General features: G+C 51.1%; 190 protein-coding genes, 4 tRNA genes, 2 pseudogenes and 1 riboswitch (2 of these 197 cut by a window edge). Of the genes and pseudogenes, 92 read left to right on the plus strand and 104 right to left on the minus strand.

Annotation, left to right across the window (positions count from 1 at the left end):
* Positions 1–285: the 3' portion of an ATP/GTP-binding protein gene (locus ACFMKP_RS03275; protein ID WP_054533430.1), read on the plus strand. It extends 246 nt beyond the left edge of the window; the window shows 285 of its 531 coding nt (coding positions 247–531); its start codon lies off the left edge, out of view; its stop codon occupies positions 283–285.
* Positions 286–371: 86 nt separating this feature from the next.
* Entirely contained in the window at positions 372–1,379 is a 1,008-nt protein-coding gene (locus tag ACFMKP_RS03280) for a DUF1152 domain-containing protein (RefSeq protein ID WP_382289021.1), read from the plus strand.
* 306 nt (positions 1,380–1,685) lie between these two features.
* Here the strand turns inward: ACFMKP_RS03280 and mazG are convergent, their stop codons facing one another.
* From mazG to ACFMKP_RS03320, 8 genes are all read right to left on the minus strand, one after another.
* Positions 1,686–2,828, minus strand: a complete 1,143-nt coding sequence (mazG, locus tag ACFMKP_RS03285; protein WP_382289023.1) for a nucleoside triphosphate pyrophosphohydrolase — start codon at positions 2,826–2,828, stop codon at positions 1,686–1,688.
* A gap of 71 nt (positions 2,829–2,899) precedes the next feature.
* A complete protein-coding gene (locus ACFMKP_RS03290) occupies positions 2,900–3,841 on the minus strand; it encodes a peptidylprolyl isomerase (RefSeq protein WP_204754608.1) in 942 nt (313 codons plus the stop codon).
* 132 nt (positions 3,842–3,973) lie between these two features.
* Positions 3,974–5,224: a serine hydroxymethyltransferase gene (gene glyA, locus ACFMKP_RS03295; RefSeq protein ID WP_382289433.1), complete on the minus strand. Its 1,251-nt coding sequence runs from the start codon at positions 5,222–5,224 to the stop codon at positions 3,974–3,976.
* A gap of 88 nt (positions 5,225–5,312) precedes the next feature.
* Positions 5,313–8,474 (minus strand): GAF domain-containing protein, encoded by a 3,162-nt coding sequence (locus tag ACFMKP_RS03300; RefSeq protein WP_382289025.1) that lies wholly within the window; start codon positions 8,472–8,474, stop codon positions 5,313–5,315.
* Between the two features lie 25 nt (positions 8,475–8,499).
* Positions 8,500–9,282 carry an enoyl-CoA hydratase-related protein gene (locus tag ACFMKP_RS03305; RefSeq protein ID WP_382289027.1) on the minus strand — a complete coding sequence of 261 codons (783 nt, stop codon included), beginning with the start codon at positions 9,280–9,282 and terminating at the stop codon, positions 8,500–8,502.
* Between the two features lie 45 nt (positions 9,283–9,327).
* Positions 9,328–10,575, minus strand: a complete 1,248-nt coding sequence (locus ACFMKP_RS03310) for a family 16 glycoside hydrolase (protein WP_382289029.1) — start codon at positions 10,573–10,575, stop codon at positions 9,328–9,330.
* Positions 10,576–10,592: 17 nt separating this feature from the next.
* Positions 10,593–11,699: a phosphate acyltransferase PlsX gene (plsX, locus tag ACFMKP_RS03315; protein ID WP_382289031.1), complete on the minus strand. Its 1,107-nt coding sequence runs from the start codon at positions 11,697–11,699 to the stop codon at positions 10,593–10,595.
* 129 nt (positions 11,700–11,828) lie between these two features.
* Positions 11,829–13,043 (minus strand): DUF2330 domain-containing protein, encoded by a 1,215-nt coding sequence (locus tag ACFMKP_RS03320; RefSeq protein ID WP_382289033.1) that lies wholly within the window; start codon positions 13,041–13,043, stop codon positions 11,829–11,831.
* A 174-nt stretch (positions 13,044–13,217) separates the two neighbouring features.
* Between ACFMKP_RS03320 and ACFMKP_RS03325 the strand changes: the two genes are divergently transcribed.
* Both ACFMKP_RS03325 and eis read left to right on the plus strand, forming a co-directional pair.
* Positions 13,218–13,799 (plus strand): GNAT family N-acetyltransferase, encoded by a 582-nt coding sequence (locus ACFMKP_RS03325; RefSeq protein ID WP_382289035.1) that lies wholly within the window; start codon positions 13,218–13,220, stop codon positions 13,797–13,799.
* Positions 13,796–14,968 (plus strand): enhanced intracellular survival protein Eis, encoded by a 1,173-nt coding sequence (gene eis / locus ACFMKP_RS03330; RefSeq protein ID WP_382289036.1) that lies wholly within the window; start codon positions 13,796–13,798, stop codon positions 14,966–14,968. Before ACFMKP_RS03325 ends, eis begins: the two co-directional genes overlap by 4 nt.
* A gap of 96 nt (positions 14,969–15,064) precedes the next feature.
* On the opposite strand, the gene ACFMKP_RS03335 is transcribed toward eis, so the two are convergent.
* From ACFMKP_RS03335 to ACFMKP_RS03370, 8 genes are all read right to left on the minus strand, one after another.
* Positions 15,065–16,516 (minus strand): RICIN domain-containing protein, encoded by a 1,452-nt coding sequence (locus tag ACFMKP_RS03335; protein WP_382289038.1) that lies wholly within the window; start codon positions 16,514–16,516, stop codon positions 15,065–15,067.
* Positions 16,517–17,221: 705 nt separating this feature from the next.
* Positions 17,222–19,630, minus strand: a complete 2,409-nt coding sequence (locus ACFMKP_RS03340) for a peptidoglycan DD-metalloendopeptidase family protein (protein WP_382289040.1) — start codon at positions 19,628–19,630, stop codon at positions 17,222–17,224.
* Positions 19,631–19,885: 255 nt separating this feature from the next.
* Entirely contained in the window at positions 19,886–21,514 is a 1,629-nt protein-coding gene (gene gpmI, locus ACFMKP_RS03345; protein WP_382289042.1) for a 2,3-bisphosphoglycerate-independent phosphoglycerate mutase, read from the minus strand.
* A 321-nt stretch (positions 21,515–21,835) separates the two neighbouring features.
* On the minus strand, positions 21,836–22,387 hold the full coding sequence (locus ACFMKP_RS03350; protein ID WP_382289043.1) for a hypothetical protein: 552 nt from the start codon (positions 22,385–22,387) through the stop codon (positions 21,836–21,838).
* A 152-nt stretch (positions 22,388–22,539) separates the two neighbouring features.
* A complete protein-coding gene (locus ACFMKP_RS03355; protein WP_382289045.1) occupies positions 22,540–23,877 on the minus strand; it encodes an ABC transporter permease in 1,338 nt (445 codons plus the stop codon).
* A gap of 48 nt (positions 23,878–23,925) precedes the next feature.
* A complete protein-coding gene (locus ACFMKP_RS03360) occupies positions 23,926–25,254 on the minus strand; it encodes an ABC transporter permease (protein ID WP_382289047.1) in 1,329 nt (442 codons plus the stop codon).
* Entirely contained in the window at positions 25,244–26,779 is a 1,536-nt protein-coding gene (locus ACFMKP_RS03365; protein ID WP_382289049.1) for an ABC transporter ATP-binding protein, read from the minus strand. Before ACFMKP_RS03365 ends, ACFMKP_RS03360 begins: the two co-directional genes overlap by 11 nt.
* Before the next feature lie 206 nt (positions 26,780–26,985).
* Positions 26,986–28,143, minus strand: coding sequence for a BMP family protein (locus ACFMKP_RS03370; protein WP_382289051.1), 1,158 nt, complete (start codon positions 28,141–28,143; stop codon positions 26,986–26,988).
* Between the two features lie 494 nt (positions 28,144–28,637).
* On the opposite strand from ACFMKP_RS03370, the gene ACFMKP_RS03375 reads away from it, so the two are divergent.
* Positions 28,638–30,056 (plus strand): dihydrolipoyl dehydrogenase family protein, encoded by a 1,419-nt coding sequence (locus tag ACFMKP_RS03375; protein WP_382289052.1) that lies wholly within the window; start codon positions 28,638–28,640, stop codon positions 30,054–30,056.
* Positions 30,057–30,193: 137 nt separating this feature from the next.
* On the opposite strand, the gene ACFMKP_RS03380 is transcribed toward ACFMKP_RS03375, so the two are convergent.
* Entirely contained in the window at positions 30,194–31,420 is a 1,227-nt protein-coding gene (locus tag ACFMKP_RS03380; RefSeq protein ID WP_382289054.1) for a hypothetical protein, read from the minus strand.
* 297 nt (positions 31,421–31,717) lie between these two features.
* Here ACFMKP_RS03380 and ACFMKP_RS03385 point away from each other — a divergent pair, with 297 nt between their 5' ends.
* The 7 genes from ACFMKP_RS03385 (at position 31,718) to queG (ending at position 37,950) form a co-directional block, all read left to right on the plus strand.
* Positions 31,718–32,284, plus strand: a complete 567-nt coding sequence (locus ACFMKP_RS03385) for an RNA polymerase sigma factor (protein WP_382289056.1) — start codon at positions 31,718–31,720, stop codon at positions 32,282–32,284.
* A 71-nt stretch (positions 32,285–32,355) separates the two neighbouring features.
* A complete protein-coding gene (locus ACFMKP_RS03390; RefSeq protein WP_160319474.1) occupies positions 32,356–32,532 on the plus strand; it encodes a hypothetical protein in 177 nt (58 codons plus the stop codon).
* 136 nt (positions 32,533–32,668) lie between these two features.
* The gene (locus ACFMKP_RS03395) at positions 32,669–33,691 is read left to right on the plus strand and encodes a metal ABC transporter substrate-binding protein (protein ID WP_382289058.1); all 1,023 of its coding nucleotides are present in this window, start codon (positions 32,669–32,671) and stop codon (positions 33,689–33,691) included.
* Positions 33,692–33,772: 81 nt separating this feature from the next.
* Positions 33,773–34,636, plus strand: coding sequence for a metal ABC transporter ATP-binding protein (locus ACFMKP_RS03400; protein ID WP_382289060.1), 864 nt, complete (start codon positions 33,773–33,775; stop codon positions 34,634–34,636).
* A gap of 62 nt (positions 34,637–34,698) precedes the next feature.
* Positions 34,699–35,568, plus strand: coding sequence for a metal ABC transporter permease (locus ACFMKP_RS03405; protein ID WP_382289062.1), 870 nt, complete (start codon positions 34,699–34,701; stop codon positions 35,566–35,568).
* Positions 35,569–35,683: 115 nt separating this feature from the next.
* Positions 35,684–36,799 (plus strand): site-specific DNA-methyltransferase, encoded by a 1,116-nt coding sequence (locus ACFMKP_RS03410; protein WP_382289064.1) that lies wholly within the window; start codon positions 35,684–35,686, stop codon positions 36,797–36,799.
* A gap of 8 nt (positions 36,800–36,807) precedes the next feature.
* A complete protein-coding gene (gene queG / locus ACFMKP_RS03415) occupies positions 36,808–37,950 on the plus strand; it encodes a tRNA epoxyqueuosine(34) reductase QueG (RefSeq protein ID WP_382289066.1) in 1,143 nt (380 codons plus the stop codon).
* Between the two features lie 12 nt (positions 37,951–37,962).
* Here queG and ACFMKP_RS03420 read toward each other — a convergent pair whose 3' ends face one another.
* The gene (locus ACFMKP_RS03420; RefSeq protein ID WP_382289068.1) at positions 37,963–38,517 is read right to left on the minus strand and encodes a hypothetical protein; all 555 of its coding nucleotides are present in this window, start codon (positions 38,515–38,517) and stop codon (positions 37,963–37,965) included.
* Positions 38,518–38,782: 265 nt separating this feature from the next.
* Between ACFMKP_RS03420 and ACFMKP_RS03425 the strand changes: the two genes are divergently transcribed.
* Positions 38,783–40,243 (plus strand): hypothetical protein, encoded by a 1,461-nt coding sequence (locus ACFMKP_RS03425; protein WP_382289070.1) that lies wholly within the window; start codon positions 38,783–38,785, stop codon positions 40,241–40,243.
* Between the two features lie 632 nt (positions 40,244–40,875).
* On the opposite strand, the gene ACFMKP_RS03430 is transcribed toward ACFMKP_RS03425, so the two are convergent.
* From ACFMKP_RS03430 to tilS, 14 genes are all read right to left on the minus strand, one after another.
* Entirely contained in the window at positions 40,876–41,979 is a 1,104-nt protein-coding gene (locus tag ACFMKP_RS03430) for a serine/threonine-protein kinase (protein ID WP_382289072.1), read from the minus strand.
* An 88-nt stretch (positions 41,980–42,067) separates the two neighbouring features.
* The gene (locus tag ACFMKP_RS03435) at positions 42,068–44,263 is read right to left on the minus strand and encodes a protein kinase (RefSeq protein ID WP_382289074.1); all 2,196 of its coding nucleotides are present in this window, start codon (positions 44,261–44,263) and stop codon (positions 42,068–42,070) included.
* A 179-nt stretch (positions 44,264–44,442) separates the two neighbouring features.
* On the minus strand, positions 44,443–45,327 hold the full coding sequence (locus ACFMKP_RS03440; protein WP_382289076.1) for a pre-peptidase C-terminal domain-containing protein: 885 nt from the start codon (positions 45,325–45,327) through the stop codon (positions 44,443–44,445).
* 97 nt (positions 45,328–45,424) lie between these two features.
* Positions 45,425–46,312: a PPC domain-containing protein gene (locus ACFMKP_RS03445; RefSeq protein ID WP_382289078.1), complete on the minus strand. Its 888-nt coding sequence runs from the start codon at positions 46,310–46,312 to the stop codon at positions 45,425–45,427.
* A gap of 81 nt (positions 46,313–46,393) precedes the next feature.
* Positions 46,394–47,251 carry a hypothetical protein gene (locus ACFMKP_RS03450; protein WP_382289080.1) on the minus strand — a complete coding sequence of 286 codons (858 nt, stop codon included), beginning with the start codon at positions 47,249–47,251 and terminating at the stop codon, positions 46,394–46,396.
* A gap of 101 nt (positions 47,252–47,352) precedes the next feature.
* Positions 47,353–48,318, minus strand: coding sequence for a hypothetical protein (locus tag ACFMKP_RS03455; protein WP_382289082.1), 966 nt, complete (start codon positions 48,316–48,318; stop codon positions 47,353–47,355).
* Positions 48,319–48,379: 61 nt separating this feature from the next.
* Positions 48,380–49,951 carry a protein phosphatase 2C domain-containing protein gene (locus tag ACFMKP_RS03460; RefSeq protein WP_382289084.1) on the minus strand — a complete coding sequence of 524 codons (1,572 nt, stop codon included), beginning with the start codon at positions 49,949–49,951 and terminating at the stop codon, positions 48,380–48,382.
* Positions 49,952–49,970: 19 nt separating this feature from the next.
* On the minus strand, positions 49,971–51,362 hold the full coding sequence (locus tag ACFMKP_RS03465) for a serine/threonine protein kinase (RefSeq protein WP_382289086.1): 1,392 nt from the start codon (positions 51,360–51,362) through the stop codon (positions 49,971–49,973).
* Positions 51,363–51,380: 18 nt separating this feature from the next.
* Positions 51,381–52,571: a vWA domain-containing protein gene (locus ACFMKP_RS03470; RefSeq protein ID WP_382289088.1), complete on the minus strand. Its 1,191-nt coding sequence runs from the start codon at positions 52,569–52,571 to the stop codon at positions 51,381–51,383.
* Between the two features lie 4 nt (positions 52,572–52,575).
* Positions 52,576–53,412, minus strand: a complete 837-nt coding sequence (locus ACFMKP_RS03475; protein WP_204754643.1) for an FHA domain-containing protein — start codon at positions 53,410–53,412, stop codon at positions 52,576–52,578.
* Between the two features lie 330 nt (positions 53,413–53,742).
* Complete coding sequence (locus tag ACFMKP_RS03480) at positions 53,743–54,501, minus strand: YebC/PmpR family DNA-binding transcriptional regulator (RefSeq protein WP_382289090.1); 759 nt, start codon at positions 54,499–54,501, stop codon at positions 53,743–53,745.
* A 156-nt stretch (positions 54,502–54,657) separates the two neighbouring features.
* Positions 54,658–56,613, minus strand: coding sequence for an ATP-dependent zinc metalloprotease FtsH (ftsH, locus tag ACFMKP_RS03485; protein WP_204754645.1), 1,956 nt, complete (start codon positions 56,611–56,613; stop codon positions 54,658–54,660).
* Between the two features lie 128 nt (positions 56,614–56,741).
* Positions 56,742–57,284, minus strand: coding sequence for a hypoxanthine phosphoribosyltransferase (gene hpt / locus ACFMKP_RS03490; RefSeq protein ID WP_382289092.1), 543 nt, complete (start codon positions 57,282–57,284; stop codon positions 56,742–56,744).
* A complete protein-coding gene (tilS, locus tag ACFMKP_RS03495) occupies positions 57,274–58,734 on the minus strand; it encodes a tRNA lysidine(34) synthetase TilS (RefSeq protein WP_382289094.1) in 1,461 nt (486 codons plus the stop codon). The genes hpt and tilS overlap by 11 nt, the downstream gene beginning before the upstream one ends.
* A gap of 917 nt (positions 58,735–59,651) precedes the next feature.
* Between tilS and lepB (ACFMKP_RS03500) the strand changes: the two genes are divergently transcribed.
* Positions 59,652–60,440, plus strand: a complete 789-nt coding sequence (gene lepB / locus ACFMKP_RS03500; protein WP_382289096.1) for a signal peptidase I — start codon at positions 59,652–59,654, stop codon at positions 60,438–60,440.
* A complete protein-coding gene (gene lepB, locus ACFMKP_RS03505; RefSeq protein ID WP_382289098.1) occupies positions 60,437–61,177 on the plus strand; it encodes a signal peptidase I in 741 nt (246 codons plus the stop codon). The genes lepB (ACFMKP_RS03500) and lepB (ACFMKP_RS03505) overlap by 4 nt, the downstream gene beginning before the upstream one ends.
* Positions 61,178–61,229: 52 nt before the next feature.
* On the opposite strand, the gene ACFMKP_RS03510 is transcribed toward lepB (ACFMKP_RS03505), so the two are convergent.
* The 5 genes from ACFMKP_RS03510 to ACFMKP_RS03530 all read right to left on the minus strand — a co-directional run bounded on the left by ACFMKP_RS03510 (position 61,230) and on the right by ACFMKP_RS03530 (position 67,520).
* On the minus strand, positions 61,230–62,096 hold the full coding sequence (locus tag ACFMKP_RS03510; protein WP_382289100.1) for a PIG-L family deacetylase: 867 nt from the start codon (positions 62,094–62,096) through the stop codon (positions 61,230–61,232).
* A 65-nt stretch (positions 62,097–62,161) separates the two neighbouring features.
* Positions 62,162–62,884, minus strand: a complete 723-nt coding sequence (pgl, locus tag ACFMKP_RS03515; RefSeq protein WP_382289102.1) for a 6-phosphogluconolactonase — start codon at positions 62,882–62,884, stop codon at positions 62,162–62,164.
* Complete coding sequence (locus ACFMKP_RS03520; protein ID WP_382289103.1) at positions 62,881–63,993, minus strand: glucose-6-phosphate dehydrogenase assembly protein OpcA; 1,113 nt, start codon at positions 63,991–63,993, stop codon at positions 62,881–62,883. Before ACFMKP_RS03520 ends, pgl begins: the two co-directional genes overlap by 4 nt.
* A 12-nt stretch (positions 63,994–64,005) precedes the next feature.
* A complete protein-coding gene (gene zwf, locus ACFMKP_RS03525; RefSeq protein WP_382289105.1) occupies positions 64,006–65,532 on the minus strand; it encodes a glucose-6-phosphate dehydrogenase in 1,527 nt (508 codons plus the stop codon).
* Positions 65,533–65,624: 92 nt separating this feature from the next.
* Positions 65,625–67,520 carry a sensor histidine kinase gene (locus ACFMKP_RS03530; protein ID WP_382289106.1) on the minus strand — a complete coding sequence of 632 codons (1,896 nt, stop codon included), beginning with the start codon at positions 67,518–67,520 and terminating at the stop codon, positions 65,625–65,627.
* A gap of 488 nt (positions 67,521–68,008) precedes the next feature.
* Between ACFMKP_RS03530 and ACFMKP_RS03535 the strand changes: the two genes are divergently transcribed.
* Positions 68,009–68,443: a Fur family transcriptional regulator gene (locus ACFMKP_RS03535; protein WP_110514987.1), complete on the plus strand. Its 435-nt coding sequence runs from the start codon at positions 68,009–68,011 to the stop codon at positions 68,441–68,443.
* Positions 68,444–68,581: 138 nt separating this feature from the next.
* Positions 68,582–70,498, plus strand: a complete 1,917-nt coding sequence (locus ACFMKP_RS03540; RefSeq protein WP_382289108.1) for a heavy metal translocating P-type ATPase — start codon at positions 68,582–68,584, stop codon at positions 70,496–70,498.
* Here the strand turns inward: ACFMKP_RS03540 and ACFMKP_RS03545 are convergent.
* Both ACFMKP_RS03545 and ACFMKP_RS03550 read right to left on the minus strand, forming a co-directional pair.
* Complete coding sequence (locus tag ACFMKP_RS03545; protein WP_382289110.1) at positions 70,495–70,761, minus strand: hypothetical protein; 267 nt, start codon at positions 70,759–70,761, stop codon at positions 70,495–70,497. The genes ACFMKP_RS03540 and ACFMKP_RS03545 overlap by 4 nt on opposite strands.
* Before the next feature lie 95 nt (positions 70,762–70,856).
* Positions 70,857–72,389, minus strand: coding sequence for a CHASE4 domain-containing protein (locus ACFMKP_RS03550; RefSeq protein WP_382289112.1), 1,533 nt, complete (start codon positions 72,387–72,389; stop codon positions 70,857–70,859).
* 398 nt (positions 72,390–72,787) lie between these two features.
* On the opposite strand from ACFMKP_RS03550, the gene ACFMKP_RS03555 reads away from it, so the two are divergent.
* From ACFMKP_RS03555 to ACFMKP_RS03570, 4 genes are all read left to right on the plus strand, one after another.
* Positions 72,788–75,232 (plus strand): S8 family serine peptidase, encoded by a 2,445-nt coding sequence (locus ACFMKP_RS03555; RefSeq protein WP_382289114.1) that lies wholly within the window; start codon positions 72,788–72,790, stop codon positions 75,230–75,232.
* 131 nt (positions 75,233–75,363) lie between these two features.
* Positions 75,364–75,972 carry a TetR/AcrR family transcriptional regulator gene (locus ACFMKP_RS03560; protein ID WP_382289115.1) on the plus strand — a complete coding sequence of 203 codons (609 nt, stop codon included), beginning with the start codon at positions 75,364–75,366 and terminating at the stop codon, positions 75,970–75,972.
* 4 nt (positions 75,973–75,976) lie between these two features.
* The gene (locus ACFMKP_RS03565) at positions 75,977–76,831 is read left to right on the plus strand and encodes an ABC transporter ATP-binding protein (protein ID WP_382289116.1); all 855 of its coding nucleotides are present in this window, start codon (positions 75,977–75,979) and stop codon (positions 76,829–76,831) included.
* Positions 76,828–77,565, plus strand: a complete 738-nt coding sequence (locus tag ACFMKP_RS03570) for an ABC transporter permease (RefSeq protein WP_382289118.1) — start codon at positions 76,828–76,830, stop codon at positions 77,563–77,565. The genes ACFMKP_RS03565 and ACFMKP_RS03570 overlap by 4 nt, the downstream gene beginning before the upstream one ends.
* A gap of 72 nt (positions 77,566–77,637) precedes the next feature.
* On the opposite strand, the gene ACFMKP_RS03575 is transcribed toward ACFMKP_RS03570, so the two are convergent.
* The 11 genes from ACFMKP_RS03575 to ACFMKP_RS03625 form a co-directional block, all read right to left on the minus strand.
* On the minus strand, positions 77,638–78,753 hold the full coding sequence (locus ACFMKP_RS03575; RefSeq protein ID WP_382289120.1) for a DUF3048 domain-containing protein: 1,116 nt from the start codon (positions 78,751–78,753) through the stop codon (positions 77,638–77,640).
* A 25-nt stretch (positions 78,754–78,778) separates the two neighbouring features.
* Entirely contained in the window at positions 78,779–80,143 is a 1,365-nt protein-coding gene (locus tag ACFMKP_RS03580) for a hypothetical protein (protein ID WP_382289122.1), read from the minus strand.
* A 30-nt stretch (positions 80,144–80,173) separates the two neighbouring features.
* On the minus strand, positions 80,174–81,460 hold the full coding sequence (locus tag ACFMKP_RS03585; RefSeq protein WP_382289124.1) for an ABC transporter ATP-binding protein: 1,287 nt from the start codon (positions 81,458–81,460) through the stop codon (positions 80,174–80,176).
* Positions 81,461–81,468: 8 nt separating this feature from the next.
* The gene (locus tag ACFMKP_RS03590; protein ID WP_382289126.1) at positions 81,469–83,181 is read right to left on the minus strand and encodes an ABC transporter permease; all 1,713 of its coding nucleotides are present in this window, start codon (positions 83,179–83,181) and stop codon (positions 81,469–81,471) included.
* Positions 83,148–84,938 carry a hypothetical protein gene (locus ACFMKP_RS03595; protein WP_382289127.1) on the minus strand — a complete coding sequence of 597 codons (1,791 nt, stop codon included), beginning with the start codon at positions 84,936–84,938 and terminating at the stop codon, positions 83,148–83,150. The genes ACFMKP_RS03590 and ACFMKP_RS03595 overlap by 34 nt, the downstream gene beginning before the upstream one ends.
* 89 nt (positions 84,939–85,027) lie before the next feature.
* Complete coding sequence (locus tag ACFMKP_RS03600; protein ID WP_382289129.1) at positions 85,028–85,747, minus strand: 4'-phosphopantetheinyl transferase family protein; 720 nt, start codon at positions 85,745–85,747, stop codon at positions 85,028–85,030.
* 378 nt (positions 85,748–86,125) lie between these two features.
* Positions 86,126–91,573: an amino acid adenylation domain-containing protein gene (locus ACFMKP_RS03605; protein WP_382289131.1), complete on the minus strand. Its 5,448-nt coding sequence runs from the start codon at positions 91,571–91,573 to the stop codon at positions 86,126–86,128.
* Positions 91,570–92,883: a glycosyltransferase family 4 protein gene (locus ACFMKP_RS03610; protein WP_382289133.1), complete on the minus strand. Its 1,314-nt coding sequence runs from the start codon at positions 92,881–92,883 to the stop codon at positions 91,570–91,572. Before ACFMKP_RS03610 ends, ACFMKP_RS03605 begins: the two co-directional genes overlap by 4 nt.
* Entirely contained in the window at positions 92,880–94,769 is a 1,890-nt protein-coding gene (locus ACFMKP_RS03615; RefSeq protein ID WP_382289135.1) for an amino acid adenylation domain-containing protein, read from the minus strand. The genes ACFMKP_RS03610 and ACFMKP_RS03615 overlap by 4 nt, the downstream gene beginning before the upstream one ends.
* Before the next feature lie 243 nt (positions 94,770–95,012).
* Positions 95,013–97,901 (minus strand): FAD-binding and (Fe-S)-binding domain-containing protein, encoded by a 2,889-nt coding sequence (locus tag ACFMKP_RS03620; protein WP_382289137.1) that lies wholly within the window; start codon positions 97,899–97,901, stop codon positions 95,013–95,015.
* A 3-nt stretch (positions 97,902–97,904) separates the two neighbouring features.
* Positions 97,905–98,546, minus strand: a complete 642-nt coding sequence (locus tag ACFMKP_RS03625; RefSeq protein ID WP_382289138.1) for a cysteine hydrolase — start codon at positions 98,544–98,546, stop codon at positions 97,905–97,907.
* 793 nt (positions 98,547–99,339) lie between these two features.
* Here ACFMKP_RS03625 and ACFMKP_RS03630 point away from each other — a divergent pair.
* From ACFMKP_RS03630 to ACFMKP_RS03655, 6 genes are all read left to right on the plus strand, one after another.
* A complete protein-coding gene (locus ACFMKP_RS03630) occupies positions 99,340–99,672 on the plus strand; it encodes an FmdB family zinc ribbon protein (RefSeq protein WP_382289140.1) in 333 nt (110 codons plus the stop codon).
* 83 nt (positions 99,673–99,755) lie between these two features.
* On the plus strand, positions 99,756–100,517 hold the full coding sequence (gene cysE, locus ACFMKP_RS03635; protein ID WP_382289142.1) for a serine O-acetyltransferase: 762 nt from the start codon (positions 99,756–99,758) through the stop codon (positions 100,515–100,517).
* Between the two features lie 31 nt (positions 100,518–100,548).
* A complete protein-coding gene (gene cysS, locus ACFMKP_RS03640; RefSeq protein ID WP_382289144.1) occupies positions 100,549–101,949 on the plus strand; it encodes a cysteine--tRNA ligase in 1,401 nt (466 codons plus the stop codon).
* Positions 101,950–102,101: 152 nt separating this feature from the next.
* Complete coding sequence (locus tag ACFMKP_RS03645) at positions 102,102–103,067, plus strand: 50S ribosomal protein L11 methyltransferase (protein WP_382289145.1); 966 nt, start codon at positions 102,102–102,104, stop codon at positions 103,065–103,067.
* Entirely contained in the window at positions 103,067–103,810 is a 744-nt protein-coding gene (locus ACFMKP_RS03650) for a 16S rRNA (uracil(1498)-N(3))-methyltransferase (protein ID WP_382289147.1), read from the plus strand. Before ACFMKP_RS03645 ends, ACFMKP_RS03650 begins: the two co-directional genes overlap by 1 nt.
* A 146-nt stretch (positions 103,811–103,956) precedes the next feature.
* On the plus strand, positions 103,957–105,375 hold the full coding sequence (locus ACFMKP_RS03655; RefSeq protein ID WP_382289149.1) for a S41 family peptidase: 1,419 nt from the start codon (positions 103,957–103,959) through the stop codon (positions 105,373–105,375).
* 43 nt (positions 105,376–105,418) lie between these two features.
* Here ACFMKP_RS03655 and ACFMKP_RS03660 read toward each other — a convergent pair whose 3' ends face one another.
* From ACFMKP_RS03660 to pepF, 4 genes are all read right to left on the minus strand, one after another.
* The gene (locus tag ACFMKP_RS03660; protein ID WP_382289151.1) at positions 105,419–106,597 is read right to left on the minus strand and encodes a copper amine oxidase; all 1,179 of its coding nucleotides are present in this window, start codon (positions 106,595–106,597) and stop codon (positions 105,419–105,421) included.
* A 10-nt stretch (positions 106,598–106,607) separates the two neighbouring features.
* Positions 106,608–107,372, minus strand: coding sequence for a hypothetical protein (locus tag ACFMKP_RS03665; protein WP_382289153.1), 765 nt, complete (start codon positions 107,370–107,372; stop codon positions 106,608–106,610).
* Positions 107,373–107,549: 177 nt separating this feature from the next.
* Entirely contained in the window at positions 107,550–108,653 is a 1,104-nt protein-coding gene (locus ACFMKP_RS03670; RefSeq protein WP_382289155.1) for an aminopeptidase, read from the minus strand.
* Between the two features lie 63 nt (positions 108,654–108,716).
* Positions 108,717–110,528: an oligoendopeptidase F gene (gene pepF, locus ACFMKP_RS03675; RefSeq protein WP_204754681.1), complete on the minus strand. Its 1,812-nt coding sequence runs from the start codon at positions 110,526–110,528 to the stop codon at positions 108,717–108,719.
* Positions 110,529–110,760: 232 nt separating this feature from the next.
* Between pepF and ACFMKP_RS03680 the strand changes: the two genes are divergently transcribed.
* The 7 genes and pseudogenes from ACFMKP_RS03680 to ACFMKP_RS03710 form a co-directional block, all read left to right on the plus strand.
* The gene (locus ACFMKP_RS03680) at positions 110,761–111,270 is read left to right on the plus strand and encodes a hypothetical protein (protein ID WP_382289157.1); all 510 of its coding nucleotides are present in this window, start codon (positions 110,761–110,763) and stop codon (positions 111,268–111,270) included.
* A 121-nt stretch (positions 111,271–111,391) separates the two neighbouring features.
* Positions 111,392–111,793: a hypothetical protein gene (locus ACFMKP_RS03685; RefSeq protein WP_382289159.1), complete on the plus strand. Its 402-nt coding sequence runs from the start codon at positions 111,392–111,394 to the stop codon at positions 111,791–111,793.
* A 104-nt stretch (positions 111,794–111,897) separates the two neighbouring features.
* A complete protein-coding gene (locus tag ACFMKP_RS03690; protein WP_382289161.1) occupies positions 111,898–112,878 on the plus strand; it encodes an ABC transporter ATP-binding protein in 981 nt (326 codons plus the stop codon).
* Positions 112,875–115,163, plus strand: coding sequence for an ABC transporter permease subunit (locus tag ACFMKP_RS03695; RefSeq protein WP_382289163.1), 2,289 nt, complete (start codon positions 112,875–112,877; stop codon positions 115,161–115,163). Before ACFMKP_RS03690 ends, ACFMKP_RS03695 begins: the two co-directional genes overlap by 4 nt.
* A gap of 70 nt (positions 115,164–115,233) precedes the next feature.
* Positions 115,234–117,324: a CHAT domain-containing protein gene (locus ACFMKP_RS03700; RefSeq protein ID WP_382289165.1), complete on the plus strand. Its 2,091-nt coding sequence runs from the start codon at positions 115,234–115,236 to the stop codon at positions 117,322–117,324.
* A gap of 269 nt (positions 117,325–117,593) precedes the next feature.
* Positions 117,594–118,163: a hypothetical protein gene (locus ACFMKP_RS03705; protein ID WP_382289167.1), complete on the plus strand. Its 570-nt coding sequence runs from the start codon at positions 117,594–117,596 to the stop codon at positions 118,161–118,163.
* A gap of 406 nt (positions 118,164–118,569) precedes the next feature.
* Positions 118,570–118,869: pseudogene (locus tag ACFMKP_RS03710) on the plus strand (YbaN family protein); the annotation flags it as partial.
* 4 nt (positions 118,870–118,873) lie between these two features.
* On the opposite strand, the gene ACFMKP_RS03715 reads toward ACFMKP_RS03710, so the two are convergent.
* Positions 118,874–120,253 (minus strand): replication-associated recombination protein A, encoded by a 1,380-nt coding sequence (locus ACFMKP_RS03715; protein WP_382289169.1) that lies wholly within the window; start codon positions 120,251–120,253, stop codon positions 118,874–118,876.
* 41 nt (positions 120,254–120,294) lie between these two features.
* On the opposite strand from ACFMKP_RS03715, the gene ACFMKP_RS03720 reads away from it, so the two are divergent.
* The 3 genes from ACFMKP_RS03720 to ACFMKP_RS03730 all read left to right on the plus strand — a co-directional run bounded on the left by ACFMKP_RS03720 (position 120,295) and on the right by ACFMKP_RS03730 (position 123,589).
* Positions 120,295–121,551: a PQQ-dependent sugar dehydrogenase gene (locus tag ACFMKP_RS03720; RefSeq protein WP_382289171.1), complete on the plus strand. Its 1,257-nt coding sequence runs from the start codon at positions 120,295–120,297 to the stop codon at positions 121,549–121,551.
* A gap of 314 nt (positions 121,552–121,865) precedes the next feature.
* Complete coding sequence (locus ACFMKP_RS03725; protein WP_382289173.1) at positions 121,866–122,450, plus strand: molybdopterin-dependent oxidoreductase; 585 nt, start codon at positions 121,866–121,868, stop codon at positions 122,448–122,450.
* Positions 122,450–123,589, plus strand: a complete 1,140-nt coding sequence (locus tag ACFMKP_RS03730; RefSeq protein WP_382289175.1) for an STAS domain-containing protein — start codon at positions 122,450–122,452, stop codon at positions 123,587–123,589. The genes ACFMKP_RS03725 and ACFMKP_RS03730 overlap by 1 nt, the downstream gene beginning before the upstream one ends.
* 258 nt (positions 123,590–123,847) lie before the next feature.
* Here ACFMKP_RS03730 and ACFMKP_RS03735 read toward each other — a convergent pair whose 3' ends face one another.
* The 3 genes from ACFMKP_RS03735 to ACFMKP_RS03745 are packed head-to-tail and all read right to left on the minus strand — an operon-like array spanning position 123,848 to position 128,667.
* Complete coding sequence (locus ACFMKP_RS03735) at positions 123,848–124,291, minus strand: DUF3806 domain-containing protein (RefSeq protein ID WP_382289177.1); 444 nt, start codon at positions 124,289–124,291, stop codon at positions 123,848–123,850.
* 14 nt (positions 124,292–124,305) lie between these two features.
* Positions 124,306–125,331, minus strand: coding sequence for a hypothetical protein (locus ACFMKP_RS03740; protein ID WP_382289179.1), 1,026 nt, complete (start codon positions 125,329–125,331; stop codon positions 124,306–124,308).
* 51 nt (positions 125,332–125,382) lie between these two features.
* On the minus strand, positions 125,383–128,667 hold the full coding sequence (locus ACFMKP_RS03745) for a CPBP family intramembrane glutamic endopeptidase (protein WP_382289181.1): 3,285 nt from the start codon (positions 128,665–128,667) through the stop codon (positions 125,383–125,385).
* 927 nt (positions 128,668–129,594) lie between these two features.
* Here ACFMKP_RS03745 and ACFMKP_RS03750 point away from each other — a divergent pair.
* Complete coding sequence (locus ACFMKP_RS03750; RefSeq protein ID WP_110519352.1) at positions 129,595–130,245, plus strand: DedA family protein; 651 nt, start codon at positions 129,595–129,597, stop codon at positions 130,243–130,245.
* 89 nt (positions 130,246–130,334) lie between these two features.
* The gene (locus tag ACFMKP_RS03755) at positions 130,335–130,733 is read left to right on the plus strand and encodes a hypothetical protein (RefSeq protein WP_382289183.1); all 399 of its coding nucleotides are present in this window, start codon (positions 130,335–130,337) and stop codon (positions 130,731–130,733) included.
* Here ACFMKP_RS03755 and aroQ read toward each other — a convergent pair.
* Positions 130,730–131,164, minus strand: coding sequence for a type II 3-dehydroquinate dehydratase (gene aroQ / locus ACFMKP_RS03760; RefSeq protein ID WP_382289185.1), 435 nt, complete (start codon positions 131,162–131,164; stop codon positions 130,730–130,732). The genes ACFMKP_RS03755 and aroQ overlap by 4 nt on opposite strands.
* Before the next feature lie 83 nt (positions 131,165–131,247).
* Here aroQ and ACFMKP_RS03765 point away from each other — a divergent pair, with 83 nt between their 5' ends.
* The 4 genes from ACFMKP_RS03765 to ACFMKP_RS03780 all read left to right on the plus strand — a co-directional run bounded on the left by ACFMKP_RS03765 (position 131,248) and on the right by ACFMKP_RS03780 (position 137,956).
* Positions 131,248–131,742 carry a hypothetical protein gene (locus ACFMKP_RS03765; RefSeq protein WP_382289187.1) on the plus strand — a complete coding sequence of 165 codons (495 nt, stop codon included), beginning with the start codon at positions 131,248–131,250 and terminating at the stop codon, positions 131,740–131,742.
* Positions 131,743–132,532: 790 nt separating this feature from the next.
* A complete protein-coding gene (gene ileS, locus ACFMKP_RS03770; protein ID WP_382289189.1) occupies positions 132,533–135,718 on the plus strand; it encodes an isoleucine--tRNA ligase in 3,186 nt (1,061 codons plus the stop codon).
* A 69-nt stretch (positions 135,719–135,787) separates the two neighbouring features.
* The gene (locus ACFMKP_RS03775) at positions 135,788–136,123 is read left to right on the plus strand and encodes a DUF952 domain-containing protein (protein WP_382289191.1); all 336 of its coding nucleotides are present in this window, start codon (positions 135,788–135,790) and stop codon (positions 136,121–136,123) included.
* 249 nt (positions 136,124–136,372) lie between these two features.
* Positions 136,373–137,956 carry an alpha-amylase family glycosyl hydrolase gene (locus tag ACFMKP_RS03780; protein WP_382289193.1) on the plus strand — a complete coding sequence of 528 codons (1,584 nt, stop codon included), beginning with the start codon at positions 136,373–136,375 and terminating at the stop codon, positions 137,954–137,956.
* A gap of 85 nt (positions 137,957–138,041) precedes the next feature.
* Here the strand turns inward: ACFMKP_RS03780 and ACFMKP_RS03785 are convergent, their stop codons facing one another.
* The 3 genes from ACFMKP_RS03785 to ACFMKP_RS03795 all read right to left on the minus strand — a co-directional run bounded on the left by ACFMKP_RS03785 (position 138,042) and on the right by ACFMKP_RS03795 (position 141,384).
* Positions 138,042–138,575, minus strand: a complete 534-nt coding sequence (locus ACFMKP_RS03785; protein ID WP_382289195.1) for a hypothetical protein — start codon at positions 138,573–138,575, stop codon at positions 138,042–138,044.
* A gap of 139 nt (positions 138,576–138,714) precedes the next feature.
* A complete protein-coding gene (locus ACFMKP_RS03790; protein WP_382289197.1) occupies positions 138,715–140,466 on the minus strand; it encodes a dynamin family protein in 1,752 nt (583 codons plus the stop codon).
* A 261-nt stretch (positions 140,467–140,727) separates the two neighbouring features.
* Positions 140,728–141,384 carry a winged helix-turn-helix domain-containing protein gene (locus ACFMKP_RS03795; RefSeq protein ID WP_382289199.1) on the minus strand — a complete coding sequence of 219 codons (657 nt, stop codon included), beginning with the start codon at positions 141,382–141,384 and terminating at the stop codon, positions 140,728–140,730.
* 151 nt (positions 141,385–141,535) lie between these two features.
* Between ACFMKP_RS03795 and ACFMKP_RS03800 the strand changes: the two genes are divergently transcribed.
* From ACFMKP_RS03800 to ACFMKP_RS03850, 11 genes are all read left to right on the plus strand, one after another.
* Complete coding sequence (locus ACFMKP_RS03800) at positions 141,536–143,263, plus strand: protein kinase (RefSeq protein WP_382289201.1); 1,728 nt, start codon at positions 141,536–141,538, stop codon at positions 143,261–143,263.
* Between the two features lie 9 nt (positions 143,264–143,272).
* A complete protein-coding gene (gene selA, locus ACFMKP_RS03805; protein WP_382289203.1) occupies positions 143,273–144,613 on the plus strand; it encodes an L-seryl-tRNA(Sec) selenium transferase in 1,341 nt (446 codons plus the stop codon).
* A gap of 25 nt (positions 144,614–144,638) precedes the next feature.
* The gene (locus ACFMKP_RS03810) at positions 144,639–145,154 is read left to right on the plus strand and encodes a tetratricopeptide repeat protein (protein ID WP_382289206.1); all 516 of its coding nucleotides are present in this window, start codon (positions 144,639–144,641) and stop codon (positions 145,152–145,154) included.
* Positions 145,155–145,236: 82 nt separating this feature from the next.
* A complete protein-coding gene (locus ACFMKP_RS03815) occupies positions 145,237–145,665 on the plus strand; it encodes an Rrf2 family transcriptional regulator (RefSeq protein ID WP_110518562.1) in 429 nt (142 codons plus the stop codon).
* Between the two features lie 128 nt (positions 145,666–145,793).
* The gene (trpE, locus tag ACFMKP_RS03820; RefSeq protein ID WP_382289208.1) at positions 145,794–147,311 is read left to right on the plus strand and encodes an anthranilate synthase component I; all 1,518 of its coding nucleotides are present in this window, start codon (positions 145,794–145,796) and stop codon (positions 147,309–147,311) included.
* A 112-nt stretch (positions 147,312–147,423) separates the two neighbouring features.
* Complete coding sequence (locus ACFMKP_RS03825; RefSeq protein WP_382289210.1) at positions 147,424–147,972, plus strand: ribonuclease H-like domain-containing protein; 549 nt, start codon at positions 147,424–147,426, stop codon at positions 147,970–147,972.
* A 7-nt stretch (positions 147,973–147,979) separates the two neighbouring features.
* Positions 147,980–149,791 (plus strand): Stk1 family PASTA domain-containing Ser/Thr kinase, encoded by a 1,812-nt coding sequence (gene pknB / locus ACFMKP_RS03830; RefSeq protein WP_382289212.1) that lies wholly within the window; start codon positions 147,980–147,982, stop codon positions 149,789–149,791.
* Between the two features lie 51 nt (positions 149,792–149,842).
* Positions 149,843–150,337, plus strand: coding sequence for a hypothetical protein (locus ACFMKP_RS03835; protein WP_382289214.1), 495 nt, complete (start codon positions 149,843–149,845; stop codon positions 150,335–150,337).
* Positions 150,338–150,596: 259 nt separating this feature from the next.
* A complete protein-coding gene (locus tag ACFMKP_RS03840; protein WP_382289215.1) occupies positions 150,597–151,802 on the plus strand; it encodes a phospholipase D-like domain-containing protein in 1,206 nt (401 codons plus the stop codon).
* Positions 151,803–151,811: 9 nt separating this feature from the next.
* Positions 151,812–153,065: a glycosyltransferase family 4 protein gene (locus ACFMKP_RS03845; RefSeq protein WP_382289216.1), complete on the plus strand. Its 1,254-nt coding sequence runs from the start codon at positions 151,812–151,814 to the stop codon at positions 153,063–153,065.
* A gap of 274 nt (positions 153,066–153,339) precedes the next feature.
* The gene (locus ACFMKP_RS03850; RefSeq protein WP_382289218.1) at positions 153,340–154,173 is read left to right on the plus strand and encodes an alpha/beta hydrolase; all 834 of its coding nucleotides are present in this window, start codon (positions 153,340–153,342) and stop codon (positions 154,171–154,173) included.
* Here ACFMKP_RS03850 and ACFMKP_RS03855 read toward each other — a convergent pair.
* Positions 154,170–154,784 (minus strand): TetR/AcrR family transcriptional regulator, encoded by a 615-nt coding sequence (locus ACFMKP_RS03855; protein WP_382289220.1) that lies wholly within the window; start codon positions 154,782–154,784, stop codon positions 154,170–154,172. The two genes, ACFMKP_RS03850 and ACFMKP_RS03855, sit on opposite strands and share 4 nt — an antisense overlap.
* 94 nt (positions 154,785–154,878) lie before the next feature.
* Between ACFMKP_RS03855 and ACFMKP_RS03860 the strand changes: the two genes are divergently transcribed.
* From ACFMKP_RS03860 to ACFMKP_RS03870, 3 genes are read left to right on the plus strand one after another with little or no spacing between them, the layout of a single operon-like run.
* Complete coding sequence (locus ACFMKP_RS03860) at positions 154,879–155,745, plus strand: alpha/beta fold hydrolase (protein ID WP_382289222.1); 867 nt, start codon at positions 154,879–154,881, stop codon at positions 155,743–155,745.
* Between the two features lie 45 nt (positions 155,746–155,790).
* Positions 155,791–157,440 carry a PAS domain S-box protein gene (locus tag ACFMKP_RS03865; RefSeq protein ID WP_382289224.1) on the plus strand — a complete coding sequence of 550 codons (1,650 nt, stop codon included), beginning with the start codon at positions 155,791–155,793 and terminating at the stop codon, positions 157,438–157,440.
* A 23-nt stretch (positions 157,441–157,463) separates the two neighbouring features.
* Positions 157,464–158,549 carry a phosphotransferase family protein gene (locus ACFMKP_RS03870; RefSeq protein ID WP_382289226.1) on the plus strand — a complete coding sequence of 362 codons (1,086 nt, stop codon included), beginning with the start codon at positions 157,464–157,466 and terminating at the stop codon, positions 158,547–158,549.
* A 415-nt stretch (positions 158,550–158,964) separates the two neighbouring features.
* Here ACFMKP_RS03870 and ACFMKP_RS03875 read toward each other — a convergent pair whose 3' ends face one another.
* The 11 genes from ACFMKP_RS03875 to hemW all read right to left on the minus strand — a co-directional run bounded on the left by ACFMKP_RS03875 (position 158,965) and on the right by hemW (position 174,848).
* On the minus strand, positions 158,965–160,437 hold the full coding sequence (locus ACFMKP_RS03875; RefSeq protein WP_382289228.1) for a cobyric acid synthase: 1,473 nt from the start codon (positions 160,435–160,437) through the stop codon (positions 158,965–158,967).
* Positions 160,419–161,588 carry a pyridoxal phosphate-dependent aminotransferase gene (locus tag ACFMKP_RS03880; protein ID WP_382289230.1) on the minus strand — a complete coding sequence of 390 codons (1,170 nt, stop codon included), beginning with the start codon at positions 161,586–161,588 and terminating at the stop codon, positions 160,419–160,421. Before ACFMKP_RS03880 ends, ACFMKP_RS03875 begins: the two co-directional genes overlap by 19 nt.
* Positions 161,585–162,130 (minus strand): bifunctional adenosylcobinamide kinase/adenosylcobinamide-phosphate guanylyltransferase, encoded by a 546-nt coding sequence (gene cobU / locus ACFMKP_RS03885; RefSeq protein ID WP_382289232.1) that lies wholly within the window; start codon positions 162,128–162,130, stop codon positions 161,585–161,587. The genes ACFMKP_RS03880 and cobU overlap by 4 nt, the downstream gene beginning before the upstream one ends.
* On the minus strand, positions 162,118–162,966 hold the full coding sequence (locus ACFMKP_RS03890; RefSeq protein ID WP_382289234.1) for an ABC transporter ATP-binding protein: 849 nt from the start codon (positions 162,964–162,966) through the stop codon (positions 162,118–162,120). The genes cobU and ACFMKP_RS03890 overlap by 13 nt, the downstream gene beginning before the upstream one ends.
* Positions 162,967–163,490: 524 nt before the next feature.
* Complete coding sequence (locus ACFMKP_RS03895) at positions 163,491–164,585, minus strand: FecCD family ABC transporter permease (RefSeq protein WP_382289236.1); 1,095 nt, start codon at positions 164,583–164,585, stop codon at positions 163,491–163,493.
* Positions 164,586–164,602: 17 nt separating this feature from the next.
* Positions 164,603–165,682 carry an ABC transporter substrate-binding protein gene (locus ACFMKP_RS03900; protein WP_382289238.1) on the minus strand — a complete coding sequence of 360 codons (1,080 nt, stop codon included), beginning with the start codon at positions 165,680–165,682 and terminating at the stop codon, positions 164,603–164,605.
* 173 nt (positions 165,683–165,855) lie between these two features.
* Positions 165,856–166,830 carry an adenosylcobinamide-phosphate synthase CbiB gene (cbiB, locus tag ACFMKP_RS03905; RefSeq protein WP_382289240.1) on the minus strand — a complete coding sequence of 325 codons (975 nt, stop codon included), beginning with the start codon at positions 166,828–166,830 and terminating at the stop codon, positions 165,856–165,858.
* Entirely contained in the window at positions 166,775–167,539 is a 765-nt protein-coding gene (locus ACFMKP_RS03910; protein WP_382289242.1) for an SAM-dependent methyltransferase, read from the minus strand. The genes cbiB and ACFMKP_RS03910 overlap by 56 nt, the downstream gene beginning before the upstream one ends.
* A complete protein-coding gene (gene cobN, locus ACFMKP_RS03915) occupies positions 167,536–171,843 on the minus strand; it encodes a cobaltochelatase subunit CobN (RefSeq protein ID WP_382289244.1) in 4,308 nt (1,435 codons plus the stop codon). The genes ACFMKP_RS03910 and cobN overlap by 4 nt, the downstream gene beginning before the upstream one ends.
* A complete protein-coding gene (gene cobO, locus ACFMKP_RS03920; RefSeq protein ID WP_382289246.1) occupies positions 171,843–172,874 on the minus strand; it encodes a cob(I)yrinic acid a,c-diamide adenosyltransferase in 1,032 nt (343 codons plus the stop codon). The genes cobN and cobO overlap by 1 nt, the downstream gene beginning before the upstream one ends.
* A gap of 134 nt (positions 172,875–173,008) precedes the next feature.
* Positions 173,009–173,152: riboswitch (cobalamin riboswitch) on the minus strand.
* A gap of 421 nt (positions 173,153–173,573) precedes the next feature.
* Positions 173,574–174,848 (minus strand): radical SAM family heme chaperone HemW, encoded by a 1,275-nt coding sequence (hemW, locus tag ACFMKP_RS03925; protein WP_382289248.1) that lies wholly within the window; start codon positions 174,846–174,848, stop codon positions 173,574–173,576.
* 281 nt (positions 174,849–175,129) lie between these two features.
* On the opposite strand from hemW, the gene ACFMKP_RS03930 reads away from it, so the two are divergent.
* From ACFMKP_RS03930 to ACFMKP_RS03975, 10 genes are all read left to right on the plus strand, one after another.
* Positions 175,130–177,061: a SpoIIE family protein phosphatase gene (locus ACFMKP_RS03930; RefSeq protein ID WP_382289251.1), complete on the plus strand. Its 1,932-nt coding sequence runs from the start codon at positions 175,130–175,132 to the stop codon at positions 177,059–177,061.
* Between the two features lie 309 nt (positions 177,062–177,370).
* Entirely contained in the window at positions 177,371–178,420 is a 1,050-nt protein-coding gene (locus tag ACFMKP_RS03935) for an NAD(P)-dependent alcohol dehydrogenase (RefSeq protein ID WP_382289253.1), read from the plus strand.
* 66 nt (positions 178,421–178,486) lie between these two features.
* On the plus strand, positions 178,487–179,695 hold the full coding sequence (locus tag ACFMKP_RS03940) for a winged helix-turn-helix domain-containing protein (protein ID WP_382289255.1): 1,209 nt from the start codon (positions 178,487–178,489) through the stop codon (positions 179,693–179,695).
* Positions 179,696–179,699: 4 nt separating this feature from the next.
* Positions 179,700–180,167: a GNAT family N-acetyltransferase gene (locus ACFMKP_RS03945; RefSeq protein WP_382289257.1), complete on the plus strand. Its 468-nt coding sequence runs from the start codon at positions 179,700–179,702 to the stop codon at positions 180,165–180,167.
* 143 nt (positions 180,168–180,310) lie between these two features.
* Positions 180,311–180,847, plus strand: coding sequence for a GNAT family N-acetyltransferase (locus ACFMKP_RS03950; RefSeq protein WP_382289259.1), 537 nt, complete (start codon positions 180,311–180,313; stop codon positions 180,845–180,847).
* A gap of 209 nt (positions 180,848–181,056) precedes the next feature.
* Positions 181,057–181,302 carry a hypothetical protein gene (locus tag ACFMKP_RS03955; protein WP_054533563.1) on the plus strand — a complete coding sequence of 82 codons (246 nt, stop codon included), beginning with the start codon at positions 181,057–181,059 and terminating at the stop codon, positions 181,300–181,302.
* Between the two features lie 116 nt (positions 181,303–181,418).
* Positions 181,419–181,913: an NUDIX domain-containing protein gene (locus ACFMKP_RS03960; protein ID WP_382289262.1), complete on the plus strand. Its 495-nt coding sequence runs from the start codon at positions 181,419–181,421 to the stop codon at positions 181,911–181,913.
* A gap of 193 nt (positions 181,914–182,106) precedes the next feature.
* The gene (locus tag ACFMKP_RS03965; protein WP_382289263.1) at positions 182,107–182,358 is read left to right on the plus strand and encodes a WXG100 family type VII secretion target; all 252 of its coding nucleotides are present in this window, start codon (positions 182,107–182,109) and stop codon (positions 182,356–182,358) included.
* Positions 182,359–182,646: 288 nt separating this feature from the next.
* Positions 182,647–183,438, plus strand: a complete 792-nt coding sequence (locus tag ACFMKP_RS03970) for a hypothetical protein (protein WP_382289265.1) — start codon at positions 182,647–182,649, stop codon at positions 183,436–183,438.
* 12 nt (positions 183,439–183,450) lie between these two features.
* Positions 183,451–183,900, plus strand: coding sequence for a hypothetical protein (locus ACFMKP_RS03975; RefSeq protein ID WP_382289267.1), 450 nt, complete (start codon positions 183,451–183,453; stop codon positions 183,898–183,900).
* A 158-nt stretch (positions 183,901–184,058) separates the two neighbouring features.
* Here the strand turns inward: ACFMKP_RS03975 and ACFMKP_RS03980 are convergent, their stop codons facing one another.
* From ACFMKP_RS03980 to ACFMKP_RS04000, 5 genes are all read right to left on the minus strand, one after another.
* On the minus strand, positions 184,059–184,349 hold the full coding sequence (locus ACFMKP_RS03980) for a hypothetical protein (protein ID WP_382289269.1): 291 nt from the start codon (positions 184,347–184,349) through the stop codon (positions 184,059–184,061).
* 95 nt (positions 184,350–184,444) lie between these two features.
* On the minus strand, positions 184,445–185,002 hold the full coding sequence (locus ACFMKP_RS03985; RefSeq protein WP_382289271.1) for a phosphoribosyltransferase: 558 nt from the start codon (positions 185,000–185,002) through the stop codon (positions 184,445–184,447).
* Between the two features lie 73 nt (positions 185,003–185,075).
* Positions 185,076–186,146 (minus strand): class I fructose-bisphosphate aldolase, encoded by a 1,071-nt coding sequence (locus tag ACFMKP_RS03990; RefSeq protein WP_382289273.1) that lies wholly within the window; start codon positions 186,144–186,146, stop codon positions 185,076–185,078.
* 86 nt (positions 186,147–186,232) lie between these two features.
* Positions 186,233–186,778 (minus strand): DUF6886 family protein, encoded by a 546-nt coding sequence (locus ACFMKP_RS03995; protein ID WP_382289275.1) that lies wholly within the window; start codon positions 186,776–186,778, stop codon positions 186,233–186,235.
* Positions 186,771–187,367: a GNAT family N-acetyltransferase gene (locus tag ACFMKP_RS04000; RefSeq protein WP_204754736.1), complete on the minus strand. Its 597-nt coding sequence runs from the start codon at positions 187,365–187,367 to the stop codon at positions 186,771–186,773. Before ACFMKP_RS04000 ends, ACFMKP_RS03995 begins: the two co-directional genes overlap by 8 nt.
* Positions 187,368–187,652: 285 nt before the next feature.
* Here ACFMKP_RS04000 and ACFMKP_RS04005 point away from each other — a divergent pair, with 285 nt between their 5' ends.
* Positions 187,653–188,144 carry a hypothetical protein gene (locus tag ACFMKP_RS04005; RefSeq protein WP_382289277.1) on the plus strand — a complete coding sequence of 164 codons (492 nt, stop codon included), beginning with the start codon at positions 187,653–187,655 and terminating at the stop codon, positions 188,142–188,144.
* On the opposite strand, the gene ACFMKP_RS04010 is transcribed toward ACFMKP_RS04005, so the two are convergent.
* From ACFMKP_RS04010 to ACFMKP_RS04030, 5 genes are all read right to left on the minus strand, one after another.
* Entirely contained in the window at positions 188,066–189,406 is a 1,341-nt protein-coding gene (locus ACFMKP_RS04010; RefSeq protein ID WP_382289279.1) for a sensor histidine kinase, read from the minus strand. The two genes, ACFMKP_RS04005 and ACFMKP_RS04010, sit on opposite strands and share 79 nt — an antisense overlap.
* A gap of 61 nt (positions 189,407–189,467) precedes the next feature.
* Positions 189,468–190,490: a polyprenyl synthetase family protein gene (locus ACFMKP_RS04015; protein WP_382289281.1), complete on the minus strand. Its 1,023-nt coding sequence runs from the start codon at positions 190,488–190,490 to the stop codon at positions 189,468–189,470.
* Positions 190,491–190,890: 400 nt separating this feature from the next.
* Entirely contained in the window at positions 190,891–191,076 is a 186-nt protein-coding gene (locus ACFMKP_RS04020) for a hypothetical protein (RefSeq protein WP_382289283.1), read from the minus strand.
* Positions 191,077–191,168: 92 nt separating this feature from the next.
* A complete protein-coding gene (locus tag ACFMKP_RS04025) occupies positions 191,169–191,705 on the minus strand; it encodes a DUF1003 domain-containing protein (RefSeq protein WP_382289285.1) in 537 nt (178 codons plus the stop codon).
* Between the two features lie 23 nt (positions 191,706–191,728).
* Positions 191,729–192,544 carry an STAS domain-containing protein gene (locus ACFMKP_RS04030; protein ID WP_382289287.1) on the minus strand — a complete coding sequence of 272 codons (816 nt, stop codon included), beginning with the start codon at positions 192,542–192,544 and terminating at the stop codon, positions 191,729–191,731.
* Positions 192,545–192,661: 117 nt separating this feature from the next.
* On the opposite strand from ACFMKP_RS04030, the gene ACFMKP_RS04035 reads away from it, so the two are divergent.
* The 3 genes from ACFMKP_RS04035 to ACFMKP_RS04045 all read left to right on the plus strand — a co-directional run bounded on the left by ACFMKP_RS04035 (position 192,662) and on the right by ACFMKP_RS04045 (position 194,158).
* Positions 192,662–192,877 (plus strand): AAA family ATPase, encoded by a 216-nt coding sequence (locus ACFMKP_RS04035; protein WP_382289289.1) that lies wholly within the window; start codon positions 192,662–192,664, stop codon positions 192,875–192,877.
* 57 nt (positions 192,878–192,934) lie between these two features.
* Positions 192,935–193,186, plus strand: a complete 252-nt coding sequence (locus ACFMKP_RS04040) for a hypothetical protein (RefSeq protein WP_382289291.1) — start codon at positions 192,935–192,937, stop codon at positions 193,184–193,186.
* 459 nt (positions 193,187–193,645) lie between these two features.
* Entirely contained in the window at positions 193,646–194,158 is a 513-nt protein-coding gene (locus tag ACFMKP_RS04045) for a hypothetical protein (protein WP_382289293.1), read from the plus strand.
* Here the strand turns inward: ACFMKP_RS04045 and ACFMKP_RS04050 are convergent.
* A complete protein-coding gene (locus ACFMKP_RS04050; RefSeq protein ID WP_382289295.1) occupies positions 194,155–195,177 on the minus strand; it encodes a hypothetical protein in 1,023 nt (340 codons plus the stop codon). The genes ACFMKP_RS04045 and ACFMKP_RS04050 overlap by 4 nt on opposite strands.
* A gap of 119 nt (positions 195,178–195,296) precedes the next feature.
* Here ACFMKP_RS04050 and ACFMKP_RS04055 point away from each other — a divergent pair, with 119 nt between their 5' ends.
* The gene (locus ACFMKP_RS04055) at positions 195,297–195,890 is read left to right on the plus strand and encodes a TMEM175 family protein (protein ID WP_382289297.1); all 594 of its coding nucleotides are present in this window, start codon (positions 195,297–195,299) and stop codon (positions 195,888–195,890) included.
* On the opposite strand, the gene ACFMKP_RS04060 is transcribed toward ACFMKP_RS04055, so the two are convergent.
* Positions 195,891–196,787: an SDR family NAD(P)-dependent oxidoreductase gene (locus ACFMKP_RS04060; protein ID WP_382289299.1), complete on the minus strand. Its 897-nt coding sequence runs from the start codon at positions 196,785–196,787 to the stop codon at positions 195,891–195,893.
* A gap of 289 nt (positions 196,788–197,076) precedes the next feature.
* Here ACFMKP_RS04060 and ACFMKP_RS04065 point away from each other — a divergent pair, with 289 nt between their 5' ends.
* The 4 genes from ACFMKP_RS04065 to metG all read left to right on the plus strand — a co-directional run bounded on the left by ACFMKP_RS04065 (position 197,077) and on the right by metG (position 200,755).
* On the plus strand, positions 197,077–198,078 hold the full coding sequence (locus tag ACFMKP_RS04065) for an ABC transporter substrate-binding protein (RefSeq protein ID WP_382289300.1): 1,002 nt from the start codon (positions 197,077–197,079) through the stop codon (positions 198,076–198,078).
* A 304-nt stretch (positions 198,079–198,382) separates the two neighbouring features.
* Positions 198,383–198,457 (plus strand) — tRNA-Lys (locus ACFMKP_RS04070).
* 358 nt (positions 198,458–198,815) lie between these two features.
* Complete coding sequence (locus tag ACFMKP_RS04075; RefSeq protein ID WP_382289302.1) at positions 198,816–198,941, plus strand: hypothetical protein; 126 nt, start codon at positions 198,816–198,818, stop codon at positions 198,939–198,941.
* An 89-nt stretch (positions 198,942–199,030) separates the two neighbouring features.
* Positions 199,031–200,755 (plus strand): methionine--tRNA ligase, encoded by a 1,725-nt coding sequence (metG, locus tag ACFMKP_RS04080; RefSeq protein ID WP_382289304.1) that lies wholly within the window; start codon positions 199,031–199,033, stop codon positions 200,753–200,755.
* Between the two features lie 96 nt (positions 200,756–200,851).
* On the opposite strand, the gene ACFMKP_RS04085 is transcribed toward metG, so the two are convergent.
* Together ACFMKP_RS04085 and ACFMKP_RS04090 are read right to left on the minus strand one after the other, a co-directional pair.
* Complete coding sequence (locus ACFMKP_RS04085) at positions 200,852–202,324, minus strand: sensor histidine kinase (RefSeq protein ID WP_382289306.1); 1,473 nt, start codon at positions 202,322–202,324, stop codon at positions 200,852–200,854.
* On the minus strand, positions 202,321–203,031 hold the full coding sequence (locus ACFMKP_RS04090) for a response regulator transcription factor (protein ID WP_382289308.1): 711 nt from the start codon (positions 203,029–203,031) through the stop codon (positions 202,321–202,323). Before ACFMKP_RS04090 ends, ACFMKP_RS04085 begins: the two co-directional genes overlap by 4 nt.
* A 215-nt stretch (positions 203,032–203,246) precedes the next feature.
* On the opposite strand from ACFMKP_RS04090, the gene ACFMKP_RS04095 reads away from it, so the two are divergent.
* The 4 genes from ACFMKP_RS04095 to ACFMKP_RS04110 are packed head-to-tail and all read left to right on the plus strand — an operon-like array spanning position 203,247 to position 207,071.
* Entirely contained in the window at positions 203,247–204,524 is a 1,278-nt protein-coding gene (locus ACFMKP_RS04095) for an AI-2E family transporter (protein ID WP_382289310.1), read from the plus strand.
* A complete protein-coding gene (locus tag ACFMKP_RS04100; RefSeq protein WP_382289312.1) occupies positions 204,521–205,729 on the plus strand; it encodes an AI-2E family transporter in 1,209 nt (402 codons plus the stop codon). Before ACFMKP_RS04095 ends, ACFMKP_RS04100 begins: the two co-directional genes overlap by 4 nt.
* A gap of 40 nt (positions 205,730–205,769) precedes the next feature.
* On the plus strand, positions 205,770–206,876 hold the full coding sequence (locus tag ACFMKP_RS04105) for a YihY/virulence factor BrkB family protein (protein ID WP_204754752.1): 1,107 nt from the start codon (positions 205,770–205,772) through the stop codon (positions 206,874–206,876).
* A 21-nt stretch (positions 206,877–206,897) separates the two neighbouring features.
* Positions 206,898–207,071 carry a hypothetical protein gene (locus ACFMKP_RS04110; RefSeq protein ID WP_382289314.1) on the plus strand — a complete coding sequence of 58 codons (174 nt, stop codon included), beginning with the start codon at positions 206,898–206,900 and terminating at the stop codon, positions 207,069–207,071.
* Positions 207,072–207,208: 137 nt separating this feature from the next.
* Here ACFMKP_RS04110 and ACFMKP_RS04115 read toward each other — a convergent pair whose 3' ends face one another.
* The 6 genes from ACFMKP_RS04115 to ACFMKP_RS04140 form a co-directional block, all read right to left on the minus strand.
* Positions 207,209–207,721 (minus strand): hypothetical protein, encoded by a 513-nt coding sequence (locus ACFMKP_RS04115; protein WP_382289316.1) that lies wholly within the window; start codon positions 207,719–207,721, stop codon positions 207,209–207,211.
* Positions 207,722–207,937: 216 nt separating this feature from the next.
* The gene (locus ACFMKP_RS04120; RefSeq protein WP_382289318.1) at positions 207,938–208,483 is read right to left on the minus strand and encodes a hypothetical protein; all 546 of its coding nucleotides are present in this window, start codon (positions 208,481–208,483) and stop codon (positions 207,938–207,940) included.
* Between the two features lie 29 nt (positions 208,484–208,512).
* Positions 208,513–209,673 carry a ribonuclease inhibitor gene (locus ACFMKP_RS04125; RefSeq protein WP_382289320.1) on the minus strand — a complete coding sequence of 387 codons (1,161 nt, stop codon included), beginning with the start codon at positions 209,671–209,673 and terminating at the stop codon, positions 208,513–208,515.
* A gap of 12 nt (positions 209,674–209,685) precedes the next feature.
* Positions 209,686–211,005: an SDR family NAD(P)-dependent oxidoreductase gene (locus ACFMKP_RS04130; RefSeq protein ID WP_382289322.1), complete on the minus strand. Its 1,320-nt coding sequence runs from the start codon at positions 211,003–211,005 to the stop codon at positions 209,686–209,688.
* Between the two features lie 165 nt (positions 211,006–211,170).
* Positions 211,171–211,242: transfer RNA gene (locus ACFMKP_RS04135), tRNA-Trp, on the minus strand.
* Positions 211,243–211,346: 104 nt separating this feature from the next.
* A tRNA-OTHER gene (locus tag ACFMKP_RS04140) sits at positions 211,347–211,419 on the minus strand.
* 108 nt (positions 211,420–211,527) lie between these two features.
* Here ACFMKP_RS04140 and ACFMKP_RS04145 point away from each other — a divergent pair.
* The 6 genes from ACFMKP_RS04145 (at position 211,528) to ACFMKP_RS04170 (ending at position 215,001) form a co-directional block, all read left to right on the plus strand.
* A complete protein-coding gene (locus ACFMKP_RS04145; protein ID WP_382289324.1) occupies positions 211,528–212,004 on the plus strand; it encodes an aminoacyl-tRNA deacylase in 477 nt (158 codons plus the stop codon).
* A 142-nt stretch (positions 212,005–212,146) separates the two neighbouring features.
* The gene (locus tag ACFMKP_RS04150) at positions 212,147–212,959 is read left to right on the plus strand and encodes an exonuclease domain-containing protein (protein WP_110515180.1); all 813 of its coding nucleotides are present in this window, start codon (positions 212,147–212,149) and stop codon (positions 212,957–212,959) included.
* Between the two features lie 128 nt (positions 212,960–213,087).
* Positions 213,088–213,164 (plus strand) — tRNA-Glu (locus ACFMKP_RS04155).
* A 62-nt stretch (positions 213,165–213,226) separates the two neighbouring features.
* Positions 213,227–214,018 (plus strand): helix-turn-helix domain-containing protein, encoded by a 792-nt coding sequence (locus ACFMKP_RS04160; protein WP_382289326.1) that lies wholly within the window; start codon positions 213,227–213,229, stop codon positions 214,016–214,018.
* A gap of 43 nt (positions 214,019–214,061) precedes the next feature.
* On the plus strand, positions 214,062–214,508 hold the full coding sequence (locus ACFMKP_RS04165) for a hypothetical protein (protein ID WP_382289328.1): 447 nt from the start codon (positions 214,062–214,064) through the stop codon (positions 214,506–214,508).
* Between the two features lie 136 nt (positions 214,509–214,644).
* Positions 214,645–215,001, plus strand: a complete 357-nt coding sequence (locus tag ACFMKP_RS04170) for a VOC family protein (protein ID WP_382289330.1) — start codon at positions 214,645–214,647, stop codon at positions 214,999–215,001.
* 226 nt (positions 215,002–215,227) lie between these two features.
* On the opposite strand, the gene ACFMKP_RS04175 is transcribed toward ACFMKP_RS04170, so the two are convergent.
* Together ACFMKP_RS04175 and ACFMKP_RS04180 are read right to left on the minus strand one after the other, a co-directional pair.
* On the minus strand, positions 215,228–215,527 hold the full coding sequence (locus tag ACFMKP_RS04175; protein WP_382289332.1) for a hypothetical protein: 300 nt from the start codon (positions 215,525–215,527) through the stop codon (positions 215,228–215,230).
* A gap of 287 nt (positions 215,528–215,814) precedes the next feature.
* The gene (locus tag ACFMKP_RS04180; RefSeq protein ID WP_382289334.1) at positions 215,815–217,035 is read right to left on the minus strand and encodes a metallophosphoesterase; all 1,221 of its coding nucleotides are present in this window, start codon (positions 217,033–217,035) and stop codon (positions 215,815–215,817) included.
* 341 nt (positions 217,036–217,376) lie between these two features.
* Here ACFMKP_RS04180 and ACFMKP_RS04185 point away from each other — a divergent pair, with 341 nt between their 5' ends.
* Both ACFMKP_RS04185 and ACFMKP_RS04190 read left to right on the plus strand, forming a co-directional pair.
* Positions 217,377–218,267: a hypothetical protein gene (locus ACFMKP_RS04185; protein ID WP_382289336.1), complete on the plus strand. Its 891-nt coding sequence runs from the start codon at positions 217,377–217,379 to the stop codon at positions 218,265–218,267.
* A 20-nt stretch (positions 218,268–218,287) separates the two neighbouring features.
* A complete protein-coding gene (locus ACFMKP_RS04190; RefSeq protein ID WP_382289441.1) occupies positions 218,288–218,413 on the plus strand; it encodes a hypothetical protein in 126 nt (41 codons plus the stop codon).
* Between the two features lie 352 nt (positions 218,414–218,765).
* Here the strand turns inward: ACFMKP_RS04190 and ACFMKP_RS04195 are convergent, their stop codons facing one another.
* From ACFMKP_RS04195 to ACFMKP_RS04210, 4 genes and pseudogenes are all read right to left on the minus strand, one after another.
* Positions 218,766–219,521, minus strand: coding sequence for an ATP-binding cassette domain-containing protein (locus tag ACFMKP_RS04195; protein WP_382289338.1), 756 nt, complete (start codon positions 219,519–219,521; stop codon positions 218,766–218,768).
* 26 nt (positions 219,522–219,547) lie between these two features.
* Positions 219,548–220,063 (minus strand): annotated as a pseudogene (locus ACFMKP_RS04200) (ABC transporter permease subunit); the annotation flags it as partial.
* A complete protein-coding gene (locus ACFMKP_RS04205) occupies positions 220,026–220,274 on the minus strand; it encodes a hypothetical protein (RefSeq protein WP_382289339.1) in 249 nt (82 codons plus the stop codon). The gene ACFMKP_RS04205 and the pseudogene ACFMKP_RS04200, both read right to left, overlap by 38 nt.
* Before the next feature lie 10 nt (positions 220,275–220,284).
* On the minus strand, positions 220,285–220,839 hold the full coding sequence (locus ACFMKP_RS04210) for an NAD(P)H-dependent oxidoreductase (protein ID WP_382289341.1): 555 nt from the start codon (positions 220,837–220,839) through the stop codon (positions 220,285–220,287).
* A 180-nt stretch (positions 220,840–221,019) separates the two neighbouring features.
* Between ACFMKP_RS04210 and ACFMKP_RS04215 the strand changes: the two genes are divergently transcribed.
* Together ACFMKP_RS04215 and ACFMKP_RS04220 are read left to right on the plus strand one after the other, a co-directional pair.
* Positions 221,020–222,006, plus strand: coding sequence for a lysylphosphatidylglycerol synthase transmembrane domain-containing protein (locus ACFMKP_RS04215; protein WP_382289343.1), 987 nt, complete (start codon positions 221,020–221,022; stop codon positions 222,004–222,006).
* Positions 221,990–223,180: a hypothetical protein gene (locus ACFMKP_RS04220; RefSeq protein WP_382289345.1), complete on the plus strand. Its 1,191-nt coding sequence runs from the start codon at positions 221,990–221,992 to the stop codon at positions 223,178–223,180. Before ACFMKP_RS04215 ends, ACFMKP_RS04220 begins: the two co-directional genes overlap by 17 nt.
* A 43-nt stretch (positions 223,181–223,223) precedes the next feature.
* On the opposite strand, the gene ACFMKP_RS04225 is transcribed toward ACFMKP_RS04220, so the two are convergent.
* Positions 223,224–223,379, minus strand: a complete 156-nt coding sequence (locus ACFMKP_RS04225; protein WP_164689389.1) for a hypothetical protein — start codon at positions 223,377–223,379, stop codon at positions 223,224–223,226.
* A gap of 406 nt (positions 223,380–223,785) precedes the next feature.
* Between ACFMKP_RS04225 and ACFMKP_RS04230 the strand changes: the two genes are divergently transcribed.
* Together ACFMKP_RS04230 and ACFMKP_RS04235 are read left to right on the plus strand one after the other, a co-directional pair.
* Entirely contained in the window at positions 223,786–224,868 is a 1,083-nt protein-coding gene (locus ACFMKP_RS04230; protein ID WP_382289347.1) for a lysylphosphatidylglycerol synthase transmembrane domain-containing protein, read from the plus strand.
* On the plus strand, positions 224,865–226,154 hold the full coding sequence (locus ACFMKP_RS04235) for an NAD(P)/FAD-dependent oxidoreductase (protein ID WP_382289348.1): 1,290 nt from the start codon (positions 224,865–224,867) through the stop codon (positions 226,152–226,154). The genes ACFMKP_RS04230 and ACFMKP_RS04235 overlap by 4 nt, the downstream gene beginning before the upstream one ends.
* Positions 226,155–226,552: 398 nt before the next feature.
* On the opposite strand, the gene ACFMKP_RS04240 is transcribed toward ACFMKP_RS04235, so the two are convergent.
* The 3 genes from ACFMKP_RS04240 to ACFMKP_RS04250 all read right to left on the minus strand — a co-directional run.
* The gene (locus ACFMKP_RS04240) at positions 226,553–228,046 is read right to left on the minus strand and encodes a carboxypeptidase M32 (protein ID WP_382289350.1); all 1,494 of its coding nucleotides are present in this window, start codon (positions 228,044–228,046) and stop codon (positions 226,553–226,555) included.
* Between the two features lie 516 nt (positions 228,047–228,562).
* Complete coding sequence (locus tag ACFMKP_RS04245) at positions 228,563–230,464, minus strand: WD40 repeat domain-containing protein (RefSeq protein WP_382289352.1); 1,902 nt, start codon at positions 230,462–230,464, stop codon at positions 228,563–228,565.
* Between the two features lie 92 nt (positions 230,465–230,556).
* Positions 230,557–230,686: the 3' portion of an N-acetylmuramoyl-L-alanine amidase gene (locus ACFMKP_RS04250; RefSeq protein ID WP_382289354.1), read on the minus strand. Its footprint extends 1,148 nt past the window's final position; the window shows 130 of its 1,278 coding nt (coding positions 1,149–1,278); the start codon falls outside the window, past its right edge; it ends in the stop codon at positions 230,557–230,559.

Genomic DNA, 230,686 nt, shown 5'->3' on the forward strand with positions numbered 1-230,686 from the left:
GAGGGGATGCTCGGCTTGATTGTGTTGGTCGATAGCACCCGGCCTGAAACGTTCCGCGAAACAAATCGGATTATCGATTTCTTCACTTCGCAACGTGATGCGCCGTATGTCGTCGCCGCTAACAAGCAAGACCACGAAAATGCTTGGGCACCTGATGAATTGCGGCTCGCCTTGCGGTTGCCAGCCCATGTTAAAATTGTTCCCTGTGTGGCAACCCAAAAGGATTCGGTTAAGAATGTGCTGCTAGAATTGCTCTACGTTATTATGCAGCGCTCAGCCGATTAGGCGATTCTTCACGCTTCATTGCTCTTTTTCGCCATGCCGTACTCTGGTTGCAGAGTGCGGCTTTTTGCCATTGGGAGAGGTTGACTATGCAGCTAAATTTGCCAATTCTCGAACAATTACAAGGCCGGCGCTCAATTTTAATCGCTGGCATGGGCGGCGGTTTTGATATTTTCTGTGGCTTGCCAATCTTCCTGCAATTGCGCGAACAAGGCTTTAATGTGCATCTGGCCAATTTCAGCTTTAGCGACCTTGAGGCCGCCACCAATCTTGAATATCTCGGCGATACGGTTTATGGGGTGTCAAGTTTGCCCCACGACCCTGAATTTGTGCCCAAGCATAGCCCAATTGATGCCACTCAAGTTGCTTTGTTCCAGCGCCATAGCCCGTTTATCTATTTTCCCGAGCTGTATTTGGCCGAGTGGTTTCGCCAAACTTATGGCGAGTTATTAACGGTTTGGTCGTTTTTGCGCAGTGGCGTGCAGCCCCTCTTGGCGAGTTATCGGCGCTTAGTGCAGCATTTAGCAATCGATGCCATCATCTTGGTCGATGGCGGGGTTGATGCCTTGGTGCAGGGCGATGAGGCCGAAATTGGCACCTTGGTCGAAGATTCAATCTCGTTGGCGGCGGTTAACCAATTACATGAAGTGCCAACCAAAATTGTGGCATGCATTGGCTTAGGCGCTGAACGCGATATGCACTATCCCCATATTTTTCAAAATATTGCTAGGCTGGCCGAAGCCGAAGTGCTGCTTGGAACGTGCAGTTTGATCAAGCAAATGCCGGTTTATCAAGCCTACGCGGCGGCAGTGCACTGGGCGCAATCCCGAATTTACCAAGACCCAAGTGTGATCAATAGCTCGATTATCTCGGCGGTCGAGGGCTATTTTGGCGATTATCATCTGACCAGCAAAACCGCAGGTAGCAAACTCGATATTAATCCGCTGATGAGTGTGTATTGGTTTTTTGATTTAGCTGGGCTGGCTGAGCGCCATCTGATGCTGGAGCCGCTGCTTGAAACCGAACATTTGCGCGAGGTGGTGCAATGGGTGCATACCTTGCGCGCAAATTTGCCAGTTCGGTCGCGAATACGCTAAGTGGTTGAGACGCGAGGGGGCAGGAATCGGGGGCTGGGATTTTAACGCAGAGGCGCAGAGAAGTGAAGGATGAAGTAACGTCAAAAGTCAAAAATCAAAAGCTATATTAACCACGAAGGACACGAAGAGCACGAAGGGCTAAGAACCACGAAGTTTGCGAAGTTAAGTTTTGGCCACAGATTGGCACAGATTTTTGGGATTATATTCTGCAAGCAAAAAGCCCTTGTTCGTAAAATTAGTGGAATTCGTGGCTCAAAAACCTCGCCTTCGTGTCTTTCGTGCTCTTCGCGGTTCCTCGTACTTGGCTTATTGTTTCTCGGTGCGTTTGGCTGCTTCCCAGAGCGTGTCGGCTTCGCTAAGGTTGAGTTGGCTGAGTTGGCGGCCTTGAGCTTGGGCTGCTTGCTCAACAGCCACAAAACGGCTGCGGAATTTGGCAATTGTACCGCGTAGTGCACTTTCTGAATCAATTTTGAGCCAGCGCGCCAGATTGGTCAGCGCAAACAGCACATCGCCAAACTCTGCTGCTTGTTCTTCTGGGCTGGTTGCTGCTTGCAATTCGCCAATTTCCTCATGCACTTTATCCCACACGCCGCTGACATCAGGCCAATCGAAGCCAACTTTGGCAGCTTTTTTGCCCATGAGCTGCGCTGTTGCGAGCGGCGGCAAGGTTTTGGCAATGCCATCGAGCGCGCTCTCACGTTGGCTGCCTTTTTCTTTGTGCTCAGTGGCTTTAATCGCATCCCAATTGCGTAATACTTCGTCTGCATCGCTGACCTCGGTGGTGCCAAAAATATGCGGGTGGCGGCGAATCAGCTTGCTGTTGATTGCAGCATAGACCTGATCGAGATCGAAGCGGCCTGCTTGGCGGCCAAACTCTGCGTGAAAGACAATTTGCAAGATTAAATCGCCTAATTCTTCTTTGAGATTGGGCCAATCTTCAGCGTCGAGCGCTTCGAGGGTTTCATGGGTTTCTTCAAGCAAGAATTCACGCAAGCTGGCGTGGGTTTGTTTGCGATCCCATGGGCAGCCGTGTGGCCCCGCCAAGCGCGCCATAATCCATTCCAACGTGCCAGGGCTAGCCACATCGGCCTCGATGCTGAGCGCTGGCAGATACCAGGCTTGGGCTGGGCTGGCGTTAGCAAGGGTTTGTTGGCTCAGGCCAGTTGCATCAAGGCTCTGAATGTGATATTCGCTGGGATAGCGGCGCAACAAGCTGGCCCGGACTGCTGGCAAGGTTGCTGCATCGATTTCGGTGACAATCAAGGCTTGGGTTGCTTGAAACGGCAACGGGCTGACGAAGGCTTGATAGTCAGCGATGCCCTGTAATTCGCTCCACGCGCGATCAGCGCCTTCTGCTGGTTGCGGCGTTGGTGCAACCATCTTGTGGGCTGGCACAACTTGAAAGCCTTGGCTCAGGTCGAGCGGAAATTGGCTGAGAATGGTTAACATAATTGCTCCTTAAACAAAGAGCGACAGGATGAGCAAGCATCCTGTCGTAACGCCCATTGGCATTGCTCTGATTATTGGAAAACGGTCACTGATTCTGGGAAAGGCACATCCTCGGCGCGGACATAATTTTTGATCAAATCTTTTTGGCGATATTCTTCGACTTTGCTTTGTACATAGGCGGTGCCTTCGGGCGAACTCATGAGTTCTTGGAATGAGCCAAAGCTGGTCGCGTTGCGGCTTTCGGTAATTTTCATAATGTGATAGCCAAATTCGGTCTTCACAGGCTCGCTCAATTGGCCAATTTCCAGCGTGTTGAGCGCAGCGGCAAATTCAGGAACGAAGCCAGCAAATTGCTCTTTGGTATACCAGCCAAGGTCGCCACCATTTGAGCCACTGCCAGGATCTTCAGAATATTGTTGAGCTAAGGCCGAGAAATCCTCGCCAGCTTTCAATTGGGTCAAGAGTTGGTTGACGCGATCAAGGGCTACTGATTCACTGACGGTTTGGGTTGAAACCAAAATATGAAACAGATGAAATTGGGGTGTTTCGCTTGGCAGTTGCAGCATTTTGGCATAGCTCTCGAAGGTTAAAATTTGGGCAACATAGGCGCGCATGCTTTCAACCGTGCCAAAACGATTTTCTTTGGCAAACGCTTCATAATCGGCAAAGGTTGGTTTTTCTTTTTGGACAGCCTGATCGATCATCATCGTAGTTTGTTCTGCAGTCACACTATCGATGCCTGCGCCAAGCTTGGCACTTTCTTCAAGAATCACTTTTTGCAAAATCAATTGCTCTAAAAGTTGTTGGCGGGTGGTATTGGCATCAAGGCCGCTCGTATTTTGGTTGATAACATTGGAATTTAAATCCAAAAAGGTTGTAAATTCTGCTTCAGTGATTGAAGAATTACCGACCTCAACCATCACTTTCGATTGACTGGTGGTAATTTCACTACCACAACCTGCTAGGATTGCGATTACAAAACAGAGCAGCAACCACTGGGCGTGTCGTCGCATGAGCCAAAGTCCTCCACATGTTGAAATGCTAAATTATATATCTCATTGATACCGCAGCCATGGCTGCTTGTCAAACGCCAAACGAGGCAGTCGTCGCCCGACTACCTCGTTTAAGCTGGTTAATTGGCCAATTTAGGCATATTCTGGTTGGCCTGGCACTGGGAAGGCTGCGCATAATTCGCGCACTTCGCCAGCAACTTTGGCTTGTAATTCTTTGTTGCTCAAATCGCGCACAATTTGGCCAACCCAAACGGCAATTTGGCGCATTTCGTTTGGCCCAAAGCCCCGCGTGGTTGCCGCAGGCGTGCCAAAGCGCAAACCACTGGCAGTCATTGGTGGCTTGGGATCAAACGGAATCGCGTTTTTGTTGACGGTAATGCCAGCATGGTCAAGGGCTTTTTCAGCGTCTTTGCCTGTAGCATTCACTGGAGTCAAATCGACCAGCAACAGGTGGTTATCAGTGCCGCCACTGACAATCCGCAGTCCTTCGTTGGTCAAGGCTTCGGCCAGAACTTGGGCATTTTCTACCACGCGGCGCATATAATCGCGATAATCTGGTTGCAAGGCTTCGCCAAAGGCGACCGCTTTGGCAGCGATGACATGCATCAACGGGCCACCTTGTACGCCAGGAAATACGACTTTATCGATATTTTTGGCGTGTTCAGCACCACACATAATCATGCCGCCACGGGGGCCGCGCAGGGTTTTGTGGGTGGTCGTGGTGACATAATCGGCAACTCCGACTGGCGATGGGTGCAGGCCAGCAGCAACCAAGCCCGCAATGTGGGCAATATCGGCCATCAAAATTGCCCCAACATTATCGGCAATTGTGCGTAGCAAATCGAAATTGATTGTGCGTGGATAGGCGCTGGCTCCACAGATAATCATTTTGGGCTGGGTTTTGTGGGCAATCTCGGCAACTTCTTCATAATCGATCTGTTCGGTTTCGCGATCAACGCCATAGCCGTGAATCTCATATGATTTGCCTGAGAAGTTGAGCGGATGGCCGTGGGTCAGGTGGCCGCCGTGGGCCAAACTCATGCCCAGCACGCGGTCGCCATGCTCAAGCGTTGCCAGTTGCACCGCCATATTGGCTTGCGCGCCAGAGTGCGGTTGCACGTTGACATGCTCAGCACCAAACAATTGTTTGGCCCGTTTGATTGCCAAATCTTCGGCAACGTCAACAAACTCGCAGCCACCGTAGTAGCGTTTGCGTGGATAACCTTCGGCATATTTATTGGTCAACACCGAGCCTTGGGCGGCCAATACGGCACTGCTGACATAGTTTTCAGAGGCGATTAGCTCAATCCCATGACGTTGACGTTCAGCTTCAGAGTCGATAGCTTGCGCCAATTCAGGATCTTGTTGGCGCAATTCATCCATTAACGACATGCGTACACTCCTTGTCTACGTGGAAAACATCCTTGCAGCCGGCTGGGCGTGGTGCGACGATCTGCTGTTTGACCCATCCCTATGATACACGGTTTGGGCTTTGTGTGTTGCGGGCTTGAATCAAATCGGCAACCGTGCTGCGCAACGTTTGCATTTCAAAGGGCTTGCCCAGCACGCTATCCACACCGCGCGCCGCAGCATAATCGGCATCGTGTTGATAACCCCAGCCAGTAATTAAAATTGCGATGATATTCGGGCGACGATGGCGCGCTTGCTCCAGCACATCCCAGCCATTCATGCCTGGCATGCCCAAATCGGAAATAATCAGGTCGAAGGCTTGTTCGTCGATCCAGCGCAGAGCTTCTTCGCCAGAGCTCGCCAAGGTTACTTCGTGATGATCGTGGCGCAGCACTTTGGCCACAATGTTGCGCACTGCTGGCTCATCATCAACCACCAAAATGCGTTGGGCAGCGGTTTTGGGCACAATCGCAACTGGGCGCGGCTTTGGTTGCGGGGCATGATGAATTGGCAGCAACACCACGAAGCGCGCGCCATGGGGATAGACATCTTCAGTTAATAATTTGCCGCGATGGCGTTGCACAATGCTCAAAGCAACCGCTAAGCCCATTCCCGTGCCCTCGCCAATTGGCTTGGTCGAGAAAAATGGCTCAAAAATGCGCGTGCGATCTTCTGGTGCGATGCCTGGGCCATTATCAGCAATGGTGAAATACGACCACTCGCCAGTTGTGCCCGTACTAATTGTAATTGTGCCGCCTTTGGGCAACACATCAATTGCATTGACGACTAAATTAACGCAAACTTCGCGCAATTCGGCGGCACTGCCTTGCACATGGGCGGCGGCCAAGTGGGTGCTAATATCGAGCTTGATGCCGCGTTGCTGGGTTTTGTCGCGCCACGAAGGGCGGGTAAAATCGAGCGCAATATTAACCACATCACGTAAATCGACAATATCATCGTAGATTGTTTCGGAGGCCCGCGCAAACTCCTGAATTCGGCGCACCGTGACCGCGCCATCTTTGGCCGCGCGTTCGATTACTTGCAACGCGTCGCGGCGTTCGGCGTGGGTTTCATCAATGAGTAAAAATTGGGCATTACCAAGAATCGAGGCCAGTAGATTGTTGAAATCGTGGGCAACGCCACTAGCCAGCTGCCCCAAGGCGCGCAATTTTTCCGAGTTGATCAAGGTTTCGCGGGTGTTTTCTAGCTCGTCGAGCACGCTGCGCAATTGATAATACGATTGCTCTGCATCGGTGCGCAGCAAATGCTCTTGCTCATAGCGCCGTGCCGTATGAATTGCTTGAGCAATTTGCTGGGCAATCGAGGCCGCCAAATGGCTTTCCTCTGCATTCCAGGCGCGCACGTTGCCACGACTATACATTTGCAGCCAGCCACTAAACCGCCCGTCAACCATCAAGGGCTGGGCGAACAGTGACGAAAGCCCTTCAGCACTGGCCGGATCGCCGCCAATTAGCGAAACGCGGCGAATATCGCTAATGTAGAGTGGGGTTGGTGGTTTGAAGCGCGAAATCCAATAATTCACCGTATCGGTGGTCATTTCCAGCGAATCGAGGTAGCGCTCGGAAAAGCCAGCGTGAGCCACGACCTGCATTGCGCTGCCATCGTTATGCCACATCAGCACCGCAGCCGCCGCAATTTTAAACACGTCGATGACTTTTTCGACCACATTGCCGCATAACGCATGCAAATTGAGTTCGCCGCTGATCGCACGAATAATTTCTTGCAAGGCTTCAAGCTCACGGCGGCGTTGATGTTCGGCCTCGTAAAGCTGCATTTGGCGCAACGCCAAGGCCAATTGATCGGCCACATCGTTGATCAAACGCAAATCATCAAGCGACCAGAGGAATGGCCGCTGCACTTTATAGATGCAGACAAAGCCCAACCACTGGCCATTAGCCACCAACGGGACCCAAACCAAGGCATGAATATTCAAGGCCAGCAAGCGCTCGCGTAATTCGGGGTAATTGCTATCGTGATATTCGTCGATCGTCAGCGAGCGTTTTTGCTGGAAGGCTTGCAACATTTCGCTATGCAACAAGGCCTCGGTTGCGGTGCGCTGATCGGGCGGCAACAAGGTTGTGTAGGTGCCATGAAAGCGTAAGCGCTGCTCCTGCTCATACATCGCCACAGTGCAGAAATCGGCGCGTAGGCCTAAACCAAGGGTTGCCAAGACATCCTGTAACACCTCGCGCAAATTCATGGTTTGGCGAATATGGCTAACGATGCGGGCAAAGAGCACATTGCGTTCGTTGGCCACATACATCGAGCGAAACAGCCGATTATGTTCCAGAATATAGCCTAAGCGTGCGCCAAACTCATGCAGCAGCTGGATGTCGCTCGACTCAAATGGCGTGGCAGGAATCAAGTGCAGCATGCCAAGATTGGTCTGATTGCCAGGCACATGAATATCGATGCCATGCGTGCCTGCAAGCAGCATTTTAGCTCTATTTTGGCTGGTTGCTTGACCAAGTGGCTCGGAATGGCTTAGGGCTTGCATACCCCGCCGAGTTGGCACATGGGCGGCATTGATTTGGGTCAATAAACCAAGCCCTTGCTCATCGTAGAGATAGAGCGCTGCGCCTTGGATTGGCAAGTAGTGCCAAATTAAACGAATAATTTGGTATGGCTCGGTCAGTACATCAAGGTGCTTTAAAATATGTAAATTGATTTTTTCGATGATTTTGGTGCATTGATCTTCGCGATAATGTTGGCGATGGGTGGCCAGCGTGCCCAAAGCCAAGGCCAATTGCTGGGCGATCATCTCGATAATTGGTTGGAGCAAGCGCAGTTTTGAGGCTGGCTGGTCGCTTTGAATATCGATTAAGCCAAGCAATTGCTCGTTGCGCAACATTGGCACGCTGAGTTGGGAGCGTTGGTTGAGCGGGCTGGCAGGCGTGATGATACTTTGCTGTTGCTGGCAAAGTGCTGACCAAGCAGGGCCTGCATTGTGGCGTAGGCGTGGCGGTTGGTGATAGCTGGGATCCTCTAGTGGGCCAAGCGCGCTAGCAACGGGCACAAGCTGATCGTTTTGAAGCAGGGCGATGGTGACGTGCGGCGTTTGCAAGTAATGGCTGATTAATGCGCTAATGCGTTGAATCAATAACTCTGCATTGTGCAGGCAAAAATGCTCTTGGGTGGTTTTGCTTAATAGCTCAAGCTGCTCGTGCCAAATGCTTGATTCCGCGCTATCACCATCGTACATACCGGCTATCCTTTCGTCGAAGGGTTTACCATTTGGGTTTGCGCTTGTTGAGAAATGCGGCGAGGCCTTCTTGGCCTTCTTGGCCGGTGCGGGCTTGGGCAATGGCTTCGATGGCGTAGCGTTTGGCGGCGCTGCGCTCCATTTCCCATATGGCTTGGACTAATTTTTTGGCTTGGGCCATGGCTTGCGGGCCGCCACTGAGCATGCGTTCAGCCAAAAAGCCAACCGTTTGGTCAAGCTCATCTTCGCCGGTAATCGCGTGGATGAGGCCAATTTCGAAGGCTCGTTCGGCGCTAAAGCGTTCGCCCGAGATAAACAAAGCTCGACTTTGGCTGACCCCAATTTTGGGCACGACATATTGGGCAATCACCGCTGGAATCAAGCCAAGCTTGACCTCAGTAAAGCCGAATTTGGCTTGTTCGACGGCCACCGCGAGATCGCAGCAGGCCACCAAGCCTGCGCCACCACCAAGCGCTGCGCCATTGATGCGGCCAATGACTGGCTGCGGCATGCTATTGAGCAGCGCAAACATGGCATCGAGATTTTCAGCATCGGCAATATTTTGCTCGGCAGTGTAGCTAGCGCTGGCTTGCATCCAGCTTAAATCGCCGCCAGCAGAGAACGAAGGCCCAGTGCCGGTCAAAATAACCACCCGCACGCTGTTATCTGCGGCGATGGCGGTTAATGCTTGGCGCAACTCGCCGATCAATTCGGGATTGAAGGCATTGTGCAATTCTGGGCGATTGAGACTGACGGTAGCGACTGCTGCTTGCTGCGTTATGCTGATCAGTTGATATGACACGAACATACTCCGGCTGGCCCAACCTCGTTGTTGGGCCAGATTGGCATTGGCCTATGGATAAGCCATGCGTAAATTATCAAATTGGGTCAAGGTATCGCCTTGTTCAAAGGTGCTTGCACCAAAGCCCATTGCGCCAGTGGCGTAAGTTTCATCGGTGTAGGAGCCAACTTTTTCACCATTCAAATAGAAGGTGAAGTTTGAGCCAACCGCCACCACGCGCAGGCGATTGGTTGCGCCAATAGCCTCATTAGCAACCGAGCTATATTTCCAATCGATCAAGTTAATCCATTCGTCAACGGCTTTATCGAAACGGCGGAAGGCAAAATTGCCTTGGCCATCGATTTGATAGACATACAAACTGCCTGACGTATCGCCTTCAATTTGTTCGCGCAGCACTAAGCCAGCGGCATTGGTTGGCTCGCCACTGACCATCGTGACATCAATTTCTGCATCAACATCGCTATAGACTTCGTTGGTCGAAGTCCAGATGATGCGTTCGTTGACATAAACGTGGATTTGATATGCGCCCTCAACATAGGCATATTTGCCCGATTTGCTGGCGGTTTCTTGTTCTGGCCACGCTTGGTCGGTGTTGGAGAAATCGTCTTCCAAGAACACGCCGCTGCCAACAACTGGCCCGGTGGTTGCTGGTTCTGGGTCGTCGGTTGAGGCTGGGGTGCGGGTTGGGCGGGTTGTTGCCGTGGCCACGCTGGTCGAATTGGTCGCGATCTGTTTCTTAGGATCTTCTTCTTTATCATTCATCAAGAAGGCTATCCCAGCGCCAAGTAGGAGCACAATCCCCACGACAATCCCAATAATTATCCCAGTGTTGCTACTGCGTTTGGTTGGCGTACCAGCATTTGGGTAACCAGCGCCATAGCTTGGTTGTTGATAATTGGCTGGGGTATATTGTTGCTGGTTGCCATATTGTTGCTGTTGAGGTGGCGGCGGATAGCTGCCCGGCTGGCCATAATTTTGCGGTTGCTGATAACCGCCACCATAATTTTGCGGTGGTGGCGGATAGCTGCCCGGTTGGCCATAATTTTGTTGCGGTGGTGGCGGATAGCTACCTGGCTGACCATAATTTGGTTGTGGTGGTGGCGGGTAGCTGCCTGGCTGATCGTAGTTTTGTGACGATGCTGGTGGATAACTACCACCCTGACCATCGTAGCGTGGCAATGCCTGAGTTGGGCCTTCGGCAGCAGTTGGCGCAGCGTTGAGCCGGGTTCCACACTCAGAACAAAACGGATTAATATCGTCGACACTTGCCCGACAATTAGGACATTCACGAAGCGCCATAGGGATTACCTCCAAAGCTAGGCCGAGGGTACTAATTCAACGGTTTCAAGGGCATGGCTAATGGTTGCAACAACCCGTTGCTCAACCGCATTGCGCGCCTGCCCAATCGCATTTTGAATCGCTAAAGCATCGGATTTGCCGTGGGCAATAATCGCAATGCCATTGACACCCAACAAGGGTGCGCCGCCATGACTGCGATAATCCATACGTTTGCGGAGGGCCAAAAGTGGCGCAACTGCAAGGCTGGCGGGCAAGCTCAAGCCGGTTAATCCAGCGAGCAAGGCGCGCCAACGGCCTTTGCCGGGTAACGCCAAGGCCACCAGGGTTGGCAGCAATCCCAGCGCAAGGTTTTGTCGCCACGAGGCTTTGATATTATTGGCAGCGGCGGTGGTGATCATTTTAAAGACCCCTTCGCCAAATTTGAGCACCAAGTTGCCAACAAAACCATCGGCTACAACCACGTCGGCACTGCCATTGATTAACATATCTTTTGGCTCGACGTTGCCAATAAAGTGCAGGTCGGGGCGTTGCTGTAACAGACCATGGGTGTCTTGTACTAGTTTATCACCCTTATTTGATTCTTCGCCATTGGCCAACAGCCCAATTCGTGGCATGGGAATATTGGCAATTTTTTGGGCGTAGACATTGCCCATTTGGGCAAATTGGACTAAATATTCAGGCTTACAATCGGTTGTTGCGCCCGAATCGAGCAACAGTGCATAGCCATTGACGGTTGGGAAATGGGTCACCAAACATGGTCGTTCGATGCCACGAATGCGCCCAAGAATAAACAAAGCTCCCGCCATGGTTGCGCCACTATGGCCAGCAGAAACGAAGGCATCTGCTTGGCCTTCGCGCACCAAGCGCAGCCCAACGGCGACTGGCGAATTGCGTTTGCGCCGAATCGCCTGCGCCGGATGCTCGGTCATTTCGATCATTTCTGGTGCATCAACGACTGGTAAATCAAGATTACTACTATCGTGTTTGGCAAGTTCGGCGCGAATTGCAGCCTCGTTGCCGACTAAAATAATTTGGTCGCCCCATGTGCGGGCTGCGGCGATTGCGCCAGCAATTGTTGCTTGCGGCGCGTGGTCGCCACCGCTGGCATCCAAAACAATACGCACAGATAATCCTCCAAACAAAACAGTTGACCTCATCGAGCATAATCGAGTGATGAGGTCAAACTGCTACTGGTATCTTAATGGGTTTTGCGTTGAACTGCAATATGCTAATTACGGCCCATAGGCGTAGTTCTAGACAGTGCGCCGACGTTTGTTGGGCTTGCGGGCCAAAAACCAAATTGTGCCTAAGGTTACGCCAATCACCAAAAGCGTGCCGATGCGCAATGCGCCACGGCGCAAGTTAGCAGTCGCTTCTTCTTCCGATGAGCGATTGCCTTTGGCCGCATCATATTGCTGGCGACGCACGGTATGTAAGAGTTGATCTTCGCAATCGAATGGCTCGGTGCGATAGGTCAAATCGATGTTGTTGGAAAGCGGTGGCAATTCGGGGCTATAGCCAAACGCTGGATCAAAGATCATCTCTTCGGGCGAGACTTCGCTATACAAACGGGTCAAGAAGGCATATTTACTGGTCAATTCTTTGAGCAAGCTATCTTGGGGGCTTAAAAACTTGCTTGGTTGGGCAAATTCGGTTAAGAAGCCTTTGCCCGCAACGCTAGCCAATACGCCGCTGCGCAATTCGTTATAGTTGTTTTCGTTATTCAACGACGTGAGCGCTAAGTCGTTTTCGCGCATGGTAAAACGCTCGGTATTGGTTGGAATTGCCTGGGCCTCGCCGAAAACCCAGACCGTGATTGGGGTTTTGGGTTGGCTGCTCAAGGCTGCTAATTGGAATGGCAGCATTGGGGTTGTGCCCGCATAGCTAATCGCAATCGGCTGGATGCTGTTGGTTGCTGCATCTGGTTTGAGTTTGATCGCCAGCAACGGCATTCCTGCATCGGTATACGGTTTGAGCGCAGTTTCCAAGCCTGCTGGGGCTTGGTAGCCGTTCTCTTTGAGCCACGTCATTAGTGCCGCTGGGTCGCGATCTTCGAGCACGCTATAATCGTAGGCTCCGACTTGGCCTTGTTGGGCCGCTGGGGTTTGGGTCGCAGTCGCTGGGATTGTGCCAAGCGCTGGGGTAAAACAGGCTGGTGGCGCTGGAAATGTCACCCGTGGATCGGTCAGGCTGTGGAGTTCAGCAAAGCTGCTCGCGCCAACCACATCAAGGGTTGGGATGCTGGGCACTGGCAAAATCCAGGCAAATTCAGTAGGCGTGCCAGTGTAATCGAGTTTCAGATAGGCAGTTGTTTGGTTGGCTTGGCCATCGACGGCAAAAATCACGTTGAGGCTGGTTTGGCTAAGCGGTGCATCAGCAGGAATCAAGGCCCCACTTGCAGCGGCAATTGAGGGCAAAGTAATGCTTAAAAGGCTACACAGCGCAATCACTGTGGCTAAACGGCGCATGGAAATCCTCCTTGAAATGTTTGCAAACTCAATCATAACACGCCGCGTTGCATGCTGTTATTCGTTCCAAGGCCTGATCCTCGGAATGGACATTGTTGTTAATATTGGCGCAGTGTGATTGCTGCTTCAAATCGTGGCGGCTGGCGCAATTGTGGCTTGTAGAAGGAGTGTGTCATGGAAATTCGTGCCTTGGTTGCTGATGAGCGTTTGCTTGACCAGGCTGCCGAGATTTTGACCCTGGCGTTTGCTGAACATTGGCCTGAAGCGTGGCCAACCCTCGACGATGCTCGCGAAGAAATGCAAGAGGCGCTGTTGCCCGAACGGGTTGGCTTTCTAGCTTTGATCGACGGCAACGTGGTGGGCTGGATTGGAGGCCAATCAAGCTACGATGGCAATGTCTGGGAACTGCATCCTTTGGCCGTGCATCCCGATTATCAAGGCCATGGCATTGGCCGCGCTTTAGTGCAAGCCTTAGAAGCAGAATGCCACGCCCGTGGTGGCCTAACCTTGATGTTGGGTTCTGATGATGAAGCCTTTTTGACCTCAGCCAGCGGCATCGATGTTTACCCCAACCCATTGCGCCACCTCGCCACGATTCAAAACCGCCGTCGCCACCCATTTGAATTTTATCAACGCTGTGGATTCAGCATCATTGGGATGATTCCCGATGCCAATGGCTTAGGCAAGCCCGATATTCTCATGGCCAAGCGCTTGGGTGCTTGGTCGAGCCAGTTGCCAACAGGAGGCTTAGAGTGAATTATTGGTATGGTCAGGCAGTCGAGGACGATATTGCGGCTTTAGCCCCGTTATTAAGCCAAGCTTTACATTTTAATATGGCCCGTGAAGCGTCGATTGAGTGGATGCAAAAGCGTGGCGTGGGCTTGTATCGGGCTTTTAAAGTCGATGGCGCAATCGCCGCTGGCTTGGGGATTTTGCCAATGGGCCAGTGGTTTGGCGGCAAGGCCCAACCAACTGCAGGTATTACCGCCGTTGGAGTTGGCCCCGAATGGCGCGGGCGCAACGTTGGCGGCAAGATGATGGAAGCGATGTTGCGCGAGCAATATGCGCAAGATATGGCAATCTCAACCTTGTATCCTGCCACGACCCAATTTTATCGGACGCTTGGCTTCGAGCGGGCTGGCAGCCGTATTTTATATGAATTGAATCCAGCGCTGATCAAGCCCAAGCGCGATCATGGTGTGACGTTGCGCCAAGTGCTCGAAACCGATTATGCGCCATTCGCTGCGATTTACGATCCGTGGGCGGCAACCCAAACTGGCGTGCTCGAACGCTCGCCGTTGATGTGGGAGCGGATTATGCTTTCGCCTCGAGCCGAGCGTTTGCGCTATATCCTGAGCGATCAGGCTGGTCAAGCGGTTGGTTATGTGGTCTATGAACAATCTGGTCAATTCGAAGATATTAAAGTCATCGATTGGGTGGCAACGACTGGCGCTGGCTTAGATGCCTTGCTGAATTTTTGGGCTGGTCATCGCTCAATGGTTAATAAGATTATATTGCCTGGTGCGCCGATGGATTCGTTGCTATTTCGTTATCACGAGCAAGGCATTGGCTATAATTGGCATTTGGATTGGATGTTGCGGATTATCAATGCGCCGCTGGCCATCCAACGCCGCGGCTTCTCGCGCTGGCTGAATTGCGAAATTGCCCTTGATCTGGTGGACCCGCGTTTGGAATGGAACCATGGCCGTTGGGTGTTGCAAGTTCGCGATGGGGTTGGCACGCTGGAGCGCGGTGGCAATGGCGACGTAACGCTGCATGTCCGTGATCTGGCGGCGCTGTATAGTGGCTACCTTGCGCCGCACGATTTGCGCTTGGCTGGTAGTTTGCAGGCCGATGCTGATCAATTGGATCTGTTGGCGGCGATTTTTGCTAGCTCGCGCCCGTGGATGAGCGATATGTTCTAGGCTGGAATGCGATCTTGCGCAAACACACAGACCACTGGAATTTCCAGTGGTCTGTGTGCTGTGGTATAGGCTAAGGAGTAGCCAGCAAATCACGCCTTATTGCATTGGCTCAAAGGCGAACGATTGACAATCGTTATTGGTAGGATTGACCTGTTGCAATTGCACGCCGCTGGTGCTATCGCACCATGGAATATCAACGGCGAGGCCACTATGGCGGGCAGTAATTGTGCCATAACCATTGCCAAGGTCGTTGATTTTCCATTGTTGGTTGGCACCGCCGACCCATTCCCATTGATGGATTTTGGCTCCATCGTTGGTCGAGGCGGTGCTTACATCCATCACTTTGCCGGTTGCGCGTGAGACGAAGCGCACAAATCCGTTGTCGGTGCTAATCAATTGCCATTGTTGATTGTGGCCCGTATGACAATCCCATTGCAGAATCGGCGTGCCATTGGCTGGGTTGCCGCTCTCGGCTACGTCGATACACTTGTTGGTGGCCTTGTTGCGAAGCCGGTAGTAGGTTGTGCCAGGCGCTTGCTTGAGCAAGAACTTATTATTAGCCGAGTTCCATTTGGTTGCCAAGTAGCTGCCTGCTGGCGGGTTGGTGTGGAAATAATCATCGTGGTTGCAGTCGAAGCGACCATATTGGCTTGCACCACAGCGATTTTGCATTGGTGGCGTGCCTGGGCCGTCAACATAGCACATAATATCTTCATCGTCGATACAGTGACCGTAGGCGGTGCTGTTGGGAGCTGAGCGTTGTACAGCGCCCATCGTATGCATGTGTTCGTGGGCGGCGGTCGAGCCGTTCCAGCAGCCGTTATCCATGCGCGCAAAGCCAGGGCCAAAGTTGTTGGCGTTATTTTGGTCTGGGCGATCATCGAGCATATAGAAGGCTACGCCACACAAAATATTGTTATCGACGAAGGTCAAATATTTGCGGTCGGCGCGGTTGTGGCCAAGGGCCTTCAATGCATTGGCGGTTTTGTCGATTGAATCGTCGCCATCTGCTGGTACGACCACATTCATCACATAAATTTCACAATTGTTGGTGACGAAGTTGACGGCGCGGAAGCCACCAGTTTCTTGGGCACTGGTTTGATAAATTCGATCCATATCCGATGACCATTGGCGAATCGAGCCAACGAATTGATTGAAGCGATCAGGGCGGTCGGAAGCGCGCACATACATCACTTGGGTGCGGTTGCCAGCATGCCCATCGCCGTTACAGACAATCTTGGGGTTGATTTGGGCTTTTTCCAAAGGCAGGGTTTCATCCTTAACCGATTTGCCTTTGGCGATTGGGTCGGGGCCGTGGCTACAAAAGATTTGATCGCCAACTTTGACTTCGTACATACCAGCGCAAGGGCCAGTTTTGGCGGGAGTCAAGCCATCGTAAATCATGCCGCGTTCTGGGTCGTTGACTGGAACCGTATCTTCAGCTGGTTCGACTTCGCGGTCGTTGCGGGTTTGAGCTTGAGTGCTAGGAAGAGAACTACCAAAAAGAACGAGGAGCGCAAAAATCCAAATTAATCGTGGTGCCTTCATACAATTCCTCCATGAACTGTAACTACAAGGGTTTGCCTAATCATCGAAATCTCGCCGCTGAGATCGTGCATTGCGTATGCGTGGCCTCCTTGCTGGCAAACTTATTCCAATCAATAAAATTAATATTCCTAACTATTACGCCATAGCCACAGCTAAAAGTCAATATTTTCTTAATAACATGACTAGAATAAGTCATAAGGCGGAGAAAAGTATGAAATCAAAAGGCAGAAGTCAGAAGGATGAGGGATGAAGGATGAAAGGAAAGTCAAAAGGCAGAAGGCAGAAGGCAAAATAGGGATCAGGGGTTAGGTGCTAGGCAGCGGAACATTAACGTAGAGGCGTAGATATAAGGATGAAGGATGAAGGATGAGGGATGAAGGGATGAAGGGATGAAGGGATGAAGGGATGAAGGGATGAAGGGATGAAGGGATGAAGGGATATGCGCTCCACATTGAGTTTGAGGTTCTTCGCGATCTTCGCGTCCTTCGCGGTTATGGCCCTTCGTGCGCTTCGTGTCCTTCGTGGATCATTATTTTAACGCAGAGGCGCAGAGAAATGGAGGGCTATCGGCTCTGGGCTGGCGGAGATTCGTTTGGAATACCAACACATGTTCCGAACGCCAATAGCCTCATCCTTCGTGCGCTTCGTGTCCTTCGCGGTTACGGCCCTTCGTGCGCTTCGTGTCCTTCGTGGATCAAAACGGCCTTATTTTTCAACCCGTGGGAGATAAGCTCGAAAGAGGTCGGGGCCAGCCACGATGGGGCCGCGCTCGTTGCCATTTGCATCGCGGAACCAAACATACACCCGCCGCGCAGTGATTGGGTTCCACTGCCATTCGCGCTCGGGGTTGAATGGCTCCCATTGCTTGCGGGTTGGGTTGGGATAGGCGCTCAAGGCCATGCTCAACGGTTGGTTGGCATCGGTGGCCGAAAGCACCAAGGTTGCGCTTAATGCATTCAGATTGCGCATAGTGACGCTTGCTTGAGGAGGATGATCAATCATAATTGTTTGACTGAGCGTGCTGGTATTGCCCATGCGATCAGTCAAGCGCACGCTAATCGTATAGCTGCCCTCGGTATTGGGCAACGTCCAGCGATAGGCGCGATAGTAGGTCATTGGCGCGGCGTAAATGCCGTTGATCCCAAGCTGCGCTTTGACCACACCGCCACCATTATCTAGCGCTGGAGTGAGAATTTGCAAATCGCGTTGATCGGTGCTACTGCTGCTCGCAACCAATGCTTGCTCGCTGATCGCCAAACGGTAGATTTCATCGGCAGCTAATTGGCGTTTGTAAATCAACAATTCGTCGAGCGCAACATTGCTGATGCCTGCGCCAATCGTCCAGCGCCCAAGATTGAGATCTTCGCCCACTTCACTTGGCAACGCGACTTTGCTCGCCTCACTAACCAACATGCCATCGATCAACAAGCGCTTATTGCCAGTGGTTTGGTTCCAGCTGATTGCAAAATGGTGCCAGCCAGCACTTAAGCGATCTGGCACGCTCAGGCTATGCTCTTGGCCATTGGCAGCGACTGTCCAGAACGTCCATTTTGCTTGCTCAGTTTGCTCGTGGCGCAGCGCCAAGGTATTGCGATAGATCTTAGCAGGATCAACTGGGTTTTGCGAGGCGGCTAGCAGATAATGGCGGCCTGTGCTGGAGCTTGGCCACGTTTCTGGCACCTTTACCCACAGCGCCAAGGTGCCATGCTCAAGCTTGAGCGTCGGGCTGGCAGGATAGGTCAACGAGCCATCGCCAACTTTGACCGCTTGGCCAAACTTACCACTGGCATAGCTAATTTGATCGCTGGCGGCCATTGGGCCAACTGCAGGCAATGGATTGTTTTCAAACTGGGCGACCAAAGCCAAATCGGCATCAGGATTGATCGTCAGCAGCGCACTTGGCGGCGTTGTATCTTGTGGCGCTGGGCCATCTGGGCGGCTCCACGGCACACTATCATTCCAAAGCCAAACGCTGGCTTCGCATTTGACATAATTGGTGCATGGGTCGGAACCTGGGCCATACCAGCCATAGGGATCAACTTGCTTGCCGTTGTGGCGAACTTCGAAGTGCAAGTGCGGAGCGCCATCGGTAAAGCCAGTTGCGCCGCTCCAACCGAGCAATTCGCCGCGTTCGACCCATTTTGGCTTGGAATCATCGATATAATTTTTGAAACTTGGGGCAAAATCGTCGAGATGCCAATAGACCGTTTCATAGCCAGCGGTATCGCCAGCGTGTTGAATTAGCACGCCCAAGCCGCGGGTGGTGCGAGCATAGGCCCAGCCTGGGGCGGCGGCAACAATTGGCGTGCCATACGGCAAATCGGGAAAATAATAATCGTGGCCATCGTGGCTATTGTAGGAAAGCCCACTTTTGCCTTGATAATTAATCATCACATCGTTGCCATCGCCACCGCTATCGACCATCGGATAGGTATGATCAAAATACGATGAATGGACCATGCGCGCGCCCTGTTCCCACGGAATGCTCAAAAAGCCCGTGCTGACTGGCGGCGTGCTTGGGGCCACAACTGGCTCGTTCTGAAATAATTGCTGATATACCTTGCTGTAGTTGGTTACGAGCTGCTGCCATGTGGCTTGATCGCGCTCAAACGCTAAAAAGCGCTTGACTGTTAGCGCATGCGGATCATCCTTGGGATCAAGTTTTAGTTGGCTGCCATCGCTGAAATTCAGGATGACGGCACTATCGTAGGGGCCAAGCCCAACCCGAATCTCGCGCGCTGCCCAATCGATTTGGCTCAAAAAGCCTTGTGGCCCAGCCAAAAATGGCTGATTGGTTGCGGTAGTAGGTAAGGTTGGATTACTAATCAGCTGCGAGGTGGTTTCCAACAAGGCCACTAAAATGCGAGCCTCAATATTGTAGTAAGCCGCCATGCTCTCGATGATTTGGCCAGCTGGCTGACCATCGATCGTTACCTTGGCAAGGCTACTTTGTTGACGTTGTAAAAACCCTTGCACCCCACCATCAAGCGATGATAGGCCGTAGGTTGGTTGTTGATTGAGCTGGGGTGGCTGCGGGCTGGCGTGCACCACGAAGGGCAGCGTTGCGCCGCCAAGCATCAATATTAATAAACCAAGGAGTAAAGAACGCTGCATAATCAATTCCAAAACTCTCATCTACATCAGTTGCCAGCCGTATGGTAGCACGCCACCTAGGCAGCGTCAATTAAAATTAGCTGAGACATTGGTCCTGTTGTGGCAATTTTGGCTAAAATTCCCTCACCCCAACCCCTCTCCCACGGTGCGGGCGAGGGGCTTCATACGTTGATTCTTCCATGAGCTGTGGTAATGCCAGATTGGTTCCCCCTCGCCCGCGTTCAGTGGGCGAGGGGGTGAGGGAACACTCGAACCTTATTTGTGTTCGATCAGGGTGGTGCCGGTCATGGCTTCGGGCTTGGCTAAGCCTAGCAAATCGATGATTGTCGGGGCTAGGTCGGCCAAGCGGCCTCCAGTGCGCAGGCTAATCTGCTCACGGGTTAGGCCACTAGCTGGGTCGGCGACCAAAATACATGGCACAAGGTTGGTGGTGTGGGCGGTATGCGGGCCACCAGTTTGGGGGTCGATCATCTGCTCGGCATTGCCATGATCGGCGATTAAGATTGCTGCGCCGCCTTGAGCCACCACCGCTGGCACGACTTGGCCCAAGCAGCGATCGACGGTTTCACATGCCTTAATTACCGCCGGAATTACCCCAGTGTGGCCGACCATATCGGGGTTGGCAAAGTTAACCACGAAGAAATCGTAGACTTGGCTATTAACCGCATCAAGCAATTTGGCGGCTACTTCTTCGGCGCTCATTTCTGGCTGAAGATCGTAGGTTGCCACTTTTGGCGAAGCTGCCATCACCCGATCTTCGCCTTCGAATGGCTCCTCGCGCCGACCATTCAAAAAGAAGGTGACGTGAGGGTATTTTTCGGTTTCGGCACTGTGATATTGGCGTTTGCCTGCATCGGCAATTACCTTGGCCAATGGCTCGGTAATGTAATGCGGCGGGTAGGCAATCGCATATGGGAAGGTCGCATCATACTGGGTCATGGTGACATAATGCAAATTTGCCAATTGCTCAGGCCGTTGCCAAATGCTGGTTGGCAGTTGCAAGCCTTGCTCAGCTTGGTTGGCATACCATTCTTGCACCATGGTGTTGAAATCGGGCTGCATCAAGGCACGCGTAATTTGGCGCACCCGATCGGCGCGGAAATTGAAACAAATCACCACATCGCCAGCACTAATGCGTGGTAAGGCTACGCCTGCTGCATCAGTAATCACGGTTGCTTCAATAAACTCATCGCCGCGTGCATCGCGCAAATACGATTGCTCGATTGCAGTGATCGGATCGCTGGCGAAGTGACCAACGCCCTCGACCATGGCTGCATAGGCAGCGCCGACCCGCTCCCAGCGTTTATCGCGATCCATCGCAAAATAACGGCCAATCACGCTTGCCACTTGGCCTACGCCGATTTGAGCAATCGTTTGTTGCAGCTCGCGCATATAACCAAGCCCACTTTGTGGCAAGGTGTCGCGGCCATCCATAAAGGCGTGAATGTAGGTGTTGGTGACCCCTTGCTGGGCCATCAATTGTAACAAACCAGCCAAGTGAATATCGTAGGCATGCACGCCGCCGCGGCCAATCAGGCCGATTAAGTGCATGTTGGTGCCACGTTCTTTGACGATTTGCACCGCTTCAAGAAAGGCAGGATTTTCAAAAAACTCACCAGCTTTGATCGACTCGCTGATTCGAGTCGAATCTTGATAGACGACCAAGCCAGCCCCGATATTTAGGTGACCGACTTCGCTATTGCCAATTTGGCCTTCGGGCAAGCCCACATCAAGGCCAGAAGCATGGAGTTGGGTTGTGGGGCAGGTTGCCATCCAATGATCAACATTGGGAGTGTTGGCTAAACTAACGCCGTTGCCAGGGCTAGCAGGTGCCAAACCCCAACCATCCATTATGGCTAACAACACAGGACGCGGTGTTGTCATGATGACTCCTTGTAAACGTTAACATGTTGGCTCTATTTAACGAGAAAAGCCCAAAAAGTGCAAGTAGCAAAGGCTTCACCTGCGATGAGCATCCAAAAACGGAAGCGTAGGGGGCGGTTGTTGGGGATTCGGGGACTCTTACAAGGGTAGGTTTAAAAAAAGTGTGGTGATCAAACATTCCCTCATCCCCCAGCCCCCTCGCCCACGAAAACGCGGGCGAGGGGGAGCATCCGTGGTTCACCAAGGAATTGCGCAAGAACCACGCATTTAAAGCCCCTCGCCCGCGCCACGGGAGAGGGGTTGGGGTGCGGGGATCGCTGTTTAGCGTTTGATATTGATATAGCGAATTTTCCAACCGGATTCTAGGCGATTAAATTGCACATCGTAGGTGCCTGTTCCATCGGTATAATTGAGCGTGCCTGCAATGCCGAGCGTTGTCGTTTGGTCAGTACCAGTATTGGCTGCTGGTGAGGCAAAATCGTCGCTAACGCTCGTATAGCCTTCGAACAACTCGCGTTGGCTAAGCAACTTCGTTAATTGCTCATCACTCACGATCGAGCTATCAACAAACGCTTTCGCTGCATTAATATCATTCGCAGCCCCAGCTTTCATAAAGCCATCAAGGGTTGCTTTGACATCATCTACTTCGCCCGCAATAAGTCTATAGGCTACAAAACCAATCCCTACACACAACAGTAAGGCGACAATTACCCCGATAATGCCAAATTTCAAGCAGCCGCCACGCTTTTGGGGCTGTGGTGGATAGCCATAGGGTTGTTGCGGTGGATAACCCGGTTGTTGCGGTGGGTAGACTGGCTGTTGTGGCGGATAGTTCTGCTGCGGCTGTTGACCATATGGTGGTTGATTGCTCACAAAATACCTCCAAAGAACACACAAACTTTAACGAGTAGTATAGATGCTAGCTTGGTTGCTGAGAAGAGCAAGAATCATGCGCGAATCGCCGATCAAAAAATGACACTCCGCAGTAGTACGGAGTGCCATTCCAGAAAGTTGCGTTGCGTTGATTATTTTTCGTAGACTTTGCCCGATGCTGCTGGTGGCTTGGCCCGCCCAATCACCCCTGCCAACACAATCAGCGTTACCACATATGGTAACATCTGCATAAATTGGGAAGGCAAATCGAAATTGTAGGCCTGTACTTTGAGCTGCAAGGCATCTGCTGATGAGAACAGCAACGAGCCACCAAAGGCCCCAATTGGGTTCCACTTGCCGAAGATCATCGCCGCCAACGAGATAAAGCCTTGGCCGTTGGTCATGCCATCGTCAAAGCCAAACGAGCCTTCGAGCGAGAACCAAGCGCCTGCAACCCCGGCAATCATCCCGCCAATAATCACGTTGCGATAGCGCATGCGATTGACGTTGATCCCCACCGTATCGGCAGCTTTGGGGTGTTCGCCAATGGCACGAGTTCGCAAGCCCCACACGGTGCGAAACAGGAAGAAGTTCAAGCCAATCACCATCAGAATCATCAAATAGGTGATTGGTTTGTGGTCAAACAAAATCGGTCCAAGCAACGGAATATCTGCCAGCGGGCCAAGCGGCATTTGCGGCAAGCCAGCCCGTAATGGCGATTCGAATTTCAACAGGAAGTTGGTGCGGGTAAAGCCCGTAATCCCAACTGCCATAATGTTGATCACCGTACCGCTAATTACTTGGTCGACTTTGAAGCGAATTGAGAGCCAAGCATGCAAGGCTGCCATCATGCCGCCAGTCAAAATCGCCCCAAAAATCCCGATGATCAAGGGCAGCCAAACGACCCCTTTGACCACGTTTTCTGGCAACGATTCGCCGTAGATCATGCGGGCCGAGATTGCTGCCGCAGCATAGCCAAAACAGGCTGCTGTTAGCATCATGCCTTCGATCCCGATGTTGACCACGCCCGAGCGCTCACAGACAATCCCCGCCAGCGCGCCGATTGCGATGGGCGTGCCAAGCCGTACCACCCGCGAGAGCGTATCCGAGAGATCAACGCTGTTATTGGCTACCGCCCAGAGCAGAATCGAGAAAAAGCCAAAGCCAATGACGCTGCTCATATAGGGTGCAACCCAACCGCGTTCTGGGTTCTTGGCGATGAGCGTGCCGCCGACCAGAATCAACGCTCCACAAATCAAACTAATCGTGATCATCGTGGGTAGCTCGATTGCGGCGACTGGCGGTGCTTTGGGATCTTCCTTCAACTTCGCACTATCGGGAATCCGAATTGTGCTCGTGAAATCCCAAATTGATTGAATTTTGCTGGTTTCAGTGATTTTATTGCCGAGGCTGTTATTGACTGCAAAAAGCAGCACAATCGCAATGAAAATTCCTAACAGCCCGACCCCACGTGCGCGTGTAAATTTCATACAAATCCACCGTAAAGGTTAAATAATTCAAGAGCGACGACGCTGGCGCTATTTACCCCAGCTACGGTTAAACGTGATTTTGCCACCTTCAGCTTGCTTGATGCGATAAATCCAGCGCACAATTTGGTCGGCAGCAATAAACATAATCACTAAAGCTTGAATAATTTGAATTAGGTTGATCGAAATCCCAGTATTGACTTGCATCGCGCCTGCGCCAGTGCGTAACGCACCCCAGAACAGCGCTGCCGGAACAATTGCAATTGGGTTGCTCTTGGCCAACAAGGCAATTGCCAAGCTATCAAAGCCCAAGCCGCTGGAGAACACAGCTTTGAGGTTGTATTCCAAACCAATCACTTGGCTTGTGCCTGCCAGCCCTGCCAATGCGCCCGAAAGGCCCATTGCGCCAACGACCGTGCCGGTGATGCTCATGCCAGCATAGCGAGCTGCTTCTGGGTTTTCGCCCACGGTTTTAATTTCAAAGCCCTTAGGCGTGCGGTTCATCAACCACCAAATAAAGCCAACCATCAAAAACGCCAACACAATCCCCATGTGAATCCGTAGATCCCATGTGCTGCTGGTGGTGGTGAACAAACGTGGGTACGCTTGGCCACCAGTGAGGCTGGGGTCGGTGGCTTTGCTGATAATTCGTGGCAAAGCGGCATTTTCGTGGATAAATGGTGTGCGTTGCAAGGTGGCGCTGCGATCTTTCATCACGCCATTGATCAAATAATCCATCACTTGCAAGGCAATATAGTTGAGCATAATCGTGGTAATAACTTCGTGCGCGCCAGTTTTGGCCCTGAGATAGCCCGGGATAATCCCCCACAGCCCGCCAGCGATGACCCCAGCCAGCAAAGCAGCTGGCAAGTGAATGATTGCTGGCAGCGAGGCAACCCCAAACCATTGCGGCATAAATGCGGCAACTGCGACACTACCAAGTGCGCCCATTAGCAATTGGCCTTCGGCCCCAACGTTGAACAAGCCCGCTTTGAAGGTGACCGCCACAGCCAAACCTGCCAAAATGTAGGGTGTTGATTCAACCAAGGTATTGCTAATGGCCACCGGAATTGTACTTGGTTCAGTCCAATCGCCAAATGCGCCCGAGAACAAACCAGTGAATGCGCTCAATGTCACGCGGAGCCGTTCAGGGATGGTGCTAAAAAACCAATCGCTGCGGCTGCCATAAATATTCAGATCAAAGGCTGGCAGTTTGTTGCCAGGAATCGAAACAAACACGATCACTGCGCCGATTAACACTGCGGTCAAAATTGCCAACAGCGGCACAATCGCTTCGTTGAGCCAGCCAAAGCGCCGTTTGCTGGGCTGCGGCTCAGTGGTTTTCTTAGTTTCAGCGGGGGCTTGTTGCTCATTCGCCATTGGGTTGCTCCTGAATACCGGCCATCAACAGGCCAACGCGCTCGCGCGTAGCTTCGGCAATCGGGAGAATGCCAACTATTTTGCCGTGGTACATCACAGCAACGCGGTCGGCTAAGGCCAGAACTTCATCAAGCTCTGCCGAAACCAATAAGACCGCCAGCCCTGCATCGCGCTGTTTAATAATTTGATTGTGAATAAATTCGATCGAGCCAACGTCAATCCCCCGCGTCGGTTGCGACGCAATCAGCAAGCGATTTTCGCGGGTAAATTCACGGGCAACAATAATTTTTTGTTGATTACCACCTGAGAGCGAGCCAGCAGTTGTGGTTGCGCTGGGCGTGCGCACATCAAAGGTTTCAATCAATTCTTTGGCATTTTCGTCAATCGCTTGGTCGTTAAAGGTCAAACCTTTGGTAAATGGTGGTTTGTAGTAGGTTGAAAGCACCAAATTATCACGGATGCTATAGCCAAGCACCAAGCCTGTACCTTTGCGATCTTCGGGAATGTAGGCCACGCCTTGTTCAGTAATCGAGCGCGGCGGGCGATTGGTAATATCCTTGCCAAGCAACTCAATCGAGCCACTCGGTAAGGCTTGCAAGCCCGTAATCGCCTCGACCAACTCAGTTTGGCCGTTGCCTTGCACGCCAGCAATCCCCAGCACTTCACCTGCATGGACATCAATGGAAACATCATCAAGCACGGTGAGGCCGCGATCGTCACGCAGATTGAGGTTACGTACTTTCAGCACCACATCGCCAGGGTTGGCCGCAGTTTTATCAACTTTCAAGACAACATCGCGACCTACCATCAGCGCTGCTAATTGACCTTCGCTGGCAGTTTTGGGGTCGGCATCGCCAACAACCTTACCCCGACGCAAGACGGTAATTCGGTCGGCAACTTCGCGCACTTCGCGCAATTTGTGGGTAATAAAAATCAGCGCCTTGCCCTTATCAGCCAATTCGCGCATCACCCGAAAGAGGTCATCGGCCTCTTGGGGCGTCAATACAGCGGTTGGTTCATCGAGAATCAACATATTGACATTGCGATAAAGCGCCTTCAAAATCTCGACCCGTTGCTGAACACCAACTGGCAGGTCGCCGACGATCGCATCTGGTGGCACGGCCAAGCCATATTGCTCGGAAAGCTCGCGCACTCGTTGGCTGGCTTCCTTGGCATTTAACATTGGGCCTTTGCGTAATTCGGTGCCAAGAATAATGTTCTCAGTGACGGTTAGGGTATCGACGAGGGCATATTCTTGGTGAACCATGCCTAAACCAAGCCCAATTGCATCAGCAGGATTCTTGATCTTGGCCAACTTGCCATTAATCAAAATCTCGCCTTCATCGGGATCGTAGAGGCCATACAAGATGTTCATGAGGGTGGATTTACCCGCGCCATTTTCACCAAGGAAGGCGTGGATTTCACCGGGGAGCAGGGTAAAAGAAATATGGTCGTTGGCCAAAACCCCGGGGAATTGCTTGGTGATATTGCGGACTTCCAACGCAGGTACGACGTTCGCGGTCACACAAGACTCCTAGTTAATCAAAAAGAGGCAGCATTGCCTCAAATATGCAGAACAACCACGTTGTTGGCTGCCAAAAATCTGGCCAAACGTGTGCTTGGTTGTTCGAGTTGCTGTGTTTCGATGCTGTGATAATACCACACAAAAGTAAAAGGGCTGCGTCATTGCTAACGCAGCCCTTCCACGGGTTTGTGCCTTGCGGCAACAAATTAGTTCAAGGTAACGCCGGTTTTGATCGAACCATCGGCCAAGCCCTTCTTGATTTCGTCAAGTTTGGCTTTAGCGTCTGCTGGCAAGGCTGATTCTGCATCGTGGAATGGAGCGTAGTCGATCCCGCCGTTAGCAGCGTTACCGAAGTATACGCCACCTTCGAACTTGCCATCGACAACTTCCTTGACGACTTCGAACACAGCGTTGTCAACGCGCTTCATAGCGCTGGTGATCAACTTAGGAGCTGGACCTTTTTTGAAGGTGGTGTTGTATTCGTCTTGGTCAACGCCAATCACGAATACATCGTTGTCAGCAGCGGTCTTGATTGCACCTGAGCCAGTTTGGCCACCAGCACCGAAGATTACGTCTGCGCCTTCAGCAATTTGGGTCTTGGCAGCTTCGCCGCCAGCGGTTGGGTCGGTGAATGAGTCGATGTAAACAGTCATAACTTGGATGTCGGGGTTGACGTATTTAGCGCCAGCTTCGTAGCCAAGCACGAACTTCTTGACCGCAGGAACTTGTTCCTTACCGCCAACTGCACCGATTTTGCCGCTCTTTGAAACCATTGCGGCCAAAGCGCCACCGATGAATGCTGATTCGTCTTCTGAGAAGACCAAGCCCTTGACGTTGGCCAATGCTGGTTCGTAAGCGAAGTCAACAATAGCAAACTTCAAATCTGGGTACTTGGCAGCAGCAGCCTTGATTGCATCGCCCATCAAGAAGCCTACGCCGATGATCAAATCGTAGCCTTGGCTCGCGAATTGTTCAATGTTCTTTTCGTAGTCTTTGGGATCGATGGTTTCGATGTAGTCGATCTTCACGCCAAGTTCGGTTTCGGCCCGTTTCAAGCCTTCGAACGCGAATTGGTTGAAGGTACCGTCATCAACTTTACCAACATCGGTTACCAAACCGATTTTGATTTCGCTGGTTGCGCCGCCGCCAGTGGTTGCTTCGGCGGTTGCTACCGTGGTTGCCGCAGCGGTTGCTTCGGGTGCAGCGGTTGGCTGGGCTTCGGCTGAGGTTGCGGTTGCCGCAGCTTCAGCACTGGTTGCCGTAGCTGCTGGAGCGGTGGTTGCCGCGGTTTCGGTGCCACAAGCAGCCAAAACTGGAACCATCAAAACCAACAACATCATGAACGCAATAATGCGTTTGTTCATGGGAGGACTCCTCCTAAATAAAAGTGTATCTGTAGCTCCCCTAAAATCATGTCACCCGCAGTGCGTGGGGAATGATGACATGCATCGGCGTTGATTATAACATAACCCGCTATCAAGGATGAAGGATGAAGGATGAAGGCAGAACATAGAACATAAGGCAGAAATCAAAAGTCAGAAGTCAAAAATCAAAAATCAAAAGCCAACAGCCCATAGTCACACTTCATGTTTCGCAATCGTTTAGAATTAGGCCCAAAGCAATGCAGTATAGTAAAGAGCATAAGGATGAGGGGTCAGGGGTCGGGGATGAGGCGCTAGGTGCGCAGCATAATCCTCATAATCTGTGCCAATCTGTGGCAAAACGGGCCTTCGCGATCTTCGTGCCCTTCGTGACCAAGAAATCCTTCGCGCTCTTCGCGTGCTTCGCGGTTTCAAACTTTATATCTGCGTGGGTTACTGACCTCTAGGCCCTGATCCTTTGCTAATAAGGAGCTTGCATGGACGATTTACTGGTAATTGGTGGCGGCTCGGCGGGCATAACCTTTGCCAAATTTGGCGCTTCGTTGGGCGCAAAAATTACCATCGTCGAAGCCAATAAACTCGGTGGCGATTGTACTTGGACTGGCTGCGTGCCCAGTAAAAGCCTCATCCACGCTGCCAAAATTGCCCATACAGCGGCGAATGCTGCGCGCTATGGCATTGCTGCCAAACCACAAATCGATTTTGCGGCGGTGATGCAGTATGTGCACTCGGTGCAAGAACAAATTTATCAACACGATGATGCGCCCGAGGTGTTGCGCAAAGCAGGCGCGCGAGTTATCGAAGGTCGTGCTCGCTTTTATGATGATCAAACTGTGGAAGTTAATGGCGAGTTGCTGCGCGCCAAACATTTTTGCATTGCCACCGGCTCGCATCCCAAAATTCCAGCAATTGCTGGCTTGGCCGAGGCTGGCTACCTTACCAATGAAGATCTTTTTTTATTAGATGAATTACCCAAGCGGATTCTTGTGCTTGGTGGTGGGCCGATTGGCTGTGAGCTAGGTCAGGCGCTGTTGCGTTTGGGCGCAGAAGTCAGCCTAATTCAACAAGGCTCGCGCCTGCTGCCCAAAGATGACCATGCGATGGGCGCAGCCTTGGCTCAAGCGCTCAAAACCGAGGGCATGCAAATTTACCTCAACACCAACACCGTCAAGGTTGAAGTTAACGCCGGAGCCAAGCACGTTACGATTGAGACTTCTGGGCAAGCGCCACAAACCTTGGTCGTTGATGCGATTTTGGTGGCCGCTGGGCGCACGCCGAATGTCCATAACTTAGGCTTAGATGCAGCAGGCATTTTGTACGATCCTGAACGGCGCATTCATGTTGATCAATATTTGCGTACTAGCAATCCACGGGTCTTTGCCTGCGGCGATGTGATTGGGCGCTATCAATTTACCCATGTTGCGGCCCAAGAAGCTGGCGCTGTGTTGCGTAATGCGCTTTTTCCTGGCCAAAGCGCCATGAAATACGAGCTAGTGCCGTGGGCAACCTTCACCGATCCCGAAGTTGGCCATGTTGGTTTGAATGAAGACCAAGCACGGGCCAAATATGGCAACAGCTTGCGCGTCTATGAGTTGCCATGGAGCGCCAACGATCGGGCGCGTACCGAGGATGCAACCCAAGGTTTTACCAAAATTCTGGCGATTGGCCGCAAAGAGCAAATTGTCGGCGTGCATATCATCGGCCAAGGTGCAGGCGATATGATCAACGCAGCGGTTTTGACGATGGGCACGGGCGTTAGCGCCTCGAAGCTTGGCGGCTTGATCAACGTCTATCCTACTCGCTCGCAAGGCCTCAAAATGACTGCCCAACGCTCGTTTACGCGCTGGCTCGAAAAACCATGGCTGCAACGAGCCTTGCGCTGGTATTTTCGCTAGATCCCCTCACTCCAACCCCTCTCCCATTCTATGGGAGAGGGGCTTTTCTATGGTGGTTCTTGCGTAATTCAGCGGTAAAAACGTCTACTCCCCCTCGCCCTCCGGGTGGGAGAGGGGGTGAGGGATCTTCCCAACTCTTATGGCACTGCAACGCCAAATGCACCGTTCGTCAATTGTTGCTCGGCTCCAGTTTCAACATGAATTTGCCAAACGCCAGTACTACTATTATTCAGCAAATATTGGCTATCGCTCGACCAAAAGGTCAGCGAGGCCGCATATTGGTCAAAATAGGGTAAGACATTCAAAAATTGGCTACTTGGGGCAAACGATTTGAGCCGCTTCACGCTCCCCGACTTGACATCGAGCACTTCCCAATGGACTTGCACGCCAGTTTGGGCTTGGCGGCTAACTTGCACAATCCCTGTATCGCCGCTTGGCCCGCGCGGCTTGGCATCGGCAACCAACAAGGCGACTGAACGTCCATCAGGCGACCAGAAAAAGGCCAACGGACGCGCGGTTTCGAATGTTTGGCTCTTGCCAGTTGCAATCGTTTGAATCATCAATCCCGAACGAGTTTGGATGCCAAAAGTTTGGTAGGCCACTTTGGAGCGGTCGGGCGAAAGTACAAACATAAAGCCATCGCTGGTTGGCTCGCTCAACGCCCGTTGCCCAGCTTGATCGATGTGCATTAGTTGGTTGATATTGCCATCAGCCACCACAACCACGCGGGCAGAGCCATCAGCATTCCACGCGGGCGCTTGAAAATCGCCAGCAGTTTCAGTAAAAAAGGTCAGATCGTTGGATTGGAGTGAGTGCAGCGCGGTGCTGCCAACCGGAGTGTCGCCGCCGGTGTGCAATAACAAGGCGCTACTATCGGGCTTCCAAGCAAAATACGATGGCTGACCATCACGCACTTTATGCGCTGTTTGCGAGCCATCAGCGGGCACAACATACAATTCCATGGTTGTGCCTGCGGCCAGAAAAGCGATGCTTTGGCTATCGGGCGACCAAGCAAGATAAAAAGGCCGCAAATTGAAATCGCTAAAAATGCTGCGCGCTGGGCTGCCATCAAAAGCCTGAATTCGAATTTCGCTTTGTTTGGGGCTAAGTTGAATATAGGCGACGTGTTGACCATCGGGCGCAGGCGTAACTTGGGTGTATTGGACGCTGGCTGAGGCATCATTGGTGAGGGCTACTGCTGGTTTGCTGGCCGTGATCAGCTGCAGATTGCCTGCTTGATCTTGGACTAAGGTTCGATTGGGCTTAACCGCTGGCGCTTCCCTTTGCCACCAGCCAATGCCGACCGCCACACTTAGCCCGACAACTCCACCGATTAACAGTAGCCAACGAATGCGTCGTCGCATGACATCGCCTCCTATTAAGTTGTCATAATCGCCGTACCAAATCAATCAATCATGAATGCGAATGCTTGAATTGGTATACGATTAAGCCTATCACGAATCTGCTTACGAGCCACTTAACGTGGCTGCTTTTTTGCTAGGACTATTACGCTATTTCGGCTTGTACCTATGTTATTGCTTGGGCTGTCCAAAAGTTGTATTATTTAGCAGGAAGCTCAGCAGTAGCTTATGCTACAGTAGCAACACCGCTCAATGATGAATGCGTTTGTGGATTGTTATTCCTAGCGAAGGACTGTTGTGATGCTTACTTTTCAACCTAGCAGCCAAGAACTGAATGAAGCCAGCCTTGTTGCAGGTTTGCGTCAGCGTGATGACGAGGCCTTTCAATGCTTTTTGCAGACCTTCGCCCCGCAAATGCAACGACTTGCCCGCCGCTATGTCTACTCCGATGACGAAGCCGATGATATTGTGCAAGAGAGTTTTATCCGCGCTGCCGAGTACATCAACCGCTTCGAAGGCCGCAGCAGCCTCAGCACATGGCTCCATCGCATTACCGTTAATGCAGCTCTCGATTATCGCCGCCGCCAACGCCCGCAAACGCCACTCAACGAAGTAGCCGAACGCCCGATTGCTGGCGATTTGGGCGATGCTGCGCTATCTGCTGAATTAAGCCAATATATCTACGAAGCGCTTGCCACCTTGCCCCAGCGCCAACGCATGGCAATTAGCCTCTGCTATTTGCAGGGAATGACGGCCCAAGAGGCTTCAGATTCATTGGGCATTAGCCCCGACACAGTTTATGGCTATTTGCAACAAGCCTTCCCAAGCCTGCGCCGCGCTTTGGCCTGCTACATCAGCGAAGTGTGAAACACCTTTTTGCTTTGCGCGTATAGCTGCTGCAACATCCATCGACGGCAGTTCCCGCAAGGAGGTGTCCTATGCAAATCACTCTTATGCTGATGTTGTGTGTCGTTGGAGCACTCGCACTGGTGCTGGGGGAAGCCCATATGGTGCGGGTTCCAGGCAGTATCCAGCCGCTTTCCCTCATTGGTTGGCGTTTGGCCGTTTATATGATGTTAATTCTTGGCACGTTAAGCATTATTGCAGTATTATGATACCGATGTGCTGATCTATATACATCGGCTCATTGCCCCCAAGGCAATGGGCTTTTTTTTGACAAAAACTACTTTATTGAGATATTATCTCTTTTGTAAATGAGAATAATATCAATTAGCTAAGGATTCAATTTCAATGCGTCGATATAGTTTCGTGCTGTTGCTCGCAATCTTGGTTGGCTGTGGCCAAAGCAGCGCCACCGTTCAACCAAGCCAAATTAGCCAAAGCCAACAGCAAACCACTACCGCCGATCAAGTAATGCCAACTGCCACGGCAATTGCCACCGAGCCAGTCAGCCAAATTCGCGTGGTCACAACCATGAGCATTTTGGCCGATGTGATCAAACAAGTTGGCGGCGATCGAGTGATCGTCGATAATATTATTCCCTTGGGTGCTGGGCCAGAAGATTATCAAGCTACGCCTGGCGATAGCCAAAAAATCGCCGATGCCAACATCGTCTTTTTCAATGGCCATGCGCTCGAAGAATGGCTCGAACCTTTGTTTGAAAATGCTGGTGGCAGCGAACAAGCACGGGTTGAATTATCGGCTGGCTTTGCGGCGCTTGAAGATGAACACGCCGATGAACATGCTGGCGAAGAGCATGCTGATGAAGAACACGCCGATGAGCACGCTCACGAAGAGGGCAACCCGCACTTTTGGCTTGACCCAACCTATGTGATGTCGTATACCGTGACGATTCGCGACCAACTGAGCGCCATCGATCCAAGTGGCAAAGCTGTGTATGCAGCCAATGCAGAGGCCTATCTTGGCCAACTCGAAGCCCTCGATCAAGAATTGCAAGGCTTGGCAGCCCAAATTCCTGCCGAACGGCGCAAATTGATTACCAACCACGATGCTTTTCCCTATTTTGCCAAGCGTTATGGCTTTGAAGTAGCTGGCGTATTGTTGGAAAACCCCGAAGCCGAGCTTTCTGCTGGCGATTTAGCCGCCTTAGTCGAGAGCGTCAAGGCTAGCGGCGTGCCCGCAATCTTCTCCGAATCGCAGTTCAACCAAAAAACTGCCGAGTTGCTTGCTGATGAAGCGGGCATTAAAACGATTGCTGTTTTGTATACCGACACTTTAGGTAGCGAGACAGCAACTAGCTATATCGACATGATGCGGTACAATATGAATACTATTGTTGCTGCGCTCAAATAACGCACACGTGATGTATGGCAGTGGCTATAGGAACAGCAGTGGCTGTTGCCTATAGCTTCTTGCGTTAACAAGGATTTTTCTATGGCAGCGGTTGCTTCCCAAGCGCATATTCGGCTTCAAGCGCCTACGACGATTGCCCCAGCGCTTGAAGTTCGTCAACTTACCATTCGCTATGATCAACGCCCAGTCTTGAGCGATGTTTCGTTTCAAGCTCAATCCAGCCAATTAATCGGCATTATCGGCCCCAACGGTGCTGGCAAAACCTCATTAATTAAAGCCATCTTAGGCTTAATTCCTTCAACTGGCCAAATTTTGGTGGCAGGCCAAGCCTTGGCCAAGCGTTCGCGCAAAGTTGCCTATGTGCCGCAGATTAGCGCGGTCAATTGGCGCTTTCCGGCCAGCGTGCGCGATGTTGTGCTGATGGGGCGTTATGGCCAGCTTGGTTGGCTGCGACGGCCCAAAAAAGCCGATTACGAGCTAGCCGACGCGGCACTTGAACAAGTTAATATGCAGGATTTTGCCCAGCGCTCAATCGCCGATCTTTCTGGCGGTCAGCAGCAGCGGGTGTTTTTGGCGCGCGCTTTGGCCCAAGAGCCAGATGTATTGCTGCTCGACGAGCCAATTAGCGGCGTTGATGTGCCAACTCAAGAAGTGGTTTTGCATCTTCTGCGCGATTTGAGCAATGCTGGCCGTACCCTGCTAGTTACAACCCATCATTTGCAGCATCTGGAACATCATTTCGATGCTTTGTTGTGCCTCAACCAACGCCTGATTGCCTATGGCCCGCCAACTGCGATTATGACTCGTGACGTGGTTGAGGCAACCTTTGGCCGTTCGTTAGTGCTGGTGCCAAGCCACGAACGAATTATTCTCGATTGCAACCATGGCAATTGCAGCGAAAAACAAGCCTTAGCTAATGGTGATAGTGCTAAGAATGTCAATTAGATAAAACCTAATCCCTAGCCCCTGACCCCTGGCCCCTGCCAGCTATAAAAGGTTCTCGACCGATGAAATGTACTGATTTATGGAACTGTGTCGTGGTTCCGTTACAATTTGCGCCGACCCAACGCGCCTTGCTGGCCGCGATTCTGATTGGAATTCTCTGCTCGGTGGTGGGTGCGTTTGTGGTGCTGCAAGATTTATCGTTTATTGGCGATGCATTGGCCCACGCCTCGTTTCCTGGCGTAGTGATTGCCTCGATGCTTGGCTGGAATATTGCGCTTGGCGGGGCGATTTTTGGGGTTGCCACAGCTTTGGGCGTTGGCTGGATCACCCGCCGCTCCAAAGTGAGCCTCGATACCGCAATTGGCGTATTATTTGCTGGCATGTTTGCGCTGGGCATTTTTCTACTTTCGCGCGACCGTGGCTACAACAAAGAGCTGTTTGGATTGTTGCTGGGCGATATTCTGGCGGTACGCCAAAGCGATCTTTGGACGATTGTTGGGGTTGGTGGCTTGATTTTGGTGGTGATTGCGGCGCTCTACAAAGAATTGGTGCTGATGACCTTTGATCGCACGGCGGCGGCGGCTCAAGGCTTGCCAGTTGGCTTCTTGCACTATTTGTTGCTCAGCATTATGGCGATCACGGTGGTGGTAGCAATTCAAAGCATCGGGATTGTTTTGGTGGTGGCGATGTTGGTTACGCCTGCGGCAACTGCTTCGTTGGTGGTACGCCGTTTTTGGTCGATGATCGTTTGGGGTTCGTTGCAAGGCTTGGTGGCGGCAACAATTGGGATTTACGTTTCGGCCTATATTGATGGCGTGCCAACTGGCTCGTCGATTGTGTTGGCGCATACGGCGATCTTTCTGATTGTGTTGGTGCTTGCACCGCGCAAAAATGCCTTAGCTGGGCTGTTTCAGCGCAAGGTTGCCGACTAACTAGGCAGTATCGTTGCTGAGAACCAAATTGGCCTGATGCTAACAATATTCCATGTTCCACATGCACTGATTCTTTGGTAGGATACGATCTTACTATCACGCATGAGGACTGCTTATGGCCGATTTAGCCTTGAACCACGATCAAATCCTTTTAGGGGATTGTCGTGATGTTCTTCCATCACTGCCACCAGCCAGCGTTGACCTCATTTTCGCTGACCCGCCTTATAATTTGCAATTGCGTGGCGATTTATTGCGCCCCAACATGACGCATGTTGCTGCGGTTGATGATGCTTGGGATTCGTTTCGTGATTTTGCTGCCTACGATGCGTTTACGCGCGCTTGGTTGCAAGCATGTCAGCGGGTTTTGAAAGATAATGGCACAATGTGGGTGATTGGTAGCTATCATAATATCTATCGCGTTGGTGCAATTCTGCAAGATTTGGGCTTTTGGATATTAAACGATATTGTGTGGATTAAGCGCAATCCAATGCCAAATTTTCGTGGTGTGCGCCTAACCAATGCCCATGAAACGTTAATTTGGTGTGCTAAATCGCCAGGCCAAAAGTATACCTTTAATTATCATGCCTTACGCCATTTGAACGACGATAAACAAATGCGCAGCGATTGGGAATTTCCATTGTGTACTGGCAATGAGCGCTTGCGCATCAACGGCAACCGTGTGCATAGCACCCAAAAACCAGAAGCCTTGCTCTATCGCGTCTTGCTGGCCAGTTCAAATGTCGGCGATGTGGTGCTTGATCCCTTTTTTGGCACTGGCACGACTGGCGCAGTGGCCAAACGCTTGGCTCGCCACTACATTGGCATCGAACGCGACCCAAGCTATGTCGAGGCCGCGCGAGGCCGCATTGCAGCGATTGCGCCACCAACCAACACTGATGCGCTCGAAGCCTTGCCGAGCAACAAACGGCGGATTCCCCGGATTCCGTTTGGTAATTTACTGGAGCATGGCTTGTTGCAAGCTGGCCAACAATTGTGGTTTAATCGTGATCCAACGCTTGGCGCAACCCTGTTGGCCGATGCTTCGCTGCGCATGGCCGATGGCACACGTGGCTCGATTCATAAACTTGGCACAATTTTGACAGGCCAGCCAAGTTGTAACGGCTGGGAACATTGGTTTTTTCAAGCTGCTGATGGAAGTTTGGCCTCAATCGATCTGCTGCGCCAAGAGTTGCGGCGGTTGCGTGAGCAAGCCCCAGATGCTGATGATTAAAGTGGCTTATGACGATTAATCTTGCTGCTGCTGTGCGCGCCCAAGCCGCCAGTTTAGGCTTTAATTTGGTTGGCATCACGCCAGCACGCCCATCGCCGACGTTGGATGCCTATCAACAATGGGTTGAGGCCGGAATGTATGGCGAGATGGGCTATTTGGCGCGGCCTGATCGCCAAGCCCGCCGCCAAGATCTAAATGTGATTGTGCCGAATGTACGTTCATTGATTATTGTGGCGCTCGATTATCGCACGTTGCCAATTCCTGCCAGCCTGCTTAACGACCCCAGCCGTGGGCGAATTGCGGCCTATGCTTGGGGCATTGATTACCATGATCTGATGACTCCGCGCTTGCAGGAATTGGCCAATTGGTTGCAAACCCAAATTCCCAATCCTGTGCAGCAGCGGGTTTATGTGGATACTGGGGCGATTTTAGAGCGCTCGCATGCCCAGCAAGCAGGCTTGGGTTTTATTGGCAAAAACACCATGTTGATTAGCCCACGGCGTGGCTCGTTTTTCTTTTTGGGCGAAATTCTGACGAGCTACGAATTTACTGATTACGATCAGCCAGCGCCAACAACGATGTGTGGCTCGTGTACTCGCTGCTTGCGAGCTTGTCCGACCCAAGCCTTTCCCAAGCCGCATGTGCTTGATGCGCGGCGCTGCATTTCGTACCTTACGATTGAATATAAAGGCTCGATTCCGCGTGAGCTGCGCCCGCAAATGGCCAATTGGATTGTTGGCTGTGATGTGTGTCAAGATGTTTGTCCGTGGCAGCGTTTTGGGGTGCAAAGCCAAGAAACGGCCTTTTTTCCAATCGATCACGACCGAGCTGCACCAACCCTGGCCAGCCTTTTGACCTTGGATGCGACGAGTTTTAGCGAGCGCTATGGCAGCGCCGCGATTAGCAGACTTAAGCGTGATCGTTTGGTGCGCAATGCCTGTGTGGCCGCTGGCAACTGGCGCGACCTCAGCATTTTGCCCTTGCTCGCGCCCTTGCTGCACGATGCAAGCAGCCTTGTGCGCGAGCATGCCGCGTGGGCGATTGGCCGTAATGTTGATAATTCAGCCAGCACATTATTGCAACAAGCCTTGCAAACCGAAAGCGAGCCAAGCGTGCGCAGCGAATTGCTGCAAAGTTTGCACGAACGCTAGTATTTCTAGCCCTTATTCAATCAATGTTGCTATTTCATAAACTTGGCGAATCCACTCGGTTTGGTGCTGATCAATGACTAGAATTGTTACCAAACTATCGGTTGGCGGGAGTAGTGCTCGATCAAGCGCAATACTGCTGATCGACATAACTGGTGCAGAATGAGTAAGTAATTGGCCTAGTTTCGGGGTGTGATATTCAACCTTGATTGTAAGGGTTTGTTGATAGCGCTGAACTTCATTGATTTTGACCCAGCGACCTCGCTCAATATACGCTGAGGTGAAAATCGTAAGAATCATGCTTGTGTTCATATCGACGGCTTGGATTGCTTGACGATCAACAAAAGGATCTTGTAATTTCGGGAGTTCTTCAAGCAAATGCGTTTGCTCATAGTCAGTTTGGGTGAAACGCAGATTTAATACACCTTCTGCATATGGATAATCATCAAAGCTCCCATGGTTATCATCGAGATCTGCAAGCCGCGTAAATGCGAGACTTTGGGTTGCCGCTTGTTCACTGCATCCGATTATAAATAGAACTAACAAAAGAGTGAAAAATAAATTCCTCATTCCTGTTTCCTTTATCAAATTAACTATACTCAAGCACGGTATGCTATCTGTGATACTCCAAGTGTAGCAAGCAGTTGCTGACGCAACGAGCAGAAAGCATTCACGATTGCAGCAGATTGGCAGCAGCACGTGGATTGATGATCTGCGGTGGCAGAATGATAATTAGATGAGCATTCGGTTGCGAGCGAATCAGTTTGCTAGACGTTGGTCGGTGGATCTGCTATCATCCATGGGCTTTTGTTAGCTTGTGGAAGAATGAACAACGATGGAAAAACAGCAGACTGAAGGGCTAAAACAGACTTGGTGGCGGCTTGGCATCGGTGGGTTCATGCTGATAGTGATGCTTGGGTTGATGTGGCCAGCCTTTGAACGTGGCTTGGCGCGGCGGCCAGTCTTGAACTTGCAAACCCCAGATGATGGCCTTGAAGGCACATTATTACACGAAGCCCAACTGATTCGGCGTGATCGCTCATTGTATCGCCCGATTGTGTCCGAGGAATTTATTTCCGCCCCATATACCCCGTTGCACCCCATGCTGCTTTCGTTTATGCCATTTGACCCTGAGCGACCCTTTACAGCAGGGCGTTGGGTTTCGCTGCTTTCAATGTTGGCGATTGGCCTAATTATTAGCCTGTTTGTGGCCAGCAATACCCGCTATTGGTTGCTTGGTTTGGCGATTGGGGCCTGTTGGTTGGCCTTTGCGCCTGCCCAACTCTGGGCGTTGCGGCTCAAGCCTGATTTATTTGCCTTGAGTTTTACTGCGCTCGGGCTGCTATTGGCAAGCTGGCGCGAAGGGCGTTGGTTTGGTTGGGCGGCGGTTTGTTTTGGCTTAGCATTTTTAGCCAAACAAACCTTAGCGATTGCTCCGCTGGCGGTTGGCCTGAATTTGCTGCTGCACGATTGGCGCAAAGCGTTGAAGTTTGGCACGCTAGTGATTTTAGCTGCTGGCCTGCCCTATTTGACGTTGGATCTTGTGACCGATGGTTGGGCAACGCGCCACATTTGGGGCTTGCACCGCTCAGAGTGGTGGAGTTTTGACCTGATGTGGAAGTATGTGCGCCTGCTTGGCTGGTCGTTGCCATTGTTTGGTTTGGCGCTGGTTGGCTTAGCCTTGCAGCCGCGCAATTATGCGATCCGCCAAGCGGGGCTGTATGCAGTGCTTGCGCCGATTTCGCTCTATGGCGCTGGCGAAGTTGGGGCGCATCATAATCATCTTTTAGAGACGATGCTTGCTTGGAGTTTGGCTGGCGGGCTAGCGCTGGGCTTGTTGTTGGAGCTTGGTTGGAATAAGGGTGGTTGGTGGCATGCGCTGACGGTTGTAACGCTGAGTGCTGGCTTACTCCAAGGCTGGCTCCTCCGCCAAACTCCAAGTTGGTATGGTGGCGAGTTTGAGATTAATGATTTGGCGCGGTTTGTGCCCTATATTCATTCCAAGCCTGGTGATGTATTGCTTGATAATCCTGGTTTGGCGCTTGCGGCAGGCAAACCGCTGATTTTTGATGATCCCTCGACCATGGGTCCGGCGATTGAGAGTGGGGTTTGGCCGGCACAAGGCCTGTATGAGAGCATCCGGCAACGGCGTTGGAGCTTGATCATGTTGCCATTCAATGTGTCCGATAGGCGTGATGCGACTGGGCGTTGGACAGAAGAAAGCATTCGCTTGATTGATCAGCATTATCAACTTGAATTTAGTGATAGCATTTTTAGCTATGTGCCAAAGCCCTAAACGGCGAATGCCAGCACCCCCTCCGAGATGCTGGCATTCCTTTTTTGCATTCATCAAAACACTCTAACCAAAAAGACCCGCGGATACGGTTCGACAGCTTCAAAGCTGGACAAATACCTAATTGTTATGCCTAATTCAAGCGGCTGCCTGCCGAGGAAGACCCTCGCAGGGGCTGGGCTTGTTAGCGTTCCAAGCGGTTGACCTTAAAATTACGGTTATGTCACATCACGCCAGGATAATAACAATGCTTCAAATTGATAACCGAGCAGCAGATGGGAATTCGTCGGTGATCAGTCACCACCAGCCCGAGCCATGTGCATGTCTTTGTGCGTTTCCCCATAGCGCTGATATGCTAGTTGCTAGTTTCGACGCACCACCGACTATTTCCATAGGCCAATCCTACAGTCGATAGCGGTGATCAATTTGGGGTTTGGTTGATTTGTTCAGGTGCTGTTCCCGCTGAACCGTATCCATACGGGCTACGCTGTTAATATACTTTGCTGGCCCGTTAACTACAAGCGCTTCATCGCTGTTTTACGATGAAGCGCTGAAAAGGGCAATTTTGGGCTTGCTAGCGGTTCGCTTAGTTCAGTTGTGTCAACAATTAATAATGCAAAAATACCTAGGGTCAATTATTGAAAAAAGAAAAAAATACCTAGGACTAAAAAGAAAGTGACAACTGCAATCAAGACGAACTGAATCGTTGTGGTGAATTTTGCCCGAGCTGAGCTAGCAAAATTGCTGCTTGCTTGGAGGCCGAAAGTTGGCGCTGCTGCGCTTGGCCGATTAATGTCGACTGGGCGGGCTTTTGGTGTGCGCTGCTGCGGCTGGGTAAACTGATCGACGAACAGATCCTCGGATGGCGCTGGTAAGGGAATGGTAAATTCGCTTGGAATGCGCCGTTGGAGGGCATGTTGGAGTTGGCTCACAAACTCGCCAACTGATTCTTGGCGTTGCTCAGGCCGTTTGGCCAAGGCGCGTTCGATCACTTGGGCGACTGCTGGTGAGATATTGGGCACAACCTCTTGCAGCGGCGGAATACGCTCTTGCAAAATTTTTTGTACGAGTTGTGGCGAGGCCGTATCTGTGCCAAATGGTCGCGAGTTGGTTAAGGTTTCGTAGAGCACCAAGGCCAGCGAATAGAGATCCGAGCGCGGCGAAGCTGGCACTTCCTGCATAATCTCAGGAGCCATATAGGCGATGGTGCCGGTTACATTGCCGGTTTTGGTTAGCCGAATATACTGTGCCGTGCTGGCGATGCCAAAATCGGCTAAGACCGCTTGGCCATTGCTGCGAAAGAGAATATTGCTTGGTTTAATATCGCGGTGAATAATGCCCTTGCTATGAGCATATTCCAAGGCATAGCCAATATCAATTCCGATTTTAATCACATCTTCGACGGCAAGCGAGCTGGCGATCATGCGCTCTAATAACGAACCATCGTCGATATATTCGAGCGCAATAAAATAGACCTCCTCGTCTAGTTTGGGGTGGGGTACTGCGCCGGTCTCATACGATTGAACGATATGCGGGTGATGTAAAATCCGCACAGCATCGGCTTCGTTGAGAAAGCGCGTTAACAGTTCACCGATATGAACGAGCATTGACGGCAAGACTTTGAAGGCTGTTGTACCGAACTGTGGATGTTCAGCCTTGTACACAATTGCCATGCCGCCTTGCCCGATCTGCTCAGCTAGATGATACTCCCCAAGTTGAAGATTACTTAAGTTTTGCATAGAGGGCCACCTAATGCTAAACATTGATTGTGATCATAGACAGAGCGCACTGGATTGTGCGCTCTGATCGCGTGATCTCCGACAAACATTATGGATTAATTGGCGGCGCGGTCGGTGCAACGGTTGGCCGTGGCGTATTGGTTGGTGGCGGTTTCGGACAACCACTGCGTGATGGATCGCCTGGCTCATTTGGACAATTATCGACGTTATCAGGAATGGTATCGCCGTCTGAGTCAGGAATTGGGGTTGGTGGTGGCGGTTCGGTTGGAGCCGGACAGCCATTATTTGGCCCAGCAACTCCAGGACAGCCATCAACATCATCGGTAAACCCATCGCCATCGCTATCGACTGGCGCTGGAACCGCGGTTGCTGGAACCTCGGTTGCTTGAGGCACTGGGGTACTAGTAGATGCCCGAGGCCGCGCTGTTGGTTGTGGCTGTTGTGGTTGTGGACGCGCCGTTGCTACAACCGCATTCGATGTGGCTGTTGGTTCTGGCGTATTGCTTGGCTCTGGCGTTGGGCTATTTTCTGGAGTTGGAGCCAAGGTACTGGTTGGCGCGCCCGGATCGACGATGCCGATTGGTTGGGTTCCAACTGGGGTTCCTTGACTGGTGCTACCAGTGGTTGCGGTTGCCCCGCCATTGGTATTAACCTGAATCGAATTCGGCGTTCCGGTGCCCGTCGTGCTGTTGGCAGGATTGCTGCCTGATAGAATGTAGACCCCAATTAACACTAGGCCCAAAATGCCGCCGCCAATGCCAGCAATTAAGGCCTTCTTTTTGTTATTGGGTCGGTTCAGCGCAATTGAGCCTGTGCCTGCAAAGTTGAGATTTGGCTCTGAGCTAGGGTTAAGACTTTGATTGAAGGCAGTTGCTGGTCGGGCAACCTCAATTGGCCGGGCATTAACTGTGCGATTTGGCCGCGAGCTTGGGCCACGTAGCGGGTTTTGGCCAGTAAGCGGCTGATTGACCCCGGATAATGCTTGGTTAACCCCAGATAATGCTTGATTGACCCCACTCGGCGCACCAACCGCTTCCGGCGCATAGATCTGCGTGCCATCGTTTGGCAATGAAACATTGACCTGCGAATTTTGGCCAGCTGCCAAAGGTTGGTTGACTCCGCTGAGTGGTTGATTAACCCCACTCAATGGTTGATTAACCCGACTATTTGCGCCACTTCCTGCTGGTGGTGCATAGATTTGCGTACCTTCGGCGGGCATAGCCAGATTGGCAGCGCTAGCTGGGCCGGCCATAGGTTGGTTTGGCTGTGAAAGTGGCACATTAGCCGCACTAGCAGCCCCAACCACGGGATTGAAAACTCTGGTACTGGTTGAATCGCCTTCAGAACTGCGTTCGTTGCGGCTGCCACCTGGGCGCGCAATTGGGATCATGGGCTTGCCATGGGCATTCAGCGGCACATCTGGTTTGGTTGCCGTGCGGCCAAATTTAGCCTGTTTGAGCGCTTCAACGAAATCAGACATGTTTTCGAAGCGGCGTTCGGGATCTTTGGCAGTGGCGCGTTCAATAATTTGTGCCATCAGTGGTGGCACATGCGGGGCTAATTCACGCAAGGGTGGCAAGGGTGTGCTGATAATTTTGCTTAGCGCAACTGCAATATTGGCATGCATATTGGCATAAGGATTTTTGCCAGCTAAGGCCTCATACAAAATTAAGCCCAGCGCATAAATATCCGAGCGCGCATCAGCACTTTGGCCTTCAGCAATTTCTGGTGCTGTATAGGCGACAGTTCCAGCAAAACCGCCGGTTTTAGTCATGCGGGCTTCATTACTTACCAGCGCAATCCCAAAGTCGGCGAGCACAGCATGGCCATCGTGGCGAAACAGAATATTGCTGGGTTTAATATCGCGGTGGATAAACTGCTTACGGTGTGCGTAATCTAAGGCTGAGCCAATGTGCAAGCCCATCTCAATCGTTGGATTGAGTTGTTGACGGGGTTGCTTCTGTAAGCGTTCGCTGAGTGTGCTACCGCCAATAAATTCCATGGCAATATAATGGATTCGTTGGCGGGTATTGTTGGGATCAGGAATATCACTGGCTTCGTAGAGCTGCACAATATGTGGGTGGTGCAGTTCACGAATCGCCCGTGCTTCGAGCATGAATCGTCGGAGCGTGTCGGTATCGTGGGCGAAATAAGGCGGCAGCACTTTAAAGGCGACCGAGCCATAGTCGGGATGATGTGCTCGATAGACGAGCGCCATCCCACCACGACCTATTTCGTCTTGCAAGGCATACTCGCCCAACTGTGTATGTTCAAACGACTCCATAGCAGCATCCTACAACGAAAACAGCGGCAGGCCGCTCTCTTCAGTACCAAAGATTAACTATTCTCGACAACTTCGTTGCTGCCCCATTATCACACTATTCGCTAGCCTTGACAAGCGCCAGCATAAATGCTAAGCGCTGGTCGGCAACCGACCTCGCTTCGGAGGTCAAGCGTGCTCAATTAGGGTTGATATAAGGCTTTAACCCGATAGACTGGGGTTTTATCGCCGAGTTTAGCAGCCCAAACCACATTAATCAGATAGGTTGTGTTGGCGGCAATCGGAACATTGCTCAACAACTCGGACGTTTGGCCAGGATTGCCCGATTGCTGATAGACTTGGAACTGGTTGTTGCCATCGCGATAATATAAATAGAGATTAAAATCGTGTTGATCAGGCGTGATGTTATCAAGTTGGATGGTTACTTTGCCGCCAACTGCGACTTTGAATTGGTAATAATCGAAGTTACTTGGCACTTCATTAATAAAGTCGCTTTCGCACCAACCACCAGACAAGGCAATCACCCCGGCTGTTGTTGAGGCATTATTAGCAGGCTCCCCAACATGAATACATGATTGAAGGTCGCCGACAACTGGCGCAAACAGTCGGGCGCGCGAGATGCCGATTGTGGTGCGAGCACCACCAATCACACTGACATTGGCGGTTTCTGAACGCAGTTCAACTTGAAATTGCTCGTATGGTTCAGCAACAGCGTTCGCCAAAATCCCAATGTTGATCAACGCATAGCGGCGTAAACCAGTAATGGTTAATGCATTGCCAGTGCCAGCAGTTGGCGAGTAATCGCTGCCCGCGACCGCCGTCCCATTGAAGGTCTGATAGCGTAAGTTGAGGCTAATACTCTCACTCTCAGTTGCACCATACACCATTACTTTGAGCCAAACACTCATTCCTTCAGTTGTCTGAACCGCAGTCCGTTCCCACGCTACTGCGATGGCTTGAGGGCTAGCTTCTTCGTTTGCTGGGCTAGCTTCCTCGGCATGAGCAACCGGCAAGGCCATCAGACTAAAGATTATGAGCAGGAACAATGACCAACGTTTGTTGTGCATAACCTAAGAATCCTTGTTGCTAGAATCGGCGGGCAATCGCTGGTTATGAGGCTGGCTCAGCCCTTGAGTAAAAGGCTGAGCCATGAGCTTGAATTTATTAACGAGAAAGGTTTACGCGGTAGGTTGGAACTTTATCACCACTCTTGCTTACCCAGTGTACCCCAATCAGATAGTTGGTATAACCAGCAATTGGCGCTTCAATATATTCTGCTTGTTGATTGCCATTAATTGATTGACGATAATTCTGATAATTGCCATTACCATCACGGTAAAAGAGATACAGATCAAGATCATGTTGATCGGGGGTAGTGTTTTCGAGCCGAATCTTGATCGTCCCATTGGTCATTGGTACAAAGCTATAATAATCGAAGGCTTGGACTGCTTCCCCACGAAAGTCGTTGCTACACCAGCCACCACTATCGACAATGGTTCCAGCGGTGAGTGGCGAGTTATTGCTAGGCTCGCTAAAATTGGTACACGATTGAATGGTGCCGACGGCTGGTTGGTGAATTCGGCCAGGCTCAATTCGTACGGTGGCGCGGGCTGGGCCTGTAATAGCTGTATTTGATGAATCAGAACGCAGTTCCACTTCAAATGTTTCGTAAGGCTCCAAGTAATATGGGCTATTATTAATAATCCCAATTCTCACATCTGCATAGCGTTGTGAACCAGTAATTGAGCCTCTATTACCTGGCCATGGTGTTGGATAATAATCATCGTTGGGTGTTGCTTGTTGTCTAAATGTTTGATAAATAAACTTAAGGTTGACGTTTTCGCCAGCCCCAGCCCCAACAACTTTAATTCTTAACCAAACCTCGCCACTTTTCTCACCTGTAGAAACTGTCAACGTGTCCCAAGCAAGGGTTGCTGCGTTTGGAGTCTCAGGGACTTCTGGGGCAGCCGGGATATCAGGATTGGCATGGCTTGCTGTGGGCAAAATCCCATGAATTAGTAACAGCAGAATGAGGATTCTGGCAAATTTCATAATTGCGACACTCCTACTTATAGACTAATGACGATTCGAATCGTAGGTATTATAGAGTGAATCGGGCAATGAGTGGGTTAGCTATGGAAAATTGGCTTTTAGCTGATAGCTTGGCACTTTTGAGCCACTTGAACTCTCCCAATAGACAGAAATCAAGTAGCTCGTATTGGCTGCGATCGGTGCAGTAATCAATTCTGCTTGCTGGCCGGAGTTAGTTGATTGCTGATAAAATGCATATTGCCCATTGCCAGCAAGATAGTATAAATATAATTGCAGATCATGCTGATCGGGAGTTGTATTTTCAAGTTGGATCGTAATTGTGCCATTGCTACTTGGCTTTAGTCGATAATAATCAACGGCAAGCAGTTGTTCATTTCTGAAATTACTGTTACACCAACCGCCATTAGGCGCAATGACCCCAGCACTTGCAGCTGCGTTATTCGCTGGTTCGCCTACGTGGATGCATGATTCTAAATGGCCAACAACTGGAATCATCAACCGTGAAGGGTTAATAGTTACCGTTGCTCGTGCTGGCCCAGAAATCACCGTGGCTGCGCTATCAGAACGGAGCACAACTTGAAAGGTTTCGATTGGTTCAGGATAGATATTCTTGAGAATATCGATTTTGATATAGGCAACGCGCTGCAGGCCGGTAATCGCACCTTTGGTACCATCAGGCCAATTGGTTGGCACATAATCATCGTTGGGAGTTGCCATTTGACTAACTGTTTGGTAGATGAACTTAAGATTAACTTCTTCGCTAGGCGCAGCGCCAACAACATTAATTCGTAGCCAAACATCGACCCCTTCAGCAGTTGCGACAGATACTTTATCCCAGGCTAAAGTGACTGCTTGGGGAGTTTTAAGCTCAGCATAGCTAGCATTTGGAAAACAATAGAGTAGGAAGAGAAAAAGAGCAGATTTTGAAAGTATGTGCATCGCTGATTCTTCCTCACGCTTGATTAATCTCATCATTGTCCTAAAAGCGTGGAATAGCAGGAGCCTGTAGCGTTTGTACAGGCTCCTGTTTTGGTTACTCTTTATTGAAAGCTGGCGCTTAATTCATAGACTGGAACTTTGCTGCCGCTTGAAGAAGTCCAATAAACTGATACAAGATAGAGGCCATTGTTATTGCTGGTATTGGCGACAATTTCACTATTAATCACATCATCATCCTGTTCGCCATTAAGCGAGTTCGCCACTTCTTCATAGCGGTTGATGCTCGGGTTAAATTTGTAGAGATATAAATCCAGATCATGTTGATCGGGGGTTATATTTTTTAGGCGGATGTTAATATTCCCGCCAACTGCTTGACTAATTCGATAGTAATCGGCCCGTGTTGGGACTTCTCCATTGAAATCACCGTAACATGGCCCGCCGGAGACTGCTAAGAACCCGCTGGTTGTTGCGGTATTATTGTTTGGCTCACCAACATCTTGGCAGCTTTGGAAGTTTGCAAAGGCAGGATAGAATTTTGCATCTCTGACAATGTTAATTGTTGCGCGATTGCCCCGGGATTCAATGGTGCCATTCGAGACGGTTATATCAACAAAGAAGACTTCGTTGGGTTCGTTGATCGTATCGCTAACCGTGCGTAATTGAATATACAGCACTTGTGATGTGCCACTGATATAGCCAGTAATTTGGTTATCGCGTGACTGATTGGTTTGCGGGAGGGTGATTTCGCGATCAAAATCGGTATCGATATCAGCCCCATTTGCGGCATTGGTTGTGTATAGCTCAATATCAATGCGAATTCCGCCAGTGGTATTAATTGGTGTATCAGTGCGCAGCGCGAGCCATGCCTCCTCACCTTCAACCACATTAACATTAATCGAATCCCACTTAACAACTGGCAAGGCATCAGCGGCGGTTGGTTGTTCAACCACAAGTGGCGCTTGATTAACATCAGGACTCAATTTTGCTCTATGTTGCGCTAAACTCGCACTCGGTAAACTACTTATCAATGCGAGTAAGCTTATGATTAATCCACGTTTGAAACTCATTCAATAAACTCCTTAGCTGAAAACCTATCAAAGCTTTTTTAGCAATTGTAGTATGGCTAGATTATGGAGCTGTTACTGGCGGCTTAACCGTTGGCTTCGGTGTTGCTTCAACAGTTGGTGGTGGGACTGCTGTTGGCTCAGGCCGCGGTGTATTTGTTGGTGGTGCTTCCACCGGTTTTGGACAGCCATTGCGCGATGGATCGCCTGGCTCATTGGGACAAGCATCAACATCGTCAGGAATCGTATCGCCATCGCTATCGACAACAGCTGGTGGCGCAGTTGGCTCAACTGGTGCGGGACAGCCATTATTTGGCCCAGCCACATCGGGACAAGCATCAATCTCATCAGGAACGCCATCACCATCGCGATCGCTTGGAGCTGGTGGATTGGTTGGCTGCACCACTGGTGGGTTGGTTGGTTGGACGACCACAGGCGGATTGGTTGGTTGGACGACCACAGGCGGATTGGTTGGCTGCACTACTGGTCGGTTGGTTGCCTCTGGGCGTACAGTTGGGTTGATGCCTGGAGCAGTGGTGGCTTGGGGGCCAAGCGTATCAGTTGGAACGGGATTTTCGGTTGCTTGCTGAATCAAGATTGCTTCAGCAGTTGCGGTTTCCGCAGGCAAGGTAACGGTGGCAAATGAACCGTCATCCAGCTTAATCACTGGGCGAGTGGGAATGACAACCGCATTGCGGCCACTGCCATTGGGGTTAACCTCGTCGCCGCCCATAAACACAATCCCGCCGAGGAGTGCTGCAACCAACAAGACAACCCCCAGAATCCCGCCTAAGGCTCCCCATTGAATTGGGGCTGGCCCATTGCGCACAACCACGTTGGTAATGTTATCGTGGCCGCCGCGCTCATTGGCAAGGCTAATTAACTCAGTTGTGGCATTTTGGGGGGCATTTTGGGTGGCAATTTTGCCAATTTCCTCTGCTTGGACTCCATCGGAAAGCCCGTCCGAACACAGCACAATCACATCATCTTTGCCCAAAACCAGCTCATCGCTGAAGTGAGGCGTTACCTCAGGATCGCCCATGGATTGCCAGAGGCTTTTGTTCATGGCGTTGACGTGATCTTTGGTTTGAACGGCACGATCGTATTCGGTATTATTGGCGCGGAACAAATAGCCTTTACTATCGCCAACATTCGAGAAGATGATCTTGCGCAGGCTGCCTTCATCCCACACCAAGGCCAGCACTAAAGTTGAGGCACGGTTGGTATTGCCAGCCTCTTTATAGACCATTTTGGTTGCATATTGAATCGAAGCATTCAGCTGTTCTTGTTTGTTTTTATAGCTTTTGGGGTCGCTATTGTAGAAAAACTTGGTTGTATATTCAACCACAGCGCGACTAGCTAACTCGCCATCATCGTTGCCGCCGACTCCATCGGCCACGACATAGAGTCGTCCATGGCTGGCCAGCAACTTGTGATCGATTTTAACACTAAAACCGGTTGCGCCGCCGCCGCGGATTTTGGCGAAAAGTTCAGTTACCCCATTGACCAATTTGGTGCCAACACTGCGTTCATCGGCATGTCGCCATGCCAAATTATCTTCGTTGTTGTTGCGTTGTCGCCCAACATCGCTTTGACCATAGACCACGAGATTGGGCAGATTAGCTGCTTGACTCATTGCAAAGCTCCTTGGTGGCCTATTGTAAGACGGTTTCTGGTAACCATCCTGTTTCTCCATCGCTGATACGTTGTACATTAAACCATTTGCGTCGATCACCGCTGATAGTGCTAGGAGTTTCATTTATCACACGAAACTTCTGGCCTGTCAGGGCTTGGCCGCTTTGCAGGGCATTTGCACTCCCATCGCCTGGTTGTGCCCGTAAAATATAGGCTTGGGTTAGCGTCACTTCCCGACTACTGGCTGCCGTCGGCTCAACAATTGGTGGCAAGGTTGAGGTTGGAATGACCTCAATCGTGACCGTTGGAAAACCGCCATTAGCTGGAGTTGCTGCTTCTGGGAGAGTCAAGGTTGGTGGAAGTGCTGCCTGATCGGGCGTTGCTTTGCCTGATGGAACAGGCGTGTCATCGCCACCAAAGAATAAAAAGAGCACTGCAATTAAAACCAGAGCACTAATCGCCCCAATACTAATCATCGTCGAGCGGCGGGAGTTGCTCATTGGCATACTTGGGGCGGCAAACGCAGCGCCATCGTTGCGCAAGGCTTCGTGCATGGCCATGCTGAAGGCAGCGCAGGAGCTATAGCGATCGGCTGGCTCAAACGCTGTCGCTTTTAAGAACACCTCGATTGCGGTTGGATGTTTGGCCAAGTTTTTGCGCATGCGCTCGCTCTGGGCCACTAGTTGTTGGCGATAGCCGGTATTCCACGTTGCCAAGGCTGCTTGATAAATTTGCGGGTCATCCGACTCTAAGCCTTTGATTTTTGGCGGCTTGATGGTTGGAATCGTATCACCCGTCAGGAAGTAGTAGACCACCAAAGCCAAGGCATATTGGTCGGTGGCTGGCACTTCGTGCCCAGTATATTGCTCAGGAGCCATATACGGCGGCGTGCCAAAACCACGTTCATCAACCAAGGCAAAGCGCTCGTGCGAAGCCACGCTAAGGTCAATCAGAATCGCATCGTGCGAGGCTTTATCGACCAAAATATTATCGGGCTTTACATCACGGTGAATAACTGGGCTATCTGGGTGGGCAATATGCAAATAATCCAAGGCGCTGCCAATTTGCTCGGCAATTTGCAGCGCGATGGTTTCGCTTTTTTGCTTGGATAATTCTTTGTTGCTATAGGCATAGACAAACGTCGTGGCCAGCGTATATGGCTCGTCACGCACGTTACTATGCACAAAGCCGATCACATGGGGGTGCTCGGCTTTTTTCAGCAAGCGTTCCTCATTCATAAAATACTGACGAACCTGAGGCAGTTTATTCGTCAGAAATTTAAGCGCCACTTCTTCACGATGGCCATCATCGTGGTTGATGATCGCGTGGTAGACTGGGCCAGAAAGCCCTTCGGCCAAACGATCATCAACAATCTCATAGCGCCCATATTGTTGACCTGCAACAAGATGCATTGGCGATCCTCCGATAGCCTACTTACCAGCCCCTGGCTCAATCCGAGTTGGGCGACGGCGGGTGGCGGTTGCTAAAGCAGTGGTAACTGCTGCCAAAATAATTGCGGCGGGAATGCCACGCAGCATGTAATCTTTTTGAATTTGACTCAGTGGGATAAACTCCGATGTGGTTGTCAATACGTCAGTTGGAATCGGCAAGGTCGAGCTTTCCCAGGTTTGGCCAGCAATCGTAACCTTAACTTGGAAGGTATGTTGTTTGTCGTCACGGGGAGCGGTATGGACAAATGCCACATCATACCCTGTGCGGTTAACTGGCTTAACCAAGGCTTTGTAGGCTTGTTCCATATTCGTAGGCCGCACATCAGCCCCCCCAGCAACATAGCGTCCGTTGGTGCTGCTGGCCAAATTTGGCAATTGATTGGTTGCTTTATCCAAGTTTTCTGGCTTGCCAATGCCTACTGCAATAATAATCGTATTATTTTTGTTGGCAATATCGACAATTTGGCTGAACAACCCAGCACTATCAGGCGTAACTGAACCATCGCCAAAAACGATTACATAGCTATCGGTGCCACGTTTTTTGGCCTCGGCAGCAGTTGCAGTTACAGCCTCTAAAACTGCGCCATACAAGTTGGTTGCGCCGTCGCGGGGTGGCTCAGTTCGCAAAACCCCAATAATTTTATTGTGATCGCGATCAAACTCAGGCGCGTTGGCTGGGCGCGTCGCTTGGCTGTTCGATGAACGCGGAATAAACAAGCCAATCGATTCAGGGTCGTTGGGCGAAACTGCATTGCCAAGGTTAATCCAGCCTTCGGCAGCAGTGCGCACTTCGCCAATAAAGGGATCACCTAAAGCTACGCTTAAGTCAGTCACCAAGCCGATGGTTGCGCCCGAAGCCCGTAACACATTTTGGCTATCAAAGGGGATTGTATGGCTGGTTGGATGGGTCGCATCAGTGGTAATCGCATTCATCACCATTTGCGAATCAGTCAGCAATTGACCATCTTGATAAATCGCTATATCGCCAGTTTCCAAGGGTGGCACATCTTGGCCAGTTGCCGTGTTGGTGACTCGCATTTTGAAGTTAACGACCCGATCGTCAAGCAATTGCGCATCGGTGAGTTTCACTTCATAGGCTGCTTGGGCGTAGGTCAAAACAGGCGAGAGTAGCAGCAAAGCAAGGATACAACGCAAAATCCACGTTTTCATGGGGTTATGCTCCTGTATTAAACTCAAATAACATTTCTACGGCGTTGTCTTGGTTGGGATCGCCTAAATAGAGCATATCGCCATGTTCGAGTGGTACTGGTTGCCCATCGAGCATGAAGCCTTGACCATCGCGGACCAAGAAGGTGCCATTGGTGCTGCCAAGATCAACAACTGCAATTTGATTTTCTTCCAACACGAATTTGGCATGCGTCCGTGAAACAATCACATCACTAACTTGAATATCACCTTTGCTGCCAATGGTGAAATCAGGTCGCAAGGCTTCGATTGAGCCTTTCCGTGAACCATTGTTAATCGTTACTGAGCCATAGGGTGCATTAATCCGCCCGCCGCCACCAGCCCCGCCCCGTCGCCCAAAAGCTCTGGTCGCAATATTGGTGATCGTTTTGGTTGCATTGCGAATCGCTGGGCTGATAACTGGCACTTCGCTGCGCGAAAGGCTCGTCAAGAGTAATGGTAAGGTTAAGGTAATTCCTAACACTCCCCATAAACCAAACGTGTTCAGATAATTGCCGAGCACAATCGCATCGTTGCGTGCAAAATCATTGGCATTTACGGGCATGCTATAGCCAACCCGATTAAGCGCACTCTTCAGGGCGCTTGCAATATAGGCTGATGGGAAGATGAGCAAAACTGGAATTGTCGATAAAAAGAGGGTTAAGAAGCGATTATGGACTTTTTTAATTTTGCGGGCAGCAAAAATCGCCAAAAACAGGATCGATAGTGCCCAAATTAAAGCCGGAAGCGCAATCGTCGGATACCACCAGTCATAGGTGATCTGCCCCATTTCCTTAATTTTTTGCCAGAACTCGAATTCGGTCATCGTGCGTCTCCTCGTGAGCTAGCGGATAGTGCTGGATAGTGCTGGATGAGGCGGGAGTGTGCGCCTCTGGTTGCAATTGCGCTGTATACCATGGTGCTTAACCTGTAGATATAGCTCCATGCCGTACTTCTGCGACATGAAGTTGAGGCGTATCGTAGGTTGTCCATAGGACTTCTGGTTAGCTAGGGTTTGGATAATCGTCCCTGATTATACCAGAATCGCCTTGTTTTGTTTTACTCTTTGGCTTGAATTTTACGGGGATAACACAAACTTAAACAAAATCAGCACAGCCTCAGACTGTGCTGATTTATGCTGCTCACGATTGATTAACTAGCCTTGTTCTGCATATTTTTCGGCTAATTCATCGGAGATTTCTAAGTTGCTATAGACTTTTTGCACATCGTCGAGATCTTCGAGCCGCTCCATGAGCCGTAGAATCTGGAAGGTCGTGGCTTCGTCTGCTTCCATGATTGTTTTGGCCAGCATGGTTTTTTCGGCAGTGCTAATTTTGAGGCCTTGCTCGTTGAGTGCATCCCGCACCGCAGCCAGCTTGCTAAACTCGGTGTAAACAATAATCGTATCGTCGTTGACGATCACATCATCTGCATCAGCATCAATCGCCAACAAGGTTACTTCGTCGGGGTCGGTTTTTTCAGTCCGATCAATATTGATCAAGCCTTTAATATCAAACATCCAGCCGACCGAGCCACCTTCGCCAAGCGTGCCGCCATTTTTGTTGAAGGCAGTGCGAATTTCGGAGACTGTGCGGTTACGATTGTCGGTCGCAGCATCGACGATAACCGCAATCCCACCTGGGCCATAGCCTTCGTAGGTTACTTCTTCGAGCGCTGCTTCACCACTTACGCCAGTGCCGCGATCAATTGCCCGTTGAATGTTATCCGATGGCATATTATCGGCTTTGGCCTTTTCAATCGCCAAGCGCAGCCGAAAGTTCATATCAGGGCTGCCGCCGCCTTCGCGGGCTGCAATCGTAATATCTCGGGCGATTTTTGTCCAGCGTTGACCTCGGCGTTGATCAAGAACCCCTTTTTTGCGGCGAATTTCATGCCATTTTGTATGCCCTGACATCGGAAAACTCCTACGGTTGACAATTAAGCACACAGATTGTGCTACTCAATCATTAGTTTTTGTTGACCATTATAGCGTATGCCTGAGAAGGTTGGCAAAAAATTGGCGCAAGCATTATTGCCTGCGCCAATTCTCAAATAAGCATTTGAGCGAGATTTAGATGCGTTGCTTGGGCAAAGCGTCGTTATAAGCTCCGTTGTTGGAGTTATATTGCACCACTTCATCAAGCAAATTGCGTAATGGCTCACCATCGAGGTTTTCATGCTCGATCAAGGCTTCGGCCATGCGGTTCATCACTTCGCGGTTGCGCTCTAAGATCGCGCGGGCGCGTTCGTGGCCTTCGCTGACCAAGCGGCGCACTTCCGAATCGATCTTGCGTGAGGTTTCTTCCGAATAGTTGCGTTGTTCGCTGATTTCGCGGCCCAAGAAGATCAACTCTTCTTTTTCGCCAAAGGCGATTGGCCCCAGCTCCGAACTCATCCCATAGCGGGTAACCATAGCGCGAGCCATGCGGGTCACTTGTTGAATATCGCCTGAAGCGCCAGTTGTAAAGTCGCTCAGCACCAATTCTTCAGCGGCCCGACCACCAAGCGCCACCGCAATTTGGGCTTCAAATTGCGAAACGCTCATGTAGCTTTGATCTTCGTCGGGAATCATCAAGGTGTAGCCACCAGCCATCCCGCGAGGAATGATCGTCACTTTGTGCACAGGATTTGCGCCTGGCATAGCTTTCGCAACAATTGCATGCCCAGCTTCGTGGAAGGCGGTCAACTCTTTTTGCTTTGGTGTCATCACGCGCGAGCGGCGTTCTGGGCCACCAAGCATAATTCGTTCGGTTGCATCTTGCATTTCTTGCATAGCGATGCGTTTCTTCGAGCGGCGTGCAGCCAAGATAGCGGCTTCGTTGACGATGTTGGCCAGATCAGCACCAGATGAGCCTGGAGTCAATTTGGCAATTGCTTCCAAATTAACATCTTCGGAAAGTGGCTTGCCTTTGGTATGCACTTTGAGCACTTCGACCCGTCCGCGCATATCGGGAGCATCCAACACCACTTGGCGGTCGAAACGGCCTGGGCGAACCAAAGCTGGGTCGAGCACGTCAGGGCGGTTGGTAGCGGCAATCACAATCACATTGGTGTTGCTATCGAAGCCGTCCATTTCAACCAAGATTTGGTTGAGGGTTTGTTCGCGTTCGTCGTGCGAGCCACCAAGACCAGCACCACGTTGGCGACCAACTGCATCAACTTCATCGATAAAGACGATACATGGTGCATTGCGCTTGGCTTGTTCGAACAAATCGCGGACGCGGCTTGCGCCAACCCCAACAAACATTTCGACAAATTCCGAGCCGCTGATTGAGAAGAATGGCACGCCTGCTTCACCGGCAACTGCGCGGCTGAGCAAGGTTTTACCAGTCCCTGGAGGGCCGACCATCAAAACACCACGCGGAATCCGCGCGCCAAGTTGGGCGAATTTCTCAGGAAATTTAAGAAACTCGACAACTTCGGTTAAGTCTTGTTTAGCTTCTTCTTGGCCAGCAACGTCAGCGAAGGTTACTGATGGTTTATCGCCAGTGAACATGCGGGCTTTGCTCTTGCCAAACGACATCGCTTGGTTGTTCGAGCCTTGCGCTTGGCGCATGAAAAAGACGAAAAAGCCAATCAGCAACAGCGTTGGCAGCAAGAAGGTCAAAGCTGCGCCTAAGATTCCGCCCCATGCTGGAGCCGATTTCGGGTTGAACTTAACCTTAGCGGCGTTTTCCAATGGTGCGGCAATTGCAGCTTTATTTTCTGGGTCTTTCAGCTCAGCAAGTTTGCTCGCATCTTGGGCTTTTTGCGAAAGTAGCTCTTCGATACTTTCGGTCGTGCTGTTTTTATGTGAGATATAGGTAACTGGTGGCGTATCGTTGGTGGTTGCGCGAAACTCGATATTGCCCTCGGTTTGCACGATTTCGGCAATTTTACCTTGGAGCGATAAATCGAGAATCTCGCTGTAGCTCTTTTCACTGGTATTGCCAGGACTACCATTGATGTATTGATAGAAGAGCGCCAACGCCGCCACTACGATGATCAAATACACAAAACTGTTGCGTAAGAAGCGATTTTCACCCATCGCAGTATCTCCTGAACGTGCGCACACGCTCATAAAATTTTGCTGCACTCCATGCGGAGTACAGCGACCTTCAAAAATTATACCAAAGCGCTACCTACCTAGCAAGGGAAAGCTTTATTAGCAATGTGTTAATGCGTATAAACACGTGGGCTTAAAACCCCAATATAGGCCAAGTTGCGATAGCGTTCAGCATAGTCCAACCCGTATCCCACTACAAATTCGTTGGGAATGTCGAAACCACAGTAATCAACCTGCACATCGACGTTGCGGCGTTCAGGTTTATTGAGTAGGGCACAAATCTCTAAAGCAGCTGGGTTGCGCCGCAAAAGCATATCATGCACATACTTTAATGTTAAGCCACTATCAATAATATCTTCGACGATGATCACATGCTTGCCAGCAATATCAAGATCGAGATCTTTGTTCAACCGTACTACGCCAGTGCTTTCGGTGCTGGCTCCATACGATGAGACGGCGATGCAATCGTAGGCAACCTCGCGGTCGAGCGTGCGAATCAGATCGGCCATGAAAATCAGCGAACCTTTTAAGATGCCAACCAATACCAGCTCTGGCGCGTTAACCGTTGCTTGGGCAATTGCTGTGCCAAGCGCTTGAACTCGGTTTTGGAGTGTTGCGGTATCAATTAATACCCGTTCAAGATCAGGATGCATCGGCGTGAGTATCCTCCAAGGTTATCAGCAAAAAGCGGGTTGTTTCGGGCGTAGGGTGGGCATGTTCGGCCATCAGCAGGCCTGGAATCCAGAGAATGCCCACATTATCGACAAATAATGGCCATTGAGCACGCAATTCGCGTGGCAAACGCATATCAACCATAATATCTTGGATGCGGCGTGAGCCAATGCCTCCAGCAGGCCGCATGCGATCGCCTGGGCGACGTTGGCGTAACAGCAATTTGCCTTGAATCGCATCAGCATCGAGCAAGCCTTGCCAGCGCGAAAGGTTGTATTCAGGTCGACTTGGCATCAATTCCATAATCACCCGCCAGCGTTCATCTGGCAGCGGAGTCATGCCTTGTTGGTTGAGCGGCCATTCATCGATGCTCAACTGTGGCTCGTCGTTGGTTGGTTGCATGGTCGTGGCAACGGTCATCGTCCAGCCATGCGGTTTGCGATGCAGCACTAAATTATGTGGCATCTGGCAAAACAGTTGCATGCTGTTCATTGCACTTAACGCATGGTCAAGCTGTGAGGATGTTAATTCCTCGCGCTCAGGCCGCAGCAGATGTACCGCGCGGCGAATTGCATGGCGCTGTAAGGCAGGATGCATATGGTTCCATTGCTCGCGATGAAAGGTTATTGAGCCTGGCTCAAATTCAATTAAGCTTTGCCATTGGCGATCCAGCTCACTTTGCATGTAGTCAGTTTCAATCGCTGCCAAGCGGGCTGTGCGCGCCAAGGCCGAAACAACTTTGGCGTTGTATTCGCCGAGCAATGGCAAGAGTTGATGCCGAATTCGGCCCCGCGTATATTCAAGCGAGTTATTGGTCGGGTCGCGGCGTGGATCTAATTGCTGCTCATCGCAATAGGCCTCAATTTCGTCGCGGGTAATATTCAGCATTGGGCGAATCAAGGCTGGCCCGCTTGCTTGATGGGGCATGCCAGCGGTCACTCGCCACCCAGCCCACTCGGTGCGCGGGCGCATTGCGCTCAAGCCGCTTGGGCCTGTGCCGCGCAATACGTGCAACAAGACGGTTTCGGCCTGATCATCTGATTGATGGCCAAGCACAACCGCATCTGCTTGCTGTTGCAACGCAACCTCGGCCAAAAAACGATAGCGGGTGGCACGGGCAGCGGCAGGCAGCCCAACATGAAATTGTTTGGCAATTTGGTCAACATCGCGTAATTCAATCGTCGCGGTTAAACCCCAATCGGCAGCTATCTCGGCCACAAATGCTGCTTCAGCAGCAGATTGCTCGCCGCGCAAACCATGATCAAGGTGGGCGACATGCAAGCGCCAGCCATAGGGCACAGCCAAGGCGGTAAGGCGATGCAAAAGGGCCAGCGAATCGGGGCCACCCGAAACCGCCACCACCAAACATGCTGCCGAGGCAAGGCGGCCATCGCGAATTAGGGTTGTTTCAATGTCGAGTAGTTGGGACATAGCTGGGTTCTCGTTGCCAAGTGGTGCCACGCTTGATGATAGCACATTTTTGCGGCTAATTCGATCAATCGAACGATGGAGTTGTTGGGGCAAGTAGTCAGGGTCTAGGGATCAGGGGTGCGGAACCACGAAGCGCACAAAGAGCACGAAGGAGCCGAAACCGCGAAGAACGCGAAGAGCACGAAGTTGTGAAGGTGGGTGAATAGATGCGTCAAAACAATCAACAAAACGAATATTAGGGGGTGCAGGGGGATGAAAACCCCTTGCGTCTCCCGCCTTGAGGCGGGACGGAAGGGTGGTGAAACGCTGAGAAGGGATTGGTTGTTAGGAATCGAAACCGCGAAGAACGCGAAGAGCACGAAGTTGTGAAGGTGGGGGAATAGATGCGTCAAAACAATCAACAAAACGAATATTAGGGGGTGCAAGGGGATGAAAACCCCCTGCGTCTCCCGCCTTGAGGCGGGACGGAAGGGTGGTGATCAACAATGCTGATTAACAACCTACCCTTGAAAAGTTAGAGATCAGAGCTTGGGAATTGTAACCACAAAGCATCAAAAAGATTGCAAGCTATAGGTTGATGGCAGCCGCTGATTAGCACTTGATTAACAACCGATGCGAACCAGCCTACCTATGTTATGCTGATAGAAGCCAGCTTGCTGCAGACCATTCTCGGAACAAATAACCGTTATCAGGCGTTGTTCAGCTGCCTATCAGTTAACGGCCCATGGAACCGCTAACATTGGCCGACTGACGGCATGGGCTTTGCTTTAAATTGACAGCAATTGGGCTTGGCGGCATACTAGATGATCAATCCCCAATTTGGTCAATTAAAATCAAGACTTCTAGGGCAGGTTTGGCCAAAGTTGGTATGCTATAATGCCGCGCAGCGACTTAATTCAGGGTGTAAGGATAATTCAATGAGTTCAACACCGCTTCGGGATCGGATTGATCAACGTGTTCACCATGATCCAAATCCATTAAAACCAACGCTGCTTGAGCCAGCTCCGCCACCAGAAGAACCGGTGGATTTAGACGAGGCTGCTGCGAAGACCGTTCCCCAACGTCGCGGCTGGTCGGTCGTCAAAGAGATTATCGAGACGGTCGTTTTTGTGCTTTTGGTCTTTTTTATTGTGCGTGGGCTATTGCAAAATTTTCGCATCGAAGGCTCTAGTATGTTCCCGACCATGCACGATCAGCAATATATTTTGGTCAACAAAGCCTTGTATATGCACTTCGATTTAAATGCCCCATTGCGCTTGTTGCCTGGCCGTGGCGAGCTTGAGCAAAATGTGGTTTATCCCTTCCGCAAGCCGCAACAAGGCGATATTGTGGTGTTCTTGGCTCCCGAATCGGCCCACGATGAGCCGGATAAAGACTATATCAAACGGGTGATTGGGGTTGAAGGTGATAAAGTAACCTTGCTTGATGGCCAAGTCTATGTCAACGATCAACTGCTTGATGAATCGGAATATCTTGATGCTGGCACGCAAACCAACTGCAAAGGCTATGCCGCAACCTGCACCGTCGATGTACCAGTTGGCCATGTCTTTGTGATGGGTGATAACCGCAATAATAGCAGCGATTCGCGCGAATGGGGGCCATTGCCACTTGATAATGTGATTGGCAAAGCCTGGCTCTCGTATTGGCCCAAAGAAGATTGGGGCGTTGTGCAAACCCCTAGTTATGTATCACCAACTGATCAATGAACGATTTCGAGCAACCTGAAGTAAAAACAACTCGTTTGGCGCTTGATGATACGCTGCCACTGCCGGTGACAGCCCCAAGCGCCGACGAAATTGCTTGGCTTGAGCAATCGCAAACCCCATTGCCAGCACCGCAAACCCCTGCGCCACAACGCCCGCGTTTGCGTAACTCGTGGCAGTTGTTTGCCGGCTTGATTTTAAGTTTTTTGATCTTGCGCAGTTTGATTCAAAATTTTCAAATCGAGGGCGAAAGCATGGAGCCAACCATGCAAACCAAACAATATGTGTTGGTCAATAAAGCAATTTACGCGCATCTCGATTTAAACGCGCCCCTGCGTTTGTGGCCTGGTAATGGCGATGTGCCCAAAAAATTTCTCTATTTGCTGCACCCGCCTGAACGTGGCGATATTATTGTGTTTCTTGCGCCCCCTGCTGCCCACGATTTGCCCGACAAAGATTATATCAAGCGGGTGATTGGGGTTGGCGGCGATACGATTCGGATTCGCGAGGGCAAGGTTTGGGTGAACGAGCAGCAATTAACCGAGGAGTATATTGGCGGGGTTGAAACTCTCTGTGATGCCCATTGCGAGCTAACTGTGCCGGAAGGCCATGTGTTTGTGATGGGCGATAATCGGCCATCTAGTAGCGATTCACGGCGCTGGGGGCCGTTGCCCTTAGAATATGTAATTGGCAAGGCTTGGCTTAGTTTTTGGCCCAAAGAGCGCTGGGCTAGCTACTAATCAATTAATAAAATGAAGCTGGGCGAAATCATCGCCCAGCTTCATTTTAAAGTTAACGAATCCCTAGCAAAAGATCGGTTTCATACTCTTCACGTTGGGGCAAGCTCACCCGCGATTCGATCAGCGAAAAATGTTCATGGCTCAGCAAATCGCCGCGTAACTCCTCGGGCAAGGCCAAAAAGCCCCATGTCGGCGCAATTTGGGTTCGATGCTCAAGCAACGATTGCAATTTTGTCGTCAGATATTGGCTAATTTCAATCGCTGTAGTTGTGCGTGGATCATCGACATACCGTTCAAGATCGGTTTCTGGATCGTCGAGCGGCGTTTTATCGCCCCGAGCTTGCATATATTCCCAGGCTTTGCGCCAAATCGAGCGCCGATAGGCGGTGTAGTAGAGTTTCTTTGGTTCCCAGGCTGGGCCAGCCTCGGGAAACTGCTCGGGATCGCCTGCTGCATGAAAGGCTGCAACCGTGATTTTGTGGGCCATAATATGATCGGGGTGGCCATAACTGCCATTTTCATCGTAGCTAATCATCACATCTGGTTGATATTGGCGCACTAAGGCGACCAAACGCGCCGTGGCTGCTTGTAAATCAGCTTTGTTAAACGATTCAGGGTGATCGTTGGCTGGGGTGTTGATCATGCCCGAATCGCGGTAGGCCAACTGATGAAACTCGGTAATATTGAGCAGCGCAATCGCCTTTGCCAATTCCACATCGCGAATTTCGGCCAAGCGTGCTTTGTTCTCAGGCGTGTTTAATTCGGCATCTACAATTTCGCCTTCTTCGCCACGAGTACAGGTTACCAAAACGACCCGCACTCCTTCCTCGTGATACTTCAGCGCAATGCCGCCTGTTGAAATCACTTCATCATCAGGGTGGGCATGCACAAGCATAATCGTTGGTCGATGGTCAGTCATGAACATTCCTTTCAATGCTATGGTGCATGCCTACTATTGTGCCACGAAAACGTGTTAACGATCAGTTAACGTTGCAGTTGGCTAGCCGCCGCTTGGTCGATCAGCCAATCGGCATTGCGAATTAGGCTGGCAGGATAGTTTTGATAGTTGCCTGTTTGCTCAAGCAGCTCGCGAATGACGTTGGCTTTATCAGCGCCTGCCGCCAAAAAGAGCTTGCTGCGGGCATTATTGATCACTGGAGCAGTCAATGAAATGCGATATTGCTTGAGTTTGGCAACCCATGTTTCAGCCACCAACACATCGTCGCGGCCCAAAATATCGCTTTCGGGAAACAGTGAGGCGGTGTGGCCATCGTTGCCCAAGCCTAGCAGCATCGTATCAAATTGCGGTAATTGGCCTTCGGCTAGCCCAAAGATGCGTTTGATTTCATGGGCATATAAGCTGGCAGCGCTTTCTGAAGCCAACTCGCCACGAATTCGCAGCACATTGGCAACCGGAATCGGAATATGATCGATTAAGGCGATTTTGGTCATGCGATAGTTGCTTTGGAGATCGTCAGGCCCGACGCAGCGCTCATCGCCCCAAAAGAGAAATGCTCGGCCCCACGTAATCTTGTGCAGATACTGAGGGCTAGCTAACAATTCAAACAGCGCTTTGGGCGTTGAGCCACCAGATAACGCGATGATCCAACGGCCACGTTCGGCGATGGCGGTTTGAGCCTCGGCAACCAGCCGATCAGCCGCGAGAATCATCAATTCCTCGCGGCTTGGGGCAATCTGCAGCGTCATACATGTGCTCCATGAGGATCGGTTGCTTGGGCAATTGCAGCGACAATCGCCAATGCCCGTTCATAAACCCGATCATGACTATACATATTCAATTCATTTAAGAGCAAGAGACTATCGCTGGGATTCGGTAATTCGCTCATCTGGCAGCGGGTTTCGCTATCAAGCCGCAGGTTGGCGAGCAAGGCTTGTTTGTTGCTGCTGCGGCCAACTGTGATTGCGGCCTTGTGCTTGGCAGCTTGCAATTCGATAAACGGTACTTCTTCGCCAGTTCGATCGCTGGTTTGCATGCTGATTGTGACCGTGCCATTGCGATGTTTGAAATTGCAAAGCAAGGTTTCGCTATTGCCGCTCGCGCTGACCAGTTGCCAATCCAGGCAGGTTGCGATCCAGCCGATGCTGAGCAAGCCAGCTGCTTGATGTCGCCCAGTGGTTACTTTGATGCTGCTGATATTTTCGAGCACTGGGCGCATAGCCATAGCATCGAAAATTTGGGCAAAAGCTGTGCGCCACGGGGTCAAACGTGCCCAGGTCAAATCGCTGACCGCATCGGTTTGGTCGCTGGTCATCATAGTGTTTAAGCGCGCCAAATCCGGCAATGGATCGAGAAAATCAGCAGAGTCCATAATCCAGCGATCGGCGTGGGCAAAGAGTTGGGTGCGCACGTTGCTGGCTGGGTGCAACGGCCCTGGCCACCAGACAAACAAAGGTAAATCGGAAACGACCAAGGGCAGCACCGTGCCCGGCAAACGGCGGCGCATCTGTTCGCCAACTGCGAAGGTAATTTGCTCGCAACATACTTGCTCGTGTTCTTCGCTACTTGGTTGGCAAACCGTGCTGACCCACGCGCTAAGTTCCTCAGGCTCGTTGGCCGTTTCGATCAAAATTGCGCGACAGGGATGCACGCCAAAGACTTGGGGCAACGCGGTGCGAATCCGCTTCGCTAATTCTTGGTTTGCGCCATAGCCAATCACGGTCATAGTACAAACGCGGGTCATCACATGGTTGGCATCGCGATGCTGATCTCCTAAATCACGCCACAAATCGCGCAGTTGGTCCTCAATCTCAGCAACATTCGCTGGACGCGGGCTATTGGAAATTTCGCCCATCATGGTTGCCACCTCCTACAATTTGCGCCACTCGCGGCCATCACGTTGCATAAATTGATCAGATTCGTCTGGACCCCATGTGCCTGCCTCGTAGTGCGGCAAGTGCTCAACGCCATCGTTTTCCCAGCGTTCGAGGATGGGTGTCATCAAGGCCCATTGGGCTTCGACCTCATCGCGGCGGGTAAACAGGGTCGGGTCTCCAAGCATGGCATCGAGCAACAAGCGTTCGTAGGCTTCGGGCGCAGCTACCCCAAACGACGAGCCATAACGAAAATCCATATTAACGGGATGGATAATCATGCGCTGGCCTGGTTGTTTGGCGCTAAATTTGAGCGTAATGCCTTCGTTTGGTTGAATGCGGAGCGCGAGCACGTTCGATTCAATTTCATCGCGAATTTCGGGGAAGAGCAGCAAGGGCGGTTTTTTGAATTGAATCGCAATTTCGGTGACTCGTTTGGCCAACCGTTTGCCAGTGCGCAGGTAGAATGGTACGCCAGCCCAGCGCCAATTGTCGATCTCGAATTTGAGCGCGACAAAGGTTGGGGTGCGCGAAGCTGGATTAACGCCCTTCTCGGCTAAATAGCCTGGCACTTCATCGCCATTGATTGTACCCTGATCATACTGGGCACGTAGCGCATTCTGATCAACATCGTTGGCGCTCATCGGGCGAATCGCATGTAGCACTTTAACTTTCTCGCTGCGCACTTCATGCTCGTTAAACTCAACTGGTGGTTCCATGGCGGTCAGGGTCAGCAATTGCATCATATGATTGGTGATCATATCGCGCAACGCGCCAGCTTCCTCATAAAATCCAGCGCGGCTGCCGATGCCAAGGCTTTCAGCGACCGTAATTTGCACATGATCGATGTAGTTACGGTTCCAAATTGGCTCGAAAATGGCGTTGGCAAAGCGCGCAACCAACAAGTTTTGCACAGTTTCTTTGCCAAGATAATGGTCAATCCGATAGACTTGGCTTTCATCAAAAGCGCGGCTAACCAGATCGTTGAGTTCTTGGGCCGATTTGTAATCGTGGCCAAATGGCTTTTCGACGATAATTCGCGACCAGCCATGGCTTTGTTCGGTCAATTTGACCTTTTGCAAGTTGCTAATTGCATCGTCAAACCACGATGGCGGGATTGCCAAGTAGAACAGCCGATTGCCGCCAGTGCTGCGTTGCTGATCGATTTGTTCGAGGCGGCTGGCAATTTGCTCGTAGGTATTGAGGTCGCCAAATTCGCCGCCAACCCAAAACAGGCCTTCGGCAAAGGTTTGCCAAACTTCTTCGTTAATTGGCTGAACGCGCGAGAATTGCTCGGCGCTTTTGCGCATCTCAGCGCGAAAATCATCGTCGCTCCATGGGCGGCGGCCAACGCCAAGCAAAGAAAAGCCTGCGGGCACCATGCCTTCGCGGGCCAGATTATAGAGTGCAGGCAATAATTTACGGGCAGTGAGATCTCCGGTTGCACCAAAAATCACCACAGTACATGCTTCAGGGGTGCGAGCAATTCGTAAGCCTGCTCGCAAAGGATTTGGCTGGTCCACAAGCCCTCCTTAGGAACCACGCATAATGACAGGGCTACATCCTTCCTAGTAGCCCCGTTGCGTTTATAGCATAGCACTGTTTTGCAAAATGTTTAGTAATTGTTGCTGGCAGCTATAACGCTTTGCCGCGGCACAGCGAGGGTAAACGTCGAGCCAATGCCTGGCTCGCTCCAAACCCGAATATCGCCGCCAAGCAGCCGCGCCAAATGGCGACAGAGCGCTAAGCCCATGCCCGTGCCATCGTAGCGGCGGGTGCTTGAGGCATCAAGTTGGCTGAATTCAGCAAATAGCAAGGGTAAATGCTCGTGATCGATGCCAATTCCGGTGTCGCAGACCTCAAAGGCAATCATTTCGGGGTCGAGGCTATCGGGAGCAATCGTCAGGCGCACTTGGCCTTGGTCGGTAAATTTGTTGGCGTTGTGCAGCAGTTGGAAGATAATCTGGCGGACTTTTGAGCTATCCGAATACACCCAGCTTGCATCTGGGTCGAGCTTAATTTCGAGTTGGTTGTTGCGTTTTTGAAATTGAGTGCGTAAGCTCAGTTCGAGCGAATTGGTGACCATTTCGAGGTCAACATCATCGTAATGCACGTTTGATGCGCCTGATTCTAAATTCGCTACCTGCAAAATAGTTTCGATCACGTGCAGCAAATGCCTGCCAGCGCTGCGCACTTGACGGGCATCATCAGCAGATTGTTGTTGGTTGGTAGCGCTCAAATCGTCGATCAGCAGCTCGCTATAGCCAATAATTGCATTCAGCGGCGTGCGCAACTCATGGCTCATCATGCTCATAAAGGTGCTTTTGGAGCGGCTAAATACCTCGGCAGCCAAGGCGCTGCTTTTCAAACTATGAATTTCTTGGCTATCTTTGAGCAATTGCTGGGCTAAGCGCACCAGTTGCTGCACATGGTTGATGGTGGCATTAATTTGCTGCTCGCTAAATGGGCGAATTTGCTCCAAGGCTATACGGTAGCGCTCCCAATCGAGGCCTAATTCTTGGGCATAACAGCGATGCCATTGCCAATCGATTGGATCTTGGGCAATAAAATTGCGATTTTCAATCGTGCCCAAAACCGTGTTATTGCTGATCACTGGCACGACCAGCCAAACCAAACCGCCATGATGTTGGGCAATGACTGGTTGCTTGCTGGCGTAGGCTTGCTCGCGGGCTTGCTCAATCGTTTGGCCAAGCTTGCGCCAACCAGCGTGCTGACCAATCAGTTGATAGAGCGAATCGTCGGCGAAACATTGGCGCTGGCTTTCGTGGAAGCGCTGATAATGTTGCGGCTCGAGAAAATGGTCAAGCCCTAGTCCGGCGTTGGTTTGCAAATCGAAGGCAATGTTGGTTAAATCGCGCAGGCTGGATAACGTGTCCCACAAGGTATTGGCAGGCAACAAATCAAAAATAGCAGGTAAGGGTTGCTCAATATGGCGCAAATGGGCATTAATGCCTTCGCAAGTTGTCCAATCGGCGGCCAAATAGGCCATGGTGGTAATTTGCGGTTGGCCGCTGGGCTGGCCAATCAGGCGAATGGCGCTGGTGCGCACTGCATTAAAATGAGCAGCATAGGCTCCGAAGGGCTTACGATCGCCACGTTGCGGGCTAAAATGATAATTTGGCGTAATTTGCAAATCTTCGACATTGTGCCATGCACCCTCAGCGTCGCGATATTGCACTTGCAGTGAAGTCCACCAGCCATGATCATCGAACATGGGGCCATGCATCCAATACACCACATTTAATTTGGTGGGTTTGGGAAACGTCAGGGCATACCAATCGGGCGCATTATCGGGCTTAATCTCATAGGTATCGAACCAATGGCGATAATTGCCGCGCTGTGGGCCGAATAATAAAAAGCGCGGATCGTCAACGCCATCGCCCGCAGGGTGACGTACAGAGCAGCTGGCGCGCACGCCGTAGGCATAACTTGCCAAGTGTTGGGGCGATGTCCGCCGAATACAGGTTGGATGATCGAAGAGATAATGCATAGCTGGCCCTCCCAAATGCCCGTGATAGCATGTATTGTACCCAGCTACGATGTTGGATAGAATTGATTTTGCTGATACCTTAGTCCCAACTGTAGGGTGGGTTTTTACCTATGCCGATCTCAAGCCTAGGGCATGACCATAGTTTTTGTGGCAAACATTGAGTGGCTGGTGCCTAATTGAGTGATCCCCTCACCCCCCAGCCCCCTCTCCCACGAAAACGCGGGCGAGGGGGAGCCGACCATGTTTCGCCAAGGAATTGCGGGAGAACCAGCGTGTTAAAGCCCCTCGCCCGCGCCACAGGAGAGGGGTTGGGTGTGAGGGGATCTTCATAACCTACCTTGAAAGCCAGCCCCCTCGCCCACGAAAACGTGGGCGAGGGGGAGAACCCATTTGTTGTCAAAGCTTCACTTGACGAGTTAAGCATGTGTTGCTAAAAATGAAGCCTAATGCTAGAATAGTAATTAGAATCATTCTAAGGTTGAAGCACAATGGCAATTATGCAACCTGAAGAGCGCGCACGGCGCTTATTACGCGAATTGGAACACCACGGCTATCGGCCAACGCCGCAACGCGAGGCGGTTTGTTGGGCGTTAGCGCGCCATGGCGGGCATCCCACTGCTGCCGAAATTGTCGAGGTGGTCAAACAGCATGGCATTGGCCAAGCCACGGTCTACAATACCATCACAACCTTGGAAAAGCTGGGGGTTATTCAGTCGATGCCGTTGAATACCGATGAGCACACCCGCTATGACCTCGATACAACTCCACATATGAACTTCGTTTGTTCGCAGTGTGGCTCAATTATCGATTGTCATGCACCACAGCTTGACTTAATGTTGGCTCAAATTGCCTCGACCGCTGGCGCAACCTTCGAATCAGCCAATGTGGTGGTTTATGGACGCTGCGAACGTTGTAAAAATTAAAAGTAAAGAGTGCTTCGGCACTTTTTATTTGATCGCAATTTAGAATCATTCTAAATTAAAACATTTAAAACAGCGCAAATAGCCGAAATTTTTTTATCAGCAATTTAGAATCATTCTCATTGCTAAGGAGCGTGGGTCATGACAACCAGTGTTAGCAATCGCCATTTGCATGCCGAGGCTCAAGCCGAGCTTGACGAGCTTGCGGCCCTGCCTTGGATGCTGCGATTAACCGCGATCTGTTTGCTGGCGACAGGCTTGGGCTGGGTGGCTGGCAGTTTTGCCAGTGTGCCAACGTGGATTCCTTGGTTGCTGTATGTGCTGGCGTTTGCTAGTGGCGGCTGGTTTCCATTGGGCAATGCCTGGGAAAGCCTGCGCCAACGTGAATTCGATGTTAATTTCTTGATGATTGTGGCTGCAATCGGCGCGGCGGCGGTTGGGCAGCCGCGTGAAGGCGCAATTTTGATGTTTTTGTTTGCGCTTTCGAATACGCTCGAAACCTATGCCATGGGCCGGACCCATCTCGCGGTCAATGCGCTGTTGGAGATGGCTCCCGACCAAGCGACTAGAATTGCTGTTGATGGCAGCCAAAGCGTGGTTGCGGTGGCCGATTTGGCGCTCGGCGATCGGGTGCTCGTGCGGCCTGGCGAGCGCATTCCCGTCGATGGGATTGTGCGGATCGGCGCTTCTGCGATCAACGAGGCCGCAATTACTGGCGAATCGTTGCCAGTCGATAAAGCTGCTGGCAGCAAGGTGTTTGCTGGTACGCTCAATACCACTGGTGCATTAACGATTGAGGTAACGGTTGCGGTTGGCGATACAACCTTGGCGCGGATTATCGAAACTGTGGCTGAAGCTCGCAGCCAAAAAGCCAAAGCCCAAGATTTTACCGATCGGGTGATTGGCCAATATTATGCCTATGCTGTGGTGGCAATGACCCTGTTGGCGATTGCCATTCCCTTGCTGTTTCTCGATTGGGATTTGAAAACGACACTCTACCGCGCGATGGCTTTGATGGTAGTGGCCTCGCCGTGTGCCTTGGTCATTTCAATTCCAGCGGCGATGCTTTCGGCAATGGCCAACGCCGCTCGCCATGGCATGTTGTTCAAAGGTGGGCGCTATCTTGAAGCTGCTGCCAAGATTAAAGTGGTGGCCTTGGATAAAACTGGCACCCTGACGACTGGCCAATTGAGTGTGACCCAAACGCTTGATCTTGGGCAACAGCCAACCGAATATTGGCTCAAAGCAGCAGCAGCGGTCGAAGCGTTCTCGGAACATCCCTTGGCTAAGGCGATTGTGAACTATGCTGAACAACATAACATCAGCGTGCCAACTGCGGTTGATTTTCAATCGATTACCGGCATGGGCGCGCAAGCAGATGTACATGGCCAGTTGGTGCAAGTTGGCCGACCGCGCTTGTGGGGCGAGACGGTGCAAGCTCAGGCAGCCAAACTTGAGGCTGAAGGCGCAACCGTGATTGGCGTTGGCACAATCGACCAAGCCTGGGGTCTGATTGCCTTGGCTGATACCGTGCGGCCTGAAGCCAAGCAAGCGATTGCTGCCTTGCACGCTGCGGGAGTTGAACGGGTGGTGCTATTGACTGGTGATAATCGGGCAGTTGCCCAGCACGTGGCTAGCCAACTTGGCATCGACGATGTGCGGGCAGAATTGTTGCCTGGCGATAAAGCCAGCATGATTGACCAATTGCAACAAAGCTATGGCCCAGTTGCCATGGTTGGCGATGGCGTGAATGATGCGCCTGCCTTGGCCAAAGCCCAACTTGGCGTAGCCATGGGCGTTGCTGGCACCGATGTCGCCTTGCAAAGCGCCGATGTGCTGTTGCTTAGCGACGATTTATTGAAGCTTGCTGAAGCTTTGCGGCTTGGTCGCCGCGCCCAACGGATTGTTTGGCAGAATATTGCTTTTGCTGGAAGTGTGATTGTTGTGCTGTTAGTTTCAGCGTTGTTTGGCAATATTGCCTTGCCTTTGGGCGTGATTGGCCACGAAGGCAGCACGTTATTGGTTGTCGCCAATGGCTTGCGCTTATTGCGGCGCTAACCAAACAGCATAAAGCTTAAGACCAAAACCATTGCTACCAACATACACCATGCCAAAGGGTCCTTGCGCAATTGACGATTCATATTGGGCAAGGGCTTTCTGTAGGTATATTCGTGGCCACACTCAAGACATTGCACAAAAAAGCGAAACATATGAATACCTGAATTAAGCAAGGGTTTCATATGCTGTTTTTTGCTGCCACACTCAGGGCAAGCAAAGCTCTCGTGCATATCTTTGGCATTCGGCACTTGATAATCGGCCATACAACAACTCCTCATTTGGTTGGGGCAATGAAGCGACGATGGCGATCAATAGCATTGAATTGCAGCATAGCATGGCCCAAGCAGCTTGAGAAGATTTAGCGTCGAATGCTCCAGGCAATGCCAGCTTGCAAGGTGCTAAATGTTGTCAGTTGATCGAGCTGTTGGCCAAATGCCACCAACGATTGGGCGATCTCTGGGCTTAGCCCAGTCAGCACGAGTTGCGCACCCAGCAAGCGAACTGCATTGGCCGCCTTGAGCAACATTTCGGCGGTAAAGCCATCAATTTGGGCTACGCCCGTAATATCAACTAAGGCGATGCGTGCCCGTTGTTGCTCGATACCTTGCAGCAAGCTGCGTAAAATCTGGCTGGCCCGCGCTTGATCGATGGCTCCGACCAAGGGCATAACCAACATATCGTCGCTGAAGGGAATCAGTGGCGTGGCTTGTTCAGCAATCACCACATCTTGGGCTTGAATCAATTGATCTTGCAACGCCAGTTGTTTGGCTTGGCTGGCAAGAATCGTGGCTTGAAATTGATTGCGCTCAGTTTCAGCCGCTGTGGTTGCCTGCTGCGACTGCTCAAGCACAGCAAGGGTTTGGTTGATGCTGGCGGCTAGGCCTGCTACTTCATCATTGCCAACTACCGTGACCCGTTCATGCAGATTATTGGCCACATGTTTGATCTCGCTGCTGAGTTTGAGTACGCGACTAATCACGACCCGATTGAGCAAAAAGTAGAGGATCAATCCCCCAACGGTAGTAACCGCAGCAGTCAAAATCAGCACAAATTGCAAGGCATGTTGGCCATGATTATAAATTGTGCGTGGCCGAACGATATTGACGATGAGCGCAGGCTTGGCTTGCAGATCGTCGATTTGTTGTAAACCGCGCAAGGCATGCTCATCAATTGGGCTAATCAGGCGCGGATTGGTGGCGTTGAGTTGCTGAATTGAGCTGCGCAGATCGCTCGGCGGTTTAACTGCATCTTCCAAGCGAAAAGGAAATAAGGTCGTTGCTGCGAGCGTATCAAGCAATTGTTGGTCGAGATAACGCCCAAAAATCACTGTGCCACGGATTAGGCCTTGACCTTGGCTATTGATAATTGGCCGCGCAGCAATTAAGAGAATACGTTCTTGAAAGCGCACGATACCCAAATTGCGCTGGGTTGGATCGCTAAACGTCGTCAATTGGGGCATTTGTTGCACAAAAGGCAAAAATTCGGTTGGTAAATCATCAAATCTGCCAGCATCAGCCATGCGTCCGTAGATCAAGGCTTGTTGCTGGTTGAGAAAAGCCATGAGATTAAGTTTGTAGCTAGCAAACACATCATCGCCAACATTATTGCTGATGTAATCGGCTGCGGGAGCTTCGATAAAAGCGTAGGTATCATCCCACGTTGACCATGAAACTAAGGCCGTATCAAGGCGATTTTGCTCAGCTTGCAAGGCATTCGCGACCCGATCGAGGTCGGTTTGCATCGAGCTAGTTTCAAGCTCTGCAAACGATTGGAGCAATAAGATTCGCAGTGGAAAAATCAAGACAATTACTAAGAGCACAAGGCTGGTTACAAGCACAATTGTTGTTTGGCGACGCAGTGATCGCGTGCCAGTAAACGGCGTAGATGCCATAAAGAACCTTACTAGATTGCTAAGTAGAACGTTGAGCCTATGATAGCACGTTCTCTGTGCTTCTCTGTTTATTAATCCACGCAGGATCGAAACCACGAAGCGCACGAAGATCGCGAAGGATTTCTTAGCCACGAATTGCACGAATTGCACGAATTATCTTTGTAATCCCCGACCCCTAGACCTCAAACATCGCTCCCCAATTCTTGTGTTCTATGCTCTCTATTTTGACTTTTGACTTTTGACTTCTGATTTTTGATTTTTGACTTCTGACTTTATCCAAATTCACCCTAGTAATTTTGGTAAAAATTTTTTATACTTTGGCTATTGATTTTCCTCAACGGTGTGCAATATTCATAATTCTCTCAGGGCACACCTGCAACGACCACCCGGAGGTCAGCATGCGCTTAGTTTATGGTCTTTTACTGCTCAGCTTAGTTTTTCTAAGCTTCGGAAGTGCCGCTAGCAAGCCCCCCAGCGCCACAATTCCACCAAAGTTGTATCTTCAACGGGGCACAATCGATCTCGCGGTGGCTACTCAAACTCAGGCTGATCCATGGTTGCAGCCAATTGACGGGTATGCGATTATTCAATTTAGTGGGCCGATTTTGCTCAAACAGCGCCAAGCAGTAGCAGCAACGGGCCTCGAAATTATTGAATATCTGCCCGATTATGCCTACTTGGTGCGTGGCTCAGCAGCGCAGCAAACAGCAGCTCGCACCATCGATGGTTTTTATGCTCGCGGCGCTTGGACGTTGGCCGATAAGGTTCAGCCTGGCTTGCTGAAATTGCTGCAAAATGGCCAATATCGCGGCTTGCCATTACGCACGATCGGTTGGGATAACCAATTGGCGAGCGCTGAACAAGCAGTCAACACGCAAGGCCTCAAGCTCGATGCCATTCGCACGAGCAATCAAATGCTGCAACTGGCCCGAATTAACGAGGTACGCTGGATCGAAGTAGTCAGCACACCTAAGTTGATCGATCAATATGCGCGCCAAGTGCAACAAGTCGAGCCAGTTTGGACTGATCGACAGCTCTATGGTCAAAACCAAATTGTGGCCTACACCGATACGGGCTTGGATACTGGCTCGTTCTCAACCCTCAGCAATGATTTTGCCAACCGCATTCAGGCTACTCACGTGCTTTCTACAGGCAGTAATTGGGATGATAACCATGGCCACGGGACCCACGTTGCTGGCTCGATTGCTGGCAATGGAGCGCTTTCTGGCTCCAACCCAGCTAGCCACAGCTACACCAGTTCGATGGCAGGGATTGCGCCTGAAGCAAAGTTGGTGGTGCAAGCATTTGAGGCTGATGCAAATGGCAATATCGTTGGCTTGCCAACCGATTTTTACCCAATGTATCAACAAGCCTACAATGCAGGCGCACGGATTCATAGCAACAGCTGGGGCGATCTGACGGGGCCGATCACCGATACTGAAGCCTCGTATGGTGGTTATCCATACAGCGCTCAGCGCACCGACCAATTTTTGTGGGAACACCCCGATTACACCATGCTCTTTGGGGCTGGCAATAGCGGAGCCGATGGTGAAGTTGGCGATTTGGGCTTTTGTACTGGTGGTAATGGCGTGGTTGACCCCGATTCGCTGTTGACCCCAGCCACCGCCAAGAATGTGATTACGGTTGGAGCAAGCGAAAGCCCACGCCCAACTGGTGGTTACACAGGCTTGCCTTGGCTGTTGCTAAGTTTTTGTTTTGCAACCGAGCCAATTCTTTCGGATACACTTTCGGACGATGCCAACGGCATGGCGGCATTTTCATCGCGTGGGCCAACTGACGATGGCCGGATCAAGCCCGATTTGGTTGCACCTGGCACCAATATTGTTTCTGCCCGTTCGTATGGCAGTGGCGCAAGCACCTTATGGGGCGTACACGAAACCAATGCCAACTATGTCTACTCTGGCGGTACATCGATGGCAACGCCGCTGGTTGCTGGCACGGTTGCCTTGATTCGCGAATGGTTAGCAACTGAAGGGCTGAGCACTCCCAGCGCAGCAGTGATCAAATCTATTGCGCTGAATACTACGGTCGATATTGCTCCAGGCCAATATGGCACTGGCCCAACCCAAGAAATCCCCTATAATCGACCAAATAGCGTGGCTGGTTGGGGGCGTAGCAATTTGAGCTTTATCACCAAAGCAGCGCCGTATGATTTGTGGGTTGATGATCATGCTGCTGGCTTGAGCACTGGCCAAACTGTGAGCTACAACCACACTACCAGCCAACCATTAACCGTCTTGACCAATACCCAACCGTTGCGAGTAATGCTCAACTGGACTGATCCACCAGCATCGTTGGCTGCCGCGCAACAATTGGTCAATGATCTTGATTTGGTGGTGATTGGGCCTGATGGCACGCGCTACTATGGCAATAATCAGAGCACTGGCGACCGCACCAATAACCTCGAAGGTGTGATTATCAATACGCCGCAACTTGGCGCATATCGAATTGAGGTTACTGCACATAATGTGCCAATTGCCAGCCAAGCCTATGGTTTAGCGGTGGCTGGGCCATTGCGTGAAGGCAGCGGCGGCGGTACGCCAACTCCAACAACCGGCCCAACCAACACCCCAACAACTGGGCCGACCAACACACCGACGGCGACGAATCCGCCAACAATCACGGTGAGCAATACGCCAACCGCGACGACTGGGCCGACCAACACGCCGACGGCGACGAATCCACCGACAATCACGGTGAGCAGCACGCCAACCGCGACAACTGCACCAAGCAACACGCCAACCGCGACGACTGCACCAAGTAACACGCCAACCACAGTGGTCAGCCAATATAAGGTTTGGGCACCGTGGGCTAGTAAATAAGCTCTGCTCAAGCGAAACCGCGATCAAACCATTGATCGCGGTTTTGGTTTGCTCAAAAATCACCCTTGACAGCCCAATCAGCATTCTCTATACTCTTGATTGAACGTTCAATCAATTTTTTGGAGCAACGTATGACTGATGAACAAGGCGAGCGGCGTGAGGCGATTTTAGAGGCTGCACGGGCCGAATTTGCTGAAAAAGGCTTTCGGGGAGCCACAATTAAATCGATTGCTGCGCGAGCCAACATTCAGTCTCCAGCTTTGATTTATTGGTATTTTCCGAACAAGGAGGCGCTGCTTGAGGCGGTGATGCAAGGCCAAATGCCATTTTTGCAAACCACCCAATCGCTCGATGGGTTGCTCGAACGCGAGCCAAGCCAATTGCTGCCACTTTTGGCCAAAGGCTACTTGCAAGCAGGCGATAACCAACGCACCGTGCAGATAATGCGGGTTATCTTGGGCGAAATGCTGCTTGGTCGCAACCCAACCGATGTCCTCAACCAGCAGTTTGTGCCACAGGTCAAGCAATTTTTAGAGCGCTATTTTCAACACCAAATTCAGCTTGGCCGCATGCGCGAGCACGATACCCGCGCTAGCAGTCGGGCCTTTATGGGGATGTTAATGCCGCAAATGCTAAGCAAAGTTATTTTTCCGAGCCTCCAAGCAGACGGCTTAACCGACGACGAACATATTGCAACCACGATTGAGATTTTTCTGAATGGACTCAAGCCAAAGGAGTAAACCCATGAACGCAGTTGAAGTTCGGGGCCTTACCAAACGCTACGGCAATGTCCACGCACTGCAAGGCATCGATTTAAGCGTGCCTGAAGGCATGATTTTTGGCTTACTTGGCGCAAATGGCGCAGGCAAATCGACCTTAATCAAAGCCTTGGTTGGCGCACTCAAGCCCAATAGCGGCGAATGGCAGGTGCTCGGCCTGAATCCATTACGCGATCAAGCCAAGTTGCGCGCATTGATTGGCTATATGCCTCAAGGCGTAGCGCTCTACGAAGATCTTTCGGCGCGCGAAAATTTGCGCTTTTTTGGCAGCGCACACGGCGTACCAGAATTGGAACAACGGATTCAAGCAGCGCTTGAATTTACCGAATTGACCAGCCGCGCCGAGCATGCGGTCTATGGCTTTTCGGGCGGCATGAAAAAGCGAGTTTCGTTGGCCTGCGCGTTGTTGCACCAACCACGCATGCTCTTTCTCGATGAACCAACGGCGGCGGTCGATCCGCATCTTAAGGTGCGGTCGTGGCAACTTTTTCGCGAATTGGCCAACGCTGGCACAACCCTGTTTATTAGCACGCATTTGATGGATGAAGCGCTGCTGTGCGACCGCCTCGCCATCCAGCAAGCTGGCAAAATTTTGATTGTCGATACGCCGCAGGCAATTTTGGAACATGGCCAAACTCAATTAACCATCCAACAGGCTGGCCAAACCAGCAACCAGCAAATTGCCAGCACGCCCAGCGCCTTGGCTGAAAGCTTGCGTGGCTATGGGCTGAATCCAGCGGTGCAAACCATCGCCTTGCAACCAGATTCATTGGAAACGATTGTGTTGCGCATGCTGCAAAAAAGCGAGGTGGCCAAATGAGCAGAATTTTGATTGTTGCCAAACGAGTATTAACCCAATTACGCCACGATAAACGCTTGCTTGGGTTGTCGGTCATGGCTCCGTTATTGATTATTTATCTGTTGGAAATTTTCTTCGATACTATGCCCAAGGGCTTCAACAATGCCCGTTATATTATGCCGATTACGGCCTTTATGGTGCATTTTTTGGCCTTTTTGCTGTGTGCAATTGTGTTGGTGCAGGAGCGCAGCGCCGGAACCTTGGAGCGCATGTTTATCAATGGTTTTCGGCGCATCGAGATTATTGGTGGCTATGTGCTGGGCTATATTCTGCTGGCCACATTTCAGGCAGTCATTGCCTTGGCCGAGGCCTTGTGGCTGTTTGATTTGAGCTATGCTTGGGGTGATTTGGCGCTGTTGTTTGGGGTGATTTGGCTTTTAGCAATCACGTCGGTGATGCTGGGCATGTTTATCTCGACCTTTGCCCGCCACGAGGGCCAAGTGTTTCCGTTTATTCCGTTGATCATCTTGCCGTCGGTCTTTCTTTCGGGCTTGTTGATCAATCCTGAGCAACTGCCAACCTGGGCCAATTGGCTTGGCCATGCGTTTCCCTTGTTCTATGCCAACGATGCAATTCAAGAAATTATTGGCAAAACGCCAAGTTCCAGCGTTATTTGGACGAATATTGTGATTTTGCTCGGCTATGGCTTGTTTTTATTAACTTTGGCCTCGCGTACCTTGAAAGATGTTGAATGAATGATCCACGAAGCGCACGAAGAACCACGAAGGTTAATTACTTCGTGCGCTTCGTGGATTAAACTCCCGACCTTACTCGTAACTCACATTCTCCAAGCTGGGCATGGCTGCGATCCAGATTGGGCCAGCAGGAAAGACGATTTCGGCCTCAGCGCTATCATAAAAGCGCAATGGCGCTGATTCGGCAGTTTTGCGCCACGTCGCTGCTTGCATCGAACCATTGGCAAAGACCAAGGCGCGTCCTTCGCCAACCACCTGTTGATCGATGCGGCCTTTGTCGTCGCCGATAATCGGCGCTTCGAACACTTCCATCGTCACGATACTTTTGAAGGTCAATTGTTGCTCGCTTACCGCGTCGATATGGGGTCTGCCGCGGCGCAAACGAGCATATTCGTTGGTGTCTGCGTTGTAGCGCCAGCCAGCAGGATCGTCGGGGTAGATGAAGAAATAATCGATTGTGCTAATTGGCTCAGCAACTGGAGCTTCTGGGGCAAACAAATAGCCAACTTCGCTGACATCTGCTTGGGCGCTGGAGCTAGCACGCTCGGCGACATAGTTGCCAATTTCTGTGGCGCTGGTATACAAATTATGCGGAGCCTCGCGTTCTAACGAGCGCCGCGAATAATCGAAAATCTGACGGCCTTCCAAGCTCACCAAATCAATATCAATCACTAAATCATTGTCGTCGGCGGCTAAGCGCTCAAGTCCTTCGGGGCTACCACCAGCATGGGTATAGACCGCGCGAAAACCCATGGCCCATTGCACAAAGTAGAGCCGTGCCGAACGCACCGGCCCCAAATCGCCTGCAACCTCAACCAAATCAGGGGTAAAAACCGCCATATAGCGAGTTACGCCATACTCGGCCAAGGCCTCAAACACAATCGCCGCTTGGTCTAAGCCCGTTTGCGGATAGGCAGCTGGAAAGTTGTCGATCATTGTGATGTACGGGCGTTGGCTGAGCGTGCCCCGCGCCATGGCAGGCCGCCCAGTTCGTGGGTCGCTGCTGATGGGCGTGGCGGTTGGCACGGGCGTTGGGCTTGGCGGCGTGGTCGCGGTTGGTGCAAGCGTTGGGCTTGGCGGCGTGGTCGCGGTTGGGCTAGGTTGGGCTGGCACAGTCGCAGTTGGTGCTCCGGTTGTGCTGCACGCTGCTAAAATCAACAGCAAACTGATAAAAAACCATCGACGCATGCAAAAACCCCCATGACAAAGCTAATTAGCGTGTATAAACAGCATGAGTTTGGCCATTATGCAACAACTTCCAATTATCTTTTTGTAAATTGGATGCTAACGGCGAACTTTTTGCAATATACACACAATTAATCTGGTATTTTGTAAATAATGCTTGATAAATACCTTGCTCCTCAGCTAAACTCACTTCGAGAAAAAGCTCTTCACTATAGGGATCTGAGCGATTATCAATAATAACTGGTTTTTGTGGCACAAACCAAATTAACTCGCCACCATCGTCATAGGTATTGTATAAATTGCCTTGACAGGTATTTAATGCATTAATCTCATCTGAGGTAATCGTAGGAGTTTGGTTTTGCAACAGAATAACAATTATTGCAACAATGCTCATTCCAATAAATAAAAATTGATAGAATTTGCCATTATGCTTGTTTATTGAAGTTGACGTTTTATTTGGCAGCGAATTTATAACCAAAGGTAGCGAAATAATGACGAAAAAAGCAGTATTGCGCATTGATTTGAATGCTAAAATAGCGAAGATGATGCTTGCAGCAATAATCGTAAGCTGTTTGTGGTTGTTAAATAATTGTTTGTTTTTCCATAACGTAAAGCCGAAAATACCAAGCCAGACTAACAGCAGATAATCTTGAGGCTTGGAAAAATCAAATGGCTGCCATTCAGAAATATATTTGTGCGCTGTGTTGCCCAATGAGCCTGCGATATAGAGCCATAATTTATAACCTAATGGATTAACCAGTGTGATTAAGCCACAAGTAAGGTTAATAATCATAAATCTTATTAATAGATGGCGATACTTAATGAGACTTATGATTAATGCTGCAACCAGAATAATGCCACCGCTCGCAACTCCAGCATGCAGATTAGCCCAAACTAAAAACAATATAGGATAATAGATCATATTTTTGGGATGATCTAAGAGATAAATTGTGATGACAATCCCTAAAATACTCAATATTTGAGGCCGAATGCTCCAACTGCCCATACTAATGATGATTGCAAGCATAAAGATACATGCATGCCAAATCGTTGTATAGTTGGTGGTTTTGGCGAGAATATACCATGTAGCAATCGTAATTAAGCCACTACCAGCGATTAATAATGGTGCTTTGCCAAGATAAAATAATAAATAGAACAATGTTGCGCTTAACCATTCATGATTTGGCCAATCAGCACCAAAAATGCTATGACTATAAATATCAGTGGTCGGAATGAGCTGATTATGAATCACATCTTGGCCAATGCGTAATAGCCACCATGTATCACTTTGAATTGGAATAAGCAATGAAATCGTGATCAGTAATAATCCGGTTAAGCATAAAAGAAAATATTCGATCGTCCAAGTTTGCGGATTACGCCATGATTTTTGCATTGATCGAGGCTCCTTCGCTGATTGTTGGGATTATTGCTTATGCCAATACCATTGTGAAGGAATGTAAATTGCGCCAAATTGCTCGCCAATTGAGGCTGCATAAACCCGCAAATCGTGCTTGCGATCGTGATGATCATACGGATGGGTCAAGGTGTGATCGTACAAGGCAACCGAAAGCTCGTAATTGCCTTCAAGCAGCGGCAAATTTTCGATGTGATAATCAACATAGCCTTGTTCGGTAATTTCGGGAATTTCGAGGCCAGCAAAGCGCGAATTTGGCCCATTGATATGAAAGCCAGTTCGATGGTGAATTGCAACCCCAAAAACAGGTTTTTCAATTGGCTCGTGGGCTTGGTAGTGCATGCGAATCGTCAAGGCTTGGCCGGTAGTCGCGGTCTGAATCTCTTCGCCATCGGCGTTGAGCAATTCAACTTTGTAGATTTCGGCCTCGCGACTGCCCCAACGCCGAGGATCGAATTCGACAGCTGGCTCTGGCGCTACTGCTTCGCTTTCTGTTTCGCTGCTGACAACTTCTGGCTCGGGAGCTTCAGCGGCTTTTTCGGCCTCAATCCGCTCTGCATCACGTTGGTTGGTTTCGGCCAAATAGTCATCAATCGTTTCGGTTGGCGTGCTATCAACCATCAAATTGCCATGATGAAACCACAAGGCGCGATCGCACAAATCGCGCACTTGGCCCATGGCGTGTGAAACAAACAAAATCGTCTTGCCACGGCGCTTGAGTTGATAAATGCGGTCGAGACATTTGCGCTGGAACAATTCATCGCCGACCGCCAGCACTTCGTCGGTAATCAAAATATCGGGATCGACGTTGATGGCCACGGCAAAGCCCAAGCGCATATACATCCCCGATGAATAGTGCTTGACGGGCATATCGATAAATTCTTCTAGCTCGGAGAAGCGGATGATTGCTGGGACTTTTTCGGCCATTTCGGCGCGACTGAACCCAAGCAGCGAGCCATTCAAAAAGATATTTTCGCGGCCTGTGAGGTCGGGGTGAAAGCCCGAACCAAGCTCCAGCAAGGCCGAAACCCGCCCATCGACCACCACTTTGCCACTGTTTGGTTGCAAAATGCGCGTAATCAGCTTGAGGGTTGTCGATTTGCCGGAACCGTTGTGGCCAATCAGGCCAACCGTTTCGCCGCGATTAATTTTAAAACTCACATCGCGCAAGGCCCAAAAATCTTCATCGGGCACTGCTTGGGGCTTGAACAAGCCTGCGATGCGTTCCTGAATGCTATTGCGTCGATCGCGTTTGATCGTAAAATGCTTCGAAACATTCTCAAAAATAATCATCATTGCCTCGCTTAGAGTTCTTCGCCAAATCGGGCGCTGTAATGGTTGAAAACGTAGGCTCCGAAACACAGCACAATCAAGGCGGTGAGGCCAGTTCGCGCCACGCCGTCGAGGCTTGGCAAGCCAGGCGTTGGATAATCGGGAATATTCGTGACCCCACCATAGGCAATATCGCGATAGAAATCGACAATTGAGGCCATGGGATTGAGCCAACGTACCAGCTTGGCATAATTGGCGCTGGCAATATTATCTAAGGGATAAAATACTGGCGTGATAAAAAACCACAGTTGCAGCACAATCCCCATAATATGCGAAACATCACGATAAAACACCGTGATCGACGATAAAAACAGAATCATGCCCAAAATAAACATACTTTCGATGATGATAATCACTGGCATCAACAAAAGCGTTGCTTTGATTGGTGCGCCAGTAATAAACATAATCAAAAACATAATTGGCAACGCCAGCATGAAATTCACCAAATTGGAAATTAATGTGGTGATTGGTAAAATTTCACGGGGAAAATAAACTTTTTTGATTAAGTTGGCGTTGCTAATTACGCTCATCATACCTTCAGCCATGCCGCCAATAAAATAATTCCATGGTAATAATGCCACCATCAAGAAAATATGAAAATGGCGAATATTGGAATTGAGCAGCAGGCCAAAAATTAAATAGAAGATCGAAATCATCAACAATGGGTTGAGCAACGACCAAACGTAGCCCAAGGCCGAATTTTTGTAGCGTGAACGTAAATCGCGCAAGACCAAGTTGCGAATGAGTTCGCGATAGGCCCACAGCTCACGCACTTTATCGACAATCCCAATTGCGCGATCAGCCAGCACCAACAAAATGCCGCCAACAATGCCGACCGCCAAAGCCAAGCCAAATTTGAGCGCAAAATTTTGCGAACGGGCTTGAGTTGGCAAAATCGCCGCTTGTTTGACGTAGGCTGCGCTGGCTTGGCTATCATCGGATTGATAGCGCGAGTCGGAGTAGAGCACATCGGTCAAGATTGTACCAATTAAGCCGCGCGCGGTTTTGAGGTCGCGGGCGCGTTCGGCTGCTAAATCTGGTTGGCGTAATTCAACAGCAATCTGATCGAAGCGTACCTCAAATGCTCGCACCAGATCATTGAGATCTTCGGCGTTGATCGCTGGCAATTCAGTGCTGGCGTGCAGCGAAAAATCAAAGGCTTGCACACCGATCAATTCGCGCAAACGCCGACCAAGCTCATTGTTGGCTGGCTGATTTTTGAGCAATAAACCAAGCTCATATTCCATCAAGCGGCGCAAACTATCGCGGCCACCAGCCGCCCGCACCTGCTGAATCAGCTTTTGGGCGGTGTAATCGGCGGCGGCTTGAGCATCTTCTGGCGAGGTCGCTTGGGCAGTCAGCATTAAACTGCCATCAGCAGCGGGCGCGGCACAGGCGGAGCCAAAGGTATTGCTGCCAAATTTGGGCAAAATGCTTTTGACCACATTGCGGCTAGCATCGCACAACTGATTTTGCAAGGCTTGCTCGGCCATAAAACTGCGATAGCGTTGCGGATTGAGTTGAATTGTGGCGCTTGCATCGTATTGAACTGTTTGGAAAAACAGGGTTGGCGCTGAAATCAGCAGGGTCATGCCAATCGTTAGCAACAACAAAAACCAATGAAAGCCGCCCAACCGACGACGTTTGCCATTTACGGTACGTGCGGCGTTGATGGTTTGAGCCATATCGTAATCTCCTCGGCGGAGTTTGCTGGTAAATCAAGAATCAACCGATGGTGGGCCTGATCAAAGCTGCCTTTATCGCTGCCAGTGCTTTCAGCAGGCAGCCGTAAGCTGAGCTGCGCCAAATCGAAACGACTTTGGTTGGCTAGGCGAATCTGGAGTTGTTCAGGAGTTTGTTCGATGGTGAGTTGAATGGATTTGAGCGCGCGCCAGCGGTCGGCAATCTCCGGCACGGTGGCGATCCACGCTTGAGCAGCAACTGCCTGTTGAATAGCGGTTTGCCAAACGGCGATTTGCGCAGGATTATAAATTTCGTAATTATGGGCATACATATCGATTACGCCGCCGCTGGCCATGGCTTGCTGCAAATAGGTAGTTGCAGTGAGTGCGGTTTGCGGCGTGAGATAAACATCTGGCAAAGCAACCAGATCATGGCCTGGCAATTGGCGCGGTTGCCACCAACGGCGATCAATCAACAAGTGGCGATCGTTTAAGCCGCGTTGGATGTTGGTTGCATCGAGCACCCGCGTCCGCACCACCGTGCGAATGCCTGCGCTGCGCAAGGTTTGCCAATGGGCTTCAGTTATGCCGTCGCTGCCGCCATAGGGAAACGCGAGGCTGCTAGCGGGCGCAAGCCCTTGGCTGATTGCTAAATCGTGCCACTCGCTGCTGTCGCTGGCTAGCTCGTTGGCCTGAGCAAAACCGACGTACATATGGCTGAACGTATGGCTTTCGATTGTTTGTTGAGCAGCCTGCAATGGCGCAAGCAAATCGCCAAAATACCAGGCGGGATCGCTCTCGACCGTGCCATAGGGATCGTGGCTGAACCATGGCGTTTGTGACCAATCGATGGTTTGCCAGCGGCGTGGCGTGCTGGCGGCCCAAGCAAAAGTTGGGTCGCCCATCCAAGTTCGGCGCTCTTGGTTGCCGAATAAAAAATTGTAGCCATTGCCAAACCATGTGCCGCGAATTTGATGCGGCGCGAATAATTCGAGCAAATTGTGTGTGCCTTGACGTGCTTGCAAGCCCAAACTGGTGGCGCTGCTGATGGCATCGTTTGGCAAACTGAGCGAGTGAATTGCCCCGCCCATTGCTGTTTCCCAATCGACACTGAAGCTCACGGCGGCAACTGCGCCTTGTGGATAGGGTTCGATATAAATGCCTGCTGCGGCCATACTCAAATTATCGAGATAGATTGTGTCATCAGAAAGCGCGTGGATTGAAATTGCAACCCAAGCAGCTTGGCTGGGGCTTGGCTCGGTTTCAACCAGTAGTGGAGTCCAGGTTGGTAAACCTTTGCTATCGAAGCCCAGCAACACTGGGGTTTGTTTATCGAGCCGAATATCATCGCCAGCTGCGTCGATCCAATGCACCCAAACCTGAATTTGCGCGCCAACACTGCTGCGTTGGGTGCCAGGGTCGATTAATGCTTGGAAGCCAAGCCGATAGCGCTGGCCTGTTTGCGCCGTGAGGCGTGGTGAGCGGGCAAAACTATTGACCCCATACAATTGCAAACTATAGCTATCGTCGAGCACATACCCATTGGTGGTGTCGGCGCGTTTGAGGCCATTGCCCGACCAACCATCGGGAATGCCGTTATCGGCGGCGCTGCGCCAATCGGCGTTGGCCAGAATATTGCCGCCAGTCCAAGTGCGTGGCGAGCGATCGGGGCGCAACCATTGAGCGATCAGCAGGCCGCCAAGGCCAAACAAAGCCATGGTCAACATAATAAATATCGAGGATTGACGAAACCGCTGCATGCAAAGCCCTTCGAGTTAGTGCGTGCTAAACGCAATAGCGCATTTTAACACAGGGCTGGCGGCTTGACAAAAAAATAGCCTTCAGCGATTTAGCTAGCTATGCCCAGCCACTCGCGTTGCTGCACTACGATTGGGCTGCTAGAACGGGGGCAAGCCAGCGCGGCGGCGTAGCCAGCAGGTGCTGCGAGCGGCTGAACCTGCCATTGATCAACAGTATTTTCGCGGTTCCATTCGAGGGCTTGCTCAACGTGAGGTTCGATTGAAACCGAGAAACTAGAGAGGGGCAACGATAAACCCATGCCATGGGCTTTGATATAGGCTTCTTTGCGTGTCCAGCAGCGAAAAAAGGCCGTAGTCTGATTCTCGGCATTCAGCACTGCTTGGCGCTCGCTGGGGGCAAAATAGTGTTGCGCAATGCTCGCCAAGTCGTCGAGTTGGCGTTCTTGCTCAATATCTACGCCGATGGTGCTGAATTGGCTTAGCCCAAGCAAGCCATAGTTGCCAGCATGCGAGAGATTGAAGCTCAATTCAATATCCGCCAGCAAGGGCTTGCCATAGTTATTTTGGCTAAATTCAAGCTTGGCTGGATCACGATCAAGATATTCGGCGAGCAGCAAGCGCATTGCCCCACGGCAAATTGTGTAGCGTAGTTGATCGCGCTCGAAGTGAAAGCGCATTGCTCGCGCTTGCTCCTCAGAGTTGAGCACAGCCCAAAACCGGCTCCGTTGAGGTCGCAGCCGCGTTAGGTCGATCAGCCAAATGTCGATGGTGTTAGCATTTAAGAGCATAGAGCATAGAACATAGAGCATAGAGCATAGAGCATTTGATCCACGAAGGACACGAAAGGGAGATGGCTATTGGCTATTTGTATTGGTATATTGGATTAACGACGGCATGATCCCCTCACCCCAACCCCTCCCACGTGGCGGGCGAGGGGCTTTTATCCCGTGGTTCTTGCGCAATGCGTCGGTAAAAACCGGTGCTCCCCTCGCCCGCGTTCAGTGGGAGAGGGGCTGGGGGTGAGGGAATGATCCTGGTTGCCAATCAAATAAACCATTACAGCTATTGGCTCTTGGCTTTTGGCTATAGATCTCAAGGTTTGCACCAAATCTCCGATAGCCCATAGCCCACAGCCTATAGCCTCATCCCTTTTTTGACTTTTGCCTTCTGACTTTTGCCTTTTGAATTCATCCTTTGATCGTCGCGGCGATTATACCATCGGCTTGGGCTTGGATGGTATCGCGGTCGCTGGCAATTTCAGCATCGGGAATCGCATCCGGCAGCGCATCTTCCATGTAGCGCAATGGCCGATAGTTGAAGCCAATCACGGCCCAAATTGAAGCTCCCAACCCAACCACCACCATCAACAAGCCAATCCCGCGGTCGGGGCCAACCCCGAAGAGCCAGCCCAAACTATCGCTGAGTGCGCCATTTGGCTCAAGCAAGGGGCCAAACAGCCTATCGGCCAACGGGCCAGCCAGCCAATAGCCAAGCGGAATGCTGAGCATCGCCAGCATTTGGTTGGTTGCTTGCACCCGCCCTTGTAGCTCCAAGCCAACCTTGGTTTGGATGAGCACTTGCCAGTGGGCATTGACCAACGAAATGGTGAACCACATGCCAAACATCGCCAACGCTACCAGCCATGTCGAAGGCCTCAAACCTGCCAAGGCGATGAAAAAGCCTTCAAGAATCACGAAGCCAATCATGCCTTCGGCGCGGCGCTGCAAGCCACCCCACAAGCTCATAAACAGGCCACCGAGGAAGCCGCCCAAGGCACAGGCTGCGCTGACAATGCCTAATTCGGCAGGCCCGCCAAACGAGAGCACCAACGGACTCATGCTGATGCTGGCGATGCCAAACCAGATGTTGCCCAAGGCAAAAAACAGCACCATCGCCACGAGGCTTGGTCGCTTGATAATGTATTCCCAGCCGCGCACAATTTCGCGCAGCAATGGCTCCTCGCGCTTGTGATAGAGCGTGTTGGGGAAGCGCACCAAAAACAGCACCCCAATTCCCAATGTAAACGAGATGAAATCGAGCAAAAAGACTCCGCCTAAGCCAAAGAAGGCCACCATACCGCCAGCAATAAATGGCGCAATCAAGCCGCCCGTCGCCGAGCCAAGCTGAATCACGCCGTTGGCATGGCCCAGATATTGTTTTGGCACAAGCTGGGTCATGGCCGCTGCATAGGCTGGGCGCTGGAAGGTGCCGGCAATCGAGCTAACTGCTGCCGTGAGGTAAATATGCCAAACCTCAAGTTTGTTGGCCCACAGCAGCATGGCAACGACAATTGTCGAAAGCCCAGCAATCGTATCAGCAATGATCATAATCCAGCGCCGATCCCAGCGGTCGGCAATTGCTCCGGCCAACGGCGAAACCAACAAGCTTGGTAGCATCGAGGCGATTGCGGTAAAGGCAAAATCGCTGACCGTGCCAGTGCGCTGATAAATCCAAATGCCCAAGGCAAAGCTCGATAAACTTGAGCCAAGCATCGAAACCAGCTGGCCCAAAGCAACCATAAAGAAAATTCGTAGGCTTGGCATACTGGCTTTGCTTGGTTTAGATTTAGCTGGTGTGGCTTGAATTGGCGCTGGTTGTTGCCATTGCTCAGCTTGTTGTTCGATAATCTGGCCCAATTCGCTAGCTTGATGTTTGAGAAAATAATGGCCAGCATGGGGAATCACATGCAGCGTGACATTGTTGCTGAAATATTCCCATTCACGATAGCGCTCTTGGTAATATTCGGTCGCTCGATCCATCTCGCCGATAATGCAGGCGATTGGGGCTTTGAGCTGCTGCGGCTGTTTTTGGGCAAAAGCTTGGGTAAAATAGCGCTCAACTTCACGCGCATCATGGCGCAAACTGCGCATCACAAAGCTCTGTTCCTCCGGATCGACAATTTCGGTGAAGCCACCTAAGGCGCGGAGAAAATCGCGATAGGTTCGATCCGACATCCAGCGGTCGGCGGGCATAAGTTTGTTGAGCAATTCAAAAAAGCGCCCAGGCACACGCGCCGCCGGAAAATTGCCACCCAACACAATGCCTTGCACGTCGCGGCCTGCTTGCTCCAACAAACGGCCAATTTCCACGGTCATGGCGCTGCCCACACAATGGCCATACAGCACAATCGGGCCTTGGGTGGTGCTCTGAATTTCGTTGGCAAGCTGGCTAGCAACCGCTTCTAAGCTTTGCAATGGCTCGTCGGGGCGGCTGAAATCGTGGCCTGGTAGCTCGGCTGCCAACAACCGAAAACCTTTGGGCATGGCTTGGGCAAGAGGTTGATAGGTAATTGCGCTACCGCCACCATAGGGTATCGCCACAATCGTGGTGTGCTGCTTGGCCTGCGCTTTGGTCAATTCATAGAGCATGCCGCTCGCAGCGCTGCTTGCGCCGGAAAGATGGGCAGCTAATTCGCGTACCGTCGGATATTTGAACAAGCTCATGACGCTGACATGGCTGCCAATTTTGCGCACAACCCGAATTGCTTTAAATGATTCACCACCTAAATCGAAGAAATTATCGTCGATGCCAACTTGATCAAGCCCCAAAACGTCGGCCCAAATGCCAGCCAATTCTTGTTCGAGTGGGCTTTGGGGTGCAACATAGCTATCGAGATTGCGCTCGTTGCTGGGGGCGGGCAAGGCGCGGCGTTCAATCTTGCCATTTGGGTTGAGTGGCAGCGCATCCAATTCGACAAAGGCGGTTGGCACCATATAATCGGGCAAACTGTTACGCAGCGCCTCACGAATGCTGCCAATATTCAAGCTTTGGCCCGCTTCGGGCACGACATAAGCGACCAACCGTTTATCGCCTGGCGTGTCCTCGCGCAGAATCACAACGCTATTGGCGACATGGGTTTGGGTTTGTAACGCAGTTTCAATCTCGCTTAATTCAACCCGATAGCCACGAATTTTGACTTGCAGATCGATTCGGCCCAAAAATTCAATTGCACCATCAGGCTGATAGCGCACTAAATCGCCGCTGCGATAGAGCCGTGCGCCTGCTTCAGCGCTAAATGGATCGGGTACAAAACGCTCGGCAGTGAGATCTGGCCGCCCGATGTAACCACGACCCACGCCTCCACCGCCAACGTAGAGTTCGCCAGGCACGCCTTGCGGCGTTGGCTGCATGTGGCGATCGAGCACGTAAATTTGCACATTGCCCAATGGCCGCCCAAGTGGCACGCTGCTGCTTGGGTAGTGCGGTTGGCTCGGAATTGGGTAGGTCAGCATCGAAACGGTGGTTTCGGTTGGCCCATAGTGGTTTTGCAGCTGCACGCTGGGCTGAAGTTGGCGAATATCTGCAAGCTGATCCCACAAACTGGCCTCGCCCGCCAAAATCAGGCGCTGCTTGGGAATCACATCGGCCAAGTTGCTGAGGCCACGCATAGCCTCGAAATGGCTTGGTACCAGTTTCATCACATCGATCCGATGCTGGCGAAAATAGGCCGCAAAGGCCTCGGGATCGGTGGCGCGTTCGTAAGCCACAATATGCAATTCGCCGCCGCTGCACAAGGCTCCATAGACGTTGGTGGTGCCAAGATCGGCGGCAAAGGTCGAAACCAGCGCATAGCTCCAGCCATCTTCGGCTTCTATCCGTTGCAGCAAGCCTTGAATGTAATTGACATAATTGCGATGTTCGATCGCCACGCCTTTGGGCCGACCCGTCGAGCCAGAGGTAAACAGCACATACATCAAGCTGCGTGGATCGATCGCCAAATTCAGGTTGTTCGTTGGCGCTTGGGCAATTGTCGGCCAAGCCTCATCAAGGCAGAGCACCTCAAGATCGAGCGTTGGCAATTCGGCGGCTAGTTCGGCGTGGGTAATCAGCAAACTCACCGCACCATCTACAAGCATCGCGCTGATGCGATCTTGAGGGTAAATCGGGTCGATTGGGACATAGGCCGCGCCTGCTTTGAGAATCCCCAACGCACCCACCAACAAATCCAACGAGCGATCGATAAACAAGCCAACCCGCATATCGCAGCCAATGCCACGCTGGCGCAGGCTATGCGCTAGTTGGTTGGTGCGTTGATTGAGTTCGGCGTAGCTCAGGGTTTGGCCTTCAAAATGCAGGGCTGTGCGCTCTGGCACCCGCGCCGCTTGAGCTTCAAACAAATGTACAATCGAATCAACCGCCGGATATTGGGCGCTGGTGGCGTTCCATGTTTGCAGCAATTGGTGGCGCTCGCTGCTGCTCAGCAAGGGCAAATCATCAATGCTCACATCAGGATGGCTGACCGCATATTCCAATAAGCTATGGAAATGGCTGGCCATGCGTTCGATTGTGCTGCGCTCAAACAGGTCGGTGTTGTATTCAAATGTGGCGCGATTGGCCGCCAGATTCAGATTAAGATCGAATTTGGCGCTGCCAGTTTCGATTGCCCCGCCAAATTGCAAGCCAAAATCACCAGAATCGACAGTTTGAATGCTGGTAGTTTGATGCACAAACAGGGCTTGAAATAGCGGATTATGGCTCAAACTACGCTCAACTTTGAGCACATCAATTAAATGTTCGAGCGGCATATCTTGGTGCTCGAAGGCCGCCAACGAGGTTTGGCGCACTTGGGCGATTAGGCTGCGAAAGCTCGGCGAACCAGCCAAATTGACCCGAATTGGCAGGGTATTGACGAAAAATCCAATTAGGTTTTCGATTTCGCGACGGGTGCGGTTGGCAATCGGCGTACCAATAATTAGATCGCTTTGGCCGGAATAGCGATAAAGCAAAACTTGAAAGGCCGCCATAAATAGCATAAACGGCGTGGCCCGTTCTTGGCGGCTCAAACGCTCGACCGCCTCGACCAAACTCCATGGCAAATGATATTCGATCGTCGCGCCGAGATCGCGTTTGACCGCTGGCCGTGGATGGTCGGTTGGTAAATTGAGCAATGGCAATGTGCCGCTCAATTGCTGTTGCCAAAAATTCAAATGGTGATTGTAGACTTCTTCAAGCACATAGCGCTTGTGCCAAACCGCAAAATCGGCATATTGAATTGGCAGCGCTGGTAGCTCAAGCTGTTCGCCACGAAGCCCCGCTTCATACAGCTGGCCAAGTTCGCGTAACAAGACCCCAATTGACCAACCATCGCAGGCAATATGGTGAATCGTCAATACCAATTCAGCGTGATCATCAGCCGTTTGCAATAACAATCCGCGCAGCATTAAATCTTTAGTTAGATCAAACGGCTGTTGACTATGGCGCTCGATCAGTTGTTGGCGTTGGCTTGCTTGCTGCTCGCTGCTCAAATTTCGTAAATCAACAAGCTCCAAATTGAGGCTACGGAATGGCTGAATAACTTGTACTGGCTCATCATTATGCACTTCGATGGTGCTGCGCAGCACTTCATGGCGCTGAATAATTTTATCAAGACATGTCTGCAATACAGAAAGATTGATTTCGCCCACAATGCTGAATGTGGCGGGAATGTGATAAGCGGCACTTGCTGGCTGCCACTGGCTTAAAAACCACAAACGTTGTTGGGCAAACGACAGTTCAAAGGCTGGGCGTTCGCCGACGCGAGCCAGCGCGGGAATGCTGGGCACTGGTTTAGCTGCTTGGCGTTGGCGCAGACGTTGGGCCAACAAGGCGCGGCGTTCTGGCGAAAGATCTTCGAGTTGGCGTGCGACTTCGGTCATACTTGCTCACCTCGGCGTTGTTTCAGGCGTTGGGCGAGCAGCGCTCGTTGTTCAGCAGGCATGGCTGCCAACTGCGCTGCCCGTTGCACATTGCGGTCGGGAGTTAAGCTTGGCACAACGCTAGTTTGGCGTGGTTGCAAATTGAGAAAATACTGTTCAAACTTTTCGATGCCAATGTTGTTGAGAAAATTGAGTGCTGCTGTTTGCGAGCGCTGAGCCAAATCGTTGTAATGCTCGCGATCATTCAACAAACGACGCAAGGTCGCTTCCCACGGTGAAACATCTTGCGCTGGCACAACCGGAATTGCCGTATAAACTTTGGCTGAAATGCTGCTATATTCACGAATTTGGTTGACTGGCAGCAGATATTCAACGCCTAACTTGGCTTCAGGCAAGCCGCCAACATCGCTGGCTAGCACCGGAATGCCGCGCAACATCGCATCGACCACGACTTGACCAAACGATTCGCCCCACAGCGATGGCACCAACAGCACTTTTACATGCTTGAGCACCTCGTTCATATCTGGCGAGGGCTGAATAAATTGCACATTGGGCAGCGCTTCGAGAATCGCGCGATCTTTGCCAGTGGTTGACCACGTGGGTACGGCAGCAAACTGCACGTCGGGCATGCGCTGGGCTAATTCAATAAAAATTGGGCTGCCCTTGAGCATCGACGGATTGATCATCGTGACCGCGCCTTGATCGAAGTTGGCAAGGAACGGGAACGGGCCTGCGCCATATGAGGGAAAGCGCAGCACGGTCGAATCGAGGTTGCCCCATTCTTTGGCATAGCGATGCAAATATTCGCTGACACACATGATGTCGGCCATTTGTTGTAAAGTACGGGTTTTGGTTGGGTCGTCAACGAAGCATTCGGGGCCGAACGGCAAGGTTGCTTGGCTATGCGAGAGAAACACTGCGCGGCCTGGATTGGCTTCGTGGGCGACTTCGACCCACAAAAACGAGCGATCCTCGGTGACAATCGTCCAATCGATCTTAAATTCCTTGCTGACGCGGTGAATTAGCTTGGTGAAGAAGCTCAGCGAGCCGCCCGAAGCATAAACATCAACCCCATTCATCCGATAATGCACCATGTCGGGATCACTGGCATCGACCACCTGAATTTGGCGTTGTTCAAGTTGCTTCAATAATTTTTCTTTGCCGTTTTTTTCGCGATTTTCTTCCAGCGGATAGAGCACAATACACTTATGGCCGCGCTCCACGAGGCCTTCCATCAAAAAACGGTTGGCTTTGTGCGCCCCGCCGGAGACGAACAAATAATCAAGTGGCTGAATCAGCAAAAAATTCATGCGGTGATCGCTCCTTCATCTGCCAACAGGGCTTGAATTTCCTCATCGGACAGGCCATCGAGTTCGTTGAGCAAGGCTGCTAGTTCTGCATCATCGGCATTGGCAATTTGATATTGCTCGATCAATTGAGCAGTAGCGGCGATGGTTGGCTCGACTCCCAGCAACACCGAAAGCGGAATTTCGACCGCAAAGGTGCTGCGAATTGCAGAAACAATTTGGGTTGCCAGCAGCGAATGACCGCCAGCATCAAAGAAATCATCAAGCACGCCAATGTTGGGCGTATCCAAAATATTCTCCCAAATTGTGGCAATCTGCTGCTCCAGCGGCGTGCGTGGGGCAACATAATGTTCGCTGACGGTCAGCAAGGCAAAATCTGGCTCTGGCAAGGCCGCAACATCGAGCTTGCCATTGGGCGTGCGCGGCAATTCCTTCACCACGGTGTACGAGAGCGGTACCATATACTTGGGCAGCATGCTCTCCAAGTAGCGATACATATCGCGATAGTAGGGCATTACTTCGCCGTGCAACACCAAATAGGCGACCAAGCGCTCGGTCTGGTTGTGGTCGTGATGCAATGTCACCACAGCGTGGCGCACGTTGGGATATTCCAGCAACAACATTTCAATTTCCGCAGGATCGATGCGATAGCCACGATGCTTAATTTGATGATCGATCCGTCCGCGAAACTCAAGGCTGCCATCGCTCAAGCGCCGCACCAAATCGCCAGTGCGATAGACGCGACTGCCAGCTTGCGTGCTCCATGGATTGGGCAAAAAGCGTTCGGCAGTTTGATCGCCAAGGCCAAGATAGCCGTGCGCGAGGCCAACACTGCTGACCAAGAGTTCGCCAACTGCTTCGCCTTCAAGCAAATTCAAATCCTGATCGACGATATAGATTTGGCTATTGTTGATTGCGTTGCCGATGCTGACTGCCATCCCATAGCGTAAAGGCTGGCTCATCGTGGCACAAACCGTTACTTCGGTTGGGCCATAGGCGTTGATAAAGCGCCGATTTGTGCCCCAGCGCGCCACAATTTCCGCTGTGCAAGCCTCGCCTGCCGATACGATTGTTTGCAAATTGGGCAAATCGCGGGGATCGAGCAAGGCTAAGACTGAGGGTGGCAGCGTTACGACCGTAATTTGATGATCACGCAGCGTCGTCAATAAATCGGGACCTGGTAAAAGATCGTTCGTTGGGGCTACAAACAAAGTCGCGGCCTGAAAAAAAGCCGTGATCATTTCAGAAATCGAGGCATCGAAGCTAGGCGAGGCAAATTGTAAAACCCGTGATTGGCTGGTGATGCCAAAGCGTTCACTTTGGGCAACTGCCAAATTGGCCACGCCCCGATGCGGCACCAGCACGCCTTTGGGTTTGCCAGTCGAGCCAGAGGTATAAATGATGTAGGCCAAATCGTCGACGCTAAGCTGATGCATAGGAGCGCTCGTTGGTTGCTGGGCCAGCTCAGCAGTTAATTGATCAAAAATGTGCAATTGGCGATCGGGCAATTGGCTAGCGGTAAGCTGGCTGGCCAAAACCACGTTTGCGCCGCTATTGGCCAACATATATTTGAGTCGTTCTTGGGGATAGCTTGGGTCGAGCGGCAAGTAGGCTGCACTCGCCTTCCAAATCGCAACTGCGGCGATGATGGCCTCGGTTGAACGCTCAAAACAAGCGCCAACCACAGCACCACGGCGCACTCCTTGGCTGTGTAAATAATGCGCAAGCTGGTTGCTGCGTTGCTCAAGCTCGGCGTAACTCAGCTTAAAATTGCTGGTCGCAATGGCAATAGCCTGTGGCGAATGCTGGGCGTGCGTGCTGATAACATCGGGCACAAAAAGCTGGCCCATGCGGTCGGCGGTGATCGGCGCTAATGTCACTATTGACATAACACGGCTCCTTCGCATCGTTTCAGATTGTAGTTTTAGCATTGTTGCGATGCCTATGGGCGCAGCGATAGCCTCAGCGCAACCGCTAAAGGCCCCAGGCAGGGCATGGGAAATCTGGTTGGGGATTGATTAAATGACACGACTCTTCAAGGCCATACTATACGCCAAAGCCTTGGCCTTTGTCAATTTGTTGGATGAACAAACAATTGAATAGGTATAAAATGTTCTACGATTATCTGTAGCTTAATCGGCTAAACACGCGGCCAAAAATACGATTGGATGTTGAGCAATTACGCCTGTGCCAGCCTCAATTTGATGTCGACACGACATGCCTGCTGCCAAAATTGGCTGTTGACTGCTGCGAACCGCTGGAAACAGGCGTTGCTCGCCGCATGCCATGGAAACCTCGTAATGCTCGCGCTCATAGCCAAACGAGCCAGCCATGCCACAACAGCCGCTTTCAATTTCTTGCACCGCGAGGTTGGGCACGAGCCGCAACATCGCCAGCAGTGGGCTGATACTGATCAAGGCTTTTTGATAGCAATGGCCATGCACGAGCACTTGATCAGCAGGTAATTGCTGATTCCAACGCCATGTAACGCCTTCAGCAGCCAATTTAACCAAAAACTCTTCAATAAAATAGCTTTGAGCTGCCACCATTTTGGCGGCGTTGGTTGGCACTAAAGCTGGGTATTCATCGCGAAAGCTGGCGATACAGCTTGGCTCCAAGCCAATAATCGGCACGCCCAACTCAGCAAATGGTGCAAGCAGTTTGATGTTGTGTTCAGCATTGGCCCGCGCTTCGGCCAACATACCCTTTGAGATCAACGGCCTGCCACAACAGCACCGTTCGTTGATTACATACACGTTGTAGCCCGCTGCGCTGAGCAATTTCACCGCTGCTTGGCCAATCTGTGGCTCGTTGTAGAGCGTAAAGGTATCATCCCAAAGAATTAATGGGCCACGCGGCGCAGTTTGGAGCTGCTGGTGCTGCTTGAACCAAGCCCGAAACGAGCGCCGCGCCAAGGCTGGCAATTGACGGCGTTGATCGATGCCCAAACTACGGTCGAGCAGCCAGCGCGTGATTGGCCGGGCGAGCAACCAATTATTTAAATGCGGAACCAGCATGCCAAGCTGATTGATTTTGGCGATCTGGCCAAACAAACGGCTACGCAATGGCACGCCATGAGTTGCCTGATACTGCGCCAGCCATTCCGATTTGAGCCGCGCCATATCCACAATCGACGGGCATTCACGTTTACATGCCTTGCATTCAAGGCACAAATCCATGGCTTCGTGCAATTCAGGGCTACTCAAACCCGCAGATCCAAGCTGGCCCGTCATTGCTGCCCGCAAGGCATTGGCACGGCCACGCGTTGAATGAGCCTCATCGCGAGTTGCCATATACGATGGGCACATCACGCCAGCATCAGCTTTGCGGCAAACACCTTGGCCATTGCACATCTCGACCAAGCCCGCAAAACCGCCATCGGGCGTGAAATCGAAAAAGGTCACGCTAGGCGCATGCGGCGTTTGGTAGCTTGGGTTGATGCGCAGAATTTCAGGCTGCCACGGCTGAGGTGCGGCCAAAATCTTGCCTGGGTTGAAGATTGAATTTGGGTCGAATAGCTGCTTTATTTCGCCAAAGGCTTGGTGCAATTCCGCGCCATATAATTGTTGATTAAAGGCTGAGCGCGCCAAACCCTCGCCATGTTCGCCTGTGGTTGTGCCGCCAAGACTAATTGCCAAGCTGGCGACTGCCTGCGAAATATGCGCCATTTGCGCTAAACCAGTTTCAGTTTTCAAATTAATTAATGGATTGATGTGCAAGCAGCCAACCGAGGCATGAGCATAAAAACTGGCTTCAGTGCCAACCTCGCGACAAATTGCCTCAACCCCGCGCGCATAGTCGGCCAAGCGATCAACTGGCACGGTCGCATCATCGACAAACGCCAGCGGTTTGGCATCGCCACGTTGGCTCATCAACAAGCCTAAGCCTGCTTTGCGCACGGCCCAAACATTGGCAATTGCGGTGGGCGTTGTTTCGCGTACGACGCGGCCAGTTTCGCCAAGCGTGCGCAAATGGGCTTCTAAGGCGGCATCGTTGGCGGCTAATTCGTTGGCATCTGCTCCCGCCCATTCAACAATTACCACCACGCGCGGCTCGCCGACCACAAAACTGAGGCGGATACCATACTCAGGGTTTTGGCGGGTCAAATTAATAAAATAGCGATCAAATAATTCGACGGCGCTTGGCTGAAAGCGCAACATTTCGGGTACTAAGGCCAATGCCCGTTGCAAATCATCAAAATGCCAGAGTGCTAGCCGCGTAACTTTTGGCCGTTCGACGAGGCTAAGTTGCGCGCCAACGGTCAATCCCAGTGTGCCTTCGCTGCCAACCAAAATTGGTACGGCACTAAACGGTTGTTGCTGCTGCTGGCGTTGCAGCATGCGTTGCAGATTGTAGCCAGCGACGTTGCGCCAAACTTGGGGATAATCACGCTCAATGGCGTGAGCATAACGCGCAACAATCTGGCCAAGTTGAGCTTGAATTTGCTGCTGGCGTGGATTGTTCGCTGCGTTGGTTGACCACGTTGCAACCGAGCTATCATCCAAAATGCTTTCGATCGCGAGCGTATGATCAACGGTCATGCCATAGACAATCGAGTGCGAGCCAGTCGAATTATTGCCGAGCATCCCGCCAATCGTGGCCGATGCACTCGACGATGGATCGGGGCCGAACATCAGGCCATGTGGTTTGAGAAAATTATTCAAGCGATCGAGCGTGCAGCCTGCTTCAACCCAAATCTGGCGCTGCTCTGGATCAAACTCGCCAATTTGGCCAAACGAATGCGAAAGATCAACAATAATGCCCGCACCGATGGCTTGGCCAGAGAGACTTGTGCCACCTCCACGCGGCACGATTGGCACGCGAAAGCGCTGGGCAATCTCGACGATGGCCTGCAAATCGGCGCGATCGCGCGGAATAACCACCGCTTTGGGCATGACAGCGTAGGATGAGGCATCGGTGCTATAGAGCGCACACGTCAAGCGGTCGGCGTGAACTTTGCCACGAACCGACCGCTGCAGTGCAGCTAAAACCTCAGCTTGAAGTTCTGCTGCTGGATTCATCGATTAATACCCGCGACTTGCATTGACCATGGCGCTGCGTCCGCTCAAAATTTCGAGAAATTGTGCGTGATCCATGGGGTGTGAGAACATTGGATAATCTTTGCTAATTGCGCCTTCTTGCTCTTCGGTGCTGGTGGCGGCAACACAATCGGTCAGCGTAATGACGTTGTAGCCGCGTTCGTAGCCCGAGCGCATCGTCGATTCGACGCAACAGTTGGTCAAAAAGCCCGCCAAAACCAAATTGCTCAAACCACGGCTGCGCAGAATAAAATCAAGATTGGTGCTGGCGAAGGTATCAAGGCCACGCTTGCCTTCGACCACAATATCGGCGCTTTCCGGCGTGAGCACATCAACCAATTCCGCGCCCCAACTGCCTTTACGAAAGGCATTGTTATCAACCACGCCCTTGAGAATGCCATACGGTTGGTTGGTAATTTCGCGATAGCCTTCGGCGAATGAAATTGGCGCGTGGATAATCGTCACGCCTGCTTCACGCGCTTGCTTGACCGTTTCGAGTGTGTTGGCCAGCATGTTGGTGGCTTGCATGCTTTCGGCAACTGCGCCGTGAAGTGCTCCGCCTTCCGAGGTGAAATCGTTTTGAAATTCGATAAGAACCAATGCGGTTGTTGCTGGATCGATCTGCATACTATCTCCCTTGTGGCTGAATATGGAGAACGCTGATCGGGCGGCATTGATGTGAGCTACGTTGCCCAAGCCCTATTATCACAAACAAATCAGCCCAAATCAAGTATGAAGGATGAAATGCAAAAGTCAGAAGTCAGAAGTCAGAAGTCAGAAGGGTAGAGAGCATAGAGCAAAGAACAGAGAACATAAAGGCAAAGGGCAGAAGGCAAAATGGGGATCGGATTTTTAACGCAGCGGCGCAGAGGGATGAGGCTATAGGCTGGTGGCTAGGTGTACTAATACATTAGATTGGCAACCATGTTCCCTCACCCCCCAGCCCCCTCTCCCACGAAAACGCGGGCGAGAGGGAGCACTGGTTTTTACTGACGTATTGAGCAAGAACCACGGGTTAAAAGCCCCTCGCTCGCGCCGTGGGAGAGGGGGCTGGGGGGAGGGGATCAGGCAGTGGTTAACCTGATGTATCAGTACAGCTAGGCGGTAGCGAAAAAAAAGAATCAAAAAATCTGGGCAATCTGTGGCCAACGGCAAGGATGAAGGATGAAGGGATATGCGCTCCACATTGAGCTTGACGTGCTTCGTGATCTTCGCGCTCTTCGCGGTTTCAACCCTTCGTGCTCTTCGCGAATCAAAACCGATCCCCAGCTCCCAACAACCGACCCCCATCTATGCTCTCTGTTCTATGCTCTATGTTCTTATCTTGGTTGATCAGCGACCATAATTACGGTAGAATGAGGCAATGTGCCTTTTGGGGCTTTATTGCGTTAAACTTTCATCCTGTCGGAGGTATGGTAGCGTGCCAACCTATGTGTATGCGTGCCAAGCATGTGGCGCACAATTCGAGCAATTTCAACGCTTCTCTGACGAGCCGCTGACAATCTGTCCGCGCTGTCAAGGCACGATCAAACGTGTATTTCAGCCGGTTGGGGTGGTATTCAAGGGTAGTGGATGGTATATTAATGATAGTCGTTCAGGCAATAACAGCACCAGTAGTAGCAAATCAAGCACTCCTGCATCAACAAGTAGCGATGCCAGTAGTGCTGCTGCGCCTGCCGCTACAACCAGCGAAAGCAAGCCTGAAGCTCCAAAAGCCGAAGCGAGCAAATCAGACTCAACGGCTGTGGCCTAAAGCGACATTCAAGAACCCAAGGTACTTGGCTTAAGGCTAATGGCCTTGGGCTTTCTTTTTGTCTGCGAAAGGAATGGATCAATATGAGGCATTGGTGGCGTTCGGTTCGCGAAGATATTCAAACAATTTTGCATAACGACCCAGCAGCGCGCTCGATATTTGAGGTGCTGCTCTACCCTGGCTTTCAGGCTGTCCAAATCCATCGCCTAACCCACTGGCTTTGGAACCAGAAGTTGCCCTTCATTCCGCGTTTGCTTTCGCAACTCACGCGTTTTTTTACCGGCATTGAGATTCACCCAGGCGCGACGATTGGCCAGCGCTTGTTTATCGACCATGGCATGGGCATTGTGGTTGGCGAAACGGCAATTATCGGCGATGATGTTGTGATGTATCAAGGCGTGACGCTCGGCGGAACTGGCAAGGAAATTGGCAAACGACACCCAACCATTGGCAACAATGTGGTGATTGGAGTTGGGGCCAAAGTGCTGGGGGCAATTACGATTGGCGAAGGCGCGCGCATCGGCGGTGGCGCGGTTGTGGTCAAGCCAGTGCCTGCCTATTCAACCGCAATTGGCGTGCCTGCGCGGGTGGTGGCAACCCGCGACCCTCAAACCGGCCAAACCAATCGGGTTGAAATGTTGCCCGACCCTGAGGGCGCAATGTTGCGCTCGCTCCACGAATCAGTCCAAACACTCAATCAACGGGTGATCGAGCTAGAAAGCGCCATGGGCAGCCAAGCCTACCATATTGCCGCGCTCAGCGCCCAACGCACCCCTGGCGACGATCCCTTCGATTGCCTTGAAGATTTGCAAAGTTACGAGATGCAATACGCTGACGGTATTTAGCTCTTTATTATTGTGTTGAGGAGCCAGAATTATGGCATTAGCAATTTACAACACCCTTAGCCGCCAGACCGAGCCGTTTACACCGTTGGTTGCTGACCATGTGTCGATGTATGTCTGTGGGCCGACGGTGTATTCTGATGCCCATATTGGTCATGCCATGTCAGCTGTTGTGTTCGATGTGGTGCGGCGCTATTTGGAGTGGTCGGGCTATACGGTGCGCCATGTGATGAATTTTACCGATGTTGACGATAAAATTATTCGTCGCGCTAACGAGCAGGGCCGCGACCCGATGGAATTGGCCGAAAGCTATACCTTGGCCTTTCTTGATCAATTGGGCCAGTTGAATGTGCTGCCAGCCACCGCCTACCCTCGGGTTTCAACCACAATTCCGCAAATTATTCAGTTTATCGAAGGCCTGATTGCCAAAGATGCAGCCTATCATGCCAGCAATGGCGATGTTTATTTTCGGGTGCGTGGCGATGAAGATTATGGCAAGCTTTCGCGGCGCGCCGTCGATGATATGCGTTCTGGTGCACGCATCGCTCCCGACGAAGCCAAAGACGATCCTTTAGATTTTGCCTTGTGGAAAGCGGCTAAGCCTGGCGAGCCAGCTTGGGAAAGCCCGTGGGGCCAAGGCCGACCTGGTTGGCATATCGAATGCTCGGCCATGAGTTTGCACGAATTAGCTGAACAAATTGATATTCACGGCGGCGGCAACGATCTAATCTTCCCCCACCACGAAAATGAAATTGCCCAAACCGAATCCTTGACCGGCAAAAATTTTGCCCAAGTTTGGATGCATAACGGCATGCTGCAATTGGCTGGCGAAAAAATGAGCAAATCGCTGGGTAATTTGATCACAATTGATCAATTTTTAAGCGAACATTCCGCCGATATTATGCGCTTGATGGTGCTTTCTGGCTCGTATCGCGCACCATTGGTTTATAATGATGAGGTTTTGGCCGATACCGAACGTAAGCTCGAACGCATCATGTCGGCTTTCAAGCCAGCGCATGGCACGACGACCAGCGGCGCGGTGGTTGATACGCTCAATACTATCGTTGCCAAAGCGCCAGCTGATTTCCGCAGCGCGATGGATAGCGATTTTAACAGCGCGGCGGCCTTGGCTGTGTTGTTTGATTTGGTGCGTTCGATCAACGCAGCTCGTGATGCTGGCGTTGGTGGCGAGCCATTCGATGCTGCGCAAGCTCGTTTGCGCGAATTGGCAGCAGTGCTCGGCCTGCGCTTGGAAGCAACCAGCGCCAGCAAAACCGATGCCGCGCCATTTATCGAATTGTTGATTGAGCTACGCGCCGAATTGCGCAAAGCCAAGCAATGGGCGCTCTCCGATTTGGTGCGCAACCGCCTAAGCGAGCTTGATGTGCAGCTCGAAGACGGCCCAAGCGGCACAACATGGACGACGAAAGGCTAAAGTCAAAAGGCAAAAGTCAGAAATCAAAACAGAGAATGTTCTCTGCAACTTCGACTTTTGCCTTTGAGCTTTAAGTTTTGCGGATAGACGTATTTGCCTTGTGATTTTGATAGTGTTTTGACTTTTGACCTTTGCCTTGAATAGGGGTTTTTATGCAGTGGCTCGAACTGAGCGTGACCGTCGATACTGAAGCGGTCGAAAGCGTGTCGGAATTATTTGCCCAATATGGCTATAACGGTGGCGTGGCAGTCGAAGAGGCCATCATTCCATCGCTCGACTCGCCAGAATATCAAATTGATACCAACAAACCTGTGATTGTTCGCACCTACTTGCTGGCTAACGAGCAAGCAGCCGATGCTCAAACCCACATCGAACGTGGTTTGTGGGTGCTTGGCATGATGCGTCCGGTTGGCGATTTGCAGGTTAAAGCTATCGCCGAAGAAGATTGGGCCAACGCTTGGAAAGAGCACTACCGAACTCGTCGCATCGGCCAGCGCTTTGTGATTGTGCCTTCGTGGCTGGAACACGAAGCTGCTGAAAACGATGTCGTACTGAATCTCGACCCAGGCATGGCTTTTGGCACTGGCTTGCATCCCACCACCCAACTCTGCCTTGAGTTAATGGAATTGATCGAATTTAACAACACCACGGTGCTTGATCTCGGCTGTGGCTCGGGGATTTTGGCGGTTGGCGCGGCCAAACTTGGCTCGCAACGGGTTTTGGCCTTGGATACCGACCCAATTGCGGTTGAAGCGACCGCCGAAAATGCTTGCATCAATCATGCCCAAGGCTTGGTAACCGCCTTGGAAGGCAGTTTGGGCGACGCACCATTGGAACACTGGTTGGGCTGGGAAGGCGCGCAACTTGGCACGCCACAAAGCTATCGCCATCACAACGAGTTTGATGTGATTTTGGCTAATATTTTGGCCAAAGTGCATGTTGTGTTGGGCAATGATTACCTTGCGGCGCTCAAACCAGGCGGCGTGCTAATTACCTCAGGCATTATCAACGAGCGCGAAGCAGATGTGGTGGCAGCATTTGAGGCGGTTGGCTTAGAGCAAGTTGAACGCCGCACCCAAGGCGATTGGGTTGCTTTTACCCATCGCAAGCCAGCCTAATGAAAAATACCTATCGCTTTTTTGTGCCAGCCGAGGCCATTCAAGGCGAAGCGTTGCATGTGAGCGAGCGCGAGTTGCTGCACCAATGGAACAATGTGCTGCGTTTGCGCGTTGGTCAGCATATTGCGCTGCTCGATGGCCTTGGCATGGGCTATATTGCCGAGTTAGTCAGCTTGAATAAGCGCGAAGCTCAAGGCCGCATTTTGCAACGCTATGCAGCTAATGGCGAGCCAAGTATCAACGTCACGCTCTATCTTGCCCTAACCCGTGGTGAACGCTTCGAAACAGCCTTGCAAAAATGCACCGAATTGGGGGCAACTGCGTTCGTGCCCTTGCTCTGCGAGCGCTCGCAAGCAGATGTTACGCCAACCAAACGCGAACGCTGGCAACGGATTATTCGCGAGGCCGCCGAGCAAGCTGGGCGTGGGCGCTTGCCGATTTTGCACGAAGCCCAAACTGTGGCCCAAGCCTTGCCTCAAGCTCGTGGGCATTTGTTGTTGGCCGAAACTGGCCAAACTATGGCCTTCAAGACTGCTTTAGCTTTGGAGCCACGCGCCGAGCTAGCGCTTTGGAGCGGCCCCGAGGGCGGTTGGACTGAAGCGGAGCTTGAAGCCGCCAACCAAGCGGGCTTGATCAGTGTTAGTTTGGGCACACGAATTTTACGCGCCGAAACTGCACCAATTGCCGCTTTGGCAGCGATCATGTTTCAATTCGATCAGTGGTTTAGCCCAAATTCGTGCTAGCATGAACCATAGCCTGAGAGGTAATGCCGCGTAAACTTACCCATTTCGATTGCTAATGCCAACCTAACCTACAAGCAGTTGCTTAAGTTGTACACTGCATACAGGCTGGATTAGCCTAGGTTAAATTGCTTGAAACGAGGTTTTCTATGAGCGAGTTCCAGCCCAGATCGGGCGGTTCCGCAACCCAAACATCAAAGCTTTGGGTTGTATTGAGTGGAATTGTTGGTGTCTTGCTGATTGTTGGCATCGCCCTTGGCGCTGGTTTTTATTGGGGTAGCTCATCGAAAGAACAGGCGCTGATTACTGCCAATCAAGCTGCAACAAGCGATGCTTCGAAGGCGTTGCAAGCAACGCAAATGGCTGCGCCCCCAGCTAATGCCGATGAGAACTTTCAGACCTTTTGGGAAGTTTGGAATCTGGTCAATAAAGAGTTCTATCATACCGAGCCAATCGACGAGAAAAAAATGATGTATGGCGCAATTCGCGGCATGCTCCAATCGCTCGGCGATGATTTTACTGGTTTTCAAGAGCCAGAAGCCGCTGAACGCTCACGCGAAGATATGCGCGGCAATTTCGAGGGCATTGGAGCCTACGTCGAATATAAAGACGGCCAGATTATGATTGTTTCGCCAATCGAAGGCTCGCCTGCCGAAAAAGCGAATGTGCGTGCTGGCGATATTGTGGTGGCAGTCGATGGCAAACAAATTAGCGAAGTTATCGCCAACCTTGAACGCGATCAAGCTTTGGCTGAGGCAATTAAGCTGATTCGTGGCCCCAAAGGCTCGCAAGTTGTGATCACGGTTTATCGTACAAGCACCGAAAAACAAATTGATATTCCGATTGTGCGCGATACGATTCCGTTGATTAGCGTGCGCTCAACGATGATTGGCGATATTGGCTATATTCAATTGAGCGAGTTTAAGCAAACATCCTACGAGGAAATGGATCAAGCAATTGCCAAACTCAAGCCTAATAATCCCAAAGCGATTATTTTTGATTTGCGCAATAACCCAGGCGGCTATGTCAATCAAGCTCAAAACATTCTTGGTCGTTTTACCAAAGATGGTGTGACGCACTATCAAGAAAATAGTGATGGAACCCAAAAAGAATATCGCACCTTGCAACAGGGCGATGCTCAGGAATTATTTGATCTGCCAGTGGTTGTATTGGTCAATGGCGGCTCGGCGAGCGCTTCGGAAATCGTTTCTGGTGCAATGCAAGATACCAAACGCGCAACTTTGATTGGCGAAAAAACCTTTGGTAAAGGTTCAGTCCAAAGCGTGCATACGCTCAGTGATAAATCGGAAGCGCGGATTACAATCGCCCATTGGTTAACACCCAACAAGCGGGCAATCCACACGCTGGGAATTACACCCGATTATGTGGTGCCATTCTCCGATGATGCAAGCCAATATCCGGTTGAATGTATTTTGAATCGCACGCCAGCAGATGGCGCAACTGCCTGTGCTGATTCGCAATTATTCTGGGCGCTGAAGTTCTTGGATGAACAACAAACCCCACCACCACCACCAACCCCAACCATTACGCCAACGCCTGGTAAATAGGCTACAAAAACGCCCGCTCAAAGTTTGAGCGGGCGTTGGTTTTTTAGCGTTGTTGGCTGGCGTATAAGTCGCGGGGAACCATCTGGAAGCTGCTCCAGTGGGCCGACATTAATGGGTCATCCTCGTCACGGGGCAGGTGATGGAAGGTCATTCCATACCAAACGATTGGGTCGACCAAGGTTTGGTTATTGACAAAACCGCTAACATCATCAGCGCAGGTATTGCCATCGTTGCGCGAAGCCCAGCGTTCGCAGGGGTTGTTTTCGGTTACATAGACATCGTTCTTGGTCCATGGCTCAAACGAAGGGCCACGGAACACATGATCGGAGTTGCCAACGATGTCATATGAGATTTCGTGACCATCGCTATTCAAGACCGTGCTGTTTTTGACGCGCCATGAGCGAAAATTTTCAGGGTTGACTTGCGCAGCGGTTTCCGTCGTATAGGTTCGCACTTGTAAGCCGCGTTGGGCTGTGCCACTCGAATCGAATTCGATCTGCTCAACGACATTATTGCTATTGCCGCCAAGCGCAAAGTCGATCCGCCAGTAGTAATTGTGAACGTGCGATGTGCCATATTGGCAGCTATTCGCATCGATCTTCCAGCCATATTTGGCCACATTGGTACATTTTTGCAATTTACCAGTTGCGCCGATGCCTGGCTCAATCGTGGCATCATCGTGGAAAATCCATTGGCTAACATAGTTATAGGCACCAATGTGCGAAACTGAGCGCACTACCAAGGCTGAGCCTTGCTTGACTTGGGCATAATATTTGTAGGCATAGCCAGTTGGCACGACCGTGGCACATAGCACATTGCGCCCATTATTCTGCAGCAAGGTTCCATCGGGGCAATCTGCTGCCGTCATGTTATTGAGGTGGCCGCCACCCAAGCCATAATCGGAGAGGTCGTGGAAGCGGGCGGTATTATCGTCGTATGGGACGTGAATTTGGGCCAAATTAATTTGGTTGATGATCGAAATTGCGCTGCCACCTGGTGGGGTGTAGCGGATGCCGCGCAGCACAATGCCTTCGCTGCTGCGTTCTTCCCAACATAAGGCCCAGCTGGCCCCATTTTCCAAGGTTTTATTAATCGTAAAACCACCACCAGAACAACGGTCGCGGGTTTGGGCATTGGCTGCTTGCTGCGAGTTTGTGCTAAGCAGACTGGCCCCAATCAATAGCATGCCAAGCAGCATGCCCCAACGTGCTGAAAGCTTCATCGCCAGGCTCCTAACGCTTCAAACTAACCACAAGGCTATTCGAAAGATCAACAATCGGGGTGCTCTCAACCGCCCATTCATTATCGGCGCTGAGCAGCAATTGAACACAGCGATTTTGTTGGCAACTGCGCAAAACTGCGGCGTTATCAACTTGTGGTTCGGCAATATAAACGAAGCCTGCTGCCCGCAATTGGCTAGCCTGGGTCAGGCTTTTGCCTGTTAAGGCTTGATATTCGCCGCGTAACTGTGGCCCAAAGGTGGGATGATCCAAGACCAATTGCAGGGCGCGCGTGGTTTCGCGATCGGTCGGGTGGGGTTGGCTGCCTCGGGCTTGATCAAGCAGATCGACCTTGCCAGTGCTGAGGTTGACCAACACGGCCACCAAGCTATTTTTGGCATAATCGAAAATTAGCACATCGGCGCGGCGTTGCCATGTGCCCTTGTTGTACACCGCTTGAATTTCTTCGTGGCGTTCGGTTTTGACGAATTCCAACTGGGCATCAGCAGGTACGGCCTTGTTTTCGACCACTTTGCCGCGTTTGGCTTGCCATTCGTTGAGTGCAATCTTCTGGGCTTGCTCAATTTCGGCCAACGATAAGGGATCATAGCCTGAACGATTGTTCTGGGCGGCGATTTCGACCTTGCCAGTAACCGTGTTCGGGGCGGCGGTGGCCTGCGGATCACGCCGCAGATAGACGATCAGCAGGGCGACCAACGCGCCGCATGTGAGCCATGCAACGTTTTTGAGCACTGCCCGTGAGCGAGATACGACCATCGGACTCTCCTTACAGCAGAAATGGTTCAATAATCAAGCAGCCGCATTGCGATGGGCGTTGGGCCAGAAACCAACATAACCCAGAACTTGCGTCACTGCCTGGATCATAGCCTAAAGGGTATGAACAAACCTGTTCATACCCTCGAACATGCTTAAGTTGGAAGAATGAGGGAAGGTTTAGACGACGAATGTGCCGTTTTTCTCGAACAGTTGGCCATCGACATAGACTTCGCTATTTTGGCGCAAATCGCAAACCATATCCCAGTGGATTGCCGATTGGTTTAAGCCGCCAGTTTCAGGGTAGGAAGCGCCGAGTGCCATGTGGATTGTACCACCCATTTTCTCATCGAATAAAATGTTGCGGGTGTAGTTTTTGATGTTGGGGTTGGTGCCAAAGGCAAATTCGCCCAAAACCCGTGCCCCAGCATCAACGTTCAACATTTGCTCAAGGAAATCTTGGCCGCTCTTGGCAGTTGCCTTAACAACTTTGCCATCCTCAAAGGTCAATTGTACATCTTCGACTTCGCGTCCATTATAGATCGCTGGGAAGGAGAAGCGTACAACTCCATTGACATTATTTTCTTCTGGGCCGGTAAAAAATTCGCCATCAGGGAAGTTGGCATCGCCAGCACAATTGACAAAGCTACGTCCGGCAATCCCCAAGCGAATATCGGTGCCTTCGCCCACGATATGCACTTCGCGTTTATTATGCAAGAAATTAATCAAATGCGCTTGTTTGTCGTGCAGTTCTTGCCACTTGGCGATGGGGTCGGCTTCGTTCAAGAAACACACGCCATAAACAAAATCTTCAAAATCTGGCAAGCTCATGTTGGCATCTTGGGCCAAGCCCTCGGTTGGAAAGAGCGTGACACACCAGCGGAAATCGCCAGCATGGGTGCGCGACATCAATTTGCCCATCAATTCGCTGCGCGATTTTTGATACACCGATTGGCGCTCAGGATCAACCTGCGAGAGTTCGCGGGTATTGGTTTGGGAATCAATCCGAATCCGCACATCGGCGGTTTCAATCCCCAAACGATCGTAGGGCGAGATCCATTGTAATTGCTGATCGTTGCCATGATTGAGCAAAATGCGCGAGATGCCAGGCATAACCGTGTGGACAACCGGATTGCCACCGACCAGCAAAATTTCGCGATACATTTCTTTGATCAAGGGTGCGGCAGCTGGTTCGCTTTGCAAAACCACCATTTCGCCTTCTTTGATCTTCATCGAATAATTGACCAAGGTATGGGCCATTTTGACCACCCGTGGATCGGCCATTTCAACTCCTTACACAACAACACAACTCGCCCTTCACAACGAAGGGCGAGCATTGAACTATGATTAAGCAGTTAATTCATCGAGTTTGGTCACCAAATCGCCGAAGCGGTTCATGGCGCGATGAATTGGGTCTGGCGTGGTCATATCGACCCCAGCGCCCTTGAGTAGGTCAATTGATGATTTGGAATTGCCACCGCGCAAGAAGTTGACATAGTTTTCAGCTGCACCAGGGCCTTCGGTCAAAATTTTGTCGGCCAAGGCCAGCGCTGCTGAAATGCCTGTCGAATATTGGTACACATAGAACGAGCGATAGAAGTGAGGAATCCGTGCCCATTCAATATCCAATTCTTCATCGAAGACCAATTCAGGGCCATAATATTGCTCGATCAAACGGCGATACAAGGCACTGAGGTTATCGGCGGTCAGCGCTTCGCCTTGTTCGGCCATGCGATGGGTTTCGCGCTCGAATTCGGCAAACAAGGTTTGGCGCAACAACGTTCCGCGAATATCATCGATTTGCTGGGTGACCAATTGCAAGCGTAAGGCTGGATCGTCGCTGGTTTTGAGCATATATTCGGCCAGCAAGGCTTCGTTTAAGGTCGAAGCAACTTCAGCCACAAACAAGGTGTAGCTGCCATAGGTATAGGGCTGATTTTTGCGAGTCAGCAACGAGTGCATCGAGTGGCCAAGCTCGTGGGCTAGGGTAAACAGGCTATTCAAGTTATTTTTGTAATTCATCAAAATGAATGGTTGCGAGGTGTAGCAACCCCATGAATAGGCTCCTGAGCGTTTGTTTTTATTTTCGTAGCGGTCAACCCAGCGCGATTCAAGCCCATGGCCGAGGCTTGAGCTATATTCAGCGCCAAGTGGCTCCAAGGCGCTCAAAATTAACGAAGCCCCTTGCTCGAAATCAATTTTGGTTGGCGCAGCACCATTCAAAGGCACAAACCAATCGTAGGCATGCAGGCTGTCGATGCCCAAAATACGCTTGCGAACCGAGCCATAGCGATGCAATTTGGGCAAGTGCTCGTGCACCGTGCTGATCAAATTATCATAAACGCTCATGGGAATTTCTTTGGGTTTTAAGCTGGCATCCAAGGCCGACTCGTAGCCGCGCGCTTTGGCATAGAAAATATTGCTGCGCACGTTGGTGGCATAATTTGCAGCCAACATATTACGAAACTGGCGATAGGTGCTGTGGATGCTCATAAAGGTGTCGCGGCGAATCCGTTGGTCGGGGTTTTCCAACAACACCGAATAGCGACCCATCGTGACTTCAACGGGCTTGCCTTGATCGTCTTCAATTGGTGGGAATTTGAGGTCGGCATCGCTGAACATGTTGAAGGTGGTTTGGGCACCACGGCTAATCTCGCCGCTTTGGGCCAATAATTCTTCAACTTCGCCAGAGCGGGTATGTTCGCGCAAGCGAATTTGCTCTTCTAAGGCGCGGCGATAGACTTCGAGGGCTGGCAAGGCGCTAATGTAGCCCAAAATTTGCTCATCGGAAAGTGCCAGCAACTCAGGCTCGATCCACGATGTGGCAGCGCTGGCCTTAATCGAGAGCGCGGTGGCGCGTTCTTCGAGCGCTTGGTGATGTTGGTTGGCCGTGTCTTCGTCGGCGCGCAGGCTGGCGTAGACATAAATTTGTTCGAGCACCATGCCAAGCGCTTCTTGAGCTTGAAAGACTGCCAATAACGCCTCAGGACCGTTGGCTAGGCTTCCTTGCAGGCTGGTCAAGGCTGGCAGCAAATCGTTGCTAATCCGTTCAACATCAGCCTCCCAAGCCGCTTGGTCTGCATACAGACTACTAATATCCCAAGTGTCTTCGGCGCTTACTTCCTCGCGGGTTGGTACCTGTTCTTCAACCATGGTCATGAGGGGGTTCTCCCGTTTAATGTCAATGCTTCAGGGCTGCACCATTGCAACACTGTTCCAGCAGGATGAATATCAATCGATACAGTATGCTGATTTTAGCATAAACTGCGCGATTTGCACTACCCGACTTTTGGCTGAACTGCGGTTAATTTGCTGCAAATCTGCTGCTCCATGAGCCGTGCATTGGCTATAGTAAAGCCAGTCGATTGATTCAAGCAAAAGCGAGGTAGTTATGCAGTATCCGAATGAGCCTATCTTTCCCCACTATCCAAAGCCTGAGCTACCACAGGTCTTGCCAGCCCATGGCGTTAGTTGGCAACGCTGGTTTTGGCATGGCTGGGGCTGGATCATTCTGACGAATACAGCCATAACCATGACCCTTGGTGGGATGGAAGGATTATTGTTTTTTGGGGTGCTCGGGTTGTTGGTTGGCGTGGTTTTGGGTTTCTGGGTCAGCGTTTTTAGCACAATCAGCTTGTATCAACGTGAGCTTGAGCACCAGCCAGCCTTTTGGTTTGCTGTGCATTATGCAGCGTGGGCGGCCATTGTGGTGTTGATTTTTTATTTGCTAACCTCAACGTGGAATATCTGGAGCTTCAATACCGATCATTTTCTGATCCTAAGTGTTGAGCTGCCAATGGCGTTTTTGATGCTGGCCAGCGGCTTGGTTGGCTGGCATATCCACGGTTGGTTAAATCGTCAGCAGCGTGATACTCCGCACGTTATACTAACTAACGTCTGAAGGTTGATTGATTCAAACGCGAGGTTACGATGGATTATCATGTTCCTTCAATGGGTTTAAGCAGCCAGTTCGCTGGCAAGCATGGTTTTGTCGCAGTTGGTTTGATCTGATGATGCTAGCGATGGCAACAAATATCGTTGGGTTGACCCTGAAAAATCTGCTTGGCTGGATCTGGAGTAGCCTGTGGTTTAACCAGCACTTACCGAGGCTTGGTTTTTGGCAAAACGATCACTATATCGCGATTGGATTCAATATAGCGATGATTTGTGGCTTTTGGGTTAGTGTCTTCACAAGCCTTGTGCTGCGAAAAAAACGCTTAAAACGCTTGTGGTTTGTGCTGCATTATATGATTGCGTCACTGGTTGGGGTCGTTGGGTTTGGCTGGCTCATCAACACTTATATTGAGAACTTTGTTGCCTTGGGGGTGCCATTGTTCTTTGAGCTGCCGATTCTCAGTTTTATTGTGGGGAGCGGTTTGGTTGGCTGGCAGATGCACGGCTGGGTAACGCGAGCAGGGCACTAGCAGCACAATTGGACTATCGTAGGCTTGACAAGCGAGCGTTTTTGCGGTCTGGTATTGGTACGCCCTTTTTTCATGATGGTGGCGGTTTGGATAGGAGTTCTGCAATGATTGTTGCTGAAGAGTTACGCAAGCAATTTGGGGATTTTCACGCTGTCAAGGGCGTTTCGCTTGAAGTTAAGCCTGGTGAGGTTTTAGCCTTGCTTGGCCCCAATGGCGCTGGCAAAACTACCAGCATCCGGATGTTGGCGGCAATTCTCAAGCCAACCAGCGGGCGAGCAATTGTCGGCGGCTTTAATGTTGAAACGCACGCCCGTGAAGTGCGCCACGCCGTCGGCTTGCTCACTGAATTTCCAGGCCTCTACCATCGCATGAAATCGCTTGATTATTTATTGTTTTTTGGGCGACTGCAAGGCATGAACGACCGCGATTGTGGCCAGCGCGCGGTTGAGTTGCTGCAACAATTTGGCCTGTGGGAAGCCCGCGAAAAACGCATCGACGGCTATTCCAAGGGCATGAAACAAAAGCTAGCCTTAATTCGGGCCATGATCCACGATCCCAATATTTTGTATCTCGATGAGCCAACCACCGCTATGGACCCGCATTCAGCGCGAACTGTGCGCGATGCGATTGCTGGCTTGCGCTCGGCCCAACGCTCAATCATTCTATGTACCCACAATTTGAACGAGGCCGAAGAATTGGCCGACCGCATCGCGGTTGTTCACGATGGCGGCATTGCCGTGCAGGGCACGATTGCTGAGCTGAGCCAACAATTGATGGGTGACCCAATTTGGGAATTACGCTTGGCCCAACCCCAACCTGAGCTAGCTGCCCGCTTAGCCGATTTGCTCACGATTGAGGACGTGGGCGATAGTTGGTTGCGCTATCGTACGACCGAGCCACATGCGCTTAATCCAAGCCTGATTCAACGGATCAGTGGGTGGGGCTGGCCGTTACTTTCAATCAACGAAGTTCAGCGCTCGCTAGAAGATGTGTATCTGACGATTGTTGGCCAAACTCACAACGAACGAATTCGCAACCAGCCTGCGCAGTCAAACGCTGCTGCGGTAGCCGAGGTAGCCGTATGAGCAATCAGGCCCTAACCATTACGCGGCGCGATTTACGCGATACGCTGAGCGATTGGCGTACTTTGATTCCGCTGTGTATTCTTTCGGTGCTGTTGCCGCTGATTTTGCGGTCGGGCGTGGCCCAGGCAGTAAGTTTTCTTGACGATGAATTTATCAGTCGCAGCTTAGTGCCGCTTGGGTTGTTGATTGCTGGTTTCTTGCCTGCCTCGCTTTCTTTGATTGGCCCGCTGGAATCGTTTGTTGGCGAACGGGAACGCTCAACCTTAGAATCGCTTTTGGCGATGCCAATGAGCGATCGTGGCTTGTATTTGGCCAAGTTTTTTGCTGCCTTGCTGCCACCGGTTGGTTCGTCGGCAGTGGCAATGGTCATTTATAGCTTGGCAATTGAATTTGGGCGGCCTGTGCGCATGGCCTCGCTGCCTAATCGCGTCTTTTTGAGCGACTATCTGACCAGCGCTTGGATTCTGGGGATTACGGCAATTTTGCTGATTAAAGTCTTCACCATGGTTGCGGCAGCAGTCTATGTTTCTTCGCATACTACCAGCATTCGGGCTGCCAACTTACTTGCGAGTTTCATTCTGATTCCAATGGCGATTTTGGTGCAGATTGAATCCTTGATCATCATTAATGGCATGGTTTTGCCAATTATCTTGATCAATGGATTATTGCTGGTGGTTGGCCTGACGATGGTTGGCTGGGGCATGTATAGTTTCAATCGCGAAGAATTGCTTTCGCGTGAGCACGAAACGATTAGCAAACGCAGCTCAACCCAACGCCTGAGCCAAACAACCACAACTCATGGCCCAGTCATGACGATTTTGCGCCGCGAAGCAACCGATACCTTAAGTGATTGGCGGATTTTGATTCCGATTGGCTTGCTGACCTTTTTGGTGCCAATTGGAGCGTTGTTTGGCGTAATTTATGCCTACTCCAATGTTGATACCCCAGAAGGCGTGGTTAATCTAATTCCCTTTATTGTGTTGCTGGTGGGCTTTCTGCCTGCGTCGTTTTCGTTGATTGTTGCGTTGGAGGTGTTTGTTGGCGAGCGTGAACGTGGCTCGCTGGAATCGCTGTTCTCAATGCCAATTAGTGATGGTCAATTGTATCGTGGCAAGTTGTTGGCGGCGATTGTTCCGCCAATTGGGGCCAGCCTGATTGCGATGCTGCTATTTGGGATTGGCCTGAGTATTTTTGCGCCAACGCCCTTGCTTGACCGAATCGACCTTGCGATCTTTAGTCAAATGGTGCTGCTGAGCATAGCCCAGGCTTTGGCAATGGTTTCGGCAGCAGTCGTGATTTCATCACATACCAACACTGTGCGCTTGGCCAATTTATTAGCAAGCTTCATTTTGGTGCCAGTGGCAATTATGGTGCAGCTTGAAGCAGTGCTGATTATTGGCGAACGCTATGACGTGCTGAATGCAATTATGGCGGTGATGCTGATTTTGACGATTGTGCTCAGCCGCACCGGGATTGGCAGCTTTAAACGCGAATCGATTTTGTCGCGTGAGCATTTGGCGCTGAATTTTAGCCAAATTAATCGCGCCTTGAATGCCTTCTTTAGCGAAATTCGCCCTGCTGGCACGAATCCCGATAAACATCTGCCAATGTTTCATGTGCAAACTGCGCAAGGCCCACAGCGCAAGCTTGGCGCATGGCTCAAACGTTTCTATCGCCAAGAATTGGTGGTGGTTTGGCGCGAAACCCGCTTAGCTTTGGTAGTAGTGCTGATTTGTTGTCTGGCGGCAATGATCTTTGGCAGCCAATTTACGCCCGAGAGTCAGCGCGAGCAATCGTTGGCGAATATTATGACCCGTTTGGATGTCAATCGCGGAGCATTGGTTACGCCTCAGTTCGGCGCTATTTTGAGCGGTAACCTGTTTGCAATCTTTTTTGCTGGCATGTTCTCGGCGATTAGCATGGGCTTTTTTGGCTTGATGGTGCCAGCGATTAACCTGATGAGCATCTCGTTTCGCGCAAGTACGCTGGCGGCGAGCGGTGGGCTTGGGTCTAGCCTAAATTATCTGCTGGCCTATGAATTACCCCATGGCCTGATTGAAATTCCGCTAAGCATGTTTGCTGCGGCCTTGGCCTTGCGGCTGGGCGCAGCGTTGGCCTTTGTGCCGCCAACCTATAGCGCCGGACGGCATTTACTTTGGGCTTGGGGCATGTATTTGAAAGTTTTTTGCTTGGTGATTGTGCCCGGGCTTGTGCTAGCGGGCTTAGTTGAGGTGTTGATCACGCCTGTCGTATATCAAACGGTCTATGGCTTTTTGGCGATTTAGCCTGTTGACAAGCCATGAAGCGGCTTCGTACAATGGAGTCAGCACTTGGTACTGCTAGGAGGGTACTTTGATGGTGGCTCCTTCTGCGCTTGCGTTAATTTTGCCTGCTGGTATGCCCTTGGCAACCGCATTGATGATCGTGAATCAACGCCAGGTCGATTGGCTGGTGATTACGCCTACGCCCAACCCCAAAGAGGGCGATCAGGCAACGTTGATTGCTGTGGCTGAGCTGAAACAAAGCACTGTTTCAGTCGTTGGGGCGTTGGCTGGCATCACGGTCACAATCATCCGCATTTTTCCAGATCGCACTGCGCATTGGCAGAGCGATCCGGTTGTACCCAAACATACCGACGACCGTCGCGGCTCAGATGAGACTGGGACTATCGCTCCGCCTCCAACAAGCCAACTGCGGGTGGTGAATGCAGCGCTGTATTATGCAGATGATCCGCCGGATTTGGTCGCTGCTACTTCGACTTTAGCACTAGAAAGTCGTTATCATTTGCGGATTAATATTGGCCAGCGCCATAGCGATTCGCGCATAGCCACTGCCGAAGCCTTGCCAACGCCCGAAACAAGCGAAGATTTGCCTTTATTTATCAGTGTATCGAGCAAAGGCCAGTATGTGGTGTTTGATGCACCGATGCAGCGTTTAAGCTTGCCGCCAACAGGCGATAGCCAAAGCATTCAATTGAGCCTCACTGCGCAACAGGCAATCGATGATCTGCCAGTGTGGATCAATATTTATTACAATTGGACTCTGCTGCAAACGCTCGAATTACATTTCAAAATCACTCCCGTTGAGGACGATTTGCCAGCTCCATTACTGGCACGGGTCAGCTATTCGCGCACGGCGGGCTTTGCCGATTTAGCGGCAATTCGGCCCAAGCAAATTAGCTGCACATTAACTGGCGATGGTGATTTTTATCGCATGAGCGTGGCATGGCCAGCTGAAGGCACAAACACGCGCCGCGAACAACGTGGCTTGAATGTGGTCTTGCCAATTAATGCAGCAAGCCTAAGCAACGAAATTCTTCAAGCCCGCAACACACTCTACGACATTACGTGGCAACCATCGTATCGCCAAGGTACGCGCGGCAAGTTGGCCGAACGGCGCGAAAGCTTGTATCAATTGGCGGTCGTCGGTAATCGACTGTATGCTGCGTTGTTTGCCCCAAGCGGCGCTACTGCCGAACAAGCTGCATCGTTAGCGGCCTTGCGCACATGGCTCGAAACAATTAGCGCTGAACAAAGCTTGCCCGCCTTGCAGATTATCCACGAAGGCATGCCCAGTGGCGTGCCGTGGGGCTTGCTTTATCCTGAGCCAGTTAACGACCCAAACAGTGTTGATTTGAGCAAATTTTGGGGTTGTCGCTATCGTTTGGAGATTATGACCACGCAGCTGGCCAAAAATGCGCAGCAAGCGCCAAGTGCTCAGCAGCAATTGCAGATTGGCGGCGGAACCTATAATTTTCGCGTGCCAATTGCCGATAGTGTGGTTGATGTAACCCAACAACACCGCGCAGCCTTACAAGCGTGGAGCGATGCGCGCGGTAATGTTGGCTTGGATCTGCGTGAGGCTGGCGATAAAACCAGCCTTGGCCCGTTATTCAGCCAAAGCGATATTGTTTATATGTATTGCCATGGCCACACCGCCAAAACCCCCGATGACACCTCGGATTGGCTGGCCAAATTTCGCGATCAGATGGCGCGTTTAGACGAGGGTCTGCGCAGTAAATACAGCGATTTGCTCAGCCTGAGCCAAAAAGAATATCAGCCAAGCGACCCGAATATTAGCGATAGCTGGCTGAAATGGAACCAAAGCCTGTTGCCGTTGCGCTTGCTGAGCCAATGGGGCCTGAAACTCGAACGCAAACCGTTGGTGATTTTGAATATGTGCGAATCGGCCCAAGTGCTGCCAACCCTGAGCAGCGGCTTTATTCCCTTTTTTAGCCAACTTGGCGCACGCGGCATTTTAGGCACTGAATGCCCAATGCTGGCGCCATTTGCGGCGGCTTTCGGCCAAAAGTTAATCGAACGCTTGGGCCAGGGCGAGGCCATGGGCGATATTCTGCCAGCCCTGCGGCGCTACTTTATCGAAGAAGAGCGCAATCCCTTGGGCTTGGCCTATACCTACTATGGCGATGCTGATGCCAAAGTTTAGGCGAGGTGGTGGAGATGGATTAGAGCGTTCCCTCACCCCCCAGCCCCCTCTCCCACTGAACGCGGGCGAGGGGGAGCACCCGTTTATACCGCCGCATTGAGGTAGAACCACGCAAAAAAGCCCCTCGCCCGCGCACGGGAGCGGGGTTGGGGTGAGGGGATCTTAAACTTACCCTTACTGCTGCCAGAGTTCAACAGTGTTATAGTTGGGTTGACGACGAACCTTTATTTCCAGCCAAGCATCATTATTAATTGTGTGAAGGAGTTGCTGTGAGCGATTCAACCAATCAACAAGCAGTGTTGGCCAGCCAAATTCAAACCCTGGTTGAGCTTTCGGAAGATGATTTATTTCGTAAGCTTGGAATTCAGGTCAAACAAGCAGAGGAAGCAGATGCAGCAGCCTTAGAGGCAGCACAGGCCAATGGCGCATTTGCCGAGCCAGCTGAGATTGAAATGGGCTTAGGCAAGGATTTGCGAGCCTTTGGTGCACGCTGGTGGGCCGAAATCGAACCAAAGCTCTACAATTTGTTGTGCTCCAGCGAAAGCAGCGAGCGCAGCCAAATTTTGGCCCACCTGCCTGAAGCCAAGGGCGGCACAGCAACGGCGGTTTCTGGTGGCGATAGTGGCAATGTTGCTGCTGACAATATCGCCACGGCTTTAGCGCCATTATTAATTGGCCTCTTGCCCTTCAATTTGCCAATTATCGCCTCGGTTGGCGCGACGATTGCTGCCAAAATGATTTTGAGTTCGGGCCTGAAAGTCACTTGCGATATGTGGCAAGAATCGATTGAAGCGCGCGAAGCCGCCAAAGCCAAGACCGAAGCTAAGCCTGCTGAATAAGATCGTTTCCCTCACATCCAACCCCTCGCCCGTCCAACGGACGAGGGGCTTTCATGCAGTGTTTTTCCGGCAATGCGGCGGTAAAAACGGATGCTCCCCCTCGCCCGCGTTCAGTGGGAGAGGGGGCTGGCTTACAAGGGTAGATTTTAAGATTCCCTCACCCCAACCCCGCTCCCGTGGCGCGGGCGAGGGGCTTTAACGCTCTGGTTCTCTCCCAATTCCTTGATGAACCACGGCTGCTCCCCCTCGCCCGCGTTCAGTGGGAGAGGGGGCTGGGGGGTGAGGGAAGCATCCATTTTTGCTTGCTAAGGTTTAGGCTATTGCAACAAATTAGCCAACAAACGTCACGGAAGTTCGGCCCAAGCAGCGCTATAATATCAAGAGTATCGATTTAAGGATTCGTGGTATGACATCAATTCGTAAGTTTCTTTGGGTAAGTCTTGGGACTTTTTTCTTGATATTAGGCGTAATTGGCATTTTCGTGCCGTTGATTCCAACCACGGGGCCATTATTGGTCTCGGCGGCCTGCTATATGCGTGGTTCGCAGCGTTGGTATAACTGGCTGATGAGCAATCGCTATTTGGGCAGTTATATTCGTAATTTTCGCGATAAACGCGGCATGCCCTTGCGGGCTAAGATTGTCACGCTGCTTTTGCTGTGGCCAACCTTAGCCCTTTCTGCCTGGCTTAAGCCAATTGGGTGGCTTTGGCTCATTCTTTTGGCGGTGGGGATTGGGGTGTCGTGGCTGATGTGGAAGCTTCCGACGTTGCAGCTTGATCCTCAGGGTAACGCCATGCCAAGCGCTGCTGAACCCGTGCCTCATAGCCATGATCTGTCGGGTAGTAATAGCGATGGCCAGCTAAATTCGGCGGTAGATGCTCCTGTTCAACCTGGGCATCTTTGAAATCGTGGGCATATTGGTAGCCCGATCCATAGCCTAGACCCTTCATCAAGCCAGTGACCGCGTTGCGCAGATGCAGCGGCACTGGTTCGTTGCGGGTGGCCTCAACATCGTGAATCACTGCCCCATACGCTCGATAAACCGCATTGCTTTTCGGTGCTTGGGCCAAATAGACCACCGCTTGGGCCAAGGCCAACGCGCCTTCGCCAGTGCCCATAAAATGCACAGCCTGCTGGGCGGCAACGCAAATTCCCAAGGCCAGCGGGTCGGCAAGGCCAATATCCTCGACGGCCATGCGAATCACCCGCCGCGCTACATAGAGCGGATCTTCGCCGCCCTCAAGCATGCGTGCCATCCAATATAACGCGCCATCGGGGTCGCTATCGCGTACCGATTTGTGCAAGGCCGAGATTGCATCGTAATGTAATTCGCCAGTTTTATCGTAGCTGACGTTGCGGCGTTGATAGGCCTCAACAATCGCTTCCAGATCGATCAGCCGTTGGCCGTTTGGCTCGGGAACTTGGGTCAATGCTGCTGCTTCGAGTGCGGTCAAAGCTGCTCGGGCATCGCCGCTGGCCAAATGGATGAGCATATCGCGGGCTTCGGGGCTGAGTTGCACCTGCTGTTTGCCCAAGCCACGTTCATTATCGCTCAAGGCGCGTTCGATAATCGCCTCGATTGCTTGATCTTCTAACGACTCTAGCACAATTACCCGACAGCGGGAAAGCAAGGCACGGTTAATTTCAAACGAAGGATTTTCGGTGGTTGCGCCAATCAAGGTAACGGTGCCATCCTCAACTGCTGGCAGCACGGCATCTTGCTGGGCTTTGTTCCAACGATGAATTTCATCGATAAACAAAACCGTGCGCTTGCCATACATGCCGCGGCGCTCAGTGGCCTCTTTGACCACTTTGCGCAATTCGGCCACGCCTGCGCTCACTGCCGACAGTGGCTCGAAATGTGCCGAAGAAGCCCCAGCGATAATCCGCGCCAGCGTGGTTTTGCCAGTGCCAGGCGGCCCCCACAAAATCAGCGAAATCAATTGATCGCGCTCGATTAGGCGGCGCAATAAGCGTCCTTCGCCGACAATTTTGGTTTGGCCTTCGTATTCGGCGAGGGTGCGAGGCCGCATGCGCGCCGCCAAGGGTGCATCGTTGCTTTGGCTCGCTTGATAGCTAAATAAATCCATGAGTTGTGATACCTTTCTTATGATGATGTTTTGGAGGTACCATGCGCAAATCTCTGCTCCTGATTAGTTTGCTTGGTGTGTTGGTAGCCTGTGGCGAGCAACAAGTCGATGCGCCGATTGCGCCGACGAGTGTGCCACTCACCCAACCAGCTGGCAGTTCCGCCACTCCGATTGCTGAAGCAACAGCAGTCATTGTACCAAGCCCTGAGCCAACAACAAGTGCTGGCAAACCAGCGCCCAACGCGCCAACCGAGGTGGTTGCGCCAACCAATCCAATTAGCTTGCCCGCTGGCTTTGGCATTAGCGTGTTTCAAAGCAAATTGACTGGCCCACGCATGCTGACGATTGGCCCCGATGGCGCGATTTATACCGCCGAACGGGGCGAAGATCGGATTGTACGCTTGCCCGACCGCAATGCAGATGGCTCGGCTGATGGCGTTGAGGTGATTGCTGATGGCTTCGATTCGCCATCAAGCATGATTTTTGACCAAGCTGGCAATTTGTATGTGGCCGAAACTACCAAGGTGATCAAATTAACCCAACCTGACGCTGAGGGCAAATACACCCAGCGCCAAACGATTATCGATGGCTTGCCCGATGGCGGCCACAGTACCCGCACCTTGCTTTTCAACGCCGACGAAAGCAAACTCTACGTGGCGATTGGCTCATCGTGCAATGTTTGCGACGAAGAAGATGAGCGCCGCGCCGCCGTGATGGAATACGATCCCGATGGCAGCAATGGCCGAATTTATGCCAAAGGCTTGCGTAACGCCGTCGGCATTACTTGGCGGCCTGGCACCAACGAATTATGGGCTACCAACAATGGCCGCGATATGTTGGGCGACGATCAGCCACCAGAAACGGTTAATGTTGCCACCAGCGATGGCTTGGATTTTGGCTGGCCGCGCTGTCACTCAGGCAGAATTCCCGACCCTGAGTTTGGCAAAGAAGCCACTGCCTGCGAAGGCGTTACGCCGCCAGCAGTTGAGATGCAAGCCCACAGCGCTCCGCTTGGCCTTGCGTTTGGCAACGGCAGCAACTTCCCCGAACCTTACCAAAGCGGCTTGTTTGTCGCCTTCCATGGCTCGTGGAATCGCTCAACCCCAACTGGCTATAAAGTAGTGTTTGTGCCAATTACCGATGGCAAAGCTGGCAATGCCCAAGATTTTGCCACCGGCTGGTTGACCGATGCAGGCGCAGTTTGGGGTCGGCCAGTTGATGTAATTGTTGGGCGTGACGGCAGTTTGTATATTTCAGATGATGCAGGCGGGGCGATTTACCGGGTCTTTGCCAAGTAGCCGCGTCTCGATTTGCTTACCAAGGGTTGTTGCATAACAACCCTTTTTTGTTTAAACCACAGCTACACTAGCAAGATGCCAAGCTCGGCGCTACGAGCACTTAACTGTAAAAAATTATTGCTGTGCTTAATCCCCTTTACGGTGGATGAATCCGGTTCAACTATTCACAACCGTGGGGGATGAAGGCTAGTGCAAGACAAGACTTTGGGCATTTTGCACAAATTGCGAACTTGACGTAGCATAGATACAAGAGATCGTTTGTGCAAGATTGCTTTACACTCTGTCGTTGGCTGTTGGTTTGAGGAGGTCGCTGCATGCGTTTCGCGCTTCGCCCATGGTTTCGCCTATTGGTTATCAATCTGTTTGTTTTGGGCAGCCTAGTTGCCTGTGGCTCCACCACGGCTGATCCTGCTAACGCCTACACAGTGGTTACTCCTGCAACCATTAACGCTGGCGATCCAATTCCTGCTCCCAGTTCTGAGGTTGTTTTGAGCCTCAGCGGCCTGATTGGCCAAACCAATAATGGCCAGCAACTTGATTTCAGCATGGAAACGCTCGAACAGCTTGGCGTGGTGGAATACACGCTTACTGATCCATTCTTAGGCCGAACCGTAACCTACCAAGGCGTGTTGATTAGCAGCATTTTCGCTGCGGCCAAGGTTGAAGATACGGCCAAAACCGTCAAAGCCATCGCCTTGAACGACTACAGCGTTGATATTCCGATCGATGAATTGCGCAGCATGCCGGTAATTTTAGCAACCCGCTTGGATGGCGAGCGCATGGCAGTTTCTGATAAAGGCCCCTTGGAAATTGTGTTTCCATACCACGCCTATAAACTTGAGCACGAAAAATATGTGGGCATGTGGATCTGGCAGTTGCGGAGTATGGAGATTAAGTAATGCAGCCTCGCCGTTGGATTCAACGATTGGTGCTCGCAGGCACAAGCTTGATCTTTTTGATCTTGCTTGTGCTGTTGGGCTTTAATTTACAAACGCTAAGCGTTGCCAACCGCTTCTTTACGCTTGATGGTGGCATTTGGAACCCAACTCAGCTTGAGCGCGAAATTTTGCGCCTGCGGGTGATTGCCAATGAAATTAGCATGGGCACGCCCAATTTAGGCAACGAGTTTGTGCTGCGCCGTAATTTAGTTGGCAGCCGCATTAATATCTTGAGTGATTTTTATCGCGTTGAGCGCGAAGATCAACGTAGTTTGCTCGAACGTAGCTCGTTTGAAGTGATTAAGCGTGATTTCTTTACGCTCGAAACGCAGACGCGACTTAATATTTCGACCAACTCGGTGCAGCAATTAATTCCAGTTTTAAGCAATATGGAAGCCAATGCGCGCACGATGGTCAACGAGCGTCGCCAAATTGTCGATCGTGCCTCACAATTTCAACGCCAATCACTTGAACGATTACGCATCACGCTCTTATTTATTCTTGGCGGGATTATTATTCAAGTGCCGATTTTCTTTTTACTCAGTCGGCGGCGCTTTGATACAACCCTGCAAAAAGCCTATAGCACCTTGCAAGAACGCTCGACCGCGCTTGAGCAATCGCAACACGAATTGGCTAGCTCACACGCGCTAGCACAGCAGCAAAACGAGGCTTTGCAACAAACCTTGGCCGATTTAGAAAAGAGTATGGCTGAACGCAGCGTTTTGGAAACCACCGTGCAGCGCATGCAGTTTCCCATTATTCCGTTGCGCAATCGTATGGCAATTATGCCAGTCATTGGCAATTTATCCAGCGAGCGGGTCAAGATTGCTACCGATTCAGCGGCCCAATATGTGGAAGTCAAACGCATTAAGGTGCTTTTATTTGACATAACTGGAGTTTCGGCGATTGATCGTTCAGCGGCGGCGAGTATGCAGCAACTGTTGCAGATGTTGCGTTTGCTTGGTTGCGAGCCAGTCTTGGTGGGCGTAACGCCCGAAGTTGCCGAAGAATTGGTGCATACTGGCCTAGCCCAACATGGCTTGCAAACCTACGCCAATTTGCAACAAGCAATCGAGGCCACGGCGAAAACGCTTGAATAGGGGTTAGTTGTCAGGGGCTAGGGATCAGGGGGCAGGCGGCAGTTGTAACCGCGAAGAGCACGAAGATCGCAAAGGGGATAAGTTTGGGTTATTGGCTTTTGGTCAATTATTCGTGTAATTTGTGTAATTCGTGGCTAAATTAATCTCTTTAGCCAATCCCGATCAATGACCCAACAACGACTGACCGCTTGCCAAAAAAGAGATCGAGCTACGAGCAGCCCGATCTCTTTTTTATTCCTACTACTTATGCTCTATGTTCTATGTTCTGAGCTCTATGCTTTGTGGGCCGCTCCAATTGCGGCTTGGGTCGATCAAGTTGGGAATGGCCTCGAAAAACATGCGCACTGAATGTTCTTCGCCAGCAGCGATATGTTTATAAACTTTGTTAAACGGATAAACCCAAATATCGCCGCCTTGGACGGGCATGGCAATGCCCCAATCGTTGCTCTCGCGTTCGAGGCCCCAACGTCCGCCGTAGTTGGCAATAATGCAGGCTCCTAAAAACGCACCGAGCGATTGCACCAAACTTGGTGGTACATTCTCAGGGTCGTGATTGGGCCGAATTTGTTCGATATAGGTATTGAGCCATTTCACCGCCAAGTGATTGTACTCAAGTTCGATGCCAAGCTGGCTTTGTACCGAGCGCACAAAGTGTTGCGCCAAGTGTTCTAAGCCAGCGATAATTTGTTCGTGTTGCGACATAACGACCTTAATGATTATTTGGTGGCCTGTTCGAGCACGCGCAAGGTGACATGGGGCACACCAAAGGGTAATGGATGATTATTGGGCATTGGTTTCAGTCGGCTATTGCCCGATTCGTGCTCCAAAATGCCAATCACTTGGCCTTGGTAAAACGGCACATACAAGGTTGGTTTATCGGGCACGCTAATTTGCACGGCTCCGGTGGCGCTGCGCTTATGCACATCGGCAACGACCTGCTGCAAGATCGTTTTCGAAGCCGGAATTGCCACAGGCCGACTGGGATCAGCGCCAACAATCGCGCTACAAGCCTCAATCAAACGGGCTGGCGTTTGGTAGAGGTCGGGCTGCGAATGGGCGCTGGCCAAATGCTGCAAGGCTTGGTTGGCACTAAACCATTGATCATTGCCCAGATCTTGGGCGTAGACTCCGCGCAAATTGCCTTCGCTGAACAGCACAATCCCCATCACAAAGCCAGTGCTTTGCGCGCCTGGCTGATAGTAGAGATAGCCAGAGAAGCGTTGAGAATGCAAAAATTCGAGTTGCTTGCCGAGTGGCAGGCTTTGCAATTGCTTGCTGCTATTCGGGTCGTGCTCGCCTGGCGGCAGCACCAACGAACGCCGCACAGGCTGCGGAATCAAGGCCTCTTTGGGAATTGGCGCAGCGCTCAGGCCAAAAAATTCTAAGGCAAAATCGTGCTCAGGTGGCCGATTTAAAATTTCACCTTCGACCATAATCGTTAACAAACGATCAAAATTTGCTACCATTTCTGCATTAATACTATGTGCAGGTTTAAACAAGTTATCGGCGGCGTTCCACTCAAAATGGCCCGAACGCCTGGTTAACAGCCAATCAACTGCATCTTCGCCAATTTGGCCATGTGGGTCTACTTGGCCATGGCGCAACATCCCATCGACAAAAAATAAATGCACCCGATCTATGTGATCGATCCATGTGAGTCGGCCTGATAATTGTCGCCGTTTCACGGTTTCAACCACTTGTGGTAGATCGTGAAGGTGCGGGATTGCCGCCAATGAATTCATACCATCCTCCACACCAAACAAGTAGCCCGTCGAATCTGTGTATAGGTCTGATTAATTTTCTGCATTCTGTGTTTGCCACCATCCACCGAAATACCACCCACAAAAGCCACAGAACAACACCAGCAAGGCTGCGCCATTCAGTTGCCACGAACGTGGGGTTGTTGCAAGTAATGTTAGGGCTGCTGGCAAGATGTTTGCCAACCACAACGCCACCGCCAAAGCCAACCCATTCCAGCGCAACGTGCGACCAAGCCAGATGCTGATCAGCACGCTTAGGCCTAAAATAAGCCATTGCATTGGTTCGCGTAATGGCAAAAGGGTTAATGCCATTCCAAGACAGGTTATTGCCAAGGCGATTTGCTGCTTCCCACGTACTACCCATGTTAGCATGCTCAGGCTACCGATCAAGAGCAAACTTGTGGTGATTGCATCAAATGTTGCTTGTAATAGTATATCAAGCATTGCTGATTGTGCGTTGAGCGGTTGAACGCTGGCCCAAAAGCCTGCTTTGGCGGTCGTCGTATTAACTAAACTGCGAATCAGCAAGATCCCTGGCACAAGTAAAATGCCCAAAACCACGCTTTCACGTCGCAAAACTTGTGCCCGATCGGCCACGAAATCTTGTAAACGATGCGGAATTGCCCGAATAAAGGCTTCAAGTGGCAATTGCTGCTCTTTTTTAGTTAGATTCCAAGCGGTTGCCGCCCCAGCACCCAGCAAGGCTAGCTCGCCGCCATTCAACACAGCATTGGCGATGGTTTGGCTGATCGCCAAAATAAAGCGCGGCCCTTCGCTGACTTGGGCAAATGTCCAGCGCCCTGCACCTTGAATTAAGTAGCCAATCCCCACCACAACGCCCAACCAAACCCACGACCAAAGTTCGGTGCGCCGCCGAAAAATGCCAATCAAACCCAAAATGGGCAAGATCGTCGCCGGAATGGTGCGCAAGGCACTGCGCAGATTGCTGAGAATACTCTCGCCCAAGGTGGTTTGGTCGCGCTCGCGGCGATATTCTGGCGGCGTATACATCGCTGGCGAGCTGGTAATAACTTGATCGCCAGCCACGGTTACCTCAAAACGCCGATAGGCTTGGCCAATCCATGGCATTTCTGTCTGCCATACAAAGCTGTAATCGCTGCGATTGGGTTTTTGGCTGGTGCTGGTATTGGTCAATTCATAATCATCAAGCCTTATAAATTGGCTGGCATGGTTGGTTGCAATGGTTTGGGCTTGCGCAAGCGTGGTCGAAATCGCGCTGGCATTTTCGGGCAAGCCCAAGCGATACGAAAGCAACTGACCTGCTGGGTCGAGATAGACCAACCAACTATATTCAGGCCGATCCCAATTCGACCAACGCACGCTCCAAGCGCGGGGTGTGCCTTTATCAATGGCAAGCCTAATTTCTCGCTCGTCAAGTTGATCATAGATGTAGGCCAAATCGAGGTCAACCCAATCGGCAACCGCAGTAACGCTGGGATTCAAACCGCTTAAATCGATCTTGCTTGCTTGGGCGATGGCTTCGGTTCGTGCCACAAGATCCTCGCGCATGCCGTTGCGAACCAAGGCTGGCGCACGATTCAGCCCAATCACGAGCAGAAGAATGACCACCACGCCCGATAAACCAGCGACCAAGAACCAATCACGCCGCCATTTCCAGGTTAATTGGGGCACAACTGCATCGGGCACTAAGGGCGGCAAGGCGGCGCGAATCGTATTGTCGTTTTCGAGCGGAATACCGCGCAATTGACGAATGATTGAAGGCACAAGTAACCATAACACCAAGGCTGCTGCTGCAATCCCGCTGAGCAAATAGAAGGTATTAGTTTGCCAAAATAGCGGCACATACAGCGAGGCATTGTAGGTATAGTGGGCGGCAATTGAGGCCAGCACGCCATAGCGCAAGCTCAAAAAGCCAAACAAAATGCCAATAATGCTTAATTCGACAACCCGAATATAAAATGGATGTTGCGGATAGGTGGCGTGCAACGCGGCCCAAACCACCGCCGTGACGATAATTGCCAGTTTTGGCCGGCCAAAATAGCGGGTCAAAACTGTAATGCCGCCTAAGCGAAAGATTAATTCCTCGCCAATTGCAGGCAACAAGCCAAGCGCCATGCCATAGAGCGCTGGAAACGGCGTGGCAATCGTATCGTCGTAGAGTGGCGTAACTGGCGACCAAACGCCAAAATAGCGGTTGCCCAAGGCATAAAAGGCCGAAACAAAGCCCAATTGGAAAATACCAACTAAGCCGCCAACCCAGAGCGCCTGCACCACCGGACGGCTAACTAAGCCACGCTTGGTCAGGGTTTCGCTCAACGAAACAGCGCCCTCGGTCTTTTCCCACACCAGCGCTTCGCCAGCCATGCCCGCCAAAATAATCGTGGTAGCAATGGTTACGAGTTGGCCAATGTAGCCGCCAAGCACATTGCCCCAATAGACGGGCAAGCTTTGGTTCACGTCGTAGTGGGCCAAATCGAGCGGAATGCTGTTGAGCATGACCAACACGCCGACCACCGCCACCGCCGCAAACAAGTGCAAGGCCCAGCGCCAGCGCAAACGACCCCGCCGCGCCTGAATAAACCAGGCTACGCCGATTAGCGCGGTCAGGGCATAGGTCAACGTCCAGCCAGTATGGTTGAGCAGGCCACCACGCCGCAATTGCCAATCTTTCTCCAGATACCAACTTTGCGGCAGCCAATAATACTCGCTGATCTGGCCCAAATCATTACCTGCAATTGTGACGCTGTAGCGATATTGAGCTTCAGCATCGGCCAGATCGCGGCGTTGCCAGATAAACGTATGGTCAGTACGATTAGGCTGTTGGGTGGTGAATTGATCGAGTAAGGTTAATTGATCAAGCGGAATTTGCAACTTCTTTTGAGCTAATAGCAAGGCCTCAGCTTGACTCAACTTAGGCCCAGCAGCCTCGTCAGGGCGGATATGATTAATCGCCAGGATGCGGCCGGTAGTTGGCGAAATGCTAACCACCCATTGCTCAGGGTCAAGCTCGCGCCAAAACCTCACATTCCAACTAGCCAGATTAAGATCTTCGTCAACCCGTTGATTGAGCGTTTCGCGGCCTCGCTCACGAATCAAATACGATTGAGCATCGTTGTTCGAGCCAAAGGTGATAGTTTGGGTAAAGTTGCTGGGATCGCCACCCACTCCTAACACTGCATACACCGAACCCTGCAACGCTGCATCACGATCCACGTTGAAGCGAATCTCGGCCATTGGCGTTGATTCAGCAGCAAATACAATGGCTAAGAAAATTCCAAATACGGCTAAAAGAACAAATCTTGGGGGAATCAGTCGTTTGGTATCAGGCTTGTGCACGCCAGCCCTCCATCGCTGTTAGGTTGCTACGCCTAGTATAAAGCAAAGTCAAAAAGAACATAGAACATAGAGCATAGAACATAGGGCAAGAGATGAGGGATCAGGATTCAGGGATGAGGCTATAGGTTTTTGGCTATGGGAACAGCAATCAAACAATCATTCGTGTCATTCATGCAATTCGTGGCTAAAAAATTAGCCTTCGCGTCCTTCGCGTTCTTCGCGGTTTCTCCCGTTCGTGTTGCTTCGTGTCCTTCGTGGATCGAATATTTAACGCAACGGGACAGAGGGATGAAGAGCATAGACGTACTGGTACATGAGGTTAACCATGGCTTGATCCTCTCACCCCAACCCCTCTCCCACGTGGCGGGCGAGGGGCTTTGATTCCATGGTTTTGCGCCGATTCTTCGTCAAAACGACGGCTCCCCTCGTCCGCGTTCAGTGGGAGAGGGGGTTTGGGGGTGAGGGAACATGGTTGCTAATCCAATGTACCAGTACACAGAGAGCATAGAACATAGAACAGAGGGCCAAGGGATCAGGGATCAGGCTATAGGCTTTGGGCTATGGGAACAATAATCAAGCGAATCTGTGTCATCTGTGGCAAAAAATAGTTATTCGTAGAATTCGTGGCTAAAGAATCAAGTCTGCTGATATTTCTTGGATCAGTGTTTCAACGCAGAGGCGCAGAGAAACGATGGCTTTGGGCTAGCGGAACACCTATTGGCATTTGCAATGAATCCCCAATAGCCAAAAGTCTATAGCCTATAGCCAATTCCCCTTCGTTCGTTTCATCGATTAAACTGATCCCTGAACCATTGCCCCTAACCCCTCGTTGCCAACTTGTCGAAAAACAGAGATTAGGGTATTGTTTGCAGGCGTGGCCTTCAGATGCCACCCACCAAACCCCCACTTAAAGGAGCAGAAACACTCATGTCAGCAATAATGGACAAAGTTCAAGAAATTATTACTGCGATTATTAACTTATTAAGCTACCCAGGCATTGCATTGGTGATGTTTGCCGAAAACCTCTTTCCCCCCATCCCTTCAGAATTGGTCATGCCCTTTGCTGGTTTTAATGTTGGCAAAGGCGAAATGAATCTTGTTGCTGTGATGATTGCGGGCACAATTGGCGCAGTTTTAGGTGCGCTAGCCCTCTATTACATAGGCATGTGGGCCGATGAAACGATTATTCGGCGCTTTATTCGGCGCTTTGGTAAATTCTTTTTCATTAGCGAAGCTGACATCGATAAAACCCTCGCCTTCTTTGAAAAACGCGGCGAAATTGTGGTCTTTACCGGGCGCTTGATTCCCTTGGTGCGCAGCTTGATCTCGATTCCTGCTGGCATGAATCGCATGCCAATGGGCCGCTTTTTGCTCTGGACGACCTTTGGCTCGTTGATTTGGAATGGCATTTTGACCTATGCAGGCATCGTGCTTGGCGCGCAATGGGAAAATGTGCTAGGCCTCGTCGATCGCTACGAAAAAGTTGCTTTTGCAATTATTGGCGTGTTCGGGATTTGGTTTATTGCAAGTCGTGTTGTCAAAGCCCGTCGCAATCGCGCCCAATCGAAGCAGGTCTAAGCCAAAGCCATTCCCCCGACCGATTGCAAATCGATCACGGTACGTATGATTAGCTGCGTACCGTGATTTGCCGTTAACAAGGAGTTTTCATGTCCGTTTTTGTCGAACAAGAAGCCATTTTAGAATTATTGCAAAGCTCGCGGGCCGCTAGTTTGGCTGCGCTCCAACATTTGCCAGCAATCGATTTAGCGCAGTTAATTGCGCTTGAGCAACAAGCAACCAAGGATTGTGCTGCCCATGCCAAGCAACCAGCGCAGCTTGTGGCCGAGGCAAGTAGTTATGAGCAATGGCAAGCGCAACGCCAACATTTAGCTGCAACCATCGCCGCAATTCCATGGGCCAGCTATGGCCAGCGCATCCAAACACCTGCTGGTCCAATCTATTTGGGCGAGTTGGTTAAGCGTTTGATTGCTGCCGAGCATCAGCAATTGAGCCAACTGCTTCAGGCTGGCCAACACCCGCCAATTATTGCCCAATGGGCCGATTAAGCCTGCTTGCGCTGAGCAAACCAATCAATTGCATACAGGTAGCCATGCCAGCCTAGCCCGCTAATTTGGCCTTGGGCAATCGCAGCCACAACCGAATGATGGCGAAACGTTTCGCGCGCATAGACATTCGATAAATGAACTTCGATAATTGGCACATCCATCAAGGCCAAGCTATCGCGCAAGCTCAAACCATAATGGGTCAGTGCGCCTGGGTTGATAATGATGCCCTGAATGTTGCCATAATGCGCATGCAGCGTATCGACCAACACGCCTTCGTGGTTCGATTGGGCGAAACTCAATGCGATGCCTGCGGTGCTGGCGCGTTCGCTCATGGCGCTATGAATATCGGCCAGCGTGGTTGAGCCATAAATCGTTGGCTCGCGTTGGCCAAGCATGTTAAGATTTGGGCCTTGTAGGACTAAAAGATGCATGAATAGTGCTCCTGATTGCCAAATGCGCGGCTATTGTGCGCCGAAGCCCAAGCCTTGTCAATCGCAGCAAGCGAGGAACCACCATGGAATTTGGATTAAACGCAGCTCAGCGCGACGCAATGCTAGCGATGTGGCAACACCTGAGTGCGCAAGAACTGCCAGAAGAGCGGCTTTCGTATGCTGGCTTGCAAGCCTTGCCGCGCTTGGTTGAGCAAGCCCTGAAAACTGGCGACCAAGCGAGCCTCACTGCTAGCCTGATCAATCCACTGTATTGGCATCAGACGGCGAGCTATGGCCATGGCTTGTTGGCCCGCGAGCGCCGAGTGCCGATTGATCATGCGGCCTATCGTTTGAGTTGGTGGCTTTGGCTACGGCTGTACAATCTTGCCAACGCCAAGCTTTGGTTTGATCAAGGCCAGCGCTATGCCACATTGGTGCTGTTTGATGCAGAGCATCAAGAGCCAGCCACCTGCCCGCTGAACAATGCAACAACTGTCGAACTAGCAGCCGTGCTTGACCAGCGTTTGCTCGTGCCAAGTGGCTTTCATTGCCGCCATGTGCTGGTGGTAAGAGCATAGAGCCTAGAACATAGAACATACGGCAACCGAAACCACGAAGGACACGAAGAGCGCGAAGAACACGGAAGTGGCTATTGGCATTTGGCTATCGGGATTTCTGAGCTACCACACCATGTTCCGATAGCCCATAGCTGTAATGGTTCATTGGATTGGCAATTAAGAACATGCCCTCATCCTCATCCCCTCGCCCACTGAACGCGGGCGAGGGGAGCACTGTTTTCGTGGTTCCCCCTCGCCTCGCGGGCGGGAGAGGGGGCTAGAGGGTGAGGGGATCAGGCGGTGGTTAATGCTATGAACCATTACAGCTCTGTTCTCTGTTCTTATTTCGCCCTTCCTCCTTCATTATTCATCCTTATCCTATGCTCTATGTTCTTCTTTTTGATTTCTGACTTCTGACTTCTGATTTGGCCTTCATCCCTCATAATTCATAATTCATAATTCCGCCTTTAGTCCTTTGACTGCTGACTTTTAATTATGGTACAATCGTGCCACAGGCGTTGACGGAGCCGAGTAGTTGGGCCAAATCCTGAACCAGCGAGCGTGCAAATGGTGTGAGGCACGTATCAGCAATCCCAACCAAAATCTCTCCTGAGCCGAACGCTGAACCCATTGGCAGTAAGCGAACCGGGTATCCCCCGTTATCGGGATGACGTTGTGATGGCAACGGCTTAAAGTGGGTAGCTCGTGCAAACGGCTATCAAGCAGGGTGGTACCGCGAGGTCTTTTCGATAACCTCGTCCCAGCAATGTGGGGCGGGGCTTTGTGTTTTTTAGTCAACGAGGAGTCAACAATGGCGTTTGCAGCAGTTGATCCCAAGGTGTCGTTTCCGACGCTTGAGGATGAGATCGCCGCTTGGTGGGAGGCTCATGGCATCGTCAAAAAGACGCTAGCCCATGGCGATGCTTCACGTCCGTTTGTCTTTTTTGAAGGGCCGCCAACTGCCAATGGTCGGCCTGGAATTCACCACGTTGAGGCTCGTTCGTCGAAAGATATTATGGTGCGCTTCAACCGCATGCTTGGCAAAAAGGTCATCGGCGCACGCGGTGGCTGGGATACTCACGGCCTACCAGTTGAACTCGAAGTTGAAAAGAAACTTGGTTTCGCGGGCAAACCAGACATCGAAAAATATGGCATCACTGAATTTAATGCTGCCTGCCGTCAATCAGTCTGGGATTACATCCAAGAATGGGAAAAGCTGACTCAGCGCATCGCCTTCTGGATCGATCTCGAAGATCCTTACATCACCTACGACAACAAGTATATCGAGTCGCTGTGGTGGATCTTCAAGCAATTGCACGAGCGCGAATTGCTGTATCGTGATTATAAAGTCACGATGCATTGCCCACGCTGTGGTACATCGCTCTCTGATCACGAAGTGGCTCAAGGCTACCAAGATAACACTGATGATCCGTCGGTTTGGATTCGCTTCAAGCATACGCCAAACAACCATGCCTTGGATTCCCAAGTGGCTGATGCAGCCTTTTTGGCTTGGACAACCACGCCGTGGACGTTGCCAGCCAACGCTGGTTTGGCGGTCAATCCTGAGGCAACCTATGTGCTGGCTGAGCACGAAGGCCAACGCTATATCGTTGCCGAAGCTTTGGTTGGCGCGGTTTTGGGCGAGGGTGCTACTACCGTCGCCAGCTTTACTGGTGCCGATTTGCAGGGCTTGCGCTATACGCCGCTCTTCGCTGGCGTTGGTGATAATGGCGCAGCGATCGATTTAAGCAGTGCCTATCGCGTTGTTGCCGATGAATTCGTTTCGTTGGAAGACGGCACGGGCATTGTGCACATCGCACCAGCCTATGGCGACTTGGAAATTGGCCGCAAGTATGGCTTGCCAACCTTGTTCTCGGTCGATTTGGCGGGCAAAGTGTTGAGTAGCTTTGAAAGCCTTGGCTTTGCTGGCTTGTTCTTCAAAGAGGCTGATTCCAAAATCACCCGTTATTTGAAAGAACAAGGCGCGTTGTTCAAATCTGGCCGCGTGCTGCACACCTATCCATTCTGTTGGCGCTGTAAAACGCCGTTGCTGTTCTATGCCAAGCAATCGTGGTACATCCGCACAACGGCCTTGAAGCAACAATTGATCGACAATAACAAAAAGATCAATTGGGTGCCTGAGCATATCCAAGCTGGGCGTTTTGGCAATTGGCTCGAAAATAACATTGACTGGGCGATCAGCCGCGAGCGCTATTGGGGCACGCCGCTGCCAGTTTGGGCCTGCGATACTTGCCAACATGTTGATGTGGTTGGCTCGTTGGCTGAGCTTGGCGAACGTTGGGGCCAAGATACCGCCAATCTGGATATGCACCGCCCATTCGTTGATGCGCCAACGTGGTCATGCCATGCTTGTGAAGCGGGCACGATGCAGCGCATCCCCGATGTAGCTGATTGTTGGTTTGATTCAGGCGCAATGCCCGTCGCTCAGTGGCATTATCCATTTGAAAATCAAGAACTGTTTGAGGTTGCTGGCCAAGCCGATTTCATCTCGGAAGCCATCGATCAAACCCGTGGTTGGTTCTATACCTTGCACGCGGTTTCGACCTTGCTGTTTGATCGCCCAGCCTACAAAAATGTGATCTGTTTGGGTCACTTGTTGGATGGCAAAGGCGATAAGATGTCCAAATCCAAGGGCAACATCGTTTCGCCATGGGAAGTGGTCGAGAAGTATGGCGCTGATGCGGTGCGCTGGTATATGTTTGCCGCAGGCCAGCCCTACAACCCACGCCGTTTCTCAGCCGATCTGGTCAGCGAATCGTTGCGCCAGTTCTTGTTGACCTTGTGGAATACCTATAGCTTTTTCACAACCTATGCCAATGTCGATGGCTGGACACCAGAAGTTGCCCAAGGCGATTTGGCAGCGATCGATCGCTGGGCCTTGGCGCGGCTCAACGGTTTGGTGCGCGATGTGCGCAACGATCTGACCAATTACGACATGAACACGCCCGCCAAGCGGCTCGAACAATTCGTTGACGAGCTTTCGAACTGGTATGTGCGGCGCAATCGGCGGCGCTTCTGGGGCAGCGAGATGAATGGCGATAAGCAAGCTGCCTATTCAACCTTATACACATGTTTGGTGACGATCAGCAAGCTGATGGCTCCCTTCACGCCATTTGTGGCCGAATCGCTGTATCAAAACTTGGTGCGCAGCTACGACCAAAACGCCGCTGAGAGCGTGCATATGGCCTTGTTCCCAGAAGCCGATTTGAGCTTGATTGATGATGAATTGATCCGCAAGACCGACCTGTTGCTCAAAGCCGTCAGTTTGGGCCGTGCCGCGCGCAAAAACGCTGGCATGCGCGTGCGCCAACCGCTGAGCGAAGTGCTGGTGCGTTTGCCACGCGGTGAGCAACTGGCTGAATTGAGCGCCGAACTCAGCGACGAACTGAACATCAAGGCGGTGCGCTGGCTGGGTGTTGGCGATGGCTTGGTCAGTTATCGCTTCAAACCCAACTTGCGCTCAGTAGGCAAGAAGTTTGGCAAGCTTGTGCCAGCCTTACGCGAAGTCTTGGCTGGCCTCAGCAGCGAACAAGCAGCCGATGCAGCGCATAAAGTTGAAACTGGCGCAAGCTTCGAGGTCGAGGTCGAAGGCCAAACCCTCACCTTGGCTGCCGACGATGTGCTGATGGAAGCTTCATCGCCAGAAGGCTACGCTGTGGCCGAAGGCGAAGGCTTGTTGGTGGCTTTGGTCACAACCTTGACCGACGAATTGCTACGCGAAGGCATCGCCCGAGAAATCGTGCGCAACCTCAACGATGCCCGCAAAGCAGCCGATTTGGCGATCACCGATAAGATCAACGCTACTTTAGGCAGCGAAGTCGATTTGGCAGCAGTTGTGGCTGAATATGCCGATTACATCAAGGCCGAAACCTTGTGCGAAAACCTGAGCGTTGGCGATGCCAGCGCCAACCAACACACCAGCACAATGGAGTTGGAACAAGGCAAACTGAGCCTTGGCATCAGCAAAGTCGCTTAATCGAAGCTCAATGCGGCGTATGCACTCACAGCATGCGCCGCATTGAACATTAATCATTCAAGGAACATTATGCTTTTACATATTATTTCGCCAGAAGAATGGCAACATGCCGTAGCTGCTGGCGAATATCGCCCAGCCTCGTTGGGCGACGAAGGCTTTATTCATTGTTCAACGCTTGAGCAAGTGTTAACTCCAGCCAATTCGTTTTATCGCGGCCAAGCTGGATTACAATTGTTGTGTATCGATCCTGCTTTGCTCCAAGCCAAATTGGTCTACGAAGATTGCTACGAAACGGGCATGCAATTTCCGCATATTTACGGCCCGCTCAACCTCGATGCTGTCGTGAAAATCGTCGATTTTCCAGTCAAGCCCGATGGTACGTTTGATCAGCCGCAGCTGGATTAAATCGAGGGGCTAGTTGTCAGGGGCCAGGAATCGGGAATTTAACGCAGAGGTGCAGAGAACCGAAGGATGAAGGATGAAGGATGAGGGATGAAGGCTATTGGCTCTTGGCTATCGGAACATGCTTCGTGGAATTCGTGGCAAAAATGCCCTTCGTGTTCTTCGCGTCCTTCGTGGTTCCCATTCTTCGTGCTCTTCGTGGTTCAAATCCCGCTACAATAGCCGAAGCACTCTGCTAGTGAAGGAATACCTATGAAGAAGCTTTTGAGTGGCATGCTTTTAGCGGGAATCATCGTTGGCTGTGGTGGCCAAGCAACGCCAACCAGCGTTCCTGCGCCGGCAACCAGCCAAGCCTCGCCTACAACGCAAGCCCTGAATCCAACCGCAACGACCGAAATTACGCCTAGTGTTGTTGCCAACCAAACTACACCAACTCCATTGCCAAGCAAACCAACTGCACCGATCTTCACTGCCGATGATGAGCGTTGGGCTGGCCGTTCAATTTATTTTATTATGACCGATCGCTTTGCCAATGGCGACCCCAGCAACGACAATGCTGATGGTTTTGCTTCTGATCGTAACGACCCTCGGCGTTGGCATGGCGGCGATTTTCGCGGCATTATCCAACGCCTCGATTACATCAAAGGCATGGGCTTTGGCGCCATTTGGATCACGCCAGTCAGCAAGCAAAATTCAATCAATGCCTACCATGGCTACTGGCAGTACGACCCCTATCAAATCGACCCGCATTTTGGCACGCTTGAAGAATTGCGTGAGCTGGTGAGCGAAGCCCACAAACGCGATATGTTGGTGATGCTCGACGTTGTGCCAAACCACATGGGCGATTTCTTGCCCGGCTCGAAGGCTGCTCCACCGTTCGACGACCCGACGTGGTATCACAACAAGGGCAACATTCAAAATTATGGCAATCAACAAGAAGTCGAAGATGGCGATTTGCTGGGGCTTGATGATTTAGATCAGGATAATCCCGCAACCCGTGCTGAATTGCTCAAATGGATTGCGTGGCTCAAAAGCGAAACTGGGCTTGATGGCATGCGGGTCGATACCGCCAAACATCTGCCCAAAGATTTTCTGCGCGAGTTTGATCAAGCGGCGAACACCTTCTCGCTGGCCGAAGTATTTAGCAGCGATGCTGGCTATGTTGCGCCCTACAGCGAATATAACGATGCAATTTTGGATTATCCATTGCACAGCGCCTTCAAAGAAAGCTTGGTTGGCGGGCGTACCCTGCTGGTGATTCAGCGCGTGCTCGAAAATGCCGATGCAACCTATCGCAATGTCCATGTTAATGGCACATTTTTGGATAACCACGATAACGAGCGCTTCTTATGCGTGGCAACTGGCGGCCCCGACGACCAAAAAGCCACCCAATTGCAACAAGCGTTGGCGGTGCTTTATAGTTTGCGTGGCATTCCAATAGTCTATTATGGCACTGAGCAAGAGCTGAGCGGCTGCAAAGATCCCTTCAACCGTGAAGATGCCTTTGAATTGGATTCAACCGCTACGCCGTTGTATCAATGGATTAGCCAGCTCAACCAGCTGCGTCAAGCCCACCCAGCCTTGCAACGCGGCAGCCTCGAAAGCCGCTCCAAGGCTGATGATGGCTGGGCCTTCCAACGCACTGCTGGCAACGATACCGTGGTGGTGTGTATTAACAACACATGGAAACCGCTTGAAGTGGCGGTAACGGGCCTAACTGAGATTGCCGATGGCGAGGTCTTGACCGATGCGCTTGGCGGCGGTGAGCTGAGCGTCAAGGGTGGTGCAATGAACTGCGCCTTGCAGCCCAAACAAGTTATGATCTACACCCGCTAAATTGAAACATTAATGCAAAAAAGAGCCAAGCTCGCTTGGCTCTTTTTGATCTAGAGAATATTATCGAAGTTTTCGCTACTAATTTTTATGGCTCAAGATTGACGAAATCGAAGAAGAAGCGTGAGCCGGTCGATAATGGATTGTGGGCAGCCATCGTGCGGAATTCATACTTGCCGGTGCCTGGACCCCAGTAGAATTCAACTGCACAATTTTTTTGCAGGGTTGGTGAATAGGTATCGATAATGCCCAATAATTGGCCTTCGTAGAACACGCTGACTTTACCGCCATCAGGCCGCATCACATAGCCCATTGCAAAGCTATAGGGGCTATTAACAACCGTGTACGAAACCGTATAGCCGCCGCCCATGGACACATGCTGCGTGCCGTTATAAGCATTGGTCAACGGATGGCCCGATTCAGAGCGCCAAACCCCCGTGTATTTGATTGATGGATCGGTGTTGTCAATCATATAATCAGGGCTAAAATTAAGTGAATGTGAATTACAATCAATATTCATATACGGAATATCATTGGTCTCTGCTTTGGTAGTTGCTGGAGCAATTAAACTTGGTGCGATGATTGTAGCTGCCAGCAGCAACGAAGTGAATATCTTACGCATCAAAAAGCCTTCCTACACACTACTAAATTCTCTAGACAGGTAGGTACTTTAATCGAGATTGCTGCATATTTCAAGCCCCAATATATGATAATTTGCTGATAAAGTATAAAAAATACTTAACATAATTATTTTTTGATGTTTATAGCGACTCAATTTCGCCACGTAAACGGGCAAGTGCTTGCTCAACACTGGCTAATTCGTTGCGTGCTTGTTGCAGCTGCTCATTTTGATATTTAACAAAACGTGTGTAAGGTGCAACCGTTTCAGTCACTCGTTCGATTGATTGATCGATTTCTGCATACACTTGTTTGCTCAACGAACGCACAATTTTATCGCGCAACTCGCTGACTTTTTTGTGAAACTCACGCTTGGCTTGGGCACGCTTGGCCGGAATCAAATAGGCTCCGCCTGCGACAGCCAACACGCTGAGGCTGATGCCGGTAAAATCGAGCAACGCGCCATGGGCCAAAATCACAAACAAGGCCCCAAAACCAACCGCGCCGACCCCAGTTAAGGCAGTTGTGGCAATCGTGCCTTGCAAATCCATGGCTAATTGTTTGGCTTCTGCATCGCGATTGTAGCTTTGCACAATTTGGTTGGTGCTACGGCCAACTGAATCGATCAACGATTGGCGATTGTAATTGAAATTTTGGCCAACATTGCCAACCATCTCGCTATTGTGGCGCGAAAGTTGGCGACGGTCGATATAGGCATTTACATCTTGCCAAAGCTTGAGATTACGTTCAATCAGCCAATCGATAATTTGCTGGGTGATGCGATCGGTGTCAGCGTCGAGGTCGCCGACCACTTGGTCGCGAAAGCGTTGCTCAAGCAGATCTTTTTTTATCAAATCGCGGGCGCGGCCAATCCGAATTTGCTCATCGAAAAAGGTATGGCCGCGTTGCTCAAACTCATGGATGAGATTTTCGAGCTGAGCAATCCGCGGCGTGAAATCACGCTGCATATCAGCTTTATAGACCTGAATTTGGCCCTCGATATTGTTAATGGCCTTAATATCGTCGCTCAGGGTTTGCAAGCGCTCATCGGAGGCAGTGCGATAGGTGGTGGCCAGTTTTTGGCCAACGCCCAAGGGATTGAGCAATTTGAGCCGCACGCGTTCGCCTTCATCAAGCGTGCGCAACAAATATTCTTCCATGGCGTTGAAGCCACTTTCGGCCCACAATTTGGGATCGTCGTTTTCGCGGGCGCGCAAAGCAGAGCGGGCCGAAACTGCAAAAATCATGGGCGTGCTGCCAAGCAATGTGGTGGCATTGCTACGCACAAATTCCAGCACCTCGCTGCGGCCTTTTTCATCGAGAATATCAATTTTATTGACAACCAAGATGATTTTCTTGCCCCATTCGCGGATATGCTCAAGGAACGTGCGTTCACTCTCGGTAAATGGCCGATCTGCCGAGGTGATAAACAACACCAAATCCGAGCGCGGCACAAAGCGCTTGGTCAGCTCCTCGTGGCGGCGAATAATTGCATTTGTGCCTGGCGTGTCAACGATATTTAAATCGCCGAGCAAGGGCGCAGGATGGGTGCGCAACAAGAGAAAATCTTCGAGCAATTGCGAATCGGGCTGCTCGCCAAAGCGCAAAATATTGATCCGGTCGGTGGTTGGGGTCACACCTTCGGGCAAAACCCGATCGCCAAGCAAGGCATTGATAAAGCTCGATTTGCCAGCGTTGAACTCGCCAGCGACCACAATTAAAAAGAGTTCAGCCAATTGCTCGGTGGCCTCGCGCAAGCGCGCAGCATCGGCGGCGGTCACATCGGCCCCAAATTGCTCCAAAGCGTGATGCAAACGATCAAATAAGCTTTGTTCGGTCGCCCGAAGCTCAGCTTCACGTTCGCCAAGAATTGATTGAGCGCCAACATGGGCCATGGCTGTGTCCTTATCTCTATGAGCAGCGTGCTACTCAATCTGACTCTGATTGCGTGCTCGAAGTTGCACAAACGAGCAGTATCAAGGGTTAATCATAACTCGTGCCATAAAATGTTTCCTCACCTTCAGATCCCCTCACCCCAACCCCTCTCCCGTCCAACGGGAGAGGGGCTTTGCGTTGGGTGAATGACTGGTGCTGGAAGGTGCTCCCCCTCGCCCGCGTTCAGTGGGAGAGGGGGTTGGGGGGTGAGGGCTTTGGCGTTAATCTAAACTCAACTTATAGCCAAAACCGCGCACGGTGAGCACAAAGCGTGGCGCAGATGGATCGATCTCGATCCGCTGGCGCAAGCGATAGATCAAGGCATCGATGGCGTTATAATCGTAGACCTCATAATCCCACACGCCGATAGCAATTTGCTCTTTGCTGACAACTTCGCCACGGCGGTTGTACAGCAATTCGAGCAATTGAAACTCCTTGGCGGTGAGCTGTGGATCAAGCCGTTTGCCACGAACATAGACCTCTTTGGCAGCGCTATCAACGTGCAATTCAGCCTGATCCTGGCTCGCGATTCGATGCATGACGACTGGGGGCGGCGTGCCCTTCATCGTGGCTTCGGGATCGCGGAAAATGATCACCGTATCGGCGACCCACACTTCGTCGTTATTGCGTAATGGCGCGAGGCCATTGACCTTTACGCCATTTAAATAGGTTCCGTTGGTGCTATCGAGATCGCGAATATAACAGCCGGCTTCATCGCGTTCTAAGCGGGCGTGACGGCGCGAGGCTAAACGATGATCGATGACAATATCGTTGGCTACATCGCGCCCAATGGTGAGAATTGTTTGTTCCCACGGCATGAGCCGAGGTGGGACATCTTGGTTTTTAATTGTCAGCGATGGCACTGGCTGATCGTTCATAAAAATTCCTCCTCAAACACACGATGCATGGAGAGGCGTGGTATGGTATGCTAGAGTCTTAGTCAGAGACAAAGCAAAAGGGCTATGATAGAATGTGACGCGATTCTAACATAGGGCTTCTGAATGCGCTAGAGGCGCAAGGAGCGGGCGTTTGACTTCTTGGAATGGTCGCCAATTTGGCAAGTATATTTTACACAACGAAGTTGGGCGAGGTGGCATGGCCCGCGTTTTTCGGGCAACAGATACCACCTTGCAACGCACGGTTGCGTTAAAAATTCTTGCGCCCCAGCTTGCGAGTGATCCCGAATCGAGCCAGCGCTTTGAGCGCGAGGCGATTACGGCGGGCAATCTGCATCATCCCAGTATCGTCACGATTTTCGATGTTGGCGAGGCTGAAGGCTTGCCCTACATCGCCATGGAATATATTGCTGGCCGTTCGCTGCAAGCTGTGATCGATGAACAAGGTGCGCTGGGTCTTGGCTATGCCGTAGCATTGTTGATGCCAGTGGCCGAAGCGCTGGATTATGCCCATTCGCAGCAGGCAGTTCATCGCGATGTCAAACCCCACAATATTTTGCTGAATGCTGATGGTCGGGTTTTGTTGACCGACTTCGGCATTGCTCAAGCTCCTGTTGTCAATGAAAAGCGTCTAACCCGCGCCGGCATGTTTATGGGCACGCCAGAATATATCGCGCCCGAGCAAGCTTCGGCGCAGTTGGTTGATGGCCGCTCCGATTTATACTCCTTAGGGATTGTGGCCTTTGAAGTGATCACTGGCCAAGTTCCCTTTACTGGAACGGTTCCAGAGTTGCTGGTTGCTCACACCTACACGCCGCCACCAGCGATAACCAGCCTTGTGCCTGGCTTGCCAGCAGCCTTTGATAAAGTTTTTGAACGAGCGTTGGCCAAACAACCAAGCGAGCGTCCACCCTCGGCAGTCGCGTTTATCGATGCCTTGCGCACGCTCTCCAGCAGGGTTGGAATTACAATTCCAAGCAAGGACGAATTAAAGGGCTTGGCGGTTCCAGCTGGCTCGTCGGCTGGCAAAGCCACGGTGGCGATCAATGCGCTGCCTGCGTTGCAACGCCAAAGCGACCCCAGCGCTCAAACCGATGTTGGGGCGATTCAGCCGCAAGCGCGTCCAGCCACGCCCGTGCCGCAACCAGTGCCACGCCCAAGTAATCCCAACCCAACTGCCCGGGTTGCGCCAAGCGCTCAGCCACGGCCCCAAGCGCAGCAGCAAGCGGCTCAAACTCAATCGCGACCAAGGCCCCAAGCAGCAAGTAATAGCAATAGCAATGCTGCGCGGCCTCGCATGCGCACACGACCAGTCTTGCGCACGGCCACAACCAGCGATCCTTTAAAAGTGATTTATCCGGTTGCGATCATTATAACCCTTGCTGTTTTGGGCATTGTTTTTTGGCAGCGCATGGGCCAAGGCACGCGCGGCTTGGTTTCGCTGCCAACCGCAACCCAAACCAGCAGCTTATCAGGGCCGTTTGTGCCCGAATCGACGCGGATTCCGACGGCGATTCCAACTAACACGCCTGAACCAACCCCAACCGATGCGCCAACCGAGCAGCCCAGTGCCACGCCTGAGCCAAGTGCGACCGTGCCTAGCCCAATCCCAACCAGAACGCGGATTCCAACCCGAACAGTGCCGCCAACCCGAACTACCGCGCCAACCACGGTTGTGCCATCGGCTACGCCAGTGGTGCCAACGGATGTGCCTGCTACGCCAACGGATGTGCCACCACCAACCCCAACCAATGGCCCAACTGAGCAGCCAACCCAAGATCTACCAACCGTGACCAATACCGGAGTTGAGCCGACGGTCGTGTATCCTTTGCCACGGCCTGAGCCGTCGCCGATCTCCTGAGGCTCAGCGGTGAGTTTGCGCGATTTGCCAGCGGTGCATCGGCTGCTTGGTTTGCTTGCAGAAGGCTTTCCCAATGTGCCTGCCCAATGGTTACTTGATGCAGCCCGAGCCAGCCTTGAGCATGCCCGTCAAGCGCTGCGGGCTGGCAATCCCCAGCAATCAATCGCCCAGATTGTGGCTCATGCTGAGCATTTAATTCGCCAACGCCAACAGCTGCCATTGCGCCATGTTATCAACGCGACTGGCGTACTGATCCACACCAATCTTGGGCGTGCGCCACTGAGTGCTGCCGCGCAACAAGCAATCATCAGCGCCAGCGCTGGCTATAGCAATCTCGAATACGATATTGATCAAGGCGAACGTGGCTCGCGTAATAGCTTGTTGGAGCCGCAACTGCAACGTTTGACAAGAGCTGAAGCAGGCTTGGTGGTCAATAATGCGGCGGCGGCGATGTTGCTGTGCTTGAGTTGCTTTGCCCAAGGCCGCGAGGTGATCGTCAGTCGCGGCCATGCGGTGGAAATTGGCGGCGGTTTTCGGATTCCCGATATTTTGCGCCAAAGTGGCTGCACTTTAGTTGATGTTGGCACGACCAATCGTAGCTATTTGGCCGATTATACAGCGGCGATTGGCGCGCAAACGGCGGCGCTACTGCATGTGCATGCTTCGAATTTTCAAGTGCTGGGTTTTACCCACGAGCCAAGCGTCGCCGAATTGGCCCAAGCCGCCCATGAGCACCAGAAACTCTTGATTTGCGATCTTGGCAGTGGCGCGTTATTAGATACGACAAGCTTTGGCTTGGCTGCTGAGCCAACCGTGCAACAACTGATTAACGATCAAGCAGATTTGGTGGTGTTTAGTGGCGATAAATTGCTTGGCGGCCCGCAAGCAGGCCTCATTGTGGGCAAACGTAGCCTGATCGATCAATTGCGCAAACATCCCTTGCTGCGAGCGCTGCGAGTTGATAAATTGACAATTGCTGCTTTGAGCGCAACCCTCATGGCCTATGAAACTCAACGTGCTGCCAGCGAGATTCCAATTTGGCGTATGCTTGGCTGTTCGCTTGCTGAGCTTGAGCAGCGCGCAAGCCCGCTGCTGGCCGCCTATCCTGCTGCCCAAGTTGTGGCAACTCATGCTACCATTGGCGGAGGTTCGCTGCCTGGCTCAAGTTTGCCAAGCCTAGGGCTTGCCCTTGATGGTGTGGCTGAAACTTTGAGCGCCCAACTTCGTGCCAACGACCCACCCATTGTTGGCCGAATCCATGCGCAGCGCCTAATCCTTGATCTGCGGACTGTGCTACCAGAGCAGGATGCAGTGATCGTGGCGGCGTTAGCAGCCCTCAATTCAGCCTAACTCGTCATAGAGAGGGACGCAATCGATGACTTCTGATCAAGCGGCAGCGTTGTTAGAGACAGCGGTGGCGGCGTTATATGCTGGCGACCGGCGCAGTGCGCGCATTTATCTGACCCAAGTTTTAGCGCTCGAACCCTATCACGAGCATGCCTTGCTCTGGTTGAGTGGCGCGGTGGAGCTGCCAGAGCAGCAAATTGCCTGCTTGGAGCGGGTTTTAGCGATCAATCCCTATAATCATGCGGCAATTCGCGGTTTGGCTCAGTTGCGGGGTAGCGTTGTTACGCCAGTGGTTGCCGAGCCAGAGCTAGCGCCGTGGAACCCGCCGGAGCCGTTGAGTTTAAGCCAACTAGCCGAGTTGCCAGTTTCGTGTTATGCCTGCGATGCCCAATTGTATGCCAGCGCTACCTTTTGTTGGCGTTGCCATGTGGCGGTGCGCTGTTGTGCCAACTGTATTTTTCGACCCTACACCGAGTGCAAAGTGGAGCAAGCAATTCAATCGGAGCAAAGCCCAAATTGCTGCCCATGGTGGCGGCCAATTTAAAGCATGGCTTTTGACTTCTCTGGTTCATAATGCTAGCATGGCGGCTATCTGAAATGATTGTTTATAGCAGCAATGAGGCAGAATGCGATTATCAACCAAAGGTGAATATGGCGTGCGAGCATTATTCGATTTGGCTCAACACTATGGCGAGGGCTTGGTGCAAAGCCACGATATTGCTGAACGCCAAGCAATCTCCGAAAATTATCTCAATCAATTGTTAATCGCATTGCGCAAGGCTGGCCTGATTACCAGTGTGCGTGGCCCGCAAGGTGGTCATCAATTGGCCCGCCCACCTCAAGCGATTAGCTTGCTTGATGCCATTTTGGTGTTGGAAGGGCCATTGTTGCCAACCCCCGAAGGTGCCAGCCTCGATACCTTCGATGCAGGTTTGTTGGGCGAAGTTTGGGGCGAATTACGCGCCGTGATCGAAACGCATCTTAGCGAAATGACGATTGCTGATCTCTGCCAACGCAAACACCAGCAACTCGATTCACCGATGTATTATATTTAGGGATCAGGGGCTAGGGTTTAGGGGTCAGGATGGACGCTGCGTTGTTAAGTGCTCTTTTTTAATATTCTTCTCCCTGATCCCTAGCAGCTGAACCCTGACCCCTCTTGCTATAGTTTTAGGGAGCGTTCATGGCTTCGCCAACATTTGAACAAGTGCAAGCATGGGCTGCGGCTGGCTACACCCAATGTGCAGTCTACCGTGAGTTAGTCGCCGATTTGGAAACGCCAGTTTCGGCCTATTTGAAGGTTGCTCAGGGCCACTATAGTTTCTTGCTTGAAAGTGTTGAGGGTGGCGAGCAAATTGGCCGCTATTCGTTTATTGGCTGCGAGCCGCATTTAATTATTCGCGGCCTTGGCCAGCAAAGTATCATCGAAACTGCCAACGGCGAGCGCACCAGCTACGACGATCTGACGACGCTTGATCAATTAGAGCGCTTGGTGGTTGGCTCGCAAAAGGCAAATCCCGCGCCTCAGCCAGATTTGCCGCGCTTTACTGGCGGGGCGGTTGGTTTTTTGGGCTATGAAACGGTGCGTACCTTTGAACGTTTGCCCGCGCCAACCCTGCGCCCTTTGCAAATTCCCGATGGCGTGTGGATGGTGGTCAAAACGGTTTTGGCTTTTGACCATGTGCGCCACACAATCAAAATTATGAGCACACTGGTGTTCGATCCGGCCCATGATTTGGCAACCCAATTTGCCGAAGCTAACGCCGCCATCGAAGCCATGACCAAGAAATTGGTACGCCCATTGGCTCCCGAAGTGTATAGCTCAAGCGCCGCCTCGCCAAGCTTGCCTGAACTCAACGAAGCATTGCAATCCAATCAATCGTTTGGTGAATTTAGCGCAGCAATTGAAAAGGCCCGCGAATATATTCGGGCTGGCGATATTTTTCAAGTGGTGTTATCGCAGCGCTTTCAGCGCGAAACCGATGCTGAGCCATTCGCGGTCTATCGCGCCTTGCGCACGGTCAATCCATCGCCATACATGTTCTTTTTGAATGTGCCTGATGCGGCGATTATTGGCGCTTCGCCCGAAATGTTGGTGCGGGTTGAAGATGGCATTATTGAAACCCACCCGATTGCGGGCACCCGTCGCCGTGGCCGCGATGCAGATGACGAAGCGCGCATGCAGGCCGAATTGTTGGCCGACGAAAAAGAGCGCGCCGAACACTTGATGTTGGTTGATCTTGGGCGCAACGATGTGGGGCGGGTTTCGTTGCCTGGCAGTGTGCATGTGCCCAAGTTTATGCAAATTGAAAAATATTCGCATGTGATGCACTTGGTTTCGGTGGTTAAAGGCACGCTCGATACAGCACGCTACTCGCCGTTGCACGCCTTGCGGGCTTGTTTCCCTGCTGGCACGTTGACCGGCGCGCCCAAAGTGCGGGCCATGGAAATTATCGCTGAGCTAGAGCCAAGCCAACGCGGGCCGTATGGCGGTTGTGTTGGCTACGTTTCGTTTGGCGGTTTATCTCTTGACACAGCGATTACTATTCGCACAATGGTGATTAAAGATGGCGTGGCCTATATGCAGGCTGGCGCTGGCATTGTCGCCGATAGCGATGTTAAATTAGAAGATCTCGAAACGCGCAACAAAGCCGGTTCACTCATCCGCGCCTTGCACGTTGCCGAAATGTTGGAGTTGTAAACGAGGGATTAGGGGCTAGGGGCCAGGGATCAGAAAGCGTGCATTATTGGCCTGGATTCTGATACCGTTGCATCCTGAACCCTAGAGCCTGACTCCTGATCCCTCGCAGATTATGGACGCATACCTTGATATTGAAACAACATGGCAACGCACGATTAGCGTAATTGGCATTTACTTGCCGCAGCGGGGCACGATTCAGTTGGTGGGCGCTGGGGTTAGTGATGTTAATTTGTATGCGGCGTTGGCAGGGGTCGAGACGATCTTTACCTTTAATGGGGCAAGCTTTGATTTGCCAATTATTTACAAGGCCTTGGGCGCAGATTTGAAACGCGAGTTTGTGCATTGCGACCTGTTGCGCGAATGTCGTCGCCAGAATTTGCGCGGTGGCCTGAAAATTGTTGAACAAAAAATCGGGATTGCGCGTTCTACTCATGGGCTTGATGGCCGCGATGCCTTGCGGTTGTGGCAAGCCTATGAAAGCTATAACGATCAAGCAGCGTTAGATTTACTCTTACGCTACAATCGCGACGATATTATTAACTTGCCACGCTTGCGTTGTTATTTACATAAAGTTCAAGAGCCTGATTTGCACCCGCATGTTACGATTTGGCATGCGTCTGAGCAGTCGTTGCTGTCGCCATTGAGCGACGAGGAGCAGTAGTGGGGCGATGAGCGAACAACCACGAATTCTCAATAATCGCTATCAATTAGAGCGAAAATTAGGCCAAGGCGGCATGGCAACGGTGTATCTTGGGCGCGATTTGCGGCTTAAGCGACCAGTTGCGATTAAAGTGTTACACGGCCAATATGCCAGTGACGAACAATTTTTGCGCCGCTTTAAGCACGAAGCCGATGCCGCCGCCCAATTGAATCATCCCAATATTGTGCGGGTTTATGATATTGAAGCCGAGGGCGATTTTCATTACATTGTGATGGAATACGTCGAAGGCACTGACCTTAAAGAGATTATTGAGCTGCAAGCGCCGTTGCCTGTGCCGCGCACGCTGGCGATTGTGCGCCAAATTGCCGAAGCCTTGCAGGCTGCTCACGACAGCGGCTTGGTGCACCGCGATGTTAAACCGCAAAACGTGCTGATCGATTCCAACGATTATGCACGCTTGAGTGATTTTGGCATCGCCAAAAGCAAGCAATCATCTGCATTAACCGACCCAGGCACGACCTTTGGCACTGCCGATTATTTGGCTCCCGAACAGGCGCAGGGCTTGGGTGCAACCCCGCTTTCCGATGTCTATGCCTTGGGCGTGTTGACCTATGAGATGTTAACTGGGCGTTTGCCGTTCAGTGGCGATTCGCCATTGGCAGTAGCCTTGCAGCATATTCAAGCAACACCGCCAGCCTTGCGCAACTACAATCCTTCGATTCCGCCCCAGCTTGAGGCGATTGTGCTCCAAGCAATGGCCAAAGATCCTGCCCAGCGGCCTCAATCGGCGCGGGCGTTTGCCGAATTGTTGCGGCTCTATCGCGAGCGCGGCAACCAAGCAACCATGGCCGTGCCGTCGGCGAATGTAGGGCGTGTGCCTACTGCCCAAGAGCCTGCCGACGTGCGCCCACCACGCCAACAACCAGCGCCGCAAGCGCGGCCCCGCCAAAACTATGCCCCGCCATTGGCTGCTCAACAGCCAGTGCCGATGAATCCAAGCAGCGAAAAACGCCAATCATCTGGCTGTGGCTTGTGGGTTGTGGCAATTTTATTGTTGGTCGGGATTGGTGCGTTGGTCTACGTATTAATGTTTACCGATGTGATGGACTCGATAACCCAAGCCTTTGGTGGTAAACAAGCGACCCAAGTTGTGCCAACCGACGAGCCAACGCCCGCCCCAGAAATGGTCGAAGTGCCACCATTGGTCGGTAAAAGCGAGAGCGAAGTGCTTGAGTTGCTCAAATCACTTGAACTTGGTGAGCAACGCAAAGCGCCACGCAACGATCTTGCGCCTGCTGCAACCGTGATTGAGCAAGATATTGCGCCTGGAACCAAAGTTGCCAAAGGTACAGTTATTCCGTTTACTTTGAGTTTAGGCCCCGCTCAAGTCGAAATTGACGATGTGACGCGCCAACAATTTGAGGTTGCTTCGGATACGCTGACCCGTGCTGGCTTTAAGGTGATCCGCAAAGATGCGCCGAATCAGACAATTCCTGCGGGCTTTGTCTTGAGCCAAAATCCCCCAGCGGGGCTGAAATTGGCCCAAGGCAGCGAGATCGAATTGGTCGTCAGTATTGGCGATATGGTGACGTTTCCCAATATCATTGGGATTAAACGAGCCGATGCTGAGGCGATTTTGGCTGGACGCAGCGATTTACGCTTGGATATTGTCGACGAGCAAGGCCCAGATCTGATTCCGAATTTCGATAGTGTGGAGCCAAATACGGTGGTTAGTGCAACCGCCAATGGTCAGCCAGTTGAAAATGGCAATTTTATTCCCCGGAATAGCGTGATTGTGATTGGGGTGCGCCGTCCATAGCACATTTATCAGTAGTTGCGGCCGTCTACGCTACGCCAAAGGAGAATTCCTATGAGTCTTGAACGATTAGCAGCTTTCGAGCGCCTTGCCAACAACGAGCGTTTGACCGACAACTTGACTGATACAACTGCCAAGGCGCTGTTGCGCTGGGCTGAGCAACAACTTCAGGCTGGAGTCGCCGAAGATGAAGTGCTGCAAGCAGCGCACCAAGCCAATCGCGATGATCTTGTTGATGTGACTGGAGTGTTGGCGGCGGCGAATGCTGCGTTAAATAAAGCGCATACGGCAGTAGTTGCTCACACGACTCCCGCGCCTGATCCTGCTGCCCAAGCTGGTCAGGCCGCTGCCAACGCCTTAAATCAATCGGCAGCAACCATCGCCAGCCAAATGGGCAAACTTGGCCAAAGCGTGCTGGCGAGCGCTGGCCAAGCTGCTAGCAACCAAAGCACCATTACTAGCAAACTTAATCGCATTGGCGCAACCTTGGGAGCGAATGCCCGCCCCCGTTCACATCGGATCAAGCGTCGGCGTGGCTGGCGAGGTTGAGAACATAGAGCAAAGAGCATAGAACATAAATGTACTGGTTGATTGGTAACAACCAACAGCATCCCCTCACCCCCAGCCCCTCTCCCACTGAACGCGGGCGAGGGGAGCTATAATGATATGGTGGTGTTGCCCCCTTGCCTCGTGGGCGGGAGAGGGGGCAAGGGGGTGAGGGGAGCGCTAGGCGATTGAACTACACAGCTGTGCTCCAGATCCCCAATCCCCAACGACCGATCCCCGATCTCTACTGAAAGGCTGATCTATGGCGCGTAGCAAATCAACGACGAAGCTCAAGCCTTGGCAAATTATCCTGATTCTGCTGATTGCGGGATTGGTGTATTGCTATCAAGAGGGCTATTTTGATCGCTGGCTTGGGCGCACCAGCGATCAGCCGACCAGCGTGGCCCAGCCAACCTTGCCCGCCAATCAGCCTGATGCCAATGCTGTGGCAGCGGCGATTGACCCGAATAAAGCTTCTGTGGCTCAAGGCGCGTGGTATCAAGTTTTCTTCACCCGCCCAAGCTACCCCGAAAAAGCTGCTGGGCGCAAAGGGGGGGTTGATGCAGGCATCATTGCCGACATTGATGCTGCCAAAAGCACAATTTATATTGCTTCATTCGATTTTGATTTGGATTTGATGACCGATGCGTTGATTCGAGCCAAAAAACGCAAGGTAAAAGTGCAATTAGTCGTTGATGACGAAAACTTGGCGGCTCCAGAAGTTGCTGAAACCACAGGCCGTTTGGAAGCTGCCAGAATTCCAATTACCTGGGATGAACGCTCAGCCTTTATGCACAATAAAATCGTTGTGATCGATGATGCGATTGTCTGGACTGGCTCGATGAATTTAGTTGTGAACGATGTCTATCGCAATAACAATAATATGCTTCGTTCGCGAGTTCCAGAATTGGTTGCGAATTATCGCCAACGTTTTCTTGATTTGTTTGCAGGCAAAATGGGCGGCAAAGCACCCAAAAATACCCCCAATCCAGTGATTAAACTTGCTGGTGGCGTGCAAATTGAAACCTATTTCTCGCCAGTTGATAAACCACGCGCCAAAATCGTCAACTACATCAAAAACGCCAAGCAATCGGTTAATGTGCTGGCTTTTTCGTTTACCGACGACGATACCGCCCAAGCCTTGATCGATCGCCATAAAGCAGGCGTAGAAGTTCAAGTGGTGATGGAAGCGCGGAATGCTGATGGCACTGGCTCGGAATTTGGCATTTTGGAAAAAGCTGGCATTCCAATTTTTCGCGATGCGAATTGTTATATTTTACATAATAAAACAATGGTAATTGATGAAAAAATTGTGATTACCGGCTCGTATAATTTTACTGCTGCTGCTGAAAATAATAACGACGAAAATTTATTGATTATCACTGATCCTGATTTGGCGCGGCATTATATGGCTGAATTCGATCGGTTGTATGCCCAAGCCAAAAATCCTGCTGGTTGTGGCCGTTAGCGAGTATTCATGCGGATTTTACAAGTTATTCAGCGCTATTACCCATACATTGGTGGTTCGGAGCAGGTTTGCCAAGTGATTGCTGAACGCTTGGCTGCCGAAGGCCATACGGTCGATGTTTGGACGAGCAACGCCTGGGATCTTGACCATTTTTGGGCCAAGGGTCGGCGCACCATCGATCAGCCCAACGAGCAGCATAATGGCGTAGCGATTCGACGCTTTCCAGTGGTTCGTGCGCCTGGCCCAGCTTTGGTCTACCCAATTTTGCGCCGCGCAATGTTGGAATTGGGCCGCGTGCCAGCAACCAGCAAGCTGTTGATGGCGCTCAGCCAAATCACCCCCCGCTTGCCAGCCTTCAATCGTGCGCTCCACCAACAGCTCGATCAATTCGATTTGGTGCATGCTGCTAATATTACCTTGGATTTTATGCTGATTCCGGCCTTGAAATATGCCAAACAAGCCAAGGTACCGTTTGTGCTTTCGCCCTATGTGCATTTGGGCGTGCCAGGCGATCGCTCGTTAGTGCGCTATTATACAATGCCGCATCACATTAAATTGATGCAACAAGCAGATCGGGTGATTGTGCAAACGCCGCTCGAAGCCGATTATTTGGACGATTGCGGGATTGCGCGATCAACGATGCGTTGCATTGGCGTGGGGGTTGAGCCAAGCGAATTAGCTGGCGGCGATGCTGAGCGTTTTCGCCAAGAAACTGGCATTCAACAGCCATTTGTGTTGTATATCGGCACGTTGGCCAAAGAAAAAGGCGCATTTGACCTTATTCGCGCGATGGAGCAGCTTTGGGCAAGTGGCCGCGCCGAGCATTTGGTGATGGTTGGTACACCGATGGCCCACTTCGAGCAGCTTTGGGAGACGCTCGACCCTGCCAGCAAGCAACGGATTCATGTCTTTGCTCGTGCGCCGCAAGAACGCAAACGTGATGCCTTGGCGGCGGCAAGCCTGTTTGCCATGCCATCGCGCACCGATTCGTTTGGCATTGTCTACCTTGAGGCGTGGTTGTATCGCTTGCCCGTGATTGGGGCACGGGCTGGCGGGGTGCCGGCGGTGATTCGCGATGGTGAAACAGGCTTATTGGTCGATTATGGCAATGTTGCTCAATTAACCAGCAGCTTAACCAAACTCCTGACCGAGCCAGGCTTAGCGCAGCAGCTTGGCCAACGCGGCTATGCGCAAACCCTAGCCGAGCTAACGTGGGAGCATAAATATACCCAAATTCGGGCAGTCTACGAAGAATTGATTTAGAACAGAGAGCATAGAAATTGGGGTTCGGGGGCTGGGGGCTGGGGATCGGGGTTTAACGCAGAGGCGCAGAGAATCACCAGATAAGGGAAGAAGATAGTTTTAACCACGAAGAGCACGAATGTTGAGTTTGTTGGAAACTTAGAATGTATTTAATTTCAGAAAACTGCTTAACGGAATCTTAGTGATCTTCGCGGTTGCATCCTTCGTGGCTTTTGTGAAGCAAACTGATCCCCGATTCCCGACAACCGATCCCTAAAAACAGAAAGGCCTATCAATGGAACATACAACGGCAACCTTTACTGGCGTTCACAACACCACAATTTTTTATCAAACATGGCGGCCAGCTACACCCAAAGCAACGGTCGTGGTGGTGCATGGCTATGCAGAGCACAGCGGGCGCTATCGGCATGTGGCCGAGGCCTTGGTTGCTGCCAACTACAGCGTTTGGGCGCTCGATCATCGTGGTCATGGCCAATCGCAAGGCAATCGGGCGACCGTCAAACATTTCGAAGAGTTTGTCAACGATTTAGCGAGTTTTGTGCGTTTGGTGCGCGATAAAGAGCCAAATGGGCCGCTCTTTATGCTTGGCCATAGCATGGGTGGCTTGATTAGCACGCTCTACACCTTGGAATATGGCCATAATTTGCATGGCTTGGTGCTGACTGGCCCAGCCTTCAAAGTCGATGCCAAAACACCAAAAGCGGTGGTTAAAGTTGGTGCGTTTATTAGCAAATTTCTGCCGCAGCTGCCAGTTGCGCCGTTTGACCCGCAATGGAACAGCCGCGATCCCAAAGTGGTCGAGGCTTTCAAGGCTGATGAGCTGAATTATAAAGGCGGCATCAAATCGCAAATGGGCACGGCGATGATCAATGCAACGCGAATAATTGACCAACGGGCTGGCGAAATTAGCTTGCCAGTGCTGATGTTGCAAGGCTTAGATGATCGTTTGGTTAGCCCTGAGGCGGCAATTCACGCCTTTGGCCTGTTTAAATCGCAGGATAAAACCTTGCACACCTACCCAGGCTTGTATCACGAAGTGTTGAACGAGCCAGAACAAACCACATTAATTCCCTTGATTGTCGAATGGCTTGATGCGCATATGGCCTAAGCTTGGCCATATTTCAAGCCATTCCAAAGCAGCTTTGCGCTATTACGAACTAAGCGCTCCGAATCAATCGCTCCTTGTTGGGAGGTAATTTGATCTTGGAGCGCGAGGGTTGCCAAGCCGTGCACCACCGCCCAAGCGGTAAAAGCCAGTTGCCGCGGCTCGCCTGCGCCAAGCAGACCTGCTGCTTGGCCGCGTTGAATTGTGCCGACTAACACCCCAAAACTGGCTTGGGCTGCGGCATGGGTTGCGGGATATTGCAAGCGATCAACCCCCGAAACCCCAAACATTACCCGAAATAAGGGCGCATTATTCAGGGCAAATTGCACATAGGCAATGCCACATTGAAAAAATTGCTCGCGTGGATCAGCGCTGTACTGCATCACCTTAGCTTCAACAAAGGCCGCTAATTGCTCAAACCCAGCGCAGGCCAAAGCCGCCACCAAGGCCTCTTTATTGGGAAAATGGCGATAAGCCGCCGCATGGCTCACGCCCGCCTCACGACTAATCGCCCGTAAACTGAGCGCTTCAAAGCCTTGGCTCGTCAGCTGTTGCTTGGCAATTGCCAACAGCGCTTGGCGCAAATCGCCATGATGATAGCGTTCTTCGATCATTCAATACCTCTATGTTGACAGTGGTAACATTGCTGATTACAATACCCGATAGTGGTTTAAGAAGCGGCACATTGGCGGCTCTTAGGGGGAACATATGGCAACTCAAACAATAAAACTTCCGTGGCAAGCGCGTTTGCTGCGCAATGGGATTGGCGGCCTAAGCTATGTTGCACCGCAACTTGCAGGGCGCATGGTGCTTAAGCTTTTTCTCCAACCACGGCGGGCGGCAGCCAACAAAAGCTCAAAATTTCTCCAATCGGCTCAGCGTTTGCAGGTTGAGCATAACGCTTTGCGCTTGCAGGCCTATCGCTGGGGCACTGGGCCGCGCAAAGCGTTGCTGGTGCATGGTTGGGAGCACGATGCCCGACGCTGGCATGCCTTGGCTCCGCGCTTGGTTGCGCTTGGCTACGAAGTGACCGCAATCGATGGCCCAGCCCACGGCGCTTCCGAAGGCACAACCACCAGCATTCCCGATTTTAGCGCAGCATTGGCCGCAACTGTGCAGCAACTTGGCCCCTTCAATCTGATTGTTGCGCACTCGTTTGGGGCAGCTTGTAGCGCGTGGATGCTCGGCATGTTGGGCGTTCCGCAGCCCCAACTGGTTGTGCTGATGGGCGCGCCGACCAGCGGCGAATATATGACTGGCGCATTTGCCGATGGCTTTGGCCTATCGCAACGCCTAAAACGCTTATTCAACCAAGCCTTACAGCGTGAATTTGGCCAGCCAGCAAGCTATTATGCCATGAAATCGATGCCGACTGAGCATTTACCGCCAGCTTTGATTGTGCACGACCGCAATGATCTGCGGGTTGATTTTCGTTATGGCCAAGAATTGCAGCAACATTGGCCCAACTCAGAACTTTTGGCTACCAGCAAACTAGGACATAGTGGCATCCTGCATTCGACAGAAGTACTAGATAAGATCGTGACCTTTGTGGGAGGCGCAGATCACCCTAGATAGCGGACACTAAAGCGATCAGCAAATACTAAACCGAGGAGGCACGGAATGGGGACAGATGTGTATGTGGATCAGGATGAAACGACGAGTGACCTACAGCAAAAAATCATCGCCTTGCGTGCCCAACTCTCAATTTATGAACAAATTTTGGATACCATCCCCGATTTGATTCTCTACAAAGGCCCTGGCTCGCACATTCGCTATGCCAATCGGGCCTTTCGCGAATATTATGGGATGAATGAGCAGCAGTTGCAAGATGTGATTGATGCTGAATTCAACCAGCCAAGCTATACCGAACAATATGTGCGCGATGATGCCCAGGTCTTTGAAACCGGTCAACCGTTGTTGGTTAGTTCTGAGCCAGTGACGCGGCATAATGGCGAGGTGCATCTTTTTTCGACGATCAAACATCCAATTCGCAACCAAGCAGGCGAAATTGTTGGCACAGTTGGCATTTCACACGATCTCAGCAATGATGTTGCTGCTTCAGCGGCATTGACTGAAAATGAAGCCCGTTTGCAGCGAATTATTGAAAACGTGCCCGGCATGGTGTATCAATTTTTGCTCGAACCCGACCACACCATGCATTTTCCCTTTGTTAGCACTGGCAGCCGCGATATTTATGGTCTTGAGCCAGAGGCAATTATGCGCGATGCCAGCATTGTGACCGAAGCAGTCAATCCAAGCGATCGCGTTCGCTTCCAAGAAGCAATTATGGAATCGGCGCGCACACTTGAACCATGGCGCTGGGAAGGTCGGGTCTACATCGATGGCCAAGAAAATTGGCTACAAGGAGCTTCGCGTCCGACCCGCTTGATCAACGGGGCAATTCTGTGGGATGGCTTGTTGCTGAATATTACTGAGCAGAAGCAGGCCGAAGCCCTGTTGGGGCGCTTTGATACGATTTTGAGTTCGACAAACGATATTGTGGCAATCGCTGATCTTTCTGGCAAGATGCAATATCTCAATCCAGCGGCGCGGCGTTTATTAGCAATTGAGCCAACTGATGCTGCGAATCAATTAAGCTGGGACGATCTGCACCCCGACAAAAGCGAGCAGAAATGGCTGGCCAAAACTTTGCACCATGCTCAAGTTCATGGCTCGTGGATGGGCGAGCATGAGCTTAAACCAGCCCATGGCCAACGCTTGCCAGTGATGTATCAAATGCTTTGCCACTATGATGTTGATCAACAGCCAAGCTTCTTTTCGGTGATTGCCCACGACATTAGCGACCAAAAACAGGCCGAGGCCGAGCGCCAACGCTTGCACGAAGAAATTATTCGCACCCAACAACAAGCCCTGATTGAACTCTCGACTCCGCTGATTCCAATTGCCGACACGGTGGTACTGTTGCCGTTGGTTGGCAGCGTGGATACAGCGCGTGCCCAGCAATTTATGGAAACCTTGCTCGAAGGCGTGCATATCAACAAGGCCCAAATTGCGATTGTTGATGTAACTGGCGTTCCGGTGATGGATACCCAAGTTGCAGGCTTGCTAATTCGGGCGGCCAACAGCGTTCAGCTACTAGGCGCACGCGTAATTATCACGGGCATTCGGCCTGAATTGGCCCAAACCTTGGTTACTTTAGGGATTGATTTCCGCTCGATCATGACGCATAGTAGCCTGCAACAAGGAATCACCTATGCGATCAATGTGACCCGTGGGCAGCAACTCAATGTGAGGCATCGCGGCAATTGATCGTCAGCTGTTAAGGAGCGATCATGCGCGTACTCCATTCGTTGAGTGACCTCTCGTTGGCGTGGCTGATTGAGCACCTACAGCCGTGGTTGGGCGCTGGCACGATTCGCCATTTTCAGCTGGTCGAGGAACATGCAGCCAATTCGCAAATTGGCCATATTCAATTGCAATTGTTTCGCACGCCGCTTAAAGCACCACGTCAACTTGTGCTCAAAATTACCCACAATCACCATGGTGCGCATGAAGTCGCAATTTATGAGTATGCAAAAAACAATGATCTGTTGCACCTGCCAATGGTTGCCTGCTATGCTGCTGGCTACGATGCGGCTTCAGGCGTTGCCAATTGTTTGTTGGCCGATGTGAGCGAAACTCATGAGCCAGCGATTGAGCGGATAGCTCTAATTGCTGGCGAGAGCATGCCAAAAGAGCAGCGCCGCTTTATGTGTATTGATGCCTTGGCCCAATTGCATTCTTCGTGGTGGGAGGCAGCACCCCTAGGCCAAGCCGATTCAGCGTTTGCAGTACGCTGGTGGTATAACGATGCCACGGCGCATGCCCAGCACGTGCAACGTCGACAGCACGAATGGCAGCAATTTCTCTCCCGCCATGGCTCAATCCTCAACGGCGCATTGCATGATCGCCTAACAACAACTTTAAATGCCTTGCCAACCCTTTGGCAACGCTGGCTTGAGCCACGGGTTGGCAGCGGCAAGCAATTAACTCTTTCGCAGGGCGATTGCTACTTCAACCAATTTTTCTGCCCCAAAGACCCGCATGCCGAAGATGCCTATTTGTTGGATTTTGGCGATGCTTCGGCCAACCTGCCAACCTACGATTTGGTCTATTTGCTGGCCACGTTTTGGAATCCGACCCAACGCGCGTTGGCGGAAGAGCAATTGTTGCGGCGCTATTTGGCGGGCTTGATTGGCGCAGGGATTAATTATTCGTGGCAACAACTGTGCAGCGATTATCGCTTGATGTTGGCGTATATGCTGTTTGACCCGATTTGGAATGCAGTTGCTGGCGCTGATCAGGCTTATTGGTGGCCAAAACTGCAATGCCTCGCCGCAGCCAACGATGAGTGGCAGTGTGAGCAGTTGTGGCAGTAGCCTAGAACATAGAGCAAAGAGCATAGAACATAGGGGTAAAATCAGAAATCAGAAGTCAAAAGGCAAAAATCAATAGCCTATAGACCTCACTTCGCGTCCTTCGCGTTCTTCGTGGTTTCGGGTTTTTCGTACCTTTCGTGGGTTTTATTGCCAATAGCCAATAGCCTGATATTCTCTGCGCCGCTGCGTTAAGCATTGATCCACGAAGAGCACGAAGGACACGAAGGTTAAGTTTTTTGGCCACAGATTACACAGATTATGTGGATGATGTTCCAATAGCCAATAGCGCCTGATCTCTGACCACTGACGTTATGTTCTATGCTCTTTGTTCTATGTTCTTTTTAGCCACAGATGGTGAGGATTGGGCTATGGGTTTTCATCCTTCATCTCTCATCCTTCATCCTTTCGCTCTGTTCTATGTTCTTTTTTGCTCTCCGCTCAATAGTTTTGCTAATAAATTTGGCTCCAAGGCTTGTTCAACGTGGTCGGCGAGGCGCTCGAAGGGATCGCTTGCTGGCTGTGCGGCTTGGGCTTGCCAGCCGAGGCTACCTAGCCACGCATGGCGAAAAGCTTGGTTGGCAAAAATGCCATGCAGATAACAGCCCCAAACCTTGCCATCAGCCCGCATGCAACCATCGGGGTGGCTGGAGCCTGCAAGCTCAATCGTCAACGCAGCCTGATCGGCGAGTAAGGTGGTGCGGCCTAGATGAATTTCATAGCCTGTTAGCGGGCAATCCTTGGCCCACGCCAAATGGCTGGTGGCATGCACTTGGCGGGTTTGTTTTTCGGAACTAAACACGGTTGTGATGGGCAAAAGGCCTAAGCCTGCCAGACTGCCGCCGTTGCCTTCGAGCGCTTGTGGATCATCAATCTGTTGGCCGAGCAGCTGATAACCGCCGCAAATGCCAACGATTGGGCCTTGAAATTGTTGAATTGGCTGATCGAAGCCCTGCTCGCTGAGCCATTGGCGGGCGGCAAGCGTGTGCTTCGTGCCAGGCACAATTAACGCGTGGCAATCAGCCAATTCGTGCGGCTGCTTGATATAGCGCACTGCCACGCCTTGCTCCTGCGCCAACGGATCAAAATCGTCGAAGTTGGCAATCGCTGGCAGCTGAATTACTCCAATTGTTAATCCCGCCGTGGTTGCCATTTGCGCAGGCCGTTCTAAGGCCACCGCATCTTCTTCGGGCAGGCCAAGCTGCGGCAACCACGGCACAACGCCCAAAACTGGCTTATTGCTACGCTGTTCGAGCATCGCAATGCCATCAGTAAATAAGGCGGGATCGCCGCGAAAACGATTGACAATCAGGCCAGCGATTAATTGGCGTTCCTCAGGCTCTAGCAACATGAGCGTGCCCAACATGGCCGCGAAAATTCCGCCAACATCAATATCGCCAACCAACAAAGTTTGGGCTTGAGCATAGGTTGCGACCCGCATATTGGTGATGTCGTGGGCTTTGAGATTCAGTTCAACTGGGCTGCCAGCGCCTTCGGCAATCACCAAATCATAGTCTTGGCGCAAATTATCGAGGCTGCTGCTAACAATATCCCACAGCATTTGCTTGCGTTGCCAATAATCGATTGCATCAAGGGTACGCCATGGTCGGCCTTGCACAATAATTTGGCTGCGGCGCTGGCCTTCGGGCTTGATCAAAATCGGATTCATCTGCACGCTGGGCGCAAGCTTGGCGGCGGCTGCTTGCACCGCAATGCTGCGGGCAATTTCTTCGCCATTGGCCGTCACGGCGGCATTGTTGCTCATATTTTGGGCCTTGAACGGCGCAACCCGAATGCCACGGCGAGCGGCGATGCGACACAACGCACTGACTAAGGTGCTTTTGCCAACCGACGAAGCGGTTCCAACAACCATCAAAACTGGGGCGAGCATAAGGTTCTCCAAGCTGCAAGCAAGCGCTGATTCTGGTGTGGCTGGCGTGGGGCAATTCGAATCAAGCTGGGCAAGCCAAACGAGCTACAATCGCGCACCAAACATGCGTGCTGCAATAACGCGCTGCGGGTTTGAGTAGCATTCTGCACTTCAACCAAGAAAAATGGCAAGCAACTGGGCAAAACCCGCAACCCGAGTTGGCCTAATTCAGCCCGCAGTTGATCGCTCCAAGCCCACCATTGGCCCAGATTTTGCGCTAGCCACGCTGAATTTGCCATAATCGCCAAGCCTGCCGCCTGCGCCAAACTATTGACACTCCATTGTGGCTGCCAGCGCCGCAAGGCCGTGATGATGTTTGGCTCAGCCATAACATAGCCCAAGCGCAAGCCCGCCAAAGCATAGCTTTTGGTCAATGAGTAAAGGTAGATTGTGTGGGGGTTGGGGGCTGGGGACTGGGGATTGGTTTGCGTTCCCTCACCCCCAACCCCTCGCCCACGCAGCGGGCGAGGGGAGTTCAATTCAATAGAATCATTCAATTTCCAACCCCCGACCCCCGACCCCTGACCCCCGACCCCTAGATCGGCATAGGCCAAATCGAGCACCAAATAGCCTTGGACTGCGGCACAGGCTGTTTGAAGTTGCTCAATTGCTTGGGCTGGCAAATAGCTGCCAGTTGGATTGTTGGGGTTGCAGAGCCAAACCAAGCGTGGGCGATATTCGGCAATCAATTGGCAGCAGGCAGCAACATCAACCTGAAAGCCAGTTTCGGCGCTTGCTTGATAGCGAATGAGCTGTGCGCCAACCAAATTGCTGACATAAGCGTATTCGCCAAAGGTTGGCTCGATTAGCACAACATAATCGTTGGCTTGCAGCAATGCACGGGCAATTAAGTGAATTAGTTCATTGCTGCCATTGCCAACGAGCAATTGTTCTGGCGCGCAAGTGTGATGCTTGGCTAGCGCTGCCCGCAACGCCAACGCTTGGCGATCGGGATAGTGAGCCAAATCGACGTTTACGAGTGCTGCCCGAATAAAATCTGGCGTGCCAAGCGGATTAACGTTGCTGCTGAAATCGCAGATTTGGCTTGGGTTAAGCCCGTGTTGTTGCAATTCTGCATAATCGATTGCGCCATGGATTGGTTGTTGCATCATTTGGCCCACGCTGGCTGTAACTGGCGAATTTCGATTGGCAAGCCAGCAATCACCAGATAGACCTCGTTGGCCGCTGCCGCAATTTGCTGGTTGGCACGGCCAATCAGGTCGCGATAGACGCGGCCCAAGGCGTAGGCGGGCACAATGCCCATGCCAACTTCATTGGTTACGACAATCAGGTGTAAATTGCGGGTTTGCTGGGCCGCCAATATTGCGGCAATTTCAGTTTGGATCACAGGTTCGGGCTGGGCTTCGTTGGCAAGCAACAGGTTGCTCACCAATAAGGTCAGACAATCGAGCAAGACCACGCTGCCACGTGGGAGTTGGTTTAATGCTTGGCTGGCAGCCAACGGCGCTTCGATGGTTTGCCAATGGCTAGGCCGTTGCGCTTGGTGCAGGCCAATCCGCTGCTGCATTTCGCTATCGCCAGCTTGGGCCGTGGCAAGGTAATACACCTGTTCTGCTTGTTGGCTGGCATATTGCTCGGCGCGCCAGCTTTTGCCGCTGCGTGCGCCGCCAGTAAATAAGACTAAATGCGCCATGATCGTTCCTTGGGTTGTGGTTGAAGCATTACCAACGGCAGGCCATGGCTGGGATGTTCGATTAATTGAACTGGCACATCGTAGGCCGCCTCGATCAATTCGCTACGTAGCACGCTGCTTGGCGGGCCAACTGCTTGCAAGCGGCCATGGGCCAAGAGCGCAATCCGGTCGGCGCAAAGGCTGGCTTGATTCAGATCGTGCAAGGTCAAAATGACGCAAACCCCATCGCTATGGGCCAACTCGCTGACTAATTGCATAATTTCAAGTTGATATTTTAAATCAAGATGGGCGGTTGGCTCATCAAGCAACAAGATGCTTGGTTGCTGGGCTAAGGCGCGGGCGATAATTACCCGCCGTTGTTCGCCGCCCGAAAGCTCGGCTAAACTCTGCTCACGATATTGAGTTAAATTGAAGCGTTCAAGTAATTGTTCAACGATTGCGCGATCGGCTTTGCTCATTGGTAGCAACCAACCGCGATGCGGCGTGCGCCCAAGCAGCAGCATTTGCTCAACCGTCAGATCGCTATTGAGGCCATGGTTTTGTGGGGCAAAGGCAATTTGTTGGGCTGCCAAGCGCTGCTTCATCTGCCATAATGGCTGATTATTAAGCCAAATTTGGCCTTGTTGTGGCTGTTGTAGCCGCGCCAAACAGCGTAATAACGTGCTTTTGCCAGCGCCATTTGGCCCAAGCAAGGCCAGCACTTCGCCTTTGGCTGCAGCTAAATCAAGCTGGGCAAAGACCTCACGCGCACCATAACGACAACTCAGTTGTTCAACCTTGAGGATTGGGGGTTGGAGGTCGGAGGTCGGGGGCTGGATTTGGCTGCCGTTATTCATGGTTAGGTCGACTCCAAAATTGATCTACGAAGGACACGAAGGGCCTGTAACCGCGAAGAGCGCGAAGGGACACGAAGGTTAAGTTTTTTGGCCACAGATTGCACAGATTATTTTGATTATCTTCCGCTAGCCCATAGCCTAGAGCCCATAGCCATCTCTTCTCTGCGCCGCTGCGTTAAAAATTTAGGCACAAAGGAGCCGAAACCGCGAAGAACGCGAAGGACACGAAGGTTAAGTTTTTTGGCCACAGATTGCACAGATTGACCCAAATTATTATTCCTATAGCCCAAAGCCAATAGCCCATCGCCATATCTTCTCTGCGCCACTGCGTTAAAAATTTAGGCACAAAGGAGCCGAAACCGCGAAGAGCGCGAAGAGACACGAAGGTTAAGTTTTTTAGCCACAGATTGCACAGATTATTTTGATTATTGGTCTGTCTCCCGTGCTGCCTGAGCTGGTCTCTGAACTTCATATTTTTGACTTCTGCCTTCTGACTTTTGCTTTCTGGTTTTCATCCTTCATCCTTACATCCTGCTTCCTCGTGAGCGCTTGAGCACATACAAAAAGAATGGCCCGCCGAGCATCGCTGTCAAAATGCCAACTGGGAGTTCCAAGGGCGCGGCGATCGTGCGGGCGGTTGTGTCGGCCAGCACCAACAGCATGGCCCCAATTAAGCCGCTCGCCGGAATCAAGCGGGCATGGTTGGCTCCAAACAGCAAGCGGGCAATATGCGGCGCAATCAGGCCAATAAAACCGATAATCCCACCATTGGCGACGGTTGCGGCTGTGGTGATGCTGGCGGCGGCAATTACGGCACTCCGGCTGCGCCACAGCGATAAGCCTAAACTTTGGGCAACTTCATCGCCACAACTCAGCGCATCGATTCGGCGCGCAAGCAGCCATAGCCAAGCAATGCCAAGCAACACAAACGGCAAACTACTGGATAGATTGTTCCAGCTGCGGCCTGATAAACCGCCAAGCAACCATGCAAACACCTCATACAACGGCTGCTCGTTCATTAATAATAATAATGATACGGTTGCTGAAAGCATCGTGCTGAGCGCTGCCCCTGCCAACAGCAAGGCTGTGCGCGGCGCGTGGCCGCCAACTTCGGCAATGCTATACACAACTGCAACTGCCAGCAACGCGCCGATAAAGGCACACAGTGCAATCGCATTAAAACCCAGCCATTGCCATTGGACTTGTAGCACAATCGCTAAGGTTGCGCCCAAGGCTGCGCCGCCAGATGCGCCAATCGAAAACGGATCGGCGAGGGGATTTTGAAACAAGCCTTGGAATGCCGCCCCAGCACTGGCCAAACCAGCGCCAATTAGCGCGGCCAACAGCATGCGCGCCAGCCGAAAATCCCACACGATTGTTACGGCGGTGCTGTTGGCGTGAGGATGATTAGGCTGAACAATGGCTTGCAGCACATCACTGGGGCTGAATTGCACTGCACCAATCCCAAGGCTCACCACCATCGTTAATCCTAAGATGCCAAGCATGCCGCCAAATGCCAGTAGATCGCGCCAATAGGGCTTGGAGAATAAGCGTGCCAAAACCAACCCTTCAAAACTTGAGCAAGCAGAGCCAATGCTGACTCTACTTGAAAACAACAATTAAGCTCGTTTGCGGCTTATTTGAACAATTCGGGATACAAGGCTTGGCTGATTGCTTCCAAGGCATCGGCCAAACGTGGGCCTGGGCGCGAAAGAATATCACCATCCAGAACAAACACCTTGCCATCCTTGACAGCTTTGATTTCGCTCCAGCCTGGGCGTTGGGCAAGCAGCTCGGCAGTGAACTTGTCGCCGCGTGAGTCAGGCCCGATCAACACCGCTGGTTGGCGATTGAGCACTTCTTCGGCGCTAATTTCGGGATACTCTTCGCTCAATTCGGCGAAAATATTGACCCCGCCTGCAAGCTCAATCAGCTGGCCAATGAAGGTTTGTGGGCCAGCAGTCATCAACGGCTCATCATACACTTCGTAGAACACGCTCAATTTATCGGCAGCAGCAAGCGTGCTGGTTTTAGCAGTTACCGCCTCAATTCGCGTTTGCATGTTGGCCACAACTTGGGCTGCTTCGCTTGGATGATTGGTAGCTTGACCAATCAGATTAATGTTTTCGTAGACTGCCTCAAAGTTTTCTGCTTTGATTGCAATCACGGGAATATTGGCTTGCGCCAGCGCATCGATGACGGTTTGTTGGCTTTCATCGCCCGAAAATACAACATCGGGCTTGAGCGCCACAATTGTTTCGAGGCTGATCGATTTGGCCGAAAAACCGCCAATTTGATCGATGCTTTTGGCTGCTTCTGGATAATTGCAATACTTCGTCACGCCAACCAAGGCATCACCCGCGCCAACCGCAAACAGAATTTCAGTGTTCGAGGGCGCTAATGAAATGATGCGGCTGGGTGCTGCTTGCAATGTCACTTCGCGGCCAAGACTATCCTTGATCGTCAAAGGATAGCTGACGTTGCTGGTGCTGCTGACCACAGCGGTTGGGCTAATTGTTGTGGTCGGAGTCAATGCGGCGGTTGCACTCACCGCAACGGTCGCGGTTGGTGCTACGGCGGCACTAGCGGTTGTTGCGGTTGCTGGCACGGTTGTCGCTGGACTTTGGGTAATGCTACTTTCGGCAGTCCCACAAGCCACAAGGCTGCTCAACAACAAGAAAACGCTCAAAAATCGGCTAAATCGAACCTTGGTCATCTGAACTGAACCCCGTCTTAACTAAATATGAAGGATGAAATTGTTAAGTTCCCTCACCCCCAGCCCCTCTCCCACTGAACGCGGGCGAGGGGAGCACTGAAATCACGGTTCCCCCTTGCCTCGCGGGCGGGAGAGGGGGCTAGGGGGTGAGGGAACGCAAAATGTCTACTTTGCTATAAATTATTAGAGCTGCTGACTGACTTGCTGCCGCACTTCGCTCCCCATGCAGCTATTACTAAGCCCGCCACAACCAGATAGATCACGCGGCGGGCTAGCTGGCGAGCGGTTTGCATTAGGGCTGGATCGGGCTGGGTTGGGCCGTCGCCAAGCGCATAATGCTCGATTTTGATTAACTGGGTATCCAACGCGCCAGCCATGGCCGCCATTGGCCAGCCTGCATTCGGCGAGGCAGTTTTTCCATGATCACGCCAAGCCACCTGCCAAGTTCGTTGGCGTTGGCCATGGGCAACCAACCAAAGCATGCCTGCCGTCAAGCGCGCAGGAATCAGATTCAGTGCATCGTCGCAACGGGCGGCAACTTTGCCGAGATATTCAAAGCGTTGATTGTGATAGCCCCACATCGCATCGAAGGTATTGCTCATGCGATAGGCCGCCAAGCCAGGCAAGCCTGCTGCCAAATACCAAAATAAGGGCGCAATCACGCTATCCGAGAGATTTTCGGCCAATGATTCAATCGCAGCGGCGGCAACCTCGCTTGGGCTTAGCTCCGCCGTATCGCGACTGACCAAATGCCAGCTTAATAACCGCCGCGCTTCGCTCAAATCGTCTGCTGCAAGTGCTGTTTGCACCTCGCCAACCGCTCGATCAAGCGCCCGATAGGCCAGCAAACTTTGGGCTACCAAGGCTTGAGCCAGCGGATGTTTAGGGATGCTAGTTGCCAAGCCTGCGCTCAAGCCCAAGCCAGCGCTGAGCCAGATTGCCCCCCAAGCCAAACGCGCTGCTTCGTTGCGTGGCGAGAAACGCTCGCCTTGTTTGATCCATTTGCCCATCCAAACCACCGGATGGACGTGGTTGGGCAATTCTGGTAGCAGCGCATCGCAGGCCAAGGCCAATAATGCACTCAATGCCCGTTTAGCCATTGGTTGCTCGCTGGGCAATAATAAACATGCCGTTGCTGCCATCGCCATAGGCTCGATTTTGGTCTAGGCGATGCCACGCGCTGACCAAGCGCAAGCCAGCATTGCCAAGCAAGCGCTGTAATTCGGGCAAATAGTAATGGCGGCGGGTCAATTCGTAGCTGGTGCGTTGGCCAGCATTCAGCACCGTCAAGCGATCGGTGCAGGTCATGGCGTTGCGATCTGGAATCACTTCGTACAATTCCAAGCCTTGTTCAGTTTCTGCCCAGCGTTGGCTTGCTTCGGGCAGCGCAAATGGCCAATCGTTGATGCCAAAAATCAGCCAGCCGTTTGGTTGCAAAAGATTAGCTAAATGCTGCAAGCTTTGGGCATCGGCGGCCTCGCTGGGGTAACCGCAACAACTGCGGTCGTACAACGAGAAAATCGCATCAAACGGTTGCGCGCTCATTTCGATAAAATCTTGTTGGCGAAATTGGCAGCTTTGGCCGCGTTGCTGGGCAAAGGCTTGGGCTGCTTGCAGCAATTCGGGCGCAATATCGATGCTCAAAACGTGATCAAAGCCACGTTCAGCCAGCGCCACACTATGCCGACCCCAACCGCAGCCAATTTCCAAAATGCTGGCGTTTGGCTCAAGCCCAATTTGGCCTAACACAAAATCGAGATCGTGCTGGGCGGCAGCATAATCGGCGTGTTGGCGTTCGGCGCTCAATGTGGCAACTTGGCGCGGCGCAAAATAGCGATACCAATCATTGTTGTTCATAGTTGGCCTCGCTGTTGCAAATTGCTCAAGCCCAACGATTGGGCAGCTTTGAGCAGATCGATGTCGTGTTGCTCTGGGTCGTGCCACAAATCGCGATCAATCGCTTCGAGCAAGCGTTCGGCAATCGCTTGCCACGCCCACGGGTTGCTGTCGGCAAAAAATTGCTGCATCTCCTCATCGCGCAAATAGTGCTCAGCAATCGAGTGATACATCCAATCATCAACGACTTGGGCGGTAGCATCGTAGCCAAACAGATAATCGACGGTGGCGGCTAGCTCTAACGCACCTTTGTAGCCGTGGCGACGCATACTTTCGATCCATTTGGGGTTGACCACGCGACTGCGAAACACCCGCCGCGCTTCTTCGCGCAAATCGCGGGTTTGTGGGCGCTGCGGGTTGCTCGAATCGCCAAAATAGCGGCGTGGGTTGCGCCCAGTCAAGGCGCGAATCGTGGCGATCATGCCGCCGTGATATTGCATGTAGTCGTCACTATCAAAAATATCGTGTTCGCGATTATCTTGATTCTTGGTGGCAATTTGCACTTCGCTCAAGGCTGTGCCAAAGGCATCGGCGGCTTCAACGCCATAGTCATCGCTGGTGTAGGCATAACCGCCCCAAGCGATGTAGGCTTGGGCAAAATCAGCGTCATCTTGCCAATTTTGGCTATCGATCAAGGGCAAAATGCCTGCGCCATAACTGCCTGGCTTGCAACCCCAAACCCGATAGCGGGCTTGTTGCTGGGCAATTTCGGGAGCCAAGCCAGTTTTGATCAATTGCTCGGTGGCGGCAAAGGCCTGTTGGCGGGCAAAATTTTGATCAAGTGGTTCGTCAAGCGCCATCACGGTTTGGGCAGCTTGATCGAGTAAACTGACCAAATGCGGGAATGCATCACGGAAAAAGCCGCTAATCCGACAAACGACATTAATCCGTGGGCGGCCAAGCTCGGCCAAGGGAATCACTTCAACGCCCGTGATGCGGCGGTTTTCGGCCTGCCAAACTGGCCGCACGCCCAACAAGGCCAGCACTTGGGCAATATCATCGCCGTAGGTGCGCATCGCGCTCGTGCCCCAAATGCTGATGCCAACGCTGCGGGGGTAGCTGCCCTCTTCGCGTTGATAGCGCCGAATCAAATCATCGGCCAAGTGCTGGCCAACTTGCCACGCCGCCGCGCTGGGCAACGAACGCGGATCGACTGCATAGAAATTGCGGCCCGTCGGCAACACATGGGCCATACCCCGAGTTGGCGCGCCGCTTGGCCCCGCCGGAATGTAGCCGCCATTCAAGGCATGTAAGAGGCTGGCAATCTCGGCACGCGCACTTTCATGCAAATTGGGAATTAATTGGGTGGCGATAAATTCCAATGGCGCGACCAGCGTTTGATCCCACGCTGCTGCGTTGGGCAACAAGCTGGTTTGCAATACGGCTGGAATGGCTTCAATCTGCCAGTTTTGGTGTTCTAAGGTTTGCAAGATAGTTTTGCAATGCTGTTCGAGCCATGCCGCCACATCGCCGTTGCTGTAGAGGGTTTGTTCGCCTAATTGCAGCGGCTGGGGCAAGCGTTCGCCCAAATTGGCTTGCAACGTATTCCAATTTAGGCCATAGAGCTTGCCAACCGCCACGGGCAAACTTGGCACTTCAAGATTGGGTAGTTTGGTCAGGTGAAACAGCAATTCTGGCAGTTGGTCGCCTTCGGCCAAAGTTCCCAAAATGTGTAACCCATCGCGAATTTGTGCTCCGGTCAGCTCGCACAAGTAGCCTTCAATATCTTCGAGCAGGTGGGCCACTTGGCGGCCTTCCATCTCGGCAAAGGCGGTTGGTGTGCCATCTTCGAGGAACGAGCCATCCCAATCGTGGGTGTGGTCGCCGTGGTTGGCCTTGAGAATAAATTGCAAATCGTCGCTGAGATTGCTGGTTTGCAGCAAGTTCCAAATTTGGCGCTGCAACAGGGGCAATTTATTCGGGTCGAGTTGCTCAACTTGATAATATTCATTGACTAACTGCGCCAATTCGGCTAGCTGGCCATAAGCTCCGGCGCTGGTCATCGGCGGAGTCATATGGTCGATAATGACGGCATGACTGCGGCGCTTAGCCTGATTACCCTCGCCTGGATCGTTGATGATAAACGGATAAATCACTGGTAAATCAGCAATCAAGGCATCGGGGAAGCACTCGCGGCTGAGGCCAACGCTCTTGCCCGGCAGCCATTCGAGCGTGCCGTGTTTGCCCATATGCACCAAGGCATCGGCCTGCCAGCCATCACGTAGCCAGCGATAGAGCGCATAATAGCTGTGCGGTGGCGGCAAATCGGGCATGTGGTAGATTGCGTTGGGGTCCATGCCATAGCCACGTGGCGGCTGCAAAGCCACAAAGACATTGCCAAACTCCAAGCCAGCCAACGCTAAACCTTGCTCGCTCAAATAGGCCGTGCCTGGCGCTTCGCCCCATTGTTTGATCATGCTGGCTTGCAAATTGGCAGGCAATTCGCTAAACCATTGTTGATATTGATCGACTGGCACATGCACCGCTTGGGCTAATTGCTGCTCGGTCAGCCAGGTTTCATCATACGAACAACGATCGATCAAATCGAGCAACAGTTGGTCGCTGCTCGCTGGCAAGTTGCCAACCTGATAGCCCTCTGCTTGCATGGCGTGGAGCAAGGTCAATAATGAGGCTGGCGCATCCAAGCCAACCGCATTGCCAACCCGCGAGGCTTTGGCGCTGCTATTGGTAAACACAAAAGCGATGCGTTTTTCGGCGTTTGGTTTGTGGCGCAAATTGACTAAGCGCTGCGTAATGCCGACCACTCGCTCAACCCGCTCACGATCTGGGACGTAGCGCACAATGCCAGAATAGGGGTCTTGCTCCTTGAACGAGATTGGCACGGTGATAATCCGGCCATCAAATTCAGGAATCGCCACATTAATTGCGGTATCGAGCGAGCTTAATCCGCGACCTGCTCGTTGCCATTGCTCACGCGAGCGGCCACTAGCAATCGCTTGGAGAATCGGTACATTCAGTTGTTGCAGCATGTCGATTTCCCAGCCTGCGAGGGTTGGGCCTTCGGTATTGACGTTGCCCAAGGCAAACGACAAACTGCAAATCAAGGCATCGATCGGCCCATCTGCTTGTAAGCATTCCAAGGCAGCAGGCAGATTATTCGTGCCGCCTTCTTTGAGCGAGTGGCTATAAACCGCCCGTGGTTGCATGCCATGCGCTTCGATTGCCTGACAAATTGCATCCACAAACTCGGTGTTGCCGCTGAGCATATGTGCTCGATAAAACAGTACGCCCACAGTTGGCTTGGCTGGTTGTGCGCTGGTTTGGCATTGCGTGCCAGTGCAGCCTTCGCAGCGATTGAGCGCTGGCGTGTAGATGCCATGGCGTGGTAACTCTCGCGGCGCATCGTAGCCCCAACCTGTCAGCAATAAGTGGTCGCTCAAGCAAGCTAAGGCATTGACTACATTGTCCAAGCCGCCCTGCATAAAATAGGTGCTAATTAGGTGCGCCAGCGGCACGCCAACATTCGAAAGCGCCATCAATTCAGGATCAAGCGCCTCGAAGCCAGGCAAATACAGCACAAAGCCATTGGTTTGCTGCGTCCATTGTTGCAAGCGCTCGATGCCATGTTCAAAGCCACGGCTCCCAGAAATTAAGCGTACAACCACAATTTCGGCTTGGGGCAACAAGCGATCAAGCAATGTATCGAGTGCCGTTTGATCTTCGGCCTCGCCCACATTGGCGGTTTGCAGGCTGGTAAAATCGCTTGGCAATTGGCGACGAGCCTGCTCAATCAGCAGAATATCGGTATCAGCTTGGGTCAAAAACACAATGCCATTGCCAAGGCTGGGCTGGCTGGCTGGAAAGGCTGGCGCTTGGCTGATGGCGGCTTGCGTTTGACCATCCCATTTAAAGCCATTGAAGACATGCGGCTTGAGATTGGCTGGCGCAGGCAGCACCTGATCGGCCTGAATCATGGCTTCGATGTAGTCGTAGAGCGCTACCACCAACTCTGGTTGGTTGAGCGAATGAAACCAAATTGGCTGGCCATCGAACATCAACATGGCCACGTTGGCTAACGGACATGGTCCCAAACAGCCGCCCATATTCAGATGCACAAGATTGCGCAGCTTGCGACTTTCCCATTCGTGCTGATGAATTTCCGGCCAAACCGGCGCAAAGCCGCGCTCGGTAATGCCACAGCAGCAACCATGAGCGCAAATAAACAACATACCACGTTTATAGCCAGCGTTGACCATGCGCCCATCGATGCGCTCGACCATATTGCGTTGCAAACGTTCAGTCATTAGAAATCAATTCCTATTTGGGCGCGAATGCCTTGAAGTCGAAACGGGTGTTTAATCTCGCGCATCTCGGTCACGAGGTCGGCATGCTCAATCAGGGCGGCGGGGGCATCGCGGCCTGTGATAATCACATGCAGCAATTCGGGCTTGTTGGCCGCCAACCAAGCCACAACTTCGTTGACATCAAGCCAGCCAAACGCCAACACATAGGTAAATTCATCGAGAATCACAATTTGATACTGATTCGAGCTAATTGCAGTTTTGGCCAGTTCCCAGCCATGCAAGGCTTTGGCTTTGGTCGTATCAAGGTCTTTCGATGTCCAAGTGAAGCCATCGCCAGTGCCACCAAACTCAATTTCCATCTTGGCGGCTGCCCGCGATTCGCCAAACTTGGCGTTTTCGTGTTTGAGAAATTGAATCACGCGCACCTTGAGATCGCGACCCCACGCGCGAGTCATCACGCCCAAGGCTGCCGAGGTTTTGCCCTTGCCATTGCCAGTATTGACGATTACTAAGCCTTTTTTGCCTTTGCGCAATTTGCGTACTTGCTCGCGATAGCGGCGTTTTTCCTCGGTTGAATGCAGTTGCGTGCCAGCAGCAATAATTGGTTCCAATTGCTCAACTGCATCATCAGCATGCAATTCAATTGGATTAAACGCCTGATCGCCACGCACTGCCGGAGCGTATTCTGGCTCTTGCCCCGCTGGATAGAGCCGATGGAAAATCGCTGCTTCAACTGGCTCGCCATTGATCAGATGCTCTTGAACGATCTGTTCAACTAATTCCTCATCAAGCTGCTGATACCAAATGCCTTCGGGATAGACCACCGCAATCGGGCCGCGCTGGCAGACACCCAAACAGCTGACGGTCGAGCATTTAACTCGTTCGGGATTGCGCAATTTGCGCCGATCGCCAAGTTGTTCGAGGGCGTGTTGGGCCAACGCCGCGCCATCAGCATCGCCGTTGCATTGATCACCAGTGCAAATAAATAAATGGCGGCCATAGGCACGCATCGTCAGTGGGGCATCGCTCATGCTGGCTCCGTTGGGCGACACCCCAGCATGCAAACAGCCAAGAAAAACCTCTTCGGCTCATGCCAAAGAGGAAAAGAGGCACTAAACCCAGCAGGGCCTAGCAACTCCTTCCCTGATCCGCGAGGGAAATGTTGGAGTGTCGATGAGTTTGTGGCGGGTTATCGGGCTTGAAGCAAAGCTTCCTACCGTTGCGGGACAGCGCCAGACTTGGACTGGCTTCCCCCATTGCGCGTTTGTGTCATCCGGGACAGCAACGCACCACAAACAAGTTGTAAATTGCAGCCGCGATTATACGTGCAACCCTGAGTTAAAGTCAAAAGTCAGGAGAAAGTATGAAGGATGAGGGATGAGGGATGAAAATGTTAACCGCGAAGAGCGCGAAGGACGCGAAGTTGTATTCGCTGACTGGCTGAATTGCATTCAAATCCTATAGAACTCAGAACCCAACATTCGTGATCTTCGTGTGCTTCGTGGGTCAATTGCTTAACGCAGAGGCGCAGAGCCACGAAATTATGAAGGATGAAGGATGAGGGATGAAAATGTTAACCGCGAAGAGCGCGAAGGACGCGAAGTTGTATTTGCTGACTGGCTGAATTGCATTCAAATCCTATAGAACTCAGAACCCAACATTCGTGATCTTCGTGTCCTTCGTGGATAGAAATAACTAATCCCTAACCTCTGACAACTGCCCCCTCGTCGTCAATCGACCAAAAAACGTTCGATGACTTGATTGCCGACCATGCGCCCGCGCGGCGTAAAGCGAATCGCGTTTGCGGTTTGTTCGAGCATGCCTTGCTCAACCAGTTTATCAATCACAGGTTGATATTGTTCAAGCAAATCGTGGCCAGTGCGTTGCTGAAAATGGGCAAAGCCTAAGCCGCAATTCAGCCGCAAACCCATCATAATCGTTTCAAAATCGCGGTCGTTTGGCGCGCATGCTTGGGCGTCAACCAACGGTGCTTGGCCGCGTTCAACCTGCTGAGCGAATGGCTCCAACACCCGTTGATCAACCCAGCGCCAGCCGCGCCAATGGCTATGCGCACCAGCACCAACGCCCAAGTAATCGGCGTTGAGCCAATAGGCGACGTTATGCCGTGAGGCATAGGCTGGCAAGCGTTCGCTTGGATTGAAATTTGGGCTTTTGGTTTTGGCCCAATTGGAAATCTCGTAATGGCCATAGCCTGCTGCACCCAAAATCTCCATCGCCGCCTCATACATCTCGCCAGTTGCATCATCGTTGGGAATGCTCACGCGGCCAGCGGTCACTTGGGCTGCTAGCGGCGTGCTTGGCTCGACAATCAACGAATAGAGGGCAAAATGTTCGGTATCCCAGCTGACAATTTCTTTGAGCATCGCACGCCATTGGCCAATATCTTGGCCCGGCAAGCCAAACATAAAATCAAGATTGATATTCTCAAAGCCGACTTTACGCGCTGCCTGATACGAAGCAAAGGCCTCGTTGGCAGTATGAATCCGGCCCAGCACGCGCAAGGTTGGGTCGTGCAAGGTTTGGACACCCATGCTCAAACGATTGATGCCCATCGAACGCATCGCCCGCAAATACTCATGGTCAAGCACGGTGCCAGGGTTGGCCTCGCTGGTCACTTCTGCTTGCTCAAGCGGAATAATTCGGCCAACACTTTGCATCAGTTGTTCAAGCAAGGGCAAGGGCAGTGCGGTTGGTGTGCCGCCGCCCAAAAAGACTGTGGCTGGCAAATCGGCCTGCTGCAACGGCCCCGTGAGATCATGTAGCTCATATTTAGCCCACGGAATTGCTTGGGTTGCTGTTTTCGGCCACGTTGGGTCAACGCTCGTTTCGCCGCTCGCCATGCGTTCGAGGTGCAAGCACAAGGCATCAACATAGCGCTGCATAAAATCTTCGCGATTGGCAAAGGTGTTGAAATCGCAATAGGCACAGCGGGTTTGGCAAAATGGTATATGAATGTAGAGATGTTTTAAATCGTGTGTTGTCATGGCAGTATTGTAGTGCGATTTGAGCCTTTGCGCCATTATAGGCTTTTGGCTATGGGCTATCGGGGTGAAGAGTACGAAGCTTGAAACCGCGAAGAGCGCGAAGCGCACGAAGATAAGGCTATGGGCTATCGGCTTTTGACTATCGGAACAATTATTGACTACCCACGTTCTTTCCTCCCTCATAATTCATCCTTCATCCTTATCCCTAGCCCCTGACCCCTAAACTCTATTTACTGCTACAATGGGGCCGATGCGCAAGCTAGCTCTGGTGCGCGAGGTTTATGGTGCGGCGCTTAATTAAACGTAGCTTAGTTGCCCGCTTAGTGGCAATGTTTTGTTTGGTAGCCACCCTCGCTGTAAGCCTTTTAGGCTTGACGGCCTATTGGCTTGGCCGCCGGGTTATCGAGCAATCGGTGATTGAACGGCTGAGCATTGCAACTTCGCTCAAAGAGCAAGAAATCGAGCGCTGGGTCGATGATCAGCGCAAAGAGGTGCAGTTGTTGGCGGGCTTGCCCTTGGTCCGCAGCAACGCGAGCATGCTTGCTAACGCCAAACTGGTTAGCCCCGAAGCCAATAGCGCCTACGATACGCTTTCGACCTACCTGCGCTCGATCGTGAAAAATCAGACCAAATTCGACGAAATTTTTGTGCTCAATCAAGTCGGACGAGTTATTTTCTCAACCGATCCGCTCCACGAAGGCACGATTATTACTGATCTTCAATATACTAATGTTGCTCAATTTGGCTTGTATATCGAAAATATCTACCCCAACGATGCAGATATTCCCACGATGACGATTGCTAGCCCGCTCTTTGACCGTGATAACAATGTGTATGCAATTTTGGCTGCGAACGTTAATTTATCGCGGCTTGATGATATTTTAGTTCAACGAGTTGGTTTAGGCCGTAGCAGCGAAACCTATTTGGTCGATAGCAAGCAACGCTTTGTTTCAAGCAAACGCTTTGGCCGACCTGGCATGCCAATCGTCGTCGATTCATATGGCATTCAGCAAGCGCTGGCGCGTCAAAATGGGGTTGCCAAATATCAAAATTACGCTGGCGAGGCGGTGGTTGGTGTCTATCATTGGCTCGAAGGCCGCGATTTGATTTTGTTGAGCGAAGTTAGCCAAGCTGAGGCCTTTGCTCCGGCCCGCGAACTTAGTATTGTGATTTTTACAATTGGCTTGGTTTTAGAGGGCTTGGCGCTGTTGGCAGTTTTTGCCTTGATGCGGCAAGTCGTTGTGCCTGTGGCTCAATTAACCGAGGCTGCGGTTCAAGTTGCTGAGGGCAATTTGCAACAAGCAGATCTGCCCGCACGTGATGATGAATTGGGCTTGTTGATTCGCAGTTTTACTCGGATGACCAAGCAATTGCGCTCCAATCGCGAGCAACTCGAAGATCAAGTTGCGCTGCGCACCAACGAATTGCGCCTTGCCTATCAACAATTGGTTCAACTCACTGATCAACTTCAAGAGAAGAACGATTATTTGCAGCAAGGGCTGAAATTGGCCCACGATATTCAAATTGGCTTGCTCTCGCAGCTTCCGCCGTGGAATCCCGATGTACTGCGTGCTAATGCCTATTCGTTGCCTTCAGCAGAAGTTGGCGGCGATTTCTATAGCTTTGTCGATCTGGGCAATGGTCGGGTTGGCATGGCAATTGGCGACATTTCGGGCAAGGGCGTTGGCGCAGCCTTGATGATGGCACTGGTTTCGAGCACCTTGGAAGAACGTGCTCGCGAAGGTAGCTCACCAGCTGTTTTGCTCCAAACCCTCAATACGTTGTTGCTCGAACGGCTCAAAGCCAACCGTATGAATGCGGCGGTAATGTATGCGATTTATGATCAAGTTAGCTCAACCTTGCACATTGCCAATGCTGGCATGGTTATGCCCTACTTGCTCCGCGCTGGTAATCTGACTGAAATTGAGGTTGTTGGCTTGCCAATCGGCTCGCGCCACGATGTTCGCTATCAAGAAGCAAGTATTCAGCTCAAGCCTGATGATCACGTGGTTTTTGTCAGCGATGGCGTGGTCGAAGCTCGCAACCCCGCGAACCAAATGTTGGGCTTTGAGCTGTTCGCAACGATGTTGGCTGGCTATCGCCACTGGCCAGCTATCGAGCCATACCACGAACATTTGTTCAAACAAATTAGCAATTTTATGGCTGAGTGCCCGCCCGCCGATGATATTACGATTTTGTGGCTGCAAAAGTAGGGATTGGGGATCGGTTGTTGGGGGTCGAAACCGCGAAGCACGCGAAGATCGCTAAGCTTGATCCACGAAGAGCACAAAGGTTAATTTTTTTGGCTTAGATTCATAGTCCTAAAATCCAGATCCCCAATCCCCGACCCCTGATCCCCAAATTCTCTGTTCTATGCTCTATGTTCTTCTTTTTTGACTTCTGACTTAGCCTTTCATCCCTCATCCTTCATCCTTCATCCTTCTAAAATAAGCCTTAGGCCAGATGCACAATCGGCGTTTTTTCGGTAAACTGCACATATGTTTTGTTGTAGGAGGAAGCTCATGCTGACAACCCAAGCCTATGCTGCATTTAACCACGCTGCCCCGTTTGCCCCCTTCGAATTCGAGCGCCGCGATTTAACGCCCACTGATGTGCAAATTGAAATTTTATATTGTGGCATTTGCCATTCCGATTTGCATCAAGCGCGTAGCGAATGGGATGGCACTGTCTACCCAATTGTGCCTGGCCACGAAATTGTTGGCCGTGTGGTGGCTGTTGGCTCTGAGGTACGCAAATTCCAAGTTGGCGATCCGGTTGGCGTAGGCTGTATGGTCGATTCATGTGGCCAATGTGCCGATTGCCACGATCAGCAAGAGCAATTTTGTGCCAAAACCACTTATACCTACAATAGCCCCGATCCGCACACCGGCGGCGTAACCTATGGCGGCTATTCAAGCCAAATTGTGGTTACTGAGAATTTTGTGTTGCGCATCGCCAAGCATTTGGATTTGGCGCGGGTTGCGCCATTGCTCTGCGCTGGCATCACCACCTACTCGCCATTGCGTCATTGGAACGTGCAACCAGGCCAGAAAGTTGGCGTAGTTGGCTTAGGCGGCCTTGGCCATATCGGGGTCAAAATTGCCAAAGCCATGGGTGCTGAAGTTGTGCTCTTCACCACTTCGGCCCATAAGGCTGCCGATGCCGAGCGCTTGGGCGCGTCGGTAGTTATCTCCAAAGACGCAGCTGCGATGCGGAACCAACGCAATAGCTTCGATTTTATCCTCAATACCGTTTCAGCTGCCCATAATCTTGATGATTATTTGAGCCTTTTGAAACGCGATGGCACGCTTTGCCTCGTGGGCGTGCCCGAAAATCCCCACCCAACCCCGAGCTATCCCAACCTGATTTTTCGCCGCCGTCAGTTATCTGGTTCGTTGATCGGTGGCATCGCCGAAACCCAAGCGATGCTTGATTTTTGTTCCGAACATAATATTTTGGCCGATATCGAGCTGATTGGCGTGCAACAGATCGACCAAGCCTACGACCGCATGCTCAAAAGTGATGTCAAATATCGCTTTGTGATCGACCTTGCTAGCTTGAAAGCCGAATAATCAGTTGCTTGTTGCCAACAGCTGCCAATAAACTGCGGCTGTTGGCGCTTGGATTAAGGATAATTCATGACACCCACTATCTCGCTTGATCAAGCCCGCGCAATTGCGATTGCAGCCCAAGGCTTAGATCGCCGTCCAAATCTTGTTGATCAAGCAACCTTGCACGAAACCATCAAGCGCATGCAAATTGTCCAAATCGATACGATCAATGTTGTGGCGCGTGCGCCCTACTTTGTGCTCTGGAGCCGTTTGGGCAATTATGATCCAGATTGGTTTGATCAATTGCAGTTTCCAGCGGGCCAATTATTTGAATATTGGGCGCATGCAGCCTCATTTTTGCCAATTGAATTATTTCCGTTGCTGCGTCCGGCGATGTTGCGCTATACCACCCATGGTTGGCCCAAGGCGCGGCAGTGGCTCGAAGAACATAAAGCTGTTGTTGATCTTGTGCTTGCGACGATTCGTGAGCGTGGCCCATTGCGCTCGGCTGATTTTGAAGCGCCTGTTGATCATGCTGGCGGCGGCTGGTGGAATTGGAAGCCTGCCAAATCGGCGCTCGACTTATTGTGGAGTATGGGCGAGTTGATGATTATCCGTCGCGAAAAATTCCAGCGCGTCTATGAGCTGACCGAGCGGGTTATGCCAAACTGGGATGATCGCGACACACCAAGCTTCGAGGATGCAGCCGAGCAACTTAGCGAGCGCGGTTTGCGCTCAATGGGAATTGCCACCGAGCGCCATCTGCCCGATTACTTTCGTCAAAAGCGCCCAGGCATCAAAGAACGCCTGCAAACATGGGCCGCAGCAGGTAAAGCAATCGAGGTCAAGGTTGAAGGTTGGATCGCGCCAGCCTATATCCATCACGATCAGCGCCATTTGCTGGAGCAAACGCCAACCCCAAGCCTCACCACCATGCTTTCGCCCTTCGATAACCTGATTTGGGATCGCCAGCGCACCATGGATTTTTGGCAATTTGATTATAAAATCGAATGCTATACCCCAGCACCCAAGCGCCGTTATGGCTACTTCACCTTGCCAATTCTCTGGAAGGATCAGGTGATTGGGCGGATTGATGCCAAGGCTGAACGCAGCGCGGGCATTTTTCGTGTCCATGCCTTACATTTGGAGCCACATATCACGCCCAGCGCAGCCTTGTACGACGATTTGGCTGTGATGCTGCGCGATTGTGCCAACTGGCATCGCACGCCAACGATCAGCATCACCATGAGCGATCCGCCACAGGTTGCCGCCGAAGTTCAAGCGCGCGTGGGCTAATCCTATGCCATCCATTCAACTGCGGCCAATTTTGGTCGAGCACCAAGCCGACTTAGCAGCGTTGCTCGCCGATTATTTGGCTGAACTTGATCCTGCATCAGGCCCAGCGTATCCCTATTTGGCGAGCTATTGGGAAGATCCTGAGCGGGTGCCATTGTGGATTGTGCAAGCTGAGCAGCGAATTGGCTTTGTGCTGTTGAATCGCTATGCCTTGTTGCCCCAAACCAGCTTGGCGATTGCTGAATTTTACGTTGAGCCAACTGCTCGTCGCCAAGGTGCTGCGCGCCAAACCGCCTGGCTCTTGTTTGATCGTTTTCCGGCGACATGGGAAATTCGCTGTTTAGCTAGCAATGCTGCGGGCCTTGGCTTTTGGCAAACCACGCTCGATCAATATCTTGGCCATGCCTGCCCAGCCTTGGATGGTACGACTTATGGCTGGGATGGAACGATTTGGAGTTTTGTGAGCCGCTAAAAAGCGTTGTTGCTGGTATACTGATAGGTCATTCCAATCTGGAATGGCCTATTTTGTGCTGAATGTTGCACCATCCAATTGCTGGATAAACCTAGTATCATCAATGCTGATTATTTGCAGGCATAAAGGATATCGTACCCACTATGAAAATTGCTTTTGAAATTCGCCCGGCGCAGGCAGATGAAGAATGGGCGGTTGCTCACTTATTTGAAGCCTTACACCACTATAACACACTGCTTGATCCCTACTTTGGTTTAGCCGAAGATTGGCATGAACTTTTACATGATTTTTTAGTCAAACAAGTGCTCGATACAAGTGGCATAACGATGCTGGCATGGCATGGCAGCGTACCAATTGGCCTATTGATCGTCACTGGTCAACAAGATTCAGCCTTATTTAAACGCCGCCGTTGGGCTGAGTTACTGGCATTGTATGTTGAGCAAGATTATCGTAGCCAAGGCGTGGCGCAAAGCTTGCTTAAGCTAGCCCAAGCATGGGCAAGCAAGCAAGGTTATCAACGCATCCAGTTGTATGTAACTGCGAGCAATCATCGCGCCAAACGCTTCTATCAAGCGCAAGGCTGGCAGTGTGTGCAAGAAATTTGGCGCTTAGGCCTCGATCAATCCCAGCAACCAGATGATTTTGTCGATCAGTTGATCATGTGTTCGAGTAATGAATGAGCATAAGCGAAATTGATCAAAAATTAAGCTTGATTAAGCTGGATATATAGCTATACTACCAAGGGGTGAGAAAGTACTACCCGTTGCTCACCCTAATCTAGGATCAAAGGGCTTGAAATCTTGGGCAAAGCTTGCTACACTGCGTCGTTACAATCGCCAAAACATCTGTCCTATACCACATGGGTGATTCTACCCAAAGGAGGTTCGGCATGGCCGTTGATTCGAGTGCCTTTATTGTAGTACCAGTGGAAGCGACCGTCCCGGTTTTATGGCGAGCAATGCGTAGCATTCGCACCAGCCTCAATATTACCAGGATCTATTGGCATCCAGATGAACATGTTCGTGATGGCTGTCATTTTCGGTTAGAAGTGCCTGTTGCCCAACTTCACGATCCCGCTACCGCCCGTGGGCGCATTCAGTCGATTTTGGTTGACCATGGAGCAGCCTTATTGTAATGAAGCATAGAACACGATGGGCGATTGGACAGCGTATCAATGGCGATACGCTGTTGTTTTTTTAGCGTGGCTCGTTTAAGCTAGCCCAAGCATAACTATCTGATGAGGTATTTTGCATGCCAGCGTTTCAGCATTGCCATTGGTGTGGGGCGGCGTTCGATGGACCGCAAGGCTTTCCGCGCAAATGTAGCGTTTGTGGCAATTCAACTTATCGCAACCCAATTCCGGTCAGCGTTATTTTAGTGCCAGTTGATGGCGGTTTGTTGACGGTGCGGCGCGCCATCGAGCCACGCAAGGGCCAATTGGCCTTGCCTGGCGGCTTTGTCAATTTCGATGAGAGTTGGCAAGCAGCAGGCGTGCGCGAGGTGTTTGAGGAAACCAATATTCAACTTGAGGTGCAAAGCATTCGCGATTGGTGGACGCGCAGCACACCCGATGGCATGATTTTGATTTTTGGCTTGGCAGAGCCAATCAGCCGTGCCGCGATTCCCACTGATTTTGATCGCAGCGAAACCGAAGAATTAGTTGTGATCGATCGCCCGCAAGTGTTGGCGTTCCCATTGCACAACGAAGCCATGCAGGTCTATTTTGCGCAGCTAAAGACTGATTAGGCTTCAGGCTAAATTATCGCCTGCTCTAAGGTATTTGGTAGCAGAAAACTCAAATATGCGAAGATCATTTAATCCACCTAGTAATCATAGTTCAATGGTTATTTAGGTGGGTTGGCATTTAATCTTGACTTTACAAATAAGATTTTTATAATTGAATATATGGATAGATATATTGTGAAGTGGGGGATATTTCATGACAGCACCAGTTATTCAAATTGATTATGAACAGGTTAACCAAGTTGTTGAACGCTGGCAAACACAATATGATCGGGTAGATAGCTTAAAACAAACCCTTCAAATTACCTACAAACAATTACAAGCAGATTGGCAAGGACAAGCAGCACAAGCGTTTTTTAAGGAAATGGATAGGACTGTTTTACCTGTGCTTGAGCGGCTCAAGAAGACAATTGCCGAGGCAAAATCGACTACACTTCAAATCTCCTAGATCTTTCATACAGCTGAAGAGGAAGCAAGTCGTTTATTTAAAGGCCAAGCGGAAGCAGGTTTAGGTAATAAGCCAGTTGGAGCAGTTGTCAGTTATGCCGAAGAAACCAACGAGCGTGGTGGTGATACTCCCGGAGTACCAACCCCTACTCCTACGGTCAATCCAATCAATGGATATACCGTAACTGATGTTAAGCAATCTGAGTTAAGCACGTTTTTTAGCCAATATGAAAATAGTGGCGATATTCCAGCAGAGGTTCTTGAAAAATATTTAACAAATCCTCAATTAATGGCAGTTCAACGTCAAGTATTATCTGATCTTGCTGAACACGTTCAACATGGTGGAAAGCCATTAACCCTGCAAGAATTTTATGCAATGGCATTAAAAGCCACAGGTGATCCTGGAACTGCCTTATTAGTAGCACATAATATTACCAAGTCAATGTCGCGCGGGCTTTCACCAATTGGTTGGGAAAAGACCGATACTGATCCATTAACATATCAGATGGATGGTAAGACCTTTATTTTTGATCGGGCCAATCTGCATCCTGATGCTGATTCACTCAATTCAAATAACGAACCATCAATCTTTTATGCAGCGTTTGATAGACATTCACTTGGCAAAAATGATCCCGGCGATTGGTATCATTACTATCTTGAAGCCTCAGCGAGTTATTATGGCGCTTCTGGTAAGCTTACATTTGATAACCCTGGCGGTGCATTTTGGGACTATTCAAAAGTCGTTGATGGGGCGCTTGATGGTGCGATGAATCAAATGAAAGATCCTAACCTTTCAGAAAGCCCTGCCTACCAAGGTTGGCGCTATGCTAACTCGCTGAGCTATCTCGAAGGTGCAAAATATGGCACTGATTATGATGGAGTTCAAGATGAAGTAACTCGTGAAGCACAGCTTCATCGCGAAGGCGCATTATTTGGACTTGAGGTTGCTGGAGCACATCCAGATCCCCAATGGAGTTGGTATATTCCCAAAGCTGGGGCAGCCAATGGAATTTTAGATACAGACGTTGATATTAGCAATGATACCGATGCTACCTATGATCCATCTGGTACCAAACGTTAGAAGGAGTTTAGTTTGAATCGTTTATCTTTGGCGGCGTGGATGTTGATGCTTCTGTTTTGCTTGGGAGCATGCACCCCATCCGCTAATAGCACTACTTCGCAAGTAGCAATTCAGGGGGCTTCACGCATGCAACAAGCTACGATTGAACAACTTTTTAACCAAACAACGATTCCAGCAGTTGATAATACGCTTGCGCTTTTTTGTAGTTTTAACGAAGGTATTAGTTGCTTTTTTATTGAAGCTACACAAGTTGAGGCCTTTAATTTTATGTACGATGAGCAATTATATAATCCAATCAATAAACTAGATGGTCAACTTGCTCAACAAATTTTGAAAGACCTTGATCCAAAACGGGTTGATCAGTCTAAAAACAATACAGTGCTCTTACGCTGTAGCAAAACCAATGGCTTTACCTGTGAGATTAATAGTGGAACTGCATGGGAGCCATTAGCGATCGAATAAACCTGAAGCGTTTAATTAATTCCAAATTTTGCTAGTGTTTGCCAATCGCGTATCACAGCCTTCAAGTATTGCTACGTTTATGCAGAGAATTGAAGGCTGTGACCATAGTTGATCACTTATACTGCTAGGCTGAGCTTCGATGCAACCAAATGACCCAATTAGCGTTGCATCGTCAGTTGGTAGGGCCCTAAAAGATAGCTGGGAATTTCAAGTGGTTGGCTTGTGGCGGCTGCATGAATGCCGCTAGCTCCATTATCAATGATTTGATAAAACGCGACGTTGGCCGCTGTATAGTGAAGGCGAAGCGTGAATGTCTGAGCGGCTTGGTGTGCCTCAATCGTCTGTGCTTGGGCTTGCTCTACCCCAGCCAACGATTGCGCAGTTAACAGCGCAACCACCAGCAGCATCGTAAAGCAAATGCTTAAACTACTAACAACCAATGCCCGCATAGATGCGTGTCCTTAAAAAAGTTAACGATTATGCTGCAATGTAGTAGATTTTGTTGCATTTGCCTATAGTGCAACAGTCCTACTTTGCTATAGTTTCACTGCGAATCAGGCACTTGTTCATCATCATCTTGGGCGCGAATTGCCGCTGTATATTCAGGGTGTTGCACAAAGTGCCCATCCTGCAAAATTTCGCTATCCCATGGGTTCATAATCAGTTGATCGGAGAGTAGGCCAATATAATCGGGGCGTGGGCTAGCCCACGTATGCGCATACAAGGCAGCAGTTTTGACATCGGCAGCACCCATATCGCGCACAACCAAGCCTGCAACCAACAGCGTTTGGCCCGAATCAGCCATCTCATCGACAATCAGCACCCGCCGATTGCGCACTTTTGCTGGTGGCTTGACCAACCACGATGGATCGCGGCGCACAACTTGATCTTCAAAACGCCTGGTTAAGCGAATTGGGTAGAGTTCGCGGCGCAAGGCGTAGGAAAGCAAGGTTGCTGGAAATAACCCACCTCGCGCAATCCCCAAGATCAATTCTGGTCCCCACGGGGCAATTTGCATGGCTAGTTGGCGGGTTATTTCCTCGAACCGCTGCCAACTAATCGGGTCAACGCCGCGCCGGGTGCGATAATCATACGATGCCATAAAATGTGCTCCATTGAAAAACGAGCGCATAGCGTGGCTATGCACTCGCTCGATTTGGCTGATTCGACGTGGTTTAGGCGATGGTAACGTCTTCGCACAAGTACACATCTTGGATGGCTTGCAACAAGGCTGCGCCTTCGGCGATTGGACGTTGGAAGGCTTTGCGGCCTGAGATCAAGCCTGCCCCACCACCACGCTTGTTGATTACGGCGGTGCGTACTGCTTCAGCGGTATCGCTTTCGCCGCTCGAAGCACCACCTGAGTTGATCAAGCTAGCGCGACCCATGTAGCAGTTGGCAACTTGATAGCGCACCAAGTCGATTGGGTGATCGCTGGTCAAATCGCTATAGATGCGCTTGTCGGTTTTGCCATATGGGTTGTCTTTTGAGGTAACTGCGTTGTAGCCGCCGTTATTTTCAGGCAATTTTTGCTTGATAATGTCGGCTTCGAGCGTCACGCCCAAGTGATTGGCTTGGCCCGTCAAGTCTGCTGAAACATGGAAGTCGGTGGTGTCGTTTTTGAAGGCGTTGTTGCGCAAGTAGCACCACAAAATTGTGGCCATACCCAACTCGTGGGCCATTTTGAAGGCTTGAGCAACTTCGACGATTTGGCGGCCCGATTCTGCTGAGCCAAAGTAGATTGTTGCGCCAACTGCCACCGCGCCCATTTCGTGAGCTTCTTTGATCGTGCCAAACAAGATTTGGTCAAACTTGTTGGGGTATGACAAAAATTCGTTGTGGTTGATTTTGACCACGAACGGAATCTTGTGGGCATATTTACGGGCAACTGCGCCCAACACACCAAAGGTTGAGGCAACGGCGTTACAGCCACCTTCGATGCCAAGTTTTACAATATTTTCTGGGTCGAAATAGGCAGGATTGGGAGCAAATGAAGCACCAGCTGAGTGTTCGATGCCTTGGTCGACTGGCAAAATTGAAAGATAGCCAGTGTTGGCCAAGCGGCCTGTGCCATAGAGGCTTTGCAAGCTGCGCAATACTGGAATACTGCGATCTGAGGCCGTCCAGACCCGATCAACAAAATCTGGCCCTGGTTGATGGATCAAATCTTTGCTAATCGTTTTCGATTGATGTTCTAAGAGTGACGATGCTTCATCGCCTAATAATGCTGCAATACGGTCAATCATTGAGAATGCTCCTTATGGCTGACAACGCGCCCATTATAGCATGCCGCGAGCACCCACTGGGGTGAGGAAACACTACCCATAGTGACCTATTCGCTACTAGGCTGGGCATTGCGCATACGAATCATCGAAAATTGCAATGTCGATTGCGCTACCGCCTGCTGCAAGCGCCATAAATTTGGCATAATGTGCAATTCAACCCCCAAGCCCACCAGTTGCCCCAATAAATCGTCAATCGCATGCAGCGCTTGGGGCGTGACCGTGCTTAAACTAATCCAATAGCCAGCCGCCGCATCGGATTGCTCAAAATAAGCCTGTGAAAATTCATAGGCATACAGTGTGGTTGCCCGAATCCGTTCGAGCCAAGCCTGCTCAACTGCAATAATCGTGGCGGCAGTGCTCAGCCCAAAGAAACGCGCTTGATCAGCTGCGCTGGTGTGCTGATCGTAGCGAATGCAGATCCGTGGGCAATCACGGGGCAACAAATAGTTGACCACATGACTGCCTTGGATCGCCCACACTAAATCTGGATGTTCAGCTTGGCGCGGATGCGGACGTGGCGTAAATTGACTAATCGTGGCATCTTCGCTGAGATGATACAGCCCCTCATGATGTGGCTGCCACAATTTAGCCATGATTCGCTCCAGGCACGAGCATGCTCATGGCACTCAGATCAATGTCATCGCGCACAATATCCATCAAAATTTCGTCGTAGCGTTGATTGCCCAAGGGAATTGCGCCGCGTACCCGACCGACCTCGCGAAAGCCAGCTCGTTCGTAGGCGCGGCCAGCCCGCGCATTGTAGCCGTAATACCAAAGCTTGATATTATATAAATTGAGGAAGAAAAAGCCATATTCGGCGATCAAGCGCACAGCCTCAGTGCCATAGCCTTTACTGCGTTGGTTTGATTCGCCAATCATGATGCCCAGCGCTGCGCTTTGCCGCCGATGATTAATTTCAAACAAACTAATATTACCAATCGGCTGGTGCGTTTCTTTGATATGAATTGCGAAGGTAAGCCGCTCGGCATTTTGCTTCGAAGCTTGTTGATACCAGGCTTCTTCATCTTCAAGCGTGGCTGCAAAGCCGATTGCACCCAAATTGGCGGTCATGCCAAGGTCGCTAAACCAACGCACATACAGCGGCAAATGCTCATGGCGCAGGGTCGCAAAATAAATCTGTTGGCCCGTCACGACTGGATAAACTGGATTTTCACTGCTCATAACGACCCTTCTACAAGGCTGCAATTGCGATTATTGCTTGATTATAGGCCTTGGATGCACGCAAACATCGGTTTTGCGACTGAGTTTTGGCTCAGCCTCAAAGCCTTGTATTGCCAGCATTTGGGCGTTTTCAACCAGTTTAAAGGTTCAGACTATTGATGGTAGTTTTTGGCATTGAATCACAGTATAATCAAGCGAACAACCCACATCGTAGCTACGCATCGTGCTCAAAAAGCATGGATTGACCTTGCAACGCTGATAAAAAAGCTCTGAAAGGAACCCAAAATGCAACTGCCAAATCAACCGTATGTGGTAATTGTTGATGATCAACCAGCCGCCGCCTTGGGCTTACAAGCTGCGATTGCCGACCAACAGCTGAACGTATTGCGTAACCTGAGTTATAGTTGCGATCGGATAGGTTCGGTAGGCGATCTCGAGCGCCAATTAGGCTTGTACCCGCCGCAGAGCATTCGTTTGATGGTGGTCGATTATGCGATGGTTGGGCGCACGCCCCTGCATGTTATTTATCGCTTGCGCACCAGCCGCAGCTTGCACCCAGCCTTGCATCCCGAAGCCTTGCTGATTGGCTGGAGCGCCTATGAAGATGTTGATTCGCTGTTTCGTTCGGTCGGCTTCGATGGGTTTATTAGCAAGCATTTAGACCAACGCGACGTTGTCCAAGCGATCGAATGGATTTATCAGCAACGCTTGCATGGCGCTGGCTGGACGAGTGTTGGCTTGCCTGTGCCATGGGCTACGTCATCGTTAATTGCTTGAAGGCATGGTAAGGCTAGGGTTGTGCATGCACCGCCATGCGCGTGATTTTCAAAGCTGACCGAGCCTTGATGTAAGCGTGCAACTTGCATAATTAATGCTAAGCCCAAGCCGTTGCCGCCCAGCTTTCCACTCCAGCCAAGCACCGCCGGAATTTGATTGCTGGCGAGGCGTTGCAGCAGTTCTTTGGGGTAGCCTGTGCCATGATCGCTAATTGTAATAATCACCATGGCTTGCTTAACGCTGCATTCAAGCGTAATTTGCTGCTCGCTGATTAGGCTGGCTTCGATTGAATTTTGAATAATCGTGCGCAACGCCAAGCTCAGAAACAAATCATTGCCTTTGATCAAGATTGGCGTTTGGTTGCAGACCGCGACTTGTAAATAGTTCTGATCAAACTGATGGGCAGTGCGCACTTCATTGACGATTTTATGCAATAGCTCGGCTACATTCAGCGTTTGCAGTTGTTGCGGTTGCAACACGCCCTCGCGAGTCAAAATTAATAATTGGCTGGTTAATTGCTTAAGCTGTTGGGTTGTGGTTTGGAGCGCTGCCAAGGCTTCGCTGCTGCTAATGCCTGCATTCTTCTGGGGCGCATTGGCCAAAAAGCGCTCAAACATTGGTACCAAGCCTTCTAAGCCGCTGCTATAGCCGCGCAGTTCGTGCTGAAAAAAGCGAATAAATTGGCGCGCTTGTTGTTCTTGCTCAAGCTGAGCTTTGGCCTGCACCTGAATTTGGGTGGCACGGCTGGCCGAGCTACGTAATTGCCACATCGTTAAAAATAAAAGCAAGTTGAAGACAATCACTGCTGGATTAATTAAACTCCAGCCTGCCGGATGTAAGATGCTGGCTATGAGCAGAAAAAACGGATAGCTGAAGATTGGCCATAAACGCCCAGTTGTAATAATTGCCAGCAAGATCGGCACAGTGATTAAGATAACCGCCGCACTTTCTAGCTCAACAATACTCAGCGCAATTAAGCAGGTTGAAGTCATGCTGAGCACGATTAACCAGCGTGGCCAAGCCAACTGTGGGCGGCGATAGACCAACCAACCAAGCCAAAACAGATACAGCGCCAAGCTAAAATCGATCCAAATTAAGCTCTTTGAGGTATTGTGATCGAGGCCAGCCAGCCCCAAACTGCCCACGCCAACGCTAAAACAGGCAATTAACCATGTAACCCACGGCAATGGATCAAGTTCTTGGCCAATGCGTTGATAGACGTTAAGCCATGATCGGAATAGGTTGCCCCATACATCCTTCATGATTGCTCCACTGATAGCTGTGGCTACCGATTGTTGGCGATCAGTGGTTGGGCCATGCTGCTTAGGCTACTTGGGTTTGGGCAAGGCCAATACCACTGAGGCGCGCCATAAATGTGCAAATCACGTCACGCATCCACGATTGCAGGGCTGGCGGCGTTTGTTCTTCGCACGCTATCGCAATCTGGTTCAAGCGATCAAGGGTTGTGGCTAATCCTGCTTCAAGCACATGTTGGTTAAGTTGCTGGAGCGTTAGCTGGTGGGTATCGTTTAATAAGGCTTGTTTTTTGCGCCAAAGCTGGTTAATAAAGCTTGCTAACTGGAGATTATTATCACACGCATCAGCAAGCGGAGCAATAACCCGACCGCGCTGGAGATCGCATCCTTCGCCAAATTGAACTCGTTGTTCTAAAAGGCCCACCACATCATCAATATCTTGCATTATTTGGGCAAAGAAATAGGCTGACTTTGGAGGAAAGAGCGGTTGGCGATGGTACATTAGCGCCAAGTTGAGCGCAAATTCGGTGGCAATTTGGCCTTGACGATAGCGATGGTGCATCCATTCATCCCAATCTGTTTGCTCAGGGTAGCTATGCTCAACTTCCCAAATTTGCAGCGCACCTAATTCACGCAAAAAGTTCATGGTTGGCTGAACCAAGCGCGGATCGATTTGAACTGCTAATTCAGCAACGGTGGCGGTGAGGCTCGTGGCAATTGGTGTGGCCTGAGTTACCCCAAAACGCGCTGGCACGGTTGCTCGTTCCGAACGCCGACTGGCAATATCAACTGTATCATCCATCACCGCCACTGCTTCCATGGTTAACATAATCACTGGTAATGCGCGTTGATGGGCTGGCGTAATGCCGCCTAATTGCTCAGCCAAACTCAAATAGAGCAAGGGCAGCAATATAAACGATGGCTGTGGATTATCCACGACCACATAATCCCAAACATGTTGCAAAGGAGCTGGGATATTGAGCTGGTTGAGCAAACGCCGCGCGCCTTGCAAGTGCGGAGCGAAGCTGGCTTGAGAACGTTGGAAGATGCCTTGGAACTTTTGTGGGAAACGGATCGTGGTGTCTGCCATACAAACCTCGCGCAATCGCTGAAGGTTCGCGAGTTATGGTGTACGATTGTAATGCTGCTGCTCACCGAACCAATTAATTTAGGATCTTTATTCTTTATTAACAATGCAGTTAATACAATCGCTCAAAATGTTCAAGTTTTGTCGTACTTCTGTAAGGTGATATTTAGTACTTCTAGTCAAGTACTTTTATCCTTGGGAAAACTAAAAGAGACTAGGCTTTGGCCTAGTCATTGTTTAGGACGTACCGGATGGTTAATTGACATTTGAGCGGAAAGTACTGAAGTTAACTGGCAGAAATGTGCAACAAACGATTAATTTGATTATTTTGCTATGCAACGTGGCTACAGCCAGGGAAATGTATTTTAAAATAGATCTATTAATATTCAATAATAATTAATATTTACTCACTCGTGATTATTTTGCATAAATAATGACATTGTACTGCTGAATAGGCTTGATTGAAATGGTTGGGAGCTGCATAGGCCAATTGATGGCCTAAGTGCAGGCCAATTAATAATAAAAGCATACACAGACCAACCAACAAAAGATTACCTTGGCGTTGCGATTTTCTGAGTGTTGTGTCCATCTGCTTGCTCCTAGGGTTCAACTGTGGCCTTTTAGGCTTGATAGTAGCAGTATGGCAAGCCAACATAACCGGAAAGTTAACGAGTAGCCCGCTTATTCAGTGCGCTTGCGCAAAATTTGGTTGAGCAACTGAATTTGTTCCTGTTGCAATTGCACGAGTTCGCGCCATTGCGCATCGCGTAAATCATCGATTTTATTATGCAGGCGTTGAATTTCCAATTCGGCCTTGAGGTTAATTTCGTAATCATGGGTTGCATCAAGCCGATCTTTGGCAGCTTGGCGGCTTTGCGACATCATAATAATTGGGGCTTGCAGCGCCGCGACGCTTGATAACACCAAATTAAGCAAAATAAACGGATAGGGATCAAACGGCTTAGCCAGAAAAAGCCCGTTGAGCAGCATCCAAGCCAATAAGGCTGCCGAGAATCCAATTAAAAAAGGCCATGAGCCGCCAAATGCCGCTACCTTATCGGCAACCCGATCGCCAAAGCTTTGAGTTGCTTCAAATTGATGATTGATGTTTTTGCTAATGGTTGGGTGTTCGATAAAATGCTTAATTAATTCGCGTTCACGCTCGGCTAAGGCAGTTAATGCTGCATTTTGATCGGGATCAGGCATGTGGTCGGCCATAGTTGGGTTTCCTAAATGATTGGCTATAAAGACCGAATTGCAAAGCCACTGCAAGCCAGCGCATATTCTAGGCCTGCTTGAAGATTAGCGCGGGTAATAATTTCGCTCAAATCGATGCCCAAATGCACCATGGTTTGGGCAATTTCGCTGCGAATCCCCACAATAATCACTTGCGCACCAAGCAAGCGGGCTGCATTAACTGTTTTAAGCAGATGATGTGCCACGCCAGTATCAATCAATGGCACGCCAGTCAGATCGAGAATAACCATTTGGGCCTTGAGATTGGTAATCTCTTCAAGCAGGCGCTCGATCATCTGCTGGGCACGGCTGCTATCAATGACCCCAATCAGCGGAACTGCTAAAATGTGTTTGTAGACAGGAATAATTGGCAAGGCCAGTTCGCTCAAAATTGCTTGTTGGCGGTCAAGCTGGCCAATTCGTGCTCGATCGTAGCCGCGATATAAACCAGCCAGCCCCGATTGAATGACCTTCAGCGCTTGGCGCAACAGGGCAATCTTAGCGCTTGGCTGATCGAATTTCTCCATCAACATCTCAACGCCACGTTGATGCCACAGCAAAACTAGTTGCTCAAAATCGTCGATTGGCAAGCCTTGCATGGCGCGTTGATAGGCACCTTCTTCGAGGTGGGTGCGGTAAAAATGTGGCTCTGGTTCGTCCAAATCTAAGCCGAAGGCGTGGACAGTAATCAGCACCCGTTGGGTTAATTGCTGTTTCGTCAGCGGAATTTTGCGATAGCCTGGAATTTCCACTAATGCCCGATCAACTAGTTGATGGCTCATGGATTCTTCCATGGCGATAAAAACACTTCCGAAGGACATAGTAGTGTGCTCCTAACCCACATGATCGCTGGTGGCAATGAGCGTAGTGTTTTAGTAGGATGTGGCATTCGATAATACCATACAACCTTGGGCTAGCGTGCAATTTGTAGGGACAATATGATGCAAAAAGTAATGCTTATTGGCAATGGCGGCGACAAAACCACGCTTGCTTATCAACTGGCGGCGTTGTATGATCTGCCGCTGTATGAGATCGATGCGCTGCAATTTCAGCCAGGCTGGGTTGCCACTCCCGAAGCTGAATTACGCCAAATACTTGAACAAATTCAACAGAGCGAGCGTTGGCTGATTGATGGCTTTGGGCCATGGGACTAGATCGAAGCAGGGGCGCAGCTCGCCGATAGCATTATTTTTGTTGATCATCCGATTTGGGTGCATTTTTGGTGGGCCTGCGAGCGCCAGATTGCTGCCGCACAAGGCACGCCGCGGCTTGGTGGGCCGCCTGATTGCGATTTGCGTGATATAACCAAGCGCATGTTCGAGACGATCTGGTGGGTGCATGAAAACGTGCGCCCTAAATTGGTCAGCTTGGTTGAGCACTATCAAGCCAGCAAAAGCGTAGTCTGGATTCGCTCGCCAGAAGCATTGGCTGAATGTATGGCGCAGCTTCAGCCTGAAATATAAACTGAATTCATTTAGATTCAACACTTGACAAATAGCGCTGATTTTGCTATAGTCATGTCAAACCTTCTCCTCTCTCTTCTCTCCCACAAGCGGCTCCATTTTGCGAGCCGTTTGTGGTTTTAGGCGTTTAATTGCTGTTACTGCGGGTGAGCCTCTCTAAACCCCTTGTGTGATCGATCAAACCGCAACTGATGAGAAAAATTGCCTGATTTTATCGATTGGTAGTAATCCTTTTGGTAAGGCTGAGCCAATACACTAGCACATATCGGGAACCCAACCAAGACTAGTACTACGGGATGTGATCGACTAAATATCCCCCCAAAAGGTTAGCATCCAAGGATTAACCCTTTGGCGTATGGTTGGCACTGAGACTATTAAGCCAGAGCTATGTTCATTCCCGCATGGTCATAGCATTCACGCGACCTCCTGAACCGTTGTACTACCTAAAGGAGCACCACGATGATTCTTGCACTTGATATTTCAGCCGCCAATTTGGGGATGGTTGTCTTCGATCGCGCAACAGCCCGTGTTGTTGAACATGCCCATTTTGACCTTGATGCCCGTCGTTGTACTCCCAAGCAACGAATTATCCTCGCAGTTCAATCATGCCAACAATGGTTGCGGGATTACCCGAAATTGGTTGAATGTGTGATTAACGCCCCAGTGCCCAAAACCCATCCTGCTGATTTGATTGCCTGCCAACGGATTGTCGGGGCGCTCATTGGGGTCATTTATGGCACAGGCTTGCCAGTAACCGAAATTTCGCTGGCAACCGCCAAGCGTCAATTGATTGGCCATCAATACACCGATCGCACTAGCCTCATGCAGGCTGCTGCCATGTATTTTGATACAGACTACAGCGAATACGAAGCTAGCGCTTTGGCTTTGATTGTGGGCTACAATCAAGAATTGTTCAAACGCAACAAGCAACAAGTGGCCGATATGCGTCATTTTGCCTTGCTTAAGGCTTAATTGGGTTTTTGAGCGATGGGGATAAAGATTTGAAGATCTTGCGGGCGACCATCGTCGATCCAACTTGTCCACGCACTTGTCGCATTATTGCGAAACGTTCGATAGAGTTTGCCATTGCTTGCATTGGCAATCACCATGGTTCCAGTATCAAGATAATGGGCAATCGCAACCCCAGTGGCGGCTGAAGGCAATTCTGCCAACATACTAAAACTACTCCATCCGCCACTACCCCATGTGCGAACCCAAACCGCGCCAGCGCTATCGCTAAATGCACAGCTTAAGGCATTGGTTGCTTGGCGATGACAGCTTGTCTGATTCAACAAACTCGGGCTTGGATTGCCATCATCAACCCAATCGAACCACGTTCCGCCTTCATAGAAGCTGCGATAGGCATGGCCATTACTGCCGATTGCATAAACCACAACATTATCTGCGCCATAATTGGCCGCAGCCAAGCCTTTGAACGGACCGCCACTGATAAAAGCTCCAAGATCGTTCCAGCCTGCCCAACTAGTCCCATTCCAAATTCTTTGCCATAAATGGTTATCACTCGTGCGGGCAAAGCACTGCATAGTGGTTGCTGATGCCGAAGTACAGCTTGTTTCGTAAATATCGGCTGTGCCAGGCCCGCCAAGGCTCGTCCAACTACTCCAACTGGTGCCATTCCATGTGCGTTGATACAGATTAATAAATTCACCTTGCCTGCCACTGACAAAAATATTGAGGGTTGTGCTAGTACGGGCAATCGCACTTACGCCGCCACTTGGGTCGAGGCTGAATTGGCTTAATCCTAAGCCTTGCCAATTGCCCCAGCCTGCACTACTTTGCCACGAACGCTGCCAAACTTGCTGATCGTCGCCAAGCACAAAACAATCGATTCGTTCGCTATTTGGGGTGGCACAACTGATCGAGCCACTTGGCGCAATTGTTAAATCGTTTGGGCTTGCAGCGCTTGGTGTAAGTGGCACGAACATTAATCCGCCGATCCATGCTCCAATTAATAGCCATCGTGCAATCATCGTCAATCCTCCTAAAAACCACTAGCAATCGATTAATTGCGAGCATAGCGAATTGGGGCTTGACACAATATGCCAAAAATTGTCAAATAGGCTCGGTTCCAACCAGATCAGGAGTGTGTATGAAGACCCAGCGCTTAGAAGCGTTCAGTGACGGCGTGCTCGCAATTATTTTGACGATTATGGTGTTGGAGTTGAAGATTCCGCATGGGGACACGTGGGCTGATATTAAGCCTTTAGTACCGGTTTTGCTATCGTACATCTTGAGTTTCGTCTACATCGGAATTTATTGGAATAACCATCACCATATGTTGCACGTGACCACACGCACGACTGGCGGAATGTTATGGGCCAATTTACACTTGTTGTTTTGGCTCTCGCTGATTCCATTCACCACTGGCTGGATGGGCGAAAACCACTTTGCCGCAATTCCAACGGCGGCCTATGGAGTTGTGATGTTAGGAGCTGCGATTGCCTATTGGGTTTTGCAGCGCACGATTATTCGCAGCCAAGGCTCCAACTCAGCGCTTGCCAAGCTGATTGGACGCGATCTTAAAGGCAAAATTTCGCCAGTTCTGTATATTTTGGCAATCGGGGGCGCATTTATTCATCCAGCTATTGCTGGCTTTTTATATGTGGTGGTGGCGGCGATCTGGTTGTTGCCAGACCGCCGGATCGAATTGCATCTCGCTGAGATTGAGCATGCAGAAGCTTAATTAACTAGCAACCGCCTGGCTGCGCAAGAGCATTGGCTCCATATTCATCACACTAATTAACCCTGCTTGGAGTGGCTCAAGCTGTTGATTCAGCTCGTTGAGGCCTTGTGAGCCTGTGCCCATGCTATATTTGCGTGGGCGCAGCTCGCTGGGCAAGCCCAAAATTTCGTGAATTTTATTGCCAACATCAACTGGATTATCGGCATGTTCAAGCCCCGTTACAATGCCAGTGCTGATCGCTTGGGCATATTGACCAGCCACGCCGTATGCTGCATTCAAGTTTTGATTGGCGGCGGTCATGATATTTGCCCCAAAATTGGTCGAATACCCACCTAATTGTAAAATCACGCTATCGATGCCAAGCGCGGTCAGTTCGTAGGCCATGCCGTGGGCCAGATTTTCTTCAGCGGCTTTGCTTGCCCCATAGGCTGCCAACAAGGGCACAACGATTTGGGTACTGGTACTAGAGATTGTAATTAAGAGGCCAGCTTGTTGTTGGCGCATCAACGGCAACACAGCTTGGGTTACCCGAAACGCCCCAAACACATTAATCTCAAATAATTGCTGCACTTGCTCAATAGTACAGGCCTCAGCCAAACCTGCTAAACCAGCGCCTGCATTGTTGATCAAACAATCGAGGCGACCAGCTTTGGTCTGAATTGTGGCCAGCGCTTGATCGACTGAGGCTTGATTGGTCACATCAAGCTCGATTGGCTCGATGGTTAAGCCGCGTTGGCTGGCAAAATCACGTAATTCTTGCGCTGCTTGAGCATTTTTTGCATTGATTCCCCGCATCGAGGCAAAAACCGTATGCCCATGCTGGGCCAAGGTTTCAACAATTGCCCGACCTAGCCCACTGCTGCTCCCAGTAACCAAAATTGTTTGAGCGGAAGTCATAAAAATCCTTTCTATTTGTATACACTCTAAACTAGCTATATAGATTAATTTGCCACATAGAGAGGGCCGTATAGCAGCGAAATCTGACACTTTTTTTGTGGAACTTACGAAATTGCTCGCCGATTGGGGATATACGCCTAGAACATGCCTAGGACTTATAGACCTTGACAAGGGGTTTCGGCGTGTTGATAATGGCATATCAGCCCATTTGGTCTATCGTACTCGCCATTCTTTCTTTTGTTCATGGAGGTTGCCCATGGTTAAGCGTTTACCCCATCGAGGAGCTAGGTTGCGTCGATTAAGCTATTTCAATGTCGTCTTACTACTGCTTCTCGCTGCTTGTAGCACCGGCCAAGCAACCCCTACCCCAGCCCCAAAAGATTCGGTTAAGCTTCAGCTCAACTGGGTCTACGATTATTCGTCGGCAGGCTTTTTTGCAGCTGAAAAAAATGGGCGCTTCAGCGAGCAAAATTTGAATGTCGAGTTGATTGCTGGTGGTTTTGATGATAAAGGCTATATCGATGGCACCGAACGCGTCAGTAGCGGGGCTGCTGATTTTGGGGTGGCCAGCGCCGATAGCGTGATTCAAGCCCGCGCCAATGGCAAGCCAGTCGTCGGGATTGGTGTGCTAACTCAAAATAGCCCACTGGCGATTCTTTCGTTGCCAGCCGCCAATATTCGCACCCCACAAGATTTGGTCGGCAAAAAAGTCTTGGTTTCGGAAGGCGGCGCAACCCAACTCTACAACACCTTGCTCACCGCTCAAGGTATTGATTTGGCGAGTGCTAAGCCCTTGCCGCGCTTCGACTCGGGGATTGATCAACTGATCAAAGGCGAGATTGATGCCTTGGTTGCTTGGAACATCAACGAAGCAATTGAATTGAGCGAACGTGGCTCGCCACCTTCAATCATGTTGTTCAGCGATTATGGGATCAATAGCTACGAATTGGTGTTGATTACGACTGAGAAAATGGCAACCGAAAATCCCGATCTGGTTACGCGCTTTCTTAAGGCGACGTTTAAAGGCTGGAATGATGTTATTGCCAATCCCAATCAGGCGGTTGATTATGTGGTCAGCTACGATTCGAAGCTCAACCGTGATGCCCAACTGCGGCGTTTGAACGAACTAACCAAATTGGTCAAGCCTGCGAATACCAAAGTTGGCGATATGCGGCCTGACCTGTGGTCGTTTACCCATCAGATGTTGCAAACCCAAGGCGCACTCGATGGCCCAATTGAGTTAGGTCGCGCCTACTCAACCTTGTTCCTTGATGTGATTCCTGATCGCTAGAACCCAAATCTGCCTCAAACCCCCGATCGAATGTACATCGATCGGGGGTTTTGATTTGAGATGTGAGCAGTGAGCGCTTGTTAATAGCAGTTGATTAACGCAGCGGCGCACAGGATACGAGGGGCCAGTTGTCAGGGGTCAGCGTAAATTCCGTAAACCTATGCCTAAAAACAGCGTTGCATGCTTCGTGCTCTTGGCGGTTTCTGGCCTGTGCAAGCTTGGCTGATTTCATAAACTGGCACCTGAACCCTTCATTACAATTTGACAAAAAAGCCCAAGCTCGGTATACTTGTAGACGCTGTTTGGGCCGGTAGCTCAATGGTCGAGCATCTGACTCTTAATCAGCTGGTTGTGGGTTCGAGTCCCACCCGGCTCACCAAACACCAAGGACGTAGCATCAACGCTACGTCCTTTTTATGCCAATTTAGAAACCTGCAACGTATTGTTTATTCACGAAGCGCACGAAGATTAATTTTTTTGCCACGCATTGCACGAATGAGTATTTTTAGCCACAGATTATTATTCCAATAGCCATACTTTGCTCTGCGCCTCTGCGTTAAAAACCTAGCTCCTGAACCCCAGCACCTATGTTCTATGTTCTATGTTCTTTTCTGATTTTTGATTTCTGTCTTCTGACTTTTGATTTGGTATTTCATCCTTCATAGCTCTACTCCCCTAGGCCTATACGCCCAATCAGCCAGTGTGGTACAATGGGGCCACGTAGGCGAGGTAACCCAATGCAACCATTGCAATGCACAGCCAAAACTTCCCCAGAAGCGGCGCAAGCAGCAGCCGATTTTTGGCTATGGGCTGGGATTCGCCTTACTGCTGGCGGCTTCATGACGGGCCTCCCCGCCAACTAGAAGATGCGCCCACCTCGTTGATTCACGCAACCGGGCGACTTGCGCTCGGTTTTTTGTTGCCCTCAATTGTTGTTTTTAAGGATGTGTGTATGTCAAAAAATATTTTAGTGGCGGTAGCCTGGCCGTATGCCTCAGGCGCACGTCACCTTGGCCATGTTGCAGGCTTTGGCGTGCCGAGCGATGTTTTTGCCCGCTATCAACGCTTGGTCGGCAATAATGTCTTGATGGTCAGCGGTACCGACGATCATGGCACGCCAATCACCGTGCGCGCTGATCGCGAGGGCAAAACGCCACGCGAAGTAACCGATTTCTACAATGCTGAAATTCGCAACAACCTGCGCGATTTGGGCTTGTCGTATGATTTATTTACCCGCACATCGACCGAAAATCATTACCAAATAACCCAAGCGTTTTTCACCCGCTTGCAAGAAAATGGCTATATTTTTGCCAAAGAAATGATTGGCACCTATAGCGAAGCCGACAAGCGCTTTTTGCCCGACCGCTACGTCGAAGGCACATGCCCACATTGTGGCTACAGCAAGGCGCGCGGCGATCAATGCGATAACTGTGGCAAGCAGCTTGATCCAGTCGATTTGATTGAGCCACGCTCGACCTTGAGCGGTGCAACCCCAGTGTTTAAGCCAACCAAACACTTTTTCTTGGATCTGCCAGCCTTTGTTGAGCGCTTGCGTGAATGGATTTCAAGCCAAGAACATTGGCGACCAAATGTAAAACGCTTTTCGTTGGGCTTGCTCGAAGAAGTGCCAGCCCGCGCAATTACCCGCGACTTAACCTGGGGCGTGCCAATTCCGGTCGAGGGCGACGAATTCGATGGCAAGCGGATTTATGTTTGGTTTGATGCGGTGATTGGCTATCTTTCGGCAGCGGTTGAATGGGCAACCAAGGTTGGGCGGCCTGAGGCTTGGCGCGAGTGGTGGCTGAACCCAGCGGCTCGTCATTACTACTTTATGGGCAAAGACAACATCGTGTTTCATAGCGTCATTTGGCCAGCAATGCTGATTGGCCATGGTGAGCTTGAATTGCCCTACGAAGTGGTCAGCAGCGAATTTTTGACCTTGGCCGGCGGCGAGAAAATCTCATCATCACGTGCTGAGGGCAACAGCATTCCGTTTGTCGGCGAATTTTTGGCCCAGTATGATCCCGATCCGTTGCGCTATTTCTTGGTGATTGCTGGCCCCGAAACCTCAGATACCGAGTGGTCGCTGAGCGAATTTATTCGCCGCAACAACGAAGAATTGGTCGCAACGTGGGGCAATTTAGTCAATCGGGTGCTTTCAATTACCCACAAGAATTTTGGCCACGTGCCAACGCCACAAACCTTGACCGCCGAAGATGAAGCCGCTTTGGCAACTGTGCGCGGTGCTTTTGAAACCGTTGGCAAGGAATTGGAATTGGCTCATTTCAAAGCAGCCTTAATTGCAACGATGGCAGCGGCCCGTTCGGTCAACGAATATTTGGCCAGCCAAGAACCATGGAAAGTGCTCAAAACTGATCGCGAGCGCGGCGGCACGATTTTGTATGTTGCCTTGCAAGCAATCAATAATTTGCGCACGTTGTTCACGCCATTTTTGCCGTTCACCAGCCAAAAATTGCATGAACTCTTGGGCAACGAAGGTTATTTGGCAGGGCCATTGCTGTTTGAGGAACGCCAAGAAAGCCAACATAGCCACACAGTGCTGACCTGTGAACCAAGCACATGGGTTGGACGCTGGGAATGGAGCGATTTGCCAGCAGGCCGCGAGCTAGCAGCGCCAAGCGTGCTGTTCAAAAAACTTGAATTACCAACCGAGTAGGATCGTATAGAACAATTAATTAAACCACGAAGGACACGAAGAACCACTAAGGTTAATAACTTCGTGTCCTTCGTGCTCTTCGTGGTTAAAATATCGCTACGGCCTGACAATTGGCAATGGCTGCGATGGCGAATCGCGTAGTTGGCTGGTAATCAGCCGATCGGTGGCTGGCGCTAAGGGCAGCCACAAGGTGAAAATACTGCCTTCGCCAACGTTTGATCGGACTTCGATTGTGCCCCGATGGGCATCGGTAATCCATTTGACGATTGCTAGGCCAATCCCAGCGCCGCCGCCTTTGCGCACCCGCGATTTGTCAGCGCGATAGAAACGCTGGAAGATATTTGGCAACACATCAGCTGGAATACCCTCGCCAGTATCTTGCACTCGCAAGGCCACTTCACGCCCAACCCGTTCCAAACTGAGGGTTACCGTTCCATCGTCGGGCGTATGTTGAATTGCGTTGTAGGCCAGATTGAGCATTGCTTGCTTGAGCCGATCACGATCGCCAATAACCGTTGCTTGATCTTCGCTGCCAATTTGCAGCTTGACATGCTCGGCCAGCGGGCGCAATTCGCGAAATACTTCCAAAATCAAGGTATCAAGCTCGACCGGCTCGCTGCGCATTTGTACGCCGGCCTCGGTTTGAGCCAAAAATAACAGGTCGTTGACTAAGCGATTCAAGCGCACAACTTCGCGTTCTAAGTCACTAAGCGATTCGCTGAGCAATTCGGGGTTGTGCATTGCGCCGCGGCGCAACACTTCGAGGTTGCCCCGCATGGCGGCGAGTGGGGTGCGCAATTCGTGCGAAACGTCGGCGGTGAGCCGTTTTTGGGTATTGAACAAACCTTCCATGCGTGCTAGCAAATCGTTGGTGATAGTGGCCAGCCGACCAAGCTCATCGTGGGGATTGGCCACCGCGATCCGACGGCTCAAATCTTCGGCACGCACAATTTGCTCGGCAGTATTGGCAATCATATCAATTGGGCGTAAGCCACGCTTGGTAATTTGGCTAATCCCAAGGTACATCAGCACAATCGTGAGCAAACCAGCAATCAAAAACACCAACGACAAGGTATCCAAGGCGCGATCAACCGTGCGCAACGATTGGCTAGCAACCAACACGCCGACCACCGTATGGTCGAAGGTTAATGGCGAAACGACTTGCATGGTGCGGCCATAGGCTGATGGCTTCGTACTCATGACTGAATTTTTTTCGAGCGCCGAAGCCAATTCTGTGCTATCAAGGCTGGGGCCTTCGCCCATAAACGCGGGCGTTGCCGCCAAGCGCACGCCATTGGGATAAAAGACCGCGACTGAAATCGGCGAACCTTCAAAATCTTCGTTGGGCACAGGCAACAACGAGATGCTCGTGCCGCTGAAATAGCGCTCAAGCGGCTTTTTGGCCTGGGCATATTGGCTTTGAATTTGGTTGGTTGCCCGCACCAAATCATCGCGCACGCCATTGAGCAAAATCGCCCGCTCAGCAGAATAGAGCGTCAACCCCAAGATTAACAATCCAAGGGTCATAAAAGCAACCGAAATGAAGGTTAGCCGATAGCGTAGTGTCATCGTTCACCGTAGGGTTGTTCACGTAAGATATAGCCAGCACCGCGCACGGTGTGCAGCATGCGGCCTTCGCCCGATTCTTCGAGTTTTTGGCGCAAATAGCGCACATAGACCTCAATAATATTCGATTCGCCGCCAAAATCATAGCCCCAAACCCGATCGTAAATCACATCGCGGGTTAGCACTTGGCCAGGGTGGCGCATAAATAATTCGAGCAATTCGTATTCTTTGGCGGTGAGTTGCACCGCCCGCCCAGCAATTGTAACCTCGCGCGAAGCGGTGTTCATCTCTAAGCCATTGACTTGCAGCACCACTGGGCCTTCGGTCCGCGCAACATGGCGACGTAGCAAAGCCCGAATGCGGGCAAGCAATTCTTCAAAGGCAAAGGGCTTGATCAAATAATCATCTGCTCCGCTTTCCAAACCCATCACACGGTCGGGTACGGTTTCTTTGGCGGTTAGCATAATGATCGGAACATCGCTGCCAGCACGCAAGCGCCGACAAACTTCAAAACCATCCATGCCTGGCAACATAATATCGAGAATCACCAGATCGGCGGGGCGTTCGCGGGCGGCGGCAATGCCGGTTGGCCCATCGTGTGCTACCTCGACTGTAAACCCTTCGAAGGCCAAACCTCGCCGCAAATAGCCAGCAATTTCTTTTTCATCCTCGACAACCAAAATTCGTGCAGCAACTTGCGGTTGGCTCATGCAGCACACTCCTTCTTGAATAATAGGCAACACCGCTCAGGTGGTGGGATTCGGAATTATTCCCCTAGCATAGCACACTCTGCTGAAAATCTGGCAAGAATCGGTTAAGGATTGGCTTAATTTCGCGTTTGCTACCCGCGATGTTTTTGGTATAGTTGTTGCTTAAATCCTGCCAGTATCAATCCAGCCAAGCATATTTGTGTATGGGAGTCGCTATGGACGAGCTTTCGTTGACCCTCGCTCGTTGGACAACGCGGCGTGTCATGACCGCAACTTTGGTCGTCCTTGCGATGATCGGCCTCGCTTTTATTATTGTTAATTTTTATAGCGTGTTTGTGGTGGCATTTATTGCGTTTGTGCTCAGCACGGCAATTCGCCCACTGGTGCAGCTGTTGCAACGGCTCAAAATCTCGCCCCAGCTGGGAGTGATTATCGCCTACCTGCTATTATTGGGCTTGCTGATTGGGGTTGTGGTGCTGCTGGCTCCGCTGATTACTGAGCAAATTACCGCGATTACCGCCAAAATTCCCGATTATTATCACGATGCGCGCCAGTTTCTGGTTTCCTCGCGCAGTAGTTTTATTCGTAATTTGGCTGCTCGGTTGCCGCTTGATGCGCCGCTTTCGCTCTCGGGCGTTGCTCCTGCAGAAACCAACCAACAACAAACAGATTTGGCGGTGACTCAATTAATCAGTGTGCTCGAAAATACAGGCATTAGTCTGTTTGTGGTGATTGCGACGCTGTTGCTTGGCTTCTACTGGACGCTCGATGGCGATCGGGTGCTGCGCACGTTGTTGCAATTAGTCGAGGTTGAAAAGCGCGAGAATTGGCGTTCGCTGATTGCTGAAATTCAAGCCAAAATGGGCGCGTTTATTCGCGGTCAATTGATTCTTGATTTTTCGATTGGCGCACTTTCGACCGCTGCCTACCTGTTGATTGGCATCGATTATGCGATTGTGTTGGGCATTTTAGCGGGCTTGTTGGAGACAATTCCGATTTTGGGGCCGGTGCTAGGAGCGGTGCCGCCGTTGCTGATTACGCTTGCCCAAGGCGATGTGACCGCTTTTACTTGGGTGATTGTGGCAACTGTGGTGATTCAACAAATTGAAGGCACGTTCTTGGTTCCCAAGGTGATGGATCGCGCGGTTGGGGTCAATGCGGTGCTGACGTTGGTGGCATTTGCTGCATTTAGCGCAACCTTGGGCTTAGCAGGCGGGATTTTGGCCGTGCCCCTGGCGGCAATTGTGCAAATTATCTTTACCCGCTTGGTGTTTAATCAAAATGAAGCCAGCGCAAATGTAACTCGCCGCGATCGCTTTGGCGTGTTGCATTATGAATCGCAACAATTGCTCCAAGCCCTTCAGCGGCATAATCGGGCTGATGAAAACGAAGATGAAGCCAATATTGTGTTTGATGATCAACTTGAGCATGTAGTTGTTGATTTGGATGGCATGCTTGCGGCGATCAATAGCAGCGAGGAACTAGCCGCATGAAACAGCTGGCGCGGGTTACTGCAACCATCCTCTTCACAATTGGCCTCGTGGTGCTGATGTGGATGTTTAGCGATGCGGTGTTGCTCTTTTTGGTTTCGTTGGTGATTGCCTCGGCAGTTCGGCCATTTGCGCAGCGCTTGATTGATCGCGGCATCAGTCGTGGCGCAGCCTATGGCTTGGTCTATTTTGCCAGTTTTATCTTTTTTGGCAGCTTGTTTGCAGTGATTAGCCGCGGCTTGTTGACTGAATTGCAACGAGCTGGCGATCAATTACTGAGTTTTTATACCAATATCACCATCACTTGGCCGCAAGGCCAACAATGGCAACAAACGATTGCCAGCGAATTGCCGTCGCGTCAAGGCTTGCTTGATTATATGGCTGGCACCGATGGCACGGCGGTTGTGGATAGCATTATCGGGTTTAGCAGTGGCGTGTTTGATTTTCTGGCCCAGTTGGTTATTTTGCTCTCGCTGAGCACCTATTGGGCGGTTGATCAAAATCGCTTTGAGCGCTTATGGCTTTCGTTGATTAATGCCAAACATCGCCAACGTGCGCGTACGATTTGGCGGGCAGTGGAGCTTGAAGTTGGGGCATATATTCGCAGCGAAGTGGCCCAAAGCTCGTTGGCGGGCATTAGCTTGGGGATTGTCTTTGAATTAATTGGCATGCCTTACCCAACCTTGCTGGCCTTGTGGATTGCGATTGCCTGGCTTGTACCTTGGGTTGGTGTCTTGTTGGCGCTGATTCCAGCGGTCGCGATGGGCTTAATGGTCAGTTTGCCAGTGGCGTTGTTAGCTGGTTTATCGACGATTGCCGTTTTTGCAATGCTGCAAATTTGGGTCGAGCCACGCTTATACGGAGCCAATCGGGTTAGCCCGGTGCTGGTGGTCTTGATATTGATGGTGATGGCGCAGGCTTCGGGGATTTTGGGCATGCTGATTGCGCCACCCTTGGCGGCGACGATTCAAATTTTGGGCCGCGAGCTGTGGTTTAGCAAAGCGATTGATGACCAATTGACTGATACTTATCGCAATCAATTGCAAGTATTGCGCGAGCGCTTGGCCACAATTCAGCAAGACGAGGTTACTGCTGAAGTTGCGGCCACGGCTCAACATCAATCATATATTCGCCAAATTGAAGAGTTGATGGATGAAACCCAAAGCGTGCTTGGCAGCGCTGGCATGCTCAATCGCGAACAAGCCTAATCGGTCAATTAATCGCCTAGTGTGAGATGAGGCGCAATTTATGAAACAATGGGTTACGAAAACTGCGTGGCCATTGCTGCAACGCACGGTTAAAGCATGGAATGATGATGATTGTTCGCGTATGGCTGCATCATTGGCGTATTATGCGGTATTCTCAATCTTTCCCTTGATTTTATTATTACTTTCGGTCTTGGGTTATTGGTTGCGCTTGCAAGGCGATACAGGTACAGATGTTGAAAAAACGCTAGTTGACTCGATAATGCAAGTTTTTCAAACTAGCCCGCAAGTTGGCGTTGATAACTCTTCGATTCGCAACGCATTGGTTGAAATTTTGAAAAGCCTAAGCCAACAAGCTGGCACAAATGCCCCAATCGCTTTAATTACAACCTTTTTTGCTGCTAGCGGGATTTTTGTCCAAATCGATAAATCGTTTGATGTAATTTGGGATATTCAGCCCAAGCAGGGCAATTTTCTGTACACAATTAGAAGTACCGTAATTGAGCGTGGCAAAGCATTCTCCTTGGTATTGGTGATTGGCTTGCTCTTAATTAGCTCGTTGGTTCTTTCCTCGGTGTTGCAAGGCTTAGAAAATTTGTCCAAGAGCTTTAATTTGCCTGGGGTTGGCGTTGGCTGGCAAATTTTTACTTTTGTCCTAGCCTTTGCAGTCAATGTCTTAATTTTCTTTTTGCTGTTTTTTGCCATGCCCAAGCCCAAAATGCGCTGGCGCGATGTCTTGCCGGGCGCGATTTTGACCGCAGCGCTATGGGAAATTGGCAAAATCGTGCTTTCGCTGTTTCTTGGCGGCAATAAATATACCGCCTCGACAACGGTGGCGGCTTTTATCGCGCTGCTGGCATGGATTTATTATGCTAGCCAAATTATCTTTTTTGGCGCGGAGTTTTGCCGCGTCTATACCGATTGGAATCAAACTCGCCGCGCGAAGCTAGCACCAGCAATCGCCTTGCCCACGCCGCCCGATTTGCCAACGACCGCCTTGCCGCCAGCGCTAGCTACCTCGCAACAAAAAGCCACCTATGCGGTTGGCGGTACGGCCTTGGGCGTGGTTTTGGGGGTCGTAATGAGTATTGTTGGTACGCTAGTTGCGATTATTCAATTTATTCGAACATTACGCAACGGCAAAGCCTAGCGTTAGGATGAGGATATTGCGATGAGCGACCAAAGCGATCAGCCAAAACCAATTGAGCCACCAACACCTGAATCCGAGCCGATTGGTGACCCGCCAATTGAGCCAGCCAATGATGCGCCGCCCACGATTGGCGATCCGCCGAGCAGGCCCCAACCGCCGATTGGCGATCCACCCAAAGAAGAACATAGAGCATAGAGCATAGAACATAATGATGATCCACGAAGAGCACAAAGCTGACCCTTCGTGTTTCTTCGTGGCCTTCGTGGATCAAATAATAACCTTCGCGCTCTTCGCGTTCTTCGCGGTTTCTTTGTTTCGTGTTGCTTTGGAGATCAAACTTGGGCAAGCAGTAAATCCAATGTTTCAACACAATGTTGCTGGTTGACTGCACTTGCCTCGATGCTTGGCCAGTTCATTGCGTTGCAATAGTGTTGAAAATTGGCTAGCGAAGTTAAGTATGGATCTGGCAGATCGCGTTTGTTAAATTGAATAACCTTGGCGATTTTTCCAAGCCTGCCTTGTTGGGCCAAATAGCTGCAACTTGTGCGCAGCAAATGAATATTTTGGTCAAGCAGTTCACGATTCGAATCAAGCACAAATACTACGCCATCGACATCATTTAGCACATATAATTGATGTTTTTCAAACAGAATTGCCCCATGATTGGCTTTGAGGGTGATATTATGCCCACCATAATGCAGGCCAAGTTGATAATAGTAAAAACCAGATTCTATCCAGACTTGGTTCAATGGCTGGCTAATGTGCTGGGGTAACTGTTTGGCCAGGGCCTTCAAATTTGTTAGCTTACCAGCTGCCGTTCGGCCAATATAGGCGATATTTAACATAACCCCTCATTTTTGACGAAGAACATAGAACATATGAGGGATGAAGGCAAAAGTCAAAAGTCAAAAAGAAGGCTATGGGCTATCGAAGCTTGGTGAGCAATTGCCAAAAGCCAATAGCCTATAGCCAATGTTTTCTTCGTGTCCTTCGTGGATCAAAAAATAACCTTCGCGTCCTTTGCGGTTTCGCTGCTTCGTGATCTTCGTGGATCGAATTTATTACTTGGGTTTGCGCATGCCTGGTAGGCGCAAAATGTTGGGTGCTGCGATGGCAACCGCAATCATGCCTCCGATCAAAAATTTGGTTATAGTTCGATCATTGAGTCCAGCTGTGCGACTTAGAATTGCCATCAAGCCAAGCATGAGGATAAAACCCAAGATAAATGTGCCAGCCAAGGCGAATTTGCCACGCAAAGTTGTGCGCATTGGCGGAATTGAATCAGCGCCATGGGCAAACGGCCCTGGCGATTCATTGACATACGCTGGTGGAACATAATAGCCTTGGCTGGGATCAACGTTGGTTGGCATTACTGGCGGCGGTGGCAACTCGTACATACCTGGGCGGCGCAGCACTAGCCGAATCGCGACCAAGAGGATGACAAAGCCAATAAAGTTGAACCAACCGAGAAAGGTATCAAGTTCTTTGGTCGAAAGTGTGATAATCAGCGTCGTGATTAAGAGAAAACTTGCGCCAATCCCGCCAATCAATAAGACTGCATTGATGCCCTGCTTCGAGAGTTTAAGTTGTGGTTTTGGTTTGAACATGGGTGCTTCTCCATCTCGATAGATTCTAATTATCTGATATTAGTACGATAAACACTCTTGATTTGTGCAATATCCGCGTGCTGCTGAATTGGTGGCGCTGTTTGGCGGTTGCGCTCCAAATAGTGTTTGATCAATGGCTCTTGGACCTTATTAAGCGCCAATTCTACAAGGCTATAATTATACTCCAAACCTTGGGCAAGGCTGGTTTGGCCGAGCTTCGTTATTCCATTGCGCGTCAGGTCGAGTTGGCGCAAGCGCTGATTGGTTGGCAGCAACTGGCCAATCAGTTGTGCGCCATGATCGCCAATTTGGTTGGCTTGTGCCGCTAAAACCTTGGTTGAAGGCGCATAGCCAAGTTTAAATTGCTCAAGCCGTGGATGGGCAAAAGCTGCTTCGAGCAAAGGTGCGCCGCCTGCAAGCCCAATTCCATTGCTCGAAAGCTCCAAAACCCGCAAATGTTGATTGACAGCTAGGCCTTCTGCCAAAATCTGCGCCCCACGATCGCCAAATTGATTGACGCTCAAGTAGAGTTCGTTGAGCGTTGAATTATGCTGTAGCAATTCGACTAACAACTCGGCGGCCTCTGGCTCAAGCTGATTGCCGCTCAGATAGATTCGCTCAAGGCTACGGTTGCTACGAATCAAGGCCTGGATAATCAGACCAAAGCCTTCCATGCCCAAATTGGTATTGACCAAATCGAGGGTGCGCAAATGCTGGTTGTTTTCCAGCAATGTGGCAATTGCTTGCGCGCCTGCGAGGCCGAGCGGGTTGCGCTTGAGCCACAGGCCATGCACATTAGGATTATTGCGCAGGCTTTGGCTTAATGCTTCAACGCCGCTCGCTTCAATCGCATTGCAGCCAAGATAGACAATTTCTAGGGTTGGATCTTGCTCAATGAGCTGGGCAACTGCTTCAGCGCCTGCATTGCCGATGCCATTTGTTCCCAGCAACAGGCTTTTGATGGTGGTATTTTGGGCAAGCGCTTGGGCCACCAATTGGCAGCCCTCGATGCCAAGTTGTTGTTTACATAAATCTAAGCGACCATCAGGCAACACAGTTCCTCGCGTAAAGCTTGTGGCGCTGGTTACTGGCTGATTGTGGCTTAAATGCGCAAGCAATGGTTGCAAAACCGCTTGGCTATTGGGCTGCTCAAGCGGCTCTTGAATTGGGCATAGCACTAATTCGCTCATTGTGGCGCTCCTTTACCATGGAAATGGCGCGTAATCTTTCAAAAAATGGCCAAACAATGGCTCGTCAGCGTGATTAATGCCTTGGGCAATCGGATCGTAAATTCGCGCCATGCCATCAATTGCATCAAGCGGCGGGTAAAATCCATGCTCGTTTTGCAGCATTTGCTGCTTGGCATACGGATTTTCGTCGGTAATCCAGCCGGTATCGACACTATTCATAAAAATGCCAGTTTGAGCATAATCTTGGGCCGCTGTTCTGGTGAGCATATTCAGCGCTGCTTTGGCCATGTTGGTATGCGGATGGCGCGCTGTTTTGCTGGCACGCTGAAATTGACCTTCCATGGCCGAAACATTGATGATAAAACGTCGTGCAAATGGCGAGCGCAACAACAATGGTTTGAGCTGACTATTGAGCATAAATGGCGCAACCGCATTGATTAGTTGCACTTCGAGCAACTCACGGGTATCAATCTGATCAAGCAGCAACGACCAACTATTGTGCTCACGATAATCGAGCGGCAAGCCATCATAATCGTGGCGCGTATGATCAATCACATGCTGGCCTGTGCCAAGTAAGGCATAGCTCTGGCTCTGATTGAGCAAGTCCAAATGCTGTTGTTCATGATGCACTAACAAGTGCTGATCTGCATTCATTGCTTGGCGTTCGGCTTCGATCAAAGGTCGATAAAATTCATAAGGCCGTTTGATCGTTTGGGCGGCGTTGTTGATCAGCAGATCGATGCTTGGCTCGGTAGCGTGCAAATGGGCAATAAATTGCTCAACGGCGGGCAGCATGCGCAAATCTAAGCCATAAATTTGTACCCGATCCAGCCATTCGTGGCTATCTGGCTCGGCTTTGAGTCGCTGAGCACAATCGTGGGCAAAGCGGGTGGTGGCAATCACTCGCGCGCCATCGCGCAACAAGCGCAAAACCAATTGATAGCCAATTTTAATCCGGCCACCAGTAACCACTGCCACCCGACCAGTCAGATCGGCGCGTTGGTGGCGTTTCTGATAATTCAGTTCAGCGCAGGCTGGGCACAGCGCATGATAAAAAAAGTGTAAGCTGGTATACGATTGCTTGCAGCTATAACAATGATTGGCCCGTTGCAACTCGCTGGTTGCATCGTTTGGCAATAACGGCGGTGCGTTTTGGCCGCGTTTGTGTTGCAGCAGGATTGTCTGCTCTCTCAAGTGTTGATCGTGATTGGCGATTTGTTGGCGTTTGCGGTCGTTTTGGGCTTTGCGGCCTTGCTTATAGATTTTGGCAACCAATGATTTAAAGCGGTCGTGCTGATCGATCTGGCTGGGATCATCAGCAATCTGTTGCAAAATCGTGAGGCAAAGCTCAATCTGTTCGGCTGAAAATTGTATACATGTGCTCCTTGTGTTGATTGAATAGGCCAAATTTGGCCAAGCTCGCTGCTGGGCGGATTTGCACCGCCATCTTCGCCTTGAAGGGCGCTACTTTTCGTTAAGCGACAGCGCGAGCTTGGCTGAAATAGGTGGGCCTTGAACCCACATCCCCGGAGTTGGAGGCCAGTGCTCTTCCAATTGAGCTACTATTTCATATCTTGAGCTGCGATCAAGGCCATGAACCGAGCGGATTTGCACCGCTATCACTATCTTTGCAAGATAATACTTTTCATTAAGCTACGGTTCATGGCCAAGTTTGAAATAGGTGGGCCTCGAAACCACATCTCAAAGTATTTGGGCTAAGCGCTCTTCCAATTGAGCTACTATTTCAAGGCTGATTATACCGCCTATTTTAGCTGCTGCATGCGGCTTTAGGCGGGTTTAATCGACGCAATCAAGCGCTATAATGCTATACATAAACGCAAATGGAGGCCGACTATGGGAACCAGAACCCGTGCAACTGATGTGATGTGCCGTGTGACCAGCGATTTTGAGCTATTGAGCTTTGAGGCAACAGAATTTACCGCCGAAGAAGCTGCTACAAAGCTCAACTTGCCCTTGAATATGTTGTTTAAAACTTTGCTGGTCAAAGGCGAGAAAAAAGGCTATGTGTTGGCAGTTGTGCCCAGCGATCATCATTTGAGCTTGAAGAAATTGGCTGATGCGATTGGCGATAAACGGGTTGAAATGGCTCCAATTGAGGAATTAACCCGTTTGACTGGCTATCTCAAAGGTGGCGTTTCACCGTTGGGCACGCGGCGAGTAATGCCGGTTGTGCTCGATTTCAGCGCGTTTCAGCATGCGCGCATCAGCTTGAGCGCAGGTCAGCGTGGCCTGCAAATGCTGGTCGCGCCCAGCCATTTACAACAAGCAGCCAAAGCCGAAGTGGCCGATATTAGCGACGATCAGAGCTAAACTGATTAGTAAAATGACAAATATTGACACATGAGCGTGTTAGACTGACAATCAGTAACGACAAACCTTGCAAGCCTTTTGCACGGAATGTCGGGCGAAGTTGTTAAATGTTTCCCGCACGGGAACTAGAAATGAAGCACGCATGTATACTCTCCTTGATCGTCCGTTGCACACCATTCCGTTTGTGTTGTTCGATATGGAAAGCACTGGCTTAGATGTTCAAATTGGGCATCGCATTTGTGAAATGGCTGCAATGCGCATTCAAGGTCGCGAGATTATTGATCGTTGTGAGTTTTTGGTAAATCCGCAACGCGAAATTGATCCCGCTGCATTCGCGGTCAATGGTATTAGTGCCGAAATGATCGCAAATGCACCATCATTTGGCGAAGTTTGGCCCAAAGTCAATAAATTATTTCACGAAGCGGTTTTAGTTGCGCACAACGCCTATTTTGATATTGGTTTTTTGACCAGCGAATTAGGCCGAATTAATTTGCCACCGCTTGAAACTCCGGTAATCGATACGCTGGCTTTGGCGCGACGCTACATCACTGCGCGGCGCTATAATTTGACTTCGTTGGCAACCAACCTTGGCGAAAAAGCGCCTTCGCACCGCGCCATGAGCGATGTCGTGGCCTTGCGCCCAGTCTTTGAACATCTGCTCGATATTTTGTATCGCAAAGGCGTGCATACTTTGGCCGATTTGCTGCGCGCGCAGCGGGGCCTGTTGCCTGGCGATGAAGAAAGCCCGTTGATTCAAGAAATTTCGACGGCCATGACCAGCCGTCAATCGCTGATGATCTCATATCGGACTGCTGGCGGCGATCCAGTTGAACGGCGGGTATTGCCAATTGGCCTGACGGTTGAAGGTAAGCGCCACATTTTGCACGCCTACTGCTACTTGCGCAATGCGCAGCGCATGTTTGCGCTCGATCGCTTGTCGATTGTTGAATTGTAATCTTGCCTTAGCCACGCTAAAACCCTGCGCCCGCGTCTTGGCGCGGGGTTGGGCTGAGGTAAGATTCGCGATTATACTTAGGCAATTTGACAAAAATCGGCTGCTGGATATAATACACAACGTTGCATGGCGCATTCGTCTAGCGGCCTAGGACGTCACCCTTTCAAGGTGAAGATCACGGGTTCGAATCCCGTATGCGTCACCAAGACACTCGGTTTTGCCGAGTGTCTTTTTGTTTAATGCTGCTTTTGGCTGCAAGGAGGCTTGATGCAACACCAAAGCTTGGGCGTTGACGAATCGCTGGGTTCGCAGATTGTGCAGCTGTGGGCGTTGGCTGAATCGCAGGCCCACTACAATCGCCAAGCAATTATTCCCGATTCGTATGCCCAATTGATTATTTGCTGTGGTGCGCCGCTGCAATGGCTGCAAGCCAATGGCGCGCTCTGCAAGCTGCCAGCGGCATTTATCTTGGGCGTGCAACAGCAACCATTATATTTGTATGCAACTGGTGCTTGCCAACTGGTTGGCATTCAAATCTATGCCTGGGCGGTTGGCGATTTGCTGGGCCAAGTTTGTGTGCCGAATCAACCATTGGCGCTTCGCGAGCCGCGCTGGCAGCGCTTTGCTGCTCAGGTGCGCTACTGGGCGCGGGCTGCCGATTTGGCCACACTTTTGCAGCAGGTTCATGCTTATTTAAGTGATCACATGGGTGCGAGCAAGCCAAAGTTGGCGCTGCACCATAGCGGTTTGCTGCTCTATCAAGAGTTTGGCAATCTGCGAATGCGCGAATTAGCCCAGCATCAACGGCTCTCGTTAAGCCAATTGGAGCGCCAATTTCGCCAAATAACTGGCGTTACGCCCAAGCAACTAGCGCGTTTGATTCGCTTTGAGCAGGTGCGCGATCGCTTGGTGCAGCAACCGCAACAATCGATTGCCGCGCTGGCAGTTGATTTGGGCTATAGCGACCAAGCTCATTTGCAGCATGAATTTCGCTATTTTGCTGGCCTCACGCCGCGCCAATTTTGCCAGCAGGTTAATGCCGATTTTTTACAAGATTAAGCCTGTGCCAAGCAGTATGCTGTTGCTCTGTTATGGAGGAATAATGATGAACGAGCAACAAAAACCAATCGGCTATTGGCTCAAAGAGGCCGATCAGGCACTGACGGCATGCTTGGATCGAGCAGTGTCCCAGTTTGGCTTATCGCGTTTGGCTTGGCAATTATTAAATATCGTGCAGCAACAGCAGCCAGTGCGTTTGGATTCAGTCCAAGCGATCACCGCTGTTTTAGCAGATCAAGCAACATTGCGCCAGATAGTTGCGGCATTAGTTGAGCAACATTGGCTCGCCGCGCCAATCGATCACACTGATCTGATGGCCTGTGAACTTACAATCGATCCAACGGCATATGCGCGCTTTGCTGATCTTACGCGCTTGGTGCACGAGCAGCGGGCGCAACTGATGCGGCAGATCACGCCAGAAGCGTATGCAACAACGCTCAACGTGTTGGCGCAACTGATTAAGAATGCAGAGGTCTGCAATGCAGCTTAATCATCTGCGCGCTTTGCTGATCTTACGCGCTTGGTGCACGAGCAGCGGGCGCAACTGATGCGGCAGATCACGCCAGAAGCGTATGCAACAACGCTCAACGTGTTGGCGCAACTGATTAAGAATGCAGAGGTCTGCAATGCAGCTTAATCATCTGAATTTGATTGTTAGCGATTTAGCTGAGGCGTGTGATTTCTTTTGCCGTTATTTTGATTTTGCGGTTTTGACAACTAAAGGCTCGCGTTTGGCGATTTTGCAGGACCAAGCCCAATTTAGTTTAGTGTTGAGCCAACAAAACGAGCCGCCGCAGTATCCGGCGGGCTTTCATGTGGGCTTTGTGCTTGAATCGAGCGCTGCTGTTGATGCGTGTTTTGCCCGTTTGCAGGCTGAGTATGCTGCCACGCTCCAGCAACCACACTCAATGCGTGGTAGCTATGGCTTTTATTTTGAAGCGCCTTCAGCAATGTTGATTGAGGTGAGTACGCCGCTTGCTTAATTTAACGTTCTTGGTGGTTTGACTGCTTGAGGATTGATCCTTCAGCATTGGTTCACCTCCCTTCCGTCCCTCCGCTGGAGGGAGACGCAGGGGGGTTTCAGCCCCCTGCACCCCCAAATATTTATGTGCTGGATTATTGATATGTTTCTTTAACTCCCAACCTTTTATTCTGTTTCCTGTCTCTCTGACCCCTAAAAACTGATCGCTTGCTCCTTGGGTTTAAGGTTTAGGAATCATCTGACGTAGGATAAAGTGTTGCTGTATGCAGGGCTTGGCGTTTGCGGCGGCTAAGGATTATGGCTTGTCGCACGCCATCAATCAGCCAACCAAGAGCGATGCCAATGCTGGCGATTTCGAGTGCTCTGACGCTGTAGCCACGTTGGCTAAGCTTCCAGAGATCGGGATTCACAAATAGATTTTGTAGATAGAACACGCCAAGCAGATAGCTACTGGTTGCGATCAGGGGTGCTAACAGCAGATAGTGCTTGCGAGCAAATAAGCCACCAATTAATATGCTAGAAGTCATAATACAATAGAGGAACAAACGTTGACTGAATGACTCGTTGCGCGCAAAGACGACATACGTAGCTGAAATACCGAGTAATAATGGGCGGAGCACGATCCATTGCAATAAAAATATACTTATAAACGCCACTATTGCGAGCCAATTATATTTAAAAAGATACTTCATAATCTAAGTATAGAAGCAATACAATTAAAATAAACGATTTTTTTGTAACAAATATGGAACAAAAAACCATCAACAGCTCCAACGATTGCGTTCTAGCTGCTGATGGTTTAAAGATGTTTGGTTTATGCTTTCGATTCGCTGATCGTGGCGGTTGGGCTTGGTTGGAGCGTAATCACGGTTACTTCTGGTTTAGTGCCAAGCCGGAAGGGAATGCCCCAATAGTTGGTGCCTGGATTGATGTAGAGCAGCGATTGGGCAACCTGATAGTGGCCCATTGAGTGTTCCAAAAAGGCTGAGGCCATACTCCAGCCAAGTTTGGGGATGGCAAATTGGCCGTAGTGGGTGTGGCCGCTCAAGGTCAATGGCACGTTGCGTTCGGCCAAGGCTGGCCAGAGTGCTGGATTATGCGCCAAGACCACATAAAAATCGTTGGCTGGAATATTAGCCAAGGTTTTGGCAATATCTGGTGCTACTGGTTCGCGGCCTGTTGCTACATAGGTTCCAGCAGGATCGCCAGTGCCCGCCAGCCACCAACGCACGCCGCGATAGTTAAAAGCTGTGGCTTGATTGACCAAAACCTTGATTCCCATCTGCTCTAAACCAGCGCGCACGCCATCCCAGCCTGCGTACACATCGTGGTTGCCAGCGATCGCGACCACGCCCAACGGCGCTGAAAGTTGGCCGAAGGCGGCAGCAAATGGCTTAACATCATCGACATAATCATCAACTTGGTCGCCGGTCATCACAATCAAATCGGGCTTGGCTGCTTCAATCGCCTCGACCACATTGCGCAAATGGCGGCGCGAGGTATGCGGCCCAACGTGGGTATCCGAGATTTGCACAATCTTCAAGCCCGCCAGTTCGTTGGGTAATTGGGGTAAGTTGGCGGTCAATTCGCGCACTGCCAAGCGGCGTGAACCAAAATAGGCCAAGCCAATGCCTGCCAAATAGAGCAACCCGATGCCGCCAGCAAGGCTACGCCCAACAATGCCGCTGCTATGAAATGGCAAGCCGATGATCAAACCGACCAAGCCACCCATCGCCATCAGCGGCAACAGCAATTGGCTATACCAAAATGGCCGAAAGCCCCATAAGCGCAGATGCGCCGATGGTGCAACTGGCCCGCCAAACGAGCGCGCAACGAAGAGCAAAGGAATATAACTCAGTAGCATCAAGCCGATAATGCTGAACCAGCCCCCAGGGATGATGCTATAAAACACGCTGCCAATAATCAGCCAGCACAAAGCCATCCATGCCATCACAATGCTGGCGATTTTGCGCCGATTAAGTCGTTGCGGGCGGGCGCGGCGTTGGGGCACGCTGTTTGCCTCTGATGAAGCCATACGCTATTTCCTCTCTAGGATGGTTAATTGCAGTTTTCAGTGTGCCGCCATCGCAAGCACCTAGGTAGTGTACTACGAGTTGCGGGCTTGCCAAGGCTTTGTCATAGATGTTCAAAAAGCCAATGTTTGCCCATCAGCTAAATCCCCATGGGCAGGGGCTGAATTGCTGTAATTGTTGGCTGATCGGCGATTTTCAGCCTTCGTGGGCTTCGCGTCCTTCGTGGTTTCAACTCGTCTGACATCATCCTTCATCCTTCATATTTAGATTGCTGCTTGACTCTGCCACTGTGTCAGGCTTTACGCTCAAGCCATCAATCTGTGAATCGATAAGGATTAATCCAATGCAAACGCCAATCAGCCAATCGCAACAATTACCCAAAAAAACATGGATGAGTACCATTTTGAGTCATCGCGGAGTGCAATTAGCGATCGTGCTATGGATTTTGGGTCATGGCCTGATTGTGCTATTGACCAAGGGCGTGCTGCCATTTGATCGGCCTGCGTTTGCAGGCGCTCCATTTATTATGCAGATGTTTGTGCCAAGCATTATGCTGCTTGAAGTGTTTGTATTGATGGGCTTGACCTCTATGCTCACGCGCAAACGCTCAATTCCCGATCTGGCTGCGCGCGCCCCTGAACACAGCCAAGCCTTGCCCGAAACTGTTGGCTTAGTTGGTTATGCAGTATTTGGGCAAGCCTTGGGCTGGGTTTTAGGTCCGTTATTGGGCTTCAAACCCTTTAGTTTTCATTTGGCAGGCACCTTAGTTGGCGGGCATAGCGATTTAGCGGTTGCCGAATTGTGGAGCTGGGCCATCTATAATTTTGTGGTTTATGCGGTTGGTCCATATCTGTGGTTTCGCCGGCGCTATAGCAATGTTCAGCTCAATTTAGTTTCAAGCAATCGCCGCAATGATTTGCTGGTAATCGCAGTGATTGGGATTTCAGAAATATTATTCGAGTTAACAACCTTGAGTACCAGCCTCAATCGCTTAAGTTTTAGCCAATTGGCCTTGGGCTTGCCTCTTTCCTTCGTAATTTATGGGATTGGTACGGTGCTGCCAACGATGGTGCTGATCTATTCAATTTTGGTTCCACGCTTGCTCAAAATTACTGGTTCGGCCATCACAACCGTGTTACTTGGTGGCTTGTGCTATGCGATGGTCCACATGGCCGAGGCGTGGACCAACTTCAGCACCCCAACCAATGCGCCATTTCAATCATCTTTATGCTGATTAACTATTTTGGAGCGGGCATGATCAAAACCGTGCTGACCTTGCGCACGGGCAATGCTTGGGTGCACGCTTGGGGCTACCACGCAATTGCGCCGCATGTGATTATCGATACGCCGCATATCATCACTAGCTTTGGGATTCGCTAAATTGAGGGGGCAGTTTAGAGGGAGAAGGGACTATTGGTTTAGCAAACAGAAGCATGCCCTCACCCCCAACCCCTCTCCCACTGAACGCGAGCGAGGGGAGTTCTGATCGCGTGGTTCTTCCTCGCCCGTGATTTATGTTCTATGCTCTTTGTTCTATGTTCTTTTATGACCCAACCCTCTCTCCCACGAAAACGCGGGCGAGGGGGAGCACCAATGTTCACCACCAATCATGCCAAACCCACACAACCAAAAGCCCCTCGCCCGCGCCACGGGAGAGGGGAGTTCTGATCGCGTGGTTCTTCCTCGCCCGTGATTTATGTTCTATGTTCTATGCTCTTTGTTCTATGTTCTTTTATGCCCCAACCACCCGCGTGACCAAGGGATAGCCCGCGCCGAAAATTGCCCCAAGCAGTTGATCTTTGATCGCGGCGAATTCGGCGCTGCCCCGTTGGCGGCTACGTGGCAGGTGAATTGGCAAATTGAGCGCAATATGTTGGTTTTGAATCAGCAGCACGCGGTCGGCTAGGGCAATGGCTTCTTCAACATCGTGGGTGACGAGAATGGCGGTGAAGCCTTGAGCACGCCATAATTGCTCGACCAATTGTTGCATTTCGATGCGAGTGAGCGCATCGAGCGCGCCAAATGGCTCATCGAGCAGCAACAAACTTGGCGTGTTGGCGATGGCGCGGGCAAGGGCCAAGCGTTGGCGTTCGCCGCCAGATAAGCCTAAGGGCCAGTCGTAGGCGCGATCAGCAAGGCCAACTTGGTGCAAGGCTTGCAGGGCTTGATCGGCATTGAGGCCCGGCAAACCGAGCGCGACATTCTCCCAAACCCGTTTCCACGGCAACAAGCGGGCATCTTGAAACATCACCCGCGCCGCAGGATTTAAGCCATCGAGCGGGCTATCATCAAGTGCAACTTGGCCAATCGTTGGCTCGGTGAGTCCAGCAATCAAGCGCAAGAGCGTGGTTTTGCCACAACCACTTTTGCCGATAACGGCGATAAACTCGCCTGACTTAATTTCAAGATTGATGTCGTGCAAAATTGTGCGGTTGGCAATAGCCTTTCCCAAACCACGCAGCCCTAATTCAACGCCACGAATACTCATCACACACACTCCTACGCAATGATTGTTTATGCGCCAACTTGCCAACGAAGGTTGCGGCGTTCGATCAAACGAGCAATTGTATCGGCCAACTTGCCAAGCATGGCATAGATCACAATGCCCATGATCAACACGTCGGTTTGCATAAATTCACGGGCATTCATGGTCAAGTGGCCAATGCCCGCGTTGGATGCCAAACTTTCAGCCACGATTAAGGTGAGCCACATGACCCCCAAGGCATAGTGTAAGCCAACCAACATTGATGGCAAGGCCCCGGGAAAGATACTATGGCGAAACAAGCCCCATTTCGGTAGCCCATACACAATGCCCATCTCGCGCAGCTTGGGATCAATACTGCGGACACCGTGATAGGTATTTAAATACAGCGGGAAGAACACGCCAAAAGCTACCAGAAAGAGGCGTGCTGTTTCGCCAATGCCAAACCATAAAATCACCAATGGCAGCAAGGCCAAATGGGGAATATTGCGAATCATTTGGAAACTGCTATTAAATAGCCGTTCGCTGAGTGGAAATGTGCCATTCAACCTTCATCACATCCTTGAGCCGATTCTCAGGAGTGCCGTTGCCCTTGAGAATCGGCAACGAGCCACCCTTTTGATAGCCAATCCGCAGGCTGCGGGTGCTCGTTTGTCTATTCGAAGCAGCATCATTGCTGGTGGAGCCACAGCTTGCCAAAGGTCCGACGATCAAAGCCAAGGCCAAGCGTCGCCAACCAATTGAAAAACGGCGTGCCATGATCTGCTCCTTAGGCCACTGCTGCCAATGGCAAAACTCCTAATTGCTGGGCAATCTCATCAAGCGCCAGCCCCAAACGTTCTTCTAAATGGCGATGAATCCGCGGCTGCGATTTGCTTGCAGTTAATTGAATTTGCTGCTCGGCGGCAAATAGGCTCGGAATAATATGCTTGGCTCCCAGTTGGCGAAAGTGCGCTGCTAAATCTGCATAAATTTGGGCTTCGGTGCGTGCCGAGGAGCCAGTAATTATTGGCAATACCAGCGTATTCCGTAAAACTCCTGCTGGAAGTAAATTAAGCCACGCACGTAACAATTCAGCATAGGTATCCTTATAAATAGGCGTTGCCACAATTAACGCTCCCGCTTGGCGAATAAGTTGAGTATAATGACGCACTGCTGGGCTGAATTGGGCTTGGCCGATCAATTCCTCTGGTGGAATATCCCGCACACTCATCGATTTAACGACCAGCGCGTGGCGTTCTAACACAGCCTTGGAATGCTCCAAAAGCACTGCTGTTGTTGAGCGGGGCGCTGGACTACCCGCTAAAGTAACCACATCAACCACCACACACTCCTTAGATGACTTTCTTGATAAAGATACTTAACAATTGCTAGTATAGGCAGCCAAGGTTCCACCATAGGTTCCATGGCGGTAACAAACTGGTTCCAAATTAAGCGCATGTGGGATGGAGTATAATCAGACTTTGTGACCGAACTTAAACAATACCTGGCTGAAGGAGCTTGTGTGGATAAATCATTACGCTCAAAAGTTGTAATCTCGGTGGTGCTTGGCGTAATTGTTATGCTTGGCTTGGCGCTATTTAGCGATATTGGCAAGGTTGGCGATAGCCTCAGCACCTTCAATTGGCTGATGCTGCCAGCAGTGCTGGGCTTTACGATTTTCAATTATGTGTTGCGATGGCTCAAATGGGATTACTATCTGCGCAAGCTGGGCCAAGGCACCAATGTCAGTTACGGCCAAAGCGCGTTGCTCTTTTGTGCTGGCATGGTGATGGCGGTAACGCCTGGTAAAGTTGGCGAGGTGCTCAAATCGGGCTTGCTCAAACGCTTGAATGGCACGCCCATCAGCCGCTCGGCTCCGATTGTGCTGGCCGAACGCTTGACCGATGGTTTGGCGATGCTCTTGTTGATGGGCACTGGTTTGGCGCTTTATCCACCAGCGCGCCCAGCCTTTGTGGCCTTGGTTATTGTGAGCGTGCTTGGCTTGGCCTTGTTCCAAAATCGCCGGATTGCCTTGGGCTTTATTGGCTGGCTTGAACGTGGGCGCTTGGCTCGTTTTGCCAAGCCCTTACACAGCTTTTACGAAAGCAGCGCCGAGTTGTTGAGCGGACGCTTGTTGGTGGTCTCAACGATTATTTCGATTGTTTCGTGGGCTGGCGAATGTGTGGCCATGTATTATGTGCTGCGGGGCTTTGGCGCTGAAGCATCTGGATCACTTTTGTTACAATCGACCTTTATTTTTGCCGCCTCGACCCTGTTTGGTCTGGTATCATTCTTACCAGGTGGCTTGGGCGCTTCGGAAGTTTCGAGCACCTTGTTAATTACCACCTTGGTAAAATTAGGCGAAGGCGCTGCAACCGCCGCCACGATTGTGATTCGCTTTTGCACTTTGTGGTTTGGCGTGTTGATTGGCATTGTGGCAATGAGCATTTTCGCCCATCGTTATGGACTGATCGAGTCGGAGGCAACGAATCTTGCGAAAGAAGCTTAACTATGTTTTGGGGCTAGGTTTGGGTCTGGCTTTATTAATTGGCTGTGGCTCGGATGCGGCGCTGAGTGAGGTAACGCTCAGCGAGCCAATTATCAACCTGAATACTGGCCCGCGCACAACCACCATTAGCTATTTAATTGGCCAGCCAACCAATGTTTCGATTTGGCTGGAAACTACTGCTGGCGAGCGTTACGCCCTGCGGCAAGCAGTTAAACGCGAGCCTTCTAAGGATGCCTATCAAGTGGTGTTTGATGGCAGCGTGCCAGTTGATGCTGATACCAATCGCTTGCTGCCGAATGGCAACTACACGCTGGTAGTGGAGGCCGAAAACGCTGCGGCTCAACGGCTTAATCTGCAAATTGATCAAGCACCAAGTGCTAGCTTCGATGTGTATGATCTGCGGGTCACGCCCAACCCATTTTCGCCCGATGATGATGCAGTTGAAGATTTCACGACCTTCTCGTATCGCTTGCCAATTACCGCCACCGTTTCACTCGATGTGATCGATCCAACCAACCAGACGCGCTATCCAATTGTCAACCGCGAGCTGCAAGGGCTTGGCGAGCATAGCGAGGCTTGGTCGGGGCGGCCAGTGGTTGGCGGCATTTTGGCAGCAGGTCAGTATCAATATGAATTGCGTGCCGATGATGGGCTTGGCAATCGCGTGACCAAGCGCGGCGATGTGACCCTCAGCAGTGCTGGGATTGGGGCGCTTGATGTGCTCAGCGTTGAAATTGGCCCTGAGCAAATCTTATTAAACGATACTATTACTGTGACCTTCAAAGTTAAAAATAACAGCGAAGTGGCGTTGCGCACCTTTGGCCCGGCTTCTGGCTACACCTACAGCACCAACCAAAGCTATTCGTCGATTGAAAACGAGCAATATGCCAACCTTGGTGGTGGCTTGTGGCGGGTGGCGATCGATTGGGATGGCAATGGTGGCTCTGGTTTTCGCTACCCCTTTCGCTGGGCAATTTCGCCGCGCAGCCCTGAGCAATGGGCCGACCCGAATAAATTCGATTATCTGTATCCAGGCGAAGAAGCGACGATTATTGGGCGCGTGCAAATTAAACAGCGAGAAGATCGCATGACCTTTTATGCTGGCGTGGCCCATGAAGGGGTCGATTACCCGACCAATCGGCTCAAACCAACCCTAATTTTAGTTTCGTTCTAAGCTTAAACCAACAACCCACGGGAAATCCGTGGGTTGATTTATTTTAGGCAGCACCAGTTTTGGTGAGCAATTGATAGACTAATTGGTTGAGGCGGGTTTCGGCTTCGAGGTAGGTTGGAGCATAGCCGACTAATTCACCATCAAGATACATAGCAAAATCGCCAGTTTTTCGATCATATACAATCATTTTGCGATACATGGATGTACTCGCTTTCTTTAGGTACGTTGTCGATAACCCAGTAACGAATATTTTAGCACAAACGTTCGTGATAATCAAGGCCTATTTGTTAACGAAATAGGCTTTTAATGCGTTTGCTGGCCTGAGTATACGCTTTGCTTGTGACAACCAGTGTCACTTGATTAATCCACGTGCTGAAAATAAGCGATTAATCTATTGACAACGAGAACTAGCCAGGGCTAGCCAAATTGGGGCTGAAATAGCGCAAAACTCAACCCATCGGGCTATTTGCAGTCTTGTCGCCGATCGGCTATGATCTTAAGTTGGGTGTGTGGTGTGATTTTTGTTCACACAGCGCGGCACACATCGTACTATTGACATTGAAGTACAGCTAGTAGCGTTGGCTATTGGCATGGTGGAGGACGCTGTGCGACGACCAAAATTATGGTTTGGAATCGCGATTAGTGTATTCTTTTTGTGGTGGTCATTTAATGGCCTCGATTGGGCTGGCTTTTGGGATGCGCTGAGCACCGCCAATTATTGGTGGATTATCCCAGGCGTTCTGGTCTATTTTGGCGCTGTTTGGGCCAGAACCTGGCGCTGGCACTATATGCTACGCCACATCAAAGCGGTTTCAATCCGCCGCTTGTTCCCTGTCGTCGTAATTGGCTACATGGGCAACAATGTCTACCCCGCCCGTGCTGGAGAAGTGATTCGTTCGTATGTGCTCAAGCGCAAAGAAGGCATCGGCATGGGCGCATCGCTCACCACCGTGATTCTCGAACGCTTGTTTGATGGTTTGGTGATGCTCTTATTTGTATTTGTCACCTTGCCATTTATTGAGTTGCCGCCGTTATGGAATAATTTAGTAATTATTTCATCGGTTTTATTTGGCGTTGCCTTGATTATCTTTTTGATGATTGCTACCAACCAACGCCGCACCGAGCAGCTCTATACCTGGGCATTGCGCAGCATTGTGCCGCAACGCTTCCATAGCAAAGCCCATGGTTTGTTTGATAAAATTATGCTTGGCTTGCATTCGTTACGTTCGCCCCGCGAGATGCTGATGATTTTCGTCACTTCTACCGCAATTTGGCTGACCGAAACGACCAAATATTGGTTTGTGATGCAGGCCTTCGATTTCCATGTCTCGTTTGATGTGTTGATGTTGATGACTGCCGTTGCCAACTTGGCGCTGATTATTCCGGCTGCGCCTGGTGGCGCTGGCACATTCGATGCCGCTGGGATTAGCGTCTTGAAGTCGTTTAATGTGGCCGAAAGTATTGCTACTGGCTATACATTGGTGCTGCACTTGGCGCTGTGGATTCCCATTACCGTGCTCGGTTTTTGGTATATGTGGCGCGAGCGCGTTGCTTGGAACGAATTTGATCAAGCGGTGAATGAAAGCCAAGCTGCCGAAAATCGCATTCAACAACGCGAGGCAGCTATACGAGAAGAATTAGGCGAGTCGGCCAACGCGCCGCACGCTGAAGTTGAGGTACGACTTTGAAAACCATTGCAGTAATTGGGGCAGGCTTCGCTGGATTAAGCGCCGCTTATGATTTGGCCGCTGCTGGCCACAAGGTAACCGTGTATGAAGCTGCGCCCCAAGTTGGTGGCTTGGCAGCAGGCTTTCAGGCTGAAGGCTGGGATTGGTCGCTGGAAAAGTTCTATCATCATATTTTTGGCTCGGATAAGGCGCTACTTGATTTTATTAAAGAAATTCGTGCCGATGATTTGCTCTTTTTCAATAGCCCGGTTTCTGGCCAATGGGATGCTCAGCGTGGCTCGATTGAGATTGGTGGCGTAGTGCCATTGCTCACCTACCCGCATCTTTCGGTTTTTAATCGCTTACGCAACGCCGCTGGCGGAGCTTGGCTCAAATTCTTAGCGGTTATCAATCGTTGGCAGCACCTCGAACAAACCACCGCCGAGCGCTATATTCAAAAGCTGATGGGCAAGCCTGCCTACGAAGCGATGTGGAAGCCAGTGCTCGAAGGTAAATTCGGCCCGTATACGCCAGAAGTTAATGCAGCTTGGTTCTGGGCACGCATTGCCTCGCGCACCTTCAAACTTGGCTATTTTCGCGGCGGCTTTCAAGCCTTGGGCGAACGCATGGCCGAAGCCGTGCGCAAAAAAGGTGGCACGATTCGCCTGAATAGCCCAGTTAAAGAGCTGCGCAAAATCGAACAAGGCTGGCTGGTTGTCAGCAATGATCAAGCGAGCTACGACCAAGTGCTCTCAACAACTTCGCCAAGTTTGCTCAAACGTATGACCCCCGATTTGCCAGCCAGCTACACCGCCAAACTCGACCAACTGAAGTCGATTGGCGCGGTCGTGTTGACGGTGGCGCTCAAGCAATCGTTGACCAACGGCATGTATTGGATGAACATGGACAAAAAGCATTTTCCCTTTTTGGCCTTGGTCGAACACACTCAAATGATTGATCGTCGCCATTATGGCGGCCAGCACTTGGTTTATCTTGGCGATTACCTTGAGCCTTCGCACGAGTATTTCCAACTCAGTAAAGAAGAACTCTTAGAACGCTTTATGCCTTCGTTGAGCAAGGTCAATCCACAGTTCAAGACCGATTGGATCGAAGGTGTGTGGCTGCATCGCGAAGCCTATGCCCAGCCAATTGTGCCCGTCAACCATAGCCAATCGATTCCAGCCCTGAAAACGCCGCTGGAAGATTTGTGGTGGGCGAGCATGAGCCAAGTCTATCCATGGGATCGTGGCACGAACTTCGCGGTTGAGATTGGCCGCCGCGCCGCCAAAGAAATGTTGGGGAAGTAGCGATTAGGGATCAGGGGTCAGGTGTCAGGGATTAGGTGTAATGGTTCATTGCGTTAACCATGGCCTGATCCCCTCACCCTCTAGCCCCCTCTCCCGCTCGCGAGGCGCGGGGGAACCGCGCGGTCTGTGCTCCCCTCGCCCGCGTTCAGTGGGAGAGGGGCTGGGGGTGAGGGAATGAACCATGTTGCCAATCTCATGTACCAATACAATTAGGGGCTAGAGGCTTGGGGAATTCAATGATCTGAGCCAATCTGTGTGAATCTGTGGCTAAAAACGTACACTTCGCGATCTTCGTGCCCTTCGTGGTTCCTAGCCTTCGTGATCTTCGTGCTCTTCGTGGATCAAAAAAAGGTCCGCGCCGCGTCGCCAAAAACGGTAACGCAGCGCGGGCTTGCTATTTAATACAACTCGCCGAACTTCGTTTGCAAATACTTGACGTACGGCGCTGCATCCATCGGGCGACCTGTAGCGCGCTTGATCAGCTCGTTGGGCAAGAATTTGCTGCCATGTTGCAGAATGTTTTCACGCATCCAGCCAAGCAAGGTGCCAAATTCGCCACGGCGCATTTCATCCCAAATTTCTGGATGCTTGGCAACCGCTGTATCGAACAATTGCACCGAAAGCACATTGCCGATAGTATAGGTTGGGAAGTAGCCAAACATCATGCCCGACCAGTGAATATCTTGCAATACGCCTTCAGCATCGTTGGCTGGGGTAATGCCAAGGTAGGTTTGCATTTTGGCGTTCCAGGCTTCAGGCAAATCGGCGACCTGGAGTTTGCCTTCGAGCAGCGCAATTTCCAATTCCATGCGCAACAAAATGTGTAAGTTGTAGGTCAATTCATCAGCTTCGACCCGAATCAACGATGGCTTGACGGTATTGACTGCGCGATAGAATTTTTCTAGCTCAACATTGGCCAGTGGCTCGGGGAAGGTGGCTTGCAAATCGCCATAGAAAAATTCCCAGAATGGTCGCGAACGGCCAACGATGTTTTCCCACATGCGCGATTGCGATTCGTGCACGCCCAACGATGTGCCACGGCCTAGCGGCGTGCGATTCAATTCGGGCTTGATATTTTGCTCATACAAGGCGTGGCCAGTCTCGTGGAGCGTGCCAAATAGCGCTGGCGAGAGCCAATTGGGATTAAAGCGGGTGGTAATCCGCACGTCATTGCGCCCAAAGTTGGTGCAGAACGGGTGGGTACTGCGATCTTGGCGACCGCGATTCCAATCGTAGCCATAGCGCACGGTAACTTTTTTACCAAATTCCTCTTGCAAGGCTTCGGGATAGTTGCCATGTAGCGGTGCATCGCGGCCATCATCGCCCATTGCGGCAATCTTGAGGGCCAAGGGCACAGTTCCAGCCTTCAATTCATCGAAGAGCGCAATTGCTTGATTGGTGGTCAAACCGCGTTCATAGCTATTGAGCAAGGCATCGTAGGGATGTTCGTCGTAGCCCAGCAAATCAGCTTGTTCGCGCACCATATCGACAATTGTTTCGAGATGCGGTTGAAACATGGCAAAATCTGATTTGGCGCGTGCATCTTCCCAGACGTTGCCAGCCAAGGCCCGCACCCGTGATTGTTTGGCGATAAATTCGGCAGGCAATTTAGTTGACCGCTCGTAGTTGTAGCGCGTATGGCTGATCAAACGAGCTTCATCAGAATCTGGTGGCAAATCGGCGACATTAATCGCATCGAGCAATTTAAGCGTTTTTTCGCTGGTAAACAGTTCATGCGAAACTCGGCTGATCGTTGCCAATTGTTCGGCGCGAGTACTGGCACCGCCGCGCGGCATTTGGGTGCGTTGATCCCACGATAGCAATCCTGCGGCGTGGTTGAGATCGCGAATGGTTGCCAAATGTTCGCGTAGTTGCTCAAGAGCTTGACTCATGAATCGATAATCCTTCTACTTGGAGCAGCACAATCACCTGTGATCAGGCTGCTCGTCATTCCTGCTCTATTTTAGCATATGTTGATATGATCATACATGGTTATTTTTAAGCATTGCATGATCAATCGACAATTGAAGAGTACGAAGAACGCAAAGTTGGGCTATTGGCTATTGGCGATAGGCTATCGGAATATTGGTGAGCATGTCCACAATCTTAGGTTCTATAGCCAATAGCCAATAGCCATCTCTGCTCTGCGCCGCTGCGTTAAATCCCGACCCCCAACCCCCAGCCCCTGACACCTGAATCCTATGTTCTATGTGTACTGATTCATTAGGTTGGCAACCATGTGCATGCCCTCACCCCCAGCCCCTCTCCCACTGAACGCGGGCGAGGGGAGCACTGACCGCGCGGTTCCCCCTCGCCTCGCGGGCGGGAGAGGGGGTTAGGGGGTGAGGGGATCAGGCCATGGTTAACGCAATGAACTATTACATCTATGCTCTCTGCTCTCTGTTCTGCTACTCGCGAATGCCCCACAATTGCAACTGCCCGCGATCGATGCTGACGATCAGGCGCTGGTCGGGCGCGATCAAGGCATTTTCTGAGCTGAACAAGGCCTGGCCATCAGCAACCCGATAGATGATAATGCTCGGCTCGATTTGCAAATCATTAGTTAAGTTGGATTGGACGAGCACTAATTGGCCATCGGGGCTAAATTGAATCGCTGGATCGAGTTGGGCATAATTAAGCGCTTGGCTATTGCTATGGCATTGGATTCTTTGGCTGACCTGAACAGCAGCGAGATTTACCAGCAGAATGCAATGCTCTGCGGGCGTTTGCGCCTTCATGGCAACCGCCAATGATTGACCATCTGGGCTAACTGCCAAGCCCAAGGCTGCTTGATTGAGATTCAGGCTGTGTAAGCTTGTGCCGGTTGTGAGTTCAAGCACGCTCAGTTGGCCTTGCTCGGTTAAGAGCAGCAAGCGATTTTGATTGGGCACAAGTGCTAGATCAACCAAATAGCCTGGATCAAGCGGGCGACTATAGAGCGGTTGGCCTGCCTGCGACACGTGCAGTTCAAGGCCACTGATGCTGACTGCTTCAACGACCAACTGCTGATCAGCATCGGTAGCCATCAGGGTATAGCCAACATCATCGATGCCATGCAATTGTTGCTGCCAGCGTTGGCTCAGATCGCTTAAATTCCATTGGCTGAGGCCAAGGTTAATCTGGCTACTATCGCTGCTGAAAATAGGCTGGGTTTGGGTTCGATACGATACTGGTTGGGGAATTTCGTAGGCGATACTGGTTTGCTCAAGGTTGAGTATTCGTAAACCCTGGGCAATTGCCAGAAGTTGGCTATTGGGGCTGAATGTCGGGAACGTATAGATTGGGAAACTAAGCGTTTGGCTTTGACCATCGCTCAGATTAACCAATGTCAAGGCTTGGTGGTCGAACAGTAAGGCTTGGCTGCTATCAGCACTAAATCGTAGGTTGTAGCTGCTTTTGCCGCTATAAATTGGCTGTTGGTCGGCAAGCCGAATCAGTGTCACATCGCTATCGCTTGGCATGCCTTCAGCAATCGCAAAGCGCGCCTCAAGCAGGCCATCGGGGCTAATAATGCGCGGGTTGGGCTGATCATAATTCGTTGGTTGGGTATTCCAGGTATGAATGGTATCGCTGGTTGGCTGCCGATCAATAAATTCACCATTGATAGCATTGTAGCGCTCGATTGACCACGAGCCAGCTAAGGCCGGATCGCTGCTGATTTCAATTAATGCTTCAATCGTGGCATTGTCGGAAGTGACCCGAATTGCCCGAATATCAGTTGCAGTACCTACAAAATAGCGTTGTTGTAAACTTGGTAATTCGTATACCCCAAAGCCTTTTGAGGTTACTAGCGCCATAAATTGATTGTTTGGCGCAAAATCGCCACTCTGCAGCCGCCCCAAACCAATGGTTTGCAACAGCTCAACTTGGCTTAATGAGCTTTCGTTAATGAATTGGCTGCTACGGGCTGGCAAGCTGGCTGGAACCGCCAATAAGCCATGGCTATTTGGATTAATCTGTTGCAATGATTCAGTTGGTGCTTGCAGTAAGGCAGGCAACTGATGATTGGTCTGAATTTGAGCCAGATTTGGCTCGCTTGTTTGGGTTGGCGCGCTGGTAGCGGTCGCAATGCTGGCTTGAGTTGGCTCCGACGTAGCTTGTTTGGTTGGCGCAAGCGTTGGGCTGGCCACTTCAGCAAGCGTGGCCGAGGCTTGCGGTACTAAGTTTTGCACGCTGCTGCTTGTTTCGCTGGTGCTGGTGGCAACTGGCGGCAGGCTGGGGCTTGGTTGGCTTGCAGGCGCACTTTGGCATGCACAAAGCGCGATCATTAAAAGACCGAATCCGAGCCGCTGGACTGGATGCTTCAACATAACTCCTCCTTAGCTAGATAGGTCTATCATCTAAGAAGGAGCTATTACGATACATCATACGTGGCTGATAGTTGGCTTATAGCTGGCTGAGACTAATCTGCTTGTTCGCTCAAGAGCCGAACTTCATCTGGTTTGTTGGCCAGCGCAAACAGCGTATCGCCAGCATACACCACATACAGATACTCGTTATTGCGATAGCTCCAACGGCGTTGGCTCGATAAT

The sequence above is a fragment of the Herpetosiphon sp. NSE202 genome (assembly GCF_042688385.1).
Taxonomy (GTDB): domain Bacteria; phylum Chloroflexota; class Chloroflexia; order Chloroflexales; family Herpetosiphonaceae; genus Herpetosiphon.

Coding starts and splice junctions, on each gene's coding strand:
- ACFMKP_RS03955 (WP_054533563.1), top strand. CDS start 181,057: ATGGCCGTTGATTCGAGTGCCTTTATTGTAGTACCAGTGGAAGCGACC.
- ACFMKP_RS03370 (WP_382289051.1), bottom strand. CDS start 28,143: ATGAACAAACGCATTATTGCGTTCATGATGTTGTTGGTTTTGATGGTT.
- ACFMKP_RS03780 (WP_382289193.1), top strand. CDS start 136,373: ATGAAGAAGCTTTTGAGTGGCATGCTTTTAGCGGGAATCATCGTTGGC.
- ACFMKP_RS04180 (WP_382289334.1), bottom strand. CDS start 217,035: ATGGCTTCATCAGAGGCAAACAGCGTGCCCCAACGCCGCGCCCGCCCG.
- ACFMKP_RS03610 (WP_382289133.1), bottom strand. CDS start 92,883: ATGAATTTTTTGCTGATTCAGCCACTTGATTATTTGTTCGTCTCCGGC.
- ACFMKP_RS03930 (WP_382289251.1), top strand. CDS start 175,130: ATGGTGCGGCGCTTAATTAAACGTAGCTTAGTTGCCCGCTTAGTGGCA.
- ACFMKP_RS03465 (WP_382289086.1), bottom strand. CDS start 51,362: ATGCATCTTGTTGCAGGTCAACAATATGGGCGCTATGAGATTGTTGAT.
- ACFMKP_RS03835 (WP_382289214.1), top strand. CDS start 149,843: ATGAGTCTTGAACGATTAGCAGCTTTCGAGCGCCTTGCCAACAACGAG.
- ACFMKP_RS03385 (WP_382289056.1), top strand. CDS start 31,718: ATGCTTACTTTTCAACCTAGCAGCCAAGAACTGAATGAAGCCAGCCTT.
- tilS (WP_382289094.1), bottom strand. CDS start 58,734: ATGTCCCAACTACTCGACATTGAAACAACCCTAATTCGCGATGGCCGC.
- lepB (WP_382289096.1), top strand. CDS start 59,652: ATGAGTTCAACACCGCTTCGGGATCGGATTGATCAACGTGTTCACCAT.
- ACFMKP_RS04060 (WP_382289299.1), bottom strand. CDS start 196,787: ATGACTTCCGCTCAAACAATTTTGGTTACTGGGAGCAGCAGTGGGCTA.
- ACFMKP_RS03880 (WP_382289230.1), bottom strand. CDS start 161,588: ATGATGCAACAACCAATCCATGGCGCAATCGATTATGCAGAATTGCAA.
- ACFMKP_RS03995 (WP_382289275.1), bottom strand. CDS start 186,778: ATGGCTAAATTGTGGCAGCCACATCATGAGGGGCTGTATCATCTCAGC.
- ACFMKP_RS03510 (WP_382289100.1), bottom strand. CDS start 62,096: ATGACTGACCATCGACCAACGATTATGCTTGTGCATGCCCACCCTGAT.
- hemW (WP_382289248.1), bottom strand. CDS start 174,848: ATGACAACACACGATTTAAAACATCTCTACATTCATATACCATTTTGC.
- ACFMKP_RS03870 (WP_382289226.1), top strand. CDS start 157,464: ATGCGCGTACTCCATTCGTTGAGTGACCTCTCGTTGGCGTGGCTGATT.
- ACFMKP_RS03335 (WP_382289038.1), bottom strand. CDS start 16,516: ATGAAGGCACCACGATTAATTTGGATTTTTGCGCTCCTCGTTCTTTTT.
- ACFMKP_RS04145 (WP_382289324.1), top strand. CDS start 211,528: ATGGGAACCAGAACCCGTGCAACTGATGTGATGTGCCGTGTGACCAGC.
- ACFMKP_RS03380 (WP_382289054.1), bottom strand. CDS start 31,420: ATGCGACGACGCATTCGTTGGCTACTGTTAATCGGTGGAGTTGTCGGG.
- ACFMKP_RS03480 (WP_382289090.1), bottom strand. CDS start 54,501: ATGTCAGGGCATACAAAATGGCATGAAATTCGCCGCAAAAAAGGGGTT.
- ACFMKP_RS04125 (WP_382289320.1), bottom strand. CDS start 209,673: ATGAGCGAATTAGTGCTATGCCCAATTCAAGAGCCGCTTGAGCAGCCC.
- ACFMKP_RS03990 (WP_382289273.1), bottom strand. CDS start 186,146: ATGATTGACCGTATTGCAGCATTATTAGGCGATGAAGCATCGTCACTC.
- ACFMKP_RS03785 (WP_382289195.1), bottom strand. CDS start 138,575: ATGCGTAAGATATTCACTTCGTTGCTGCTGGCAGCTACAATCATCGCA.
- ftsH (WP_204754645.1), bottom strand. CDS start 56,613: ATGGGTGAAAATCGCTTCTTACGCAACAGTTTTGTGTATTTGATCATC.
- ACFMKP_RS03715 (WP_382289169.1), bottom strand. CDS start 120,253: ATGGATTTATTTAGCTATCAAGCGAGCCAAAGCAACGATGCACCCTTG.
- ACFMKP_RS04150 (WP_110515180.1), top strand. CDS start 212,147: ATGTATACTCTCCTTGATCGTCCGTTGCACACCATTCCGTTTGTGTTG.
- ACFMKP_RS03875 (WP_382289228.1), bottom strand. CDS start 160,437: ATGCTCGCCCCAGTTTTGATGGTTGTTGGAACCGCTTCGTCGGTTGGC.
- ACFMKP_RS04115 (WP_382289316.1), bottom strand. CDS start 207,721: ATGTTAAATATCGCCTATATTGGCCGAACGGCAGCTGGTAAGCTAACA.
- ACFMKP_RS03855 (WP_382289220.1), bottom strand. CDS start 154,784: ATGATCGAAGAACGCTATCATCATGGCGATTTGCGCCAAGCGCTGTTG.
- ACFMKP_RS04245 (WP_382289352.1), bottom strand. CDS start 230,464: ATGTTGAAGCATCCAGTCCAGCGGCTCGGATTCGGTCTTTTAATGATC.
- ACFMKP_RS03550 (WP_382289112.1), bottom strand. CDS start 72,389: ATGGCATCTACGCCGTTTACTGGCACGCGATCACTGCGTCGCCAAACA.
- ACFMKP_RS03775 (WP_382289191.1), top strand. CDS start 135,788: ATGCTTTTACATATTATTTCGCCAGAAGAATGGCAACATGCCGTAGCT.
- ACFMKP_RS03565 (WP_382289116.1), top strand. CDS start 75,977: ATGAACGCAGTTGAAGTTCGGGGCCTTACCAAACGCTACGGCAATGTC.
- ACFMKP_RS04205 (WP_382289339.1), bottom strand. CDS start 220,274: ATGGCACGCCGTTTTTCAATTGGTTGGCGACGCTTGGCCTTGGCTTTG.
- ileS (WP_382289189.1), top strand. CDS start 132,533: ATGGCGTTTGCAGCAGTTGATCCCAAGGTGTCGTTTCCGACGCTTGAG.
- ACFMKP_RS04195 (WP_382289338.1), bottom strand. CDS start 219,521: ATGAGTATTCGTGGCGTTGAATTAGGGCTGCGTGGTTTGGGAAAGGCT.
- ACFMKP_RS03865 (WP_382289224.1), top strand. CDS start 155,791: ATGGGGACAGATGTGTATGTGGATCAGGATGAAACGACGAGTGACCTA.
- ACFMKP_RS03450 (WP_382289080.1), bottom strand. CDS start 47,251: ATGCACATACTTTCAAAATCTGCTCTTTTTCTCTTCCTACTCTATTGT.
- ACFMKP_RS03475 (WP_204754643.1), bottom strand. CDS start 53,412: ATGACCGAATTCGAGTTCTGGCAAAAAATTAAGGAAATGGGGCAGATC.
- ACFMKP_RS04185 (WP_382289336.1), top strand. CDS start 217,377: ATGCAAACGCCAATCAGCCAATCGCAACAATTACCCAAAAAAACATGG.
- ACFMKP_RS03650 (WP_382289147.1), top strand. CDS start 103,067: ATGAAAAATACCTATCGCTTTTTTGTGCCAGCCGAGGCCATTCAAGGC.
- queG (WP_382289066.1), top strand. CDS start 36,808: ATGACGATTAATCTTGCTGCTGCTGTGCGCGCCCAAGCCGCCAGTTTA.
- ACFMKP_RS03625 (WP_382289138.1), bottom strand. CDS start 98,546: ATGCAGATCGATCCAGCAACAACCGCATTGGTTCTTATCGAATTTCAA.
- ACFMKP_RS04225 (WP_164689389.1), bottom strand. CDS start 223,379: ATGTATCGCAAAATGATTGTATATGATCGAAAAACTGGCGATTTTGCT.
- ACFMKP_RS03360 (WP_382289047.1), bottom strand. CDS start 25,254: ATGGCGAATGAGCAACAAGCCCCCGCTGAAACTAAGAAAACCACTGAG.
- ACFMKP_RS03575 (WP_382289120.1), bottom strand. CDS start 78,753: ATGCGTCGATGGTTTTTTATCAGTTTGCTGTTGATTTTAGCAGCGTGC.
- ACFMKP_RS03545 (WP_382289110.1), bottom strand. CDS start 70,761: ATGGCCGATTATCAAGTGCCGAATGCCAAAGATATGCACGAGAGCTTT.
- ACFMKP_RS03665 (WP_382289153.1), bottom strand. CDS start 107,372: ATGGTCGTATCTCGCTCACGGGCAGTGCTCAAAAACGTTGCATGGCTC.
- ACFMKP_RS03890 (WP_382289234.1), bottom strand. CDS start 162,966: ATGAATAACGGCAGCCAAATCCAGCCCCCGACCTCCGACCTCCAACCC.
- ACFMKP_RS03685 (WP_382289159.1), top strand. CDS start 111,392: ATGGCAACAAATATCGTTGGGTTGACCCTGAAAAATCTGCTTGGCTGG.
- ACFMKP_RS03940 (WP_382289255.1), top strand. CDS start 178,487: ATGACACCCACTATCTCGCTTGATCAAGCCCGCGCAATTGCGATTGCA.
- ACFMKP_RS03390 (WP_160319474.1), top strand. CDS start 32,356: ATGCAAATCACTCTTATGCTGATGTTGTGTGTCGTTGGAGCACTCGCA.
- ACFMKP_RS03305 (WP_382289027.1), bottom strand. CDS start 9,282: ATGTTCGTGTCATATCAACTGATCAGCATAACGCAGCAAGCAGCAGTC.
- ACFMKP_RS03310 (WP_382289029.1), bottom strand. CDS start 10,575: ATGGCGCTTCGTGAATGTCCTAATTGTCGGGCAAGTGTCGACGATATT.
- metG (WP_382289304.1), top strand. CDS start 199,031: ATGTCAAAAAATATTTTAGTGGCGGTAGCCTGGCCGTATGCCTCAGGC.
- ACFMKP_RS03280 (WP_382289021.1), top strand. CDS start 372: ATGCAGCTAAATTTGCCAATTCTCGAACAATTACAAGGCCGGCGCTCA.
- lepB (WP_382289098.1), top strand. CDS start 60,437: ATGAACGATTTCGAGCAACCTGAAGTAAAAACAACTCGTTTGGCGCTT.
- ACFMKP_RS03700 (WP_382289165.1), top strand. CDS start 115,234: ATGGTGGCTCCTTCTGCGCTTGCGTTAATTTTGCCTGCTGGTATGCCC.
- ACFMKP_RS04165 (WP_382289328.1), top strand. CDS start 214,062: ATGATGAACGAGCAACAAAAACCAATCGGCTATTGGCTCAAAGAGGCC.
- cobN (WP_382289244.1), bottom strand. CDS start 171,843: ATGACTGAACGTTTGCAACGCAATATGGTCGAGCGCATCGATGGGCGC.
- ACFMKP_RS03695 (WP_382289163.1), top strand. CDS start 112,875: ATGAGCAATCAGGCCCTAACCATTACGCGGCGCGATTTACGCGATACG.
- ACFMKP_RS03740 (WP_382289179.1), bottom strand. CDS start 125,331: ATGAATTCATTGGCGGCAATCCCGCACCTTCACGATCTACCACAAGTG.
- ACFMKP_RS03470 (WP_382289088.1), bottom strand. CDS start 52,571: ATGAAAACGTGGATTTTGCGTTGTATCCTTGCTTTGCTGCTACTCTCG.
- ACFMKP_RS04095 (WP_382289310.1), top strand. CDS start 203,247: ATGGACGAGCTTTCGTTGACCCTCGCTCGTTGGACAACGCGGCGTGTC.
- ACFMKP_RS03405 (WP_382289062.1), top strand. CDS start 34,699: ATGAAATGTACTGATTTATGGAACTGTGTCGTGGTTCCGTTACAATTT.
- ACFMKP_RS03440 (WP_382289076.1), bottom strand. CDS start 45,327: ATGCACAACAAACGTTGGTCATTGTTCCTGCTCATAATCTTTAGTCTG.
- ACFMKP_RS04160 (WP_382289326.1), top strand. CDS start 213,227: ATGCAACACCAAAGCTTGGGCGTTGACGAATCGCTGGGTTCGCAGATT.
- ACFMKP_RS03945 (WP_382289257.1), top strand. CDS start 179,700: ATGCCATCCATTCAACTGCGGCCAATTTTGGTCGAGCACCAAGCCGAC.
- ACFMKP_RS03605 (WP_382289131.1), bottom strand. CDS start 91,573: ATGACCGAAGTCGCACGCCAACTCGAAGATCTTTCGCCAGAACGCCGC.
- ACFMKP_RS04055 (WP_382289297.1), top strand. CDS start 195,297: ATGAAGACCCAGCGCTTAGAAGCGTTCAGTGACGGCGTGCTCGCAATT.
- ACFMKP_RS03410 (WP_382289064.1), top strand. CDS start 35,684: ATGGCCGATTTAGCCTTGAACCACGATCAAATCCTTTTAGGGGATTGT.
- ACFMKP_RS03530 (WP_382289106.1), bottom strand. CDS start 67,520: ATGCATTATCTCTTCGATCATCCAACCTGTATTCGGCGGACATCGCCC.
- ACFMKP_RS03600 (WP_382289129.1), bottom strand. CDS start 85,747: ATGCTCTATGTTCTATGCTCTATGCTCTTAAATGCTAACACCATCGAC.
- ACFMKP_RS03900 (WP_382289238.1), bottom strand. CDS start 165,682: ATGACCAAGGTTCGATTTAGCCGATTTTTGAGCGTTTTCTTGTTGTTG.
- ACFMKP_RS04110 (WP_382289314.1), top strand. CDS start 206,898: ATGAGCGACCAAAGCGATCAGCCAAAACCAATTGAGCCACCAACACCT.
- ACFMKP_RS03560 (WP_382289115.1), top strand. CDS start 75,364: ATGACTGATGAACAAGGCGAGCGGCGTGAGGCGATTTTAGAGGCTGCA.
- gpmI (WP_382289042.1), bottom strand. CDS start 21,514: ATGACAACACCGCGTCCTGTGTTGTTAGCCATAATGGATGGTTGGGGT.
- ACFMKP_RS03950 (WP_382289259.1), top strand. CDS start 180,311: ATGAAAATTGCTTTTGAAATTCGCCCGGCGCAGGCAGATGAAGAATGG.
- ACFMKP_RS04190 (WP_382289441.1), top strand. CDS start 218,288: ATGATCAAAACCGTGCTGACCTTGCGCACGGGCAATGCTTGGGTGCAC.
- ACFMKP_RS03620 (WP_382289137.1), bottom strand. CDS start 97,901: ATGAATCCAGCAGCAGAACTTCAAGCTGAGGTTTTAGCTGCACTGCAG.
- ACFMKP_RS04000 (WP_204754736.1), bottom strand. CDS start 187,367: ATGAGCAGTGAAAATCCAGTTTATCCAGTCGTGACGGGCCAACAGATT.
- ACFMKP_RS03615 (WP_382289135.1), bottom strand. CDS start 94,769: ATGTCAATAGTGACATTAGCGCCGATCACCGCCGACCGCATGGGCCAG.
- cysE (WP_382289142.1), top strand. CDS start 99,756: ATGAGGCATTGGTGGCGTTCGGTTCGCGAAGATATTCAAACAATTTTG.
- ACFMKP_RS03680 (WP_382289157.1), top strand. CDS start 110,761: ATGCAGTATCCGAATGAGCCTATCTTTCCCCACTATCCAAAGCCTGAG.
- cobU (WP_382289232.1), bottom strand. CDS start 162,130: ATGGCGCATTTAGTCTTATTTACTGGCGGCGCACGCAGCGGCAAAAGC.
- ACFMKP_RS04010 (WP_382289279.1), bottom strand. CDS start 189,406: ATGAAGGATGTATGGGGCAACCTATTCCGATCATGGCTTAACGTCTAT.
- ACFMKP_RS04170 (WP_382289330.1), top strand. CDS start 214,645: ATGCAGCTTAATCATCTGAATTTGATTGTTAGCGATTTAGCTGAGGCG.
- ACFMKP_RS03570 (WP_382289118.1), top strand. CDS start 76,828: ATGAGCAGAATTTTGATTGTTGCCAAACGAGTATTAACCCAATTACGC.
- ACFMKP_RS03730 (WP_382289175.1), top strand. CDS start 122,450: ATGCAGCCTCGCCGTTGGATTCAACGATTGGTGCTCGCAGGCACAAGC.
- cbiB (WP_382289240.1), bottom strand. CDS start 166,830: ATGGCGATGGCAGCAACGGCATGTTTATTATTGCCCAGCGAGCAACCA.
- ACFMKP_RS04240 (WP_382289350.1), bottom strand. CDS start 228,046: ATGAGTCAAGCTCTTGAGCAACTACGCGAACATTTGGCAACCATTCGC.
- ACFMKP_RS03445 (WP_382289078.1), bottom strand. CDS start 46,312: ATGAAATTTGCCAGAATCCTCATTCTGCTGTTACTAATTCATGGGATT.
- glyA (WP_382289433.1), bottom strand. CDS start 5,224: ATGGATGAATTGCGCCAACAAGATCCTGAATTGGCGCAAGCTATCGAC.
- ACFMKP_RS03840 (WP_382289215.1), top strand. CDS start 150,597: ATGGCGCGTAGCAAATCAACGACGAAGCTCAAGCCTTGGCAAATTATC.
- ACFMKP_RS03725 (WP_382289173.1), top strand. CDS start 121,866: ATGCGTTTCGCGCTTCGCCCATGGTTTCGCCTATTGGTTATCAATCTG.
- ACFMKP_RS03850 (WP_382289218.1), top strand. CDS start 153,340: ATGGAACATACAACGGCAACCTTTACTGGCGTTCACAACACCACAATT.
- ACFMKP_RS03435 (WP_382289074.1), bottom strand. CDS start 44,263: ATGGAGTCGTTTGAACATACACAGTTGGGCGAGTATGCCTTGCAAGAC.
- ACFMKP_RS03425 (WP_382289070.1), top strand. CDS start 38,783: ATGGAAAAACAGCAGACTGAAGGGCTAAAACAGACTTGGTGGCGGCTT.
- ACFMKP_RS03795 (WP_382289199.1), bottom strand. CDS start 141,384: ATGAACGATCAGCCAGTGCCATCGCTGACAATTAAAAACCAAGATGTC.
- ACFMKP_RS03765 (WP_382289187.1), top strand. CDS start 131,248: ATGGAATTTGGATTAAACGCAGCTCAGCGCGACGCAATGCTAGCGATG.
- ACFMKP_RS04050 (WP_382289295.1), bottom strand. CDS start 195,177: ATGATTGCACGATGGCTATTAATTGGAGCATGGATCGGCGGATTAATG.
- ACFMKP_RS03660 (WP_382289151.1), bottom strand. CDS start 106,597: ATGAAGCTTTCAGCACGTTGGGGCATGCTGCTTGGCATGCTATTGATT.
- ACFMKP_RS04085 (WP_382289306.1), bottom strand. CDS start 202,324: ATGACACTACGCTATCGGCTAACCTTCATTTCGGTTGCTTTTATGACC.
- ACFMKP_RS03815 (WP_110518562.1), top strand. CDS start 145,237: ATGCGATTATCAACCAAAGGTGAATATGGCGTGCGAGCATTATTCGAT.
- ACFMKP_RS03790 (WP_382289197.1), bottom strand. CDS start 140,466: ATGGCCCATGTTGGCGCTCAATCAATTCTTGGCGAACGTGAAGCTGAG.
- ACFMKP_RS03935 (WP_382289253.1), top strand. CDS start 177,371: ATGCTGACAACCCAAGCCTATGCTGCATTTAACCACGCTGCCCCGTTT.
- ACFMKP_RS04015 (WP_382289281.1), bottom strand. CDS start 190,490: ATGGCAGACACCACGATCCGTTTCCCACAAAAGTTCCAAGGCATCTTC.
- ACFMKP_RS03980 (WP_382289269.1), bottom strand. CDS start 184,349: ATGCGGGCATTGGTTGTTAGTAGTTTAAGCATTTGCTTTACGATGCTG.
- ACFMKP_RS03860 (WP_382289222.1), top strand. CDS start 154,879: ATGGCAACTCAAACAATAAAACTTCCGTGGCAAGCGCGTTTGCTGCGC.
- ACFMKP_RS03735 (WP_382289177.1), bottom strand. CDS start 124,291: ATGTCGCAACACGAACAAATTATCGCTGGCTTAGAACACTTGGCGCAA.
- ACFMKP_RS04045 (WP_382289293.1), top strand. CDS start 193,646: ATGATTCTTGCACTTGATATTTCAGCCGCCAATTTGGGGATGGTTGTC.
- aroQ (WP_382289185.1), bottom strand. CDS start 131,164: ATGCATCTTTTAGTCCTACAAGGCCCAAATCTTAACATGCTTGGCCAA.
- ACFMKP_RS03590 (WP_382289126.1), bottom strand. CDS start 83,181: ATGGCTCAAACCATCAACGCCGCACGTACCGTAAATGGCAAACGTCGT.
- ACFMKP_RS03555 (WP_382289114.1), top strand. CDS start 72,788: ATGCGCTTAGTTTATGGTCTTTTACTGCTCAGCTTAGTTTTTCTAAGC.
- pepF (WP_204754681.1), bottom strand. CDS start 110,528: ATGACCATGGTTGAAGAACAGGTACCAACCCGCGAGGAAGTAAGCGCC.
- ACFMKP_RS03325 (WP_382289035.1), top strand. CDS start 13,218: ATGGAAATTCGTGCCTTGGTTGCTGATGAGCGTTTGCTTGACCAGGCT.
- ACFMKP_RS03965 (WP_382289263.1), top strand. CDS start 182,107: ATGACAGCACCAGTTATTCAAATTGATTATGAACAGGTTAACCAAGTT.
- ACFMKP_RS03750 (WP_110519352.1), top strand. CDS start 129,595: ATGTCAGCAATAATGGACAAAGTTCAAGAAATTATTACTGCGATTATT.
- ACFMKP_RS03655 (WP_382289149.1), top strand. CDS start 103,957: ATGAGCGAGTTCCAGCCCAGATCGGGCGGTTCCGCAACCCAAACATCA.
- ACFMKP_RS03645 (WP_382289145.1), top strand. CDS start 102,102: ATGCAGTGGCTCGAACTGAGCGTGACCGTCGATACTGAAGCGGTCGAA.
- hpt (WP_382289092.1), bottom strand. CDS start 57,284: ATGCATCCTGATCTTGAACGGGTATTAATTGATACCGCAACACTCCAA.
- ACFMKP_RS04175 (WP_382289332.1), bottom strand. CDS start 215,527: ATGACTTCTAGCATATTAATTGGTGGCTTATTTGCTCGCAAGCACTAT.
- ACFMKP_RS03970 (WP_382289265.1), top strand. CDS start 182,647: ATGGCAGTTCAACGTCAAGTATTATCTGATCTTGCTGAACACGTTCAA.
- ACFMKP_RS03340 (WP_382289040.1), bottom strand. CDS start 19,630: ATGCAGCGTTCTTTACTCCTTGGTTTATTAATATTGATGCTTGGCGGC.
- ACFMKP_RS03960 (WP_382289262.1), top strand. CDS start 181,419: ATGCCAGCGTTTCAGCATTGCCATTGGTGTGGGGCGGCGTTCGATGGA.
- ACFMKP_RS03535 (WP_110514987.1), top strand. CDS start 68,009: ATGGCAATTATGCAACCTGAAGAGCGCGCACGGCGCTTATTACGCGAA.
- ACFMKP_RS03985 (WP_382289271.1), bottom strand. CDS start 185,002: ATGGCATCGTATGATTATCGCACCCGGCGCGGCGTTGACCCGATTAGT.
- ACFMKP_RS04005 (WP_382289277.1), top strand. CDS start 187,653: ATGCAACTGCCAAATCAACCGTATGTGGTAATTGTTGATGATCAACCA.
- ACFMKP_RS04025 (WP_382289285.1), bottom strand. CDS start 191,705: ATGGCCGACCACATGCCTGATCCCGATCAAAATGCAGCATTAACTGCC.
- ACFMKP_RS03430 (WP_382289072.1), bottom strand. CDS start 41,979: ATGCAAAACTTAAGTAATCTTCAACTTGGGGAGTATCATCTAGCTGAG.
- ACFMKP_RS03540 (WP_382289108.1), top strand. CDS start 68,582: ATGACAACCAGTGTTAGCAATCGCCATTTGCATGCCGAGGCTCAAGCC.
- ACFMKP_RS03460 (WP_382289084.1), bottom strand. CDS start 49,951: ATGAGTCAAGCAGCTAATCTGCCCAATCTCGTGGTCTATGGTCAAAGC.
- ACFMKP_RS03520 (WP_382289103.1), bottom strand. CDS start 63,993: ATGATGGGCGAAATTTCCAATAGCCCGCGTCCAGCGAATGTTGCTGAG.
- ACFMKP_RS03845 (WP_382289216.1), top strand. CDS start 151,812: ATGCGGATTTTACAAGTTATTCAGCGCTATTACCCATACATTGGTGGT.
- mazG (WP_382289023.1), bottom strand. CDS start 2,828: ATGTTAACCATTCTCAGCCAATTTCCGCTCGACCTGAGCCAAGGCTTT.
- trpE (WP_382289208.1), top strand. CDS start 145,794: ATGGCTTCGCCAACATTTGAACAAGTGCAAGCATGGGCTGCGGCTGGC.
- ACFMKP_RS03670 (WP_382289155.1), bottom strand. CDS start 108,653: ATGGCCGATCCACGGGTGGTCAAAATGGCCCATACCTTGGTCAATTAT.
- ACFMKP_RS03755 (WP_382289183.1), top strand. CDS start 130,335: ATGTCCGTTTTTGTCGAACAAGAAGCCATTTTAGAATTATTGCAAAGC.
- ACFMKP_RS04090 (WP_382289308.1), bottom strand. CDS start 203,031: ATGAGCCAACCGCAAGTTGCTGCACGAATTTTGGTTGTCGAGGATGAA.
- ACFMKP_RS04035 (WP_382289289.1), top strand. CDS start 192,662: ATGATGCAAAAAGTAATGCTTATTGGCAATGGCGGCGACAAAACCACG.
- ACFMKP_RS03910 (WP_382289242.1), bottom strand. CDS start 167,539: ATGAACAACAATGATTGGTATCGCTATTTTGCGCCGCGCCAAGTTGCC.
- ACFMKP_RS03375 (WP_382289052.1), top strand. CDS start 28,638: ATGGACGATTTACTGGTAATTGGTGGCGGCTCGGCGGGCATAACCTTT.
- pgl (WP_382289102.1), bottom strand. CDS start 62,884: ATGACGCTGCAGATTGCCCCAAGCCGCGAGGAATTGATGATTCTCGCG.
- ACFMKP_RS03580 (WP_382289122.1), bottom strand. CDS start 80,143: ATGCAAAAATCATGGCGTAATCCGCAAACTTGGACGATCGAATATTTT.
- ACFMKP_RS03585 (WP_382289124.1), bottom strand. CDS start 81,460: ATGATGATTATTTTTGAGAATGTTTCGAAGCATTTTACGATCAAACGC.
- cobO (WP_382289246.1), bottom strand. CDS start 172,874: ATGAGCGATGCCCCACTGACGATGCGTGCCTATGGCCGCCATTTATTT.
- ACFMKP_RS04120 (WP_382289318.1), bottom strand. CDS start 208,483: ATGTTCAAACCAAAACCACAACTTAAACTCTCGAAGCAGGGCATCAAT.
- ACFMKP_RS03455 (WP_382289082.1), bottom strand. CDS start 48,318: ATGAGTTTCAAACGTGGATTAATCATAAGCTTACTCGCATTGATAAGT.
- ACFMKP_RS03300 (WP_382289025.1), bottom strand. CDS start 8,474: ATGTACGATGGTGATAGCGCGGAATCAAGCATTTGGCACGAGCAGCTT.
- cysS (WP_382289144.1), top strand. CDS start 100,549: ATGGCATTAGCAATTTACAACACCCTTAGCCGCCAGACCGAGCCGTTT.
- ACFMKP_RS03690 (WP_382289161.1), top strand. CDS start 111,898: ATGATTGTTGCTGAAGAGTTACGCAAGCAATTTGGGGATTTTCACGCT.
- ACFMKP_RS03720 (WP_382289171.1), top strand. CDS start 120,295: ATGCGCAAATCTCTGCTCCTGATTAGTTTGCTTGGTGTGTTGGTAGCC.
- ACFMKP_RS04075 (WP_382289302.1), top strand. CDS start 198,816: ATGCAACCATTGCAATGCACAGCCAAAACTTCCCCAGAAGCGGCGCAA.
- ACFMKP_RS04105 (WP_204754752.1), top strand. CDS start 205,770: ATGAAACAATGGGTTACGAAAACTGCGTGGCCATTGCTGCAACGCACG.
- ACFMKP_RS03400 (WP_382289060.1), top strand. CDS start 33,773: ATGGCAGCGGTTGCTTCCCAAGCGCATATTCGGCTTCAAGCGCCTACG.
- ACFMKP_RS03810 (WP_382289206.1), top strand. CDS start 144,639: ATGACTTCTGATCAAGCGGCAGCGTTGTTAGAGACAGCGGTGGCGGCG.
- ACFMKP_RS04030 (WP_382289287.1), bottom strand. CDS start 192,544: ATGTCCTTCGGAAGTGTTTTTATCGCCATGGAAGAATCCATGAGCCAT.
- ACFMKP_RS03595 (WP_382289127.1), bottom strand. CDS start 84,938: ATGCAGCGGTTTCGTCAATCCTCGATATTTATTATGTTGACCATGGCT.
- pknB (WP_382289212.1), top strand. CDS start 147,980: ATGAGCGAACAACCACGAATTCTCAATAATCGCTATCAATTAGAGCGA.
- ACFMKP_RS04020 (WP_382289283.1), bottom strand. CDS start 191,076: ATGGACACAACACTCAGAAAATCGCAACGCCAAGGTAATCTTTTGTTG.
- ACFMKP_RS04100 (WP_382289312.1), top strand. CDS start 204,521: ATGAAACAGCTGGCGCGGGTTACTGCAACCATCCTCTTCACAATTGGC.
- ACFMKP_RS03825 (WP_382289210.1), top strand. CDS start 147,424: ATGGACGCATACCTTGATATTGAAACAACATGGCAACGCACGATTAGC.
- ACFMKP_RS03395 (WP_382289058.1), top strand. CDS start 32,669: ATGCGTCGATATAGTTTCGTGCTGTTGCTCGCAATCTTGGTTGGCTGT.
- ACFMKP_RS03355 (WP_382289045.1), bottom strand. CDS start 23,877: ATGAAATTTACACGCGCACGTGGGGTCGGGCTGTTAGGAATTTTCATT.
- ACFMKP_RS03420 (WP_382289068.1), bottom strand. CDS start 38,517: ATGAGGAATTTATTTTTCACTCTTTTGTTAGTTCTATTTATAATCGGA.
- ACFMKP_RS03320 (WP_382289033.1), bottom strand. CDS start 13,043: ATGCGCCGTTTAGCCACAGTGATTGCGCTGTGTAGCCTTTTAAGCATT.
- ACFMKP_RS03290 (WP_204754608.1), bottom strand. CDS start 3,841: ATGCGACGACACGCCCAGTGGTTGCTGCTCTGTTTTGTAATCGCAATC.